At 47.3% G+C, this 230686-nt stretch carries 186 protein-coding genes and 3 tRNA genes (1 of these 189 only partly in view); 68 read left to right on the plus strand and 121 right to left on the minus strand.

Annotation, left to right across the window (positions count from 1 at the left end; translation table 11 throughout):
• Positions 1 to 12: 12 nt before the first annotated feature.
• The 3 genes from BGO59_RS30355 to BGO59_RS30365 form a co-directional block, all read right to left on the minus strand.
• On the minus strand, positions 13 to 738 hold the full coding sequence (locus BGO59_RS30355) for a YoaK family protein (RefSeq protein WP_293690485.1): 726 nt from the start codon (positions 736 to 738) through the stop codon (positions 13 to 15).
• 294 nt (positions 739 to 1032) lie between these two features.
• Positions 1033 to 1275, minus strand: a complete 243-nt coding sequence (locus BGO59_RS30360) for a cupin domain-containing protein (protein ID WP_293690486.1) — start codon at positions 1273 to 1275, stop codon at positions 1033 to 1035.
• The gene (locus BGO59_RS30365) at positions 1272 to 2126 is read right to left on the minus strand and encodes a CPBP family intramembrane glutamic endopeptidase (protein WP_293690487.1); all 855 of its coding nucleotides are present in this window, start codon (positions 2124 to 2126) and stop codon (positions 1272 to 1274) included. The genes BGO59_RS30360 and BGO59_RS30365 overlap by 4 nt, the downstream gene beginning before the upstream one ends.
• Before the next feature lie 140 nt (positions 2127 to 2266).
• Between BGO59_RS30365 and BGO59_RS30370 the strand changes: the two genes are divergently transcribed.
• Positions 2267 to 2590 (plus strand): helix-turn-helix domain-containing protein, encoded by a 324-nt coding sequence (locus tag BGO59_RS30370; RefSeq protein WP_293690489.1) that lies wholly within the window; start codon positions 2267 to 2269, stop codon positions 2588 to 2590.
• A gap of 321 nt (positions 2591 to 2911) precedes the next feature.
• Here the strand turns inward: BGO59_RS30370 and BGO59_RS30375 are convergent, their stop codons facing one another.
• The 9 genes from BGO59_RS30375 to BGO59_RS30415 form a co-directional block, all read right to left on the minus strand.
• The gene (locus BGO59_RS30375) at positions 2912 to 3265 is read right to left on the minus strand and encodes a hypothetical protein (RefSeq protein ID WP_293690491.1); all 354 of its coding nucleotides are present in this window, start codon (positions 3263 to 3265) and stop codon (positions 2912 to 2914) included.
• Between the two features lie 828 nt (positions 3266 to 4093).
• On the minus strand, positions 4094 to 4582 hold the full coding sequence (locus BGO59_RS30380; RefSeq protein WP_293690493.1) for a hypothetical protein: 489 nt from the start codon (positions 4580 to 4582) through the stop codon (positions 4094 to 4096).
• Positions 4583 to 4751: 169 nt separating this feature from the next.
• Positions 4752 to 5474 carry a DUF4375 domain-containing protein gene (locus BGO59_RS30385; protein WP_293690495.1) on the minus strand — a complete coding sequence of 241 codons (723 nt, stop codon included), beginning with the start codon at positions 5472 to 5474 and terminating at the stop codon, positions 4752 to 4754.
• Between the two features lie 412 nt (positions 5475 to 5886).
• Complete coding sequence (locus tag BGO59_RS30390) at positions 5887 to 6174, minus strand: DUF2695 domain-containing protein (RefSeq protein ID WP_293690497.1); 288 nt, start codon at positions 6172 to 6174, stop codon at positions 5887 to 5889.
• A 304-nt stretch (positions 6175 to 6478) separates the two neighbouring features.
• Positions 6479 to 7168, minus strand: a complete 690-nt coding sequence (locus BGO59_RS30395; protein ID WP_293690499.1) for an NAD-dependent deacylase — start codon at positions 7166 to 7168, stop codon at positions 6479 to 6481.
• A gap of 18 nt (positions 7169 to 7186) precedes the next feature.
• The gene (locus BGO59_RS30400) at positions 7187 to 9472 is read right to left on the minus strand and encodes a family 20 glycosylhydrolase (protein ID WP_293690501.1); all 2286 of its coding nucleotides are present in this window, start codon (positions 9470 to 9472) and stop codon (positions 7187 to 7189) included.
• Between the two features lie 115 nt (positions 9473 to 9587).
• Positions 9588 to 12269, minus strand: coding sequence for a type I DNA topoisomerase (gene topA / locus BGO59_RS30405; protein WP_293690503.1), 2682 nt, complete (start codon positions 12267 to 12269; stop codon positions 9588 to 9590).
• Positions 12270 to 12719: 450 nt separating this feature from the next.
• Positions 12720 to 14915 (minus strand): ATP-binding protein, encoded by a 2196-nt coding sequence (locus BGO59_RS30410; RefSeq protein ID WP_293690505.1) that lies wholly within the window; start codon positions 14913 to 14915, stop codon positions 12720 to 12722.
• 102 nt (positions 14916 to 15017) lie between these two features.
• A complete protein-coding gene (locus tag BGO59_RS30415) occupies positions 15018 to 15503 on the minus strand; it encodes an Lrp/AsnC family transcriptional regulator (RefSeq protein ID WP_293690507.1) in 486 nt (161 codons plus the stop codon).
• Between the two features lie 251 nt (positions 15504 to 15754).
• On the opposite strand from BGO59_RS30415, the gene BGO59_RS30420 reads away from it, so the two are divergent.
• From BGO59_RS30420 to BGO59_RS30470, 11 genes are all read left to right on the plus strand, one after another.
• The gene (locus BGO59_RS30420) at positions 15755 to 17212 is read left to right on the plus strand and encodes a CoA-acylating methylmalonate-semialdehyde dehydrogenase (RefSeq protein ID WP_293690509.1); all 1458 of its coding nucleotides are present in this window, start codon (positions 15755 to 15757) and stop codon (positions 17210 to 17212) included.
• Positions 17213 to 17257: 45 nt separating this feature from the next.
• On the plus strand, positions 17258 to 18604 hold the full coding sequence (locus BGO59_RS30425; protein WP_293690510.1) for an aminotransferase class III-fold pyridoxal phosphate-dependent enzyme: 1347 nt from the start codon (positions 17258 to 17260) through the stop codon (positions 18602 to 18604).
• A gap of 227 nt (positions 18605 to 18831) precedes the next feature.
• Positions 18832 to 19887: a nucleoside hydrolase gene (locus BGO59_RS30430; protein ID WP_293690512.1), complete on the plus strand. Its 1056-nt coding sequence runs from the start codon at positions 18832 to 18834 to the stop codon at positions 19885 to 19887.
• Between the two features lie 98 nt (positions 19888 to 19985).
• Positions 19986 to 21479 (plus strand): NCS1 family nucleobase:cation symporter-1, encoded by a 1494-nt coding sequence (locus tag BGO59_RS30435; protein WP_293690514.1) that lies wholly within the window; start codon positions 19986 to 19988, stop codon positions 21477 to 21479.
• A gap of 148 nt (positions 21480 to 21627) precedes the next feature.
• A complete protein-coding gene (hydA, locus tag BGO59_RS30440; protein ID WP_293690516.1) occupies positions 21628 to 23010 on the plus strand; it encodes a dihydropyrimidinase in 1383 nt (460 codons plus the stop codon).
• 89 nt (positions 23011 to 23099) lie between these two features.
• Entirely contained in the window at positions 23100 to 23966 is an 867-nt protein-coding gene (locus tag BGO59_RS30445) for a nitrilase-related carbon-nitrogen hydrolase (RefSeq protein ID WP_293690518.1), read from the plus strand.
• Positions 23967 to 24071: 105 nt separating this feature from the next.
• Complete coding sequence (locus BGO59_RS30450) at positions 24072 to 25424, plus strand: NAD(P)-dependent oxidoreductase (protein ID WP_293690520.1); 1353 nt, start codon at positions 24072 to 24074, stop codon at positions 25422 to 25424.
• Between the two features lie 80 nt (positions 25425 to 25504).
• Positions 25505 to 26773 (plus strand): NAD-dependent dihydropyrimidine dehydrogenase subunit PreA, encoded by a 1269-nt coding sequence (gene preA, locus BGO59_RS30455; protein WP_293690522.1) that lies wholly within the window; start codon positions 25505 to 25507, stop codon positions 26771 to 26773.
• Between the two features lie 94 nt (positions 26774 to 26867).
• Entirely contained in the window at positions 26868 to 28286 is a 1419-nt protein-coding gene (locus tag BGO59_RS30460; protein WP_293690523.1) for an FAD binding domain-containing protein, read from the plus strand.
• A gap of 90 nt (positions 28287 to 28376) precedes the next feature.
• Entirely contained in the window at positions 28377 to 30698 is a 2322-nt protein-coding gene (locus BGO59_RS30465) for a molybdopterin cofactor-binding domain-containing protein (RefSeq protein ID WP_293690524.1), read from the plus strand.
• A complete protein-coding gene (locus BGO59_RS30470) occupies positions 30655 to 31659 on the plus strand; it encodes an XdhC family protein (RefSeq protein ID WP_293690525.1) in 1005 nt (334 codons plus the stop codon). Before BGO59_RS30465 ends, BGO59_RS30470 begins: the two co-directional genes overlap by 44 nt.
• Before the next feature lie 59 nt (positions 31660 to 31718).
• Here BGO59_RS30470 and BGO59_RS30475 read toward each other — a convergent pair whose 3' ends face one another.
• Positions 31719 to 33404, minus strand: a complete 1686-nt coding sequence (locus tag BGO59_RS30475) for a RagB/SusD family nutrient uptake outer membrane protein (protein WP_293690526.1) — start codon at positions 33402 to 33404, stop codon at positions 31719 to 31721.
• Positions 33405 to 33417: 13 nt separating this feature from the next.
• On the minus strand, positions 33418 to 36369 hold the full coding sequence (locus tag BGO59_RS30480) for a TonB-dependent receptor (RefSeq protein ID WP_293690846.1): 2952 nt from the start codon (positions 36367 to 36369) through the stop codon (positions 33418 to 33420).
• 613 nt (positions 36370 to 36982) lie between these two features.
• Between BGO59_RS30480 and BGO59_RS30485 the strand changes: the two genes are divergently transcribed.
• From BGO59_RS30485 to BGO59_RS30515, 7 genes are all read left to right on the plus strand, one after another.
• Positions 36983 to 37594, plus strand: coding sequence for a sigma-70 family RNA polymerase sigma factor (locus BGO59_RS30485; protein ID WP_293690527.1), 612 nt, complete (start codon positions 36983 to 36985; stop codon positions 37592 to 37594).
• A gap of 116 nt (positions 37595 to 37710) precedes the next feature.
• Positions 37711 to 38838, plus strand: a complete 1128-nt coding sequence (locus BGO59_RS30490; RefSeq protein ID WP_293690528.1) for a FecR family protein — start codon at positions 37711 to 37713, stop codon at positions 38836 to 38838.
• A 61-nt stretch (positions 38839 to 38899) separates the two neighbouring features.
• Positions 38900 to 42289 (plus strand): TonB-dependent receptor, encoded by a 3390-nt coding sequence (locus BGO59_RS30495; protein WP_293690530.1) that lies wholly within the window; start codon positions 38900 to 38902, stop codon positions 42287 to 42289.
• A 13-nt stretch (positions 42290 to 42302) separates the two neighbouring features.
• The gene (locus BGO59_RS30500) at positions 42303 to 44021 is read left to right on the plus strand and encodes a RagB/SusD family nutrient uptake outer membrane protein (protein WP_293690532.1); all 1719 of its coding nucleotides are present in this window, start codon (positions 42303 to 42305) and stop codon (positions 44019 to 44021) included.
• Between the two features lie 76 nt (positions 44022 to 44097).
• Positions 44098 to 46710, plus strand: coding sequence for a glycoside hydrolase family 95 protein (locus BGO59_RS30505; RefSeq protein ID WP_293690534.1), 2613 nt, complete (start codon positions 44098 to 44100; stop codon positions 46708 to 46710).
• Positions 46711 to 46940: 230 nt separating this feature from the next.
• Positions 46941 to 48305, plus strand: coding sequence for a histidine--tRNA ligase (hisS, locus tag BGO59_RS30510; protein ID WP_293690536.1), 1365 nt, complete (start codon positions 46941 to 46943; stop codon positions 48303 to 48305).
• Positions 48306 to 48396: 91 nt separating this feature from the next.
• Positions 48397 to 49134 (plus strand): FkbM family methyltransferase, encoded by a 738-nt coding sequence (locus tag BGO59_RS30515; RefSeq protein WP_293690538.1) that lies wholly within the window; start codon positions 48397 to 48399, stop codon positions 49132 to 49134.
• 78 nt (positions 49135 to 49212) lie between these two features.
• On the opposite strand, the gene BGO59_RS30520 is transcribed toward BGO59_RS30515, so the two are convergent.
• The 4 genes from BGO59_RS30520 to BGO59_RS30535 all read right to left on the minus strand — a co-directional run bounded on the left by BGO59_RS30520 (position 49213) and on the right by BGO59_RS30535 (position 54867).
• Positions 49213 to 50019, minus strand: coding sequence for a DUF3050 domain-containing protein (locus BGO59_RS30520; protein ID WP_293690540.1), 807 nt, complete (start codon positions 50017 to 50019; stop codon positions 49213 to 49215).
• Positions 50020 to 50217: 198 nt separating this feature from the next.
• Positions 50218 to 50973 carry a uroporphyrinogen-III C-methyltransferase gene (gene cobA, locus BGO59_RS30525; RefSeq protein WP_293690541.1) on the minus strand — a complete coding sequence of 252 codons (756 nt, stop codon included), beginning with the start codon at positions 50971 to 50973 and terminating at the stop codon, positions 50218 to 50220.
• Positions 50974 to 51051: 78 nt separating this feature from the next.
• Complete coding sequence (locus BGO59_RS30530) at positions 51052 to 53202, minus strand: nitrite/sulfite reductase (protein WP_293690543.1); 2151 nt, start codon at positions 53200 to 53202, stop codon at positions 51052 to 51054.
• 690 nt (positions 53203 to 53892) lie between these two features.
• Complete coding sequence (locus BGO59_RS30535; protein WP_293690545.1) at positions 53893 to 54867, minus strand: AraC family transcriptional regulator ligand-binding domain-containing protein; 975 nt, start codon at positions 54865 to 54867, stop codon at positions 53893 to 53895.
• 108 nt (positions 54868 to 54975) lie between these two features.
• Between BGO59_RS30535 and BGO59_RS30540 the strand changes: the two genes are divergently transcribed.
• The 4 genes from BGO59_RS30540 to BGO59_RS30555 are packed head-to-tail and all read left to right on the plus strand — an operon-like array spanning position 54976 to position 58428.
• Positions 54976 to 55614 (plus strand): DUF2807 domain-containing protein, encoded by a 639-nt coding sequence (locus BGO59_RS30540; protein WP_293690547.1) that lies wholly within the window; start codon positions 54976 to 54978, stop codon positions 55612 to 55614.
• A 26-nt stretch (positions 55615 to 55640) separates the two neighbouring features.
• Positions 55641 to 56168, plus strand: coding sequence for a hypothetical protein (locus BGO59_RS30545; protein ID WP_293690549.1), 528 nt, complete (start codon positions 55641 to 55643; stop codon positions 56166 to 56168).
• Between the two features lie 23 nt (positions 56169 to 56191).
• A complete protein-coding gene (locus BGO59_RS30550) occupies positions 56192 to 57154 on the plus strand; it encodes a peptidyl-alpha-hydroxyglycine alpha-amidating lyase family protein (RefSeq protein WP_293690551.1) in 963 nt (320 codons plus the stop codon).
• Positions 57155 to 57201: 47 nt separating this feature from the next.
• The gene (locus BGO59_RS30555) at positions 57202 to 58428 is read left to right on the plus strand and encodes a serine hydrolase (RefSeq protein ID WP_293690552.1); all 1227 of its coding nucleotides are present in this window, start codon (positions 57202 to 57204) and stop codon (positions 58426 to 58428) included.
• Between the two features lie 400 nt (positions 58429 to 58828).
• Here the strand turns inward: BGO59_RS30555 and BGO59_RS30560 are convergent, their stop codons facing one another.
• The 5 genes from BGO59_RS30560 to BGO59_RS30580 form a co-directional block, all read right to left on the minus strand.
• Positions 58829 to 60298 carry a M43 family zinc metalloprotease gene (locus tag BGO59_RS30560; RefSeq protein WP_293690553.1) on the minus strand — a complete coding sequence of 490 codons (1470 nt, stop codon included), beginning with the start codon at positions 60296 to 60298 and terminating at the stop codon, positions 58829 to 58831.
• 284 nt (positions 60299 to 60582) lie between these two features.
• On the minus strand, positions 60583 to 61416 hold the full coding sequence (locus BGO59_RS30565) for a TlpA disulfide reductase family protein (protein WP_293690555.1): 834 nt from the start codon (positions 61414 to 61416) through the stop codon (positions 60583 to 60585).
• Between the two features lie 186 nt (positions 61417 to 61602).
• Positions 61603 to 61824, minus strand: a complete 222-nt coding sequence (locus BGO59_RS30570; protein WP_293690557.1) for a hypothetical protein — start codon at positions 61822 to 61824, stop codon at positions 61603 to 61605.
• A 393-nt stretch (positions 61825 to 62217) separates the two neighbouring features.
• Positions 62218 to 62490, minus strand: a complete 273-nt coding sequence (locus BGO59_RS30575) for a hypothetical protein (protein ID WP_293690559.1) — start codon at positions 62488 to 62490, stop codon at positions 62218 to 62220.
• 150 nt (positions 62491 to 62640) lie between these two features.
• Complete coding sequence (locus tag BGO59_RS30580) at positions 62641 to 62889, minus strand: hypothetical protein (RefSeq protein ID WP_293690560.1); 249 nt, start codon at positions 62887 to 62889, stop codon at positions 62641 to 62643.
• Between the two features lie 24 nt (positions 62890 to 62913).
• Here BGO59_RS30580 and BGO59_RS30585 point away from each other — a divergent pair, with 24 nt between their 5' ends.
• Both BGO59_RS30585 and BGO59_RS30590 read left to right on the plus strand, forming a co-directional pair.
• Positions 62914 to 64005: a tetratricopeptide repeat protein gene (locus BGO59_RS30585; RefSeq protein WP_293690562.1), complete on the plus strand. Its 1092-nt coding sequence runs from the start codon at positions 62914 to 62916 to the stop codon at positions 64003 to 64005.
• Between the two features lie 464 nt (positions 64006 to 64469).
• Positions 64470 to 65093 carry a hypothetical protein gene (locus BGO59_RS30590; RefSeq protein WP_293690564.1) on the plus strand — a complete coding sequence of 208 codons (624 nt, stop codon included), beginning with the start codon at positions 64470 to 64472 and terminating at the stop codon, positions 65091 to 65093.
• A gap of 41 nt (positions 65094 to 65134) precedes the next feature.
• Here BGO59_RS30590 and BGO59_RS30595 read toward each other — a convergent pair whose 3' ends face one another.
• Together BGO59_RS30595 and menD are read right to left on the minus strand one after the other, a co-directional pair.
• Positions 65135 to 65659, minus strand: coding sequence for a DinB family protein (locus BGO59_RS30595; RefSeq protein ID WP_293690566.1), 525 nt, complete (start codon positions 65657 to 65659; stop codon positions 65135 to 65137).
• Between the two features lie 54 nt (positions 65660 to 65713).
• A complete protein-coding gene (menD, locus tag BGO59_RS30600) occupies positions 65714 to 67459 on the minus strand; it encodes a 2-succinyl-5-enolpyruvyl-6-hydroxy-3-cyclohexene-1-carboxylic-acid synthase (protein WP_293690568.1) in 1746 nt (581 codons plus the stop codon).
• A gap of 262 nt (positions 67460 to 67721) precedes the next feature.
• Between menD and BGO59_RS30605 the strand changes: the two genes are divergently transcribed.
• The 4 genes from BGO59_RS30605 to trmB all read left to right on the plus strand — a co-directional run bounded on the left by BGO59_RS30605 (position 67722) and on the right by trmB (position 71215).
• A complete protein-coding gene (locus BGO59_RS30605) occupies positions 67722 to 68666 on the plus strand; it encodes a hypothetical protein (protein WP_293690570.1) in 945 nt (314 codons plus the stop codon).
• Complete coding sequence (locus BGO59_RS30610; RefSeq protein WP_293690572.1) at positions 68666 to 69958, plus strand: folylpolyglutamate synthase/dihydrofolate synthase family protein; 1293 nt, start codon at positions 68666 to 68668, stop codon at positions 69956 to 69958. Before BGO59_RS30605 ends, BGO59_RS30610 begins: the two co-directional genes overlap by 1 nt.
• Before the next feature lie 25 nt (positions 69959 to 69983).
• Positions 69984 to 70382, plus strand: a complete 399-nt coding sequence (locus BGO59_RS30615) for a hypothetical protein (RefSeq protein ID WP_293690574.1) — start codon at positions 69984 to 69986, stop codon at positions 70380 to 70382.
• A 170-nt stretch (positions 70383 to 70552) separates the two neighbouring features.
• Complete coding sequence (trmB, locus tag BGO59_RS30620) at positions 70553 to 71215, plus strand: tRNA (guanosine(46)-N7)-methyltransferase TrmB (RefSeq protein WP_293690576.1); 663 nt, start codon at positions 70553 to 70555, stop codon at positions 71213 to 71215.
• 94 nt (positions 71216 to 71309) lie between these two features.
• Here the strand turns inward: trmB and gap are convergent, their stop codons facing one another.
• Entirely contained in the window at positions 71310 to 72302 is a 993-nt protein-coding gene (gene gap, locus BGO59_RS30625) for a type I glyceraldehyde-3-phosphate dehydrogenase (protein ID WP_293690578.1), read from the minus strand.
• 1001 nt (positions 72303 to 73303) lie between these two features.
• On the opposite strand from gap, the gene BGO59_RS30630 reads away from it, so the two are divergent.
• Complete coding sequence (locus tag BGO59_RS30630; RefSeq protein ID WP_293690580.1) at positions 73304 to 74119, plus strand: 2,3,4,5-tetrahydropyridine-2,6-dicarboxylate N-succinyltransferase; 816 nt, start codon at positions 73304 to 73306, stop codon at positions 74117 to 74119.
• Positions 74120 to 74335: 216 nt separating this feature from the next.
• Positions 74336 to 74839, plus strand: a complete 504-nt coding sequence (locus BGO59_RS30635) for a helix-turn-helix transcriptional regulator (RefSeq protein ID WP_293690582.1) — start codon at positions 74336 to 74338, stop codon at positions 74837 to 74839.
• 725 nt (positions 74840 to 75564) lie between these two features.
• On the opposite strand, the gene BGO59_RS30640 is transcribed toward BGO59_RS30635, so the two are convergent.
• The 4 genes from BGO59_RS30640 to BGO59_RS30655 form a co-directional block, all read right to left on the minus strand.
• Complete coding sequence (locus BGO59_RS30640) at positions 75565 to 77007, minus strand: tetratricopeptide repeat protein (protein WP_293690584.1); 1443 nt, start codon at positions 77005 to 77007, stop codon at positions 75565 to 75567.
• 151 nt (positions 77008 to 77158) lie between these two features.
• The gene (gyrA, locus tag BGO59_RS30645; RefSeq protein WP_293690586.1) at positions 77159 to 79681 is read right to left on the minus strand and encodes a DNA gyrase subunit A; all 2523 of its coding nucleotides are present in this window, start codon (positions 79679 to 79681) and stop codon (positions 77159 to 77161) included.
• A gap of 381 nt (positions 79682 to 80062) precedes the next feature.
• Positions 80063 to 80512, minus strand: a complete 450-nt coding sequence (locus BGO59_RS30650; RefSeq protein WP_293690588.1) for an RES family NAD+ phosphorylase — start codon at positions 80510 to 80512, stop codon at positions 80063 to 80065.
• The gene (locus BGO59_RS30655) at positions 80512 to 80895 is read right to left on the minus strand and encodes an antitoxin Xre/MbcA/ParS toxin-binding domain-containing protein (RefSeq protein ID WP_293690589.1); all 384 of its coding nucleotides are present in this window, start codon (positions 80893 to 80895) and stop codon (positions 80512 to 80514) included. Before BGO59_RS30655 ends, BGO59_RS30650 begins: the two co-directional genes overlap by 1 nt.
• A gap of 186 nt (positions 80896 to 81081) precedes the next feature.
• Between BGO59_RS30655 and BGO59_RS30660 the strand changes: the two genes are divergently transcribed.
• Together BGO59_RS30660 and BGO59_RS30665 are read left to right on the plus strand one after the other, a co-directional pair.
• Positions 81082 to 81660 (plus strand): DUF4142 domain-containing protein, encoded by a 579-nt coding sequence (locus BGO59_RS30660; RefSeq protein ID WP_293690590.1) that lies wholly within the window; start codon positions 81082 to 81084, stop codon positions 81658 to 81660.
• 76 nt (positions 81661 to 81736) lie between these two features.
• Positions 81737 to 82078 (plus strand): hypothetical protein, encoded by a 342-nt coding sequence (locus BGO59_RS30665; RefSeq protein ID WP_293690591.1) that lies wholly within the window; start codon positions 81737 to 81739, stop codon positions 82076 to 82078.
• A gap of 234 nt (positions 82079 to 82312) precedes the next feature.
• Here the strand turns inward: BGO59_RS30665 and dnaK are convergent, their stop codons facing one another.
• The 10 genes from dnaK to BGO59_RS30715 form a co-directional block, all read right to left on the minus strand.
• Positions 82313 to 84238 (minus strand): molecular chaperone DnaK, encoded by a 1926-nt coding sequence (gene dnaK, locus BGO59_RS30670; RefSeq protein WP_293690593.1) that lies wholly within the window; start codon positions 84236 to 84238, stop codon positions 82313 to 82315.
• 186 nt (positions 84239 to 84424) lie between these two features.
• On the minus strand, positions 84425 to 85327 hold the full coding sequence (locus BGO59_RS30675; protein ID WP_293690595.1) for a methyltransferase domain-containing protein: 903 nt from the start codon (positions 85325 to 85327) through the stop codon (positions 84425 to 84427).
• Between the two features lie 167 nt (positions 85328 to 85494).
• Complete coding sequence (gene hemF, locus BGO59_RS30680) at positions 85495 to 86412, minus strand: oxygen-dependent coproporphyrinogen oxidase (protein ID WP_293690597.1); 918 nt, start codon at positions 86410 to 86412, stop codon at positions 85495 to 85497.
• A gap of 49 nt (positions 86413 to 86461) precedes the next feature.
• Positions 86462 to 87088: a helix-turn-helix domain-containing protein gene (locus BGO59_RS30685; RefSeq protein WP_293690599.1), complete on the minus strand. Its 627-nt coding sequence runs from the start codon at positions 87086 to 87088 to the stop codon at positions 86462 to 86464.
• 258 nt (positions 87089 to 87346) lie between these two features.
• Positions 87347 to 87829, minus strand: coding sequence for a hypothetical protein (locus BGO59_RS30690; protein WP_293690601.1), 483 nt, complete (start codon positions 87827 to 87829; stop codon positions 87347 to 87349).
• Between the two features lie 1448 nt (positions 87830 to 89277).
• Positions 89278 to 90141 (minus strand): sigma-70 family RNA polymerase sigma factor, encoded by an 864-nt coding sequence (locus BGO59_RS30695; RefSeq protein WP_009282104.1) that lies wholly within the window; start codon positions 90139 to 90141, stop codon positions 89278 to 89280.
• Positions 90142 to 90216: 75 nt separating this feature from the next.
• A complete protein-coding gene (pnp, locus tag BGO59_RS30700; RefSeq protein ID WP_293690626.1) occupies positions 90217 to 92343 on the minus strand; it encodes a polyribonucleotide nucleotidyltransferase in 2127 nt (708 codons plus the stop codon).
• Between the two features lie 175 nt (positions 92344 to 92518).
• A complete protein-coding gene (rpsO, locus tag BGO59_RS30705) occupies positions 92519 to 92794 on the minus strand; it encodes a 30S ribosomal protein S15 (protein WP_080056571.1) in 276 nt (91 codons plus the stop codon).
• 116 nt (positions 92795 to 92910) lie between these two features.
• A complete protein-coding gene (locus tag BGO59_RS30710; protein ID WP_293690628.1) occupies positions 92911 to 94425 on the minus strand; it encodes an LptF/LptG family permease in 1515 nt (504 codons plus the stop codon).
• A 105-nt stretch (positions 94426 to 94530) separates the two neighbouring features.
• Positions 94531 to 94923 (minus strand): START-like domain-containing protein, encoded by a 393-nt coding sequence (locus BGO59_RS30715; RefSeq protein ID WP_080056573.1) that lies wholly within the window; start codon positions 94921 to 94923, stop codon positions 94531 to 94533.
• A gap of 114 nt (positions 94924 to 95037) precedes the next feature.
• Here BGO59_RS30715 and BGO59_RS30720 point away from each other — a divergent pair.
• Both BGO59_RS30720 and BGO59_RS30725 read left to right on the plus strand, forming a co-directional pair.
• A tRNA-Met gene (locus tag BGO59_RS30720) sits at positions 95038 to 95111 on the plus strand.
• Positions 95112 to 96197: 1086 nt separating this feature from the next.
• Positions 96198 to 97499, plus strand: coding sequence for a HAMP domain-containing sensor histidine kinase (locus BGO59_RS30725; protein WP_293690631.1), 1302 nt, complete (start codon positions 96198 to 96200; stop codon positions 97497 to 97499).
• 72 nt (positions 97500 to 97571) lie between these two features.
• Here BGO59_RS30725 and BGO59_RS30730 read toward each other — a convergent pair whose 3' ends face one another.
• The 4 genes from BGO59_RS30730 to BGO59_RS30745 form a co-directional block, all read right to left on the minus strand.
• Positions 97572 to 98129 (minus strand): hypothetical protein, encoded by a 558-nt coding sequence (locus BGO59_RS30730; RefSeq protein WP_293690633.1) that lies wholly within the window; start codon positions 98127 to 98129, stop codon positions 97572 to 97574.
• Positions 98130 to 98172: 43 nt separating this feature from the next.
• Entirely contained in the window at positions 98173 to 100569 is a 2397-nt protein-coding gene (locus tag BGO59_RS30735; RefSeq protein WP_293690634.1) for a TonB-dependent receptor, read from the minus strand.
• Between the two features lie 261 nt (positions 100570 to 100830).
• Positions 100831 to 101865, minus strand: a complete 1035-nt coding sequence (gene holA / locus BGO59_RS30740) for a DNA polymerase III subunit delta (protein ID WP_293690635.1) — start codon at positions 101863 to 101865, stop codon at positions 100831 to 100833.
• Between the two features lie 169 nt (positions 101866 to 102034).
• Positions 102035 to 104563: a serine hydrolase gene (locus BGO59_RS30745; RefSeq protein WP_293690637.1), complete on the minus strand. Its 2529-nt coding sequence runs from the start codon at positions 104561 to 104563 to the stop codon at positions 102035 to 102037.
• A 97-nt stretch (positions 104564 to 104660) separates the two neighbouring features.
• On the opposite strand from BGO59_RS30745, the gene BGO59_RS30750 reads away from it, so the two are divergent.
• Genes BGO59_RS30750 through BGO59_RS30765 form a run of 4 tightly spaced genes read left to right on the plus strand, consistent with a single transcriptional unit; the run spans position 104661 to position 109137 of the window.
• Positions 104661 to 105704: a DUF1611 domain-containing protein gene (locus BGO59_RS30750; RefSeq protein WP_293690639.1), complete on the plus strand. Its 1044-nt coding sequence runs from the start codon at positions 104661 to 104663 to the stop codon at positions 105702 to 105704.
• Between the two features lie 53 nt (positions 105705 to 105757).
• Positions 105758 to 106825 (plus strand): dipeptide epimerase, encoded by a 1068-nt coding sequence (locus tag BGO59_RS30755; protein ID WP_293690641.1) that lies wholly within the window; start codon positions 105758 to 105760, stop codon positions 106823 to 106825.
• A 12-nt stretch (positions 106826 to 106837) separates the two neighbouring features.
• Positions 106838 to 107785: a DUF3445 domain-containing protein gene (locus BGO59_RS30760; RefSeq protein WP_293690642.1), complete on the plus strand. Its 948-nt coding sequence runs from the start codon at positions 106838 to 106840 to the stop codon at positions 107783 to 107785.
• Positions 107786 to 107790: 5 nt separating this feature from the next.
• Positions 107791 to 109137 (plus strand): APC family permease, encoded by a 1347-nt coding sequence (locus BGO59_RS30765; protein ID WP_293690644.1) that lies wholly within the window; start codon positions 107791 to 107793, stop codon positions 109135 to 109137.
• Between the two features lie 83 nt (positions 109138 to 109220).
• Here the strand turns inward: BGO59_RS30765 and BGO59_RS30770 are convergent, their stop codons facing one another.
• Complete coding sequence (locus tag BGO59_RS30770; RefSeq protein ID WP_293690646.1) at positions 109221 to 109688, minus strand: rhodanese-like domain-containing protein; 468 nt, start codon at positions 109686 to 109688, stop codon at positions 109221 to 109223.
• A gap of 141 nt (positions 109689 to 109829) precedes the next feature.
• Between BGO59_RS30770 and BGO59_RS30775 the strand changes: the two genes are divergently transcribed.
• A complete protein-coding gene (locus BGO59_RS30775; protein ID WP_293690648.1) occupies positions 109830 to 114113 on the plus strand; it encodes a T9SS type A sorting domain-containing protein in 4284 nt (1427 codons plus the stop codon).
• 30 nt (positions 114114 to 114143) lie between these two features.
• Here the strand turns inward: BGO59_RS30775 and BGO59_RS30780 are convergent, their stop codons facing one another.
• Entirely contained in the window at positions 114144 to 114749 is a 606-nt protein-coding gene (locus BGO59_RS30780) for an ACP phosphodiesterase (RefSeq protein ID WP_293690650.1), read from the minus strand.
• Entirely contained in the window at positions 114746 to 115279 is a 534-nt protein-coding gene (locus tag BGO59_RS30785) for a dCMP deaminase family protein (RefSeq protein WP_293690652.1), read from the minus strand. Before BGO59_RS30785 ends, BGO59_RS30780 begins: the two co-directional genes overlap by 4 nt.
• Positions 115280 to 115437: 158 nt before the next feature.
• On the opposite strand from BGO59_RS30785, the gene BGO59_RS30790 reads away from it, so the two are divergent.
• The 4 genes from BGO59_RS30790 (at position 115438) to BGO59_RS30805 (ending at position 119959) form a co-directional block, all read left to right on the plus strand.
• A complete protein-coding gene (locus tag BGO59_RS30790) occupies positions 115438 to 116931 on the plus strand; it encodes a choice-of-anchor Q domain-containing protein (RefSeq protein WP_293690654.1) in 1494 nt (497 codons plus the stop codon).
• 72 nt (positions 116932 to 117003) lie between these two features.
• Positions 117004 to 117885 carry an alpha/beta hydrolase-fold protein gene (locus BGO59_RS30795; protein WP_293690656.1) on the plus strand — a complete coding sequence of 294 codons (882 nt, stop codon included), beginning with the start codon at positions 117004 to 117006 and terminating at the stop codon, positions 117883 to 117885.
• A 67-nt stretch (positions 117886 to 117952) separates the two neighbouring features.
• Positions 117953 to 118975 carry a Gfo/Idh/MocA family oxidoreductase gene (locus tag BGO59_RS30800; protein WP_293690658.1) on the plus strand — a complete coding sequence of 341 codons (1023 nt, stop codon included), beginning with the start codon at positions 117953 to 117955 and terminating at the stop codon, positions 118973 to 118975.
• Positions 118976 to 119038: 63 nt separating this feature from the next.
• Positions 119039 to 119959: a pirin family protein gene (locus tag BGO59_RS30805; protein ID WP_293690660.1), complete on the plus strand. Its 921-nt coding sequence runs from the start codon at positions 119039 to 119041 to the stop codon at positions 119957 to 119959.
• A 2-nt stretch (positions 119960 to 119961) separates the two neighbouring features.
• Here BGO59_RS30805 and BGO59_RS30810 read toward each other — a convergent pair whose 3' ends face one another.
• From BGO59_RS30810 to BGO59_RS30850, 9 genes are all read right to left on the minus strand, one after another.
• Positions 119962 to 121086: a hypothetical protein gene (locus tag BGO59_RS30810; protein WP_293690662.1), complete on the minus strand. Its 1125-nt coding sequence runs from the start codon at positions 121084 to 121086 to the stop codon at positions 119962 to 119964.
• Between the two features lie 33 nt (positions 121087 to 121119).
• On the minus strand, positions 121120 to 122769 hold the full coding sequence (gene lnt / locus BGO59_RS30815; RefSeq protein WP_293690664.1) for an apolipoprotein N-acyltransferase: 1650 nt from the start codon (positions 122767 to 122769) through the stop codon (positions 121120 to 121122).
• The gene (locus BGO59_RS30820; protein WP_293690666.1) at positions 122766 to 123857 is read right to left on the minus strand and encodes a hypothetical protein; all 1092 of its coding nucleotides are present in this window, start codon (positions 123855 to 123857) and stop codon (positions 122766 to 122768) included. The genes lnt and BGO59_RS30820 overlap by 4 nt, the downstream gene beginning before the upstream one ends.
• Positions 123858 to 123973: 116 nt before the next feature.
• A complete protein-coding gene (locus BGO59_RS30825) occupies positions 123974 to 125026 on the minus strand; it encodes a hypothetical protein (RefSeq protein ID WP_293690668.1) in 1053 nt (350 codons plus the stop codon).
• A 44-nt stretch (positions 125027 to 125070) separates the two neighbouring features.
• Positions 125071 to 125919, minus strand: a complete 849-nt coding sequence (locus BGO59_RS30830; RefSeq protein WP_293690670.1) for a hypothetical protein — start codon at positions 125917 to 125919, stop codon at positions 125071 to 125073.
• 113 nt (positions 125920 to 126032) lie between these two features.
• Entirely contained in the window at positions 126033 to 126881 is an 849-nt protein-coding gene (locus tag BGO59_RS30835) for a hypothetical protein (RefSeq protein ID WP_293690672.1), read from the minus strand.
• A gap of 113 nt (positions 126882 to 126994) precedes the next feature.
• Positions 126995 to 128494, minus strand: a complete 1500-nt coding sequence (locus BGO59_RS30840; protein WP_293690674.1) for a hypothetical protein — start codon at positions 128492 to 128494, stop codon at positions 126995 to 126997.
• 438 nt (positions 128495 to 128932) lie between these two features.
• Entirely contained in the window at positions 128933 to 130264 is a 1332-nt protein-coding gene (locus BGO59_RS30845) for an AarF/ABC1/UbiB kinase family protein (RefSeq protein WP_293690676.1), read from the minus strand.
• Between the two features lie 91 nt (positions 130265 to 130355).
• Positions 130356 to 131027, minus strand: a complete 672-nt coding sequence (locus BGO59_RS30850; protein ID WP_293690678.1) for a TetR/AcrR family transcriptional regulator — start codon at positions 131025 to 131027, stop codon at positions 130356 to 130358.
• 116 nt (positions 131028 to 131143) lie between these two features.
• Between BGO59_RS30850 and BGO59_RS30855 the strand changes: the two genes are divergently transcribed.
• On the plus strand, positions 131144 to 131704 hold the full coding sequence (locus BGO59_RS30855; protein WP_293690680.1) for an ABC transporter permease: 561 nt from the start codon (positions 131144 to 131146) through the stop codon (positions 131702 to 131704).
• An 80-nt stretch (positions 131705 to 131784) separates the two neighbouring features.
• Complete coding sequence (locus BGO59_RS30860; protein ID WP_293690682.1) at positions 131785 to 132339, plus strand: hypothetical protein; 555 nt, start codon at positions 131785 to 131787, stop codon at positions 132337 to 132339.
• Positions 132340 to 132411: 72 nt separating this feature from the next.
• On the opposite strand, the gene BGO59_RS30865 is transcribed toward BGO59_RS30860, so the two are convergent.
• The 4 genes from BGO59_RS30865 to BGO59_RS30880 are packed head-to-tail and all read right to left on the minus strand — an operon-like array spanning position 132412 to position 137403.
• Positions 132412 to 134574 carry a ComEC/Rec2 family competence protein gene (locus BGO59_RS30865; RefSeq protein ID WP_293690684.1) on the minus strand — a complete coding sequence of 721 codons (2163 nt, stop codon included), beginning with the start codon at positions 134572 to 134574 and terminating at the stop codon, positions 132412 to 132414.
• Positions 134571 to 135023, minus strand: coding sequence for a GNAT family N-acetyltransferase (locus BGO59_RS30870; RefSeq protein WP_293690686.1), 453 nt, complete (start codon positions 135021 to 135023; stop codon positions 134571 to 134573). Before BGO59_RS30870 ends, BGO59_RS30865 begins: the two co-directional genes overlap by 4 nt.
• Positions 135024 to 135074: 51 nt before the next feature.
• Positions 135075 to 136457 carry a M43 family zinc metalloprotease gene (locus tag BGO59_RS30875; protein WP_293690687.1) on the minus strand — a complete coding sequence of 461 codons (1383 nt, stop codon included), beginning with the start codon at positions 136455 to 136457 and terminating at the stop codon, positions 135075 to 135077.
• Positions 136438 to 137403 carry a PhoH family protein gene (locus BGO59_RS30880; RefSeq protein WP_293690848.1) on the minus strand — a complete coding sequence of 322 codons (966 nt, stop codon included), beginning with the start codon at positions 137401 to 137403 and terminating at the stop codon, positions 136438 to 136440. Before BGO59_RS30880 ends, BGO59_RS30875 begins: the two co-directional genes overlap by 20 nt.
• A 360-nt stretch (positions 137404 to 137763) precedes the next feature.
• Here BGO59_RS30880 and dnaB point away from each other — a divergent pair, with 360 nt between their 5' ends.
• Both dnaB and BGO59_RS30890 read left to right on the plus strand, forming a co-directional pair.
• Positions 137764 to 140373, plus strand: coding sequence for a replicative DNA helicase (gene dnaB / locus BGO59_RS30885; protein WP_293690689.1), 2610 nt, complete (start codon positions 137764 to 137766; stop codon positions 140371 to 140373).
• 96 nt (positions 140374 to 140469) lie between these two features.
• Entirely contained in the window at positions 140470 to 141045 is a 576-nt protein-coding gene (locus BGO59_RS30890; protein WP_293690691.1) for a DUF2911 domain-containing protein, read from the plus strand.
• Between the two features lie 73 nt (positions 141046 to 141118).
• Here the strand turns inward: BGO59_RS30890 and BGO59_RS30895 are convergent, their stop codons facing one another.
• Positions 141119 to 141919, minus strand: coding sequence for a TIGR00730 family Rossman fold protein (locus tag BGO59_RS30895; protein WP_020598224.1), 801 nt, complete (start codon positions 141917 to 141919; stop codon positions 141119 to 141121).
• A gap of 397 nt (positions 141920 to 142316) precedes the next feature.
• Here BGO59_RS30895 and BGO59_RS30900 point away from each other — a divergent pair, with 397 nt between their 5' ends.
• The gene (locus BGO59_RS30900; RefSeq protein WP_293690694.1) at positions 142317 to 142472 is read left to right on the plus strand and encodes a hypothetical protein; all 156 of its coding nucleotides are present in this window, start codon (positions 142317 to 142319) and stop codon (positions 142470 to 142472) included.
• Between the two features lie 33 nt (positions 142473 to 142505).
• On the opposite strand, the gene BGO59_RS30905 is transcribed toward BGO59_RS30900, so the two are convergent.
• The 10 genes from BGO59_RS30905 to lpxK all read right to left on the minus strand — a co-directional run bounded on the left by BGO59_RS30905 (position 142506) and on the right by lpxK (position 157138).
• On the minus strand, positions 142506 to 142862 hold the full coding sequence (locus BGO59_RS30905) for a hypothetical protein (RefSeq protein WP_293690696.1): 357 nt from the start codon (positions 142860 to 142862) through the stop codon (positions 142506 to 142508).
• A gap of 173 nt (positions 142863 to 143035) precedes the next feature.
• Positions 143036 to 144043, minus strand: a complete 1008-nt coding sequence (locus tag BGO59_RS30910; RefSeq protein ID WP_293690698.1) for a glycosyltransferase — start codon at positions 144041 to 144043, stop codon at positions 143036 to 143038.
• 97 nt (positions 144044 to 144140) lie between these two features.
• Complete coding sequence (gene hemL, locus BGO59_RS30915; protein WP_293690700.1) at positions 144141 to 145427, minus strand: glutamate-1-semialdehyde 2,1-aminomutase; 1287 nt, start codon at positions 145425 to 145427, stop codon at positions 144141 to 144143.
• Positions 145428 to 145523: 96 nt separating this feature from the next.
• Positions 145524 to 147323, minus strand: a complete 1800-nt coding sequence (locus BGO59_RS30920) for a tetratricopeptide repeat protein (RefSeq protein ID WP_293690702.1) — start codon at positions 147321 to 147323, stop codon at positions 145524 to 145526.
• Positions 147324 to 147437: 114 nt separating this feature from the next.
• Complete coding sequence (gene yidC, locus BGO59_RS30925) at positions 147438 to 149291, minus strand: membrane protein insertase YidC (protein ID WP_293690704.1); 1854 nt, start codon at positions 149289 to 149291, stop codon at positions 147438 to 147440.
• 118 nt (positions 149292 to 149409) lie between these two features.
• Entirely contained in the window at positions 149410 to 151116 is a 1707-nt protein-coding gene (locus tag BGO59_RS30930) for a CTP synthase (RefSeq protein WP_293690706.1), read from the minus strand.
• A gap of 331 nt (positions 151117 to 151447) precedes the next feature.
• On the minus strand, positions 151448 to 152086 hold the full coding sequence (locus tag BGO59_RS30935; protein ID WP_020598232.1) for a gluconate 2-dehydrogenase subunit 3 family protein: 639 nt from the start codon (positions 152084 to 152086) through the stop codon (positions 151448 to 151450).
• Between the two features lie 39 nt (positions 152087 to 152125).
• Positions 152126 to 153871, minus strand: coding sequence for a GMC family oxidoreductase (locus tag BGO59_RS30940; protein WP_293690708.1), 1746 nt, complete (start codon positions 153869 to 153871; stop codon positions 152126 to 152128).
• A gap of 116 nt (positions 153872 to 153987) precedes the next feature.
• Entirely contained in the window at positions 153988 to 155979 is a 1992-nt protein-coding gene (locus BGO59_RS30945) for a putative porin (protein WP_293690710.1), read from the minus strand.
• Positions 155980 to 156070: 91 nt separating this feature from the next.
• Positions 156071 to 157138 carry a tetraacyldisaccharide 4'-kinase gene (gene lpxK / locus BGO59_RS30950; RefSeq protein WP_293690711.1) on the minus strand — a complete coding sequence of 356 codons (1068 nt, stop codon included), beginning with the start codon at positions 157136 to 157138 and terminating at the stop codon, positions 156071 to 156073.
• Between the two features lie 83 nt (positions 157139 to 157221).
• Here lpxK and menC point away from each other — a divergent pair, with 83 nt between their 5' ends.
• The gene (menC, locus tag BGO59_RS30955; protein WP_293690713.1) at positions 157222 to 158334 is read left to right on the plus strand and encodes an o-succinylbenzoate synthase; all 1113 of its coding nucleotides are present in this window, start codon (positions 157222 to 157224) and stop codon (positions 158332 to 158334) included.
• 11 nt (positions 158335 to 158345) lie between these two features.
• On the plus strand, positions 158346 to 159848 hold the full coding sequence (locus BGO59_RS30960; protein WP_293690715.1) for a helix-turn-helix domain-containing protein: 1503 nt from the start codon (positions 158346 to 158348) through the stop codon (positions 159846 to 159848).
• A gap of 76 nt (positions 159849 to 159924) precedes the next feature.
• On the opposite strand, the gene BGO59_RS30965 is transcribed toward BGO59_RS30960, so the two are convergent.
• The 4 genes from BGO59_RS30965 to BGO59_RS30980 all read right to left on the minus strand — a co-directional run bounded on the left by BGO59_RS30965 (position 159925) and on the right by BGO59_RS30980 (position 166279).
• Positions 159925 to 161439 (minus strand): efflux transporter outer membrane subunit, encoded by a 1515-nt coding sequence (locus BGO59_RS30965; protein WP_293690717.1) that lies wholly within the window; start codon positions 161437 to 161439, stop codon positions 159925 to 159927.
• A complete protein-coding gene (locus tag BGO59_RS30970) occupies positions 161369 to 164563 on the minus strand; it encodes an efflux RND transporter permease subunit (RefSeq protein WP_293690719.1) in 3195 nt (1064 codons plus the stop codon). The genes BGO59_RS30965 and BGO59_RS30970 overlap by 71 nt, the downstream gene beginning before the upstream one ends.
• Before the next feature lie 13 nt (positions 164564 to 164576).
• On the minus strand, positions 164577 to 165716 hold the full coding sequence (locus BGO59_RS30975; RefSeq protein ID WP_293690720.1) for an efflux RND transporter periplasmic adaptor subunit: 1140 nt from the start codon (positions 165714 to 165716) through the stop codon (positions 164577 to 164579).
• A 161-nt stretch (positions 165717 to 165877) separates the two neighbouring features.
• Complete coding sequence (locus tag BGO59_RS30980) at positions 165878 to 166279, minus strand: hypothetical protein (RefSeq protein WP_293690722.1); 402 nt, start codon at positions 166277 to 166279, stop codon at positions 165878 to 165880.
• A gap of 134 nt (positions 166280 to 166413) precedes the next feature.
• On the opposite strand from BGO59_RS30980, the gene BGO59_RS30985 reads away from it, so the two are divergent.
• Positions 166414 to 166950 (plus strand): GNAT family N-acetyltransferase, encoded by a 537-nt coding sequence (locus tag BGO59_RS30985; RefSeq protein WP_293690724.1) that lies wholly within the window; start codon positions 166414 to 166416, stop codon positions 166948 to 166950.
• Between the two features lie 12 nt (positions 166951 to 166962).
• Here the strand turns inward: BGO59_RS30985 and BGO59_RS30990 are convergent, their stop codons facing one another.
• The 3 genes from BGO59_RS30990 to BGO59_RS31000 all read right to left on the minus strand — a co-directional run bounded on the left by BGO59_RS30990 (position 166963) and on the right by BGO59_RS31000 (position 170966).
• The gene (locus tag BGO59_RS30990) at positions 166963 to 168081 is read right to left on the minus strand and encodes an alpha-hydroxy acid oxidase (RefSeq protein WP_293690726.1); all 1119 of its coding nucleotides are present in this window, start codon (positions 168079 to 168081) and stop codon (positions 166963 to 166965) included.
• A gap of 171 nt (positions 168082 to 168252) precedes the next feature.
• Positions 168253 to 170520 (minus strand): aconitate hydratase, encoded by a 2268-nt coding sequence (locus tag BGO59_RS30995; RefSeq protein WP_293690728.1) that lies wholly within the window; start codon positions 170518 to 170520, stop codon positions 168253 to 168255.
• Positions 170521 to 170762: 242 nt separating this feature from the next.
• Positions 170763 to 170966, minus strand: coding sequence for a hypothetical protein (locus tag BGO59_RS31000; protein ID WP_293690858.1), 204 nt, complete (start codon positions 170964 to 170966; stop codon positions 170763 to 170765).
• On the opposite strand from BGO59_RS31000, the gene BGO59_RS31005 reads away from it, so the two are divergent.
• Together BGO59_RS31005 and BGO59_RS31010 are read left to right on the plus strand one after the other, a co-directional pair.
• Positions 170902 to 171240 (plus strand): CHRD domain-containing protein, encoded by a 339-nt coding sequence (locus BGO59_RS31005; RefSeq protein ID WP_365982002.1) that lies wholly within the window; start codon positions 170902 to 170904, stop codon positions 171238 to 171240. The genes BGO59_RS31000 and BGO59_RS31005 overlap by 65 nt on opposite strands.
• A 170-nt stretch (positions 171241 to 171410) precedes the next feature.
• Positions 171411 to 171872 (plus strand): CHRD domain-containing protein, encoded by a 462-nt coding sequence (locus BGO59_RS31010; protein ID WP_293690730.1) that lies wholly within the window; start codon positions 171411 to 171413, stop codon positions 171870 to 171872.
• Positions 171873 to 171949: 77 nt separating this feature from the next.
• Here BGO59_RS31010 and BGO59_RS31015 read toward each other — a convergent pair whose 3' ends face one another.
• The 9 genes from BGO59_RS31015 to allB all read right to left on the minus strand — a co-directional run bounded on the left by BGO59_RS31015 (position 171950) and on the right by allB (position 182152).
• Positions 171950 to 172423, minus strand: coding sequence for an Hsp20/alpha crystallin family protein (locus tag BGO59_RS31015; RefSeq protein ID WP_293690732.1), 474 nt, complete (start codon positions 172421 to 172423; stop codon positions 171950 to 171952).
• A gap of 57 nt (positions 172424 to 172480) precedes the next feature.
• Positions 172481 to 172744 carry a hypothetical protein gene (locus BGO59_RS31020; protein ID WP_293690734.1) on the minus strand — a complete coding sequence of 88 codons (264 nt, stop codon included), beginning with the start codon at positions 172742 to 172744 and terminating at the stop codon, positions 172481 to 172483.
• 359 nt (positions 172745 to 173103) lie between these two features.
• A complete protein-coding gene (locus tag BGO59_RS31025) occupies positions 173104 to 176427 on the minus strand; it encodes a CotH kinase family protein (protein ID WP_293690735.1) in 3324 nt (1107 codons plus the stop codon).
• A 158-nt stretch (positions 176428 to 176585) separates the two neighbouring features.
• Entirely contained in the window at positions 176586 to 177818 is a 1233-nt protein-coding gene (locus BGO59_RS31030; RefSeq protein WP_293690737.1) for a M20 family metallo-hydrolase, read from the minus strand.
• A gap of 68 nt (positions 177819 to 177886) precedes the next feature.
• A complete protein-coding gene (gene uraH, locus BGO59_RS31035) occupies positions 177887 to 178222 on the minus strand; it encodes a hydroxyisourate hydrolase (protein ID WP_293690739.1) in 336 nt (111 codons plus the stop codon).
• On the minus strand, positions 178219 to 178725 hold the full coding sequence (gene uraD, locus BGO59_RS31040) for a 2-oxo-4-hydroxy-4-carboxy-5-ureidoimidazoline decarboxylase (protein ID WP_293690741.1): 507 nt from the start codon (positions 178723 to 178725) through the stop codon (positions 178219 to 178221). Before uraD ends, uraH begins: the two co-directional genes overlap by 4 nt.
• Positions 178726 to 178743: 18 nt before the next feature.
• Positions 178744 to 179490, minus strand: a complete 747-nt coding sequence (allE, locus tag BGO59_RS31045; RefSeq protein ID WP_293690743.1) for a (S)-ureidoglycine aminohydrolase — start codon at positions 179488 to 179490, stop codon at positions 178744 to 178746.
• Between the two features lie 55 nt (positions 179491 to 179545).
• A complete protein-coding gene (locus tag BGO59_RS31050) occupies positions 179546 to 180781 on the minus strand; it encodes an allantoate amidohydrolase (protein ID WP_293690745.1) in 1236 nt (411 codons plus the stop codon).
• Positions 180782 to 180823: 42 nt separating this feature from the next.
• A complete protein-coding gene (gene allB / locus BGO59_RS31055; protein WP_293690746.1) occupies positions 180824 to 182152 on the minus strand; it encodes an allantoinase AllB in 1329 nt (442 codons plus the stop codon).
• Positions 182153 to 182320: 168 nt separating this feature from the next.
• Here allB and pucL point away from each other — a divergent pair, with 168 nt between their 5' ends.
• Positions 182321 to 183166 (plus strand): factor-independent urate hydroxylase, encoded by an 846-nt coding sequence (pucL, locus tag BGO59_RS31060; protein WP_293690748.1) that lies wholly within the window; start codon positions 182321 to 182323, stop codon positions 183164 to 183166.
• Between the two features lie 85 nt (positions 183167 to 183251).
• Here pucL and BGO59_RS31065 read toward each other — a convergent pair whose 3' ends face one another.
• Positions 183252 to 183653, minus strand: a complete 402-nt coding sequence (locus BGO59_RS31065; protein ID WP_293690750.1) for a hypothetical protein — start codon at positions 183651 to 183653, stop codon at positions 183252 to 183254.
• A 253-nt stretch (positions 183654 to 183906) separates the two neighbouring features.
• The gene (locus tag BGO59_RS31070; RefSeq protein ID WP_293690752.1) at positions 183907 to 184443 is read right to left on the minus strand and encodes a hypothetical protein; all 537 of its coding nucleotides are present in this window, start codon (positions 184441 to 184443) and stop codon (positions 183907 to 183909) included.
• 130 nt (positions 184444 to 184573) lie between these two features.
• On the opposite strand from BGO59_RS31070, the gene BGO59_RS31075 reads away from it, so the two are divergent.
• Positions 184574 to 185014 carry a nuclease A inhibitor family protein gene (locus BGO59_RS31075; protein WP_293690754.1) on the plus strand — a complete coding sequence of 147 codons (441 nt, stop codon included), beginning with the start codon at positions 184574 to 184576 and terminating at the stop codon, positions 185012 to 185014.
• 92 nt (positions 185015 to 185106) lie between these two features.
• Positions 185107 to 187407 carry an O-antigen ligase family protein gene (locus BGO59_RS31080; protein WP_293690756.1) on the plus strand — a complete coding sequence of 767 codons (2301 nt, stop codon included), beginning with the start codon at positions 185107 to 185109 and terminating at the stop codon, positions 187405 to 187407.
• A 41-nt stretch (positions 187408 to 187448) separates the two neighbouring features.
• Here BGO59_RS31080 and rplT read toward each other — a convergent pair whose 3' ends face one another.
• The 8 genes from rplT to BGO59_RS31120 all read right to left on the minus strand — a co-directional run bounded on the left by rplT (position 187449) and on the right by BGO59_RS31120 (position 194492).
• Positions 187449 to 187793 (minus strand): 50S ribosomal protein L20, encoded by a 345-nt coding sequence (rplT, locus tag BGO59_RS31085; protein ID WP_020598260.1) that lies wholly within the window; start codon positions 187791 to 187793, stop codon positions 187449 to 187451.
• 152 nt (positions 187794 to 187945) lie between these two features.
• Entirely contained in the window at positions 187946 to 188140 is a 195-nt protein-coding gene (gene rpmI / locus BGO59_RS31090; RefSeq protein WP_293690759.1) for a 50S ribosomal protein L35, read from the minus strand.
• Between the two features lie 141 nt (positions 188141 to 188281).
• Positions 188282 to 188836 carry a translation initiation factor IF-3 gene (gene infC / locus BGO59_RS31095; RefSeq protein WP_080056633.1) on the minus strand — a complete coding sequence of 185 codons (555 nt, stop codon included), beginning with the start codon at positions 188834 to 188836 and terminating at the stop codon, positions 188282 to 188284.
• A 203-nt stretch (positions 188837 to 189039) separates the two neighbouring features.
• Entirely contained in the window at positions 189040 to 190983 is a 1944-nt protein-coding gene (gene thrS / locus BGO59_RS31100; protein WP_293690763.1) for a threonine--tRNA ligase, read from the minus strand.
• 144 nt (positions 190984 to 191127) lie between these two features.
• Positions 191128 to 192435: a tetratricopeptide repeat protein gene (locus BGO59_RS31105; RefSeq protein ID WP_293690765.1), complete on the minus strand. Its 1308-nt coding sequence runs from the start codon at positions 192433 to 192435 to the stop codon at positions 191128 to 191130.
• Positions 192432 to 193325, minus strand: coding sequence for a class I SAM-dependent methyltransferase (locus tag BGO59_RS31110; protein ID WP_293690767.1), 894 nt, complete (start codon positions 193323 to 193325; stop codon positions 192432 to 192434). Before BGO59_RS31110 ends, BGO59_RS31105 begins: the two co-directional genes overlap by 4 nt.
• 69 nt (positions 193326 to 193394) lie before the next feature.
• A complete protein-coding gene (locus BGO59_RS31115; RefSeq protein ID WP_293690769.1) occupies positions 193395 to 193832 on the minus strand; it encodes an EVE domain-containing protein in 438 nt (145 codons plus the stop codon).
• A gap of 87 nt (positions 193833 to 193919) precedes the next feature.
• On the minus strand, positions 193920 to 194492 hold the full coding sequence (locus tag BGO59_RS31120) for a DinB family protein (protein WP_293690771.1): 573 nt from the start codon (positions 194490 to 194492) through the stop codon (positions 193920 to 193922).
• 243 nt (positions 194493 to 194735) lie between these two features.
• On the opposite strand from BGO59_RS31120, the gene BGO59_RS31125 reads away from it, so the two are divergent.
• Positions 194736 to 196226: a capsule assembly Wzi family protein gene (locus BGO59_RS31125; protein WP_293690773.1), complete on the plus strand. Its 1491-nt coding sequence runs from the start codon at positions 194736 to 194738 to the stop codon at positions 196224 to 196226.
• Positions 196227 to 196273: 47 nt separating this feature from the next.
• Here BGO59_RS31125 and BGO59_RS31130 read toward each other — a convergent pair whose 3' ends face one another.
• The 3 genes from BGO59_RS31130 to BGO59_RS31140 form a co-directional block, all read right to left on the minus strand.
• Positions 196274 to 196771: a CAP domain-containing protein gene (locus tag BGO59_RS31130; RefSeq protein ID WP_293690775.1), complete on the minus strand. Its 498-nt coding sequence runs from the start codon at positions 196769 to 196771 to the stop codon at positions 196274 to 196276.
• Between the two features lie 536 nt (positions 196772 to 197307).
• Positions 197308 to 199200 carry a HAMP domain-containing sensor histidine kinase gene (locus BGO59_RS31135; protein WP_293690777.1) on the minus strand — a complete coding sequence of 631 codons (1893 nt, stop codon included), beginning with the start codon at positions 199198 to 199200 and terminating at the stop codon, positions 197308 to 197310.
• A gap of 79 nt (positions 199201 to 199279) precedes the next feature.
• Positions 199280 to 199993: a LytTR family DNA-binding domain-containing protein gene (locus tag BGO59_RS31140; RefSeq protein ID WP_293690779.1), complete on the minus strand. Its 714-nt coding sequence runs from the start codon at positions 199991 to 199993 to the stop codon at positions 199280 to 199282.
• A 602-nt stretch (positions 199994 to 200595) separates the two neighbouring features.
• Between BGO59_RS31140 and BGO59_RS31145 the strand changes: the two genes are divergently transcribed.
• Together BGO59_RS31145 and BGO59_RS31150 are read left to right on the plus strand one after the other, a co-directional pair.
• On the plus strand, positions 200596 to 201162 hold the full coding sequence (locus BGO59_RS31145) for a sigma-70 family RNA polymerase sigma factor (protein ID WP_293690781.1): 567 nt from the start codon (positions 200596 to 200598) through the stop codon (positions 201160 to 201162).
• Between the two features lie 48 nt (positions 201163 to 201210).
• Entirely contained in the window at positions 201211 to 201426 is a 216-nt protein-coding gene (locus BGO59_RS31150) for a hypothetical protein (protein WP_293690783.1), read from the plus strand.
• 96 nt (positions 201427 to 201522) lie between these two features.
• Here the strand turns inward: BGO59_RS31150 and BGO59_RS31155 are convergent, their stop codons facing one another.
• The 18 genes from BGO59_RS31155 to BGO59_RS31240 form a co-directional block, all read right to left on the minus strand.
• Positions 201523 to 202227, minus strand: coding sequence for an ElyC/SanA/YdcF family protein (locus BGO59_RS31155; protein WP_293690785.1), 705 nt, complete (start codon positions 202225 to 202227; stop codon positions 201523 to 201525).
• Entirely contained in the window at positions 202228 to 202473 is a 246-nt protein-coding gene (locus tag BGO59_RS31160) for a hypothetical protein (RefSeq protein WP_293690787.1), read from the minus strand.
• 191 nt (positions 202474 to 202664) lie between these two features.
• Positions 202665 to 205382, minus strand: a complete 2718-nt coding sequence (locus BGO59_RS31165) for a DNA gyrase/topoisomerase IV subunit A (RefSeq protein WP_293690852.1) — start codon at positions 205380 to 205382, stop codon at positions 202665 to 202667.
• A 234-nt stretch (positions 205383 to 205616) separates the two neighbouring features.
• Positions 205617 to 207032: an enolase C-terminal domain-like protein gene (locus BGO59_RS31170; protein WP_293690789.1), complete on the minus strand. Its 1416-nt coding sequence runs from the start codon at positions 207030 to 207032 to the stop codon at positions 205617 to 205619.
• A gap of 26 nt (positions 207033 to 207058) precedes the next feature.
• Positions 207059 to 207991 (minus strand): D-2-hydroxyacid dehydrogenase, encoded by a 933-nt coding sequence (locus BGO59_RS31175; protein ID WP_293690791.1) that lies wholly within the window; start codon positions 207989 to 207991, stop codon positions 207059 to 207061.
• Positions 207992 to 208080: 89 nt separating this feature from the next.
• Positions 208081 to 209376, minus strand: coding sequence for an acetylxylan esterase (locus BGO59_RS31180; RefSeq protein ID WP_293690793.1), 1296 nt, complete (start codon positions 209374 to 209376; stop codon positions 208081 to 208083).
• Between the two features lie 114 nt (positions 209377 to 209490).
• Positions 209491 to 210753: a DUF4105 domain-containing protein gene (locus BGO59_RS31185; protein ID WP_293690854.1), complete on the minus strand. Its 1263-nt coding sequence runs from the start codon at positions 210751 to 210753 to the stop codon at positions 209491 to 209493.
• A complete protein-coding gene (gene rsmI / locus BGO59_RS31190; protein WP_293690795.1) occupies positions 210746 to 211480 on the minus strand; it encodes a 16S rRNA (cytidine(1402)-2'-O)-methyltransferase in 735 nt (244 codons plus the stop codon). Before rsmI ends, BGO59_RS31185 begins: the two co-directional genes overlap by 8 nt.
• A 72-nt stretch (positions 211481 to 211552) precedes the next feature.
• Entirely contained in the window at positions 211553 to 211831 is a 279-nt protein-coding gene (locus BGO59_RS31195; protein ID WP_293690797.1) for a 4a-hydroxytetrahydrobiopterin dehydratase, read from the minus strand.
• 2670 nt (positions 211832 to 214501) lie between these two features.
• Positions 214502 to 214588 (minus strand) — tRNA-Ser (locus BGO59_RS31200).
• An 81-nt stretch (positions 214589 to 214669) separates the two neighbouring features.
• Positions 214670 to 214756: transfer RNA gene (locus BGO59_RS31205), tRNA-Ser, on the minus strand.
• A 99-nt stretch (positions 214757 to 214855) separates the two neighbouring features.
• Positions 214856 to 215941, minus strand: a complete 1086-nt coding sequence (locus tag BGO59_RS31210) for an asparaginase (RefSeq protein WP_293690799.1) — start codon at positions 215939 to 215941, stop codon at positions 214856 to 214858.
• Positions 215942 to 215993: 52 nt separating this feature from the next.
• Entirely contained in the window at positions 215994 to 216800 is an 807-nt protein-coding gene (locus BGO59_RS31215) for a TatD family hydrolase (protein WP_293690801.1), read from the minus strand.
• 72 nt (positions 216801 to 216872) lie between these two features.
• Positions 216873 to 217886: a glycosyltransferase gene (locus tag BGO59_RS31220; RefSeq protein ID WP_293690803.1), complete on the minus strand. Its 1014-nt coding sequence runs from the start codon at positions 217884 to 217886 to the stop codon at positions 216873 to 216875.
• The gene (locus BGO59_RS31225; protein WP_293690805.1) at positions 217873 to 218517 is read right to left on the minus strand and encodes a polysaccharide deacetylase family protein; all 645 of its coding nucleotides are present in this window, start codon (positions 218515 to 218517) and stop codon (positions 217873 to 217875) included. The genes BGO59_RS31220 and BGO59_RS31225 overlap by 14 nt, the downstream gene beginning before the upstream one ends.
• A gap of 218 nt (positions 218518 to 218735) precedes the next feature.
• The gene (locus tag BGO59_RS31230) at positions 218736 to 219344 is read right to left on the minus strand and encodes a class I SAM-dependent methyltransferase (protein ID WP_293690807.1); all 609 of its coding nucleotides are present in this window, start codon (positions 219342 to 219344) and stop codon (positions 218736 to 218738) included.
• 165 nt (positions 219345 to 219509) lie between these two features.
• The gene (locus BGO59_RS31235; protein ID WP_293690808.1) at positions 219510 to 220631 is read right to left on the minus strand and encodes a glycosyltransferase; all 1122 of its coding nucleotides are present in this window, start codon (positions 220629 to 220631) and stop codon (positions 219510 to 219512) included.
• A gap of 39 nt (positions 220632 to 220670) precedes the next feature.
• The gene (locus BGO59_RS31240) at positions 220671 to 221651 is read right to left on the minus strand and encodes a lysylphosphatidylglycerol synthase domain-containing protein (protein WP_293690810.1); all 981 of its coding nucleotides are present in this window, start codon (positions 221649 to 221651) and stop codon (positions 220671 to 220673) included.
• 30 nt (positions 221652 to 221681) lie between these two features.
• Between BGO59_RS31240 and ruvC the strand changes: the two genes are divergently transcribed.
• The 7 genes from ruvC (at position 221682) to BGO59_RS31275 (ending at position 226784) form a co-directional block, all read left to right on the plus strand.
• Positions 221682 to 222299, plus strand: a complete 618-nt coding sequence (gene ruvC / locus BGO59_RS31245) for a crossover junction endodeoxyribonuclease RuvC (protein WP_293690812.1) — start codon at positions 221682 to 221684, stop codon at positions 222297 to 222299.
• 93 nt (positions 222300 to 222392) lie between these two features.
• Positions 222393 to 223514, plus strand: a complete 1122-nt coding sequence (locus tag BGO59_RS31250) for a sensor histidine kinase (protein ID WP_293690814.1) — start codon at positions 222393 to 222395, stop codon at positions 223512 to 223514.
• Positions 223511 to 224236 carry a LytTR family DNA-binding domain-containing protein gene (locus tag BGO59_RS31255; RefSeq protein WP_293690816.1) on the plus strand — a complete coding sequence of 242 codons (726 nt, stop codon included), beginning with the start codon at positions 223511 to 223513 and terminating at the stop codon, positions 224234 to 224236. Before BGO59_RS31250 ends, BGO59_RS31255 begins: the two co-directional genes overlap by 4 nt.
• Positions 224237 to 224385: 149 nt before the next feature.
• The gene (locus tag BGO59_RS31260) at positions 224386 to 224556 is read left to right on the plus strand and encodes a twin-arginine translocase TatA/TatE family subunit (RefSeq protein WP_293690818.1); all 171 of its coding nucleotides are present in this window, start codon (positions 224386 to 224388) and stop codon (positions 224554 to 224556) included.
• 68 nt (positions 224557 to 224624) lie between these two features.
• Positions 224625 to 225371, plus strand: a complete 747-nt coding sequence (locus tag BGO59_RS31265; RefSeq protein ID WP_293690820.1) for an intradiol ring-cleavage dioxygenase — start codon at positions 224625 to 224627, stop codon at positions 225369 to 225371.
• A 105-nt stretch (positions 225372 to 225476) separates the two neighbouring features.
• Positions 225477 to 226010, plus strand: a complete 534-nt coding sequence (locus BGO59_RS31270; protein WP_293690822.1) for a hypothetical protein — start codon at positions 225477 to 225479, stop codon at positions 226008 to 226010.
• Between the two features lie 24 nt (positions 226011 to 226034).
• Complete coding sequence (locus tag BGO59_RS31275) at positions 226035 to 226784, plus strand: pirin (protein ID WP_293690824.1); 750 nt, start codon at positions 226035 to 226037, stop codon at positions 226782 to 226784.
• Here BGO59_RS31275 and BGO59_RS31280 read toward each other — a convergent pair.
• The gene (locus tag BGO59_RS31280) at positions 226775 to 227611 is read right to left on the minus strand and encodes a hypothetical protein (RefSeq protein ID WP_293690826.1); all 837 of its coding nucleotides are present in this window, start codon (positions 227609 to 227611) and stop codon (positions 226775 to 226777) included. The genes BGO59_RS31275 and BGO59_RS31280 overlap by 10 nt on opposite strands.
• A 123-nt stretch (positions 227612 to 227734) precedes the next feature.
• Here BGO59_RS31280 and BGO59_RS31285 point away from each other — a divergent pair, with 123 nt between their 5' ends.
• Complete coding sequence (locus tag BGO59_RS31285; RefSeq protein ID WP_293690827.1) at positions 227735 to 228157, plus strand: secondary thiamine-phosphate synthase enzyme YjbQ; 423 nt, start codon at positions 227735 to 227737, stop codon at positions 228155 to 228157.
• 4 nt (positions 228158 to 228161) lie between these two features.
• Here the strand turns inward: BGO59_RS31285 and BGO59_RS31290 are convergent, their stop codons facing one another.
• Together BGO59_RS31290 and BGO59_RS31295 are read right to left on the minus strand one after the other, a co-directional pair.
• On the minus strand, positions 228162 to 229121 hold the full coding sequence (locus BGO59_RS31290; protein ID WP_293690829.1) for an Rpn family recombination-promoting nuclease/putative transposase: 960 nt from the start codon (positions 229119 to 229121) through the stop codon (positions 228162 to 228164).
• A 53-nt stretch (positions 229122 to 229174) separates the two neighbouring features.
• Positions 229175 to 230686, minus strand: partial view of a thioredoxin domain-containing protein gene (locus BGO59_RS31295; RefSeq protein WP_293690831.1) — the 3' portion only. Its footprint extends 525 nt past the window's final position; 1512 of the gene's 2037 nt are visible here — the last part of the coding sequence; the start codon falls outside the window, past its right edge — the gene reads right to left on this strand; it ends in the stop codon at positions 229175 to 229177.

Genomic DNA, 230686 nt, shown 5'->3' on the forward strand with positions numbered 1-230686 from the left:
GCTGATGCGATTTTAATCAATCTGGCTAAAGTTTCTGGAAGGATCCATGCTTTTCTGTTTTAGTTTTTTTAGCCTGATTTGTACGTTAATATAGTCGATAATTAAGCCGACGAGCAAGGTGAATGAACCGATGAGCAGGGTCTTCATTTTGAATTCTGAATACAATAGTCCCGCCAAAATGCCGCCAAGAAAAAAAGCGGTTATGATGGTTAATTTTAATTTGATGGCCGCCTTTAATTTGGCCTGTTGGCCCTTTGCTCTAAAGAAAAAGAGCTGAGAAACTTCTATCCCTAAGTCCGTAAATAATCCTGTTAAATGAGTCGTTCGTACGGCCGAGCTTGAAATAGTGGTAACTAATGAATTTTGAAGCCCCATGGCAAACAGCATCGAGCAGGCAATCAGGTTTGGATTGGCGAGGATATAGTCAAAACTCAGCAACGCAATACTTGTCAGTATAACCGTTTCGGATAAGACGGGAATAATAAAAATATATTTATCCATCAACTTCTCAGTGATCTGGATAATCAGGTTTGAACAGAAAGAGCCTAAAAAGAAGAAAAATATATAGAGAAAATAATAGAAGGATTGGTGTAGATTTATTTTTAAAGCTTCTTCTACCATAAGCGCAAAATGCCCTGTCACATTGGTGGTCAATTTCTGAACGGCCAGAAAACCAACTACATTGACAATACCAGCCACAAAGGAAAGAATAGAGGCAATGCCTAAATTCTGTCTCAAACTTCTGCTTTTCCCTTTATGCCTGAACATTTTTTTATTTACGGCGGGTTATATAGGGCATCTAACGTCGAGGTATTTGCGATGGTTAGGGTTAGAATTCCGGCGGCCCGTAATCAAAGCCCGATAAAATTACAAAAGATGATGATAATACGCTAGTGCTCAATAGAAATCCTTCTGCCTGAACTGAAGCTGATTAGGATTACAAATGTTGAGGTTTATTCCGCCCGCCCAACTATTGTAAATTCCATGTTGGTGACTGGTATTTTTTGACTAGATGAATCGATTCATATTGCTTTAACAGAATTGGTCTTTTATATACAAGTTGCCTTTTTTCAATATCAGGTCAGGCTGATTTTCAATTTCCATTAGAAGTGTCCCTTTTACAACGTAGAACAATTCATCTTCGTTTTCGTGAATATGCCAAGGGACTTCTTGCCCCTTTATTTTTACGACTTTACTATATTGGTCATTTACTTCACCTATAATCCCTGGTGAAAAATAGTTGCTAAGATTTGAAAACGCATATTTCGAATTCATCTTTTAAATAGTTTGCTTTTCACAATTTTACCCTCTCTTTTTACCCGATAATAAAGTATTATTCCAATAAGCAATAAAAAAGTTGGTGTAAAAATTGATCCCTCAATTCCAAATGCACCCCCTGTTAATAGTTCTGGTCCCGTAAATTTTGATTGAATGATACTGCCAAAATCATTTGCCCCTGTGAGATTGGAACCATAAAAAGGCTGAGAAAAATTCCAACCAATATGGAAGAAATAAGGTAGCCAAATTCTTTTGGTATAGATAAACATTATTGCCATAGTAAACCCCCAAATCAAATATAAAGGAAGACTAAGTAAGCTGGAAACGGGATTGGAAACGTGCTGTAATTCTACCAACATTGCAATGACAATGGCTATGTTGGTACCTAACCAATTTTCCAATACTCTTAGGATTAATCCCCTGTGAAATAAGTCTTCAACTATCGCAGCAAATAGCAATACAGTAAACATTCTTGCTGAGTAGTGAGTAGTTGTAATACTAAAAGCCTGATAGTGGCCTAATAAGTATAAAATGAAAATAGATAATGAGATTGTCGAAAAACCAAAAATAAAACCTCCAAACATTTCTTTAGGTAAATAGTTCAGAGATAGTTCGGTAATTTTTCTTTTATCATATAACCGGAATAAATAGTAATAGCTAACTAATAATAGTATTGAAGAAATAAAAATAATAATCGGGTCAGCAATACTTTTTTCTGAAATAATGCTGTAAAAAAAAGGTTTTAATACAAAGTTTTGAATTACTACGAATAGAGAAAAAGGGACTGCAATGCCTACGATAATTTTTGTTATTGGAAAATGCAGGAATTTTTTAATTGATGCATTCATTGTTTCTTTTGATTTATTGTAAGTGAAATTTTATACAAAGAAAATTCCTTATTATCTTTACAGCAAGTATGTACAATAAAGTATCTTACATACTAAAAAGGTACTATTGTTGATTATCAATGATTTAAACTTAAGAATGAATGAAGAATAAAATTAAAAAGGCACATTGTGCAGTTGATTATGCTTTCCAACGAATAGGTGGAAAGTATAAAGGCCGAATTTTATGGGTATTGAGAGATGGTTTTTTGAGATATGGGGAATTAAAAAGAGCAGTGGTAGGTATAACACCAAAAATGCTTACTCAAACGCTAAAAGAATTGGAAGCCGATGAACTAATTGTTAGAAAAGTTTATTTGGAAGTTCCACCGAAGGTTGAATATTCACTTACCGATACAGGAAAAGAGTTAATTCCGTTTATTAGTCAAATGAGAAGTTGGGGTGAAAAGCAAATGTCAGCAAATTGAAACTTACAATTCTCAGGGTGTTACGATATGCTTGCCACTAACGGGCAGGTATTGCCGATGGTGGGGAAATAGAATTCCGTCCGCCGGAACTGCTGCTGGCTTTTTAATAAAGTTAAATATAAAGAACTAAAGTTGGGCTTTATTCGTCGAGCCCCGAACCAAAGCACAGCAGAATTACCGCTGCTGATTGCTTCGATATCCAGCCCCACTATTGGCAATACCAATGTTGTGTGCAGAAGCTTTTATTTAAAGACACGATTTCTGGAAAGTTTACCGAAAAACCTTTCCCATCAAATTTCTTTATTGTCACTATGTCTTTTATTAGTTCCTCGTCTTTTTCTGTCTGCTTTGCAGGAGGTTATGCTCTATTATTTGGCGATATTGATAATTCGACAACTGTAAGTTTTCAATTAAAGTATCTTTAGCTTGTAACATTGTCTTTGAAATTGCAAGTTGTGATTTTAGATGAAAGATATTAGCTTGCCATTGTGTTACAACCATATCCTTAAACTCAGTTGTTTGAATTTCGAAATCGTCCATACTAGGAGCTTGCAAATAAATGGATAATGCCTCTTTGATATTTGCTAGTGCTTCCTCTTTATTGTGTGGTATTATTTTAAATAGTGTTGTTGAGCTTGAAGTTTCTCTCAATTCTGTATCAATTTCTAATCCCATATCAGCGACAAACTGAGTAAATTAAATTAAATTAAATACTGTTTATATGCTGTTTTAATTGACTCCAGAAAATGGAAAAAAGTTATTATTGATTCTTTGTCAATATTTGCGATTAGATAATTGTTTGTCCTGAAAATTATCTCTTTTAAAACTATCAAGGAATTGTTAACATGTGTCTTTATTATCGAATCAGCATTATCTATAATGAATTCAATACCAAATCAATTTCCAATAAATTCTTCATCTACTTGAAAATAAGAAACTTGGGGGTTATTGTAACTCTCTACTGTCAACGCAAGAGCTTTTGGAAATTCTACTAAACTCCATGCTTTTGACAGTGCTCTGTCTCCACTCTTAAGTTTATTCTAGTTCTTGGATATCTTTCCTCAAAATATTTGTCGCAGTGTATGTCAAAGTCAAGCCAATCATTCCACCAATCTTTGTCAAGATTAAACCAAATTTAGTGAAGTATTTTTTTAATTTTGTTAAATGAATGATTTACTAAAACTTCAATTACTTCATCATCGTAAAATCCTGCTGATTTATATATGTAGTCAGAAAAAAAGGAATCCTTGTTGGGTATTCCGTTAACTACTACGTAAAATTTATCTTAACTATCTGCTTCTTCCTTTATCTTAAATCTATATTGAGTATAGCGGTTTTGAATTGAGAGGTTTGCTTTTGCACATAACGACCACAGGGGTTGATGGATGAGGAAACCACTTCAGACAACGAACATGGCGTCAATCTTTACACCCCTGTTTGGTTGGGCTGCAAACTTTCCTACGGGACGTGCTTCCTGTCACCAGAGAACTACCCCACGCGGAGCTATTTACCAAGTATAACATCTTTTATAAATCGTAATGCTTCAGCACAGGGATCTTCCCACCAATAACCGATTTCAATATGGTCATCATGTGTCCAAATAACAATCACTTCAATTAGCGGGTCAAGTTGTATTCCAAATGCAGGTTCGCCTATAAATACAGCATAGCTATCTTCTGTTTGATAAACTATGCCCTTGTAAAAAGTTAGCTTCCTGAAAACCTCTGGCAACTGTTCACTTAGCAAACTATATAAGTCTTCACCGAAACCCGAATATCGGCTCATGAAATCATTATAATTTTCGTTCACATATTTCTCATTGAGAAATAGAAGCTCTAAGCTTTCCTTTTTTTGCGTTTTTACACTTAATGGTACATGCGCAGAATCGATTATTTCTCTTGACCGAGGTGGTTTACCTGTCAGCCGAAAGTCAAAAACATTTTTCCAACCTTTCTTAATGAGTCGCTCCAATGTCGCCTGAAAACTGACCATAGAATTTTATAATTATGGACTATCACCCAATGACCATGAGGGCTGATGGATGAAAAAACCACCCAAGACAACAAACGTAGTGTCAACCTTTACACCCTCATTGGGCTGCCCCAACTTTCCCCACGGGACGTGCTCCCTGTCGCCGGAACGGTGACAGGCGCCGAGCGAATCATGCTAGCACAGCGTATTGATCAGCGTTTCGTTTTATATAGTCACACATAGCTTTGCGCCATTGCCCTTTAAAATCATCCTCATAGAAATAGGCTTCGATAATTTCGGGAGTTTTCAAAATTTTGTAGCCTTCTGAGAAAGCTTGAAGCCGCTTTTGCTGACTGTAAAATGGGTTATTTGAACGCCATGTATTCCACCTTAACTGCGTTCGCTTTTCTTCTACCTCTTTTAAAAATATATTGTAATCGGTAAGCAATCTTTCCTGCTTTAGTTCAACCATCATCTGTCTTGCTGCGTAAAGATGCTCAGGCGAATTATGCATAAACTGAAAAAGCCCACCGTTATCGACTTCACCTTCAAAAACGAGATAGGTCCAAAATACTTTTTGGCCTCTGGTAAGCTCAAGCCAAAACTCATGCGAACGTTCTTCCCCTCTGTGCTCTTTGGCCATGTTGTCAAAGAGGAGTTCGGTATATTCATTAATCGCATTTCCTATTGAATCGTAGCTATTCGCATTGTGAGAAATAGTAATATCATTCATCTGCTCTTTTTCTACTGTTACCGAGTGGATGAGTTTCGATTGATTTCCTTGGTTTATGTCAAATTGTTTAACGATTCTTAATCTACTACGTATAAACCTCCAAACGAAACTACCGACTGCTAGCACAACAGCAATATTTAATAACCAATCTAACCAATCATTTCCCAAAATTCCACTCATTCCTCTATCAAGTTTTGTTAATCACAATTTGTTACAAAGTTAGGCCTACCAGAACGTTTCTCGTGTAAGACGCTACGTGCCCAATGCGCTTTCTTGGCTACCCTAACTGGGGCGTTTCCTTTGTCGCACACTACGTCATAAACACGCTTTTTGCTGGCCCAAACAGGGGCATTTCTCGTGTCGATGGAAGCTGACCAACGAGCTAAATCGCCCAGTTACGGGACATACCGCCTGTCGCACGCGAGCCAGACTTTGAAGCGCTATCTGCTCGGCTCCACCCAACGACCATGAGGGTTGATGGATGAGTACGCTACGTTCCTGAACACAAACCATTACCAACCTTTACACCCTCATTGGGTTGGGCTGCCCCGCTTTCCTACGGGACGTGCCCCCTGTCGCACAAGAGCTGAAATTACAGCTTTTCAAATTGCTCTTCAACATTCCACAGTACCTCGGCGTCGTCACCTGCGCCATTTTGAATAAGCCACGCTTGCAACGTAGCAAAGTTGAGGTCATTTTCATCACAGAACTTCCGAGTTAAACTAAAATCCACTCCTGTCTCCTGGTCAAGGTGTTCATCTAAGAAGTCAAAAAGTTGTTCAAACAAGTCGACGGATATCGGGAGCGACTGTCGAAAGGCATTCAACTCTTGTTGTTTGAACTGATTTTTGAGCGCTTTCTTTTTGTCTTTCTCGTTCATCTTGGGTGAAGTTTTCCTTTTCAAGAAGTTCTTCCTGTCGCTGGAGAGTTGAAAATGGGGATTTCAAACTGACCTAACCGGAGCGTTTCTGGTGTCGACCGGAGCCGATTAACGAGCTAAAACCGCCTTGTTACGAGACGTGCCGCCTGTCGCACGAAAGCTGGAAATGGAAGCACTGGCTGTATGGTTCGCCCAACTCGTAAATAGACGCAATAAAAGATGTAATCATTGCGTCAATACAACTTTATAGCTCTGTATTGACGCAATGAATATCATCAAGAAAAATACAAAATGCGAGCGGGAGTTAGGCTTTTGCCAGTAATTCATCCGCTAATTGCGTCAGGCCGATGGTGGCGGGTTCGGGGATGAAGGTGACGTTGGCGCGTTTGTGCATATCGGGGATATTGGGGTCTACAACGTAGATGGGCACGCCGTCCCGAACGGCATAGACGAGGCCAGCCGCCGGATACACATTCAGCGACGTTCCAACCACAATGAATAGGTCAGCCTCGTAGGTGATGTCCAGGGCAACATCCATCATCGGTACGGCCTCGCCAAACCAAACAATATGTGGGCGAAGTTGCGAACCTTTTTCGCAGAGGTCGCCCTCCTTTATTTCCCAACCCTCAATGTCATATACCAATGATTCATCTACGGTTGAGCGCGATTTGAATAACTCGCCGTGCAAATGAACGACTTTCGAAGACCCCGCTTTCTCGTGGAGGTTATCGACGTTCTGCGTAATCACCGTTACGTCGTATTGCTCCTCCAGTTTTACCAGAGCATAGTGTCCCGCATTCGGTTCTACGCACAGGGCCTGTTTTCGGCGCTGGTTGTAAAAATCCTGCACCAGTGCAGGATTGCGTTGCCAGGCTTCGGGCGTGGCTACGTCTTCAATCCGGTGATTTTCCCAGAGGCCATCGGAAGCCCGGAAGGTTGGTATACCGCTCTCAGCACTTATACCAGCACCAGAGAGCACAACAATTTTTTTCATACGTTTAGCTGGTATGGCTCATTCAACCACAATTTCATCCGTTGCAAATTTCGTTTTTTGTCCCGCCCGTGGATGGTCGGGTGGGCAAACGCCTGCGTTTTTAGCGCGAATGCGAACGTAGCGGGCGCGGGCCGTTTTGAAATCGGCCACGACCGGCAAAATATCCCAGGGACCAGTTAGCTCATACTTAACGGGCTGTGAGATCGCTTCTTTATACTCCGTGCCATCTTTGGATAGCGCAATATCGACCGACGTAGGTGGAAAGGTCTGCTGGAGGATGATTTTCAGGAAGTTGAGCGATACTTTGGTTACGCTCGTTACATCGCCCAGATCCAGTGTCACTTCCATGTCGTCATTGAAATTCACCCATTGACGCTTATCGCGTGGCGTTTCTCCCCGAACACCATCGGTTAATTTGGTCATGGCTGGGTCGGCGGTCGGATCGGGGGCTATTGTGTACTTGTAGGATTTATTCTTGCCTTTGTGAAGCGTAAATGTTTGCGTTAAGCGCCCTCCGGTGGGAGTCATGGCCTTGACCGTTGCGGTTTTGGTTAGGGTAAAAGGGCCGATGTATTCGGTACTTTTTTCATTCGGTTCTTTGCCATTGATGGTGTAAAAAATCTGGCTGTCCGAATCCAGTTTGTTTAGTTTCACCTGAAGTTGTCCCTGATCGTTGGGTTGCGTACTGGCCGAAATATCAAACAGACGCCTGGCGTAGTTGACGGGAATAGCCGATAGTTTAGGCAGGTGGTTTTTGAGCCGCTGAGCAAAATCCTCGAAGTTGTGCGGTCCGGCCTGCATCCAGCCAATTTCGGCCAGGGCAATCGCGCGTGGGTAGGTCATGTACTCAACAACGTCGGGCGTAGGCATCATTTCAGTCCAGATATTCCCCTGTACGCCCAGTACATACTTCTGTTCATCGGTCGATAGTTCGGTGGGCATGGGTTCATAGGCATAGACCTGATCCAGTGGCAGATAGCCGCCAATAGCCAGCGGTTCAGTAGCGGGGTTCCCCTGGTAGTAGTCGAGGTAGCAGGTGTTGGTGGGCGTCATGACCACAGTATGTTTTTGTTTGGCCGCTTCAATACCACCCGTTGTACCGCGCCAGCTCATCACTGTAGCATTAGGAGCCAGACCCCCTTCCAGGATTTCGTCCCAGCCAATAATCGACCGGCCTTTTGTATTCAGAAACTTCTCGATGCGCCGGATAAAGTAGCTCTGGAGTTCGTGCTCGTCTTTAAGCCCATTCTTCCTGATTAACTCCTGACAAAACGCGCTCGCTTTCCAGGCCGTTTTCGGGCATTCGTCACCCCCGATATGGATGTATTTACTGGGAAACAGGGCGATCACCTCGGTCAATACGTCCTGCAAAAACGTGAAGGTTTTTTCCGATGGGCAATACACATCCTCCGAAATGCCCCACTGCGTACGAACTGTATACCCTTTGGCCGGGTCGCAGCCCAGTTCGGGGTAGGCTGCCAGAGCCGCCTGAGCATGACCAGGCATTTCGATTTCGGGAACAACCGTTACAAAACGGCTTTGCGCGTATTTGACCACATCCCGAATGTCGTCCTGGGTATAAAAGCCACCAACGGGCTTCCCATCGAACTGTTGCGGGTAATTCTGGTAGTTTTGACCGACGACCGTTTCGGCCCGTTTGCTGCCAATCTGCGTCAGTTTGGGGTATTTTTTGATTTCGATACGCCAGCCCTGGTCGTCGGTCAGGTGCCAGTGAAACGTATTCTGCTTGTGCATCGCCATCAGGTCAATAAACTTCTTGACGAACGACACGGGCATAAAATTCCGGCCAACGTCGAGCATCAGGCCCCGGTACCCAAAGCGAGGTTTGTCGGTGATGGCACAGGCTGGCATCGACAGTGCACCCTGACCGGCTGGCAACAGCTGTCGCATGGTTTGAGCGGCATAGAAAAGGCCTTTAGGAGTTGCGGCTTCAGCCAGTACCTTGCCAGTGGTTACCGTCAGTTTATAGCCTTCGTCACCCAGATTCAACTTTTTATTTAACGTCAGGAAAATGTTGGCTCCTTTGGCTAATGCCGGATTGAACGGGGCTACCGCTAGTGAAACTCCATTCGCTGCTTTGACCTGTCCGGCAAAGGTTTGTGCCACGCTACGAACACTGGCATCGGTGGCTGGGGCGATCACGATCCGGGTGGTATTAGTCAGGGTAAACTGGCCATTTTGTCCCGAAAAACGGGCAGGAAAGGGAATCAGGTTATATTGATTATCAGTTTGGGCGAAAGCGGTGGTGGACAGTACAAGAAAAAAAAGCAGGAAATGTTTCATGCGTTCCGTGATACAACGATGGTTTTTCTGCAAAATAGCGATGATTTCGCAATGGTGTATCAAACAAACAGCCTTCCGGTCGGGGAAGGCTGTTTGTAAAGAACTGTTCTCAATTCTATTTCTTCGAGGCTACTTTCTTGGTTGCCGCCGGTTTTTTTGTGGCAGCCGCTTTACCTGACGCTTTCGTGGCAGCGGCTTTTTTCGCCGGGGCTTTCGTAGCGGCTGGGTCGTCACCCGCCAGTGCCAGGCAGTCTTCAAGGGTTAGGGTTGCGGGGTCAACATCTTTCGGGATGCGGACATTTCGCTTGCCAACAGCCAGATACGGCCCATATTGCCCGTTCACCACTTTGATTTCCGGGCGTTCGGCAAACTCCTTGATGTATTTATTGGCTTCCTGCTGGCGTTTGGCTTCGATCAGTTCAATGGCCCGTTCAAGCGATAGTCCAGCTATCGACTCATTCCGGGGAAGCGAAATATACTTCTCATCGTACTTTACATACGGACCAAAGCGACCTTTGCCGGTGGTAACGGGTTTGCCCAGGTAATCGCCCAGTGATTCGCCGAGAGCTTCGGCTCGTTTTTGCTGAATGAGCTGAATAGCCCGTTCAGCATCAATCGAATACGGATCATCTTCCTTCGTCAGGGAAACGTATTTATCGTCGTGCTTCACGTAGGGGCCGAACTTACCGATGCCAATGGTCATAGCCTTGTCTTCGAAGAAACCGACTTCGCGGGGTAGGGCAAACAAATCGAGGGCATCCTGCAAGGTGATGGTTTCAATGAGTTGGCCATCGCGCAGATTCGCAAACCGCGGTTTATCTTCATCGCTGGCTTCCCCGATCTGTACGTAAGCACCATATTTACCCAGTCGGGCCGATACGGGTTTTCCTGAAGCCGGGTCCAGACCTAATTCGCGGGCTCCGGTTTTAAATGACCCAACCGACGATCCCTGAATTTCTTCGATATTTTTGTGGAAATCGCCGTAGAAACCTTCCAGCATTTTCTGCCAGTTGATCTTGCCATCAGCAATTTCGTCAAACTCTTTCTCAACCGTCGCTGTAAACTGGTAATTAACAATGTCGGGGAAATATTCGACCAGAAAATCATTCACCACAATCCCCGTATTCGTTGGGAAGAGCTTCGATTTCTCGGAGCCGAAGGTTTCTTTACCACTGGTTTCGGTAATGTGATTCTGCTGGAGGGTGAATTCCTGATACTTCCGTTCCTGACCGGGCTTGTCCTGTTTAATCACATAGCCCCGATTGATGATGGTCGAAATGGTCGGTGCGTACGTCGACGGGCGGCCGATGCCCATTTCTTCCAGCTTTTTTACCAGCGATGCTTCGGCATAGCGAGGCTGAGGGCGGGTAAATTTCTCCGTGGCTTTCATCTGGCCGAGGTTTAGCACCTGACCAATGGTAAGCGGTGGCAACATCCCTTTAGCCTCTTCATCGTCCTCGTCGTCTTTCGATTCGAGGTAAACGCGTAAAAACCCATCAAATTTAATGACTTCACCCTGGGCGACGAGTTCGCTGGGGAAGGTTGTATTTTGGGCCTGCGCCTGCGGATTGAATTTAACCTGTTTGGCTGGATCGTAATCCTCGCCAAACACATCGAAACTCAGATCCTGCTCAAGTTGCGTGCCATTAGCGAATTTAATGCCGATGGTAACGATGGTCCGCTCAAGTTGCGCGTCGGCCATTTGGGAGGCAATAGCGCGTTTCCAGATCAGTTCGTACAGTCGTTTCTGATCGCGGTCGGCACCCGCATTCCGGTCGTTGAAATTGGTTGGCCGGATGGCTTCGTGGGCTTCCTGGGCCGACTCATTTTTGGTTTTAAACTGACGAGTCTGTACGTATTTAGGGCCAAACTCGGTTTCAATCTCGGTTTTTGCCTTATCAATGGCCTCCTGCGACAGATTGGTCGAGTCGGTCCGCATGTACGAAATCTTACCGGCTTCGTACAGGTTTTGCGCCAGGCGCATGGTGCGGTCTACCGAATAGCTGAGTTTACGCGAGGCTTCCTGCTGTAAGGTAGAGGTTGTAAACGGCGGAGCGGGGGATTTTTTGGCTGGTTTTACCTCCAGATTCTTGATCGTGAACGTAGCACCTATGCAGGCTTCCAGAAACTTACGCGCTTCTGCGGAGGTTTGGAAGTTCTTGGGTAACTCGGCATTTAACACCTTAGAGCCATCGACAATAAACTGAGCCGTGACTTTAAACGACGATTTTGTCGAGTGTTTGTCAATCTCCCGTTCGCGCTCGACCACTAGCCGCAAAGCGACTGATTGTACCCGACCTGCCGACAAACCTGTGCTCCCGCCTTTAATTTTCCGCCACAACACTGGCGACAGTTCATAACCGACTAAGCGGTCCAGAACACGACGGGCCTGCTGGGCATTGACCAGATCGACATCAATGGTTCGGGGCGTTTTAATCGCGTTCAGAATCGCATTTTTGGTGATTTCACGAAAAACAATGCGTTTGGTATTATCGCGCAGGCCCAGGGCTTCTTTCAAATGCCACGAAATGGCTTCTCCTTCGCGGTCATCGTCAGTGGCCAGCCAGACTTCTTCCGCCGACTTTGCCAGGGATTTGAGTTCACTGACTAATTTCTTTTTATCGGGGGATATTTCATACGAGGGTTGAAAGCCATTGGCAACATCGACGGCCAGCCCATCTTTGGGCAGATCGCGTACGTGGCCAAAGCTGGACTTTACCAAAAAATCCTTACCCAGATAGCCTTCGATGGTTTTCGCCTTCGCCGGCGACTCCACTATGACTAAGTTTTTCGACATATCGGTTTTTCAGGTTGATGCGATTTCCGCGCTTGTTTTGTCGCAAAGCATCTATATAACGCTCAGATCGGTTTCCGGTTTTGAGCTGCTTTTTCAGACCGACCGGCCCAAATATAGACGCAAAAGCACTGACTTGTACAAATGGCCAAGTTAAGTGTAACGAAACAAAAGCGGGGGATTGGCAGCCCAACGGGCTATTTCGGTTGTAAATGTATAACATAAACTGTGCCTGTTCCGTTCGGAATCTGACAAAGAAATGCCTCAAAATGAGCTGGGAAGGATGATCATGGATCGTATAAACGACACCAGATAATGCACATAAACACGAAGTCGACCACGTCGTACAGGCATGAAGAATTTTTTAATTCAGATGTTCAGGCTGGCACTTACAGCCTACCCGTTTACCGGAATGTATGATGTTGTCAGAGGCTGGCCTGGAAAACCAGCATTCTAGTTAGGTAATTTAATGATGAACTCTGTGCCTTCTCCTGCCTGCGTATGAACCTGGATTTCGCCATTATGCCCTTTAGTAATAATGTCATAACTCAACGATAGCCCCAGTCCAGTGCCCTGACCAGTCGGTTTTGTGGTAAAAAATGGCTGATAGATTTTGTGAAGAATTTCGTTGGGAATGCCTATTCCATTGTCATGAACACAGATGAATACAAAGTCTTCATCTTTTCTTGTTTTGACCTGTACCCTTGGCTTGTAGTCCTGATCGGCTTGTTTTTGTTTGGACTGGATTGCATAGAAGGCATTATTGTATAGGTTAAGTAATACCCGACCCATATCCTGCGGCACCAGATTGACCAGACCAACCGAAGGATCAAGGTCAAGTTGTAACTCAACGTTAAACGATTTGTCTTTGGCCCGTAGCCCATGGTAAGCGATACGTAAAAATTCATCGACCAGGTCGTTTAACTTGGTCGGTTGCTTTTGCCCGCTACTACTTCGGCTGTGTGCCAGCATGCCTTTTACGATGGAATCGGCCCGTTTACCGTGGTGCGTAATTTTTTGCAGGTTCTGGGTTAAGTCGCCCATAATTTCCTCCGCATAGGCTTTTTCGGAGTCGGGCAGTTGCTGGATGGGCCCTTCTTTCAGTTCCTCAATCAGTTCGGTCGATACTTCGGAAAAATTGTTCACGAAGTTGAGCGGGTTCTGGATTTCGTGGGCAATGCCAGCCGTCAACTCCCCCAGAGAAGCCAGCTTCTCCTGCTGAATAAGTTGATCCTGCGTTGTTTTTAGCTCTTCCAGCGAATGCCTTAAAGCTGCTGTTCGGGCTTCTACTTCGCGCTCCAGGCGTTCGTTCTGTGCCGCAATCAGCCGATTACGCTCAATTTCCTGTTCTTTTTCGAGCTGTTCTTTTTCGATGGCCTGCTGAATAACCTGTTGTCGAATCAGTTTATACCGATTCATAAGTGCCCCGGTAAATACGATAATCATCCAGGCGAAGCATGCACTTTCTACATATTCCACATTTTGATAAATGATACGGGGAAGGTCTACATTAAAGTACATACCCAGTATTGCGGTTGTCAGTGTGAAAAGCCAGAGCAGGAAAAGTGGAGTAAGGGCCAGCAGGAGATACCGCGCTTCCAGTAAACCCTGCTTCATCCGGCTATACGCCATGAACATACAGAGGCCGTAGATGAACCGGATCAGTACTTCGATCAGTATGGCCCATTCGTCCATCGGAATAATCGGTGTACCATAGCCAATAATCTGTACGATATTAGCTACTACGGTTAAGATCAGCGCAGTCGAAATGATCTTGTCCAGCCGGGCCAGGGATGAGGGTGGCTGAAGTAACTTCCGAATTGACTGTATGAAAAAGATAAAAAAGATAATGAAGAAAAAATTGGCAATCAGTTTGACCTCGTATGGATATTCTTCAAAAAAGGCTAACTGAAGGCGGTAATGATTTCGATCTAACACAAAGAAAAACAGACAAATGCCGAAATAGAGGTAGACTCTGTCTTTGATTGAATAATAGACGAATACATTGTAGCAGGAGGCCAGGAATAATATACCGATAATAATCCCTTCAATGAGGTAATTTTTCCAGCCTTTTTCGGTCACTATGTTTTTAAAGACGGCTTCCATACGCCCCTGTTCGGTTTGTAACTGGGGCGACAGATAGGTAAGGGGAGGATGCCATAAGGTATTGTGAGCCCGCTCATAAAGGATGGTTTCCTGACCGGGTGATAGGGTAAAAAAAAGTCTGGCCCGTTCTGGGCTCCCATTATGGACAGGGAGCTCGCTAAATGGAACAAGATCACCCGTTTGCTGGTGTTGCCATTCGCCCGTACTGTCCTGCCTGTATAAATCGATATAGTCGCTGTTAAAATCACAGTAATAGACGCGCAATGGGTGAGGCAGAGCGTTTTTAAGGCGCATGCGCATCCAATACGTATGCGCATGACGATGGCGCGAGTAAAATTTGTCGTATCGAAAAGAGGGGTGGTTTAGAACTTGCTTTAACGTAAATGCCCCGTGTGTATCCTCCAGGATCTGGAAATGAGTTGTATCGAGCCGGAAGAAAGCTGAATCTGTGCTTATTTCGAATACTGGAGGCAGGTTGTGTTGCGCCTTTACGGAAGCGATCAAGCCTAACCATCCCCAAAAAAGAAAAAGAAATGTTTTCACCAGCGACAATCGTTAGCGTTTGCTATGAGGTACGGATGCCCAAAATACGCGATTTGCCAGGATAAACCATCAGTTACTGGCGGTCGTATGTTAATGACACGATCAGGTTGACGATTTACCAGATAAAATATTCAGATCAGGTTGAGCATATTTATACACCTTAAAATACAGGGTGGTTTTGGTTTGATAAACCCCTTCAATCTTCGAAATTTCGTTAATAAACTCGACCAGATCATGGTTGGTAGGGCACATCACATCCACTTCCAGGTCATAATCGCCTGAGGTACTGGCCAGAAAACTAACTTCAGGCAGTTGGGCAATCTGTAAAGCAACTGGCTCTTTCCGCGTTGCTGGTCGCACGTATATGGCAATATGCGCATACGCCCGAAAACCAACTTTATCGGGGTCGACCCGCCCAACAATACTAATGACCCCTTCTTCGAGCAGTCGATTCAGCCGCGTTCGGGCCGTTCCAACCGATACATTCAGGTGTTCCGCAATTTCGGTAAACGACATTCGGCCATCTCTCTGTAGGCAGGAAAGAATGGCGAAATCCAGATCGTCCAGTACACTACTATTCTTTTCCATAGCTGTTTTTCGACAGGATTTACAGGATGTACAGGATTGTGTTCATGCAAATAAGCCTGTGCGTAGATTTTATCCGCTTGAGCCCCGATTTGAGGATATTGATTAGATCTACGCAAAAAATCCTGTACATCCTGTGAATCCTGTCAGAAACTATTTGTCTGTAAAAATATTGTTAAAAATTGACTTGTATCTAACTATTTTTTAGTTTGCATACTCTATTTCTGCAAAAAATGTAGTACCTCAACAAAGCCATGAAGTATAAGCCTGTTCAGAATTACATAAATGGAACATTTGTCGATGCGGCTAGCGACCAGACGCTGGATGTAATTTCACCCGTAGATGGTACGCATTTATCGACCGTTCCTTTGTCGACCGCCACGGATCTGGATAGGGCGGTACAGGCGGCACAGGCGGCTTTTCCGGCCTGGAGCCGGACTACTCTGAAAGAACGGGTTCAGGTCTTTTTTCGCTATAAGGCACTGCTGGAGAAGAATTTGAAAGAGCTGGCGCTACTCGTGCAGGAAGAGAACGGGAAAACCTACGAGGAGGCTGTTGCCGAAATTGAAAAAGGGGCTGAACTGTCGGAGTTTGCCTGTTCGTTACCGCAGATCGTAACGGGGGAAGTACTGGAGGTGAGCCGTGGGGTAGAGTGCCGAACCGAGCGGGTGCCGGTGGGGGTAGTGGCTAGCATCGTACCATTCAACTTTCCGAGTATGGTGCCGAACTGGACCATACCCAATGCTATTGCGCTTGGTAACTGCATGATTATCAAACCGTCGGAGAAAGTACCGCTAAGCGTTGGACGACTGGCCGAATTATTACAGGAAGCGGGTTTGCCCAAGGGCGTATTCAATATTATTCACGGCGATAGCGACGTTGTCAATGCCATTTGCGACCATCCCGGTATCGAAGCGGTATCGTTTGTCGGGTCGACTAAGATTGCTAAATTGGTGTACCAGCGGGCTACGAGCAACTTCAAACGATGCCTGGCACTGGGTGGTGCCAAAAACCACCTGATCGTTCTGCCCGATGCCATACCGTCTATGACAGCGCAAAATATTACGGCATCGATGGCAGGCTGTGCTGGTCAACGCTGTATGGCTGCTTCGGCGATGGTAGCCGTTGGACCCGTCGATCACATCATTGAAAAATTGTGCGAGGAAGCCAGAAAAGTAGTACCGGGTAAAAACCTGGGGGCCGTTATCAACCGGGCGTCGAAAGAGCGAATCGAACGCTACATTACCGAAGCGGAAGAGCAGGGGGCTACAGTACTCGTTGACGGGCGCAACCCGACTGTAGACGGTAAAGAAGCAGGGACCTACGTTGGGCCGACGGTTATCGACTATGTTCGGCCCGATATGGCGATTGCACAGGAGGAGATTTTTGGCCCGGTCATCAGCATCATGCGGACCAAAACCGTTGACGATGCGCTGGCTATTGAAAATGCGAACCCGTATGGCAATGCGGCAGCAGTGTTTACCCAAAATGGTGGAATGGCCCGCTACGTCATGGACCGGGCAAGTGCGGGTATGGTGGGGGTTAATGTGGGCGTGCCCGTTCCGCGTGAACCTTTTTCATTTGGTGGCTGGAACGAGAGTCGGTTTGGAGTTGGCGATATTACGGGCAAAAGCTCCATCGAATTCTGGACGAAGTTGAAGAAAACTACCACCAAATGGAACCCTGAAGCGGGTATAAACTGGATGAGTTAATAGACTTACGATAACCAAAAGCTGATAAGGTAAACCGTACATTTTATGCTGGATACCATTTCATTTACTGAAAAAGAAGAAGTTCTTCAGGACAATTTCGACTCTACCGTTTTTGTCTGGAGCAAGCAGCAGGGGATTTCACCCATCGCAGTGAAGTATGCAAAAGGGGTGTATCTGTATGATTATGACGACAAACGGTATATCGACTTCTCATCTGGCCTGATGAATGTCAATATCGGTCACGGTAACCAGCGGATTACCGAAGCGGTAGTTCGTCAGATGCAGGAGGTTAGCTATGTTACGCCCTACTGTGTTACAAAAGTGCGGGGTGAACTGGGTAAAAAACTAGCCGAAATCTGCCCCGGAGACCTCAATAAGGCCTATTTCACCCTTTGTGGAGCCACGTCTATCGAAGCCGCGCTGAAAATGGCCCGGTCATATACCGGGCGGCATAAAATCATCAGCCGATACCAGTCCTATCACGGAGCCACGTATGGCGCCTTATCGGTAGGAGGAGACCCCCGAAAACTTCCCGATGATGCACAGCAGGCCCCTAATTTTGTTCACGTCGACATCCCCTATCGCTACCGCTGGAACCACGAGGAAGCGAGTATGTTATCCGATTCGGTGGAGCAACTTGAACGCATTATTGCGTATGAAGGGCCAGGTAACATAGCCGCCATTCTTCTGGAAGGTGAGTCGGGGACATCGGGTTGTTTGCAATATCCGGACGGGTATCTGAAGGCCGTTCGCGAGATCTGCGATAAATACGGCATTTTATTGATTATCGATGAGGTAATGAGCGGATTTGGCCGGACGGGTAAGTGGTTTGGTTTTGAAAATCACGGCATTGTGCCCGATATGGTGACCATGGCGAAGGGCATTACGAGTGGTTATATACCCTTTGGCTGCCTGATGATAACCGATAAAATTGCGGCAAAGTACAACGATACCGTACTGGCAACTGGTATGACCTATAATGCTCACCCCGTCGGTTGTGCGGCTGCGCTGGAAACAATCAAAATTTACGAAGATGAGAACCTGATCGAGAATGCGGCTGAGATGGGGCGTTACGTAGCCCAGCAGGCAGAACTGATGAAACAAAAGCATCCCTGTATTGGCGACTTCCGAACGACGGGTTTACTGGGGTGTTTTGAAATTGTCAAAAATCGGGCCACCAAAGCAGCAATGGCACCCTTTAACGCCAAACCTGAGGATATGGCCGTAATGGGCAAAGTAGCGGCAAAAATCAAGGAGTTGGGTATGTATACGTTCGTGCGCTGGAGTTATGTATTCGTGGCTCCACCACTTTGTGTAACGAAAGAGCAGATCGACGAAGGGCTGTCCATTATCAGTGAGGCTCTGCGGATTGCTGATGCATATGTTGAGTAAACGGTATTAATCACTCACTATAAATGTATTAGAAATGGCGAGTTTCTGTTGGTTGGGTTAGCAAGATTAATGGCCAATGGATGGATACTTTCGAACCTGTCAGAAATACCAACGAATTTGCCCCTCTGTCACGAACAAATCGTTGGTTTGGTATCTTATTTGCGGGATTTTAGGCTGTAACTGTGAACTGAAAGTAAGATTTCGTAAATAAAAAGAGCCAAAGAAGCATGTTAACGTCAAGACGCAAATTTATTGGTGCCCTTTCGGTCGGTACGGCCTCGACATTTTTGCCTGCTATGACGCTTGCGTCTGCCAAGACGAAACCCAAAACGGTCGACTCCAGAAAGCGAATCATACTGGATACGGATACGGCTACCGATGATGCGCTGGCCGTATTAATGGCAGTGAGTTCGCCAAAGCTGGCTGTTGAGGCTATTACCATCGCTGTAGGAAACGTTGGCTTTGAGCAGCAGACAAAAAATGCACTCTACACGCTTGAACTAGCGGGAAAGTCGGGGCAGATTCCGGTGTATCAGGGCTCGGCCCGGCCACTGACTCGTGAGGTGCATGGAACAGCAACGTATGTGCATGGGAGTGATGGGATGAGTGATTCGTTTTTTCCGGACCCTAAACAAAAACCCGAGAAAGAACACGCCGTAGATGCCATCATTCGACTTGTTAACGCCAATCCAGGCGAACTGACCATCGTGGCCATCGGGCCGTTGACCAACATCGCGCTGGCTCTGCTGAAAGAACCGGCCATTGCCAAAAAGGTGAAAGGGCTGTATTTCATGGGAGGGTTTTACAAGTTTTACGGAAATATCAATCCGGGGGCGACCTATAATGCCTGGGTAGACCCCGAAGCGGCCCGGATTGTGTTTCAGTCGGGTATTCCGATTACGACGGTTGGCTTCGATGTGAGCGTAAAAAGCTCTGTTTTCACCGACGACGATTATGATCAGGTGGCTACGCTGGGAACGAAGTATTCCGATTTTTTTATGAAAATCAATCGCGTTCGTCGAAAGTATTGTAAAGAGCACCAGAAAATGAATGGCTCCAATCATCCCGACGCGATCACCATAGCCGCCGTTATTGATCCGACATTGGTAACCCAGTCTGTATCACGCTTTGTGGATGTGGAAACACGGGGCGAACTGACACTGGGTGCGTTGGCTATCGATGAGTTAGGTGTATGGAAAAAAGCCCCAAACGCCACCATTTGTGTAGAGGCTGATGAATCCCGGTTTAAGAAACTGGTATTCGATACCTTGAAAATAAGTTAAAGAGTTTGTAGTTTGTGCGGAGCGGCCCGTACTGAATGACGTATTATGGTCAATAAAACTGCAAACGACATGGGCCGCTCCGCACAAACACGAACCTCATGCAGCAGCAAACTGAAGCCCACGTAGACGAATCGTCGGCCCTCTATAGCGAAGATCTGGCTCCCATTCCCGTATCGAAGCGGACCTGGAATACCTGGAACTATGCGGCTCTCTGGATCAGTATGAGTCTGTGTATTCCTACGTATATGATGGCCAGTTCACTAATTGAAGGGGGCATGAACTGGTGGCAGGCTATTCTGACCATTTTTTTGGGGAATACTATTGTACTCGTTCCAATGATTCTGAACGGTCATGCAGGGGCTAAATACGGTATTCCGTTTCCTGTATTGGCGCGGGCCAGTTTTGGAACCAGCGGAGCCAATATTCCGGCCTTGCTGCGGGCCATTGTAGCCTGTGGCTGGTTTGGGATTCAGACCTGGCTCGGTGGGTTTTCTGTATACCAGATGCTACGGCTTTGGATTCCATCCCTGGAAACATTACCCGACATCTTCCCGGCATCGTTTGGGTTACAGACCGGGCCCGCCATCTGTTTTTTACTCTTCTGGCTGCTGAACATGTATGTTGTTTATCTGGGCGTGGAAAGCATCAAAAAGCTTCTCCTGTTCAAGGCTTTTTTTCTGCCGGTAGCTGCCCTGGCGCTCCTTTGGTGGGCAATTTCGGCTGGGAATGGATTAGGGCCTATTCTACAGCAATCATCTAAATTCGCAGACTCATCGGCGTTCTTCGCCTTTTTCTTTCCCGCTCTAACCGGGATGGTGGGTTTCTGGGCGACTCTCTCACTGAATATTCCCGATTTTACCCGCTACGCCACCAGTCAGCAAGCGCAGATCAAAGGACAGGCTATCGGCTTACCGCCCTCTATGACCTTGTTCTCATTCATTGGGGTAGTCGTTACCTCGGCTACGACGATCATCTACGGAACCACCATCTGGGACCCCCTGATTCTGGCCGGAAAATTTGATAATAAACTACTGGTCAGTGTGGCGATGATTTCGGTAGCGGTCTCCACACTGGCAACCAATATTGCAGCCAACATTGTCAGCCCCGCTAACGACTTTGCGAATCTGGCTCCTTCTAAAATCGATTTTCGAAAGGGTGGATACATTACGGGTGTTATTGGTATTCTGATTTTTCCCTGGAAGCTCATTGCCGATCCAACGGGCTTTATTTTTACCTGGCTGGTTGGCTACTCGAGCCTGCTTGGGCCGGTTGGCGGGATTATGATTGCCGACTATTTTTTCCTGCGGAGACAGAAGCTTGATTTGAACGATCTTTACAGCACAACCGGGATATATAGTTTTAAAAACGGAGTCAATTCATCGGCTATCATTGCCTTGCTGGCTGGCATTATTCCCAATATTCCCGGCTTTCTGACGACCATTCACGCTATCCCGGCTGATAGTGTACCCGCCTGGATTTCACAGCTTTATAATTATGCCTGGTTTGTAGGCTTTTTCCTGAGTGGTAGTGTGTATCTGGGATTGATGCGAAGCCGGGATACTGTGCAGGAACGCCAATTGACTGTGAGTTAAGTAGCGCAGCCCCAGCACCTATAGTAAATCGTACGATACCATAGCCTTTTTTTCGTTTTACATGTACAGTCCCTCATCAACTGGGAAAAGGCCGGTATTTTAGAAACCTAAAGCAGTTCATCTCTTCCTGTTGAAGAGAGTTTAGCCAATGTCTATACTCATTAAAAACGGCCGGGTTATTACGGCGGCTGAGGATTACGTTGCGGATATTTACATTGAGGGCGAAACCATTTCGGCCATTGGAAAGAATTTACCCATTCAGGCCGATGCCGTAATCGATGCATCGGGCAAGCTCGTGTTTCCAGGCGGTATCGACCCGCATGTGCATTTGTCCATGCCGTTCATGGGGACGTTCTCGAGCGATACCTATGAAACCGGAACCCGCGCGGCACTCTTTGGCGGCACCACAACGGTTATTGATTTTGTATTGCAGAAACAGGGCCATTCGCTGAAAGACGCTCTTGCCGACTGGAATTCTCGGGCTCGTGGAACGGCCGTTGGGGATTATAGTTTTCACATGGCCGTAACCGACTTCAACGAGGACTCGAAGGCGGAAATCAAGGATATGGTTGAAAACGAGGGAATTACGTCGTTTAAAACCTTTATGGCCTATAAAGGGGCGTTGATGATTAACGACAGCCAGATGGTCGGCCTGATGCAGGAGGTGAAAAAGCAGGGCGGGATGGTGACCGTTCATGCCACCAATGGGGATATGATCGACTACCTGATTGCGAAACATCGGTCGGAAGGGAAATTAGCTCCGCTTTATCATTATTTATCCCAGCCCGAAGTGACGGAAGCCGAAGCGAGCTGTCGTTTTACCGACCTGGCCGACTACACGGGTTGTCCCGGCTATATCGTGCATATGACCTGCGAAGGGGCGTTGAATGGGGTACGGAATGCCACTCGCCGGAACCAGAAAGTGTTTGCCGAAACCTGTATTCAATACCTGATTCTGGATGCGTCTCTGTACGAGAAGGATTTCGAGGGAGCCAAATGGGTGATGAGTCCGCCGTTGCGGGAGAAGAAAGACCAGCAAGCCCTTTGGGCTGGTATCAATCAGGGACTTGTACAGGTGGTGGCGACCGATCACTGCCCATTCATGTGGGAGCAGAAGCTGATGGGCAGGGATGATTTCTCGAAGATTCCAAATGGACACCCGGCTATCGAAAACCGGATGGAATTATTATATAGCGAAGGCGTCGGGAAAGGCAAAATCACGCTGAACAAGTATGTGGAAGTAGCCTGTACGAACCCCGCCAAGATTTTCGGTATGTTTCCCCGGAAAGGTACCATCGGAATAGGAAGCGATGCCGATATCGTTATTTTTGACCCGGAAGAAAAACACGCCCTATCGGCCAAAACCCACCACATGAACGTCGATTATTCTGGCTATGAAGGCTGGGAGCTGACGGGTAAGGTAAAAACGGTTCTATTACGCGGCACGGTTGCTGTCGATGACAATCAATGCCTGATCGACAAGGGATATGGCCAATTTATTAAGCGCAAAAAAGTAAACGGAACAATTTAAAGGCAGGGAGGGTGGAGCCGGGAGCTTGGAGAAATAGAACAAACTCCCGGCTCCACCCTCCCTGCGAAACCAACAAACCCAACGTAAGCATGCCACGAATCATTAAATCGGGATTGATCCAGATGAGCCTTCCAATGACCGAAGGTGAAGGTACGATAGAGGAAATCAAGGAAGCGATGGTGCAGAAGCACATTCCGCTCATTGAGGAAGCCGGTCAGAAAGGCGTTCAGATTCTGTGTTTGCAGGAAATATTTAATACGCCCTATTTCTGTCCGGGACAAAATGCCGACTGGTACAAATCCGCCGAAACGGTGCCTGGCCCTACCACTGACCGGATGGCGGAATATGCCAAAAAGTATAATATGGTGATGATTGTTCCGGTCTATGAAAAGGAACAGGCTGGGGTTTTATATAATACGGCTGCCGTAATCGATGCCGATGGCACGTATCTGGGTAAATACCGCAAGAATCACATTCCACATACATCGGGTTTCTGGGAGAAATTCTTCTTTAAACCCGGCAATCTAGGCTATCCCGTTTTCCAGACACGCTACGCTAAAATCGGAGTATACATCTGCTACGACCGTCATTTCCCCGATGGGGCCCGCTGTCTGGGACTGAACGGGGCTGAGATTGTGTATAATCCGTCGGCGACGGTGGCTGGTCTGTCGCAGTACCTCTGGAAGCTGGAACAGCCCGCCCATGCAGCCGCCAATGGCTATTTTATGGGCTGCATTAACCGCGTGGGTGAAGAAAAACCCTGGAATCTGGGTCGTTTTTATGGCTCTTCGTATTTCGTGGATCCACGTGGCCAAATCTTCGCTCAGGCTTCGGAAGATAAAGACGAACTACTCATTGCCGAATTTGATCTGGATATGATCGATGAAGTTCGTAGCGTCTGGCAGTTCTTCCGCGACCGGCGCCCAGAAACGTATAAGGAATTGGTGGAATTGTAAAAGTAATAGGAGCGAGGAGTGAGGAGCGAGAATAGCTTGCGCAAGCCAAAGGGATTTTGCGTCAGCCATTCTCGCTCCTCACTCCTCGCTCCTCACTCCTTGACTATGGCTATCCTCAATAACCGATTAACGACTGAACAGTACGAACAAAACTTCAGCGACATCCACCCGCCCTTCGAAACACGCGAAGCGGCTTTGGTGGAAGCCAATCGCTGCCTGTTTTGTTACGATGCCCCTTGCACGAAAAGCTGCCCGACGAGTATCAATATTCCTAAATTCATCAAACAGATTACCACCGACAACCTAAAGGGGGCGGCCTATACCATTCTGGATGCCAACATCATGGGGGGCGGCTGCTCGAAAGTCTGCCCTGTCGAAAAACTGTGCGAAGGCGCCTGCGTGTATAATTTGCTCGATGAACCCCCCATTCCGATTGCCCGGCTCCAACGGTATTCGACCGAAAAAGCCATTGCGCAAAAGTGGCCCCTGTTTCAGCGAAAGCCCTCCGTCGGCAAAAAAGTGGCCGTAGTGGGCGCTGGTCCGGCAGGATTGAGTTGCGCCCACGTATTAAGCCGCGAAGGGGTCGATGTGACGATCTACGAGAAGGAAAGCAAAGGGGGCGGTTTGATGACCTACGGCATTGCGGCTTATAAAGTGACGCCCCAGTTTTGTGAAGACGAAGTGAATTTTATCACTTCACTCGGTGGCATTACCATCAAATATGATCAGGAACTGGGTCGAAACCTGACATTAGCCGAACTTCAGGCCGGTTATGACGCGGTTTATCTGGGTATTGGTGTTGGCGTTGCCCGCCATTTGGGTATTCCCGGCGAAGACCTCGAAGGTGTTGAGGATGCCATCCGGTTCATCTACGACATCCGGGAGAAAGGCTACCCGGCTGTTCCGGTGGGCGATAAGGTGGCGGTTATCGGGTTGGGTATGACGGCTATCGATGCCGCAACGCAGGCTAAACGGCTGGGTGCCAAAGAGGTAACCATCGTGTATCGCCGGACGCAGGCCGAAATGCCAAGTACTGAAGTCGAACTGAATCTGGCAAAGCTGGACGGCTGTAACCTGATCTGGCTGGCATCGCCTAAAGAAATCCTGGGCGAAAATGGGCGGGTTACCCAACTGATTTGTAACGTTATGGAACTGAGCGTCCCTGATACCAGTGGCCGTCGTACACCCGTGGAAACAGGTGAAACCATTACGCTGGATGTCGATATGGTGATCAAAGCCGCCGGACAAATTCCCTACGAAGAGCTGGTAACGAACAACCAGCTTACGAACTGGTACGGTAAACTGGCGATCAATGAACACTGCGAAACCAACATCCCCGGTGTTTTTGCCGGTGGCGACTGTGTCAACGGTGGTAAAGAAGTGGTCGATGCCGTACAGGCAGGTAAAGACGGAGCACGAGCGATACTAAAAAAAATGAGTGAAAGAGCGAATGAGTGAAAGAGCGAATCGCTGGCGCGACAAACTCCGGCATAAGCAACCTCCACTCTTTCACTCATTCGCTCTTTCACTCTTTAAACATGGCAGATTTAAGCACTAACTTCCTCGGTATCAAATCACCGAATCCGTACTGGCTGGCGAGTGCTCCACCGACGGATAAAAAATATAATGTACTGCGGGCTTTTGAGGCCGGTTGGGGCGGTGTTGTCTGGAAAACGCTGGGTTCGCAGGTCAAGAATGTGTCGTCACGCTACTCGGCTGTCGATTACAACGGCACTAAAGTAATGGGATTGAACAATATCGAACTGATTTCAGATAGGCCCCTTGACATAAACTTGCGCGAAATTGCCGAGTGCGTTCGGGAGTTTCCCGATCGGGCAATGGTTGTGTCACTTATGGCGGATAATACCCGTGAGAAATGGCACGAACTGATTGCACAGGTCGAAGATACGGGTGCCCATGGTCTTGAACTGAACTTCGGTTGTCCACATGGTATGACCGAACGGGGCATGGGCGCGGCCGTTGGACAGGACCCCGAAATCGCTAAAATGGTGGTGGAATGGGTGATGGAAAAGGCGACGATTCCGGTCATTACCAAGTTGACGCCCAACGTGCATTCGGTCGTGCCGACGGGCCGGGCCTCGGTCGAGGGTGGAACCAACGCGCTTTCCCTGATCAATACGATTCAGTCCGTGACGGGTGTGGATCTGAATACCCTGGTGCCGAATCCGTATGTAGCCGGGAAGTCGGTATACGGCGGGTATTGCGGACCGGCGGTGAAACCCATCGCCCTGAAAATGCTGACGACCATTGCCCAGGACCCGGTTACCTCGCGCGTACCGATCTCAGGGATTGGGGGTATTAGCACCTGGAAAGATGCCGCCGAGTTTATGTTGCTGGGGGCCACATCGGTGCAGGTTTGCACGGCTGTTATGAAGCATGGTTTTCGGATCATCGACGACCTGTGCGACGGGCTGAACAACTGGATGGATGAAAAAGGGTTTAAAACCGTTTACGACTTCATTGGTAAATCGGTTCCAACCATCACACACTGGGAAGATCTCGATATTAACTACCACATTGTTGCCAACATCAACCAGGACAAGTGTATTCACTGCGGTCTATGCTACATCGCCTGTGAAGACACGTCCCACCAAGCCATCAATCTGACGTATGGAAAGCCTTACAACACCTATTCGATCATTGAAAACGAGTGTGTTGGCTGTAATTTGTGTAAATTAGTTTGTCCAGTCGATGACTGTATTACGATGGTCGAACAACGTAAAGGCGACGAGTACCTTAACTGGAAAGAATTCCAACGGCGCGGCCTGCCGCTGAACGACCACTGACATAGATTGTCATTGGAGATGTAATCAGTGGTTATTGGTTGCCTACATAATCATCCTGTTCATCTTGTAAATCCTGTCGAAAAAGAATTTAAAATTGATTTCCTTCATATTAAATACGAAAGATGTTCGTACGACGCTGCCACCAGGCACGACGGTGCTCGACTTTGTGCGCTATCACCAACACCTGACGGGTACTAAAATTGGCTGTCGGGAAGGGGATTGCGGAGCCTGTACGGTGTTGGTGGGCGATGTATCGACCGGTAGCCTTCGTTATCGAACAGCTACGTCCTGCCTGATGCCACTGGGTAATGCGCATGGAAAACACATTGTAACGATAGAAGGGCTCAATACAGATGATCTGAATCTCATTCAACAGGCAATGGCCGACGAATCGGCTACTCAATGTGGGTTCTGTACGCCCGGCTTTGTCATGTCGCTGGCCGGGTATTGCCTCAGCCATAAGGCATCCACTACAGCCAACGCGATAGCCGCCGTTGATGGGAATATCTGCCGATGTACCGGCTATAAGTCGATAGAGCGAGCGGCCGGGCGTGTGGCTGAACTGGTGCGATCACGACAGGACAATGAATCTCCAGCGCAGTTTGTAGCCGATCGGGGGATTTTACCAACCTATTTCGTTGCGATCGAAGAGCGGTTACTGGCGATGAAGGTAAACCTGAATGGTGAGCTGAAACAGGATGATTCAGTTGCGCAACGTGTTGGTGGAGGAACGGATGTGTATGTGCAAAAACACGATGAGATCAAAGAGGCATCGATCCGGTTTTTAGCCGATAACGCCGAATTACAGGGAATCTGGCAGGATAGGAATCAGTGTTGGATCGGCCCCTCTACCACGGTGTCCGATTTGGTTGAATCACCTGTGATGCAGCACTACTTCCCTGATTTCAAGGCGTATACAAAACTGGTATCTTCGACACCGATTCGAAATATGGCAACCCTTGGTGGTAACTTCATCAATGCCTCACCGATTGGCGATTTTACGATCATTTTTCTGGCGCTGGATGCCGTCATTACCTTGAGTGACGGTGTACAGACTCGTGAGTTGCTCTTACGGGATCTGTATCTGGGGTATAAAACACTCGATAAACGTCTCGAGGAGTTTCTGGTCCGTATAGGGTTTACCCTGCCAGCTAATACCACCCGGTTCAATTTCGAAAAGGTGAGTAAGCGTACCCATCTGGATATTGCCAGCGTCAATTCGGCCATTCAACTAACCGTCGAAGGCAAGGTAATAACCTCGGTAACACTATCAGCGGGTGGTGTGGCACCCATTCCCAAACGGCTGACCAATACCGAAGCATTTTTAATTGGCCAGCCGATTAGTGAAGCGTTGATTCTTGAAGCCGCGAATGTAGCGCAAACGGATATTACACCCATCAGCGATGCCCGAGGAACAGAAGCCTATAAACGGCTACTGCTCAGTCAATTGATCAAAGCGCATTTTATCAAGTTGTTTCCAGAGTTGAAGGCAGAATCGTTATTGATTCAATAGAACACAGATTATTATGATCGTTATGATTGACACCGATCGTAATCATAACGATCATAATAATCTGTGTTCTATATAAATCAGGATAAGTCGATGAAAAATATAGATTCCAGAACGCATGTGCGGGGAGAATCGGTGTATCTGGACGATATTCCACTGATTCAGGGGACGTTGTTCGGGGCTGCCTTTGGCTCACCTGTGGCGCATGGCGTTATCCGACATCTGGACCTTTCGGTTGCTGAAGCCATGCCCGGTGTGGTTAAATTGTTTACCTATAAAGACGTAACCGGCGAAAACCAGATTGGGGGTATCGTTCCCGATGAACCTTTACTGGCCGAGCATCACGTGCATTATTGCGGGATGCCGATTGTGTTTGTCGTGGCCGAAAGCGATGATATGGCCCGGGCGGCCGTAAAAAAAATAACGGTAGCGATTGACCCCTTACCCATTATCACCGACCCTCGCGAAGCGCAGGCCAAAGGCGAGCTGATTGTCAGGCCCCGAACGCACAAGCTGGGCGATACCACAGCCGCCTGGGCACAGTGTACGCACATTTTCGAGGGACGAACCGAAACCAATGGTCAGGAGCATTTGTACATCGAAACCCAGGGCGCATATGCAATTCCGCAGGAGAACAACGGCATAAAACTCTATTCATCGACCCAGGGTCCAACGGCTGTACAACGGGCTGTTTCACGGTCGTCGGGTCTGGCCATGCACCAGGTCGATGTCGATGTCACGCGGCTGGGAGGTGGGTTTGGCGGTAAAGAAGATCAGGCTAACATGTGGGCGGCTCTGTGTACCCTGGCGGCTCATGTGCTCCGAAAACCCGTCAAATATTCGCTGCATCGGATGGAAGATATGGCCATGACCGGCAAACGACATCCGTATTCATCGGACTTTAAAATCGGTCTGGACGACGATTTGACGATTATAGCCTATGAGGCTACGTTTTATCAGAATGCCGGGGCGGCTGCCGACCTATCACCGGCAGTTCTCGAACGAACCTTGTTTCATTGTACCAACACCTATTTTATTCCGAACGTAACCGCTACAGCCTACAGTTGCCGAACCCATCTTCCCCCAAATACGGCCTTCCGGGGGTTTGGAGGACCGCAGGGCATGTTCGTCATCGAAGCCGCCATTGCCAAAGCTGCCGAGGCCTTAGGGGTCGAAGCATCGGTCATACAGGCTAAAAACCTGAATAAAACGGGCGATGAATTTGCCTATGGACAGAAAGCCGTAAGCGAAGCGCAGGCCTGTTGGAACAAAGCGATTGAGTTATATAGCCTGGACTCGATCCGTTCCAGAATCGATTCATTTAACAGTGTTAACCTATTGACTAAGAAGGCCTTCGCGTTGATGCCGATTTGCTTCGGAATCTCGTTTACGAACACCCGGATGAACCAGGCACGGGCGTTGGTACATGTGTATACTGACGGTAGCGTGGGCGTTAGTACGGGTGCTGTTGAGATGGGGCAGGGAGTGAATACAAAGATGCTACAGGTGGCTGCCCAAACGCTGTCTGTTCGACCCGAGCGGGTGAAATTGCAGACGACGAGTACCTACCGAATTGCTAATACATCGCCCTCAGCTGCCAGTGCAACCGCTGACCTGAACGGTAAAGCTGTACAAATAGCTTGTACTGATATTGTACAGCGGCTACAGGTGGTGGCTGCGGGTGTATTACAAACGATCCCTGAAGCGATTTCCCTGAAGGATGAATGCGTCTACGTAAACGGTGAGCGTACTGACTGGGACTGGAACCGACTGGTGATGGAAGCGTTTACCAAACGGGTCAGCCTGTCCGAACATGCACACTATGCCACCCCCGAGATTCATTACGACGCCAGCCAGGAAAAAGGACATCCGTTTGCCTATCATGTGTATGGCACCGCGATAATCGAAGTGACAGTCGATTGCCTGCGTGGAACCTATGAGATGGAATCAGTTAAAGTAGTCCACGATTTTGGTGTCAGCATGAACCCACTTATTGATCAAGGGCAGATTGAAGGGGGGATTGTACAGGGGCTTGGCTGGATGACTATGGAAGAAGTCCTGTATGATAAAGCCGGGCGGTTACGTTCCAATGCGTTATCGACCTATAAAGTGCCCGACATCTATTCGGTACCCAAAGAAATAGCCATTGAGCCGCTAAACACTGAGCAGGATAACCTGGCTATATTTCGGTCGAAAGCGGTCGGAGAGCCACCCTTAATGTACGGTATCGGTGCTTATTTTGCCCTTCGGAATGCCATCCGGGCATTTAATCCAAAAGCCGATATGCCATTCGATGCGCCCATGACGCCCGAAAAACTTCTGATGGCTTTATATCAAACAAGCACTACGCTGGGTTCGATGCCCTCTGTCCATGAACAAATCGAAGTCGTTAATCGTCTGGCAACGCATCCATAAGTGCATTCAGCAACGGGAGCCGGTTATGTTGCTCTACGTGCTGGAGAGTCATGGGAGTAGCCCCGGTCGACAGGGCTTTGCCATGGCGGTGACGGCATCGGGTACTATGGAAGGTTCGATTGGTGGAGGCATTATGGAGCATAAGTTTGTGGAACTCGCTAAAGAAAAGCTACAGACACAACCATCTGAGCTATCCATCCGAACCCAATACCACGATAAAAAAGCCGCTCAGAACCAGAGCGGTATGATCTGCTCCGGGGAACAAACGATTCTGCTATATCAACTTCAGTCCGACGATGAACCTGTTGTTCAGGCTATTGTTACCTGTCTTGATCAGCATGGCAACGGATTACTGAGCTTGTCCCCATCAGGCATTGCGTTTACGGATAGAGTAACTCCCGGATTCGATTTCAAATTTGTCCGTCAATCGGCTGACGAATGGGTGTTTCAGGAGCGGCTGGGGTACAAAAATGAGCTGTTTATTATCGGAGGGGGGCATTGTGCACTGGCGTTGTCCCGGTTGATGAGTCAGATGGACTTTTATATCCGACTGTACGATGACCGTCCAGATTTGCACACCGTTCAGCTAAATGATAGCGTTCATGAGAAAATCACCGTTAAAACGTATTATGATCTGACCAATCTGATTCCTCCGGGCAACAACCACTATGTAGTGATCATGACGTTTGGTTACCGTACCGATGATCTGGCGATCCGGGCGCTGCTGAACAGGTCGTTTCGCTATGTAGGGGTGTTGGGCAGCCAGACGAAGATCGATACGTTGTTTGCCACTTATCGGGATGAAGGCGTTTCCGACGAGGTACTCAGCCAAATTCACGCGCCGATTGGTATCCCGATGCATAGCCAGACTCCTGAAGAAATTGCGGTTAGTATTGCTGCCCAGATCATTCAGGTAAAAAATTCCTTTTCATCGACAGGATTTACAGAATTGACAGGATGAGCCGGAAATGTCTGTGCTTTTATCCTGTTCATCCTGTAAATCCTGTCGAAAAAAAAACCTTAATAGCTCTGATTCTGAACTAAATAACCGGGTAGGTTAGAAGCTCCATCAATCGCTGTCTGCGGAATCGGAAAAATCCGTTTAAACTTGTCGGTATTTGTTTTTTCTGTCCAGGTGCCTTCGTACTTGCCAAACCGGATCATATCAGTCCGGCGAACCATTTCCCAGTATAGTTCGAAACCGCGTTCCCGGTATAACAGATCCAGGTTCATGGATGTCAGAGCAGGTGGAGGAGCCGTTACGGTTCGGGCCGCCCGTACCGCGTTGACATCGGCTAAGGCACTGGCGGCATCGTTGCTCTTACGAAGTTTGGCCTCGGCCCGCATCAGGTAAATATCCGCCAGCCGAAGAATGATAATGTCAGCCTCGCCGAAATTACGCCCACTCACCGATTTCTTACTGAACTCGTATTTTTCAACCCGATAGCCAGTATTGTAATTACTGCCCGCCACCGTGAAGTCGATTTGTTCGGTGAAATCAACGGCCAGCGTCGGTTTGTTGCGGGTATCGTGATACAGTTTAGCTACCTTATATTTTCCATCCGGGCATTTCAGGAATACCCCATTCCGACGAATCAGACCATATTGCTGCCCACGAAGAATACCCCGGTTGATATTAAAATCCGCTTCGGCTACGCAGGAATCGGCCGGGTTGGCGTAAATCGATAAGTTTTGCTTATAAAACCGAGGGTCCACCGTTGGGTCTTTGGGTGCGTAAGCATTTACCCAGGTACGGTAGTAATCAGGGGTGATAGCGGGTCCATCGGTGCCGTTGGCATTCGGATAGGCGGGTATCGGAAACTGATCGCCCGACAACGAGAAATAGGCCATCCGGTTCGTGCCATTCAGATCGGCTCGCTGGTCAACGGCAAAAATCAGCTCCTTGTTGTCGTGATTATCGGAGTTGAAAATCGAAAAGTAATCTTTCGACAGTTGGTACTGGCCCGAATTGATGATCTTATCGCAGTATTCAACCACTTTGTCCATGTCTTCAGGCTTAAACGTAACCTGGGCGCCGTAAATATCCCGATACACCCCTGCATTCAGATACAGCCGGGCCAGCAGCCCCCAAACGGCCCCTTTTGTCAGACGACCGGGGCCAACTCCCGTTTCCAGATCAGGCTCTACGGCCAGGAACTCGCTTTTCAGGTAGTCGACTGCTTCCGTTCCGCGCAAAATGGTTGACGTAGCTCCCAGGTCATCCTTCACAAACACCAGTCCGAACAGATCCAGGGTCAGTAGTCCATAATACGCCCGCATCCCCCTGGCTTCGGCCAGATACGTCTTCGTAACCGGATCTTTTAACGTGGGCAGGGTATTGATGGCAGTTATGGACCGCGAAAGCGCCTGAAGAATGAGCGCCCAGGTATTCCGAAGGTTCGGGTCAGTGCTGGTATAGGTATGCTGGTGCATGGCCAGATAAATCCCATTATCGCCCCAGTCGGTCCCACCACGGTAGGGGAGGATCGCTTCATCCGTCGAAATCTCCTGAATAGCGAAGTAGTTGGTATGCAGGAATATATCTGGCAGACGGGCATAAACAGGAGCCAGGATGCCATCGGCTGCCTGCCGGTCGGTCAGTCCCGAAACCGATGCTTCGTCCAGCACTTTTTCGGCCAGATTGGTACAACCATTTATAAAGAGCACGCCAGCCAGGGCCAGCATGGATATGAGTTTCTTTTTCATTGGATAATCGGAATTAAAAAGTAAGGTTCAGGCCGAATACAAAGGTTCTGGCTTTGGGGTAGCTGAGGTAGTCGATGCCATACGACAGAATACCGTTGATGGTACGATCGGTGTTCACTTCGGGATCGTATCCGTCGTATTTCGTAATGACGAACAGGTTTTGCCCCGTTGCCGACAGCCGGATGCCCGAAATCCAGCGTTTCATGCCGATGAGTTTCGGATCGAGATTATACCCCAGCGTCAGGTTGTTCAACCGGAAGAACGAGCCGTTTTTTAGATAGCGGGTCGATACCGGGGCCGAGTTATTGATTGACTCATTGGGGTATTGAATGGCCTCGGCCGTGGTATTCAGCCCTTTCGACAACCGAAGTTTGTAGAAATTGGCGTTAGCGGTATTGTCATAGAGCTTATTGCCCGATACCCCGTTGAAATTGATAGCCAGATCGAACCCTTTATAAGCTATGTTGCTGTTTAGGTTAAACTGTTTCGTTGGGAGTGCGCTTCCGGCGGCAATCCGGTCTTTATCCGTAATGATGCCATCGCCATCCGCATCCTGAAATTTACTGATTCCCTTATCGTCCAGACCAATGAAGTTTTTCAGGAAAAATGTACCGATAGGTTGTCCATTGATATAGCCGTTGATGGTAGCTGAGGTGAGCCCGGAACCCGACGCTGATCCTGACGGAATAACGGTATAGGGCGAATTGTTCACGACATTGTCAATGAAGGTGATATTCCCGCCAATATCGAACCGAAAACCGTTCAGGCTGGCGTACCGATAGTTCAGGTCCAACTCAAGACCCTGGTTGGTAATGGTCATATCGGGTACATTGGTCCAGAACGTTCCGGCTGGTTGAACTGGGTCGGAAGGAATCACTTCCAGCAGGATGTTGTTGGAAACTTTCCGGAAATAATCGACCGATCCGGTCAAGGCTCCCTTAAACAGGCCAAAATCAATCCCCAAATCGGTTTGGTTCGATACTTCCCATTGAATGTCGGGGTTTGCCAGGCGGGTATACGAGGTACCAGCCGGATAAGCGCCTGTAGCCGCCAGCGGGTAGCTGGTGGAAGCCGACACCTGCGACGTAAACAGCGCCTGGGTAATCTTGGATGGGATTTCCTGATTCCCGGTACGACCCCAGCCTGCGCGTAATTTAAGATCACTGAACGGTCCCGATTTCAGGAAGGATTCTTCCGATAGCCGCCAGCCCAGTGAGAACGAGGGGAAGATACCGTATTTGTTGTTGGCCCCAAATTTCGATGAACCATCGGCCCGTACCGTTGCCGTTGCCAGGTACTTATCTTTATAGTGATAATTGGCCCGGCCAAAGAAGGATTGAAGCTCGTTTTCCAGCGCAAATCCTGTCGGTTTGTTGTTGGCCAGCGTCAGTTCCTGGCCTAAACCTGGATTATAAATCGGCTCAATAGGGGAGATGGGGAATTTATTAATACTCGATGAGCGCTCCTGCACGTAAATTTTCTGGTACGAATGCCCCAGCAGCGCTGTCAGGTTATGATCCTGCCGGGCCAGCGTATACGTAAAGTAGTTTTCGACCAGAATATTGCGATTGATTCGGTAAATGGTTTCCAAACGTCCATCCTGTTGCGGCACCAGACTCGGCAGCGATTGTATATCCCGCATCGAACTGGAATTATCGACACCCAGATTCAGCTTATAGACCAGATCTTTCGTGATTTTAAACGAGGGTGAAATATTCCCAACCACCCGGTTGATGGTTGTCATATCTTTTTCCAGGTTCAGCGTAATCAGTGGATTCGTCCCGCTCAGGTATTTATAGGGATCACCGTTGCTATCGTAGGCAGGTAGCGTTGGGTTGGCCGAAATCGCGCTACCAAGAATGGTTTCAGTCGGTGGGCGCAGATTATACGTATAGGAGGCAGTCAGGTTTACGTCCAGATTCAGCCGGTCTTCAAGCAGTTTCTGCGACACGTTGATGCGGCCCGTATAGCGGCTCATCCGGCTGTTTTTGATGATACCTTCCTGATTCTGAACGCCCAGCGAGCCATAATAGGTCAATTTATCGGTTCCCCCGCCAAACGAGAGGTTGTGGTTCCAGGTCTGGGCGGTTCGGGTTACCTCTTTCTGCCAGTCGGTATTGCCTTTAAAATCTTCAAGTACACCACCCACAGCCGGAACCTGCCGCCGGTATTCGTCAGGTGAGAAAACGGCCAGCGGACGAGTCAGGTTGGAAATACCCAGACTGCTCGACAGGGTAAAGTTCGAAAAACCGGCCTTCCCTTTTTTGGTCGTGATCAGCACCACCCCGTTGGCACCCCGCGCTCCGTAAATAGCTGTTGCCGAAGCATCTTTCAGTACATCAATCGACTCAATATCCTGTGGATTCAGGAAGTTTAATGGATTGGTGGCTCCACCCGTACTGGAATTGTCGAGAGCAATACCATCCAGCACAAAGAGTGGCGTACTACCCGTGCGAACACCACCGGGGCCTCGAATCGTAATGTTTTGCTGCCCGCCTGGTTCACCGCTGGCTGAGGTAACATTGACCCCGGCCACTTTACCCTGTAACAGTTGCTCGGGTGAATTGATAATCCCTTTGTTAAACTCGGCACTTTTGATCGACTTTACGGAGCCGGTCATGTCTTTTTTAGAAGCACTACCATAACCGATCACGACGACCTGAGCCAGTTCAGAGGCCGATGCTTTCAACGATACATTGATAGTTGTCTGATTGCCTACTGGAATCTCCTGCGAAACAAAGCCGATAAAACCGAATACCAGAACCGAATTACCATTGGGTACCGCAATCTGGTAATTACCATTGGCGTCTGCGGTAGTTCCACGGGTGGTTCCTTTCACAACGACACTACAGCCTGCCAGGGCTTCGTTGGTCGTTGCATCCGTAATACGGCCACTGATGGTGATATCGGCTGAGGGGTTTTGCATTGTAGGATTGCCGGTCGCAATCCTACCGGGACCAGCCATAGCAACAGAACCGATAGCCAGCATAAGCAGGCAGGCCCATCTGTGAATGATAGGGGGAGATGAAGGATAAAAATGCTGCATAATGAATAAAGTGGTGGTAATGTTTTGTAAGTTTTGGAAAATGGGTACTCAATTAAAAAGGATTTAATAAAGATTAAAATAAAATTAATATACAGCGGTATTATTTTGAGTTTTATTTGTAGAAAATACTTTCTGGTAGTTTCGTATAATTACTTAAGGATGCGCTCATTCGTGGTTACTAACTGCTGGTGGCGTTGGTTGCCCTGGGTGGCAAGCTCATTGGCTCTATCCGCAAAAGGGAACCATTTTCATCCATCACGTTGCCCTGTTGGCTTAGCGAGAGAAAGGTAGTGGGTGGGGTACCCGTCAGGTCATGATGTAGGTGATTGTAGGGCTAGGTTTAGCAACATCGCCAATATAATGGTAGAATTAGTCAATCGGATATAAGTTTTTCTTAGTATAGTGCTATTAATTTGTAGCGTCGCTTAGTTCTGGCCTACGAGTGAAAAAAATCAGTGATACATTTTACAGGGAGATTAGCTATACATAAAGGGCTTAAACTGAAAGGTCTGGCAATTAGATACATAGCCTGGTGAAAAGCCATTATAACACGTATCCAACTGAGGCCCTTCTATGGGAGGCATTTGCTAGAGGTAATGAACAGGCATTTGAACAGCTTTACCGCGTTCATGCTGGTCCATTACTTACGTATGGTAAACGATTGCATCCCAATTCTGATCACGTAGCCGATGCAGTACAGGACGTGTTTCTGGAAATCTGGAAGTATCGTACCACGTTGACTCCACCATCAAATGTCCGGTATTACTTGTTAAGGATCATGCGTAATCGGCTGGTTGGGAACCCCGCTCTCCGCTCCGATCCACTGTACCAGGCCGACGAGCTGGATGGAATTGAAAACCTATTGAGCATTCCATCCATGGAAACGTTGTTATTGGACATGGATACGCGGGAGCATCAGGTAAACCGACTTCGTCAAGCCGTCAGCTCATTACCCGCCCGGCAGCAGGAGGCCCTTGTACTGGCCTATTTTCACCAGCTTAGCAACGACGAAATTGCCTCGCTTATGGGTATAAACTCCCAGTCGGTAACCAATAATATCAACCGGGCTATTCATGCACTGCGCCAGATATTGACCAACACGATATGGTTAATTTATTGGCTGCTTACCACAATAAGTATATAAAGAGCATAAATGAGTAGGCTACCTAGCCATTCGTTAACTCATTTATAAAATTATTATTAGAAATAATGAGTTAAAACCAGTATTGGTCCACTCTTGTCGTTGAGACAGGATGAAACATGGAATATACCAATTACAGTGCGGAAGAATTAGCCGCTGATTCGGCCTTTCGACAGTGGGTAATGAACCCCAATCCGACGACGGATCAATTTTGGATAGGGTTGCTGCAAAAGCATCCGCAACAGGTCGCTACCGTAGTGCGGGCCATCCAACTGGTACAACAACTTAATCGGGCCACCGAACCCGAAGCGCTCTCATCAACCGACGCGGATCAGCTGGAAGCTATCTGGCAAAATTTACGCAGTCGGATCAGGCTGGAAGATGAACCGGAGGTGCCTGTAAAACCAATAGGTCGATATGGTTCAGGATGGAATCGCTGGGCTGTTGCTGCCGGTATCGTAGTGGCCTTAGGAGTAGGCTGGTGGTTCAACCGGAGCCGCTTAACCGCGCACGTTGCTGACCGCTCTGCGCTGACAACCTCAATAGAGGCTAAAAATCAGCAGGAAGAAGTCAACAATACGGCTCAACCTAAAATCATTCACTTAAGCGACGGTAGTTCAGTGCGACTTCTGCCCAACAGTCGCTTGCGTTACGCCAAATCGTTTGCCGCAAACAAGCGTGAGGTTTACCTACAGGGTGAAGCTTTTTTTGACGTAACTAAAAATCCGGCCCGGCCCTTTCTGGTCTTTGCAGGAGGAACGGTCACGAAAGTGGTGGGCACCAGTTTTCGGGTACAGGCCTATGAGCAGGATAAAACGGTGCGCGTCGTTGTCCGCACGGGTCGGGTATCGGTCTTTAGCCGTAAAAATTTCGATCGGATTGGTCAACGTCCTGATTCACAGGTAGCCGGAGTGGTGCTGACGCCCAACCAACGGGCTACATTTGAGCGGGCAACCAACCAATTAGCCAAAGACCTTATTGAGCAGCCGGTCATTGTATCATCGTCAGCCGCATCCCAGGTGCTGAGCTTCGAAGATAAGCCTTTTGCGGACGTATTGACAGTTCTTGAAAAGCAATATGGGCTCGATATCATCTTCGATAAGCAGCTTCTCAGCCAGTGCTTAATCACAACAACCCTGTCGCCCAACGAAGGGCTGTATCAACGGCTAAATCGCATCTGTAGCGCTATCGGTGCCACGTACGAAGTGGTAGATGGACAACTGATCATTGTTAGCACTGGCTGCTGACCCTACCACTCAGCCCAGCCGGGCAAGTGAACAAAAATAAACCCCCAAACCCTGTAACCGTATGGCAAGTCTACCTCCGCCCAGTACATTACTGTATACGTTTATGCGACTAACTCTATATCAGATTCTGATCGCACTGATCTTTACGAGCCTCACCATGGCTCACAATACCCATGCTCAGGAACTGCTTACCCGCCGGGTAACGCTCCAGATCGCTAATCAATCCATTAAGACAGTTCTTAACCGATTGAGCAAACTGACGAACGTTCGGTTTACCTACAGTTCTTCCCTGATCCATGCTGAACGAAAAGTGACGGTCAATGCGAGCAATCAGGCGCTTGGCGAAGTACTGAACGACTTACTAACACCCTTGAAAATTGAGTATCGCGTCGATGCCGATGAAGTAATCCTAAATCCGGGGCCGGTTGAAAATGAGGCTGAGAAAAGTACGTTCCAGACCATCGAAAGCAAACAAACAGGCGATACTCCGGTCGATATTACGGTAACAGGCACCGTGGTTGACGAGAAAGGAGAAGCGCTGCCAGGGGTAAGTATTTTGGTGAAAGGGACAACAAAGGGTACGAACACCGATGTGAATGGGACCTATTCAATCCGGGTTCCCGACGAAAACGCAGTGCTTATTTTTTCGTTTGTAGGGTATGCCCCGCAGGAAATAGCGATAGGTAATCGTTCGTCGATTGCCGTTACCCTCAGACAGGACGATAAATCGCTTGATGAAGTTGTCGTGGTTGGGTATGGTACGGCTAAAAGGCGGGACATTACCGGAGCCGTTGCCCGAGCAGACATCAATGCGTTCAAAGAAGCGCCCAATGTGAGCATTCTTCAATCGCTGCAAGGGTCAGTACCGGGCCTGAATGTAGGCGCGACCACCCAGGCTGGTCAGGACCCGGCCATCAGCATTCGGGGGCGTAACTCCATATCCGGTGGTACCGCCCCGCTGATCGTGCTGGATGGTATTATTTATCGGGGAAACATTGTTGATATCAATCCGAATGATATTGCTTCGGTCGATGTACTGAAAGACGCTAGTGCTGCTGCGGTGTACGGCTCTCAGGCATCGAACGGCGTTATCCTGATCACTTCGAAAACCGGTAAGGCTACCAAAAAGCCAACCGTCGAATTCAGCTCGTCTTATTCGTTACAGGAGATTACCAATAAAGCGATGCTGCCCGACGATGCGGCTGGGTTTCTTCGAAAGAAGGCAGATCGATACATTTCGCTCAGCCGCACCGGCCCTGGGCTGTTGCAGACAAATCCTGCCTTCGATGTTACCAAATACCTGAGCCCGCAGGTGCTGGCCGGTATGCAGAACGGTACCGAAACAAACTGGTGGGAGCTGCTGACTAACAGACGGCCTTTCATTTCAAGTAATGATCTCAGTATCAGTGGACGGACTGAGCAAAGTTCCTACTTCTTTTCGCTGGGGTATACCAAGCAGCAGAATGTGGTGAAGAACGACGACTATAAACGCTACAACTTCCGGGTCAATCTGGATACGAAAGTAACGAGCTGGATGAAATTAGGGATTCAGTCGTTCTATGGCCTGAGTGACTATTCGGGAGCGGCACCCAGTCTCGATGATGTGCAGTTTCAGGTGCCGCAACTAGCTCCGTACGATGCTAATGGGGCATTGGTCCGTCTGCCCGATGGTGCCCGCGTAAACCCGCTACTCCAAATCGCCCAGACGAATCAGGAGACACGGAGTACGCTGTTTGGGCTGTTGTTTGCCGATATCAATATTCCGTTCATCAAAGGGCTGAGCTACCGACTGAACTTCTCTCAGAATCTGATTCAGAAACGGAATAACAATTTCAGTGCGTTCGGCCAGAATTTCAACGGAGAAGCGTTTAAAGCCAATGCACAGCAATACCTGGCTACCCTCGACAATATTGTGACGTATCAGAAGACGTTCGGGCCGCATTCGATCAATGCCACTCTTTTGTATGGAACAGAAAAACGTTCGTTCGACAGTACCAGGGCGTATTCTGCGTTCTTTACCAACGATATTCTTGGCTACAACAAACTGGACGCGGGCCAGGCTGCTCAGCAGACGACAACGTCATCGGCCTGGAAAGAAGCCAGTCTGTACTCGATGGCCCGTCTGATCTATAACTACAAGGATCGGTATATTGTAACCGGTACAGTTCGACGAGATGGTTTTTCCGGCTTTAGTACGACCAATAAATTTGGTGTATTTCCGTCGATAGCCTTTGCCTGGGCATTGAGCGAGGAGAAATTTATCAAAGATCGGGCTCCATTTCTGGATGAATTGAAATTCAGAGCTTCGTACGGAATCAGCGGCAATCGAACGATAGGCCGATACCAGACACTGGCCAAAATAACAGCGAACGTGGGCAGTGGATATCTGTTTGGCGATGGCGGTGCAGCTCAGCAGGGGCAATATTTAAGTGCATTGTCCAACAATGATCTGAAATGGGAGTCGACCAGGGCATTTAATTTCGGGCTGGATTTTGGGCTCTTCAATAATCGATTATCCGGCAGTTTCAATGCGTATGTATCCAATACCTACAACCTGTTGTTCAACGTTGACTTACCGGTTGTAAACGGGATTACCAGTAGCCCGGCCAATATAGGTAAGCTGAAAAATACGGGTCAGGAACTGACCCTGTCGGGCAGGCCAGTACAGAAGGGCGATTTTAGCTGGGATGTTACCGTCAATTTTTCCCGCAACCGTAACAAGGTTATCAGTATTCTGGGTATCGACGCCAATAAAGATGGTGTGGAAGATGATCTGGTCTCCTCCAAGATTTTTATCAACCACCCCTATGGCGTTGCCTATGATTTCAACATTACGGGGATGTGGCAGGTGGCCGATGCCGAAGCCAACAGAATACCGGCCGGATTTACGTACGGCAGTTATAAAGTAGAGGATATTAACGGCGATGGTACGTATACCGCAGCGGCCGACCGTAAGATTCTGGGCTATACCGACCCCTCATACCGCTTCAGTATTCAGAATAGTTTCCGGTACAAATCGTGGGAGTTCAGTTTCTTTATCAATTCCATTCAGGGTGGGAGTAAATACTACTATGGCCAGCCAGGAAGTACCCTGCCCAATCCGGATAACATCTCAAACGGCAATATTTTCAACTTTGATTACTGGACCCCCGAAAATCCCAACGCCCGCTATCGGCAGCTTGGTTTCTACACAGTGGCCCTGGGAGAAACATTCTCTCCTTATGTGCAGCGCAACTTTATCCGGCTTCAGAATGTGACCCTGGCCTATAGTTTACCGCAAACACTCGTTCGGAAAGCTAAGCTTAACCGGGTTAAGCTGTTCCTGAATGGAAAAAATCTGGCCACCATCACCGGCTGGGATGGCTGGGACCCAGAAACAGGAACAGGCCTGGACCGCTCTGCTTATCCATTTCTACGGAATTATACCGCTGGCCTAAACATCGAATTTTAACCCGTCGACCGTAATGAAAAAACTACTTATCTATAGTTTGACCCTTCTGATGGGCATGAACCTGGTTATGTCCTGTAAGGAAGACGAATTTCTGAAGGAAGAACCTCTGGACTTTTATTCGCCCGATAATTCGCTGGAAACCAGTGCTCAGTTTCAGCTGTCGATCAATTATTTACACAATCGGCTGCGGAACATTGCGTTCGGAGGTATTGACCTCGACTCGTATTTTGCGCTCCGCTATGCTACGGATTTTGCCGTTAATGCCACAGACTATCAGCCGGCCGTTAAGCTGAACGATTACAAGAATACGATGGTGCCTACCTATAACGTACCGCAGGTGATCTGGCAGAACGTGTATCAGATTATTGCCAACGCCAACGTCGTTATCAATCGGGCTAAGCTATCGACCAAACTATCCGATGCCGACAAAAATCTGTTTAAAGCACAGGGGTTGTTTTTCCGGGCGTGGGGCTATAATATGCTGGCTAATCTGTATGGGGGTGTGCCACTGGTAACAGAAGAAATTAGTGTGCCACGCAGAGACCTGGTTCGGGCCACTCGCGATCAGGTGTATACGCAGTGTAAAACAGACCTGATCGAAGCCATTACGTCGCTGCCCAATATCGATGCGGTGAAAGACGGTGCCGTAAATAAACAGGTTGCCCAGCATATTCTGTCGGAGGTATATATTTCCCTGAAAGCCTACGACGACGCCATAACCACAGCCACACAGGTTATCAACTACCCCGGCGTTGGGTTGATGACGACCCGTTTCGGGGCTCGGAAAGCCAATCCCGGCGATGTATACCGCGATCTGTTTGAACTCGGAAATCAGAATCGCACCAGCGGCAACCGGGAGGGGTTATACGTTATTCAGTCCGACTATCTGAATCTGGCCTCTACCCAACGCGATGCCATGCAATGGGCTGTCATGTCGGGAATTCAGAATGTTACCATTAAATCATCGGTCGATGGTAAAACGGTTGTGGCCGTAAAAGGACCCAACGAAAAATGGTCGGGTCGCGGAGTGGGCTGGATACGGCCAACGTCGTTTGTCCTGTATGGCATGTGGAACAGCGGAAAGGACGACATCCGTAATTCAGAATACAACATCATTCGGGATTTTCAGATCGACGGGGTTCCAACTACATCACCTGATTATGGGAAGTGGTACGTCAAGGATGGTTATAAAGCCAAAGCGACAGGCTTTATCGATACAATCCGGTACTGGTATCCCATTCTGAAGAAAAATACGATTTCTGCGGGCGATTTTCCTGATGCGTATTTTCAGCGCGATGCCGCTGGGAATGTGCTCTCATCACCCCTGGGTGGCCGATTACTGATCAATGGCAGCGATCTATTCCGGGACAATTACCTGATTCGGTTACCTGAAACCTACTTTTTACGCGCGGAGGCCTATATCATGAAAGGCAATATGGCCAGTGCTGCGGACGACCTCAATATCGTGCGGGCCAGGGCCAAAGCCACCCCCATTACGGCGGCTGACGTGACGATAGATTTTCTGCTCGATGAACGAATGCGGGAACTCTACGGGGAAGAATTCAGAATGGTCACCCTCACCCGAATGGGCAAACTGTATGACCGAAACAAAAAATACAATGAGAAAGCTGGCTTAAGCATTGAACCGTACCACAATCTATGGCCGATCCCATTCAGTGAAATCAACCGGAATGTATTCGCTACCCTTGAGCAAAATCCGGGGTATAATTAGCGACTGCCTGGTATAAATCTAGCCTGCCGAAAAATTTCATTCGGCAGGCCTCACCTATACTCTTCTTCTTAGTTGAATGAACGTACAATTTATTATTGCCGCATTGCTTTGGACGAACGTCGTGCTGGCTCAGGGTAAAAACAGCAAGCCAAATAGCCGCCCTGACCTTATGCTTTGGTACGATAAACCTGCCAGCGTCTGGACCGAAGCCCTGCCAATTGGCAATGGTCACCTGGGAGCTATGATCTATGGTGGTATTGAGCAGGAACATCTGCAACTCAACGAAGGAACACTTTATTCCGGTGATCCAACGGGTACGTTCACCGCCATTGACGTGCGGAAAAAATTCAGGGAAGTCGACCAGCTTTTTAAAGAAGGGAAATACAACGAAGCACAAACGATTGTAGACGCTGAATGGCTGGGACGAAATCATCAGGATTACCAGCCTCTTGGCGACTTATGGATGAATTTTACCCATACTGGCTCCGCTACGAACTATCGTCGTTCGCTCGACCTGTCCACGGCAGTATCACGGGTTGAGTACATGGTGAATACGACAACTTACCGCCGGGAAATTTTTGCCAGTTACCCTAACCGGATCATCGTCATTAAATTATCGGCAGAGGGAGAGGGAAAACTCAATGGTGAGATCAGTTTTTCAACGCCCCATAAACCACTGGCCGCCTATTCGACAACCGGTAATCAACTCGTCATGACGGGCAAAGCACCGGGTTTTGTTCTCCGTAGAACCGTGAAAGGAGTGCAAAAAATAGGCGATCAGTACAAATATCCTGAGGTGTTTGATAAAGACGGGGCTGTATTACCCAACGCGGCTGACGTACTTTATGGAGAGGATGCCAAAGGCTTAGGCATGGCGTTTGAGGCTCGTTTACAGACTACTCACAAGGGCGGCACAGTACAGGTGGCCGGGCAAAAAATCAGCATTCGGGATGCCAGCGAAGTGCTCCTGGTGATGGCCTGTGCTACCAGTTTTAATGGTTTCGATAAAAGCCCGGTAACCCACGGGCTGACCCCGGCCGATTCCACCAGGAAGTACCTGGCAAAGGCAATGGGTAGCTCCTACGAGAACTTGCTGGCTATACACAAGGCTGATTACCAGAAACTATTTAACCGATCTCAGATTCAGATTGGCAGCCTAAGCGAACAGTCGCGTCTTTCTACTGATAAGCGAATCAGCCTGTTTGCCAATGGCAAAGATCAGTCGATGGTTGGGTTACTGTATCAGTTTGGCCGATATCTGATGATCGCAGGGTCGCGGCCTGGTGGGCAGCCTTTGAACCTACAGGGTATTTGGAACGATAAGATTATTCCGCCCTGGAATGGTGCTTACACGGTCAATATCAATGCACAGATGAATTACTGGCCGGCTGAGCTGACTAATTTATCGGAGTGTCATGAACCCTTCCTGAAGTTAATCAATGAACTGGCCGTTAATGGAGCGATTACGGCCAGAGCTATGTATGGTAATGAAGGGTGGGTAGTACATCACAACACCGACATCTGGCGCCATACCGAGCCCGTCGACTATTGCCACTGTTCTTTCTGGCCCATGGCTGGCGGCTGGTTAATGAGTCATTACTGGGAACGATACCTGTTTCGGGGGGATACAGTCTTCCTGAAAGACAAGGTTTATCCTTTGTTGAAGGGGGTCGTTTTGTTTTATAGGGACTGGCTGGTGCCGAATAAGGACGGCTATCTGGTCACGCCGGTTGGTCATTCGCCAGAGCACGCGTTCCGCTACGGAGATGGCCAATCATCAACTTTGAGTCCAGGTCCAACGATGGATATGGCGATCATCCGCGAATCGTTCGCCCGTTTTCTCGAAGCATCGGATCGTTTAGGGAAACCGGATTCAACTCTTCATACTGAAATAAAATCGAAACTAACTAAGCTGCTGCCTTACCAGATCGGCAAACTAGGGAACCTACAGGAATGGCAGTTTGATTTTGAGGATGGTGAGAAAGAACACCGGCATATTTCCCACTTGTATGGCTTCTACCCATCTAACCAGATTAATCCCTATACGACGCCCGAGCTGAACGCAGCCGTAGCCAAAACCATGGAGCGCCGGGGTGATAAAGCGACCGGATGGTCGATGGGCTGGAAAATAAATGTGTATGCGCGTTTGCAAAACGGCGATAAGGCGCACGCTCTCTTGACGAATCTGCTGCATTTAGTGCAGGAAGAGGGAACGAAGATGGTAGGTGGAGGGGTTTACCCCAATTTATTTGATGCGCATCCACCTTTTCAAATTGATGGAAATTTCGGTGCAGCCGCCGGTATTGCCGAAATGCTGGTTCAAAGCCACGCGGGCGAAATTCATTTGCTTCCAGCCCTGCCAGCAGCCTGGCCTGACGGGAAGGTTTCTGGTCTGAGAGCGCGTGGAGGCTACGAGGTAGACATTGAATGGACAAACGGTCGGTTAAAGAGTGCGACCATCCGATCGGAACTGGGCGGTGTGTGCCGGATACGAACAAATAACCCGGCAGTTGTAGTCAACACAAAGGTATCAACGGGAATAGGTCAGCATCCTAACCCTTTATTTTCTTTCATCAATCCAACTGATTTTACCAGCAACCGTCAAGCAACGGTCGCTACCAATAAATCAGTAAAAGGATTCGTACAGGATTTTCAGACTCAGCCTGGGCAAACGTATGTAATAAAATGAAAGTTATAGGGTAGAGGCTAATCAACATGTAGCTTCATTATTAGGTTTCCCCAAATTCATGTATCCAGAAATAGTAAACGCCCCAATGGGCCGAACATAAAAACGCTCGGCCTGACAGACGTGGTCGATACGGCGAAATCAGTATTCAACATGCCAGTATGCAGTCATAGGGGCATTTCTATAAACGATTCCAGATTACGGTAAACCATATAATTCTGTAATTTTGCCGGATGCAAAAACCGACATTACCCAAAGGAACGCGTGATTTTGGCCCGGAGCAAATGAGCAAACGGCTGTTTATATTTGACACCATCCGGCAAACCTTCAAACGATTCGGCTTTTTACCCCTCGAAACCCCGGCGATGGAGAATCTCTCTACCCTAACCGGAAAATATGGCGATGAAGGCGATCAACTGTTGTTTAAAATCCTGAACTCGGGTGATTTTGCGGCTAATCTGACGGAACTGGATATTTCTTCAGGGTATAAAAAATTAACCCCTAAAATTGCTGAAAAAGGACTGCGCTATGACCTTACAGTACCATTTGCCCGGTATGTGGTGATGAATAGAAATGCGCTGGCCATGCCCTTTAAACGCTACCAGATGCAACCCGTCTGGCGAGCCGACCGACCGCAGAAAGGGCGTTACCGGGAGTTTTATCAGTGCGACGCGGATGTTGTCGGGACCGACTCGTTGATTTGCGAAGCTGAAATTGTGCTGATGATCCACGAAGTATTCCGAAATCTGGGCATTCAGCAGTTCACCCTGAAAATCAATAACCGAAAGATTCTGGCGGGTATTGCCGAAGCCATTGGTGTACCAGGACAGGAGAGTACCTTATCGGTGGCCATTGACAAGCTGGATAAGATTGGGCAGGAGAAAGTGCTGGATGAACTGCGTGAGCGCGGATTTTCAGAAGATACCATTACTAACCTCTTACCACTTTTTTCGTTTACAGAGCTAGACATTCGACAGACTCTTGAGCAATTGAAGAACTGGCTGGCCGTATCGGAGACAGCTCAGAAAGGGATTGCTGAACTTGAAGAAACACTTCAGTTAGTGGGTGTTTACGGCTTACTAAACAGTCAGATAGAGCTAGACCCCACTTTAGCGCGTGGTCTTTCTTATTATACCGGAGCGATCTTTGAAGTGAAGGCAAATGGGGTAAGTATCGGTAGTGTGAGTGGGGGGGGACGCTATGATAACCTGACGGGGGCTTTTGGTATGCCCGGTCTGTCGGGGGTCGGGATCTCCTTCGGCGTCGACCGAATCTATGATGTCATGGAGGAACTGAACCTGTTTCCGGCTAGTACCGTGCAGGGAACACAAGTACTCATTGTGCCCTTCGATGCCGAAGCCCGACGCGTGGCCTTGCCTTTACTAAGCCAGTTACGGGTTTCGGATATAGCTGCTGAAGTGTATCCCGATCTGGCGAAAATAAAAAAGATGCTCGATTATGCCAATGCCAAATCGATTCCCTTCGTAGTATTGATCGGCTCAGAAGAAGTACAGACGGGGCTGCTTACGCTGAAAAACATGGTGACGGGCGAACAGCGTAAAGTAAGTGTAGAAGAAATCAGCAACTTGATTGTATAACATAAATACAATACCTGTTTCAATTGTTGAAACACTACTCATCTGTTAGCTATTTATAGCTTTGGGGTTTACTAAAAACTGGTAAAGGAAAATGGGTAAACTGGCAACGGCGGTAAAGGCCGTCTTTTCGTCGTTTGGGGTGTTTTTGGCCCGTAAATACCCCGATCAGGTCAATGGTCTGAAACTGGAAGATGATTTGCGTCAGCTTATCGGTCAGCCGAATCCACTATGTTTTGATGTGGGGGCCAATCAGGGCCAGACCATTCAACTCTTGCAGCAGTGCCTGACTAACCCGGTGATTCATGCCTTCGAACCTGCATCAACTACCTTCAACGGATTAGCCAGTCAATCGCATGGGCCAGGGGTGTCGCTGCATCAGCTTGCCTTTGGCGAACAGGCCGGAACGGCGGAGTTTCGGAATTACGAGCAGTCGGAGCTTAGTTCATTTTTGGCCGTTAACCCGGATAAATCCGAAAATATTTTCTTTGGTGAACAGGTTGCCTCCATAGAGTCGGTTAAAGTTGATACACTCGATGGCTTCTGTGCTGCCCAGGGAATTGACAAAATAGACCTGTTAAAGATTGATACGCAGGGCTTTGAGCTCCCTGTTCTGCGTGGAGCAACCAATTTACTGGCTCAGAAACGAATCGGTGCCATCTTGCTGGAGCTAAATTTTGCGCCTATCTATGAAGGGCAGTCCGATCCTCTTGCCATTCTCCAGTTACTTCGAGAGTATGATATGCGACTGGTCGATTATTATGAAAAAGAACGCATGACAGGCCGCGAACTGTCCTGGACGTCTGCGCTATTTGTATTACCCGCTTCATGAATGGACGCACGTTTGAGTAAATTACTCGTCAAACGTGCGTCTACAAGAACATAGTTGTCTGTTCGACAGATTGACAAATTAAACCAGATTTGCAAGAACTGGTTGGATAACCGATTGCTTCGACAGCAGGGCTTCGTAAACCCCATCCCATAGGCGAATGCGTTGCTGGAGTGAAGCGATGGTAGCCTGTTCGGCCTCCTGCCAGAAGGTTTCATTCTCCCCGCATAAATTTGCCGTCATTTGCAGGGCCAGGTGACTATGGTGATCTCCATCCACTTCAATATGCCGTTCCAGGTAATAGGTAAACTGTGAAATGTTGCCCGGAAAGTTGGCATTCAAATCCTGAATCATCGATATAAACATACCCGGAATCAGATCTTCCCGGCCAAACGTGAACACAGCCGATTGCAGATGCGGTTTCTGGCTATGGATAACATCAAACGTATAGCGGACGAAATCATAGGCGGCTGTTGGGGTTTCTGAGTCAAGAAGGGCTTTTTCCAACGAACCGCTTTCCTGTAAGGTCGACAGAAAGCGCATGATCTGACTGCTGTCTGCCCCAGCTTGCTGCATGGCATCCAGATACATTTCGAAATGGCTTTTCCGCTCACCCAGCAGATCAACGTCCGACTCTTCGCCCGCTACGATCTCGTTGATGAGGTACCGCGTATCGGCTGATCCCCTTGGAAACCAGGGTACTGAGGTACATGTCAGGTTATTCTGTAATGTTTTGAGTAATGACATGAAGTCCCAAACCGCATAGACGTGGTACTGCATGAAAACGGTCAGATCATCAATGGTTTTAATGGCTGAATAGACCTTATGGTTGATAATTTCCTGCCGGAACGGCTCGATTACTGCTTTTAGTCGGTCAATTGGTTGCATGATGAATTGATTATAAAATGAGAGCTAGCTTGTTGAGGGCTAGCTATCGGTGTTGTACGATTTTGCGGTTACAAAAATACATACGACAGCCCGTGATTGTCGGATTTGCCTGACAAAACACGGGCTGTCGTATGTATTTATTCGTAAGCTTTATGGTAATTCTTCTGAATCAGTAAGGAGTACCGTATAGGATCGCCATTACGGATTATCCTGGTCGGAAGTCTGGGAAAGGGCTACCAGGTCCGAAATAGCCAGTTTAGCTACTTCACCGACCACGATAATGGCAGGATTACCTACACCCGCTTCTTCTGTCTTCTGGACAATGTCCGATACACGGCCAATCACTACCTGCTGTTCGGGGAGGGTGCCATTCTGAATAATCGCCACTGGGGTGTCTGATTGACCACAGTCGGTAAAAACGGCCATGATCTGGGCCAATTTATGCATCCCCATCAATACCACTACTGTAGCCGTTGACTGGGCGGCCAACTGCAGATCGTTTGAGAATTGCCCATCTTTCGTCGTACCCGTAACAACCCAGAAGCTTTCGGATAGCCCCCGTGTGGTCAGTGGGACACCGGCTGAGGCAGGCACGGCGTAGCTACTGGAAAGACCAGGCACAACCTCAGTGTTAATACCATGCTGCCGGGCAAACTCAATTTCTTCATAGCCCCGTCCAAATACAAACGAGTCGCCCCCTTTCAGTCGAACCACATGGCCATACTGCCGGGCATAATGGACAATTAGCGGGTTAATATCTTCCTGCATACAGGAATAGGCACCCCGGCGTTTACCCACATACACCTTAAGCGTGTCGGGTCGGCAATAATCCAGCAAATCAGGGTGAACGAGCGCGTCGTACATGACCACATCGGCCTGACGCAGCACTTTAATACCTTTTACCGTTATCAAATCCGGGTCGCCAGGGCCGGCCCCCACGAGTGTTAATTTCATATGTGAAAGAGTGAAAGAGTGAAAGAGCGTTTCTTGGGCGAGGGATTCATTCGCACATTCACTCTTTCGCTCTTTATGTCAACTATCCTGCGCCTGGGTTAATTCCTGTAATTCAGGAGCGCCTTCGAGCTCGATCTGGGTTTCGCGATAGGACTGTATGGTTTGCAGAAACGCTTCAGCCTGGGCAACGAAGCGCTGGGCAAACGCTTCGGAAGGTTCCTGCTTATTGATGCTGAATACCAAGGCTTTAAATTCGCCTTCCTCCTGATGAAAATCGGATTCGCCCAAAAACGTTTTATCGAAATCACTAACAATACCGTGCTGGGTATTGGTCGGAACATCACGGCTCATCAGCGCGGCTTTTGCCCCGGTGATGAATACGTTATACCCATGATAAAGTGCATCAGCCCAGCGGCTTTCGGCCAGCGCTTCCCGCGCCCAGCCTAGTTTTTCAGATGCTTCGGTCAAGGTGGTCGCTACCAGGTCGATCAGGACACTGGCACATTCACCAATCCCCACTTCCGTAACGTATTGTTCGGTGTGATCCCAGTCGATGTAATCGCTATTCACCAGTGTTTTTAGATCGGCCAGGGGCTTTAAGAGCTGGTAAAAATAGTTTTTACCTTGCCGGGCATAGTAATCGCTGTAATATTCACCCTCAAAGGCATTGGCTTCATAATCCCGTAGCAATGCCCGTAACGAATGCGGACCACGTTTGGCGGGAATTTTGATCACCTTATCGGCAATCAACCCTTCGCCTTTCCCGTTGAAACCACCGCCCAGCAACACCTGCAAAGCGGGTAACACATAGGCACCATTTTTCAACGATGAACCGTGATACCCAATATTGGCCACTGAGTGCTGCCCACAGCCATTCATACAACCCGAAATCTTAATTTTGATGTCGTTATTGTAGATCAGCTCAGGAAATTCATCGGTCATCATCGTTTCCAGGGCTCGGGTAATACCATAACTACTGGAAATAGCCAGGTTACAGGTATCCGTACCGGGGCAGGTAGTAATGTCGGCGGTTGTATCAAAACCGGGCTCAGCCAGACCGAGGCTGTTCAGGGCCTCAAAGACCGCTGGTAAGTCCTCCGGCTTAACGAACCGAAGCAGATAGCCCTGGTTGACCGTAACCCGAATATCATCGGCAGCGTAGGTTTTGACGATCGTTGCCAGTGACCGGGCTGTATCGGAATGCATATCGCCCAGTAAAACCCGTAGCTGAACCGCATACCAGCCCGTCTGCTTCTGCTCGAATACATTCGTTTTCAGCCAGCGCTCAAATTGGGGATTGTCAGGGATAGTGCTCGGTGCGGGGGCATCCAGTCGAGGGGCGGGTTCAGAAGCAAACAGTGCATTGCCAGCCTGGGCATCCACAGCAAAGGATTTAACCCGGAGAGCTGGGGTTTCGCCCTCGATGCGATGGAGTAATTCATCCAGACCAATGTCGTTAAGGAGGTATTTCATCCGCGCTTTATGGCGTTTCTGCCGCTCTCCATAGCGGTCGAATACCCGAATTACACCCTCGATGAACGGGATTACCCGATCTTCTTCCAGAAACTCAAAAGCCGTTTGAGCCGGGAAGGGCTGAGCCCCCAGGCCTCCGCCCAGCATGACCTTAAAGCCCTGTTTCCCATCCTGGATACGGGCAATCAGGCCTACATCGTGCATATAGCCATAGGCCGAATCCTTTTCGCTGGAAGAGACCGAAATCTTGAACTTTCGACCCATATCCTGGCAGATCGGATTCCGCAGGAAATAATCGAAAATGGTATAGGCATACGGCGTGATATCGAATGGCTCTTCGGGGTCGACACCCGCTCTGGCCGAACCCGTTACGTTCCGAACGGTATTGCCACAGGCTTCCTTCAGCGTAATGCCTGCATCTTCCAGATCGGCCCAAAGCTGGGGTGAGTCGGCTAGTTTGACAAAATGGAGCTGAATATCCTGTCGGGTAGTCGCGTGGAGATTACCCGTTGCGTATTTATCCGACAGATCAGCAATCCGAACCAACTGATCGGCCGTTATACGACCGTGCGGTAGTTTGATACGGATCATCTGAACCCCCGGCTGCCGCTGACCATACACCCCTCGGGTCAGTCGGAATTTGCGAAACGCTTCATCCGCTATATCACCCTGCTGGAATGAGCTGATTTTCTGCTGGAGGTCCAGAATGTCGCGCCGGGCGACGGTACTCACGTTGTCGGAGAATAGGATAGACATAAAGTATATTGTCTATAGAATTAATCAACTAATATCTTAAAAGGAAACGCCGGTTCCATCCGGCGCTTGATTCTGTTGTAAAGATAAAGCCAATCAGGGTAGATAAAGTTCAGGAATGTCCCAACTTATGGTTATGGACGATAAATAAATGTTATGATAAGGCGTATAAGGTACTTCGACAGAATCGTACGCATCGGTTTAAAACCGATGCTGCCTTTAGGTGCATGCCGTATTAATATTGGGCATAACCAAACAAACGAGGCAACTATTTTTCTTGTGTTCGAAATGATTTAAAAAGTAAATAAATGCATCGCAAATTCAGCTACAATGTGAGATTGTTGACGGTCCGCCGTGGCGGTTTGATTCATGAGATGGCATTTTGAGACTTTACTATATACGAAATGAATTTGCTATGGCAATAACTATTCTTATCTCATGAATAGGGCATTTCAAGCGACAGTGTGTTTTAATAACTGTTGACGACTATCTGTATCATACGCATTGTCGCTACGGTTGAGATAAGCATTGAGGTCAACAAACCCAAGTTTAGGTGTAAAAAGGGGCCAGATGCGCTGGTGTTTACCGCTAGTGCAGTTTATACTGCCTCAATACCTAAAAAAAGGCTCTAACTCGTTTAAATTTCCCCAAAAAGTGAACTTCTAAGGCCAAAAAACCTACTGAATAAGCACCTTATCTCCTTGTTCTACGTAAAAAACGATTGAGAGAGGCCGAATCGCTGAACCCTAACAGATCGGCCAGTTCCGCTTTCAGCATCCTGGGTGAAGTAAGTTCGTAATAGGTTGCCAGTTCAAGCCGAACTTCATCCAGAATGGACTGAAACGATAATCCCTCTCGCTGAAGTCGTCGCTGAAATGAGCGGGGCGATTGAGAAAACTGATGAGCTACCGACTCAAGTGTTGGTTTAGCCAGGTTATGCTGTTGTTCTAACGTTCGTTTTACCTGCCAATACAGCGAACTGCTATCCTGCAAGAAGGGAGCTAGCTCTAATTCATAAACCCGGAGGGCTCGCTCGTTGGCTGAAGGAACCGGAGAAGACAAAAGAGCACGAGATAAAGTAATCTGTAGGTAGGGGTAATCAAATTGAACCGGACAATTGAAGTAGGTTTCTACCAAATCAACAGGGCCGATTTTAGGATAAGGTATTGCTAAAGCTAATGGAATGACCTGCTGACCTAAATATTCCCGCTTGTGGCGTAATGAGAAGCCAATATTATGTTCAATCATCTGCCGGGCAGCCATGGGATACGCGGCTTGCCAGGCTGGGTCACTGGCGGTAATGATGTGTACATGCTCCCCGTCCTCTTCCCAGTGATAGGTGTTGATACCATCTAGCCAGCTTATGTAGCGCTGCATCGCTGTCAGCATGTCCGCCAGCGTGGCAGAGCTTTGGTATAAGCCGCCCAAGCTTCCCAGCATCGACAGCGGAGTTCGAAAGCCCAGTTTAAGTCCCAACCGTTCATCGCCAGTCTGGCCTACCATGTTTTCCAATAGTTGACCAAATACGTCCGCTGACAGGGTGAAGTCATCTTGAACCAGGGTTGATCGGCTTAAACCAACTGAGCTCAATAGCCTGTCGATATCAATTGACTGATCATCAAGTTGAGTAACCAGCGTACGCAGAATGAGATCATTTAGCTGTTTCATCTTTTGAAATACACCTCATGTCGTGATTAGTCAAATTATTGTCGTTGTAAGTGCTGATCCATGTATATCTATTTTCTCAACTTTGCCCCCAACAAAACCTCCTTCGTTATGAAGCTGATAATTAAGCAAATAGTCTGGCTGATACTCGTAATTACCTGTTTTTCCGCTTGTGAACCGGCTCCCTTACAACCCGCTCAATCATATGCTCAGTTCCAATCGTTTAGTCAGCTTGAGATCGGTAGCGGATTTTCGGTTGAGCTTCAACCCGGACTTCAACGCCAGGTTCTTTTATATGCCACCAATGATCAACAGGAACGGTTATCTATCCGGGAGACGAATGGGTTACTTTCCATTCACATACAAGGCAATCGGGGCACTACTCAGCCACGTCTACTGATAACGACACCTGTGCTGGAGGCTCTGACTCTACAGGGGCAAACCCAGCTTACGACCGGTCATTTTGATCTGCCTGCATTACAGGTTCACTTAATGGGTAGCTCAAGTATAACCATGACGGGCAAAATTGATCAATTGACTGCTTCCCTAACAGGAGGCTCCATTTATCATGGTTTTGGAGCACCAACCCGGCTCGCTACGATGAGTTTATCAGGTGGTAGCGAGGCTCAATTGAATGCTAGCCAACGCATAGATCTAACCGCAACGGGCGGGAGTCTTCTGCGGTACAAAGGTTCCGCTTCAGTAGAGCAGAACATACTGCTCGGTGGTAGCCGAATTGTTCCAGAATAATCCTAGAGTTGTCACCGCTTCCTTGTATGAACACGATCCGATTTTTTTTGCTCTTAAGTCTGTGGCTACCCCTAAGGGGTAATGCACAAACTACGCCCACTACCTTTTTGGCCAAGCACACGGTTTTCGCGGAGCTGGCTGGAAAAGGGGCCGTTTATTCGCTGAACTATGACCGCATCATTCGACAGGCTGGTTTGACCTGGAGTGTTCGGGCTGGTACCATGTATTTGCCTTCAACCAACATAACAGGGGCGTCCCTGTTCGTGCCATTAGCCATCAATGCCTTTACGGGTAAGAGAAACCATCACCTTGAGTTTAGCTTTGGGCAAACGCTGCGCTATTTTACCGGCTATACAGTGGAAGGCCAGTTAGTAAAGGGGAAACTGGACTATCCCCTCACATTTGCCGGGGTTGGCTATCGATACCAAAAACCAGGTGGTGGTTTGTTTGCTTCTGTCACGGCTTTGCCATCTTTCAGGCCTTTCCGGGGTGTTGACGGACTCCGGGTAGATTTTCTGCCCTGGCTGGGTCTAGGCCTTGGACGAAGTTTTTAGCACTACTAACGCTTATGAAGAACATGATGATTCTCGTTAAAAAGTCGGTCAAGTGTAGCTTAGGTGTCTTACTGGCGACAGTTGCATGGAGCTGCGAATCCGAACTTACACAATCGCCAGCCTATCGGGTAGATGTTTCATTTCCAAAACTGCCCGCCAACCAACCGATGGGACAGGCCTCCGGCGTCGCGGTAAATAGTAAGGGCGAAGTGTGGGTTTACCACCGCGAGGAGCGACCCTTCCTGGTATTCGATGCCAAAGGCAATTTCCTCCGCGCTATCGGAACTGATAAAAAGAAGGGAGCGCACGGATTACGGTTCGATACTGACGATAATTTGTGGATAACGGACTACCTGAACCACACGGTCAAAAAACTGGATCAAACCGGTACTGTTTTATTAAGCTTAGGACAGGAAGGGATTGCCGGGGACGATTCTGCTCATTTTAATCAGCCAACTGATGTTGCTTTTGCCGCCAATGGTGACTTTTATATTTCCGATGGATACGGCAATGCCCGGGTGGTCCAGTACAATCGACAGGGTAAATTTATCCGTCAGTGGGGTACACATGGTAGTAGTCCGGGTCAATTTAATTTACCCCACGCGGTTCAGGTGGATTCGAAAGGGAATGTGTATGTCGCTGATCGGGAAAATTTTCGAATTCAGGTGTTTACGTCCAATGGGCAGTTTATTCGACAACTAACTGGATATTCACCTTATGGCATGTTTGTAACGAAGGATGATTTATTGTTTGTTGTCGATGGGAAAGCCAATCGGCTTTACAAAATGACGCTGACCGGGGAGCAACTGGCCAGTTGGGGCGGAGGGCCAGGAGATGATATAACGAAAGAGTTAGGCAAAAACTTTGTACTAAGACTGAAGCAAGGGGCTTTCTCCATGCCCCATGCCATTAGCGTAGGCCCTGACGGAGCAGTCTATGTTGCCGAAATTAATGGCCAGCGAGTTCAAAAGTTCATGCCTGAGTAACGATCTGTCCCTCAACCGGACAGAGGCTCATTTTATACACCAGCAGAATGATGAAAGTTACACCACCAAGCTTCTCTACCTTCTGGGGGAAGTTATGTCTCGGGTTACTCAGTGTATTGGTCGTTGGTCTGGCCGGACTGTATTGGAAATCACCGACTTTGATGACCATTCTGTGGTATCGGCAACCGAATCCCCAAACATTCCGTCATTTTCCGCAGGAGGCTATTGAAGCCAATTCACATCCCTTTCAGTTTACTAAGGCAGTTCATCCGCGAAGAGATCTGGACACCTTATCGGTTTATGATGGCCGACATCAACTACTGTCGCTGACCGATTATTTGCGGGCGGGTAAGACATCCGCCTTTGTTGTGATTCGAAACGACTCTATTCTCTATGAATACTATGGTCCGGGCTTTAGCGATACAGCCACTGCCAATGTATTTTCTGTTGCCAAATCAGTACTGGCTATTTTAGTCGGGGTCGCTCTGGAAGAAGGTGCTATCCAGTCACTGGACGACCGGATTACAGACTACCTGCCTGAATTAAAGAAGAACTCCGCCTTTAAGGCGATAACAGTTCGTCATCTGCTGACCATGAATTCAGGGCTGGCCTTCAAACGTAAAGGTGGTGGTCTGCTAGCTGATTTATTTTCGGATGAAGCGCTGTATTATTATACCGATAATAGTAAACAGCAACTGCTGACGAGTAAAGCAGCGTCAAAGCCCGGAACTCAGTGGCAGTACAAGAATATTGATCCACTCTTGCTGGGTTGGCTTCTAGAAGCGGCTACTCATCAGCGGTTGGCCCTGTATACACAAACTAAACTTTGGCAACCTATTGGAGCGGCCTACCCAGCCAGTTGGGGAGTAGACCATGCTGGAGGACTGGCCAACACCGCAAGCAGCTTTCAAACGACGCCCCTTGATTTAGCCAAGGTCGGCCGTCTTTTTCTGTTGGCCGAACAAAGCGGCAAAACACCCGTAGTATCGGCGAACTGGTTGAGTCAGTTAACCCACCTTGACCAAACCAATAATTCGCCACCGAAAGGGTGGACCCAGACTCGGCATCAGTATTATTGGTGGCTTCCTCAAAAAGAACCAACCGGGGATTTTGCCGCTGAAGGAATGCTTGGCCAACGGCTTTATGTCGATCCCACTACGCATACCATTATTGTCCATTTCGCTGGAGGTGGTGCAGGTGATTATCCATATCGAAAAGTGACCGCTTTCCTGGCTAACAGACCTTTTATTTATCCAAAACAGTTGATTCGTTAAATCATTCAACGTTTTCCATTATGCTGAAAAATATACCGGTAACGACTAGCAAAGAATGGCTTTAAAGTCTGCGATAAGTTCGTTATGATTAACTGCTTATGAGTGCGCACTCAGCACATTTGTCTTACATCATAGGCAACAATTCAACCCCTGGTTTACTGAAGAAACACGTAGGTAAAGTAATGGCAAATCGGGCGCGATACAAATACTCCTCTTGAATTCAGACCGATTTATAAATCGATTTATTCTCAAAAAAACACTCGTTCCCTTTTACACTGAACTTGTAAACATCCGTTTTAGTACTCCATTGTTTTACAACTGGGACGATCCTAGTCCTTGTAGGCACACCAACACCAATTATTCTACTGATTCGTAGATTACAGAACTTCCTTCTAAGATGTTAATCAATTATTGTCCCTGTTGCTGGTATCCACCGGGCATCCCGTTTGCTTGACTGACGGCTAGTGGCTAGGGAGGTGGGCACATAGCTCCCCCGCTCGAGAACCGTGCGCATCATACCCACTTGATCCTGGGTAAAACTCCGCCGGGGGGTGATATAGTAGTCCATCACGTAGTCCGATACGAAAGCCGCTCGCTGACAATTGTACTTCAAACCATTTGCATCAGCGTATGCCTCCAGATGCAGAGGCACGTCGGCAAATTGCCCAATACCTGTGCAAGTAGGCGAAAATGTATGGCCTAAACCCAAAAAGTGACCCAGTTCATGAGCTAAATTACTGCCAACTTTTGGTAAACCTAGCGGAGAAATGTATACTGCGGGCAGCTCAGTCTTGGACCAATCAGCCATCGTTAGATCCGCGCAGCTGGGTGGCGGGCTACCCTTTGGTAACAGCGTGGGTATAGTAGCATAAGAGTACTCTGCGGGGTAACGCCGATACCAGTCAATACCGATGACCACGTTGAGATATTGACGAGGGCACCATTGGTGCAGCAAATTACCTACAATGCGCTGGGCTTGAGTAGCCGAATCGGGATTAGTAACGCTCAAGGGATGCAGCCCTGCCACAGCCAGCGGTTGGCCCGCCGGATCCTGGGGAGCAGGGTAGAACTCAATATACGCATCAGCCTGGTTGGGTGTGCTCGAGAGCAGCGCCCGGCGATAGATTTGATTGACCTCAGCAAGTAGCGCGGCTGGATCGACCTGGTTAGCCATCGCCCGAGGAACGTGCATGATCACTGGCAACCGAATCAAGGGATAGCTGATAGCTGGGCGAGCGGTCACTAGGATGCCATTGGAAGGCACGCCCAAGAATGAGCTATATAATCGGTGAGGACCTACTTGACGAGTGGCAAAGTAAGCCGCAGTCGGCTGAGGTTGATCATCAGCTACTAGTTGAGGAGCTGGATAATCCGCAGGATCTAAGGATTTGCCCTGTTTGGGAATTAGCTCGTAGCTCAGGGGGAGCTGACTGATCGAATCAGCGTTGAGCAGCAGAACGGGTGCTTTGAGGAGAACTTGCCGTAAGTAGTCAGCCGCCCGGCTTACAGTAAGTACGAGTTGGTCTTCGCTAACTCGATTTTTGACGCGGGCCGAGATGGTGTACTGGCCAGGCTCCGGGAAGGTAAATGTATTGCCCGCAATGACTTGTCCGTTGACCAGGAATTGAGGTGGAGCGGGTGGGGCGGTGAATGCCTGGTTCTGATCGTAGTAGTAGAGTTCAAAGCTTAGTTGACGGTGTAGAGAGTCTTCCCAAAAGTACACGGTTTTTGGGGGCTGGTTGCCCATCAGCACTACTTGTAATCGGGCTTTCTTTGACACCTCATCGGCTGGTGGGCGACAGGTTAAGATAGTCATTGCCAGTAGTACAAGGCAGCATATACCTAGCCAGATGCGTTTTAGGTAAGGCATGGACGTAGATCGGTTGAGTAACCCACCAAAAAGATGCAACCCTCTGTTATATACCTGATGGCTGAACAACTGCCTCCACAATGATAGTTGACGACTCATGGATTGCCGTGTCATTTTACCCTACCAGCTACTTAATTCTTACGTATGTATAAGTAAACTATCTCCTAAAAGGGGTGTTTCATGAAACGCCCAAAAAGCAGTTTTTAGCTGGTGAATGATCACAAACGAACCCGTAAATTAGGGTCATTCGATTTCGTTTTGACTTTTGCAACAGCCACTCATCGTTATAAAACTGCCCCCGATAGAATACAATTATTAGTTTGTTTTTTGATTAGCTGAATAGTGTAGTTTTTGTGGACTCTCGTCGAAAGCGTTTTGTTCAAAGCATATACTACCCCGTGATAATTGTCGACTTTTTTAATAACTACCTCCTTTTTATTAACCACAAAGTGCATAGGATAAGAACCAATCTTTAAAGTCTTCTCCAAGTATGACGCCTGATTGGGCACGATGGCATAATCAAACTTTTTTTTCTTGAGGAAAGCGGCCACCTTATCCGGAGAGTCTAAGCACAGACTCACAAATTCGATATCAGGACGATCTTTGTAACGCTGTTTTAAGGCGTTTAAAGCAGGCATCTCGGCTACGCAAGCCACACAATGAACGAACCAGCACTTCAGCACCAGCGTTTTTCCCGCCATTGTTTCTGGAGAATAAACCTTGCCATTCATATCAACAAAGCGATAGTTGGGTAGGGGCTTCCCCTCCGCTTGGGAATAAGTATACTCATTTTGAGCCCATTGTTGAAGAACGGCCTTAATGCCTTTATCCACTTGGGCAGGTAATGGATACAGTTGATAGAGTGCAGTTGTATCCGTTGGCTGTAGGCGTAAAGGCAAATAGCGACCGGTCGATAGGGCTCGGAGAAAGTTCTCTTTAGGGATTGGTTTTGACTGGTTATCTACGGCTTTGTAGTCTTCGTAGAGCCGAACATATTGCTGTTGGTAAGCCCAAAAACTGGCAAAATCTTTCAATATACGATTAGGGTCAGCGACCGGCTTTTTAGCCATGCATGTACTCATCAGAATGAGCAGCACAAAGCAGATCACAGCAATCATAACTACGCATAAGAGGCTAAGTGAGAACAAACCTACCGAGTTAGTTTCATGATTAATAAAGATTGAGAAGTGAATAATTGTGTATGAAAGCCAATCTACCAAAATTTCGGATTCATAGGTAAAATCTCAATAATTGCTCTTTTGGGGGAGCGCATGGGGCGCCTATAAAAGTATTGTTCGGAAGGCCTAAACATCCAGCAAGCCCCGTTCATTAAATACGTTCTCTTCTTTCAACAACGCATCGACTTGCTTGTCAAGCTTAGGTAAGTACAAAGCCTGAATATAAACTGTATCCACGGGATTAAAGGAGACTCCGCCAGCTAACTCATAGCCGCTTGACAAACGATCAACTACTTGAGATTCGAGTAATTCAAGGCTTTCGGCGGCTTCAACGACGTATACTTTCATAACTATAGGGATTTTGTCAGTATGCTGACCATGATTGATAAACTAGTTCAGCGTAAATACAGGTTTCTGTTCTCGCTTCAAGTGTGGTGGTAACTCAGACTTTTAAGACTGATAAAAACCGTAGATAATAAAGCTTGCCAAGATTGATTCTATGATCCAGATTGTACGCGTATTCGAATGAGTAAGTCGACCGATTATCCAATGACTTAGTAAACAAACAGCCATAATAGGAATGCCAAGGACAATCTCAAGCGGATAATCTCGCTTCTGTTCAGGTGTTCCGTACAGCATATAAAATAAGCCATGTAAGATCTCGTAGAGACCCACTAACGCCCCCAGCGTCAGCGGTGTAACCCAGGTTAGTAACTTCTCAATAGTCATGGGGGTAATTCGTTATGAGACAAAAACCTTGACCATTTTCCGCTCCGCCCGGAAGTAGAGAAAGGCATCCGTAGCCGTTTCGGGTTGGTGGGCCAGGAGTGGTTGACCCATCGGTGAAAGCTTTGGGTCGGGTAGGGCTTTGCTAACCGAAAAAGGCTGGATGTCAAATTGAGATTTAATCTGTTTGCATCGTTGGCTGAGTTCGATCGCACCGGCGCACCGGCGTGACTTGATCCAGGAACGAACCAAAGCGGGATTGGCCGCAGCGGGGGCTAAAGGACGCATCGGCCGAAGCTCAAGCGAAAGCCCGAGCTTTGAAGTCGATTTATGTTCTTAAAAGCCATCAGCCAAGTGCCAGGTTGGTAGACATAATGTATGAAAGCATCTTTTCCCGGTGGGCGATGCTTTATGAATCTGCAAATAAACCTGGTCCCGTTAAAACACCGCATTCCGTTCGCCCGTCGCTTGCCAGTCCGTATCCATTTCCTGGAATCGGGCGGCCACTTTAGTCAGAAAAGATTCGTCGAGTAAAGTAGGTATGCTTTCTGGGTCAATCAGATCCAGCTCACTGACTTTATACGTCTGCTCGTAGGGACCCGCTTCAATTTTGACGATATATTTGCTGTTCCAGGCGTACAGCCCGATTCGGAATTGTGAGTGAGGGATGTCCTGAACGAAACGCATACGTAGTATTAATTGAGAATGACGATGGAAAATGAATCGCTAACCACCTTCTGGAAGAAGACAAAAGTAATAGGCAGAACCATTCCACAGTTAATTTGTGCCGTATTCATAATCCATTGTTCATTACTCATTACTCAGTGCACTCGCGATACCGATGAAGCGGCTCAGTTTTTCCTAAAAGGAAACGTACAATTGCAGAAGCGTGAGTATCGGGAGGCTATTCGGTATTATTCGGAGGCCATTGCCAAAAAGGCTGATTTTGCCGATGCGTACAACAATCGGGGGCTTGCCAAATTTCGGAACGATGATCGGGAAGGAGCACTGGCCGACTATACCCGAGCCGTTGATCTGGACCCTGATTTTGCCACGGCTTATTTTAATCGCGCGGAAGTTCGGCTGGAACTGGGGGATGCGACCGGGAGCCTGGGTGATCTGGAGCATATCGAAAAACAATACCGCGATTCGACGTTTTACCATTCCCGCCTTGGCGACGTGTATACACAACTGAATCGGGTAGGGCCTGCCCAGGCCGCCTACGACCGGGCTCTGCAACTGGCTCCAGCCAATGTCGAAGCACTGACCAATCGGGGGGCGTTGTATTTTACACAAAAAGCATACGGTTCCGCTCAGCAGGATATCCGCCGTGCCTTACAACTGAATCCCAAACAGGATGCTGCCCTGAACAATCAGAGTTTGCTTCTGGCTCATGAAGGGAAGTATGCCGAAGCGTTGCCGTATGTTGAACAGGCATTGTCATTACAGCCCCGTCAACCGTATTACCTCAATAACAAAGCGTATCTGCTCCTGAAACTGAATCGCCCAGCCGAAGCCTTCCCCCTGGTAGAAGAATCGCTGAAACGGAACGATCAGAATGCCTGGGCACACCTGACCATGGGACTGTACTGGCTTAATCAACATCAACCGACAAAAGCCGTTACTGAATTTCGCCGGGCCGAAACCCTGGATGCCTCGGTCGAACACCTCTATTATTACCTTGGAGCGACGGAATGGGCAATGGGGCATACGGCCGAAGCCTGTACGGCCTGGCAGCGTGGTGATGCCGCTGGCGATGAACAGGCTCGCTTGGAATACAGAACCAAATGTAAAAAAGGCTAATGCACTATTTTGAATTCAAGAATGCCTCATAAACGTTTTTTATAGTACGCTTTTCGCTTCTACTAATGCCAATACAGCCGCTTAAATTAGAAATTAAGTACTTGGACATACCTTTGCTGGATGAGGACCAAACGCTACATTCATTTAGAACCCAGTGAGGTCATTTTTTAAAAAGTTTGGTTGGGCCAGTTGGCGACGCTGCGGTTCCTCGCCTAATCTGAATCCACCCTAAAATATACCTGCTAGTTCGACGTGCATCATTACGCAGTCGGCGCTGGTTTAACACACGCAACTGATAGAGCTGACATTAAAGAAGGTTAATGTTGCCGAACTTTCAAAAACTAGTAATATTGTCAACCGGTACGAAGCCGTCAGGCTGGCAATGGCAGAACAGACAACGGCAGCAAAAAATAGCGGATGTCAGTTTGTTGGTGACAGGCCATAACGGACACCCAAATTTCGCAATGAAAATATCCCTGTTTGTTCTACTTAGTGCCATCAGCCTGTGTAGGGGCTACGCCCAGTCAACAGCAGACTCCGCAGTCAACCGAAATAATAGTCTGAAAATTAACCCACTGAGTCTTATTGTCGGCGACGTATCTGTATTTTATGAACGGATGCTGACCAAACGTGCATCGCTGGTGGGTGGGGTGGGCTTCGGTTCGGAAACGTATGAATATCACAACGCCAACAACCCCTCGCCGAGATTATTTCACTATAAGCGGGTTACATTGGAATACCGGCACTATTTCCCTCGGCGTCCTTCTTCCCCCACTGGCTTTTACGCGGGCGTATACGGTCGCTATGCTGGGCTCACGCTCGATGACTATCAGTTCGACAATCAGGGTACGATTGTTCGAGACCCGAGCGGGAAGTTAGTCAGGGCTATCCAGCAGCTTTACGTCTGGATGCCCGGCGCTATGGCTGGTGTACAGACAAGCACACCGCGAGTAGTGGTCGATTTATTTCTGGGACTTCACTATCAACTACCAACCAGCAGTCCCCCTCTCAAGGCAGTCCTGCCAGAGCAGATGAGCCGGAAAGGGTTTACTCCCCGCTTTGGGCTGACCTTGGGCTATCGGTTTTGATGATGAGATCGTGTAAGGTCTGACAATCAGGGCTATCTCCGTTAATAGGTTGCCAGCGCTAGTCGGATATGAGCGAGGTGATGCTGAAGGTGCCAGGCCGACATGGCCAGTGCCTGAGCCTGGTTGATCCAATACTGCCGGACCGGATGGTAATACTGAATAGCCTGTTGGGTATCTGTCAGCGTTTCCCCCAGTCGTACGTAACGAGGGGTAATCCCTTCCAGCATACGAATTGAATCGTCGATGGGGGCTGTAGTAGCATCCGGGGTATTGACCCAGGCATCCATGTCGATCAGGGTCACAGTCGTATAATCCGATTCGGTCAGTGCCTTTTTCATCCGAAAGAAATGAAGAAACTGAATATCGGCTACGTGATGAATCAATTGCTGTACGGTCCAGCTTCCTTCCCGATACGTTTTGGTCAGGTCGTTCGGGGTGAGGGTAGAAGCAATGGCCCGATACTGTGCGGGACTGTCAGCAATTGTCGATAGAATTGTATTCAGTTCATCGGTTGAGTAGGTTGATTGAAGGTTAAAGGGGCCGATTGGATACCTGCGGTCTTGCATAACTTGACGGTAAACGTTTTTAGATCAATGGATCTGGTGGATTGATAACTATAACTACAGTTTTAGTTTATTACTGTTTTGGGTTTTATAGGCTAAAAACTGCGCCTGATTAGCCAATTTATCCGTTGTGATCTCCAACAAGCTGGCCTGATTGCTGGATTGGAAAAAGGCGGGTAGGAGAGAATCCAATTTGTCCCGTGTCGCACAGACCTCATAGTGCAGCCTGGCGTCGGCAGCGGTATTCCGGGCCGTATACCCATGCGGAGTTTCGAAATAGGTTTCCAGTTCGGGCTGGCGACTGGGGCCGTCGATAATCCGAAAAATATGCCCCCCATCATTATTCAACAGAACAATCCGCAGGTTATTGGGGATCGGAGCTGACCAGAGTGCGTTTCGGTCATAGAAAAAGGCAACATCCCCAATAAGCAGGGTAACGATCTGATCGGTTTTGAGTGCAGCACCTAATGCCGTACTCAGGCACCCATCAATCCCACTGACCCCCCGGTTAGCCGCTACCTGAATGCCCTGCTGTTCGGCTAGATCGCAGAGATTGGCGTAGCGTACGGGCATGCTATTGGCCAGGTGTAGAATGGAATTAGGTGGGAGCTGTTCCAGAACGGTCTGAACCGCCGACCAGTCAGTAAGAGGTTGATCAGGTTGAGTCAAAACGCGTTGCACCAGTCTGGCGGCCTGTCGATCAGAAGCCTGCCAATGGTTTAAAAACTGACGCTCATCGTCCTCATCATCGCCCTGAAGAAAGCGCTGGTAGTCAAGATCGGCGAATAGTTTTTCCAGAAAAGCCGTTGGTTCGCTGGGAATGAGGGTCGTAAGGCTCTGGAAGGCATCCGTGACCCGATCGACGGTTGGCTGGATGTGCCAGTGTCGACGGGCGGGGTAGTTCCGAAAGAAGGTTTTCAGATTTCGGGTTAGGAACGAACCGCCGAAGGTGATGAGCAGATCGGGGCGGAGTGCATCGGCCTGCTGCTCGTCCAGATCGGCCAGCATCGTATCGGTATGGGTAATAAACTGTCCATTGTCAGCCAGATTGCTGATGAGCTCCCCCACCACGGGAATTCCCCATTCGTCGGTTATCTGCTTCAGAACCGACCGTAAAGCCGGATTGGGGGGAAGCTGCCCAACGGCAATCAGGATGCGGGTGCTTTGTTCCCACTCGGTTTGTAGCCGATGCCAGGTTTCTGGAGCTAAGGTAGGCGTAGCGGTTAGGGTATCAATGCGCCGAACCCGTTCAAACACGAACGATTCATCCGCTTTTGGGTAGAAAGGTTCCCGCAATGGGACATTCACATGCACGGGTCCGGGCGGGTCCAGTTCACAGAGCGTAATGGCTTCGTTGAGTGAGCGTTCAATGGTCCAGCGGGCATCGGGATGGGTGTAATCGGCCGGGAGGTCATAACTTCGCTTTACCTGGTTACCAAAAATACCGACCTGGTCGATGGTCTGCCCATCCTGCTGGTGTAGCCATTCGTGAGGCCGGTCGGCGGTCAGCAGTAGGAGAGGCACCTGTTGAAAATAGGCTTCGGCTACGGCGGGCGCCAGGTTATACACGGCACTGCCTGATGTACAGATTACGGCTACCGGTTTTCGGCTTTGCTGGGCAATGCCTAATGCGACAAATCCCGCTGACCGTTCATCGGCCATTACCCGAACCTGTAACTGTGGATGTCGGGCAACGGCCAGGGTTAATGGAGCAGAACGAGAGCCCGGCGAAACGATCACATCGGAAATTCCTTTTTGAGAGAGTAGTTCAGCGATGTTAACGATAGGCTGAAGAACGGGCATGGTAAATGACGATTTATAGAAATAGATTGTCGACAGTAAACAGGGTCTGTTGGCAGTCTGGGTTGCAAACATACGCGGAAAGCCAATGCCCAGACGGGCTTTGTGTCGAAGAATTTACGTTACTTTGTTCAGTTTACAGTCTCTACGCCCTACAGATTCACCGTATCATAAACGATGTGTTCGGTTTCTGCGTTATTAAACACAAACGAATTGACGAACACATCTGAACAATCCTATCCCGAATTAGCCCAACAATTCAGCCATGAACCGCATTACATTTGAGAACGAAGACGAAATTCGGGTCAAATCCTTAGCCGGAGCTGTTGTGATTAACGTCCTGTTGATTATTATTTTGCTGCTGGTAAAGCTTACGCAGACGATCCCCAATCCACCCCCGATTCAGTTTGTGGAGGTGAATTTTGGGACGGATGCCCGGGGGAGTGGTCGGATTCAAACCTATAATAAAGCATCCGATTCACCCAGAGCGGAGGATGTAAAACCTGCCGAGAAACGCCCAAATCCAAAAATCAATACGACCCCACGTATCGAAAAGGTAAAGGCGACTCCGAGTCCAAAGGTGGAGGACGCCAAACCGGCAAAAACAGCTACCGAAAAACCGCTGATCGTCAGTAAAGCCGAAAGCCCGGTGACCACCCCCGAGCGGCCCGAGCCGAAGCGGGTTGAAGCACCCAAAAACACCGCACCCGTAGAACGGCCTGTTCCGCCAGCGCCTACCAAAAAAGTAGAAACCGTCAACACCGATGCCCTGTTTAAAAAATCCTCGGGTGGGGGTGGGTCAAACGGGACCGTTGGCAAAGCGTCGGGAAATGGGGGTAATAATAACGGTGACGATGCCAGTGGTGTAGGGGATAAGGGGAATCCAAACGGTAAGATTAACGCCAAAGAGTTTTACGGAACCCCTGGTGGCGCGGCTACAGGGGTTGCCTTCGATGTATCAGGCTGGTCGATGGCGAGCCGCCCAGCCGTTAATGATGATTCGGATGAAACCGGAAAGATCGTTTTTAAAATTACCGTCGATGGCGATGGTGAAATCATCCGGGTCCAGCAGCAGCAGTCAACCGTGAGCCCATCGGTGGCCGAGCAGTATCGGAAAGCGGTTCAGCGACTCCGCTTACGGCCTAAAGGCGGCTCAACACCTCCTACATCGACAGGAACCATTACCTTTATCATTAAGGCAAGAGATTAATGCAGTACACGGAAGCGATCGACTATCTCTATAGTCGGCTCCCAGTTTTTCACCGGATAGGTCCCAAAGCCATCAAACCCGGTTTGGGTAATACCCTGGCGCTTTGCGAAGCCCTAGGGAACCCGCATCAGCAGTTTCGGAGTATCCACGTAGGGGGTACCAACGGCAAAGGCAGCACGTCCCATATGCTGGCGGCTATCTATCAATCGACTGGTTACCGCGTCGGTTTATATACCTCGCCCCACCTGCAATCGTTCACGGAGCGTATCCGGCTCAACGGGCAACCGATTCCGGAAGCCGACGTGGCCGCGTTCGTGGAACGGTACCAAGGGGTAATCGAATCGATCGAACCGTCGTTTTTCGAAGTGACGGTCGCCATGGCTTTTGACTATTTTGCCCACCAGCAGATCGATCTTGCCATTATTGAAGTGGGGTTGGGCGGTCGACTCGATTCTACGAATGTTATTACTCCGCTGGTGTCTGTCATTACCAATATTGGATACGACCATACGGATATTCTGGGGGATACGCTGCCTCAAATAGCGGGAGAAAAAGCGGGGATTATCAAACCGGGGGTTCCTGTAGTGATTGGCGAAACCCATCCCGATACGCAGGCTGTGTTTACGAAAAAGGCCTTAGAGCAAGAGGCTCCCCTTGTTTTTGCCGATCAGGTTTACACGGTAGTGGATAAGGGTATCCTGAAAGGGTATCGGCAGGTAGCGATCAGGGCTAATACCGACGAACAACCGGAATTCTATGAGCTCGATTTGCTGGGTGCTTACCAATTGCATAACCTGCCTACGGCCCTGGCCACTATTTCGGTGTTGCAATCTAGCTTTCCGGTGCCTGTTTCGTCCATACGGCAAGCTCTCGGTGCGGTCAGCGTGCTGACCGGATTAAAGGGACGGTTTCAAACGATCCGTCAACAGCCCCGCGTCGTTGCCGACACCGCCCATAATCAACCGGGCCTGGAAGCCCTTTTCGAAACCATTCATAGCCTTACCTACGATACCCTACGGATTGTATTGGGGGTAGTAGCGGATAAAGATCGGACTAAAGTGCTGGAGGTTGTACCGCCGTCCGCCGTCTATTACTTCTGTCAGGCCCATACACCCCGTTCGCTTCCGGCTGAGGTACTACAGGCCGAAGCGGCTGCCGTTGGGCGACTGGGGAATGCATATGCCGATGTGAACCTGGCGTTAGTGGCTGCTCTGGAGGAATCGTCGCCCAATGACCTGATCCTGATCACCGGTAGTAACTATACCATTGCCGAATTGGTGGATTTAGGATAGTTTTGCTAAAGAACTACTTTCGCCTATGAAATCCATTCCTATTTTGCTAATGCTTTGGTTGATTGGATCGACCAGCCTCATTGCCCAGAATCCGTCTGTAGAGAACGAAAAATTTGTCTTTCTAAACAACGGCGCAACGGTTGGTATGATCATCAAATCGGTCGTTAAAGCTGATAAACAGCGGCTGAAATTAACCGACCAGCAACTACCCAAAGCCAAAGAAATTATTACCAATGCCGTGGTTAAATTTAACAATGGTGTGAAGCAGTTGAAGGCAGTTGGTATGAATCAGGCGAAGCTCCGTACGCTGGCTGTTGGGGTAGAGACTGAGAAAGTACTTGCCTATAAATCGATCCTGACGACTCAACAGTATACTACCCTGGTTGCTCAGCATAAGAAGGTATATCCTGAAGCTAAACTCTGAGCTATCTAGATAGGCAGCGTGAGTTGAAGCCTACCTGGCTACCGGCAGGGACGGATTATTCAGTTAGTTAAACCCTGCTCGTTCGCCTTCCCCTGACTTCACGGATCTTTTTCTATTCGTTTATTTTTATTAGTTGAATGGCTGCTTGGCGGCCTTATTTTTTTATTTCTGTGACACGACGAAAAACGCACCGCTTTCTGCAAAATGCCGAGAGTCTAAATGTTATTGAAGCTGGTAAACCCCTGTATAAAACCATTCGCGGAAATTGGGGGTCTGAATATTTTAGGAACGATAATCCGATTGTATTGGAGCTTGCCTGTGGCAAGGGCGAGTATACTGTAGGGCTAGGACAGGCGTACCCGACCACTAATTTTATTGGGGTAGATATTAAAGGGGATCGAATTGCGCGAGGCTCTAAGGCGGCTCAAATGCTTGGCTTATCGAACGTCGCGTTTTTACGTACCGATATAAATTTTCTACAGGAATTCTTTGAGGCAGGAGAGGTATCTGAAATCTGGATTACGTTTCCAGATCCTCAGCCGAGACCGAAGCAGGAGAAACATCGATTGACACACCCTCGTTTTTTAACGATCTATAAACAGCTTTTAAAACCGGGTGGAACGTTGCATTTAAAAACAGATAATCCAGAATTATTTGCCTACAGCTTGGAGCAGGTCAGTGCAAATGGAGGTATTGATTTACAATTCACAACTGACCTATATAAATCACCGTTGAATGAAATTCACATTGGTATAAAGACAAAGTACGAAGAGTTGTTTTACAACAAAGGATTTACAATCAACTATTTACAATGTAAAATGGGTGCGATTTAACTATGTAATCGCACCCATTTAGTTAAGTAAACTATAATTTTGTCGTTAATTGACATTTACTTTTGTGAATAAACCTCTTGTAAATTCACAATTGTTAAAATAGTTTTTCCATCAAGTCAGCTACTCGGCTTGAGTATCCATACTCGTTATCATACCAGCCAACAACCTTTGCGAGATTGCCATTTACCGCTGTCAATTTTGAATCGAAGATGCAGGAGTGAGGATTGCCGACGATATCGATCGATACAATTTGATCGGTAGTGTATTCCAGAATCCCTTTTAGTGAAGATTCTGAAGCTTCTTTGATCGCGTTGTTAATTTCTTCTATGGTGGCTGGTTTTTTCAAAATTACGGTCAGGTCGGTGAGTGAGCCATCTGGTGTTGGTACGCGGAGTGCGTTTCCGTCCAGCTTTCCTTTTAATTGTGGTAATACCAAACCAACCGCTTTTGCTGCCCCTGTAGACGTTGGGACAATTGATAAGGCGGCTGCCCGAGCCCGACGTAAATCGGAGTGAGGTGCGTCCTGTAAGTTCTGGTCGGCAGTGTATGCGTGAATAGTAGTCATGTACCCTTTTTCGATACCGAATACATCATCGAGTACTTTGGCCATTGGGGCCAGACAGTTTGTGGTGCACGACGCGTTCGAGATGATTGTTTCTTCACCGGTTAGCGTATCATCATTTACGCCCAATACAACGGTTGGTATATTACCTTTAGCAGGTGCAGAAATGACTACTTTTTTAGCACCAGCCTGTAAGTGCATACCTGCACCTGCTTCATCAACGAAACGTCCCGTTGATTCCAGCACTACATCGATTTCTAATTCACTCCAGGGCAGATTTTTAGGATCCCGTTCAGCATAGGCATGAATACGTTGTCCGTTTACTGTTAAGCTTTCACTATCGGAAGAGACTTCACCCGTGAATTTTCCATGAACGGAATCATATTTTAGCAGATGGGCCAGGGTCGCATTATCAGTTAAATCGTTAATAGCGACTACTTCGATGTTTTCCTTTTCCAGAAGCCGTCTGAACGATAACCGTCCGATACGACCGAAGCCATTAATAGCAACGCGTATTTTTTTCATGTACAGAGAAAATTGGTTTGTTTTCGGAGCAAATATACTGATTAAATATGCTGATAGCTAGAAATGGGGTATAGGGTATAAGCTTCATAATTAGCACTTTATTTTAGTAATTAAACGAACTTTTTTAGCAAATAGGTTATCAAATTGTCAAAAATTAGCATATTTATTAGCATTTAGCTACATTTTTATAGTAAATTGCGGAATATTTGCTTAACTTTCGGCTATAATTGAGCAAAATACTATAATTTTACTAAAAATTATGCCAACACAACTTAGAGTTGCTAATCAATATTAGTAAATACCAATTAAATACTAATTATTTAGTATTCCTTTATAGCTTAACGATTTAAGGTATAATAGGGTAGAGGTTAGTAATTAAGGAGACAAGATTTTAGGGAATTATTTCCACAAAGCATGTAATAAGAAATAACAACGTTTTTAATTTAGTCAAGCACTCAATGCTCTATATAACTGAAATAATAACCAGGTACGCTACAATTAATAAGAGTTTTTATAAAGACTAACATAATAGACTAAAACTCATTAATTAAATACTTCTTGAGCAACAACTATTCGATCACTTTTTCCCACTACGGCATGAATATTGATCTACAAATTATAGGTAAGCAAACTAATCATGAATCAATAACAAATCAGTTCTATTTAATTACACTTTATCGTAAGCCATCAAATAGAGGAAAGAAATAAAGGACTCAACCAATACTTATCCGTTTCGGCCAAGCACAAGCTTGGCCACAAGAGTATACATAGACACCTTATTTCAAAGTATACAAGGCCAAGCATAAGCTTGGCCGAAACCACCATAGCTGAAAAAATTTAGCCATATATTTCAACTATACATGCCTTCTGCTTACCTTTGAAAAATAGAAAAAGAATTCTAGTATATTATTGATGTAAGACAATATAAAATTTGGTAGTAAAATTCAAAAAGCTATATATCAGTTAGTTATAACCGTATTAATAAACAATTACTTTATTTAATGATTGCTGAAATCGAACGTATATGGGCTAATCGTGAGCTATTAGCGAATCCAGAATCTACCAACCTAGTACGGGAGGTAATAAAAAAATTAGATAGCGGAGCGTTACGAGTGGCTACTCCGCCAACAGCTGATGGGGGAGAGTGGACTGTAAATGAATGGGTAAAAAAAGCTATTTTACTTTATTTCATTAGTCAGCAAATGACTCCTCAGGAAGTGGGGATTTTCGCCTACAACGATAAGATTCCCTTAAAGACTAATTTTGCTGAAGCTAAAGTTAGGGTAGTGCCGCCAGCCGTTGCTCGTTACGGATCGTATCAGGCACCCGGTGTTATTCTTATGCCTTCTTATGTCAATATAGGAGCATACGTAGATGAACGTACAATGGTCGACACCTGGGCAACTGTTGGCAGTTGTGCACAAATTGGGAAAGACGTTCATCTTAGTGGGGGAGTGGGTATAGGTGGTGTCTTAGAACCACCCCAGGCTGCACCTGTTATTATCGAAGATGGGGCATTTATTGGCTCTCGGTGTATAGTCGTTGAGGGGGCTCATATTGGTAAACAAGCTGTACTAGGTGCTGGCGTTACGATCACAGGCTCCTCTAAAATCATTGATGTGACTGGTACTAATCCTGTCGAATATAAGGGGTTCGTTCCTGCTAATTCTGTGGTGATTCCTGGTAGCTATGCTAAACAGTTTCCTGCTGGTGAATATCATGTTCCCTGCGCCATTATAATTGGACAGCGTAAGCCATCGACTGACTTGAAAACGTCGTTGAATGATGCATTACGAGAAAATAATGTATCTGTGTAGGATAGTAAACATAATAAAAATGTAAATTAACACCTAGCGCAATTAACAAAACAGCTATTTACATTTATTTAGTACATTTGTACAATCAACAAAAGCCACACGGGTCGTGTGGCTTTATTTTTGTATATTATACATCGTCTATTACAATTACCAATAATTTACTAATATATTTGTAACTATACACATCAACTACGGATTTTTTATCCAACAATTCACATGAGCATTAATGACAAGATTAAACAGATCCTTATCGATAAGAATTTAACCCCTTCTTATTTTGCCGATGAGATCGGTGTACAGCGATCAAGTATCTCACATATTCTGTCGGGTAGAAATCGCCCTAGCTTCGATATTATTCAAAAAATAATTCGTCGTTTCCCAGAGTTAGGCTATGAGTGGATTATGGAAGAGGATGCATACGGTTCTACAACAAATCAACCTTCAACTTACAGCAATCGAATTAGCACTCCAGCACGATCGGCTACTGATCGAGTTCCGAACGGACAACCTTCATTTTATTCGTATGGGAGCCAACCATCTGTACGTTCTCAACGAACCGAAATTCCACCTGTTTCCCAACATTCACAACCCATGGCAGAACCTGCTGACTCAGCCGTAGAACCTATCATTTCTAGTAATCCGTCAACTGATAAGAAAGTTGAGCGTATTCTAATCTTTTATACTGACGGCTCATTTAAAGAGTATACTCCCTCATTATAAATCAACCCAACAAACCGAAGGCATTGGGCATTTCAGAAGCTCTGATCTACCGCTGGAAAATCATAAACGCTCTGGCGGCCGCCCAGCAAGGGTGAGAAAAAAGTAGATAGTGCACAAAATGAGCTAGCGCTGGAAAATCAGCAATTCAAAGTTGAGTACGACAATTGGAAACAGACCATAGGTAGTCCAGTAGGAAAAATCTTCGCTGCTTGCTGGTATGGTTAGAAATAATCTTCAATGATCGTTTAGACGACAAGATTCCTCGAAGAACTGTAGCCGTCGGCTCTGACTCAGACCCAGCACGAAGCATGTAAAGACATCTAAATACTGTTAGCTATCGATTCAGTCATTTATGTTGTGGCCAAGCACTCGCTTGGCCTGATAGCTATTAAAAGCTTATATAAGCATGGCTTTCATGTTAAAATTTTGGCCCACGGATGTACCATCTATCAGTTTGTACTATCGCTTTAGATTTACTTTAATAGTTCTGTATCTACGAGCATTTCCATTCATACGCTCCATAAAAAAGGCTATTTAGACGCTGTATAAGGCCTTTTTCACTCTTAATAAAGCTAACTCCTTGTAAAGCAATACTTTACTGTTCCACGTGGATAAGCTGTTGATAAGTCTGTGGATTAAACCAATCCTTTTGTTGTATAATTTATATTATGTTAAGTAAAGAAACTAAAAAATAGGGTCGGCGTCTTCACCACCGACCCTATCCATTACTTACTTTCGATACACGTGATCTTTTTCTCTTCGTATTGCTTCAGAATATTTTCTGTGTTCGTCAGGTTCTCCGTTACTTCAGCCTCATCTTTAATCGACTTAGCTTTCTGGAAATATGGCAGAGCCGCTTTGAACTTACCACAAACCCGACCATCCATCTCTTTACCGTTTTTACTATACTCCGTCATATCCATCTTATCGACGATATTTTTCAGATTCACGGCATCGTTGAATAACCAGACCGCCATGTTGAAATTAGCGTCGTAGTTATTGGCATCCACAGCCAGTGCTTTTTCCAGGTACTGTTTTTCCAGCGCTTTGTTATCAGCGACTACCTTTTTCAGTTCAGCCACCTTACTTTCATTTCCTGCGTTAGCAGCTGCACTGGCAGCCGCTTCTTTAGCCTCAGCTTCCAGACGCGTAACTTCCGTTTTCTGCGTAGCTAGTTTGCCTTGAACATCCGCTAATTGCCGTTTCAGTTCAGGCTTGGGCGACTTCTTGATCGCTGCCGTTAACCGGGTTATTTCAGAATTATAGGCATCAACAATGCTTTTCGCATCAGCCAATTGCTTAGCACTATTACCAGACTTTTTGGTTGTCCCTTCCAGTTTCTTGGCATCTTCGTCAGCTTTACGTCCGATATTGTTATATACAATCGACAGATTGACCAGATTCTGTACATTGTTCGGATCTTTTTCGATCATCTGCTTCATGCTGGCAATGGCATCGTCCATCCGATTAGTACGCAACATGATATTGATCTTCTCGTTGGCGAGATCCTTATTGGCTGGAGCCAGTGCAATTCCTTTATCTAACGCAGCAATTGCCTTGTCCACTTCATTATCTGCACTATACAACATAGCCAGCGATCCATAGATAGCGGCATCCTTACCACCACCAGCAATGTATTTTTCCAATTGCGTCTTTGCCGTTGCGTTATCTTTCACCTGCTGGGCTGCAATGGCTGTATACAACGGTGCCAGTGTATCTTTCGGGTTGATATCTCCAGCCATTGACATTGCCTTGATAGCATCGGGGAAATTCTTGGCCTGGAACTTGGCTACCCCCTGCTGCATAAAAGCACTGTACAGGTTCGGGCTCTTTAGTGCATCTTCTGCTTCTTTCGCTAATTTTCCTGGACCACCCTTTTTATCCTTGTCCAGTTCAATTACTTTTTTGTAGGCTTCATAGGCTGTTGTTGCGGCCGCTGAGTCTAGTTTGATGTTGCCTCCGGCAGCAATATTCTGATATGTTTTTGCGCGGTCCATCCAGGTGCTGGCCTTAGCCCCTGCCTTGGCATCGGTTATATCCTTATCACTTTTTTCCTTTTCTTTTTTAAGGTTATCCAGCATAGCTGCATCAACGGCATTGCCTTGCTGGGCGCGAACGCCTACAGATGTCAGGCTGCACGCGAGGAGAATTACCAGAACTTGTTTCATATGTAAATCGGGGTTGTGTTATTATTTAAAAACGAAATTACGGAATCTGTCTGTATAAGCATGACTGGTTCTAAATTGTTTGAGCCGTCCGTTTTGACATAGAAATCAAACAGACGGCTCAATTTACTCGTTTTGAATTACTTATACCTGTTTATTCACTAACAACCGTTTCAGGTTCAGAGGGCGTAGTGCCGCCTTCCTCACCTTCTTCCTGCTTAATTTTAGTAACCGACGAAATTTCATCCCCATCGCGCAGACTGATCAGCCGAACGCCCTGGGTATTTCGTCCGATAACACTGATATCCCCTACTGGAGTCCGAATGGCAATCCCCGATTTGTTTATGATCATCAGATCGTCAGCATCTTCCACATCCAGTATCGCTACCAATCGTCCTACTTTTTCGGTGACCTTCAGCGTCCCCACTCCTTTCGCCCCCCGGTTCGTAATCCGGTATTCATCAATCTCGGAACGCTTGCCATACCCTTTCTCGGATACGACCAGTAACTGCGCCTGCTGTGAGTCGATGCATACCATACCGACCACATGATCGGTTGTATCCTCTTCATCCAGCGAGATGCCACGAACCCCGGCAGCTGTACGACCCATCGGCCGAACACGGCTTTCGTGGAACCGAACCGCTTTTCCCGCACTCGACGCAATCACAATATCGTTATCGCCATTGGTCATGCACACCCCGATCAGTTGGTCATCTTCATCAATCGTAATCGCAATGATACCGTTCTGACGTGGGCGGGAAAAGGCTTCGAGCATGGTTTTCTTAATCGTTCCCTGCCGTGTACACATCACAATGTAGTTATTGTTGATGTAGTCCTCATTCTTGAGGTCAGTCACGTTGATCACCGCCCGCACTTTATCGTCAGACTCAATATTGATAAAGTTAGCCAGGGGCCGCCCTTTCGATATCCGTGATCCTTCGGGCAGTACATGTACGGGCACCCAATATAGTCGCCCTTTCTGGGTAAACGCCATCAGGGTGTTATGCATGGTCGCCGTGAACAGGTGCTCGGTGAAATCCTCTTCCTTAGTGACAGCTGCTTTCGCACCTACCCCACCGCGCCCCTGCGACCGGTATTCGGTAGTTGGCGTCCGCTTGATATACCCCTCATGCGAAATGGTAATCACCATGTCCTCATCGGCAATCAGAGACAGATCGCTGATGTTGCCATCGCCCAGCGGATTGATCTGCGTCCGGCGTTCATCGCCATAGCGGGCACGGATGTCGATCAGTTCGCCTTTTATTACTTCCCGCTTCCGCTCTTCGCTGGCCAGAATCGCACGCAGTTCGGCAATCTCCTTCATCAACTCATCGTACTCCTGCTGTAGCTTGTCCCGTTCCAGGCCTGTCAGCCGTTGCAGACGCATTTCCAGGATCGCTTTTGCCTGCACATCACTCAGAGAAAACTGCTCCATCAGACCCGTCCGGGCTATTTCTGGATCACGCGAGGAACGAATCAGGTTGATAACCGCATCAATGTTATCAAGGGCAATCAACAGTCCTTCCAGAATATGTGCCCGCTTTTCAGCCTCCCGGAGTTCGTATAGGGTCCGTCGGGTTACTACCTCGAATCGGTGTTCGACGTAGTATTTCATCATATCCTTCAGGTTTAGCAACATCGGCCGACCTTTAACCAGAGCGACGTTGTTGATACTGAACGACGATTGCAGGGCAGTATGCTTATAGAGGTTGTTCAGGACAACATTAGGGATGGCATCCTTACGGAGATCATACACGACTCGCAGTCCGTCCCGATCCGACTCATCCCGGAACGCGGTAATGCCTTCGATCTTCTTGTCGTTGATAAGCTCAGCCGTTTTTTCAAGCATTACCGCCTTGTTGACCATGTACGGAACATCTGTCACAATGATCTGGGTTTTGCCCTTGTTTTCTTCAATGGTCGCATTAGCCCGGATAACGACCCGGCCACGGCCTGTTTTGAAGGCTGACTTCACCCCTTCCATGCCATAGATGGTCGCCCCCGTCGGAAAATCAGGGGCTTTCACGTACTGCATCAGTTCTTCAACGGTGATGTCCGTATTATCCAGATAGGCAATGATTCCATCGACCACTTCGGTCAGGTTATGCGGGGCCATGTTAGTAGCCATACCGACCGCAATCCCCGACGAACCGTTGAGCAGCAGATTGGGTAATTTCGCGGGTAAAACGGTTGGCTCTTCGAGCGAATCATCGAAGTTTGGCTGAAAATCAACCGTTTCTTTATAAATGTCATTTAGCAGTTCTTCGGCTATCCGCTTCAACCGGGCTTCGGTATACCGCATAGCTGCCGGCGAGTCGCCATCAATGGAGCCAAAGTTCCCCTGCCCATCGACCAACGGATACCGGAGCGACCAGTCCTGCGCCATCCGTACCATAGTATCATATACCGAGGCATCACCGTGTGGGTGGTATTTACCCAGCACTTCCCCGACAATACGCGCTGATTTTTTGTGGGGCTTGTTGTAACTAACACCCAGTTCAGCCATTCCGAACAACACCCGGCGGTGTACCGGCTTCAGCCCGTCACGCACGTCGGGAAGGGCGCGGGAAATAATAACCGACATCGAATAATCGATATAGGCACCGCGCATTTCGTCCTCAATGTTAATAGGAATGATGTTACTGGGAGATTCGAGGTCGGGATTTTCGTCCGCCATTTGTCAAAGGAGTTTCGCAGAAAATTACTATTCCGGTTTACACAATTGGCGTAAACCGCGTTATAGACAAATATACAAAATTTTCGGGAGAAAACAGAAATAAACCCCTACTAATGGGCGAAAATGGGTCAAAAACCAACAAATAGTCCCCATCGGTACGCCCAGGAAATCGGCAGCTAGCCTGCCCTTATCTTCCAGTTGAAATACAATTCTATTTCAACTAAAACCCACCGTAATTTCACCCAAAAACCAAGCGATACGTATACAGCTTGTAGGTACTGATTAACAGGCGATTGATACTATACGTGCCTTTGTTCAATCAGATTTTTTAAATGGTGGGGTTATTATTGGTTGAGGCCAAGCACCGGCTTGGCCGCCGAACTACAGCTTAATTCTGGGATCGAACACAAATGGCTCGGTACCGACCAGCGTAATGTGCGAAAAATCGGGGTGGGCTGGGTTAATCAAGTAATTGGATTCGTGTGGTATAATGGCCGATGGCACTTTTAGAATAGCCGTACGCCCTTCCAGCAACCACTCCCCTCCTATTCGTTGACAGGCATCATACTGCTGAAACTCAAACCAGTTCGCCGGTAAGGTCTCCGACCGAATCACAGTCACCGATACCGCATCAGGAATCTCGATCAGCATCACCCGGAAATCATCCAGCAGCCCTTCCCCACTTCGGTGCACCACATTTTCCAGGCACGCCAATGCCCGGCTGGCTGCGGTATAAATCACGAATTGACCGCGACTATTCCAGCGAGCCGCTCCTCCTGAAGCCACCAGACGACTGGCATACGCAGCTTTGGTAATTCGATATACCCGCATCAGGCCAGATCGCCGTATTCAATACGAATCAACTCATCCAGAATCAGGTCGATCCCCCCAGACGTATGCAACAAGTCAAATGGCACCTGATTCCCGAGTCCATACGCGGGTTTATCCATCCACCGCCGAAAAGCCGCAGCCGATCCAAATACCGACTCACCCGTTTGAAAAAGAGCCATAATCTTCAGCACTTTCTCGCTATCCTGTGGATTGAGCTTTTTTTGCTCACGTTCATAGCGCTGAAACGTTTTCAGCGAGGTATCGAACACCTCCGCCAGTTGTTCGCGTTTATAGCCGCTTAGGTCAGCTATTTCAAAAAAACGAGTCGCCGGAACGCCTTTGAGAGCGGAAAAAACGAGAGCTGTTCGATCTAAAGGTTTCATGATACAAACGTAAGAATTTTGTCCTGAAAACACAGAATTTTGTCCAATAATTCACCGCTCCCTCGAATATTACAAACCTAACGACCGCTGAATAGTTGTTTATGCATCAATCATTTCGGGCAGTTACAATTCTTCAGGATGCCGAAACTGCTCTCTATTCCAATTCACAATTAATTATATAACGTTATGAAAAAGGTAAGTTTAATGCTGTTACTCGCTGTGAGCACCCTTAGTTTTCAGGCATGCAGTAGTAAAAAATCAGAAAGTACAGACAGCGTTGAGAACGCTGAAAATGCCAATGAAGCCAAAGAAGATGCGGGTACGGCACCCGATGAGAACACTACAGAGTTTGCGGTAAAAGCAGCCAATGGTGGTATGATGGAGGTTGAGCTTGGGCGACTGGCTCAGGAGAAAGCAGCCAGTAAGGATGTGAAGGACTTTGGCGCCATGATGGTAAAAGATCATTCGATGGCCAATGATGAGTTAAAAAATATTGCGGCTACACAAAATATAACCCTGCCCGCTACCCTGGGTGAGGACGAACAGAAACATGTAAACGAGTTGGCCAAGCTGTCGGGCAAAGAGTTCGATAAAAAGTATGTAAGCATGATGGTCGATGACCATAAGGATGACATCGACGAATTCAAGAAGGCGGCTGAAAACGATAAAACGAACCCAGCCGTTAAAGACTTCGCCACTAAAACGCTACCAACGCTCCAAAAGCACCTGGATGCCATCACGGCCATCGATAAATCGATGAAGTAATAGTCATAAGTGTTTAGCTTGATCCTTGTCCCTACCCAGTTCACTACCAGGTAGGGACATTTTCTACTCTAATCCAATGAAAGTAACAGGAATTTTCATGGCTGTTTGCTTCACCATACTACTGGCACAACAGACCCAGGCCCAGTCTACTACGGGTGGGCGGAGTGGTGGCTCAACGGCATCAACAGGTACGGGTTACGAAACCAGTGGCCGACGACCAGCCGAAACCAGCGCTTCCAGTATGACGGTAGCCGACGAAGGATCGCAACGAGGGTATCTGTTTATTCCACCGACTCCAAAACCAAACCGGGCTGCATCACCGGATGGTACCCAACCCACGAAATCGCTCAACCGGAAAGCAGCCACTACCGACACGCTCCCGGCTCGACGAAAATCAACGAAACGGCAGCAACGCTAATTAGCATTTCATCCCACAAACGGGGTATAACCGGATCAGGTAGCTGGCTCCTTGTTATACCCCATTTTATTTAGTTGCAATCCATTTCCGGGTAATACTATCTGTCAATTGCCGAAATCGTATAGCAGCCATCCACATAAAAAAGGCCCTTCCATCACTAGAAGGGCCTTTCAAAAAATCAGGTTAATCAGGAAAATGAGGTAAATCCTGCCGGGCCGCCGGGGCGGTTCAGCACTACTTCACTTCTTCGTAAGGCACATCGGAGACATTATCACCGGCGGGTTCGCTCTGACTCGCTCCGTTTCCATTTCCTCCGAATCCGGCTCCATCGGCTGGGTTAGCTCCTGCCCCATTGGTCGCATTATACAGTTCCTGTGAAGCAGTTGACCAGGCAGCGTTCAATCCTTCGATAGCGCTGTCGATAGCGGCAGCATCGCGCGAACCATGCGCCGTACGCAGGGTGGTCAGGGCCGCTTCGATGGCCGACTTATTCCCTTCTGATAGTTTATCGCCATATTCCTTCAATTGCTTCTCGGTCTGGAAGATCATCGAATCCGCCTGGTTGACTTTCTCGATTTTTTCCCGTTCAGACTTATCGGCAGCCTCGTTGGCTTTAGCTTCTTCACGCATCCGGTTGATTTCCGTTTCGGTTAGACCGCTCGATGCTTCAATCCGGATTTTCTGTTCTTTACCCGTACCTTTATCTTTAGCCGTTACGTGCAGTATACCGTTGGCGTCGACGTCAAAGATTACTTCGATCTGTGGTACACCCCGAGGAGCAGGTGGAATATCGGACAGGATAAACCGGCCTAGTTGACGGTTCTGAGCTGCCATTGGCCGTTCGCCCTGCAACACGTTGATTTCTACGCTTGGCTGGTTGTCCGAAGCAGTCGAATAGGTTTCCGTTTTCTTGGTCGGAATGGTCGTGTTAGCGTCGATCATCTTGGTGAACACACCGCCCATTGTTTCGATACCCAACGACAGTGGAATCACGTCGAGCAGCAGTACGTCTTTCACCTCACCGGTCAACACACCACCCTGAATCGCTGCGCCAATGGCAACGGCTTCATCGGGGTTAACGGCTTTCGAGGGTTTCTTACCGAACAGTTTTTCAACTTCTTCCTGCACTTTCGGAATCCGGGTCGAACCACCAACCAGAATCACTTCGTCGATCTGACCAGCCGACATACCAGCATTTTTCAACGCGCGACGGCAAGGTTCCAGGCTCCGCTGAATCAGCGAATCAGCCAGTTGCTCAAATTTAGAACGGCTCAGCGAACGAACCAGGTGCTTTGGAATCCCATTCACCGGCATGATATACGGCAGGTTGATTTCCGTAGCGTTCGAGCTCGACAGTTCGATTTTTGCTTTTTCGGCCGCTTCTTTCAGCCGTTGCAGGGCCATTGGGTCCTGACGCAGATCGATGCCTTCGTCTTTCTTGAACTCATCGGCCAGCCAGTCGATAATCACCTGGTCGAAATCATCGCCACCGAGGTGCGTATCACCATCCGTCGATTTTACTTCGAAAACACCATCGCCAAGTTCCAGAATCGAAATATCAAACGTACCACCACCAAGGTCGAAAACGGCAATTTTCTGATCATGGTTCGTCTTGTCGAGACCATACGCCAGAGCGGCTGCGGTTGGTTCGTTGATGATTCGTTTTACATCCAGACCCGCAATCTGACCCGCTTCTTTCGTCGCCTGGCGCTCGGCATCGTTGAAATACGCAGGTACCGTAATAACGGCTTCGGTTACGGTTTGGCCCAGGTAATCCTCAGCGGTCTGCTTCATCTTTTGCAGAATCAGCGCCGAAAGTTCCTGAGGTGTATATTGACGGTCGCCAATTTTAACCCGTGGGGTGCTGTTGGGGCCGCTCTGTACATCGTACGATACGTTTTTAACTTCGTTTGTTACTTCGTTAAAGCGTTTTCCCATGAAGCGCTTAATCGAAGAGATTGTATTTTTCGGGTTGGTGATGGCCTGGCGTTTGGCGGGAGCGCCTACTTTGCGTTCGCCGTTGCCGTTGTCCATAAATGCAACGACCGAGGGGGTTGTCCGGGCTCCTTCGGAGTTGGGGATTACAACCGGCTCGTTACCTTCCATCACGGCCACGCACGAGTTCGTGGTGCCTAAGTCAATACCAATAATTTTTCCCATAACTGGATTTAGTTTCTTTAGAAAGCTGTGTAATAACTGACAGACATGACCTATCTATCAATACAAATGCCAGCCGGGAAAAATGTTTGAATTGCTGTCAGATTGGCAGATTAAACGGCTGTCGGGGGCCAGAATGTCGCTTTCTGATCAAGTCCGTCGATAAATCGTGGCAGACCGTCAGGCTTTTCATTTCGTCCCCTGGATGATCAGCGTGCCGAACGGAACAGCCAGGGGCCCCTCCCCATATTGCTCCCGTAAACGAGCTGATACTTCTTCTTTGATCTGAGCGATGGTGGCCGGGTCGGCCTGTTTGAGCGCATTGACTACCGGAGCGGCTATTTCGGTTTTATTTCCCCAGTATTCGTCCACATCCTGATACATGACCTCCCCGACAACGGGGGTTTCCGTGACCTCCTTAAGGCCGGCATCCTCAAAAAAACCCGCGATCAGCCCCGGTTTTGCACAGCGAAACATACCGGGCATCCCCACAGGCGGAGTTGGTAGTTGTAGTGTCCGGTTGATGATGCCCATCAGGAGACTGATCCAAGGGTTCTGCTCCGGGCCGCCCCATACCGAGGTAGCAACGCGACCGCCCGGTTTGAGTACACGCGCCATTTCGCGGGCAGCCAGTACCATATCCGGGAAAAACATATACCCCATCCGGCAACTCACAGCGTCGAAACTGGCGTCATCAAAAGGTAGGTTACTTACATCGGCCCACTGGGTCTGATAATTCGACAGCCCCCTCGCCTGCGCTTTCTCCTGGGCGGTGATGAGCATTCCTTCCGCCAGATCCGTACCAATCACCCTGCCTTTCGATACGATCGATGCGATGGTCAGCCCAGGCTCTCCGGTTCCGGTGGCAATGTCGAGTACGGTATCGGTGGGCTTGAGCGCCAATGCGTCGACAATGGCATCGCCCATGGGTTTGAGGAACTGCATAGTAAACTCATCCCATTTTTTCCATCCTGGCGCAAACTGATTCCATAATGCTCGCTGCTGATTTCGGATTCCTTCTTCGACCGTTTGCATAACTTTATCCATTTCGTGATGAGTAAAGCTAACCAGCTGATCATAAGCGGTATTCATTAAACTTAGTGAGCGGTAACGGCGATCACCGAACGGTTATTTCCAAACCGATGGGACCGGCGTTCAAAAAAACGCCGGTCCCATCGGAACCGGCATTTTCGAACCATGTAATAAAGCTTTTTCACCTATACGCAGATGCCTGTTCAGCCGTTGCGTATCCGTGCAATTTATCGGTTAACCCAGTCAATGTCTTTTTTCAGCCGAGTTAGGGTTTGCTGTTCCGCGCTATCTGGCTCGGGTTGATAATCATAAACCCAATTGGCCTGGGGCGGCATACTCATCAGAATCGATTCGGTGCGCCCATTGGTTTCCAGGCCAAATTTTGTTCCCCGGTCCCAGACCAGATTAAACTCAACATACCGCCCCCGACGAAGCAACTGCCAGTTTTTCTCCCGTTCACCAAAGGGAATACTCCGGTTCTGCGCCATAAAATGCGTATAAATTGGCGCAAAGATATTACCCACATCCTGAACGAAGGCAAACAAAGCGGCTTTATGGGCCTCGTCGGAAGGTTTCAGATAATCGAAGAAGATGCCGCCAACACCCCGAGTTTCCTGCCGATGGGGGATGTAAAAATAAGTATCGGCCCAGGTTTTAAACTGAGCGTAATAAGCAAGATCGTGTCGGTCACAAACCTTTTTTAAGGTATGATGAAACCAGCGGGCATCCTCATCAACCACGTAGTGTGGGGTCAGGTCGATACCGCCACCAAACCAGTTTTGGCCGGTACTCATCTCAAAATACCGCACGTTCATATGGATGATGGGCACCATCGGGTTGCGAGGATGCAGGACGATGGATACTCCTGTGGCAAAAAAATCGGCCGGCTCTGTCAGATTAAGGGTTTTCAGGGTTGCGGCAGTCGCTTCGCCCTGTACAGCCGAAAAACCAACACCTCCCTTTTCAATCACATACCCATCACTCAGAACTCGCGAGCGTCCTCCCCCCCCCCCAGGTCGTTCCCAGGCATCTTCCTGAAATCGGCCCGCCCCGTCAGCCGCTTCCAGCGCTTGACAAATGCGGTCCTGAAGATCCATAAAGAAATAGGTGATCGTTTCTTTTGTAATCGGATTAGCTGTTATCATATTGGCAAAGTTCGCAAAGACCAACGTATAGGTGAATAGGTTGGTTAAATTATTCGCCCAGTTTTAGCACATACCGAACCGGTCTCGATTTATCGATGAGTAACACAAACCCTCGTTCAGCCAATTGACGAAGCAATTTACCTGCCCGATAATCCGAAATATTCACAAGTTTAGCGAAACGTTCGGCCGTTATATGGTCGTTCTTTCGCAAATACTGGTGTAATGTTCGAACAGTCGGCGACTGGAGTAATTCGGCATTAGCAGGTTCTGAACCATAAATCAATTTATTGGTTGGAACCGATTTATCTTTTGCCCGTATGTATATGGTTCGTTTTGTTTTATCCTGAATTACATAATGCGGCTTTTCATCGCTTTCCAAAATGGTAACGATCAGCACGATACGTCCGTCGGGAGCCAAGGTTTTATAACTAATAGTCAGCGCTGGCTGAATGAGCTGCTCTGTAGCTTCTTCGATAATGGCCACTTCACGAAATTCGGATGCGACTCCAATTATTTTTCCATCGTCTGCCACACCAATTAATACTATCCCCCCTGCACTATTCGCAAACGCGGCCAGCGTACGGGCAATACGGGCTGCCGACGAGAGCTGTCGTTTGAATTCCAGTCGGCTGTGTTCTCCCTGCCGAATAAGGCCATCAAGTTCATTACGAGTCATACCACAAAAACGCACGGACCAGCAGGTTGCTTTCTCCGGTACAGGCGTCAACTTAATACATAACTGTCCTTGCAATAGTCAATCAAATACCCAGTAAAAACAAATCGTTTGTGCTACTTTTTTTTGCCAGATCAAACTTTACCCAGTAAACAATTTTTGAGCAAACTATTTACTAAAAAAGCGGACGAACTGTCCGCTTTTTTAGTAAATAGTTTGCTCCCTAGGCACCAGGAACTAACTGAAAAATTTCATGATATTTTATTCGGCAACTGGACTCTGACGCTTCCGTCCACGAGGTTTTCCAGTGTATTCTGGCTTAGGGCTTTGATTGGCCAGCTTCAATTCGTAACCAGTCACACCGTCTTCATAATCAAAGGGTTTCACCGTGAATGAATACTTTGTTTCACCATAATCGATACCTCCTCTCTGAAGAATAAAAGGCAGGGAAAGGCTATAACTTTTAGCTGCTTTTTCCAGAGTAAACGCTTCTTCGCCTTCACCAGCATCTGGTATCAGGAAAAGAGATTTGATTTTACGTTTTCCATCCTGTGTTCCCACTTTGAACCGATTATTCTCGGTATCAATCCCTAATTGAGAAGCCGATTTATTTGGAAAAACAACCTTACCGGCCGGTGAAATGTACCCCGTAATCGGTGCCGATTTAACAGCACTCTTTTTCTTTGTTTTTTTAGCCTCGCTGTTCTCGTCGAGCGAGAAGAATCGAATTTGTTTCGCTTTCATTCGATAATCTATTTATTGTCTTCGTATTGTTCGTTCGCAAATATAGTGAGTCTGCTTTCGAAAAAACCAAATTCATTTCAGAAGAATTTTTATACGAACGCCAAAGCTCAACTTGACGAATCGCTCTACCTTCAAAAAGAGGGTATCAAAATTAATTATTAAAATAAGTATACTCGTAAATATAGACTATGTAGTGAAGGAATCAGTTTTAATCTGCACTCGTTAAAACAGCCTACTATTTATCCAACCTAATGCGCTCACATGGCTTCATTTATACCTATCAACGTAACATTTTCGACTTACAATTCGTCAATTTTATCAAACCTAATCAGTAGAATCAATGGCAATCTATCCTAAAATAATTCGTTTCGAACAATTGTTCCACGAATACAATCTTCTGTGTTGACCAAAAAGTATGTCAGCATAGAATAAAAGATTAACCTATCCCGATTGAAAAATCGGGATAGCAAACTCACTAATCGCTAAACAACAAAGTTACGACCTTGATTACATGCGAGTCGCCACACTCATTTAGCTGATGGTGTACTATTTCGGCTCTTACAGAAGGCTGGTCCATGACGTACTTCTGACAACAAGATAGCCTGTTGAAGATCGACTTTATCCTGCTATTTCTGCTTATCATATTAAGCCTTTAGTATCAAGCTATTGAGTAACCTATACTGGTTTTCCATACGTCTATCGGCGCTACAGCCATTCGGCAGGTGCCAATCGGTAACGGGCGCGCCACCAGTTGCTGCAGCCAACCTGTAACCCATAGATTCCCACGGACCGGAATGAGCGTTTCCAGGAGACTCAGATGAGATAAACAACGGGTCAGCCAAGGCGTACAGATAAAATCGGCCAGTGAGAAAAGAAGCGATTCATACGCTAACCGATTCAGTGGTAACAGATGTACGTCAACCATCGGCAGGATACAGCTTTTAGCAATAGCCCCAAAGGATGAAGCTCTTGGCTAACTTTACCTAAGTGTCAACACATCCTAAGGTACGGGTTTGATACTGTAAAGGCCATTTTACTGGTTGCACGTGACAGCTTGTCACTGGTTAGTATGAATGCCATTCTAAGACAAGAATTACACCAGGCAGGCTTTGGCAACATGCATTACCAGTAAGGCTTTTCCGGTATTCATCGAGCGTATTACGCTAAACTAACTTGACAATATCTGATTATTTTTTCCCAATATCCAACGATAAAGCTAGTAGTACCTTGCCCTGCTATAAGTCCACAGCGTGTTTGCGTACTCACCAGCAGTCATGCAGACTCAGTTGATTTACTGCCTGGAGCCCGACTTTTTTCAAATTGTTGAATTACACGCAATGGCAAAACCGTCCAGTTGCCTCTTGTAAACAACTCATAATTGCCAAAAAACCCTAAAACAAAACGACCTCCGCTTTCGCAGAGGCCGTTTTGCAAAGCAAACAGGAAGTTTAGCCCAGGTAGGTTTTCAACGCCTTCGACCGTGAGGTGTGGCGTAACCGACGAATGGCTTTTTCTTTTATTTGCCGAACCCGCTCACGGGTCAGGTTAAACTTTTCACCAATTTCTTCAAGCGTCATAGCATGCTCGCCATTTAGCCCAAAATACAACGTAATCACATCAGCTTCCCGTTGTGTCAGTGTCGAGAGGGCACGCTGTACCTCTTTCCGAAGCGAATCATTGATCAGACCGGAGTCTGGCTTATCTTCACCGTCGTTTTCCAGTACGTCAAGCAGGCTATTTTCCTCACCTTGCACAAACGGCGCATCCATCGATACGTGACGACCCGAAATTTTTAACGTGTCAACCACTTCTGCGGCCGAGATTTCCAGCACAGCGGCCAGCTCTTCGGGCGAAGGCTCACGTTCAAACTTCTGTTCCAGATCGGAGAACGTCTTCGAAATCTTGTTGAGTGAACCAACCCGGTTCAGAGGCAAACGTACGATCCGTGACTGTTCGGCCAATGCCTGTAGGATTGACTGACGAATCCACCAAACGGCATACGAAATAAATTTAAATCCGCGGGTTTCATCAAAACGCTGGGCGGCTTTAATTAAACCAAGATTCCCCTCGTTAATCAAGTCCCCCAGCGAAAGCCCCTGGTTCTGATACTGTTTCGCTACGGATACCACAAAGCGCAGGTTCGCCTTCGTCAATCGTTCGAGCGAGAGTTGATCTCCTTCCCGAATTTTTTGGGCCAGGGTTACTTCCTCGTCTGGTGTGAGTAGATCTACCTTACCAATCTCCTGCAAGTACTTGTCTAGCGACTGACTTTCACGATTGGTAATCTGTTTTGAAATTTTTAGCTGTCTCATATTCTGTTTTCCCCGGCAGAGCGACTATATAACGCTTTATTTTGACGTTGAATTACACAAAAAAGTAACAATGACTTACGCATTTTTGTTCTCTGGCTTGGGCAGTAAAACCTTGCGCGACAACCGATATTTTCCCGTTTTTTTATCAATGTCAATTAATTTGACCGTTACTTCTTCCCCTACCTGCAAAACACCGTCCATCGACTCCAGCCGTTCCCACTTAATCTCTGAAATGTGCAATAAGCCATCTTTGCCCGGCATGAACTCAATAAAGGCACCGAATGGTTGAATGGTTTTAACTTTACCTACGTAGGTTTCGCCCACTTCCGGTACAGCCACAATTCCTTTCACCCGCGACACGGCTTTGTCCATGCTTTCTTTGTTAGTCGCAAAGATGCTGACCCAGCCCGCGTTGTCGTGCTCATCGATATTGACAATGGCCCCCGAATCTTTCTGGATATCCTGAACCACTTTACCGCCGGGCCCGATCACCGCACCGATCTGGTTAGTATCGATTTTGATGACAATAGCGCGTGGTGCATGAGGTTTGAGATCTGGGCGAACTTCGGCGATGCCTTTCTTCATTTCACCCAGAATATGTAGCCGTCCGGCACGTGCCTGCTCTAGCGCCTGAGCCAGTACTTCGTAAGACAGACCGTCAACTTTCAGGTCCATCTGACAAGCGACAATACCTTTTTCGGTACCAGTCACTTTAAAGTCCATATCGCCGAGATGGTCTTCATCGCCAAGAATATCCGATAATACGGCATATTTCTCACCGTCAGAGATCAGGCCCATAGCGATACCAGCTACAGGTGCCTTGATTTTAACCCCTGCATCCATCAACGCCATCGTACCGGCGCAAACTGTTGCCATCGACGACGATCCATTCGACTCCAGAATATCCGATACGACCCGGATGGTGTATGGATTTTCTTCGTCGGGAGGCAATACTTTTTTCAATGAGCGATGAGCCAGGTTACCATGTCCGATTTCACGTCGGCCAGCACCCCGGTTTGGTTTCACTTCGCCCGTTGAGAAACCAGGGAAGTTGTAGTGCAGCAGGAATTTCTCATAACCCTGGAACAGTGGCTGATCAACAATCTGCTCATCGGTTTTGGTACCTAGCGTAGCCGTTGTGAGCGACTGTGTTTCACCACGTGTGAAGAGTGCAGAACCGTGTGGCCCAGGTAACAGACCAGCTTCAGCCGAGATCGGACGAATTTCGTCCAGCTTCCGACCATCCAGACGAACCCGTTCATCCAGTACCAGTCGGCGGGAGGCTTCCCATTCCAGGTCATGGATATAGGTTTTGATCAGGCTGACGTTAACTTCAGACTCTTCCGGGAACGAAGCAATATATTCATCGCGAATGGCTTTGAATGCTTCCGAACGACCTTTCTTACTTGGATTTTGCTGGCGAGCTACTGCATAGATTTTATCATACGTTGCTGCACGCACAGCAACCCGAAGCTCTTCGTCGTGTGTTTCGTGGTTATATTCCCGTTTTACGGTTTTACCAACTTTGGCTTCCAGTTCTTTCTGAGCCTGGCACTGAACTTTGATGGCTTCGTGGGCGGCTTTCAACGCTTCCACGACCTCGGCTTCAGAGCATTCGCTCATTTCGCCTTCCACCATACAAATATCTTTCTCCGTAGCGGCCACAATCAGATCAATCGTAGCCCGGCTTAGATCAGCCGTTTTCGGATTAATCTGATACTTCCCGTCAATTTTTGCGACCCGCACTTCCGAAATCGGGCCATTAAACGGAATATCCGATACGGCCAGTGCAGAGGAAGCCGCTAAAGCTGCCAGCGCATCCGGCTGTACTTCAGGATCAGCCGAAATCAGGGTGATAATCACCTGGGTATCGGCATGGTAATTATCTGGGAAGATAGGCCGCAGAGCTCGGTCGACTAAACGACTGATCAGAATTTCGTAATCGCTCAACCGGCCTTCACGACGCTGAAAGCTTCCTGGAATTCGTCCAGCTGAAGCAAATTTCTCCTGATAATCAACAGATAAGGGCAGAAAATCAACGCCTTCTTTGGCTTCTTTACTCGATACGACTGTGGCTAACAGCATGGTGTCGCCCAGCCTGACAACCACCGCTCCGTCGGCCTGACGAGCCATTTTGCCGGTTTCGATGGTAATTTCCCGCCCGTCGGGCAGCGCAACGGATTGCGTGGTAATTTGAAACATACAACAGATTTTGAATACGTCCTCTACAGCTTTAAACCGCGTGGGATTAATCGTATTAACGCTAATCCCCAATTTATTTTATTTAATTCCCAAAAATTTCACTCTATTGATGTAGAAACAACAAAAATGAGGGAATCTACTATAAGCAGATTCCCTTTTTTTAACCAGAGCGCGACTACTTCCGTAATCCCAGCGCTGCCAGAATAGCCCGGTAACGCATGATGTCTTTTTTCTGGAGGTAATTCAGCAACCGCCGGCGCTTACCTACTAATTTTAAAAGACCCAGTTGGGTACCATAATCGTGCTTGTGAACTTTCAGGTGCTCAGTTAAATGACTGATCCGATACGTGAACAGCGCGATCTGGGATTCGGCCGACCCGGTGTCCGTTGCACTTTTGGCATAACCCGAGGTGGAGAAAATCTCCTGCTTTTTTTCGGTCGTTAGATACATCTTCAGACAGCTAAATGATGAAAAATTTATGAATTCGGGGGCAAAGATAGCGAAAAAATTCTATAATCGGTTGCCACCAGCCAATTGTTTCTACAATACGTACAGAATAATCCAATTTATGACTGGTTGCTTACGGCTACGGATTGCCGATTTCGAAACGTGTCCCATTTTCGTTTCATTTTTTCCCAGGCAATCACATACACATCTTTATCGAACAGGCGTGAATCATGGCGAGCGCGCTGCATTAGCAATAATCCAATTGGAAACAACACTATATTAGCCATCCAGGCACCTAAAGGAACCCAGAGAAGCCCATCTTTAGCATATTTATCACCTGCAATGGTTAACACATATAGGAAAATAAAGAAGACGATGGCAATCAGGACGGGCACCCCAAATCCCCCTTTTTTAATTATGGCTCCCATCGAAGCGCCGATGAGAAACATCACGAAGATCGAAATCGACTGCGTGAATTTGTGGTGCGATTCCAACTGATATTTCCAGACATTCTTCTCTTTTTCAGTCAAATAGGTCACATTAGATGTCGCATAGGACATAATATTCTGAGCTGAGTTGAGGGCGAGCTGTGCTAGCTCTGGCCGGGCAATCTGGTATTTCCTTAGCAGGGAATCAACCCATTTCCCATCCATCACCTTTTTTTTGTGTACCGTCCCATCCGACTTAAACTGGTAACTGTAATACTGCCGGGATGTACTGGCGACGTTCAGACTCGTGTTCGTGTAATCTTTGCGTAGCGAATCGGTCAGGTCCGACAGTTCCTTAAGATTTTTCATGTACTCATGATACTCGAACTGGTTTTCGTCGGTCCGTTTTATTCCGAATGACTCTAGGCTGATCACCAGCCGATAATCCTTAAAGCCATTTCGCATGAATTGCCCCCCTCGCACCAGCGATCCTCCACTGGCGTAACTCACAGTGCTGTTATCCGAATACTCCTGATAATCGTTGCCATTGAACAGTTCAAAAACGAGGTAAGTACGGTCCTTATCTGTATACATACGTCCCGAATCAGCCAGAATAATCTCGCGGTTGCCCGATTCCAGCCCACTCATGGGATGTTTATAAATAACTAGTCCTTTTAACAAATCGCCATTTTGGCTATCCTTAGCTCCTTTAATCTTATGGTCTACTTTGATGCTATAGCCAGGAAGATCGTTGTAAAATATTCCTTCTTTAAGGTTTAAAGCGGCTTTTGCTGTTTTAATATCGTACAGCAGACTATAACCTTTCAAGTTTGCCCAGGGCGACACCGAATTATTAAACCAGAATGAAAAAATGCTAATACCTATGGCCACGATTAGCAAAGGGCGCATCGCTCTTGTCAGCGAAATACCGGCGCTTTTTAAGGCAGTCAATTCAAAAAACTCTCCCAAGTTGCCAAATGTCATCAGCGACGAAAGTAACACCGCTAAAGGCAATGCTGTTGGAATTGTCAGCAGCGCAAAGTAGAAAAGCAGCCGTCCAAAGGTAGCCAGGTCAAGGTCTTTCGATACGAAATCATCAATATAGAACATCAGCAGCCGCATCAGAAAGATAAAGATGACGACGGCCAGGGTCAAAAAAAACGGCCCCCAAAACGAGCCGAGTATTAGTTTATCAACCTTTTTCATTCAAATGCACAATGAAAAATGGATAATGGATAGCAACTAGACGTATACATACCATACATTCGGAGCCGCCCATGCAGTTCATTTTCCACTATTCATTAACATAATTTAACTCCCAACAATTTCTCTGAGCTTCTCCATTAAGCCGTCCCAAAGGTCTTTCAACTCTTCTTCATCGGTTGTACTGGAGTAATCGGTAATGCGTAAAAATGTCGATTGAGTCAGTTCGCTCTGGTCCACCCGGAAATCTACATAATTATTATCGGAGCCTTCATCGTCTGTATCCAGAAACTCGAAGCGCACACCCTTGTTCTGCCGCATCGACACCTGCCTGGCTATATGACTTTCGTTATCCCATTGAAAATCGAACCGCTGCTCAGGCATGGTATTGACTTTAGTAGCAAACCACTGCGACAGGCCAGATGCTGTGCTAATATAAGGGAACAGCATTTTGGGGGAGGCCCGGAGTTCATACTCGGCGACGAATTTATATTTCTCCATAATTTTTTACCATAGAAAAGGGGTCGTTGGCAAAGGTAAACGATTTTTTTTTCGAAAGTCAACGTCCTTTTTTGCATTAAGTCAATTTTTCCCTACTTTTGTGGCATCAAATCCGGCGGGGTAGCTCAGATGGTTAGAGCGTAGGATTCATAACCCTAAGGTCGGCAGTTCGATCCTGCTCCCCGCTACTTACAGAAGGCCTAATTAGTTGTAAAATAACTAGTTAGGCCTTCTTCATTTATCACCGTAAAACGGATTAGCCTATGGAATTAACGTACCTATCGCTCACTAAAGTAATGACAATCAATAAGAAGTGGTTTAAACATAGTTGAACGTCCGAACAGCCAATTTTTCACCATACCCGCTGCCCGCGTGTGGCCTAATCCGATTACTTAGGTGTTGTTGTACAGAGAAAACGTCGACTCGGGTCAAGCCGACGTTTAATGATTTCACGTACAATCTATGCTCCAAATAATAGAGGCCTTTTTGTTGGATAGAGGGAAGGCAGAAAGCATTTATCCATCTGTCAATAACAGTACCATATTAGTTAGATTTCTATAGTTTATTAACCTATTGATTAATCGGCCTATTCACAAAAAAGGCCTGAACTAGTAGCCCAGGCTTTTCCGATTCTATCCACACTATTAGGAATCGAAATTAGTCGACGCCTAGTTCAACCCAGACTTTCGCCTGAAGGTTGTAACAAGATACTTACATTTGACAGGCAAATACCGTCAGGATTATTTTGTTTATTATTCGGTTTTTCAGACTGAATTCCAGACTCATTAGGATTGGTTATCCATCCGCAGGTTTTTTCGTCGGTATATGATTCTTACCCTATCCCCGCTACGTCAGTATCGTCGTCTTTCACCTCCTCTTCATCGTCCTCCCCAACAACGATTAACTACTTCCTAACCATATACTTAGTAAAAAATGGAGAGGTGATTCGGATGCGTATTCAGAACAATTCAATCTCGACATCGAATGCTACTGTACAAATAATGGATATGCTGACTTTTAATGAAGGCGACGTGATTCGTATTAAAATCGCACACAATTACTCAGCAGCAGCCGGTTTATTTGCAACAATTCATCGTTAAGCTTGCCAGCAGGGCAAATCTTGTATCTTAACTACAGGATAAGCGTAGTTGTTACTAATAGTTTATATTGGGATTAAACTTTCTTTTTGCTAGTCGGTTTCGCTATTACAGTTAATAACGTATGGCTTATAGAGTACCTATTAAACTTTAAAGCTGTACCTGTTTTTGTTTAGTATGATGCAGCAAATCGATACACTGGAAACCAATCCTCCCCAACCGTCTCCATTAGCCCCGATTGCGGCTTACTTACTCGCCAAACGGGAAGTTATCTTTAACACCTGGAGAACGCGAATCGAAAACGATCGACTGGCATTACCCACAGCAGCCACGCTGGCCCGCGATGAGTTTAACGATCAAATTCCTCTGATTCTCGATGCCCTGGATTGCCGACTACTCGGTCGACCTGAAGAATCGTCGCCTTTTGAGAAGGCTAAAGAACATGGACTACATCGTTGGCAAAAAGGATATTCACTTACCGAACTGCTACAGGAACTGGCTCATTTGCACCAGCTTCTGGTACATGAGCTTGAACTTTTCGTCTCAACTTCCTCAACAATAGCCGCCATTGCTCTCACACAGGCTTTTGGGCATATCAACACGCTCATGCTGGAAGTTATTCAGGGGAGTACGGTACAGTTTGATGAATTACAACGGCAGGAAGCATCCCAGCGTGCCGCCAAACTCCAGCAGGCGCTAGCATCGCTCAATGAATTAAGTCAGCAACGGGGCGAAGTACTCCGAACGGCTACCCATGACCTTCGTAGTTATTACGGTCTTATACGCAATGCTGCCTGGCTTCTCGATCAGCCAGGAACGGAAGAAGAACAGGCGCAATGGCGAGGTATGTGGCAGCGAAACCTAGACAATGCAGCGACGTTACTGACCGAGTTGATGGATCTGGCCCGTTTGGAAGCCGGTCAGGAAACGATGCAGTTAGACTCATTCGATGCGGGGGAATTGCTCCGGCAGATTGCTCAAAGTGTGCAACCTATTGTGCAACAGCAGCAGGTACAACTGGAGTGGGCAGGACCTGATACGCTAGTAGTTGAAGGCGATAAAACCAAAGTTCAGCGTATCATTCATAACTTGCTCATCAATGCCCTTAATCATACGCCAACCGGATTAATTACCCTTAGCTGGAGCAGAGAGGGCAATTTTCGTTGGGTGATAAGCGTTCAGGACACCGGCCCTGGATTGCCACCCGATGTTGTTAAGGAACTGGGTCAGTTTCTCCTGCCAACAGCCGACTCTACAGCCGTATTTCAGCGTCCGTCACCTAACGATCCCTCTGGCGACAAAACACGAGAAGAACAGGTCACACACCTCCCAACACAATCCAAAGGAGAAGGCATTGGCCTCATAATCGTCAAACGCCTTTGCGAGCTATTGCACGCTACTATGGACATTGAAACCAGACCGTCTGTGGGCACAATCTTCCGAATTATTTTTCCGATGCATTATCCTAATAACCAGTAAATCGTTACTACTAAACAGGCCCATTATCGGATTGAACTTGTTTCGAAAAGGGGCCTGTTTAGTGGTAACGATCTACTGCACAACGACTGTAAAATCGGTATCCAGATCGGACGTACCGGGTGTTGCCTGACCGTTTTTTGCGTTGGGCTGGTGGCGTAATACGACCTTGAGCTTACCAGATCCAGCCGATCCGGTTTTGATCTCAGTAGTCAGACCAATGGGATAAGGACCCGGTGCCGGATTCGTATCTTTATCGGTTAGTGTAATGGTTAACAGGCTGGCGGGAGTTGGCGTATAGACGAACAGGTGCTCGTTGGCTTTCTCTTTGATTTCGGTGGTAGCATCCAATGCGGGAGTTTTGGTTTTATCCAGTAAAGAAATTACCCCCGTATAGATGGTATTAGCTTTAAGGTTCAGCGTTGCCTTACTAAAATCAGCCGTCGTGTTCAGGTTCTCGACCGTAGCCGTTACTACGTCATTTGAGTTAGCTTTGTTGGTCAGGGTCAGAGTAGCCGTGGTAATCGCTTCGTTATCATCAGTTGGGGCTACATTTTGTTCGCCATTGTTACAACTCGTTACCAGCACTAGGAAGCTGACAACACTAAGCAGCAGGGTGTTCACTCGGTTCATAACTTAGAGAATTTATTAATTATAGATAGGTTGTATTCTGCATTCACTCCCCTTTACTACTTGTCAGGGGTAGTTTGATCCTGATCATGATCGATCGGCCAGGTTCGTCAGCGAAATACCGAAACCGATTCAGGTAGTCCCGATAAGCCACATTGGCCAGGTTCGTCCCACTCAGGCTTACAGTCATTGTCTGCTGGCCAACCTGGGCAGCAAACCCCAGTTCGGCACCAACCAGAAAATAGGCCGGTGGCGGTGCAGCAAAATCGCCGGTAAAAATGATCTGTCCGTTTTCCTGTCGGGTCGTTACTGCGGGCGCCCGGTTTTGACGGGCAACGTATAACCCACTCAAAGACAGGTATAAATTCGAGAGACTACCCCATTTAGGCCACTCATAGCGCAGGCTATTATCCGACCGATTGGGCGGGATAAACACGAGGTAGGCATGCTCCGTCTGGTTGTAGGCAAAGAGGAGCGAATTTTTTGTTGTCAGCGCTAATCGATCAGTTAGCTTATAAGTTAGTGAAGCATCCAGTCCACGGAATGTGGCCCTTACCTGTGTATAGGTATAGGCAGGAAAGGCTCCGCGCTGCCGAATAATGGGTACTGAATCTGGCTTCAGGTAGATGTAGTTGTTAATGAGGTTATTATACACACCAACCTCTCCGCTCAGCCGCTTACCAGCGTAGGCCAGTACCAGATTTCCGTTCAGGGCTTGTTCGGGCCGAAGATTTGGGTTTCCCCGTTCATACGCCACGGCACTCTGGTGCAGCCCATTCGAGTACAGATCGGCTACATTAGGAGCCCGCCAGGCGGTACTCAAGTTAGCCGTCACTGTAAGATCCGAACGAAGCTCGCAGGCAAGTCCCAGCGAACCGTTCACATTTTGCCAATTGTGGGTTTCAGCATACGTTCGCTTAGTGGCGTCATCCAGGAAATAAGCCCGCAGCCACCGATAATCATACCGTAGCCCTGCTTCGAGTGTCCAATTTCCAACGGCATACCGCTCAATGGCAAACAGGCCCGCTCCATAGTTCCGGAAGTTGGGAATCAGAAATAGGTACTGGCGTATATTACCCTGGGTTAGCCCATTGAAGCCTATACTTCCCGACCACTGCCCCCCCGCTTTGGACTTGACAGGTGCCTGCTCCCAAACCAGATCGACTGATTGCGATACCAGTTTAAGGTATAGCTCCGGGGTGAGCGCCCCACTGAACGACACATAATCGTATTCACGACGTTGATTTTGCTGCCAGGCATAGGTTGCTGTAAGCTCCCCTCCCCGACCCGTATGCCAGTACGATCGAACTTTCAGCAAATCGTGCTGCACATCCTGATAAGGTCGACTCAGGTCGTACGAAAACCCCGGTTTTACCAAAGGTTCGGGTCGCTGAATAGCGGCATACAGATCGGCCAGGCTACTCACCTGCGCCCCCGTAAACAATCCTATTTTCGTATCAAACTGGCTGTAAAACACTTCCGTACCCCATCGGCGGTGATCGTAGTGCAAATCGCCAGAGAAATTAGTTTCATGATAGCTTGTATTCTCCAGGTAATAATTTGGCGTACGGACATAACCCGATCGTTTAAGCGTTCCCTGTAACCGCCAGCTCAGGCCGGGTAATTTTTTCGCAAACGCCCCTTCTATCAGGCCCGATACTACCCCCAATCCGCCGTTGGTGGCTCCCACTAGATTGATTTCTCCAGCCACTCCCGGCCGGGTAGGCATGGATTTGGGTTCTACCAGAATGACACCCCCGATCGCGTCTGACCCATACCGAATACTGGCAGCCCCTTTTATCACCGTTAGTCGAGAAGCCAGAAATTGATCTACCTGTGGAGCATGTTCTGTCCCCCACTGCTGATCTTCCTGCCGGATACCATTATTCAGAATAATAATCCGGTTGCTGTAAAGGCCATGAATCACCGGCTTGGAAATGCTCGGCCCTGTCTGGATGGAATACAAACCCGTCAGCGTCTTCAGGCTCTCTCCCAGTGATTGCCCCCGTGTTTGGTCTAGTGCCGCCCCCGACAGACTACTCTGGGTTTGGAGTAACTGCTGGGCTTCGGAACGATGTTCTGAGATAACAACCTCCTGTAATGTCCGGCTATCGGCAACTAACTGAACGGGCTGGAGAATCAGCGTTGAATCTGTATTCACCACTATGGGCATACTAACCGACTTATAACCGATGTATTGATATTCTACCGTGTATTGCCCTTTACAGAGCGCAGATAAGCGAAAAATGCCCGTTGTATCGGTCGTAGCCCCCGTTTTTAACTCCCGTACGTAAACGGTGGCCCCTACCAAGGGTTGCTGGTTCTCATTGGCCAGAATCTTACCCTGAACGCTCCCCTGACACGCAATGGTTTGCGCCCAGAGCGTATGACTACCCACTGCAAGTCCAACCAGTACGACACTTAATTTCCAGCAACGATGCATGCCCACAATTCAGGTTGTATACTCTTCCCTAATTCGGCTGCAATTTATGCAACAACGTTGCAATTAAAAAACAACTTGGCTTAAAAGCTTCATTTTTTAATCGCAGGCAAGCCATTTTAATCGCCAGTACTAGCTTATACCCCTGTAAAAACGTCAAGCCGCCCCGAAAATCGGGACGGCTTTAGCTGAAACGTAACGCGGGTGGAAACCCGCGCCATATACATCTACAAAGCGCGGGTTTCCACCCGCGTTACCCTGAGCTCAATGCAGAATATCGAATACCAATTCCCGGAGAATATCCCGTTCACTCATCGTTGGGGCGTCAATGCCCTTGCTCTGCGCATCGGCCCGACGGATGGCGTTAATCACGGAAGCCACTTTAGCAAGGGGAAAGGTTCGGGCCGCTGACAGATAATCTTTCACAAAAAATGGATTGACACCCAGCAGGGAGGCCAGCCCTTTATCCGTCTGATCCTTGGACGCCTGCACCATCAATACTTTACTGAAATAGCCGAATAACTGCGCCAGAATCACGACCAAGGGGTTATCTTTCGGATTGTGTCCAAAATAGTCAACGATCTGGTTGGCCTTTACGACATCGCGCTGGGCAAGTGCTTTCTGAAGTTCAAAGACATTATATTCCTTGCTGATACCGACCAGCCGTTCGACAGTGGCAGCCGAAATCTCTTCGCCTACATGCAGGTTGATCATCATTTTGTCGATCTCACCTGCCAGCCGTTTCAGGTCGTTACCGATATGATCAGCCAGGAGTTGACAGGCTTTAGGGCTTATTTTAGCCCCCTGTTCACGACAGTACTCACCCACCCAATCGGGCACTTTGTTGTCATATAATTTCTTTACGCCCAACAACTTACCTTTTGTCCCGAAGGCTTTCACCCACGACTTACGCTCGTCGAGGCCGGGTTTACCATCCTCTTTAACATAACATACCATCAGAATGGTACTTGGCAACGGATTAAGCGCATAGTCTTCCAGTAAGGTTTGTGCTGACTTATCGCCCAACCCTCCCATTTGCTGGGCTTCCTTCACCAGCACCAACTGACGCTCGGCCATAAACGGATACCGACGGGCGTAATTCAGCACGGCTCCCACATCGGTATCTTTACCAAACAACACGAACTGATTGAAACCTCGCTCGGCAACCGGAACGGCTACCTTTTCGAGTTCGTCGGCAATTCGATCAATATAATACGGCTCGTCGCCATGAATGAGGTAAACGGGGGCAATCCGCTTGTTGCGGATGTCTTTTAATAGGGTATCAACGGCAGCAATCAATCTTTACTAAATGTTATGGTTCGTGGTGTGCTCGCCCAACTGGAAGCAGACCATCTGACAAAAGTAAGGGTTTAAGCCACTATCCGATACGCCTGCCTCAGGTATTGATTGGATGATCACTACAGCCACCTAATCTCTATTGATAACCAACAGTCTTTCTTGGAACCTCTCACCGACGAATCAGTACACCCGGATAAACCCCGGTACTTTTCTGACCTTTATAGACCAGTTGACCAGCTACCCAAACGGCTTCGATTCCGGTCGACAGGGCTTTATTGTCGCCAATACGGGCGTTATCCTGCACGGTGTCGGGGTTAAGTAAAACCAGATCGGCATAATAGCCCGGCGCAATCACACCCCGATTTTTCAGCCCCAGATGTTCGGCGGTCAGGCTGGTCATTTTCTGAATGGCCGTTTCGATCGGCATTAGTTTCAGTTCACGTACATACCGACCCAGCACTCGGGTAAACGCTCCGTACCCGCGTGGATGCCCATCATTGGCGCCGTCGGAACAGATATTGGTATGCGGCCAGACCAGAAAGCGTTTCACATCGACATCATCCATCGACTTACCCATAATGCCTTCTATACCGCCAGCTTCCGGATTTTTCTCCGAAAATGCGGCTGCTTCCGCCACAAGTCCCATCAGGGTTTGAGCGGAGCTTTGCTGCCGCATCTGGGCTACTTCGCCAACGGTTTTCCCAGCATATGTTGGGTTTGCAGCAAACCGAACCAGCACCGACTGCGAGGGGTCGAATAATTGATTGACGGCAAATTCAGCGCTCGCCAGGTTGGTATAATCCCGTTTTGGGAATAAGACCCGCAAGGTCGACATCCAGTACTCGTATGGATAACAATCGGCGGTAATATTGATGCCTTCTGAACGGGCCCGTTCGAGTTGAGCCAGTAGGCGCGTCGATTGGCCCCAGTTGTTCCGAAGGGCAATTTTCAGGTGCGAAATCTGAACCGGCATTTTTGTAGCCCGCCCAATCTCGATGATCTCATCTACGGCATCGTCCATCATCGCATCTTCACTACGGATATGACTGATATACCGCCCACCGGAATCCGCTGCGACCTGCGCCAGTTGAACCACTTCGTCCCGATTCGAAAAAAACGCAGCTTCGTATTCCAGCCCGGTCGATAAGCCCAGCGATCCTTTACTCATTTCGGTCTGCAGCAACGCTTTCATCCAGTCAACCTCATCGGGTTTGGCAGTTCTGTAGAGACCATTGACACCCATACTTTTCTGTCGTAACAGGGCGTGCCCCGTGTAACTCGCTACATTGATGGCGGATGGCTGCCGTTGCATACGGCTCTGTAAGGTATCCATCCAGTAGCCACCGCCATCCTGACCGATTACAATGGTTGTAATACCCTGATTCAACGCTGGGATGGCATCGGGTCTCGTACTGACATCGTGGTGGCTATGACTGTCGATAAAGCCCGGAGCCAATACCAGCCCACGCCCATCAGTCACGGATTCGTTCGGAAATGCTGTTAACTCCCCCACTTCCCAGATTCGGTCGCCCCGCATCCGGACAGCCGCATTCCGACTGGCTGTTCCCGTACCATCAATCAGCCGAATGTTCGAAATAAGCTGCGTTTGCGGCAACTGAACAGGTTTCCCTTCCAGAATCTCACGGGCAATACGGCCAGCCGCATTGGACCCGTTTGTCAGCACAATCAATGTTTGTTTTTTATCAATATAGCGCAGGATCAATGTCCGAAAACCGACCCAGCCGCCCGTATGCATCAACACCTTGCCATTGTCTTCGATCATCCAGCCAAACCCATAGGGGTACGCGGTGCCATCATTCAGTTTAACGGGCGTAAAGGCCTCCTGTAAGGTACTGGCTTTGACGAGTTTTTCGGTGTACAGTGCCTGACTCCAGACGAGCAGGTCCTCCGCCGACGAATACACGTTCCCATCGCCCACGACTCCATCCAACCGGATCAAATCGTCTGGCACATTTCTGCCATTCTCCCGCCGAAATCCGTACACCCGATTGTGGGGAACGGTACTGCTTTTGTGGTAATAGATGTACGTATTCTTGAGCTTGAGTGGCCGGACAATAGCCTGGTTGAAAAAGTTTTCGATGGGCATTCCACTCACTTTGGTAACGATGGCTCCCAGCAGCACATAGCCTGTATTGCAGTATTCCCAGCGGTCGCCGGGTTGAAAAAGCAATGGGGGTTGGTAGTGATGCAGTAACTGAACCAGCCCGTCGTTGGTCAGCGTATCGAGTGGACCCAGGTATTTTTGCGCCAGATCGAAGTATTCGGGTAATCCGGATGTATGGTTCAACAAATCCCGGACCGAAATGCCTGAGTACGGAAAATCGGGCAGATAGGTCTGGACACTTTCATCGTACATCAGCTTTCCCCGCTCCTGCAACTGCATGATCATCATGGCAATAAACTGCTTCGACACAGAAGCCAGGTTAAAAGCCGAACTGGTCGTCAGTGGTTCAGATGTTTCGCTATTGGCCACACCCAGCGCCTTTTTGTAACGAATTTTACCCTGTTCCGCTACCAGGACCACCCCATTGAACATGGCCCGCTCATGGAGTTTAGTTAAAGCAGAATCGAGTGTTTTTAATCGGTTGCTTATTTGCGAAGTTGTCTTTTGGGCAAGGCTGGGGATGGATACAAGAAAAATCTGGGCGAGTAGGCAGAAACGGTAGAACGTACGCATAAGTTATTTAACAAAGAAGTAGGCCAATATAATCGCATGCGTGCAATATATTTGGCAATTGATAGAATTTGGTTTCAAAAAGTTTGTTAATTTCTGTATGAACAACCGAGCTATACTGCTCACGGATGGATTACTGAGTACTCCCAATGCCAAGACCGCGCACGGCCTGATTCGTGGAACTGAACGGTATACGGTAGCTGGCGTAGTGGATGCGCCAATGGCCGGAAAGGATGCAGGTGTCGTTCTGGACGGGCACCCGCGCAACATACCTGTAGTTGAATCGGTCGATGAGGCTTTAACCCAACTTTCCCCTGTTACCTATGCCATCGTTGCCATTGCGACCAATGGTGGCGTTTTACCCGCTTCTATGCTCAACGACATCAGGCAATGCCTTGAACGGGGACTGTCGATCGTCAATGGGCTGCATGAATTTTTGACCGATAAACCCGAACTCGTTGCCTTAGCCCAGCAACAGGGAGTTGAACTCATTGATGTACGACGCCCCAAACCCCGACACGAACTTCATTTCTGGACCGGAGCGGTTCGACAAATACCAGCTCCCATCATTGCCGTTATGGGTACCGACTGCGCCCTGGGTAAGCGAACCACTACCCGACTAATCCGGGAGGCTTGCGAACAACATGGCCTAAACGCCCAGATGATTTATACGGGCCAAACCGGCTGGCTTCAGGGCGGGAAATACGGGTTTGTTTTCGACTCGACACTCAATGATTTTGTTTCGGGCGAACTGGAGCATGCCCTGGTCTCCTGCTGGCAGGAGACCGGAGCCAATGTGCTACTGATCGAAGGGCAGGCAGCTCTCCGAAATCCAAGCGGCCCCTGCGGGTCCGAGTTTCTGGTGTCGGGCAATGCGCGGTATGTGGTGCTGGTTCATGCACCCAAACGCATCTATTACGATCATGATCCTGCCTGGGGCGAAATTCCGTCCATCGAGTCGGAGATCGCGCTGATTCGTGCCTATAACTCAACGGTGATTGCGGTAGCGCTTAATACCGAGGATTGTACCGAGGAAGAGGCTTATCAGTATCAAAAAGAGTATCAGAATCGACTGGGGATTCCAATCTTACTGCCTTTGCAGGACGGTGTCAATGCCATCATCCCTGTCATAAAGTCTTTGTAGAACCTACCCCTGACCATTTATTTTATTCGGGTATTGGGGCCAATTCGATTACCATGCGTATCAAATCCGTTCGGGCTTACCTGAAAAACCTGGCGTTGACCAAGCCGTACACGATTGCTTACCAGACCACCTCGGATGTGGAGAATGTATTTCTGGAAATCGAACTCGACAACGGCATTGTTGGCATTGGTGCAGCCAATCCATCTCCCGATGTAGTGGGCGAGTCGCCGGAGCAGGCGCTCCACAATTTACAGGGTGAATGGGTTTTGGGGATGGTCGGCAAAGACATACGCCTGTTTATAAATCTGATCGAACAGGCGCAGAATCAGTTTCCGAAGGCACCCGGTACGCTGGCGGCTCTGGATATTGCCCTGCACGATGCGTTCGGACAATATCTGGATGTGCCGATTGTACAATTTTACGGACAGAAGATTCAAGCATTGCCAACCTCGGTAACCATCGGCATTATGAACGTAGCCGATACACTCGCCGAAGCAGCCGATTATTATCAGCAAGGCTTCCGGGTGTTGAAAGTAAAAACAGGGCTCGATGTTGATGAGGACATTGAGCGTATTCTGAAACTACGGGAACGCTACCCTCATCCGTTTACGATCCGCGTGGATGCCAACCAGGGGTATTCACTGGCCGATTTGCAGAAATTTTGCCAGGAAACGGCTCAGGCTGCTGTCGAACTTATTGAGCAGCCCCTGCCCGTTGGTCAGGAACAGGAGTTGTTAACCATGCCAGCATCCATACGCCAGACCTTAGCCGCTGATGAATCGCTAAAAGGGCCTGAAACCGCGTTGACGCTCACCCATCAGCCGCAACCGTTTGGTATTTACAACATCAAGTTGATGAAATGTGGGGGTATTCGTTCGGCTTTGGCCATCGCCACCATCGCCGAACCTGCTGGAATTTCACTATTTTGGGGGTGCAACGACGAAAGTCGGGTGAGTATCGCAGCGGCCTTACACGCAGCCTTTGCCTGCCCACACACCCGGTATATCGACCTTGATGGTAGCTTTGATCTGGCCGAAGATGTCGTTTCGGGTGGCTTTATCGTCGAAGACGGATTCATGCGGCCAACGGGTGGTAGCGGTCTTGGACTGGCAAAATTGTAAACTCTATTACCCATGCTTCCTTATTTCCCGTTCGGTCAGCGATTTAATGATAAAATGGGGACTACCCCCTTGTCGGAATCCGACCGATTGCTGGAAATAAACTCGCTTTATCCCTCAGAAATTGGTTTGAAACGCCAACTCCTGGCCGAGTTACCCACCTATTATTTTCAGGCGCTATCTGGTTATGAATCGGCCCAATGGGAAGCGCTTGAATGGCTTCTCTATAAGCTGGCGAATACCTATCCTGCCCAGTTTTCGCTAACCAGGCAGGACAACCAGTGGCATTGGGTCAATCATATATTAGCCGAAGAAACGACGTTCAGGCAGGGGGATGACACCTCCCTTCCGCATGCACCACTCGACTGGGTTGGCCGTCAGGTTCAGGAAGATGTATTGCTTCTATCGGGTCACGAAGGGCGATTAGTAGCGGGTCAGCTCTGCTTTGCCAACGACTGGAGCCTGGACGAAAAAATCGGGCTTCCGTTCTGGCAGATTCACGCGCCAATCAACCCTATTGTTGAACCGATGATGCGTTCGGCCGAAGCCTTTATGCAGCGGCTACCAGCCGGTAAATCCTTCTGGCGGGCCAACTGGAGCGTTAAAGTAAGCAATCAGTTGGATAGGAGCACCCGGCATTTACCTACCTTAAAACAACAACTGAACGACTGCCTGCCCAGACTGACCATCGATACCATCGGCGATCAGCTATACTTACGCGTTGAACGGCAAACCCTGACCCGACTGCCCAAATCCGGGGTTATTCTGTTTACCATTCATACGTACCAAAGCCGCCTGGCCGACGAAGCCGCTGACCCCAACCGGGCTGCCCGTATGGTACAGGTTTTCAGCACTACACCGCCAGCGATGATTGATTACAAGAGTATGACCCATTTTTTACCTGCCCTGCTGAATTATTTAAGGGATAAAGCCAGAGCGATCAATGTGAATCCACTATCCTAATTTGTATGCAACATCTCGCACGAACACTCGACACGCGCTCGGCCATTTTACTGGTGGTCAGCGGAATTATTGGCTCCGGTGTTTTTAAGAAAGTGGCCCCTATGGCGGCCGAATTAGGATCGCCTTTGCTGGTCGTAGCGTGCTGGATTGCAGCAGGTTTGGTTAGTCTGGCGGGCGCCCTAACGTACGCCGAAATAGCCGGTATGTTTCCGCAATCGGGTGGTGAGTATGTCTATTTCAAAAAAGTATATGGGAAGCTATTTGCATTTCTGTATGGCTGGGGCGCTTTCACCGTCATGCGAACGGCTACCATTGCCGCTCTGGCCCACATTTTTGGCCAGTCCCTTGTTTCGCTGACCAGTATTCCTGACGCATTCGTAGAGCTTGCCGTTAAAAGCGTGGCCACGTTGCTCATCCTATTTTTAAGCGTTATCAATTACCGGGGTATTACCGTCGCCGAAGGGCTTAGTCGCATTCTTATCTACCTTATTTTCATAGCGGTAGTGATTATCGCTATCCTGGGATTTCAGGCAAAGTCGGGTAGTCTATCGAACCTCCTCCACGCCATACCACGCCCGAATACGACAGCCTATGGTAGCTTGCTCGGTTCACTGGTGGTCGCTTCACTCGGTGCTTTCTGGGGCTACGAAGGCTGGAATCAAATCGGCTATATTGGTGAGGAAATCAAAAATCCACAACGTAATCTGCCCATTGCGCTCAGCGTTGGCACCAGCATCGTTGTTGCTATTTACGTATTACTTAATATCGTGTATGTATACGTATTACCCATCGAAACGCTGGTACAATTAGCCAGCACACCGGGTAAAATTGCCGCTGTCGAAGTCGTGCGGGAAGCGGCTGGCCAGTTTGGGGCCATCTTTATTTCGGTTCTGATTTTGGTAACTACCTCGAACTCGACGAATGCATCCATTCTGATGCCTGCTCGTATTTTCTATGCGATGGCGCGTGATGGCCTGTTCTTTAAAGCAGCCGCCACGATACACCCCCGCTATCAGACCCCTTCCGTTTCCATACTGTTTCAGTCTATGTGGTCACTGATTATGGTATGGTCGGGCAGCTTCGATCAGTTAACGGATATGCTCGTCTTTGCTTCGTTTATTTTTTATGGAGCCACAGCGCTGGGTGTACTCATTTTACGCACCCAACAACCTCAGCTAGAGCGTCCCTATCGGGTTATCGGCTATCCATTTGTGCCCGCCTTTTTTTGTGGTTGCTGTGCCTTACTGGTCATTATGACCCTGATTAACCAACCACGCGAGGCATTTACGGGCCTCGGTCTCATTGCTACCGGACTCCCCTTCTACTGGGTCTGGAGGAAGCGGGCGATTTGAAGTTTTCAGTATTGGGACGCGGGTTATGATGGGCGGATGCAAGAAGTGCTTGTATCCGCCCATCGTAACTCGCAGCCGAATACCTACTCAATCACCGGATAGCCTTTATCGATCCAGTCCGTTTTAAGGTTTTTGGCAATGTTAAGCAGTTTGTGATTCTTGAAACCCATTTCGTTGAGCTTCGTAAAGGCCGGACGTACATTGGGGCAATTTTTGAACGGGCAACAGCCACAGTAAATCACTATTGCCCGGTTTTTCGATTCTTTACTCAATAACTTTTCCAGTTTCGCCAGATTCTCTGCTTCTCCGGCGGGGCCTACACCTACCGACGTTTTAATCGTAGCCGCCGGACCTATACTGATGATCAAGGGCTGCTTGGCATCTGGCGTGTTGATGGTAGCCGCCAGATCGGCGGGTTCCAGTAATTGGGCAGGCTGCCAGGGTTCTGCCCGCTTCCAGCTAACCTGAGCGACCAATACGACGATGAGGGTTGCGATCAGAACAAACGGTAAATAACGCTTTGTCCGACTCAATGATATTTGTTTTTTCATACGGTTACCCAAGGCAGGGTCATAAGGGGATTTACTCAACAAAGATAAACGCTTAGATTTATAAGGATCCATTCTTTTACATGTCAGACAAAGAAGTACTTTTGCCAATCTCCCATTCTATAGCGGTTAGTCTCTATCCACATGAAATTTTTACTGGTTATCATTAGCTGGTTTAGTCTGCTTACGGTATGTCGTGCTCAAACCATTTCCCTGACGAATCCTGCCTCACGAATTTGTACTAGTACCCCTATCTCCATTTCGTTTACAACAACCGGGAATTTTCTGACAGGTAACTATTTCACGGCTCAGCTACGCTCCGAATACAATCAATTAATTGACCTCAGGCTGGAAGAATCCAATGGCAAATTCGCCCTGCGGATTCCCGAATCCCTGATTGCCAGCGATGACCGTCGTTATAATTTGCGTATTACAAGCAGTTTACCCTATATCGCCAGCGATTGGTCGACTACTTTTCAAATCTCCAAACCTGCCTCAATAACCCTGGCTTCTATATTGCCTTCGCAAGCCAATCCCTACCAGCCGCTCACCATGCGGTTGATTACTACTGGAACCGGGACGCTATACGTGACAATGAGTGACAGCAGCCGCCTGGAACTTCCCACTGGTTACTATCAACCACTCGAACAAACCCGAACAATCTTTGCGACCAAATCGACAACCTATTCCGTAGCCTCTATCCGAAACGAATGTGGGATAGGCCCGACAACGGGCAAAGCGGTTGTTACTGTCAACGACATTGCCATCCGTACCGTGGCAGCTTCACCATCCACAGTTTGCCAGGGAAGCTATCTATACGTAAGTTACTCAATCCAACAGGGCTCTTTAAACCCAGACAACCGCTTTCGGGTTCGGCTGACCAACTACAATCCCTCTCAGGCAATACCGTATCCCGAGTTTCAGGTAAGGCAATATGAGCTTCCGGCTGAAGTTGTTGAGGGTCGCTTAAAAGTACTCATTCCGACTTCGGTTGATGCGGCTCCCTATGGTGGCTATTTTGTTCAGGTGATTAGTTCCAGTCCACAGGCCGTAAGTGATGCAATGAATGTGAGTGTACAGGTGGCTTCGCAGTCTCGGGCCGAAATGTCATCACTTAGTACTATAATCGACTGTGGGCAGCCCTATTCCATTGCCGTTAAAGCATCCGGTCCTGGCCCATACTCGTTCAGTTTATCGAACGGATCATCGTTGTATAGTATCAATGAATGGGCAAGTCAAACCGTTATCCCTCTGGCAACTACGAACTACCAGATTACTGATTTTCAGAGTAGTTGCGACCAATCGACCATAGTCCCTTCCAGCACACTGGTAACGGTGCGGCCCGGCATTCGGGTCGACTCCATTCCAGACCGTATTCCGCTTTGTGAAGGAACAACAGCCAAACTGGGTGTCTCGATGAATCTGGTTCCTACTGCTGAGACAGAGTTCTGGGTTGATATTCTACAACAGGGAGGAAATCTGGTTGTTGCTTCGGCACCCGCTAAGATGGAATCGAACAAATTGCTTTCATTTCAGGTACCTGTTGTTCCACATTCAACCGAGTTTGGCGCGTACAATGCATTTTCAGTACGAGTTCGTACTGTTAACCCATCAACTACTGGCGGTATCCTGATGAATCAATACCTGACCATAAACGCTAAGCCCTCCATTTTTATCCCCAGCTATTCATCGCAGACTATTGATAAACCGGGAAATGTGTCCCCCTACATTCAGCAACCAGGCGGGGCACCTTATGAGCTAAAGTTGTCCACTGGACGCATCTATCGCAACGATTGCATTGGCTGTACGGGACTTTATACAACGCTTTATGCGCGGCAAACAACAACATTTAGCGTCGATTATGTTAAAAATGCCTGCGGTACCTTGCAGAATCCAGCCGGAAACTTTACCATAAGCGTTAAAAATTCCTTGCCAGTGGCGGTTGAAATTGATTCTGTTCAACAGGGCATTTGTAGTTCCGACAGCATACTGGTTTATTTTCACACCTTCGGTGATTTTGCGACTGACAACGAATTCCGGGTCAACTCTGGCGACCCCGTTCTGTGCGAGGGGTGCGGCAGTTTCGAGCCAGTCGTTGGACGCGGGCTTCGCAGTCCAATCAAGGTTAAATTATCCGGCGACAGCAAAGTTCGGATAGCAGCTACCAAACCCGTCGTCAATAGTAATGAGTTTTACGTGCATGTATCAATCAAGCCTTATGCCGAACTATCTGTTCCATATATTGATCAAAACTACTCGAACGGGGCTGAATTGTCGGCCATTACGGCCGGTCAACCCGTTACGATCGTAACAGCGTGGACTGGCTTCGATTATGGCCCTTACAGCCTCACCATCACGGATGGACAGCGCGATTACCCGGTTCCTGGCAATCAATTAGTGATTACTCCTCCGCAGGATAAAACCACAACCTATCGGATAAAACAAGTCGCCAATAAGTGTGGTATTGGTCAAGCCAACCCTCGCCCTGTAGTGGTTACCCCCATGCCATTCCGCATCCTGATTCCCAAAGGCGGGGCCTATGGTCAACTGTACCAGGTATGCGGAGGCAGCAGCATCAGTATTCCGTTCTCAACCTATCCAATAACCTCTACAACGACCACATTTGTGCTCCAGGTCGCCAATAAGCGGGATTCTATTTTTACCGATTGGGCAACCGGTACCCGCTCGCCAATTGTGGCCACCGTGCCCACAAATTTGCCAGAAGGCAGTTATTACCTACGCATTATTGATCGGAGTTCAACCGCCCGAACCGCCGTTTTACCACTCGTTTTAATGCAGTCCCCTAGTGCTACCTTAAAACTAGTATCGCCAATAACAGGCGAAGTCAATCCCGGAAATTCCGTTATAGCAAGTCTTAGTTTTACAGGTACATCTCCCTGGCAGGTCCAATTTTCGGACAATCAACAGGCTACCTTCTATCAATCGCCTTCCAGCTACGAATTTACGCCAGCTACAGGCTCAAACTTTAGCATTCGAACGCTATCGAATAGTTGTGGGTATGGTACAACCAGTGGCAGTTTTACCACTCGCGTCAAACCTCAATTACAGACCACATCGGTTATCCCGACAGTGGTTTGTGCTGGTGCCAGCACGAATGTTACCGTGAAAACAATGGGGGACTTTTCCGCAAACGACCGAATGACGTTTAGTCTGATCAGTTCAGCAGGTGCGAGCCTCGATCTGGCTACCGCATCTACAGCATCCGGAACCTTTCCAATTGCTGTACCAGCCACTGTCCGACCAGGCACCTACGAACTTCGACTTACGTCAACTGATCCTACGGTTACACCGATTAAAATGCAGGTATCGGTGATTAGCACACCCAATTATACATTACTGGGAAATACGACCATCAATGCCGGTCAAATCACATACTTAACCCTCCAAAGCCTTGATCTGGTTACCTTTGGAGACCAGATAACGTATCGCTTATCTGATGGTACGACCGGCACCCTGAACACGTATGGAATTAGCAAACTGGCGGTTAGCCCTGCACAAACCATTCAATATCTGGTTTCCTCTATCAGTAATGGTTGTGGCACTGGAAAAAGTCAGGGAATGGTAACCGTAACCGTCAATCCGATCAGTAGCCGATCAATCAATACGGACCTTCTGCAAACTGACCGTCTATGTTCAGGAACCGTCATTTCAGTGCCTTACACGGCTAAGGGAACTTTTTCGGCAAACAACATCATGACTGTCTATCTTTCTGATTCGACCGGTTTAAATTTTAAACCCATTTCGACGTCAGGTACAACCAGTCCATTAAAAGCGACTATTCCCTTAACTACCCCTGTCGGAAAAGGGTACCGCATCCGAATTTTAGCCAGTGATCAGGATGTAAGCAGTGGCGCTTCGCCAGAGGTTTATCAGATTCTGCAGGGAGCCACTGCGGCTTTTGATTCGGCTACCTACTATTTTCGGCCTAATGAGCCCGTTAACCTAAAAATCCGCTTTACCGGCGAACCACCCTGGTACTACCAATTACAGGACAATACATACATTTACAACAACTATACGGCTCAATCTCCAACGGTTTTTACGGTACGGCCACTTACGCCGGGGGTGTATCGTCTGATCAGTGTAGCCAACAGTTGTGGCGTGGGCAAAGTAATGGACCCTTCCGTTGCTCATATTGAACTGATCACCGCAACCGAGTCCCTTCAGGCGTCCATTCGAGTGGGACCAAATCCGGCCCAGGAAACCCTTCAGGTCGAAATCATCGGCATTACAGGTAGCCTGTCCATGCAATTAATGGATATGAATGGAGCATTGATCCAGCGGAAAACGTCTAAGCAAACCGTTACTCAGTTCGATCTCACTCAACTACCTGCCGGAAGTTATTTACTGGTAATAAAGAGTGATCGCATGGCTCAACAAACCACTTACCGAATCGTCAAACAGTAGTTGCTTAACATAACCAGCCCATTCGTTAGCTTATCGACTCACGTTCATTGCCTGGATAACCCCACGAATATGGCGTACCAGTTGGGGCCAAAAGTCAGCGAAATAGGTGCCAATTTCGGTGTAGTAGCGCTCCAAATCCTCAATGGCCGTATCCAGTCCCGACGGATAGGCGGTTCGGCGAGACACGCCCTTTAACGACCGATCGATTCCTTCCAGAAACTGGTAGCTCATCAGCCAGTCCTGCCGAATCATATACTCGGCCATCCGAGCGACGGGGGCTGGCAATCGATTTGTATGCATTTGGATGGTCTGGTAGAAATAGGCCACAAAGCCCGATAGAGGTTCACCCGTCAGGGTTAAAAAGTTAGCAGCCAAAAAGTGGTCGAAGAAAATATCGACAGCCGCCCCAGCATATTTATGACAGCGTGGGTGCAGTAAATCCCGAACAGCCGCCACGGCCGGATGCTCATCGGTAAACGTGTCGATAGCCCGATGAAGACGTACTCCGGCAATCTCGCCCGGTGTTAGCTGATGGCGCGGATTTTCGGGGTCACCTTTAATAAAATCGCCACTAAAATTCCCAATAATCAACTCTGGATGACGCCCCGACAGATATGCATGTGCCAGTAGGTTCATGGCAAGTCAGGCACTACCGCCGTCGATTCACCCGACACATAACGCTCGACCGTTACCCCAAACCGACGCAGAAAATCAACGCCTTCGTCGGACCCGATCCCTTTATAGGCAGCATACGAGTTCAGGTATACCACCCGCGCGATTTTCATACTATAAATAATCCGGGCACAGGCAATACAGGGCGACAATGTTACATAAATGGTTGCCCCTTCAATTTCGGAACCGTTTTTAGCCGCGTATAAAATGGCATTCTGCTCAGCATGAAGCGCCAGGGAACACGACCCTTTCGAATCGCGGGGACATCCAACATCAGGAAATTCCTCATCGCAGTTATGAGTTCCGGCCGGGGGGCCATTATAGCCAATCGAAATAATTCGGGTGTCGCGGGTGAGTACGGCCCCTACCTGCGCTTTGATACAATGTGATCGTTTCGCCAGGTTAACAGCCAGATCCATAAAAATATCATCGAAGCGTGGACGAGCCGATTTTAGTTTGGCATGCAAAATAGCGGTGTCAATTGGTGGTTGCATCCGGTAAAGATACGGCATCGATCCGCCAAATAACAGCAACAGACCTACAGATGGCCATTTTTCGACTGGGCCTATGTAACTGATATAGCAATTCTCTATCGGAAGGCATGATTTTTGCTGCAGATACAGACGCTGATCTATCGCCCAAACTACCCTTCATGAAACATATCTCCCTGATTTTTTGGGGTTATTTCCTCGCCATTTCTGCTTTTTCCCAATCCATCGTTTACGTGACGCCTACGGGTGCTGGAGACCATTCGGGTAACACCTGGAGCAATGCACTTTCCGGTGTTCAACTACCAAACCGGGTCGCCACTGCCGACTCAGGAACTCAGTTCTGGATAGCTGCGGGCACCTACAAACCGACCACCACAACCAACCGAACAGCCTCGTTCAGCATTGCCTCCGGCGTGTCAGTTTACGGTGGATTTGCCGGAACAGAAACGGCATTAGAACAACGAATTTTTGGAAGTAATGAGACTGTATTTTCGGGTGATATTGGCAATATAGAATATCCAGGCGATAACAGTATGCATGTGATTACATTGTTCAATGCCAGGCAGACAATTTCCCTTAACAGTTTGACTATCCAGGGCGGCCAAATTAGATATTCCTCTGATTTGGAGAGTTCAGGAGCAGGAATACTAATTGATATTACAAGTGATACTCTTTCAGTTTCTGTTACTAGTTGTCGATTTATCAATAATACAATTAATGGGAGTCTAACTGGTGGAGGGGCTATTGCGGTAATCACTCATGCGAATAGTCACTGTAACGTCACAATCAAGAATTGCCATTTTAGCAATAATATTGCTGGTTTTGGGGGAGCTTACACTCCTCAAACACTTGGCGGCACTATTACATCTTTACTTGAAAACAGCGATTTTATCGCCAACGAAGGCTTAAATGAGTCAGGAGCTATATCAAACCGATATGTGACTGACTCACCGCTTAATTCTTTGACTATTCGAAAATGTAATTTTTTTTCAAATAAAGCACAATTTTCCGGTGGTGCTATAACGTCGGGTTATGGCCAATGTCTATTGGAGAATTGTGTTTTTAACAGCAATTCTGTTCTATCCGCACAATATACATTCGGGGGAGGTGCTGTTGACAACTCTGAGTCAAAAGTTGTTTTCAAAAACTGCATCTTTATAAATAATATAGCTCCATATGGCGGGGCTGTTTTTAGTGCTCCCAGCACTAAAACAACATACCAGAAATTTATCAATTGTATTTTTTCTAGAAATAGTGCCAATGTTTCCGGGGGAGTATTCTACGATAGAATCAGACAACCATTCTTAGGAAATCATGCTACTATAACAACCCTAATGAACTGCATAATTTGGGAGAATTCAGCACCAGATTCGTTTTCCAGTATTCTGTCAGCCACCTATTCCCTTATTCAAAACGGTTACTCAGGCATTGGCAACCTTAATTCTGACCCACTTTTTGTCGATCCTGCCAATGGCAACTTCAGATTACAACCTTCTAGCCCGGCTATAAACGCTGGTAGCCCTGACATAACTGACTTGTTGCCTACCGACATCGCAGGGAATCCACGAGTACAGGGCAATCGGGTCGATATGGGCGCCTATGAATTTATCGACTGTTCTATATGCCCACCGTTTATCATAAGCCGTATACGTTGATGTCGGGTAGCCTACGCTTTTCCATAAACATCGTATTATTAGGGCATGATTTACCTATCCCCTGTTTATGAAATGATAACAGCTCGAATTGCACAAACCGTTACTTTACTGCTCGTCTTGCTTGGAAGCTCCTTTGGCCAAGCCAGCAAGCCCGATCACTCGGGGCCAACAAAACCGTTTGTGCTGGGCGTTATTCAGGAAATTCAGTCGACACAGTTAGCCGAAAAGCGAACGCTGAATATTTACCTGCCTGAAGGCTACAACCCCAACGATACCATCCGCTACCCGGTTATTTACCTGCTCGATGGTTCGGCCGACGAAGATTTTATCCATGTCGTTGGACTTGTCCAGTTCAATACCTTTCCCTGGATCAACCGCATTCCCAAAACCATCGTTGTAGGCATTGCCAATACAGACCGACGGCGAGATTTTACGTACCCAACCACGCAGGAGAAAGACAGACAACGGTATAAAACAGCCGGGCAATCGGCGAAATTTATCGCATTTCTGGAAACTGAGTTACAGCCGTACATCAACAAAACCTATAAAACGACCGAGGCTAAAACCTTGATCGGTCAGTCGCTTGGTGGACTGCTGGCCACTGAAATAGTAACGAAAAAACCCTACTTATTTACACAGTACATCATCATCAGCCCGAGCCTTTGGTGGGATAATGGGTCTTTACTCGAGCAAAAAACGGATGTACTACAAGCCCATTTGACGAAGCCATTGGCTATTTATATTGGTGTTGGGAAAGAGGGCCTCGGCCCCAGCGATATACCGCACGTTATGGAAGTAGATGCTAATCTACTGGCGGAAAAATTAACCGCAATTAAAAACAAAAATATACGCGTGTATTTCGACTATCTACCGCAGGAAAACCACGCCACCATTACCCACCAAGCTATTTTTAATGCCTTCCGACTCTTATACCCTCCTGCTTCTGACAAATAATTTTTTACTTTGTTCTCAGTAGCTCACTAACGCATCTCAGGAAGCTATTTTTTGCGTTCTTTACGGCATGACCAGACTGAAAACAGCCATCATTGGCGGAGGCAATATAGCCGACAAGAATCATATCCCAGCCCTTAAACACTTATCCGACCAGGTCGATCTGGTAGCCGTTTGCAGCCGCGATCTGGCCAAAGCCCGCGCACTAGCCGACTCCCACAACATCCCGTATGCCTTCAACGATACGGCTGAACTGTATAGGCAGTGCGCTCCCGATGTGGTCGTTATCTGTACTCCCAATTACCTCCATCATCCACAAACGATAGAGGCTCTGGAACACGGATGCCACGTTTTTTGCGAAAAACCACCCGCGTTGAACGCACAGAATGCTCGGGAAATGGCCGATCTCGCGCAAAAAAAAGGACGAGTACTGGCTTATAATTTCCAGCTTCGGCAGGCAGGTGAGTATGCGCAACTGATGCGTTGTAAAACGGATGGCTTACTGGGCGATGTTTATCATATCAAAGCGTCCTTTGTCCGTCGTCGGGGCATTCCGGGCTGGGGTTATTTTACCAATAAAGCCATGCAGGGCGGTGGTGCTCTGATTGATCTGGGCGTTCATGTTCTCGATCTGGCCCTTTATGCACTGGGGTACCCTTCGCCCAACCAGGTTGTCGGGAATACGTACGATTTTATTGGTAAAGCTGGCGGCAAAGGCTTGTTGGGCCAGTGGAACCCCGATACGTTCGAGGTCGAAGATGCTGCTACAGCCTATCTGACATTCCCGAACAAAGCTTCCATTATGCTAACGGCTTCATTCGCACTGAACATGGAAGCCGAAAAAGAACGAAACCTGGAAGTATTTGGCTCCAAAGGTGGCGCAAAACTGTTTCCATTTTCGCTGCATACCGAACTGGCTGGTGAACTGGCCGATGTACGTTTCCCATTTCTGGAGGAGATAGACATTCAACTCCAGAATACCAAAGCGTTTCTGGATGCCTGTGCCGAAAAACCGTCCAACGTCTGCACGGCTGAACAGGGTGCTATTTTACAGGAAATCGTTGAACGAATTTATCAGTCGGCAGAGCGGTAAACCGGTGAGGAGCCCCTGCTCATTGATCAGACTCAACCTTTATTTTGCCCTTAGTCTCTCCATATGTTAGATCTGATTATTGATGCACGCCCGGCCTCACTTGGCAATGGATTTAATGTCCGGCGTATACTCCCCTACCGACTTCGACGGATGCTGGGGCCGTTTATTTTTATGGATCATGGAGGACCGGTCAGTTTTACGGCAGAGCAGGCTCCCAGCATGGATGTACTTCCTCATCCACACATTGGCCTGTCTACCGTGAGTTATCTGTTCGATGGGCAGGTTACCCACAGAGATAGTCTGGGTGTCGAACAGATCATCCGGCCTGGCGAAGTAAACTGGATGACAGCCGGACGAGGAATTGCCCATTCGGAGCGTTTTGAAGATCCGGTAACCTTGGCGGGTGGGCGACTGGAAATGATTCAGACGTGGGTTGCCTTACCCGATGCCCACGAAGAGGATATTCCAAGCTTCGAAAATTACCAGCCTCATGAACTACCTATTGTCACGGATACAGGCGTTTGGTTGCGATTGATTGCCGGTAATGCCTTTGGGCTGACTAACCACGTTACTACCCATTCGCCCTTATTTTATGCCCATGTCGTTTTACAGCCCGGTACACCCTTTGGCTTACCTGTCGGTTATCCGGAGCGCGGGGCTTACATAGCCAAAGGCACAGTAGAAGTGAATGGACATCGGTACGGAGCAGGTCAATTGCTGGTATTTACGCGGGGCATCGATCCAGTGATCACGGCTATCGAACCCGCTACGATCATGCTGTTGGGGGGCGAACCGCTGGGCGAACGGTTTATCTGGTGGAACTTTGTTTCATCCCGGAAAGAGCGGATTGAACAGGCTAAAGCCGATTGGGAAGCTGGCCGAATTGCTTTGCCTCCCAACGACAATACCGTATTTATTCCACTTCCGTACGATCAGTCCAAACCGGCAGGCTCAGGAACGCCCCCTCCTCAGCCGTTATCATAAGCTCACCGTTTACTCCGTTGTTTCAATCGTTTTTCCAGCCGAATGACGTGTAGGGTAAGTTCTTCTACTTTCTGAAGCAGAATGGCATTCATCTGTACCAGATCAACCCCTTCTTTCTGAACGGTTTCGGCACTGGGCACATCGGGCAAATGACCATGCTGGTGAATAAATCGCTCGGTCTGAGCCAGTGACCGAAGCCGGTAATTACGTTTAAAGACGCGGTCGGCCCACTGATTCGGGGAGTCAATTTGTAGACGGGGGCGACCTAATACCACCTCGCCCAACGCATTGACGGTTAGAAAGTTATTAGTTGATACAACGGGCTTGTCTTGATCGGTAAGGGTCTCCAGTCGTAGCCCCGACTCCCCGGTTTTCTCACCGACTACATGTAGGCGAGCTGTTGGTGTAGAGGTTCCTACACCTACGTTGGCCCCATTGCCCAGCACAAGTGCATTACTGACACCTACCCGTGCTCCGTACCCAATAGCCGTGGCATTGTATAAAGGCATGTTACCAGCCAGTACATCAGCTTCGGTACCTAAAAACGTATTTCCCCGGCCCTGGTCGTTGCGCCCTGTGTTGTAGCCCAGAAACACATTATTATCGGTGTTGAATGATGCTGGACCAGCCCCACGGCCTACGATGGTATTGTTACTCCCCGTCTGATTACCTCCTCCTGTACAGGCTCCAACAAATACATTGTTCAAACCCGACGTATTGGCTAACCCGGCGCATGACCCAATAAAGGTGTTGCCATCCGATGTCGTACCAAACCCAGCCTGATTACCGACAAAGGTGTTTGCCGAGGCTGTTAGACTAGCATAACCCGAAGCAGTACCCACAAATGTATTCTGGTTGCCCCCGCTGGCCACAAACCCGGCTGCCGAGCCTACAAATGTATTGGCCGATCCTGACACAGTACCGGAGCCGGCATCATAGCCAACAAAGGTGTTGTTGGTAGCACTAAGCGAAAGAGCGGCCCCGGCATTACCGGCACCGACTACCGTATTGAAGGATCCGGTCGCCGAACCGCTCTGCACCGGAGAATTCAGAATGACAGTGGTTTGGGCGCAGACAGAGCCTGTGAAGAAACAAGTTGCCAGGAAAACGTAGAGATAAGACTTCATGATTTTGATGCGTTTCAATTGGTAGTCATTCGATTAATTGGAAGGAATAGTTGTTTCTGACCGCTTTCGCGATGGTTGGCCCTGCACAGCATCAGTCGGGTTTCGCTTACCAGCCAACAATAGGAAAAGAAACAGAGCCAGCCCACAAGCCAGCGGAAACCAGTTGGGGTATTTCGTAAAAAGCGTCAGTTTCGTATTCGTCTGTAGGGTGACGGTACCGGTTGCTTCCTGCTGGCGAGGCATTACAGAAACAACCCGCCCAAAAGGGTCAACATAGCCCGAATAGCCCTGATTGGAGCAACGGGCAATGCTCCGCCGATTTTCGATGGCCCGCAACTGCGTAAACGCCAATAACATACGAGGCCCCGGACTATCGTAAAACCACCCATCGTTCATCATAAAAATCAGAAACTCGCTCAGGCCGGAACGGCTCGACACCGACTGGTCGCTATCAGTTCCGGCCCTGACCAGCCCTGCAATAGTCGATGGGTATAGCTGTTCCCAACAAATGGCCATGGCTACCCGACGCGTATTTTGCTTACGGTCGTGAAACTGAAAAACAAACGGTGTATCCCCAAGCTGAATGGACGATTTGCCTCGCCAAAGCCAGGGGCTAGCCCATTGCAAAAGAGTTGGCAAACGCTCGCCAAAAACCAGACTTTTCTGCTTCCGGTAAACTTTCAGATCAGTCGGTGTGAGATGCAGCGGGGTGTATACCCGGCTAAGTTCGGGAGTGAAAACGAATGCTTCGTTGTAATAGTGGTTGCTGTCTACCGGGGTTACCAGCCCTGTCGCAAACGGCACGTTGTAGTAGGCAACATACTGGCGCATTCCCGCAAACAAAACAGAATCCCGTAGCAGGGGCAACGGAAAAGCACCTTCTGGAGCGACTACCAGATCAGGTTGTTGTTCGACAACCCTGGTTCCTAGTCGGAGAAGTCGCTGCACTTTTTGCTGGTAATGGACTGGCTTAAGGGGAGCGTAGGGGTCCTCGTTCGTTTGTACCAGACCAACACGTACTGTACTGGGGTGTTTATCGATAACCAGTGAGGGCTGCCAGGCCACCAGGGCACTGTACACGACAGGTACGGCCAGCCAGGCGCCTGCCCCCAATGCTACCCGCCGAATTAGTAGTCGTTGCGATACGTCGGGGTTCCGATCAACGATCCGGGCTAGCAGTACATTCATTCCGATTAGCCAGGCCAGCACCCCCCACTGTCCGGTCAGGTCGACAAACTGGTTGAGAACCAGTAGACGGGCCTGTGTGTATAGCGGATTCCCGACGGCCAGATTAATATCGCCGATAGCCAACCAGGCCCATTCCCACACAGTCCAGGACAGGGGCAATAACCACAAAGCCTTGCGCCAGCCAAAGCGCTGCTGAAAAGGGAAATGAAGGGCCAGAGGAATCCACAAAAACAAACTTTGGGTCAGGATAACCGTCAGCACGGCCCAGATTGATACATAACTGAGCCACCAGCAAACCAAGGGGGGGATCACCACGAACAACGGCAGCGTAACCCGTACGTGCTCGCCAAACGTCTGTACGGAACGCAGCCGCAACAGGACTGGCACCAGGGCAAACCAGGCCAGCCAACCCGTTTCGAAGGCGAAGTTGGGCCAGGCTAATCCGTACAAAACGCCTGAGATGAGCCAGGCCGGTAAATGCTTGAGTCGGTTCATCGGGAACAATTGCAACTGTTGCTGAACGAGGGCGAAAGACTGCGGGTGGTCACAATAGCCGAATAGGCGATCTGACTCAGTTCCGCGCTTTTGGTCGAGGCATTGTAATTGGCATAATTAGCGACGAACCAATACCCTTCTTTAGTCACCCAGCCAATCTGTTGGTCAGTCTCTATGTCGATCAGGTTATCGTCTGAAAGAGTAGCTCCTCCCGATGTGTCGTAGGTGCGCGTACCGGACCGAACGGTATAGCGTAGAGCCTGAAACGAGCCGTTGGGTGTCGTTAATGTGCCGAACCCATCAAATGCCAGGGTGTCCGATTGAATCGTTTGCAGTTCATCGTCTGGATCGTCGTAAACTATAGTATTCGTAAAGGTATCCCCCAACTGAGCGGGTAACTTAGTCATAATCGACCCGGCAGAACTGGCCTCAAAGTCAGTGCCCACCTTCCTGTCAACCGAATAACCCAGGAAATTCACAGCTGATCCAGCTATCTGGTACTGGCGATACCCGATATTAGCCCGGTTTTCGGCAATGTACTTGGTGGCATTCGTTACGCCATTTAGCCGCAGATTGGCAGGAATGGTGGTTGGTGAGACGAAATCGCGCCGACTCACCCGGTCAAGTTGATAAGTTAGATCGGCTGGCAGCGTCCAGGTTTGTGCATTGACTAGATCAGCCTTACCAATGACCATGTTCAGCGTACTTTCCAGGCTTGATCCCCCATACGTCAACAGGGTGTTGCCAGGCTGAGCAAATGTATTGAAATCATTGGCTGTCAACTGAATAGCACCGGCAGCTCCGAGTTTAGCCCGCCAACGAGCCTCAGTGCCAGAAACAATGTTGGCAAAGGCCAGATCATTCGACAGATTCGTTCGTGCGCTAGCTACCAGTGTTGCCCCCTCCTGGTGGCCTTGCCCCTGATTGAGTAAGTCAAAGCCTGGACTATTTTTCCTGAAGGGGTTATGCGTACCAGTCGCATATCGGTTTCCTCCGGAATCCACTGGCGGATTACAGGGAGGTGTGCTTGATTGTGCCAAGTGGCAAATGGCCAGTGTGAGGAGTAAGGGAAGGTGAACGGAGCGCATGGTTATGTTATCTAACGAAGCAGTACGTTGAAAAAAGTGGTATCGGTGCAATTGAAGGCAGTGAAGTCAACAGCTAGTCAGTATGTATGTCCTGAGCGTGGCAGTAATGGTATCAGTCATCGGATACAATTGCAACTGTTACTGAACGTAGGTGAAAGACTGCGAGTGGTCACAATAGCTGAATAGGATATCTGGCTTAGCTCCGCACTTTTCTTTGAGGGGTTGTAATTGGCATAATTGGCAACGAACCAATACCCTTCTTTTGTCACCCAGCCTACCTTCTGATCGGTTTCGGTATCGATCAGATTATCGTCCGAAGGGGGATCACCCCCCGAGGTATCGTAGGTGTGCAGGCCTGATCGGATCGTATAACGCAGAGCCTGAAACGAGCCGGTGGGTGTCTTCAGCGTACCGAATCCATCGAAGGTTACCGTATCCGCCTGGATGGTCTGCAGTTCATCATCCGGATTATCTGATAGCGTTGTGCTGATAAAGTTGTCACTAAGCTGAGCGGGAAGCTGGGTCATGATTGAACCGGAGGACGCTGATTCATAATCGCTACCCACCTTGCGGTCTACCGAATAGCCCAGGAAGTTGACGGCCGACCCGCTGATCTGGTACTGGCGATAGCCGATATTGGCCCGGTTGTCAGCCACGTATTTGGTAGCGTTGGTTACCCCACTAATACGCAGATTGGCGGGGATGGTGGTGGGAGCAATAAAATCACGTCGGCTGACCTGATCGAGCTGGTAGGTCAGATCGGCGGGCAGGGTCCAGGTCTGGGCATTGGTCAGATCGGCCTGTCCGATGACCATGGTCAGGGTACTTTCCGGATTTGAGCCGCTGTAGGTAAGCAGGGTGTTGCCTGGCTGGGCGAAGGTGTTAAAATCGGTGGTCGAGAGTTGAATGGCTGCTGCTGCGCCCAGTTTGTTTCGCCATCGGTCTTCGGTGTTGGAGATGATGTTGGCAAAGGCCAGATCATTGGCCAGATTGGTTCGTGAACTGGCCAGCAGCGTTGCTCCCTCCAGGCGATTTCGCCAGTTAGGGAACAGATTATAAGCCTGACTAATTCGGCCAGAGCCACCAGCTCTTGCACATTCTGGATTACTTGCAATTACGTCAATGACAACAGCAAATGTGAGGAGAAAAGGAAGGAGAAAGTTGGGCATAGCTAAGGCTGCTAATAGACAGTAGGTTTAAAGAAGTAGAATGGCTATTGGCAACCGCTGTATTCATAGGTGGTTGATCCGGAACCATTGCTCATGCCGGTCGTCGTGTACATTCGTTTGGTCATCATTCCGCTCTGATTCGCTGTTCGCTGATACGTATAGTCCGTCGTTTTGGTCAGTGAATCCGAAAAAGTACCTGTGCGGCTGATCCCCGAAAAGATTTCGACATGATTGGGGCAGGTATTTGGCTGCCTGTAGGGTAAGGGAAATTGTAGATTTTCCGTCACCGACGAAGTAAAGGGACTGATATAGTGATTTTTAAATTTGGTAGCGAACGAGCGGATGGGCACAAAATCGCTGCAAACCGTCCGGCTCATCAGGCGGCCCTGGTTGTCTTTGAGGTCAACACTGGTGCAGTTATCCTGGCTGTCGTAGGTGAACGTTGAACTATACCCCTCATAGGCGCGGTACATACCCGCCGTATTCTGCACATTTAGTTTACCGATCCGGCCCGATGGGTCGAACGTAACCCCATATTCACCTAGTACCGACTGTGATTTCGGCTCCAGCAGTTGAATTGTAGTGAGTGTCTTTCCTTCATAAACGTAGCGAAAGTTGAGCCCTTTCAGGTTCTGGCTGATGATCTTGCCATCAGCATCAAAAACATAAATATACTGCCCCGTTTGCGTTCCATTCGAATAGGATTGGACGGAGGTAATCAGGCCGCGGGAATCATAGGTGGGCACATCATAGCTCGTGCTGGAATACACGATTTTAGTAAGCACACACTCATCGGGATTAATCGGTGAAACGGCAGAATGGAGCTTAGTCTGAGGTTGATAAGTTAGTAGACTCATCAACAGTGCCAGTAGAGGCAAAGACATCAATTTCATTTTAGTTGAATGTGTATCTGATTGTGGAGTAGAAATAAGGCAGGCCAGACGACTATAAGGCAGTTTTGTGCTAAAAAATTATCTGGCAGACAAGTGTCTACCAGATAGGATAACTATTGGCAACCGCTGTATTCGTAAGTAGTCGTTCCAGATTCATTGGTCAAACCTGTCGTTGTATACGTCCGTTTGGCCATCATTCCGCTCTGATTGGCCGTCCGCTGGTACGTGTAATCGTATATTTTAGCCAGGGTACCTGTGTAATTGTTATTCACATCAAAGGCAGAATACAATTCGACGTGATTAGACGATGTGTTGGGCTGCTTGTATGGACCGGCAAACTGCAGGTTTTCCAACACCGTTGACGTATATGGATTGATGTACTGGTTTTTGAATTTGGTGATATGTGAACGTACAGCTACAAAATTGCTGTACACCGTTCGGTATAGCACCCGGCCCTGGTCATCTTTCAGGTCGATGTTCGTGCAGTTGTTTTGGCTGTCGTAGGTAAACGTTGAATTGAGTCCTTCAAAACCGCTGTACGCAGACACTGTATTCTGTACTTTCAAGTTGCTGATCCGGCCCGATGCATCAAACGTAACCGCATACTCCCCCAGGACAGACTGCGCGGTAGGGTCAAGAAGCTGAATTTTGGTAAGTGTAGTTCCCGAATACACATAACGGACGTTAAGCCCGTTCAGGCTTTGGCTGGTTATTTTTCCATCGGCGTCATACACGTTGGTGTACAGCGACGTTTTGGCTCCATTCTCGTACGACTGTATGGACGTAACCAAACCACGGGAATCGAACGTTGGGATATCATAGCTGGTGGCAGAATACGTGATTTTCGTCAGAAGACAGTCGTCTGGATTGGTCGATGCATTGGCAGGATCCGGGTCGTTTTTGGTTTGGCAGGATAGCAGGCTAATCAGAAGTACCAGTAAACTTGTAGCAATAAATTTCATTGTTATATATAGGTTTTCCCGTTTTGTATAGTAAGTCAATAGGAATGAGGCAAACCTATAAAAAACTGATTAGGACGCGGTATTTGCAGGGTGGACAAAAAGTGGACAATTCGTTAAATAACTGACAGATAAGCAGGTAGATCTTCGGTAACTATTTTTTTGCGAAGCCGATAGCGATTCTTTTTTACACTTTCCGCCGAGATACCTAACATACCCGCCATCTGTCCGGGCGAGAAATGAAGGCGAATCATACAGGCCATTTTTAGTTCTGTATCAGTTAAGCTCGGAACCTGCCGTAATAATCGGTCAATAAATTCCGGGTGTAGTTGTTCAAATTTTATTCGGAAATCATCCCACTGGGCCTGGGTTAGCATACAGGCCCGGTTCAACTGCTCTACTAATTCGTCGCCACCCTGCGTTTCTTTTAGCTTTAACTGATCCAGTTCATTTCTGATCTGGTCGATAAAGGCATTTTTCTGAACTACCGAATCGGCAAAAAACGTCAACTGCTCAGTGGCAGTCTGTAGTTGCAGTGTGGCCACTTTTTCCCGGGCCTCCAGCAATTGATTGTGGTTTCTCAGCTGCTTTCGCTGAAGATAAATGACCACAATAATCAGCCCCAACAGCAACATACCACCTATAAACAACCAGCGTTGATACGTTAATTCCTGCTCCAGGCGGGCGTTGGCCTGTTCGTTTTCTCTGGCCTTGAAGCGTACTTCCAGCTCGCTTACTTTTTGTCGACTGGCCTGGTTGGCTAAGGATGTATCCAGGGAAAAATACGATTTCTGATATTGATAAGCCGCTCGGTAGTTAGCTTGTTTTTCAGCCCATTGCGTGCGGATGAGTGCTAGTTCCCGGTTATAAAATAAGGAACCAATGGTAGGCAGGAACGATTCTGCACGCTTAAAATAGCGGTCGGCTTCCTCAAACCGATTTAGTCCGGTGAGCGCAGCGCCAATAATTGCGGCTGCTCGGAGGATTTGTCTAGGTTGTTTTCGAGCCTCCGCCAGTTGAAGTCCGCGCTGCGCATAATCAATTGTTTGCTGATTATCACCTTTCTCAATCAGAATACTGGCAGCGTTCAGATAAACCAAAATAAGGTTATTGGTATCACGCCGGGTGGTAGCTAACTGTAAAGCCTGACCAAAATAGTGGAGTGATGGCTTAAACTGCTTGTTTTCACCCAATATCATCGCATAGTTTTGCATAGCCTTGGAAATCAGACTACTATCCCTGGACAGTTCAGCATAATTAAGAGCAAATTTCCCATACTGTAGTGCTTTCGTTAAACTATGCTCAAACTGAAAGATTTGCGCCAGATTAATATATGCCTGATATAATTTTTTGTAGGCCTGATATTGTTTGAGTGTTTCAATAGCGCTAAATGTGAGCCGTGTAGCTTGTTTGGAATCCCCCCTTTCGCTAAGAAACCAGGCTAATTGAGTCTGTATTTCTGCTCGTTCCAATGGTGAGTGCTGCCCTTTCAATTGCAAGGCATAGTATTCAGCGGAATCCTGAACAATTGACTGAGCCAGTGTATTCTGGCAGATAATAAACAGGCATAAGCGTATAAAACGTCTTATATGAATCGAAAGAATGGGTAGAGACACAACTCGTTAGGAAAAAACTTAAACACTACAATAATAAATGAATACATTGATTTTATTTAATAAGTCGAACATAAACATACCTATTAGTGTGTATAAAAAAACTGTCTAAAAAGTATACCAAGATTCAGCGAAGGCAACTCAGAGCAACTAATGATTGATTTTCAATAATTTAACAATCAAACAAGCTAGAAGTCAGCGATTATAATGTAGGGGGAATTACTCAACTGTAGGCAAAAATATACTCATCTATTCAACAGACACCACGCTGCCAAACCGAACTCCTGCCTGAAAATATGCCCCCTACCCAGCACTTGTTGTAGCCAGGCTTATTTGCGAAGCTTCACTTGTGAAACCAGAAGCGATAGTATGCAAATGCCCCTCCAGTTTCTGCTGGAGGGGCATTTAGACAATAGCAATACAACAAACCGAATTAGCCAATTACGATTGGCCAACCAGTTGCTCAGTTTGCAACCATTCTGGCTTTGTAATCCTTACACGAGCTTTTAACTCATTAAGCATAGCATATAAACCGTAGTATGTCCGGTTGATGTATAATCCATCCCGGTTAGCCCGTACCACTTTCGAATTGCGTAGTTCTTCCATCTTCGACAAATCTTCGGCAAACGCATACACTTTGTTGAAATACTCGTCGTCGCCGAAATCGAACCAATCGACCGCAAATGGTTTACCCAGCATCTCGATCATTTGGACGAATAAGTCGGAATAAAACTTCCGCTCTTTAACCGTATCCTGTGGTACCAGGAATCCCAGATTCATGAACACCTGCTCGGCTACTGGCGGGTCAAGCAGTTTATCCGGCCGAAGCAACTGGAAATAGTTATCGTAGAAATAATCGGGAATTACTTTCACACACCCAAAATCAATGACCCCCATCGTCCCATCGGCCCGCATCAGAAAATTGCCGGGGTGTGGGTCGGCATGAACCTGCCGGAGCGCATGAATCTGATGATCATAAAAATCCCATAACAGTTGTCCGATACGGTCACGTACATCCTGCGATGGATTTGTTGCCAGAAACTCCCGCAGATGCAAACCATCGAGCCAGTCCATAGTCAGTATACGTCGGCTTGACAGGTCCGGGTAGTATTTTGGGAATACCAATCCATCAATATGTGCACAGGCGTTTGATATTTCAATGCTACGCCGAAGTTCAAGTTCGTAATCGGTTTCCTCCAGTAGTTTACTTTCTACCTCCTGCATGAAATAGTCGATCTGTCGTTCATCCAGATTGAGTAACCGCACAGCCAGCGGCTTAGCAATTTTCAGATCGGAACTAACGGAATCGGCCACGCCGGGGTATTGAATCTTTACGGCCAGCTTTTTCCCGTCTTTCCAGGCTTCATGCACCTGACCGATACTAGCTGCATTGATGGCATTGATATTGAATGAATCGAACAACTGCGAGGGTGATTTTCCGAAGTAAGTCCGAAACGTCTTGATGACAAGCGGTCCTGATAAAGGTGGAGCCGAATATTGGGCCATCGTGAATTTATCCGAGTATGCCACCGGCAACAAACCACGATCCATGCTTAGCATCTGAGCCATTTTCAGGGCTGATCCTTTCAATTCGCTCAGGGCTTCATAAATATCTGCCGCGTTATCCTTGTGTAACTCCTCTCGGGGCAATTCAGGGTCAAGCAGCTTTTTGCTATAATGTTTTATATAATTCCCCCCAACCTTTACCCCAGCCTTAACAAACTGTGTAGCACGGGCCACTTTGGTGGTAGGAACAGACGTTTGAGTTTTCATGTGGCGTTAATTTTGAATGATTGAGCGATTAAATGATTGAATAAGCGCAGGCTGGCCATTTAATTCAGTCATTCTATCATTAAACATTCAATCATTTGTTCTGGTACATAAACTTCGCCAGGTCGAACAGCGTATCCAGAGGAGAACGTCCAATCAGGTCAAAAGCAGTGTTGACGGTCTTCTCAATAGCTGTATCAGTTTTTTCGAAGTTTTTGCTCACATCGCGTACCCAGAAATCAAGCAGATAAAGCGTTTGCCCCCAGAGCGCGTCGGGGTAACGATCGGTAATAAACGGGCGAGGTTCAACCTCTTTGCTTTCACGCCCTTCGGCCAGCAAATCACGGGCAAAGTCGTAGAATACGTCTTTGAAGGGTTCTAGTACGCGCGACTTCGGTTCGGGTCGCCACGCACCAGGGCCTAAACGACGAGTACTGAGCCCTTCAGTCCGCAAACGACCGAAGCTGTAAACGACAAAGCTCCGTTGGGATTTCAGCAACTCAATCCAGGTGTAGTAGAAGGCCAGTAGTTTCTCTCGAACGGAGTAACTCTGATAGGTCTGGTCAGCCTCTACAGTTGCTTTCGCTTCGTTAAAAAAGGTAGTCCAGACATCAGCTTCGATTGCGTCGAATGAAGCATATTCTTTATAAAAGTCAGCTTCGGCAATCTTGAGTTTTTTTACAAACTGGAAAACGGAGGTGGGCTGTTTTCCATGTTCCAGGACGTACTCGGTGTACGCCTTGCGGATTTTTTCGAGCGTTTCCATATACTTCTGCAACGGTCTGTTGGTCAGAAAAGTTTGTCTGCTCAGCTACAAAAATGCTGGAAAAATTACCATTTTCATCGTAAATTTATCCCGTACTTATCCTCTTATTATTCTTCATGAACACACGCCTTTTTTGTTTGCTCCTGACGCTTTTTGCTGGATTTGGCTTTTCTACACAGGCTCAGTCGTCGTATGAGATAACAACCGATCAACCGGCTCAATTTAATGGCATAGAATACGGGTATGCTATTCGCAACGAAAGTAAAAAAGAAGTGGGCAGCAAAGGGACATTTAATCGGTATGAATTAACCGTTTATGTAACGAACAAAAGTGGATGTACCCGTCTATTTTTCCCCCGGCAAACTACATTCGGTTTACAGGATCAGGACTTACTCGCCAATTTCGACTGTGTGAATGCAACGGGGGCCCGGTTAACGTCGAAAACAACTACTGTTCGTGCCCGGCCTTTCTCGGTTCCCTATTCCACAAGCTCAAAAAATGCCGAAGGTAAAGTGGTCACAACGACTATTCAGGTGCAGGCTGGTCATATGCTCGAAAACGGCGAAACGGTCTCTAACAATATTATCGTGCTGGTCCCTGAAGGGGAACAACCCCTGATGCGCGTTCGGGTGCAGGCTACCGAAACCCCTCTAGGCCGAAACTCATACGCTCGTTAGGGCAGATGTATGTACTGCTATTTCATTTTTTCCGAACTTCGCCGTTCTAACGGCCCATTGTGGCAAATCAAATCGTAACTATGAACGTATCAGTTCTGTCCCGTATTCTGCGTAATCTATGCCTTTGTGCTAGCTTATTGATATCCATTCAGAGTTTTGGTCAATATGGTGGGTATGGTGGATACGGCGGCTATGGTGGTATGGGACGCCGTATGGGCGGTAACTTTAGCCAGGACATGACGGCGACCTCTCGATCCAACATCCCCAACATTGCGGGCGAACTGGCCCAGCGGGAAACCAAGTGGATCAAGGAAAACCTTTCGCCTTCTAAAGACCAGTTAAAAGCAATTAAACAACTCAATACCGAATACGGAAATCAGCAGCAGTCCGCCATTAAGGATATTATTGGTACCAGTGGAAAACCGACTCCTGAAAGCCGTAAACAGATTGAAGACATGATGCTTATGCTCAATGAAGAAAAAGAAGATAAGCTCAAAGGCATTCTAACACCTGAGCAATGGAGTTTGTATCAATCGAAAAAGCCTGAAATGCAGAAAGCCGTTGGCGGCTGGCGTCCTCCTGCTCCTAAAGGCACACCTACTCAATCAGATTCGACAGGTGCTCCAAAACAATAACCCTAAAATAAGAAAACGGTCAGAAAAATAAGTTCTGACCGTTTTTTTTAGCCTATACAACGTTCGTATTGATTACTCCAAATCAGCCACATAAGCCCCCATCTGCCGAACCGAAAAGCAACTGATTCCTCGTTCACGAGCCTCAGCTAATAGCTTGTCGGTCAAAGGGGTTCGGTTTGAATCATCGAAGATAATATGCCTGGCTACCACTCTCTTATTTAGCTGGCTCCACTCCCGTAGCGCATTCCGTCGAATAATCAGGTAATCGACCACAGCAGGCAATCGCCAGTTAGAGCGCCCATTAAATTTATTCGCCAGTAGAATCGTCTTGTCATGCCATACCCAAAGGGCCCAATCACGCGACTGATGAAGACCCGGAACCGAAACTAACGTACCGCCAGGCGTACCACTTCGTTGCAAATAGGCCGTTCTCGTACGCAAAATACCCCACTGACCAAAGGTGTTTTTCAGGTAAAAATCATACGAGCGTGTATCGGTGCTGTCCAGATCAGTCAGCAGTGTGCATTGTCGTCCACTCGTTAGGCTGACTGCCGTGTGATGCGGTAGAAAATGAACTGCGAGTTTCTCCTGATGAGCCTGATGCGACATTTCGGCTATCAGTACGACTGCTAATGCGATCGAAGCTACGCATGTTGCCCACAGGTAATCGCGATTACGTGTCAGTAATAAAGCCGCTCCACAAAAAATAATCCCGTACGTTAACCCCAAAGCAGCAGGCGACAACCAAAGTCCGTCCCAGGCAGCACCTGGCAATTCACTGGTTAGCTGAACCGCGCCATTCAGCAACCAGGCTACTTTTTGAAGCAACCATCCCAGTACACTGTTTAAATACGGCAACCAGCTCAAAGCTAGACATAACATTGCCAATGGCAGCAGGATCTCTGACATGACAATCACAACCGGATTGGCGAGCAAAAAATAAGTTGGAAACTGGTGAAAGTAAAAAACACCGAGTGGAAACGTAATCAGTTGCGCCACCAACGCCACCGCCGTCAGTTCCCAAAGCCGATTGGCCCATGTACTCCAAAACGTAACCGACTGATAAAGCGACGATTGCCAGGCTCCGATGCCAGCCACAGCCAGGTAAGACAACTGAAAGCCAGCCGAAAACAGCGCGTAAGGGTCAAAACATAGAATAAAAAAAGCCGAAGCCCCTAATGTATTTGGCAATTGCTGTTGGCGTCCTAAAGCGTTGGCTACTATTACCATCGAAAACATGCCGGCCGAGCGGAGTACTGGTGGCGAAAAACCTGTTACGAGCGCATAAAACCACAATATGGTCAACTGCAAAGCCGCCATCAAAAGTTTTCCACCCTTGCGTTTCGCCAGGAAGCCCAGTAAAAACGTCAGCACCTGAAAGAGAATGCCTACATGCAGGCCCGAAACAGATAATATATGTACAGCCCCTGCTGCCGAATATGCTCGATATTGTTCCGTATCCAGATCATCACGAACGCCCAGTATCATGGCGTTTACAACCCCAAATTCAGGTCGAGTTCCAATTTGTTGAGTTAGTACGCTGTCGGCCCAGCGGTTTACCTGAGTGGCTAACCGGGTAACGGGATTGGGCGGGTCAACCGATAAGACCTGTCGTTGAAACGGGCGAAGGTATTGCTGATGGCCTATGTTTCGGTAGCTAAGATACCGTTTGTAATTAAATTCGCCGGGGTTAAGTGGAGGATCAATTGGCCGGGGAGCTCCAGATACAATCCAAACTTCCCCATACGAAGGCATGTGCTGTCCAGCTTTATCTAAATAGACAATTACACGACCACTCAGTGCGTGCCAAGTGCCTGCCGAACCCAGTGAAGCCTTCTTTTCTCCAGTTGCTTGATGGCTTATCCACCTGCCTTGCTGGATTTCCAGTTCAACCCGATATGTTTTTGCCCGTTCTTCTGGCTGTGCAGAAATTACACCGACGTAAGCCTGCAGCGAATCAGTAAGATGACTAATGTCGCTGGATCTATTACTGGAAGTACGCTGAAAAGTAATAGCCCATCCCAACCCTATCAGCATCAATAAAATACCCACTCCGGGCAACGTCTGGATAGGTTTAATGGGTTGATCTGAGTGAGAAAAGAATCTCCACACGTATAGGCACAGGCCAACAGCCAATGCACCTACAGGCAGGAAGTACCAATCTGGCCATAGCACGTACAGAACGATGCCAGCGATCAACCCTGCGACATATCGAACAAAGGGTTGCCCATTCATCGTTTTGAATAGGCAGATGCTGGCAACACCATTTTGTAATGCTGGATACCAGCTTCTTCGAACATTGGTCCGACAGCCACAAACCCAAATGAGGCATAAAGTGGCATAGCCGTGACTTGCGCATGCAAATAAATGCGTTCGATAGGCTCCGGCTGCTGACTAAACACACTATCCAGGACGGCCTGAACCAAAGCCCTGCCTACTCCTTTTCCGCGAAATGCTATTAAAACAGCAAATCGCTCTAGCTTAACACCGTTAGATGTTCGTCGCCAACGCGCTGTACCGCAGGGAATACCTTCATCGACAGCCAGAAACTGTGTACTACTATCTTCAAATTCATCAAACTCTTCTTCCGGCGAAACATGCTGCTCATCAACAAATACTTCCCGGCGAATAGCAAAGGCCTTTTCAAGATCAGCAGGACTGGAAATGGGTAGAACCGTGATCATAGCAAGTGGATTTTTTACGAGATTCGGTTTACGGAAGACCGTAAATGATAGTCATTGTACCACAAAACGTTTACTAACCGCTTCGCTAGCTGTTTTGACCCGAACAATATACATACCTTTTGCCAATCCTGTTACAGGAAGCGCCAACCGTGTACTGGACGAATTAGCATAACTGGCTGTCCGTACCTGACGGCCTGTGCCATCAAATACATCCACCTGAAATGACTGAATCCCCTTGAGCTGTACATCCATCAAGGGAATATCGGTTTGCAAATCACTTTGATACGGATTAGGATATACTTTCACCGTTAGTTGCTCCGACTCAGTCAATGGTGTCGTTATCGACGCTAGTTTTACCACCTTTGCCCGGCGAGGACTCAAGACCAGCACGGCTCGCATACGGGCTACCTGCCCGGCAGTAAACATATTCATACAGGCGTCGGGCGAATACATCATATAATTCTCAACCAGATCGCGGGTTTGTTTACCAGCCACACAAGTCGAATAGGTTTGTTTACAGGATGTAGGCGATACAGATCGGTCTTCGGTCAGTGGCGTATCGGCAACATAGTCTTCATTACAACCATTACCATCTCCCCAAGGATGAATTAGTCCAAGCCAATGGCCGATTTCGTGCGAAACGGTTCGCCCTAACATATAATAGGTACGATTTACAGTACCGATTTGCCGACCAAAGGTCTGGTAATCGATTCGTACACCATCCGTATTTACATTCAAATTTGCCTGCAATCCTTTTAGCGTATCAGCCGCCGTAGGAAACTGTCCATAACCGATGTAATCTCCCTGATAATCGGCCACCCATATATTTAAATATTGATCACTTGGCCAATAAGCGATTTGTGACAGAAGCACATCATCATTCTGAATATCGAAGGTCGCCTTCGCTGAATAATAATGCCGGGTAATACCATTGGTAGGATTTCCATTCGGATCAATCGTTGCCAGAAAAAACTCAATTCTGGCATCTGCCCCTATCGCGCTGGTATTGTATCCGTTTGTACCAGCCTTCCGTCGGTAATCTTCGTTTAAAACCTGAATTTGAGAAAGGATCTGGGCTTCCGAAATATTGACATTGTTAGAGCCACCAATAACACCAGAAGCGTTATTATGCACGACATGAACAACGATTGGAATTCGATAAACCGTCGTATCGGCAGCGGTAGTCCTCAACGATTTCTGCTCGATCTGCCTTTGTTCAATACGCCTGTTAAGCTCCTGAATCAGTTGAAGACGGTTGGGGTCGCGCTGTTGCAGTAGTCGTTCCTGGTTGACAACAGCACAACGCCTAATTGTTGAGTCGGGTGATGTTTGTGCACCAGCAATTGGCGACATCAATAAAACAAGCGAACCGATGAGCCAGGCCCAAACGATTCGCTTGTTGAGAGTCAGGCGGTTAGTGCCCTGCTTTATCATATGCATTAATAATTTCTCGAACGAGCTTATGCCGAACCACATCGCGACCATCCAGCTCTACGAAGGCGATTCCTTTGATATTTTTCAGAATATCAACAGACTCAACCAGCCCTGACTTCTGCCGGTTGGGTAAGTCAATTTGTGATCGGTCACCCGTAATAATGGCTTTCGATGTAGGCCCCATCCGGGTCAGAAACATCTTCATCTGCATCGATGTCGTATTCTGCGCTTCATCCAGCAGAATAAACGCGTTGTTCAACGTACGACCACGCATGTAAGCTAGTGGCGCAATTTCAATGATCCGGTTTTCGGTATAAAATTTCAGCTTTTCGGCCGGAATCATATCATCGAGCGCATCATAAATCGGCCGCAGATACGGATCTATTTTCTCTTTCAGATCGCCCGGCAAAAAGCCCAGGTTTTCCCCCGCTTCGACAGCTGGACGAGTAATGATAATTTTCTTGACTTCTTTATTCTTTAAGGCCCGTACCGCAATAGCAACAGCCGTATAGGTCTTACCCGTACCTGCGGGTCCTATGGCGAAGACAAGATCATGCTTCTCAGCGGCCTCTACCAGACGTTTCTGGTTATCAGTTCGGGCACGTACAACTACACCACGGTTTCCATAAACCAGAACTTCATCGTCGTCGGGCAAACTAGGGGGAGCCAGCGAGCCTCCATTTGTAGGCTGACCACTATGACTGATATAATTCTGAACGTTTTCGTGGGTAATTTTTCCGTATTTCTGATAATGCTCCAGTAGTGATTCCAGAATGTCACTAATCCGGCTTATCTCAGGCGTGGTTCCCTTGATGCGTATTTCGTTACCGCGCGAGATAATTTTGCTCATGGGAAAGGCAGCTGCCACTTCCTTGATGTTATTATTCTCGACACCCAAAAAATCGATGAGTGATATATTGTCGAGAGTGATGACTTTTTCGACCAAACGATGAATAGGTTTAATGTGTGATTCCGAAAAGTAAGCGATTTCTTTACTTGTACAACGCATTTTCTCAAAAATTTATTCGCTCGCCCACATTTCTTACTCAAGCCGCCCAATCGATACCATTCCCCATTTTTCAGGAATAAATTTGTATCTTTCTGACACACAGTTCACAGCTCATCATTCCTCCTTTATACGCCAATACGACCCAGAACCGTTGCTTAAAAACTCTATTTTTTTTGCCGTATCTTAGTAGCAACATTACCAGAATGTTACGAACAATTTTTCGCTCTGAACTATATACGTCACATCCAATAGGATTTGCCTTATGAAGCGTTAATTTCGTAAACTTGCGGTGAGACAATGGAGAACAACGCACGCCCGAACCAACACCTTCGTAAACCTTCTGCCTTCGCCGGAGGTCGTCAACAGGCAGGTAATCACTGGCTCGACACCGGCCTCGGGAAATTACCGCCACAGGCTCTGGACCTTGAAGAAGCCGTTCTGGGGGCGTTAATGATCGAAAAAGATGCATTATCATCTGTTGTTGACATTCTTAAACCCGAGACGTTTTACAAAGAAGCACACCAGCGGATTTACAATGCGATCCTGACGCTTTTTGGCAATTCTGACCCGATCGATTTGTTAACAGTTACGCAACAATTGCGTAAAACAGGTGAAATTGAGATGGTTGGTGGTGCTGGATACGTCTCTGAATTAACCTTCCGGGTCAACTCAGCTGCGAACATTGAATACCATGCCCGGATTGTTTCGGAGCAGGCGCTCAAGCGTGCGCTGATTGCCATGTCGTCCACGATTCTGCGCGACGCGTACGAAGATACCACCGACGTGTTTGAGCTTCTGGACCGCACCGAACAATCCCTCTTCAAGATTTCGGAATCGAACATCAAGAAGAACTATGCCGACATGAGTACCATTGTTCGAATGGCGCTTAATGAGCTGGAAACCAAAAAAAATCAGGAGGGCTTAACGGGTGTTCCTTCGGGATTTACTCAACTCGACCGGGTCACTTCGGGCTGGCAACCTACCGAACTTATTATTCTAGCAGCAAGGCCTGCGATGGGAAAATGCCTCGGTAAAGGCACTAAGGTTGTCATGTTCGATGGGTCACTGCGGAAGGTCGAGGATGTGCAGGAAGGTGATCTGCTAATGGGTGATGATTCTACCCCTCGCCGTGTGCTTAGCATTGCCCGTGGCCAGGAACGTATGTACTGGGTGCATCAAAACAAGGGCATTAGTTATCGAGTCAACGAAAGCCATATTTTATCCCTGAAACGTAGCCGTACGGAAGGGCCCTATAAAAAAGGGGAGGTTCTTAACATTACGGTTCGGGATTACCTGACTAAATCGGCCAAGTTTAAAACGAACTACAAAGGCTATAAAGTGGCTGTTCATTTCCCCGCACAGGCAGTCCCTCTTGATCCTTATTTCGTAGGACTCTGGTTGGGAGATGGTCATTCCTATAGTTCTCGAATTACGAATATTGATACTGAGGTTGTCGATTATTTGAAAGGGTACGCCGATGACTTAAATCTGACACTATCAACGTATCAGCAAGTTGGTAAAGCACCGAGTCACGCCATTACGACTGGTCAACGAGGTGTACGATCTTCCTTCAATGTACAGGAGCAGTTACGTGGTTTATCAGTAATTGAAAATAAGCATATTCCACGTGCTTATCTCATCAATTCAACTGAAAACCGGCTAAAATTACTCGCTGGTTTAATTGATAGCGATGGGCATTATCAGGAAGCCTTCAATTGCTACGAGATCACTCAGAAGAATAAAGCGCTGGCCGAACAACTGAAATATCTGTGCGATACACTGGGTTTCCGTTGTTCGCTCAAGGAAAAGCAGGCAAGTATCTCTTCCCGAGGGTATTTATCAACTGTTTACCGATTACGGATCTTTGGAAATCTTGATACCATACCTGTACGAATTGAACGTAAAAAAGCGCGCGCTCTCAAAGCAAGAGCTGATTGGCGTGTAACCGGAATACAGGTCGAATACGATAAAGTCGATGACTACTACGGCTTTTCGATTGATGGCAATCGGTTGTTTCTACTGGAAGACATGACTGTTACTCACAACACGGCATTTGTGGTGTCGGCTCTTCGGAATGCAGCAGTCGATCACGGCAAGGGCGTCGCCATCTTTTCACTGGAGATGTCGTCCGTGCAGTTGGTAAACCGTCTTATTTCGGCTGAAGCGGAGATCGACTCAGAAAAAATTCGGAAAGGAACGCTGGCTCCGCACGAATGGACCCAGTTACACCATAAAATTCAACGGCTAACCGAAGCTCCCATCTTTATCGACGATACCCCTGCCCTATCCATTCTGGAGCTTCGGGCCAAGTGCCGTCGATTGAAAGCACAGCATGATATACAAATGGTGGTCATTGACTACCTCCAGCTCATGTCGGGCGATTCGTCGGGCCGGGCTGGTGGCAACCGTGAACAGGAAATTGCATCGATTTCAAGAGCGCTGAAAAACCTGGCGAAAGAACTAAACGTTCCGGTTATTGCGCTTTCGCAGCTGAGCCGGGCGGTAGAAACGCGGGGGGGCGATAAGAAACCGCAACTTTCTGACCTTCGGGAATCGGGATCTATCGAGCAGGATGCCGACATGGTTTGTTTCCTATACCGTCCTGAGTATTACAATATTACACAGGATGAAAACGGCAACTCGACAGTCGGTATTGGCGAAGTGATCATTGCTAAGAACCGAAGTGGCTCGCTCGATACTATTCAGCTACGGTTCATCAACAAGTTCACCAAATTCTGTGACCTCGATTCGTATTTCGAACCCGTTCAGGCACAGGGTTTTGGCGCAAATGTTAATGGCCTGACTAGCTTCGATGCTCCTCCGTCGGCAGGGAGTGTGTTCAAAAGTAAGGCCAACGATATGTCGAGTTTTGGCAATGCAGACCCAAGTCAGGAGACGCCGTTCTAATAGTAGCTATTTTCTTTTATCCGCTATTTTTGTCGAGGCTCTCTTCATAGGGTATGAAGGCCTTATCATTTCCGTTCACTCTTTACTAAACAGACTATGAAATTTGCTGGTTTACTGGCGGCTTTACTTCTTAGCTTCGCCTTTTCAACCGAAGCGCAATCGTTACGAGGCCTCGACAAAAGCCCGATGGATATGGCCTATTATCCAGACGATTTTGCCCACGATCGTAAGTTTGCTCCTGCTAAAGTGGGCGATAAAGTCTACGCCCGCGTTACCTACAGTCGGCCCGCCAAAAACGGGCGGGAGGTCTTTGGTAAACTCATTCCGTATGGTAAAGTGTGGCGAGTTGGTGCAAACGAAGCGACCGAAATCAAGTTTTTTACCGATGCAACCATTCAGGGTAAAAAAATTAAAGCGGGTGTGTATTCGCTATATGCCATTCCGACTGAAACAGAGTGGACAATCATTCTGAATTCTGATCTGGACCAATGGGGTGCTTATAGCTACAAACCCGAGCTGGATGTATTACGGGTAACGGCTTCCGTCAAAAAAACTGAAAATGTGGTGGAAAATTTTACGGTTCAATTTAAAAAAGCCAAAGACACACCAACCGAGTCAATCATGATGCTGGCCTGGGATAATGTGCAGGTTGATATCCCCATCACTTTTTAACCCATCTTGCAACTCTACTAAAAAAGCCGGTTCTGCATAAGAACCGGCTTTTTTAGTTCGAAACTATAGCTGATTAAAAATTCGGCTTAAGCAGGTATTTACTGTAGAAATCATCAATAACCTTGACGGCTTCAGTAGGCGTATCCACCACATTGATCAATTTCATATCCTCTGGGTTGATATTATGTTCTTCGCCCAGCATTACATTGTTGATCCAATCGATAAGGCCCTGCCAATAGGACCGCCCAACCAGCACAATAGGGAAACGGGCAATTTTTCGGGTTTGAATCAACGTCATCGCTTCAAAGAGTTCATCAAGAGTACCCATACCACCGGGCATAACTACAAACCCCTGTGCATACTTCACGAACATCACTTTTCGAACAAAGAAAAAGTCGAAGTTTATGCTTTTATCGGGATCTATATAAATATTACTATGTTGCTCAAACGGTAGCTTGATGTTAAGACCAACCGATTTTCCGCCCTGCTCAAAGGCACCTTTATTACCGGCTTCCATGATCCCTGGTCCTCCTCCAGTAATGACGCCATAGCCATGCCGCACTAGTTTGGCAGCAATCTCTTCAGTCATTTTGTAATATTTGTTGTCGGGCTTGGTACGAGCAGAACCAAATATCGATACACAGGGGCCGATCTTGGCTAATTTGTCAAAGCCTTCAACAAATTCGGCCATTACCTTAAAGATCACCCACGAATCAGCCGTTTTTATTTCATTCCAGTCATGATCTGTAAACGCTTCTTTTATACGTTGTTCATCGGGGGTAAGGAGTAACTCGTCGCGCTTGGGTAAGTCTGTTGCAATGCGTTCGGTGCTCTGCGCTTCAGAGCGGTGAACATTCTCTTTTGTTTCTTCCATGTACATCAATAAAAAAGGCAGTGGGCGCAAAACGTACTCACTAGTCAAACACTATATAACCCGCTCAACTTACTCAAAAACTCGGTTCAAGCTGAATGAATGCTGGGTTTTTAATAGAGCGGATTACTATAACGACAATTTGGGGTAAAACGTTTCGCATATACAAAGCTCCAATCACTTTTACTTTAAGCCCAATACGATTCATATACGTTAATAACCTATTGCCGAAAACCGCTTTTACCAAATATCATCTAATTACTAGCCTACGGTTATTGAATTTACCGATAATCAAGGTTTCGATTGTAAAAAAACCGAACATATGGCCCATTTTGACTAAAAAATCCCTAATTTTGCGCTCTGATTTTCATGAACCGACAAAAATTTAGTTTATACAATCATGGCAGTAACAGAATTAAAGCGCAAAGCTCGTCGGAATCGGGCGATTGCTAACAATAAAACGAATGCAATTAAGCAATTGCTCCGCAAACCTATCATTAAGAATGTAGATGTAGACGCCATTAAGGCATCGTTTGCTGAGAAGAAAGCAGCCTAACCAATCAGCTGACTTTTATACGAAGGGTCTTTCTTATTTTGCCTCGCTTTTTCCAAGCGGGGCTTTTCGTTTTTGGAACATGCGTGTCCACTCACGGTCCCGCTTTTTGAGTTCACGACGTACAAACCGACGATAGTCAATCTGAACCCGGTAGCGAACTGCCTGCCCAAATAGCAATAATCCGCCATTGATAAGAATGAGGCTATAGGTTCCCCATAAAAACCACTGCCGAAAAGGAGCCCCTGACTGATTGGCTTCGGCGGCTACACTAAACACACACAGACCTATGCTAAACAGGATTAGCCCCAATGAGACGACAATCAGCCCTTTTGTTCGGGTGCTCATGCGTTTAACTAATCGTTGGCCGGGTGGTTTGGCAAGCTTGTTCATCAACTTAGGCGTCTTTTAGTACAGTAACACCTGACAGACTAATTTCGTTGACAAGTGCTCCTTCTTTGGCGAATATAACGAGTTTACAGGCTTTTCATTCGCCATTTACAGCGACTAACCAGATAAATTGAAAAATCTGTGATCACTTAACTAAATTCTTATACGTTTCATGGTTAAGATGGATAATCAATACTAGCCCCGGTCTCTCTAAACTCTTTCGGTTCCCGTATCCGCTTCCAGCCCTCAGTTAAAAAGCCAATACCATATCCGAGCAACTGAGTAAAAGCAGCTTGCACACTCAATAATCCAATTGTCAGACTTTTTTCTTTTCGAGTAGCGTCGATTAGAATAAGTATGGCAATCAGCCCTAACAAACCAACTGCTATCCCAAATAATATGTGACTGATGAGTGCCCACAGCGGAATTGACAAAACAAACAGTGTAAACAAAGCCGGAATGGCATGCACCAGCTTCAGCTCGCCGGGATAGTACCGCGAAATATTGATTCTGGCACGTCCAAAAAAGCGGAGTTGCCGAAAAAACTGGCCAAAATCGGTTCGACGTTTGTGATAGATAAACGCATCAGGAATTAGCCCCGTACGGAAACCATTTTCGATGATACGAATAGCGAACTCAATATCTTCACCCATGCGCGTCAGTTTATACCCTCCGATTGTTTCCCATACGTTGCGGGAAAGTCCCATGTTGAAGCTCCGTGGATGGTATGTTCCGCCGAGGTTCTTCTTACTGCCACGTATGCCCCCTGTTGTAAAGGGTGATGTCATCGAATAGCTAATTGCCCGCTGTATGGGAGTAAAATCGGGGTGAGCTTTATCAGGTCCGCCATACGCATCCAGCTTATCCTGGATGATACGTTCATTCACAACGGCAAAATAATGGTTCGGTACAAGCGCATCGGAATCAAAAATCACAAAATAATCACCTCTTGCTCGTTCGAAACCGTAGTTCCGGGTAAACCCCTGCCCCGAATTCGGTTTAAAGAAATACCGGATGTCCAGTCGGTCACGAAACGCGTTAACTACCTCATCGGCTTTCTCTCGTGAACCATCTTCAATCACAAGTACTTCAAACTGGTTATACGTCTGTTTCGTCAGGCTTTCCAAAAGCTCACGTAACTCGTCCGGGCGATTGTAAACGGGTATGATAACGGAAAAGAACATCAAGCATTAAGTGTAAAATATGAAAAGAGCAACGTGCCCGAAAGCTTAGTTGGGTATTTAGTTAACCGCTTGTTCACGCTGCACTTTTTAAGCCTACTTATTTTATCACTTCCAGAAGACTTTCTTCGTTGGCCTGAATGATCTGGTCCACCAGGTCATCGGTTAAGGCAATGGACAGAAACAGACTTTCGAACTGTGATGGGGCCAAATAGACACCACGATCTAACATCGCATGAAAATATCGGCCAAACAGGGGCACATCACAGGACTTGGCATCCGAAAAGTTCGAAACCGGCCGCCCGGTCATAAACAAGGTAAACATGGAGCCAATATGATTGATAGTATAGTTCAATCCTGCTTTCTGTAAGCCCTTGCGAAATCCGTTCACTAGTTTATCCCCTATCGTTTCCAGGCGCGTATATACCTCAGGATGTTCGTTTAGGTAATGCAGCATGGCCATACCTGCCGACATAGCAATCGGATTACCGGACAATGTACCAGCCTGATAAATAGGGCCAGCCGGTGATACCTGATTCATAATATCAGCCCGGCCACCATAAGCACCCACCGGCATACCTCCTCCAATGATCTTCCCCATTGTTGTCAGATCAGGCGTGATACCAAAGCGCTCCTGAGCCCCTCCTTTTGACAGGCGGAATCCAGTCATCACCTCGTCGAAAATCAGTAGAGTTCCGTACTTATCACATAACGAGCGAATGCCTTCCAGAAAGCCAGGCTCTGGCAATACACATCCCATATTACCGACAACCGGCTCCAAAATAACGGCAGCCACCTGGTTCTGATTATTCTCCAGCAAGACTTCAACAGCCGCTAAATCGTTGTATGGCGCTGTCAGTGTATCGGCAGCTGTTGCTTTGGTGACCCCAGGGCTATCAGGCACCCCCATAGTCATGGCTCCACTACCAGCCGCAATCAGGAACGAATCGCCATGCCCGTGGTAACAGCCTTCAAACTTGATAATTTTATCTCTCCCGGTAAAACCTCTGGCCACACGGATAGCAGCCATCGTTGCTTCCGTACCCGAATTTACCATCCGGACTTTCTCGACCGATGGCACCATGGCCGTGATCAATTCAGCCATTTCGACTTCTTTACGCGTTGGAGCTCCAAACGAAAACGAGTATTGGATTGCGTCACGTACCGCCTTTTCGACCGGCTCAAAAGCGTGGCCCAGAATCATCGGCCCCCACGAATTTATTAATTCAATATATTGACGTCCATCTTCATCATAGAGGTAAGGCCCCTTAGCTGATTTGATAAACAGTGGAGATCCGCCAACTGCCCGGAAAGCACGCACAGGAGAGTTTACCCCACCTGGAATAAGCGTTTTCGCCTTTTCAAATAATTGTTCGCTCGTTGTCATTTTTACGAATGATAGAATGATTGAGTGATAGAATGATTGAATAATTATATCGCGAGTCAGAATAACAATTCAATCATTCTATCACTCAATCATTCACTAATTAATTTTGACCAGTTTCCCATCTTCAAATTTTACGATGGGAACGACCTGGTTTTCGTTAGCTTGTGTATAATCAAATCCAGAAAGAATATAATCATCCGTATCGGATCGCAACATACTTCGGTTGCGTGACAGCAGGGTGTTGCGGGCTAATTGACGCCCAAAGAAAAGCATCATATCATAGCCTTCACTCGCAAACACAGATGGAATGGTATTCCGTTTAGCAACATATTGTTCCTGAAAACTAACCACAGGTTCGCGTGTCGTATCAATGTAATCGGGGTAAAGCAGATAAATCTCCCGCCGGGCGAAAGTCGAAGCCGGTATACGATAAAAATCAAAAGCGGAAGCCGTAGCCAGGAGCGGTCCACTCACATGACGCCGGTTGAGAGCATCTAGGATTCGAGCCCCTTCTTCGTCATTACTGCTGGCGAAAAACACATGCCCCATTGGAATAGCCTGGGTTGTCGATACCGGACGGGACGAGCTTACACTGGCACTTGCATTACCGGTCAATTGCATCGCATCGGCCATGGCCTGTGCGCTACCGCTTAGTTTCCGAACATCAATGAGTTGATAATTCTGCTGTTTCAGCTCGTTAACATAGGTCATTGCCAATAGTGAGTCTCTTCGCGATGCACCAAAATAGACCGCCACCCGACGGCCACTATTCAGACTCCGGGCATGCTCAGCCAATTTTCTTGCCTGCTGGTTGAGGGACGGTTGTGCCAGAAATGAGAGTGGTTGGTTAGTTACCAAATCATTGCTGGTTGCAATTGGGTTCAGCAACACAATATTACTTTGGTTAGCGTATGCTGATGCAATGCGATTCGGCTCGATATAGAGCGGCCCAATAATCAGATCTGTTTGAGCAAATGCGGGACTATTGACCAATTCAAGGGTTTTGTTGGCGTCATTATCGACATCATAAGCGAACAGATTGACTGTAATACCCTCTTCCTGAAGCTTGGTTTTCGCCATTTTGATCCCGTCGTAAAGATCGTAAACGTATTGATTGGACCGAGTCCGTTTATCAGAATTAAAATCATCCAACCGAAACGGGAACATTACAGCAATGTTATAATACCCTTTTGCCCGGTTGGCTCGGGTAGGCAACGTTGAACGACCGACTGTTGACGTGCCTGCTGTGGAAGGTGATGTGACAGGTTGCGTAGTCGCTACTCCCGGAACACCAAAGCGATTGGTAAGGCGGTCTGAAAGTTCCAGATCATCTTTATCACTGGCTGTACGCTGAATTAGGTCAATTAATGCCAATCCTACCGCCCGATTACTTGGGAAAGCCTTGTTGAGTTCCTTTAGGCGTTTTAAATCGGTAATTTTTGGAATGAAAGCCTGTTCCAGTTTCGACACATCAGTACGTAAAGCCGGATCATTGATCTGCTGGAGAGCCGTCAATGCGTCTTCATACTCGCCCGTTTCCATCGAAACAGCCGCTAATAAGTAATTGGCTTCACTCATCTTTCGCCAATTGGGAAAGAGGTCCATCAATTGCTGAAGTGCCAAACGAGCCTGGGTGAAATTTTTCTGCCGATAAGCTGCCAGTGCATAATAGTAGCTGGCATACGGTGCCAATACTCCCCGCTGCTGGATAAGCCCGTTCAGTTCTGTTTTTGCCCGATCATAATCGCCAGCAAGCACTTTTTTAACGGCAGCGCTATACCGTTTCTGCGCTTCTGTAGAAACCTGAGCCTGAGCTTGTCTAGGCAGCTGGATGAACAATACCATCAAGCTAGCCAATACATATACATAGTTAACCAAACACAATTTATGGGTCATGTCTTTTAGGTTAATGCACAAAAGCAACGCGATGGCGTTGCTTTTGCTATCAAAAGTCGTCAGTGTACGGCCATTAGTCAATACTTTTTTAACTAATGGAAGCTGTTTTGCGACTTATTTTTTAGTTCTCGCTTTTCGTTGGGCCTCCTCAGCTTGCTTGCGAGCCTCTTCGGCAGCTGCCAACTGCTTTTGTAGCAATGCCTGGAACCCACCAGGTTTCTTACCCTGACCCGAAGCGTTCTTCCGACGATTTTCATCCAATACCGCCTTAATCTTATCTTCATCGACAAACCGACGAATAAGTTGCTGTTGGGTAATGGTTACAATGTTTGATACGAAGTAGTAGAACGTTAAACCCGCAGGATAGGAGTTCAGTACGAACATGAACATGAGCGGGAATATGTAGCTAAGGGCTTTCATATTCACAGGCCCCGGCTGCGTTGGCGTGGTCTGGTTGTTGTAATATGCGTACGCAATGGAAGAAGCCGTCATCAGCACCGTAAACAAGCTCAGGTGGCTACCAATAAATGGAAGCGTTGGAAACTTCAGGAAGGCATCGTAGGTCGACAGATCACTTGACCAGAGGAATGCCTTTTGCCGAAGCTCAATCAGGTTTGGGAAAAGCATGAAGAGCGCAAACAGAATCGGCATAGTAGCCAGCACGGGCACGCAACCACTCAGCGGGCTTACGCCTACTTCCTGATACAACTTCATTTGCTCAGATTGCTGCTTGGCCATATCATCGCCCACACGCTCTTTGATCTCATTGATCTCTGGCGCTAACACCCGCATTTTCGCCATACTTACATATGACTTATAGGTTAACGGGGTTAGAAGCAATTTCACAAAGACAACCAGGGCCACAATCAACAGGCCATAATTCGAGATAAACTTCTCCAGGAAGTTGAACACTGGCACGAAGAAGTACTTGTTGATCGGTTTTAGAATTGAATATCCCAAATAGACGTTCCGATCAAATTCTGGTGCTATACTGCCCAGTAACTGGAACTTATTCGGGCCATAGTAGAACTTGTATTGCCCTTTACCCGCCTTCACGTCCGCTATAGGCAACATGACATCAGCAATAGCCGTTTTCACAACACTACTGTCAGCGGGGTCGACCAGCGTTTTAAAACTGGCTTTGGTCATAGGGGCATTTTTATCGATGAAGCCCGACAGAAAGTATTTATGTTTAATCGTAAACCACTGAACAGGCTCTTCGAGGGTAGCTTCCTGATTGCTTTCGCCTTCGGCCAGATTCTCGAAGTTTTCATCGGCGGTCAGGTAGTTGATCGTAGCGGCTCGGCGGTTGTTTGCCAGATCGTTTTCATACTGACGCATCTTATCTTCCCAGAAGAATCGGATATCTCCATTGCCAACCGTGCTGGTCAGGCCATTTAATTTCAGATCATAGTCGATCACATAACCTTCGGATGGAACAGTATATACCTGCTCTACCGATTGGCCCGGTGCCACTTCGGCACGAAAAACAATTTGCTGATTCTGTCCACTGACCTGACCCGTTGACGTCGTTGTCTGGTAATACAACTGATGCAGATTAACCTTGCCCTGTTGGGTAGGCAGTTCCAGGAGAGTTTTACTACTTTTCTCATCAATCAGGACAAGCGGCTTCTGGTCGAAGGTTTTGTAGTTTTTCAGAACTACTTCTTTTACCCGACCACCCCAGGTGCTGAAGGTTACTTTAATATCTTTATTTTCAACGGTAATGTCACGCGCTTCTCCGGTAGCAACGGCGGCAAAATCACCAAATTGAGCTTTGGCAGCGGCCGAATCGAGCGGTTGTTCTGCTTTATTGATGGCTGCTTCGGCACTGGAAGCCGACTTCGGTTTCGTGGTTTGTGTTTTTTGAGCCGGTTCCTTTTCGGGAGCGGGTTTCGGTACCAAAAGCTGGTAGCCGACCAGCATCGCCAGAATCAGGACAATGCCAATGAGTTGATTACGATCCATTATTTGTGTTTTCAGTCTCCAGTTTTCAGTTCTCAGTTAAAAGTCGGACATCCGGACGGGAAACTGAAAACCGAAAATTGAAAACTATTTTTCCGCAAAATTACAGTAATCCGGGCGGTTAATCAACCACGTCGGCAGTTTCTACACGGGCGGCTGCAATATCGGATGAAGTAGGCGGAGCAGCCTTTTTCTTTTGATTATAAATCAGGGCAGCCTTTACAAACTTAACAAACAACGGATGCGGGTTCATTACGGTGCTTTTCAGTTCAGGATGAAACTGAACTCCAACAAACCAGGGGTGTTTAGTTTGCGATAACTCAACAATCTCGACCAGCCCCGTTTCCGGGTTGATACCTGTTGGTATTAACCCGGCTTTTTCAAAAGCAGCCAGGTAATCGTTGTTAAATTCGTACCGATGCCGGTGTCGCTCGCTGATCTGTGTTTTGCCGTAAATCTGGTAAGCCAGCGAGTCCCGTTTCAGTTTGCAGGTGTAAGCACCCAGGCGCATCGTTCCCCCTTTATCCGTAATGTTCTTCTGGGCCTCCATCATGCTAATGACCGGATTAGCAGTATCCGGTTCCATTTCCGTTGAGTGAGCATCGTCAACCCCCATCACGTTGCGGGCGTATTCAATGACGGCCATTTGCATGCCTAAGCAAATACCCAGGAACGGAATTCCATGTTCACGGACATACCGGACAGCGTTGATCTTCCCTTCGATGCCCCGTTCGCCAAAACCAGGTGCCACCAATACTGCATCCAGTTGGCTGAGCACATCGGCACAGTGATGTTCGTCTACCAGCGTTTCTGACTGAATCCACTCCAATTGTACCTTACATTCATTGGACGCTCCGGCATGAATAAACGATTCGGCAATCGACTTATAGGCATCGTGCAATTCAACGTATTTACCGACCAGGCCAATCCGTATGTTATCGCCCGGATTTTTGAGTCGCGCCAGGAAGCTTTTCCAGGCATCCAGATCGGCATCTTTATCGTTGTAGAGGTCCATCATGTAAAGCGCCCGCTGATCGAGCCGCTCTTTCTGCATGAGGAGTGGTACATCGTAAATGGTCTCGGCGTCGATAGCCTCGATAACCGAACTAACCTGCACGTTACAGAAGAGAGCTATTTTCCGGCGAATATCCTGCGGCAATGGATGCTCTGTCCGGCAAACGATGATATCGGGCTGAACTCCGTTTTCGAGCAGCATCCGCACTGAGTGCTGGGTTGGCTTGGTTTTCAATTCCCCTGCCGATTGCAGATAGGGTACCAGGGTGAGATGAATCACGAGGGTGTCGTGCTCACCCAGTTCAAACTTCAACTGCCGAACGGCTTCCACAAACGGCAGCGATTCAATATCACCTACGCAACCACCAATTTCGGTAATTACGATATCGTACTCACCCGTTTCACCCAACAGTCGGATATTCCGCTTTATCTCGTCGGTAATGTGGGGAACTACCTGAACCGTTTTCCCAAGGAAATCGCCCCGGCGCTCACGCGTGATGACGTTGTTGTAGATGCGTCCTGTGGTAATGTTGTTGGCCTGCGATGTGGGCCGATTCAGGAAGCGCTCGTAATGACCTAAATCGAGGTCTGTTTCGGCACCGTCGTCGGTTACATAACACTCGCCATGTTCGTACGGATTGAGTGTACCGGGGTCAATGTTGATATACGGATCGAATTTCTGGATTGTTACCGTAAGTCCCCGAGACTGAAGTAGTTTGGCCAGTGAAGAGGCAATGATACCTTTGCCGAGAGATGAAGTTACCCCGCCCGTAACAAAGATGTATTTTGCGGATTTGGGTCCCGTAGCCGCCATGTCTTTAACGTGTTTTGGTCGTTACGGGATGTAAAAGTACGGCAAAAAAAGGACGAATAGAAAAAAGGGAGGATGAAAAGTTGACAGATTAAAGGTATCCTGTTAGTCATTCAATTGATCTACCGACCGTTAGCACAGACGAAAATTTTTACGATGGTTAGTCATAAGTTGCTCATGGCCTCAATTGAATTGCTCAAGAGTTTTATCATACCTATCTAAGCACACCTTGACACCTTGGACACCGATTTACCTACTCTTTAATCAGTCATTCTAAAAAACACAAAAAGCGCAGAGGCTTTCCCTGCGCTTTTTGTGTTTCTACTTATTGGAGTTACTTACCCTGCGTGAGTTCGCGTTCTTCGTAAGCTAGTCCATACTGTTTTAAAACATCAGCCGGCACGCCATCCCACTGGTTAGGTACGTTACCAACATAACCGATGTCTTTGATACCCATCTGACTGGTATAAAAGCCAGAAGCGGTCATGTTCCGCATCATCGAGAAAAACGAAGCGCCCTGCGACAACTCAGGCTTCACTTTCGAAGGGTAAGCAATCTGATCGACCAGTTCGATTTGCTGCGCTTTGGTACATTGCACAAAAGGTTTACCATACCGTTTTACACACGTATTATCGAGCCACTTGATACCGCCACGCATGGGCGTCTGGTTTCGGGGCTGGTCTTTCATCATAAATTCAATGAAGGCCGGTACCCCCGCCTGCGACGCGCTACCCGAATGTTCATCGGCCGGAATAATGATGTCGGACAACACCGTAACCGTCTGTAACTCATGCGGTGTAAAAAACTTCTCAGCCATCAGCTTCGCGTCACGCTCGGCTTCAAACTTCTGACGCCCTCCCGGAATTTTTAACGGTTTAGGGTCTGGTGGTGCTGGTACAGCAGCCTCAACCGGGTTAACAGCCAGCCCAAAACTGGTTAGAGAAAGAGCTTTTAATGAATCTCTGCGTTTCATAGTCGTATGGCTTGGTGTATCGCTGAGCTACACCTGGGTTTAGATATTTTTTTGTTTAACCTGGTCGATTAAATACTCACTGGTACGCATGGAACTGGCCAAAATAGTCCAGGTCACGTTTTTATCACCTTGTGATGGGAAAGCTGCCGCATCGACCACAAACAGGTTTTTCACATCGTGAGCCTGCTGGTATTTGTTCAGGGCAGACGTTTTTGGATCACTACCCATACGGGCTGTTCCTACTTCGTGGATAATTAATCCGGGAGCGGCCAAACCATAGTTGTTCGATGCATTGGGCTTTTCACCAAGTGCAATACCACCCATGGAATGAATAATTTCCTCGAACGTGTCCTGCATATGTTTCGCCTGTTTGATCTCGTACTCAGACCATTTATAATTGAAACGAAGTACAGGAATACCATATTTATCGACCACATTCGGGTCAATTTCGCAGTAGTTACTTTCGAGAGGAACGGGTTCTCCCCGACCGGCCATACCTACGTACGCACCGTAGAACCGACGGTAATCGTCCTTAAGGGCTTTACCATAGCCACCACCCGGTTTCATTTTACCGTCGCGACCAGGAATCATTCCATTCAACTCTTCGACACCCCATCCGAATCCGTAGGCAGGCATACCCATCCCTCCCCAATATTCGATGTGATATCCACGTGGGAAGTCTAATTTCTTGTTATCGAGCCACCAGGGTGTAAAGACGTGCATACCACCGACGCCATCCTCATTATAGCGCTTCCTGTCCATCAGGGCCGGTACAAACGCCGACCGCGATGCCCCCGTTGAATCATTAATATATTTCCCAACCACGCCACTGGTATTCGCAAGGCCGTTTGAGAATCGACTTGATTTAGAGTTGAGCAACAATCGGGCTGTTTCGCCAGCGCTGGCAGCCAACACAACCGTTTTAGCTTTTACCGTAACCTCCTGCAAGCTCAGTGTATCAACGTAACTAACACCTGTAGCCAGGCCGGTGGCCGGGTCGGTCAGCACTTCGCGGACCATAGCCCCATTTATGAGCGTTACATTTCCTGTTTTCAGGGCAGGTTTCACCAACACCGACGACGACGAGAAGTCGGCGTAGGCCTGGCAGGCACGCCCGCATTGGCTACAGTAGAAACATTGGCCGCGCTCGTTATTAATGGGTTTGGTCAGAATCGACAAACGAGACGGAATTACAGGAATACCAATACTCCGAGCCCCTTTTCGAATCATCAATTCATGAAGTCTTGGCTTGGGTGGCGGCAGAAAAATACCGTCTGGTTCGGTTGCCATGTTTTCAATCGAGCCGAAGACTCCGATCAAACGGTCTACACGGTCGTAGAATGGTTTGATGTCGTCATAGCTGATTGGCCAGTCTTCACCCACACCCGTCATACTCTTACGCCGAAAGTCGTCAGGTCCGAACCGGAGCGATATACGTCCCCAGTGATTAGTACGTCCACCCAACATCCGGGAACGGAACCAGTGGAAATCGGACCCTCGAGCGTTGGTATAGGGTTCCCCTTCAATTTCCCAGCCTCCCCATGCAGCATCGAAATCACCGAATGCACGGGTTGTACTGGCTCCACGGCGGGGCGACTCCCAAGGCCATTTCAGTTGAGTAATGTATTTCGGATCGGCCGGATCAAAATAACCACCGGCTTCCAGCAATACGACTTTTGCTCCGGCTTTCGCCAGGGTGTAAGCCGCCATACCCCCACCCGCTCCTGAGCCAACAATGGCGACATCATACTGAGTGGGCGCTTTTTTAATCTGAAATGAATCCATGCAAAATTTAATGTTTTATCAATTTTGTTGAGCAAATTGATAGTTTATACATCTAAAAGCAAAATTGTCACAAAATTACCTGTCTACCCTCGGCAGGAAATACTTCTTTTTTTAAGCTAGTCAAACAAATACCAATCCACCCCAAAGGCAAAACCACGTCGCATTTGCAGAAAATCGGGGGCGACAAAGTAGCCTGCTCCCTGCAACACCCCCTGATTAGCATGTGTCAATTTGATAAATAGACGCGTCCGGTTTACGCGTAAATTTGCATATACGTCGGCCAATACATATCCCTCAACCTGAGAGCGGTTCTGTAGGTAGAACTGCTGCGCTACAGGCATATACGCATCGGCATAATAGGGTGATTTATAGTGCAGGTCAATACCTGTCTGAATATATAACACCTTAGCGTAGAGAAGCTCATATTGCAAACGAGTATTGATAAAAAACGGGGGCATTCGAATTACATCGGGGCCTTCTTTTACTGTATAATACGCCTGGCCAGCTATTAGAAACTTTCCGAACTGTAAATGATAGCCAAACCCTGGCTGCAAAATATGAATGGCCGATTTTTCCTGCGTAGGCACAGCCTTTTCGTTAAAATAAATATAGTCCTTAAGCAGGTAGTAATCTAAGCTGGGTTGAATCCGAAGCTGCTTATACCGAATGTTGAATTTCCCATACGCATGACTATAACTAGGCAGGCTAAAATTATTTTGCCACGAAAAAACAATGCTTTGAAACCGCTCCTGCAATAAACTTGGGTTCGTAGTAATGGTCGAGTACCCAGCCGTCAGCCATTTGCTTTCAAACTGTCCCTGAATCCGGTACGTAACGTTCCCTTTGGTATTGGCCCCAAACTCGGCTTCTGCTGTTATACGGGATAAACTATCGGGGAAATAATAGCCAGCCCATCCACCGACAAAGGTTTCGGTCCGTGGGGTTTCATACTCGTTAAAATTGGACCGGGACGTATTGTAATACGTAAGCTGCCGATAGTTACGAATCCGCAGATAAGCCCGGTAATTGAACGAAGCTCCTTTATACTGAGCGACACCTTTTATTCCAAACTGATTCTCCAATAACCGGAACCGACTACGCTGAAAGATACGGGAGCTATCGCTTGTCAGGGACGGATAAAACGTGAGCGTATCCATTTTTTCTGGCAGAATTGGCGACAGGATGTATCGATTCAGCTTAAGGGTATCGTCCTGATAGAAATTCTTCTGGGTCTGATAATCAAAGCGATGATAGAGCTGAAACCCTTTATCCAGAACATATTGATGATAAACATGCCAATCGTTACGGATTTCCCAGCCATGTGGCCCCTGGGCCGATGTAGTACCACTACGTAACCGGGAATCTCCCGTATAATTATAAATAATAGGTTCGTTGTTCGCTGTTAAACCAGGCACCACCCCACCCTGCTCATCGAGGCTATGATTCATGTTGTTGAAATGAGCCAGCAGGGTGTATTTGTCATTTTTAGAGCGGTAATTGGTATGCAGTAAAAATCCCCAGTTCTGGGCCAATAACTTAAACGGGTCATTATTACCACTGGTACCAAACTGTTTTTGAGCCGTAAACCGCTGAACATTAAAGCCTACATTCCAACGCTGGGTAACATTTTGGGCCATGTCGAACCGTAGAATATTCTGATTGTTACCACCAAGTGCCAGGTACATATCAGTAAAGGGCGATTTCGTATCAAAATATTTGACTCCCAACGTTTGAAACGCATATGGATTAAATACGTAATAGCCCGATTGAGTACCCAACTGCTGTGGAGCCTGAATAAAAACCGACCGGATGGGTGTTCCCAATGTTCCCAAGTCCTGATAGAGATTCTGACTCCGCTGAACGTAGGTGTACCGATGACTTTCATCCATGGTTGTATCCAAGGTGTATAGTTTCCGGCGGTTATTCAGGATATCGTCTTCGAGTACAAAACGCGTCGATTTGGGACCATAAATAACTTTGGTCGAATCATCTATTCCACTATTATTTACACCTGTAGTTGAAGAAGGCATAGCCTGACGTCCACCAAAACCAGACGGCACACCCCCAGGAAACTGCTGTGCCCAACCTCTGATTGTCAGGGCGAGCATGACACATAAAATAACAACACTCCGATTCATTACTCCAAAAGTAAGGCAAAACGGCTGATGGGTGCAATTAATGGGATGTACTTAACGATTTTTAAGCCCTAGTCAATTGCCTATGATTATCTAAAAAAGCTAAAAACGCTGATTCCTGTCCGGATAAAAACTGAGTCGCGACCGGAAGGTAATACAATGGCCATACTGATCGCTCCTCTGCCGTCAGTAAAGCATCCAGCTTTACCCAATCCTTTTCAGTGGTTAAAATCACCGACCTGTCTGGCAAATTCGTTAAAACCGATTCAAGGTCCGTTCGTGTATAGGCATAATGATCGGCAAAGCGCACATGCTTTTGCATCTCAAATGTTTGCCTGACGTACTTTTCTAACGGGTCGGCATTCGCCAATCCAGAGACAAGCACTACATTTTTCAGATCAGCTACGGGTTGATGGGTTGCAAACGACACAGGTTGACCATACTGAAGCCCGGCAAAAAAAATGGGTGTTTCGGACCTGGTATATGGCCTGATTCGGGCTATGATGCGTTGCTGCTCGGCCTCCCAAAGGTTCGCTGGGCACTTGGTCACGACGATCGCATCGGCCCGACGGGCACCTTTTCGTCGTTCGCGGAGTCGACCTGCTGGAAATGGGTAATCGTCATAGAAAGGTCTGCTATAATCAGTTAGCATAATAGACAGATGCGGATGAACGGCGCGATGCTGAAAGGCATCATCAAGTATCACTAAGTCGGTTTCGGGATGAAGCGTCAATAACGACCGGATAGCCTCAACCCGTCGTTCGCCCACACACACACGAACCTGCGCGCCAAACTTTCGATGTATTTGTAACGGCTCATCGCCAATAGTGGCTGCCGTATCATTCGCCGTTGCGACTCGGAAACCTCTGGTTTTCCGTCCATACCCCCGACTCAAGGTAGCCACCGATCCTTTGTTCATATATACACTTGACGGATACCGTTTGATCAAAAATTCAACCATTGGTGTTTTTCCAGTACCTCCGACGGTTAAATTACCTACACTGATGGAGTATACGGATGGGCGCACAGATGGCAATAATTGGTTATCAAAGAGCCAATTACGAAAATCTATGATTAATCCATAGAGTATACTGAGCGGCAGGAATATACTTTTAACAATAAACCGTTTCATTAATATTTTCGTCCGTTTACCCGTTTGAGCAGTCAAAAGTAGTATTTTTAGGGCTGGGTTTTTCCCTCCTCACCACCCTCGCAATGAGTTTAAAAGCTGACTTTCTACCTTATACGCTGCATTTTCGCTTCGAAGCAGGTACCTCACGCGGTACACTGACGAAGAAAACATCGTATATAGTTCGGCTTTTCGACGATGAGAATCCCAGTGTTATGGGATACGGGGAATGTGGTCCTCTACCGGGTCTGAGCTACGACGATCGGCCTGACTTTACAGAACAACTGCGTCAATATTGCCAGGATTTCAACGAATTAGACCTTCAGCTGTTCAGTTGGAACGTTCCCATTGTTCTGAATCAGATCATAAGCCCTCAGTTTCCAAGCATTCTATTTGGTTTTGAAACGGCTATGCTCGATTTTCTGTCGGGCGGGCAACGTATGATTCTTGGGTCAGATTTTACGACAGGGCAGCGAGCCTTACCCATCAATGGGCTCATCTGGATGGGTAATCCGGCTTTTATGCGACAGCAGATCGAGGAGAAACTTCAGGCAGGCTATACGACGATTAAACTTAAAATTGGTGCGCTCGATTTCGATCAGGAATGCGATTTGCTCGCCATGATTCGTGAACGCTTCACGGCGGAGGAAATTACGTTACGGGTAGATGCCAACGGGGCCTTCCATCCCGACGAAGCGATGCATAAACTGGAGCGTTTAGCCCACTACAAATTGCACTCAATCGAACAACCGATTCGTGCAGGCCAGCCTGAGGCTTTAGCTGATCTTTGCCGTACTAGCCCTGTGCCGATTGCCCTGGATGAAGAACTGATCGGTCATATGGAATACGTGCATAAGTTCAGGCTTTTAAAAAAGATTCAGCCACAGTATATTGTGCTCAAACCAACGTTATTAGGTGGGCTACGTCACTGTGATGAATGGATTGAACTGGCTGGACGACTAAACATCGGCTGGTGGATAACTTCAGCCCTGGAATCAAACATCGGCCTGAACGCCATTGCCCAGTATACTGCCCAGTTTAAGCATTTGCTGCCACAGGGGCTAGGCACTGGCCAATTGTACCACAATAACGTTGACAGTCCCTTGGTTGTCGACCACGGTTATTTGCAGTATGACCCGACTCGCTCCTGGAATCTGGCACCACTATCGGTTGATTCTTCGGGGTCTGTATTGACTTAAACTATTTTGCATTGAATCTGCCTGCCGATCATATCCGCTTGCTTTTTGGCCTGAAACTACGCCAACTACGACTCGACAAAGGATTGTCGGTCAGCGAATTAGCACACCTATCCGGCCTATCTATTTCTTACGTTACCGAAATCGAAAAGGGCCGTAAGTACCCCAAAGCAGACAAAATTTCGGCGCTGGCCGGAGCCATGCACATCGACTACGATTCGCTGGTTTCGCTCAAGCTTAGCAAAAAACTCGAACCTATCTCAGATTTATTGCGGTCAAAATTCCTGACTGAAATTCCACTTGAACTCTTTGGCATTGACCCATCCGATTTACTTGAACTCCTGGCCGAGGCTCCAGCCAAAGTAAGCGCCATGATCCGAACGTTTATGGATATAGCCCTGAGTTATAACATGAGCGTGGAGCGGCTGTACCTGACGATGCTCCGATCGTATCAGGAAATGCACGATAATTACTTTCCCGAAATTGAAGCCGATGCCGATCGGTTTCTAGCTGAATTTGCTCCGTTATCCCATCAATCGGTCGATGAAGCCTTGCTCACTAATCTCCTGAAAACACGTTACGAGATTCGACTTGAGCAATTTGACCCGCTGATCCAGCCCGAGCTAGTCTCACTTCGCTCCGTTTTTCGTCCTGAGCAAGCTACCTTGCATCTCAATGCGGGCCTGTCGATCGAACAACGGCTTTTTATTCTGGCGAGGGAAGTTGGTTTTCAGTATCTGAATCTAAAAAATCGGCCTTATACCTATTCGTGGGTTGAAGCGGACTCATTTGAACAAATCCTGAATAATTATAAGGCTTCCTATTTTGCCGGTGCCATTTTAATCAGGCGGGAAGAACTGGTGGCCAGATTACGAACGTTGTTTGCTCAGGACACCTGGAGCAACGACGATTTTCTTCAGCTCATCACCCATTTTGGCTCAACACCTGAGCGGTTTTTCTACCGGCTCAGTAACGTTTTACCCAGCTACTTCGGCATTGATCAGCTCTTTTTCTATCGGTTCAACCATACCCCTGGCCAGACTACCTTTCAACTGACCAAAGAAATGCATCTTTCGCGCCAGCAGGGGCCCCGAAGTATTATGGATGAACATTTCTGTCGCCGTTGGATCGCCTGGACGATTCTACAGGAACTTCAGTTTTTGCAGCAGCATAAAACCTACGATGGAGCCCTTTGCCGTGCTCAACTTTCTGACTATGCGGATTCAGGCCTACAATACCTCATCATTTCGGTAGCCCATCCCATTCAGCCTCAATTTCAGCAGAATATGAGCGTATCAATGTGCTTTGCTGTCAATGATACACTGAAAAGCAAGATGAAATTTCTGGCTGCTCCTAACGACATCAAAACGCTTGAGAATATTCCGTTTCGGGTGGTGAACCAAACCTGTGAGCGGTGCGGTATTTTCGACTGTCGGGAACGGGTTTCTGCACCAACCGTCCTTCAGAAAAAACGCCTGTTCGAAGCCACCAAAAAGGCCATGGAAAAACTGAGATAAGAGCCTATGTATGATATAGAATGTCTAATGTATGATGTATTTCAGGCCATACATTATACATCCTATATCATACGTCTCATTTCGTTCCTCCGCCTAGCGCACGGTACAAATCCACTAAAGCCAGAAACTGAGCCCGCTTGGTTGTGACCAGGGCAAGTTGTGCTTCAAAGACGTTTCGCTGAGCCGTAATAACTTCAAGATAAGTCGCATACCCATTCGCGAACAGTTCGTTGGAGGTAGCCGTCGCCTGACGCAGTACGGCCACTTCCTGACGCTGTAGGCTGGCAACATTCCGGTAGTTTTCCAACCCTTTCAGACCTGTTACTACCTCCGATACGCCGTTGATAATCGTTCGTTGGTAAGCCAGATAAGCCTCCCGGCTCTGAGCCGTCGTCAGCGCTAAGTTACCCTGCAATTGCCGACGGTTCAGAACAGGTACCGCCAGCCCACCAAATATGCCCAGGGCCAGCGATTGTGGATTTAACAGAACACCTGGACGAAAGGCATTGAACCCCAGATAAGGCGTCAGATTTAGCGAGGGTAAAAACTCAGCCTGCGCTACAGCCACATCGACATTTGCCGCTTCGAGTTCGCGTTCGGCCTGGCGAATATCAGGCCGTCGACGGATCAACTGAGCCGGTATTCCAGCCGAAATTGCTGTTGGCACCGATTGTTTTTCAATGGATGCCCCCCTCGTTATTGGTTGAGGATATCTGCCTAAGAGTCTGTTCAGTTGATTCTCGGTTTCGACAATATCCTGCAACACCCGCCCTTCCAGCGCCCTGGTATTGAGCAACTGGGCTTTGAACTGCTGGACGGCTAACTCTGTCACCCGACCGGCTGCTTTCTGAACTTCGACTAATTCAACGGCTTTCTGTTGCAGTTCAACATTATCGCCAATGATTTCCAGTTCGGCATCCAGGGCTAATAGCGTGTAATACAATCGGGCTACATCAGCGATTAGGCTAGTCACGATCAGGTTTCTCCCTTCTTCCGACGCCAGTATGCGCGTGAAGGCTGCCCGTCGTCGGTTACGCAGTTTTCCCCAAAGATCCACCTCCCATGAACTGCGGAGGCCCACAAAATAATCGGGTGTTGGATTCGGAATCAAACTGGAGCCGCTTACATTGCCCGATAAATTGGTATCGTAATTACCAACCCCGTTGAGTGTGTACCGTCCGTACCGATCGACCGACGCCGTAGCCACGGCATCGACTCGGGGCATTAAGGCACCCTGACTTATCCGATACGTAGCCTGAGCAGCTTCGATACGTTGACGGGCAATTTTCAGATCAAGGTTTCGGGACAGAGCCGTATCGATCAATGCCACTAAATTAGGATCGTTAAACAACTCCTGTGGAGAGCGTTTGCCTATATTAGTCGAATCCACCTGAGTGCTACTGCTACGATCACTATAGACTTGTGGCACCGCCACGTGTGGTATCGGTGCTGGGTTATGGACTATTTTACAACCACTCAGGTAACCCGCCAGAACCAAACTTACTAGAAAACAGGTGGTATTATGACTCTTGAAGAACGGCCCCATTCGAATTCGTTTTTGTGGATTTGACGGTAGGTTTGTTTTTTCCATTCGTTGATTGTGCCGTTCCAAACTTCTGGGCAATCATGGCAAACAATACATACAGGCCGGGTACAAGTATGAGTCCGAATACCGTTCCGATAGCCATACCACCAGCCGCTGCGGTCCCAATGGAACGGTTGCCCAGTGCTCCGGCACCCGATGCGATACAAAGCGGAATCAGCCCGGCGATAAACGCCAGTGAAGTCATCAGGATCGGACGGAGACGGGTGACGGCACCCTCTATGGCTGCACTTAGAATCGGGAGCCCTTCCTTTTGCCGTTGATTGGCAAACTCAACAATCAGGATAGCGTTTTTACCCAGCAATCCAATCAGCATCACGAGCGACACCTGCGCATAGATATTATTCTGCAAACCAGCTAGTTGCAAACACAAAAATGACCCAAATATGCCCGCTGGCAGCGACAACAGAACCGATAATGGCAGGAACAGGCTTTCATACTGGGCTACCAGCAGCAGATACACAAAGACAAGGCATATCAGGAAAATAAAAATAGCCTGATCGCCCGACAAAACTTCTTCGCGCGACATTCCCGACCAGGCGAACGAATAGCCGCGTGGTAGTTCCTTATCGGCTACTTCCTGAACCGCCCGCAGGGCATCGCCACTACTATAACCCGGTGCAGCATCGCCATTTAGCAGGGCCGACATATACATGTTATACCGAGTAATCTGTTCCGGCCCATACACCCGTTCGAGTCGAACGAAATTAGAATAAGGCACCATTTCGCCTATGTTGTTTTTCACCCGCAGGTTCAGCACATCCTCTGGTTTGGCGCGGTATTCGGGGGAGGCTTGTACCATTACTTTATACATCTGCCCAAACCGAATGAAATTAGACGCATAGTAGCTCCCCAACAAGGTTTGGAGGGTACTCATGGCATTATCAATCGAAACGCCTTTCTGGGCTGCTTTGTCCTGATCGACCTGCAACAGATATTGCGGAAAGCTGGGGTCGAAACTGGTAAAGGCATTTCCGATTTCGGGGCGTTTTTTCAAGGATTGGACAAAAGCATCGGCCACCTTTTTAGTTTTTTGCAGATCGCCTGTTCCCGTCCGATCCAGCATCCGCAGTTCAAAACCGCTTGAGTTCCCGAATCCAGGCACAGTTGGCGGTGGAAAAAACTGGATACTGGCATCCTGTACCCGCTTTGTTTTCTCTTCCAATTCCGCAATCACCTCGTCGAGCGATTGTTTGCGGCTACCCCAGTCTTTGAGGTTGATCATACCCATTCCATACGAAGCTCCTACCCCATCGGTCATCAGGCTATACCCGGCCAGTGTCGAAACATTTTCGACAGCTTCCATTTTTGAGGCCATCTCCTGGATTTTGTCCAGAACGGCTTCCGTACGTTTAAGGGTAGCCCCAACGGGTGTGGTTACATTGATATAAATCATCCCCTGATCTTCCGTAGGAATGAAGCCAGCTGGTAAAATCGAGCTAACGCCCCAGGTGCCACCCGCAAACAATGCCAGCATACCCACCGTTATCATTCCCCGGCTGGCTAGCCGTTTCAGCACGCGTTGATAGCGGCCGGTGAGCGCTTCAAAACCACGATTGAACCAGGCAAAAAAGCGTCCCAGCATACCTGTAGGGGTATGGTCATGCGATGAGCGAAGCAGCAACGCGCACAAAGCGGGCGTCAGCGTAACAGCGTTGACGCCGGAAATCACGATAGCAATAGCCAGGGTTAACGAAAACTGCCGGTAGAAAATACCAACCGGACCCGACATAAACGCCACTGGGATAAAAACGGCCGACATGACCAGTGTAATAGCCACCAATGCCCCGCTAATCTCCTTCATGGCTGCAAACGTAGCCTCACGCGGTTCCAAATGATCTTCACTCATTTTGGCATGAACAGCCTCCACCACCACAATAGCATTATCAACTACAATTCCGATGGCCAGTACCAAGGCAAACAGTGTGAGCAGATTGATGGAAAATCCGATGCTACTCATAAACGCAAAGGAGCCTATCAAAGCCACCGGCACCGCCAACGCACAGATCAGGGTGGACCGCCAGTCCTGCAAAAACAGGAATACAACCAGAAATACCAATATGAAGGCCTCAATTAACGTTCGAATCACCTCGTGAATCGATGCATCCAGAAACCGCGATACGTCGTACGCAAAGTTGTAGGTCATGCCCGACGAAAAACTGGTTTCTTTCAACTCAGCCATGCGTGTTTTGATATTGTTGATCACCTCACGGGCATTTGAGCCGGGCCGTTGCTTGATCATGATCGAAGCCGACGGGCGACCATCCGTTTTCGAAAGCATATCGTAATCCAGCGAACCAAATTCGATGTCGGCCACATCTTTTAGCCGCAGAATCTGTCCGTCATGTTCAGCCCGCAAAACGAGGTTTTCGTATTGTTTCGGATCGAAAAACTTACCGCTGTAGCGCAACACATATTGGAGCATCTGCGGAGCACGGTCGGCACTTTCACCAGCTTTACCCGGTGCAGCCTCGACGTTTTGCTGGCGAATGGCCGTGATTACTTCATCGGGCGAAATGCTGTAGGCTGTCATTCGGTCAGGTCGGAGCCATACGCGCATCGAATATTCCCGCGAACCCATAATATCGACAAACCCAACTCCATCGATCCGCTTCAGTTCGGCCAGTACGTTGATGTCAGCAAAATTGTAGATGAACTTTTCATCGACCGTTGGATCTTCACTGAAGATATTGAGGTACAGCAACATACTATTCACCTCTTTTTCGGTCGAAACCCCAGCCTTGATAACTTCTTCGGGTAACTCATCCATCACGGTCGTGACGCGGTTCTGGACGCCCATAGCCGCCAGATCAGGGTCGGTGCCTACGTTGAAAAAGACCTGAATAATGGTACTCCCGTCGTTTCCCGATACGGAGTTCATATACACCATGCCGGGCACGCCATTGATCGCCCGTTCAAGTGGCATCGCTACGGCTTTGGTCGCTACTTCGGCATTGGCTCCGGTATATTTAGCCGTTACGGTAACCGAAGGAGGTACTATATCTGGAAACTGCGTAACGGGCAATTGTCGTAAGGCTAATATCCCCAGCAGCGTAATCAACACCGAGATAACGGCCGACAGCAGCGGGCGTTTTATAAACAAATCAAACATGAGGGTGTCTATTTCATTGTTGAGCAAGTGTAGCAGGGGCAGATGCGCTATCGGCTTCTACAGCCTCCGGGATGATCTGATCGCCATCGCGAATGTTCTGAATCCCCTCATATACAACCCGTTCGCCCGGTGCCAGGCCCGATCGAACGATGTAGTTCAGTCCGACCCGCGCCTGGGGTACGAAACTCCTTGATTTCACTTTATTTGTTTTATCCACCACATACACGAAGTTCTTATCCTGCACTTCGAATACGGCTTTCTGCGGCACTAACAAAGCATCTCCGACAATATTGGGAAGGCGGATTTTACCGGACGATCCATGCTTCAGCAGCTTTTGCGGATTAGGAAATCGGGCCCGGAACGCAATGGTCCCCGATTCTTCTTCAAAGACACTTTCCATGGTTTCAATTCGTCCTTTATGTGGATAAGGAGTTTCGTCGGCCAGCATCATCTCAACTTCCTGTCCATTTTTCCCGGTCAGTTCACGGTGCTTTTTCAGGAAACCCAGGTATTCTTTTTCCGATACATCGAAATAGGCAAACACTTCCCGGATGTCAGAAACGGTGGTCAGCAGAGCCCCTTCTTCAATCAGACTACCTATTTTGAACGGAATTCGGTTGATTACCCCGTCGAAAGGGGCCCGTATGCTGGCATGAGCTAACCGCAAGGAGGCTGTCGACAGGGCTGACTGGGCCTCTTCAATCTGTGCTTTTGCCACGTCGAGTTTGGCTTTGGCCAGATCCAGCTCGGAAGGTGAAACGATTTTCTTCTCAACCAATAGCTTAACCCGGGTCACTTCAACTTCGGCCGTTTTGGCACTGGCTTCCGCACTTTTCAGCGAAGCCTTTGCTTTATCCAATCCGACTTTGTATTCGGCAGCATTCAGGCTAAACAGCAACTGCCCCTGATGAACCGACTGCCCCTCATCGACATAAATTTTTTCAAGAAAACCGGACACTCTGGCGCGTATTTCGACATTTCGAACGGCTTCGAGGGTAGTTACGTAGTCCCGCTGGAGTGTAGTTGACTGCCGGGCCAGTTGAACGACAGGCAACGTAAGTTTTTCGGTTGTCTCGGTTTGTGAGTCCTGACCTGCACAGCCAGCCAGGCACATACTCACCAATATGGCAGGTAATTGAATTCTCTTTTTCATGGCTTCATAGAGCTATATAGTGATTCCAGCCAACGGTATATACCAATAGCCTGGACAATGAGTATCCTGATGATGCATTAAGAAATGGGCAAAGCCATCAACTGATGACTGACCAGTTAAATACCCTGTTGTAAGAACCAGCACACAACTGGTTGCGGAGTTTAGGCTACAGGCTGTGGGGGTGGAGCCTGAATTTCCAGCACACACGTGGAAACAAACTCAGGCCGAAACGCTATATTGCCCGACAGCAGATACTGAACAGGTAATCGTTTAGGCGCGAAAACAAAGAATGGGGCAAAGTCGTAGTCTTGCTCGGGTTCGGTCAACTCTGACTCATCGGGACCGTCGTGCTCAGGAATCGCATCCTGCATTCCCAAACATTCTTCCAATATAAACTCTCCGATACTTTCGATTTGATTAACCGACAATTCTTTATGGTCGACAGTGGTCTGCTCCGATCGCAAAAGCGTACTCTGAACGTCGATGCTTACATTAAGCACAGTCAACGCGATCAGGAGGCAAAGCAAGCGGTATACCAAAAAGTTATAGTATCGTTTCTTCATATCGTTTATGAACCAAATGTAATCTGGCGAAACTAGAAACTCAACTATTTTTTTATCAGATAGTTACGAAACTTGGATAAAGATAATGGAATCCATGATAGATTAAATTTAGATTAAAATACGTTAATTCGATTATGATCTTTTTACCTATTACGTCCTATCATCCCTACCTCATTCCGATCCAGGCCTGGTATGAGGAAGCCTTTCCCATTGACGAACGACGCGATTTTTCAGAATTAATTCGCCTTCTCTCCTACCCGGATATGCAGCTGTGCGCTTTAATCAGCGACAACAATCTAGTTGGTTTTATCCTGTACTGGCAATGGGATGAGATCGTGTTTGTAGAGCATTTTGCCATTGACCCTACTGAGCGCGGCAAACAGTTTGGGCAACAGGCACTGGCTCAGTTGCTCAAACTCCCTTTTCAATACTGTCTGCTGGAAGTTGAGCGCCCAGTCGATGAAACTAGTCACAGGCGCATTAAATTTTACGAACGGCAAGGGTTTACGCTGAATCCTTTCGACTATATTCAACCCCCTTACCAACCCGACAAAGCGCCGGTTCCTATGCGGCTGATGTCCATTCCTGCCATTCCTGACTCGGCAACATACGATCGGCTTAGCCAACTAATCAAAGAGCGGGTTTACGAACGATTTTATGGCGATAACTGAACGTATGAATCGTTACCGATTCCACAAGACCGAACGGTCGATTTGGGCAATGGTCCCTCTTCCTGTCAGAATCATCGCTAGTTCCAATTCTTCCCTAAGAATTGACATCACTTTAGCAACGCCATCGGCCCCGCCACAAGCTAATCCATAACAAACGGGCTTCCCAAGCAGTACAGCATTGGCCCCCAGGGCAATGGCTTTAAGCACATCGGTTCCCCTGCGTATGCCTCCATCGAGTAAAATGGGAACTCGTCCAGCAACACGTTCGGCTATCGAGGGCAGTACTTCGATCGTAGCAGGTACTGTATCCAGATTCCGGCCACCATGATTCGACACTACAATACCTGCAACCCCAGCCTGAATGGCCCGTTCGGCATCCTCCGCATTTAAGATACCCTTCGCTAGTACCGGAATATTCACCACCGATGCCAACCAGGTAATATCGTTCCAGGTTAGGGGCTTTTTCTGCGGACCGGGGGCAAGCATATACGGGGCATGAATACCAGGGGGTAAACCAAAGTTGATTCGTTGCTCGCGATTACGAACACCGCCAACGGGTGTATCTACCGTCACACAAAGTGCCCGACACCCTAATGCTTCAGCTTTTTGCACAAGGTCTTTCGTAAACTCCCGATCATCACGAACATACAGTTGAAACCATAAAGGCTGTGTAGCCACTTCGGCAATGGCTTCGAGTGGTGTGGTTGTGAACGAACTCACTACATACGTAGCAGCCGCCATACCTGCCCCCCGTGCTGTAGCCAGTTCGCCTTCGAGGTGCATGATCCGGTGGTAAGCCGTAGGGGCTATCAGAATCGGATAGGCTAGTTCATCGCCCAATAAGGTAATCCGGGTATCGGGCTGGGTTATGTCGGGCAGCACCGTCGGATTGAGCTTAAGGGTATCAAACGCTTGTCGATTCCAGCGAAGCGTTAGTTCATCGGCAGCCCCACTGGCTACATATTCATACGCCAACCGGGTCATTTTCGCTTCGGCTTTTTTCTCAAAATCGAATAGATTAACCATACCCGACAAATCAACGATTTCGCTGATCGGGAAATCGGCAGATGTACTGAGTGATGCGGATTGATCCCTTGAAGGCTGATTCGGGTCACTTGCCAGGGTATTCATTGATGTACTTTCGGTTTTCACTGACGTCGAAACTCAGGACTTGAATCTCTTTCCTATCCAAAGCCTAAACAGCTTAAATTCTAAGATACATCCGCAAAACAGTTTTTCTGCGCATAAAAAAACCGGCCAGCTTCCGAAAGGTAGCTGGCCGGTTGGAAACCCGCGTAGTTGTTACGCGTTTTGCTTCATCCGAATGATGTTCAGGGCAGCACCCGCCTTGAACCACTCGATTTGCCCTTCATTATACGTATGGTTTACCGCAAATTCGTCGGTAGTTCCATCTGCGTGATGCAATATAATTTCAAGCGGGCGACCTGGTGCAAACTCAGTCAGCCCTTCGATGTCGATCACATCATCTTCCTGAATCTTGTCATAGTCGGCGGGGTTAGCGAAAGTTAGTGCCAGCATACCCTGCTTTTTCAGGTTCGTTTCGTGAATCCGGGCAAACGAACGGACCAGAATAGCCCGAACGCCCAGGAAGCGTGGCTCCATAGCCGCATGTTCGCGTGACGATCCTTCACCATAGTTTTCATCACCAACGACAATCGATCCGATACCAGCGGCTTTATAAGCCCGTTGTACGGCGGGAACTTCACCATACTCACCCGTCAACTGATTCTTAACCGAGTTGGTCTTCTCGTTGAAGTAGTTCACGGCCCCGATCAGCATGTTGTTCGAGATGTTGTCGAGGTGCCCCCGGTATTTCAGCCACGGTCCAGCCATCGAAATATGGTCGGTCGTACACTTGCCTTTCGCCTTGATCAGCAGTTTCAGCCCTTTGATGTCGGTGCCTTCCCAGGCAGAGAACGGAGCCAGCAGTTGCAGACGGTCGGACGTTGGGCTAACAATAACCTGTACACTCGATCCATCTTCAGCCGGAGCCTGATAACCAGCATCGTCTACAGCATACCCTTTCAGAGGCTGTTCGATACCGGCAGGCTCATCCAGTTTCACCTGCTCGCCCGCTTCGTTGGTCAGCGTATCAGTCATTGGATTGAACGTCAGGTCACCAGCGATAGCGAAAGCCGTCACGATTTCAGGCGAGGCAACAAAGGCGTGTGTGCCCGCGTTACCGTCGTTCCGTTTAGCGAAGTTTCGGTTGAACGAGGTAATGATCGAGTTTTTGCGGGTCGGATCGTCCATGTGGCGTGCCCACTGCCCGATACAAGGTCCACAGGCATTGGCCATAACCACACCGCCAATTTCTTCAAAGGTATTCAGCAGACCATCGCGTTCGGCCGTAAAGCGCACCAGTTCAGAACCAGGCGTAACGGTAAACTCCGCTTTGGTTTTCAGATTCTTGGCCGTTGCCTGAGCTGCTACCGACGCCGAACGGGTCATGTCTTCGTAGCTGGAGTTGGTGCATGAGCCAATCAGACCTACTTCCAGTTTGGCAGGCCAGTTGTTTTCTTTTACCGCTTTGGCAAAGTTCGACAGCGGCCACGCCAGATCAGGCGTAAAGGGTCCGTTGATATGGGGTTCCAGTTCCGACAGGTTGATTTCGATCAGTTGATCGTAATACGCTGCTGGATCGGCATATACTTCATCATCCGAACGCAGGTGTTGTTTAACCGCATCAGCAGCTTCAGCGATTTCGGCACGGCTGGTGGCTTTCAGATAATTACCCATCTTCTCGTCATAGGCGAAGATCGACGTGGTCGCACCGATTTCAGCACCCATGTTACAGATAGTCCCTTTACCCGTAGCCGACAGGCTCTCTGCACCTTCGCCAAAGTACTCAACAATGCAGCCTGTCCCCCCCTTTACGGTCAGGATACCAGCTACCCGAAGAATAACGTCTTTAGCCGATGCCCAGCCACTCAGTTTGCCGGTTAGTTTTACACCGATCAGTTTCGGCATTTTCAATTCCCAGGCCAGGCCCGCCATAACGTCGCAGGCATCAGCACCACCCACACCAATGGCGATCATACCCAGACCACCCGCATTTGGGGTGTGCGAGTCGGTACCGATCATCATACCACCGGGGAATGCGTAGTTCTCAATGACAACCTGGTGAATAATACCAGCCCCTGGTTTCCAGAAACCAATGCCGTATTTGTTCGAGATGGATGACAGGAAGTCGTATACTTCTTTGTTTTTGCTTTTGGCAATATCGAGGTCCTTCTCTGCTCCTACTTCAGCCTGAATCAGGTGATCGCAGTGAACCGTTGAAGGAACTGCTACCTTCGGCCGACCTGCCTGCATAAACTGCAACAGGGCCATCTGGGCCGTTGCGTCCTGCATGGCTACGCGGTCGGGCGCAAAATCCACGTAGGCTTTTCCCCGCTCATACGCTTGCGTAGGCGTACCGGCAAAGAGGTGACTGTATAAAATCTTTTCCGACAGAGTCAGCGGTTTGCCCACTGCCTGCCGGGCTGCTTCGACGCGTTCGCCAAGGTTGGCATACACACGCTGAATCATGTCTAAATCAAAAGCCATAGCAAATGAGGATAACAGGTTACTGATAAAAGCTGTTCTACAAAGACAACCAACGAATTCACAAAATGGATTCCGGTTAGCGTGCCAAAATTAGAAGATTCTGGCACGTTTTGGAAATATTACTTTGTATTACCGCGTACAACACGCCAGGAAGGCTCTAAAAATTCACCAACTCTGGCCCTTCCCTCGTTATTTCGCCAGACCATCGCCAACGAATAACCACTTTCTCATATATTGGCGGCCTATTTCATCTTTCGGTTATATTGAATGAAGTTTAAAGCAATTACCCTTGCCAGCATCTTTTTAGGATTAGGTTTTTCTTTTGTTGCCTGTACTGACGAGAATGAAAACCCAATATTACCCACAACCTTCACAGCGGTTTTGAATGGGACAAACGAAAAACCAACAGCGACAAGCTCCAAAGCAACTGGTTCTTTTAGGGCCATTCTGGATGAAAGCACGAGCGTTTTGAGCTACACCGTTGTGTATGAGGGTCTGACCCCAACCATGGGTCATCTACATCGAATCGATACAACCCGAACAGATGGCACTGGCCCAATCGATATTCCGTTTCCAAGTCTAACCTCTCCTATTACTGGCAGTACGTCGGCCCTGACCCCACTCCAGATTTACCGACTAAAACATGGGCAATACTACGCCAACCTGCATACGGCCCAGTACCCCGCTGGTGAAATCCGTGGCGAGATACGGACTAAATAAGTATTTATCCCTATAGGTTCAGTGCAGAAAACCATTAGCTCTATTTACCTGATTTTTTTGCTTTGACGAATAGAGAATACCCCTATATTGCGCATTAAAAGTACATTAACTCACCAATCGTATATCGGATAGCGGACCCCTTTTCTGCTGATGATTAGCTACTAACTCCTATGAAACTTGCAAACATTACGCTCGTAGTTGCGTCCGTTCTTGCCTTTGGCTTAATTGCCTGTGGGAACGACGAGAACCCAACGATCACATCGACCAAAACAACCTTGACGGCTACCCTGAACGGAGCCAGTGAAAAACCAAACTCAACATCGTCAGCCGCTTCTGGTACATTTACCGGCGTTGTGGATGAAACCACTCGTGTTCTGAGCTACACCGTGACTTATACGGGTCCCTTTACGGCATCATTGACCGCTGGACACCTGCATCGTGTCACCAATACCACCGCTTTGACTGGAGGGGTTGAAATCCCGTTCACCAGCCTGGTTTCTCCCATTACAGGTACTTTTCAGTTAGCTAACCAGAACCGGGTCGATAGCCTGAAGAATGGGTTTTACTATGCTAATCTGCATACAGCCCAATATCCGGGTGGAGAAATTCGCGGAGACATCAAGAAGAAATAACTCATTAACTACAGATGTAAAAAAGGCCAGTCTGCTTTTGCAGGACTGGCCTTTTTTACATCAAAAACTTTTACCATTTACGCTACCGAAATGGTTTGGGCAGGCTGGTTGGTTTCAGGGTTTTTGGGTAAAACCACTTTCAAAACCCCATCGGTATACACAGCGGAGATAGTTTCTGTAAGCACTTTATTGTTCAGTTGAAACGACCGCTCAAACGAACGATGCCCATATTCCTGATACGTGTACTTAGTCTGTGTCTCAGCTGACTCGGGCGATTCAGTTCCTTCGTACGAAATAGTCAATACATCATTCTTTATCGCTAGCTTAATATGCTCTTTCACGAGAGCCGGAGCGAACAGAGAGATGGTGTAATCGGTATCCGTTTCTTCGATATTGACGGGTACCTGCTGGAACCAGCCACCGTGACGCCCTCCCCAGAAGCCGCCAGCCTTACCGCGTCCCCAGGGACCGCCAAATCGGCCGCGTCCAAATCCACCCCAATGGCCACAATTTCCTTTATGTCCTGCTTCGAATGCTTGTTTGTTATACATGGTTGTTTGTGTTTATTTGTGTTTACTGATTTTGCAATTGTTGTTAACGGCTATGATTTAGCCAATTGGAATAACCCGGCTATAAGTTGGATAGATTGCGCGTGACCGATAAGCCGGATCGTCGATTGAAATAACGTTCGCCGACTGCCAACGTCCCCGCTCCAGTGGCCCAAATGCCCGTCCCGCCAAACGAGGCCCGACGAATCGTGCTACCAGAAACAGACCAGCCCCTACCAGCAGGACTTTTAAAATGAGGGTCAGTAGAAACAAAGCTAACCCGACAGCCAGTGCAACACCGGCTATTCTCCAGATAATGTTCATGTTGTTTATGATTTAATGGTTCAAAAGTCCAGTTCAGAAGTAGATCGGGTAATTACCAATCCTGACGCGTCATTTCAATTATCTACGTCCAATTCAGGTGCTTTGATAGGGTGACGGACAAGGCCAGCGTTTTACTTTAACCAATTGTAAAATTTTTCAAAAAAAATAGACGTCCACTCGCTTAACCCAGACAAACCTAAGCAATAACCCTTTGACTAATAACTAATTACCTATAGCAATCAACGCTCATTATTTTTCAGAAACATCAACATTTTTTGATAAAAAAGGCACCTCCAGATAAAGCATTAAGCTCTATTCATGGAGGTGACGATAACACTGTTATGCCGAAAATGCGTTGATCAGGGATTCTGAAGCAGTATAGATGCGCTGTTGTTCAGATACTGTAACTGCCCGGTAGATTCAAATTGGATACTCCGGGCCGTTGCGCTGTTCGTCGTAACCGTTACCGTATGACCATCCCGAATGACTACATCGTCGCACACACTAGGTACTCGCCCACAATTCCAGGTAGTTGTTGTATGCCAGCTTCCCGATGATGTACTTTGGCAAGCCCCCCGACTAATGATAATATCATCGATTCGCAGTTGATCCCGTGCCCCTGAAACGCCAACGCCTGTATAGTAATACTGCCATAAAAGCTGGATATAGGGTTTATTGAGTAAGGCAGCTGGTAATGCTACAGGACCTATAACCTGGCTATGACCGGGGAGGCTATTACGCACATATTCAACCGGATTATTGGACGCATCCAGCAGGTCGGTAAATGGCCCAGAATTACCAATCCGGTAACGTAGCCGGATGTTATAACGACGTGGATTCGTTGTAACGGTTCCTCCGGTCCACTGTACAGATGCCTCAGTTACATTAGTGGTACGGAGTGCAAGTACCATTCCGCCCAACGATGCAGAAATATACCCGGCTGGCGCACTCCCCGTATTGATAAATGCTACACCATTATCTCCTAAGCCATTGATTCGAGTAGCACTAGTCAGGTTGTAAGCCCCTTTCACCGTGTCAGCGAGTGCATACGTTGCTGATAGCGTAGGGTCTTCCTGATTCATACTAACAAAATGCATATTCGGTGGGTAAGTGCCCGAAGGCGTGGCAGGAGAAAACTGGTCGAACCGATAGTCACAGGTACTTAATGTATAGGCAGCAGGCTTACCTATAAAGGAGTTATCTTCGTCAAAAACAGCCGTCAGGGTTCGGTTAGCAGTTGGATTAAACGTATAGGCTGTATCAGTAGAAATAGTTGCCCCATTTTCCTGCCAGGCTATAAAGCGATAACCTACCAGCGACTTTGCCACGACTCGAACTGAATTACCTTGAAAATAAACTCCTGTCCACGGATACGGATTAGTGGCTACTCCAGGAGTGGTCGGCAGAATATCGATCGTGTTAATTTTTACATATCCTTGCGAAGCATTCGATACGGTGAGCGTAATAGTCCGGTTTGCCGTTAAACTAAATCGAGCGCGAAGATGATCACGTACCGAAGATGGGCGTTGCTGAAGAAACGTACGCACAATATTCAAATTGGAAAGCCATTTGGTAACCGAATTTCCCGTCTTCCAGCGGTTGAAATGCTCAGTCATGTAGGGCTGATACGCCTGCTGAAACGAATCGAGTAATGCGACGCCCCGGCTTGGAATAAATGTGGTGTTTAGCAGGTCCGCAAACCGATTTATAAAATACGATTTATAACTGCTTACCTCCAGTAATCGGCGAAGAAAGCGGGTGTATTCCGTAACCGATGCATCATACCCTGCCGTCGATGTAGCTCGATCCAAAGAGTTGGACGTGTACGAATTACCGGCTCCCATCGTCCAGTCCATATCATTCATCATCCAGCGAAAACGACCATCGAGTCCTTTAGGCGCATTAGCCAGGTACTGGCTGGTGCGTTTTCGCCAGAGTTGCTGATTGTTGTACGGCCAATCGAAGTTTCCCGAATAAATTTCAGTGATCTGGTAATCCGAAAAACTTTCTACATCCATTAGTGTATTTACATAGTTGTAGTCGATGGTAGGCGTCCCAACAAAATAGTCTTTCATGGCATAAAACTTCACCAGGTCCCCATCATCGGCAACATAAGCACCATAATCGAACTTGATGACGTCGACACTATCGGTATCCACGCCATAGTTTCGATTTATGTAGTATTTATCATATCGCTCCATCAAGGTATGTACGCCCCAATATTCACCATTCAGTAAGACAATACCTGGGCGATTGGATTGTGTTTCAAACGGAAGATGCCGAACCATCGTTTGCACAAACGCATCGATGAGTATTGTATTATCCCAGTCATTGCCGCCATTTCTGAGCAACAGACGATTATAAAACTGGTTAATGGGACGATTCACGAAGAAGGGATAGCTGAAATCACTATCGCCATATAATCGCAGTGACTTACGGGGGACCGACCGCGAGCAGCCCCCGTTAATTGACATATCGATTCGTTGATTCAGAATCGAAATCCCATTGATAAAGAATTGTGCATTGGCCGGCCGCTCCCAGTCATCTCCTTTTGACGTGAAATTACCAGGTGAACAGAAAATAGCTTCGCCTGTTGGGTTACCCGAACGCCAGCCATCAAATATGGCACCCGCCGTGTATATCCCGGAATTGTAATCGAATAGGGATCGTTCGTTGGTGGCGATTGACACAACAGGCAGATTTCCGTACCGATTGGCTGGTGCAATCAAATACGTTTCCGTAACAATATCACTCACCAACGCATTAGGCTTATAGGCTACTGCCCGCACTACGGTTCCTTTAAAAACAGGAGATGTCGGTACATAATAAGGAGATGAATTGAAAGTCGATGATTTAAGCGATGCTTTATTTGGTTCGCTGCTTCGATCAGTAATCGTTAATGGAGTCGAATACGTGAACGACTGATAACTACCTGTCAGCAATGCCCCATAGCCCTGACCCGGTAATTCAGGATAGTTATTTTTATACTGAAATGTATTGGGTCCAGGGCTTGCTGGATTGGGTTCTGAGCCATCCAGTGTGTAATAAATAGTAGCAGCAGGATCAGGTGATGTGATGGTCAGGCTAAACCCTGTGGTATAAAAACCTCCTACCTGCGAGAAGACCGGGGCACTGACTACTTCAGCATAGCCTGTTTTCGAATTATTGCTGGCACCAGGGCTTGTATTGTTGACTGAGTTGGTTCGTTGAAAATAAAACCAATCGGTTGTACCATTAGGTTTACGCCCCCAGGAAACATCGGTTCTCTGCGGTCCAAATACGACCTGATCTACCACAGTTGTTCCATCAGGCTGTACGAGACTAATCATTTCGCCATCGGCCGAAAGCTTAAAGCCAACGTGTAACACCCCACGGGTGGTCATATCACTGGCCCATAACAGCAGAAATCCATTCGCCGGAATGATAGTCTGTGACGAACCTGTTGGTATCCTATATTTTGTTAGTGTCGAATTATCCGAAACATAATATCCGGCAATATTGACGGGCGTCGCATTGGGGTTGTAAATCTCAAACCAGTCTTCGTATGAACCCGAACCATCGGCAACGGTTCGGGAATTAGAGGCCATGATTTCATTAATATAAAGTTGCTGAGCCTGGCTACTCAAGCACGTAATACATAAAAAACTGATCACTAGCGTAGCGTTGAGTAGTCGTTGTTTCATGGCGGGATGCATTTATCATTTTTAATTGTTTTTCTATAACGAACCAATTAAAAATGCAGCAAAATCAACGCCAATCTCATTCTTTACGGCCAATATATTACCGAAATCAAAATAGTAGTAACTTAATTTTCGATCTAAAAAGCCCCTAGGATCGCCTGTTAACCTATAATTTTCAAGACAGTTTTGTATAAAACTTCACACCCTAGAGCCAGATCTTCGTATGAAGCATACTCTAATGGGTTATGACTGATCCCATCTTTACAACGCACAAAAATCATCCCAAAATCGCAAGCCTCCGACATAACCAGGGCATCATGAAACGGGCCACTTACCAGCTCTGGAGCCTCCAGACCCAACTCCTCGCAACTCACCCGAATAGTGTCTTTGATCCAGTCAGCGCAATAGCTCGATTTGATATCGGTATCTACGGTCAGTTCGTAATGGAGCCCGTGGGTCTGTGCAATTTCGTCTATAGCTGTTTTCAATTGTTGTTCACAACTATCCCGACGTTCCATATCGATGTCTCGAAATTCCATAGTCATACTGACCGCTTCGGGAATGATGTTTCGGGATGATGGAAAAACGTTTAACGTACCGACTGTGCCTACGGTTGGAGCAGGTGTAAACTGCGAAGCGATTTCGTTGACCGCCACCACCACTTTAGCCGCTCCCAAGAGGGCATCTTTCCGTAATGGCATAGGTACCGAACCGGCATGACCGGCCATCCCGTTCAGTTTCAAACTAAGCAACAGTGGCCCAGCTATTCCACTAACAATACCAATCGGCTTATTGCTCTTATCCAGAACTGGCCCCTGCTCAATATGCAGTTCTATAAAGCACCGAATGCTACCAGGGGCATATTCATCTTCTTTGAACTTAGTAATATCGCAGCCAAAGTCAATCAGAGCCTGCTCGCGAGTAATACCATCTTTATCAGCACGTTGTAACTCCCCTTCTTCCAGCTTACCCAGAATACCTCTCGACCCGAACAGCCCTTTGTTGAATCTCCAGCTTTCTTCGTCGGCAAATGCAATTACATCGATACTAGCTTCAGGAACAATTCCCTTTTCAGCGATGGAACAAACAGCTTCAATAGCACATAAAACGCCAGCAATTCCGTCAAAGCGCCCCCCATATGGCTGGGTATCGAGGTGGGAACCAGTCATCAAAATAGGCGCATCAGGATTTTTGCCCTGTAACCGACCAATTAAGTTGCCAAAACTGTCGATACGAACCGTCAACCCTGCTGACTCCATCCAGCCTCTGGCGTGTTCGAACATTTTTTTTTCCAGCTGCGAATGCGCCGGTCGGCACATTCCCGTCTCGCCTATTTTGCCAATTCCACTCGAAACTTCAAAAAAATGTTGTAGACGTGCCGCGTTGATATTCATTCAGAAAATATGTTTTGGTATTTACTTAACAGTTAACGTAAACCATGAATCGAATTCAATGACTATTTTCAAGACCCTCGATAGGTTGAATAACCAAATGGGTTCAGAAGTAACGGCACATGATAATGTTCACCTGTAGTCATGGCAAACGTAATTTCGACAAACGGATAAAATGTAGCCACCTTCAGCAACTCATAATAAGCGCCGGTTTCAAATCGTAATTTATAAACGCCTGTTGGCAGTACGGTCTCTTTTGCCAGCAAATCCCTAATCCGTCCATCTGAATTAGTAATTCCACGACCAATTTCCAGCCATTCGCGCTGCTGCTGATACAGAATCACATTGACACCTTCGGCTGGTTTGCCGCGAGTTGTATCCAGAATGTGGGTGGTGATTGTACTCATGTTCCTAAAAGTTTTTCCAGTCGGATTTTCGTGATCTTATTCTGTTCCTGCATCGCGATCTGAATTTCTTTTTCAGGCGAATGCGGTAATCGCGATTCGAGAATGTTTAGCATCTCACTGGCCGATTTGCCCGTGGCACACACAATGAATATATAGCCAAATTTCTCTTCGTACAATCGGTTACCTTCGGCCAGTCGCCGGAGAATCTCTTCCGAAGCCTCTGCCACGCCCGACTGTTCACCCGACGCCCAGTTTCGCGTACTGGCAAATTTTGACCGTAATGAGCCTATATCACCTATTTTTGGATGGTGGGCAAATGCTTCTTTCCAATCGGCCTCGGAGCAGGCAAACCAGATCATTTCGGCCTGTTCGAACAAGGTTTCGCGGCTATCGACCGGAAATAATTTTACCATGTCTTTCACCCAGGCCGAAGAGCCGCAGCAGGCAGTCAAAGCCGCTTTAAGTTCAGAAACAGGTGCTTCGTTTAATTCGGGCAAGGTCATACGGATAACTTATTTCAACTAAACCACTGTTGGAAAACGATTGACATTCTTGTAATAAATATACACGGCAGGCTCTTTGCCCATGGCCGTAAACCACTGCTGACAGTAGGGAGCCATCCAGATCGAATCTCCTTTTTTAATAGGATACCACTCCTGATCAAGCATATATACCCCCTGGCCCTGTAAGTAAATGAGCCCATGCTCCATAATATGCGTTTCCACAAAAGGAAGATGCCCACCCGGATCGTAGGTAAAAATATTGACTGCCATATCGAACGATAGTGTATCGGGCAACAACACCTGCAATCGTAACGCCGGATCACCTAAATAGGTAGGGCCTTCAATAGTGGCCGCATCACCGAACAGGACGGGCGGCACATCGTACCCATTCAGTTTTTCATATACCTTATGAAAGCTGAGAAGTTGAGTACTGGTTTCCGGATGTTCGAATCGATACGACTTCTCAATAGGAATATAGACAAATTGCCCCTGGCTCAGCTTTCTCGTCTCACCGTCGACGGTTGCCGAAACCTGACCTTGTATAACATAAAAAAATAGCTGTGATAACTGCGTAGTGCCTGTCAGTTCACCCTTTTCGGTCATTGTAATGAGTGTCTGGCATAGGTTTGCCCCCATTTGCTCATTAATAATGACATTTACCGTACAATTTTCCCAACCGGGTACTCGACTGTTGATGTACCCATCCGGGCTAATGATGGCGTGGTTTCGTTTGACAACCGACCGGGTAAGCGCTGATATTTCCATATGTTCTGCTGATAAACTACTTCTCTCTTTCCTCATGATTCAAACGCTGTAGCTCTTACAGCGTTATAAGCTTTTTCATAAACTGGTCGGCTACTTCCAGAGCAGCGGCCAGGTCTGTCAATTCAACCTGTTCAAGTGGGTTATGGCTGATACCTTCGAAACACCTAACGAACAACATAGCTATCGGCGCTACCTGCGAAATCGGAACGCCGTCGTGCCCGGCGCCACTTACCAGTCTTACAACATCATACCCACTTTCGGCAATAGCTGTAGCCAGCAGATTGGTCAATCGGGCATCGCAGGCTACGGATGCTGTCTCCTGTATCAGTTTCCATTCGACCGACACAGACCGCGCCCGACCTAGTTGACTACTTGCATCCTGAAGTAACTGGTAGGCCTTTGTTAATATAACCTCGTCGTTACTCCGTATATCCAGACTACAAATCACCTCTCCGGGGATCACATTACTGGCAGCGTTCGCAACTATTAATGTACCAACTGTTGCCACCAGATTGGATTGATTACCTGCCAGTTGCTCAACATACAGAACGAATTCAGAAGCTGCGCAAAGTGCATCCTGACGCATTTGCATCGGAACCGTACCGGCGTGGCCTGCCATTCCTCTGAACATAATCTCAACCCGTTTTTGACCAGCTATGTCGGTCACAACAGCCACGGGTATGGCTTTATTATATAAAACCGGGCCCTGTTCAATATGAATTTCGAAGTAGCCCAGCCAATCCTGGGGTTGAATAGCCTCGGATACCAGGCAACCGATGTCTCCCCCCATTGCCTGAATAACGTCAGAGAGTGATGTACCCGATGCATCTTTTTTATCCAGCAACGCTTCATCAAACGACCCAGCTACCACCTTACTCCCTAAATAGGTCGTATGAAATCGAACCCCCTCTTCGTCGCTAAATGCAATTAACTCAATATGAAATGGTAAAGGCTGCTCCGATTGGATAAACTGTTCTATCAGATCAAGTCCCATAATAATGCCAAGCGGGCCATCAAATTTACCTGCGTTGACAACCGTATCCATATGCGATGCAATGACAAACGTTCTGGCCTCTTTCGTTGGGCTCGCCCATCGCCCCCGAACGCTTCCAATGGTATCGACACGAGTCTGTAGGCCAAGCGCTTCCATCCATTGCCGGATCAGTCGACTCCCCTCAAGAAAAGACGGGCTACCAAACGTACGGGTGATACCAGTCGTAGTTTCGCTGATCGATGCCAGTTGATCTATTTTCGAAAGAATTGCCGATGCGCGCTGTATATACACATTCATACTACTTCATCGGTAAGCATACCGATTTTATTCAGAATCAATTTAGCAACCCCTACCCTCGTTGATTCGAAGGAATTCACCATACTCAAACACCTGAACACCAGACAGGTATGTTTGCTCGACTACGCCATAAAGTTCCTGATGGAGATAGGGAGTCATCTTATGCCTATGCTGAAGTATATCTTCCGACACCGTAAACGTTTTGTCAGGACTCCAAACGACCAAATCAGCATCGAACCCTTTGGCTAGTTTACCCTTTCGGCTAGCCAAACCAGCTAACTCAGCCGGTTTTTCACAAAGCCACCGCGCCACATCGGGCAACGTACATCCTCGTTGGCGGGCTGCCGTCCACAAAGCAGGCAAGGCAAGCTGTACCGATGCAATGCCCCCCCAGGCCTTCATAAAATTACCGCTCTCCAGGCACTTCAAATCAGCGGGTGCTGGTGAGTGATCAGTGGCAACAAAATCAATGACTCCAGCTTTCAGGGCTTCCCACAGTCGATTCCTGTTCGCCCAATCCCGAATCGGTGGAGCGCATTTAAATTGTGTTTGTCCATCGGGGATTGATTCGGCATCGAAAAAAAGGTAATGTTGTGCTGTTTCGACGGTAAGCGGCAGTCCTTTTTCTTTGGCTCTGGCAATCGGTTCAATCGAATTGTCTGATGACAAATGAACAATGTGCGTTCGGCAATTAAATTCCTCACACAATCGAATCATTAGGGCGATAGCTTTGTCTTCCCATTCTTTAGGCCGCGATGTCAGGTAATTCTGATACGACCGTAGATCGCCAGTTGCCAGGGTTTCATCCGTCGACAATTCACAGTGCACCAATAGTGGTAGATTGTACCGGGCAAGAACCGGCATGGCTTTCCGCAAATCAGCTTCTGTCACGTTCGGAAATTCATCAATACCAGAATGCGTCAAAAACGCCTTGAACCCAAGTATACCTTTATCAATCAGTGGTTCAATTTCGCTCGTATTTCCGGGTACAAGCCCTCCCCAGAAACCGCAATTGGTGTGCAGTTTTCCCGAAAGAGCCGCTAGTTTCTGTTCAAATGACTCCACAGTAGTCGTCACGGGCGATGAATTGAGTGGCATATCGACCAGTGTGGTCAACCCTCCCGCTAATGCAGCCCGGGTAGCGGTATCAAAACCCTCCCATTCTGTCCGGCCAGGTTCATTGATGTGCACATGTGGATCGATGATGCCAGCCATCAGTACCTTATCGCCAAGGTCATGAACAACCGCCGAAAAATCAGATAGCAGTTCAGGCAAAACATCCGCGATACGGCCATTTTTTACGACAACAACTGCCCGCTTGACGCCTTCCGACGTAACGACCTGATTACTCTTTAGCGCAAAATCACTCATACGTTCTTTTTAACGGCCATCAATTCGTTTATCTCTACTACGACGCTTTGTCCATAAACCACGGTTATCATTCAATTTTACCAAGAATGGTATGGCGGCTGGCGACTAAAAATAGAAAATTAATGGCTATACTAGGGGTAAATACTACCGAAAACAGCCGAAACGACCATGAAGACCATCCTAAAAGAAAATGCATACGGGAAGAATGCCGTGAACCTATCGAAAATCATCCGGCACCCTATTTACCACGAATTTCGGCAAATTGCTGTCAATATATCCTTACAAGGAGACTTCGAAACGGCCCATACTCTGGGCGATAATTCAAAGATTCTCCCAACTGATACCCAGAAAAACACCGTTTATGCCCTTGCCAAAGAGCACTTCACAGATTCCATCGAACATTTTGCGTTGTACCTCGCCAATTATTTCCTGGCAAACAATACACAGGTTAGTCAAGCCACGGTCGACATTATTGAATTCCCGTGGACACAGATGGCATTTGATGGCGACCGACATGCTCATGCTTATCTGGGTGGTAACTCCGAAAAACATACCACCACCGTTATTCAAACCCGAAGCGCTGTGACCGTCACGGCTGGCCTAAAGGACTTGTTGATTCTGAAAACGACAGATTCTGGCTTTGAAGGCTATATAAAAGATCAGTTTACCACCTTGAAGGAAACTGCTGATCGAATTTTCGCTACGCAATGCGAAGCAAGCTGGACGTATACCCAGCAGGAACTTGACTTTACAGCGCTTTTTAAAAAAATCAGAGAGATCCTGCTAAAAACCTTTGCCCATCACAAGAGTCTGTCGGTTCAGCAAACGCTCCTGGCTATGGGGGAGGCTGTCCTTAACGAAACGCCCGAGGTAAGCGAGATCAGCCTTAAGCTACCGAATAAACACCACATTTTATTCAACCTGGAGCAGTTCGGCATGGAGAATAAAAATGAGATTTTCATCGCAACCGATGAACCCTATGGGTATATCACCGGAACCATGACAAGAGAATAGTGAGCTTCTAATAGCCAGCTCGTTATACTTGCCCAATACCCACAAACTGCTACCTTGCTACCTTAACCAGTGGTTAAGTCTGTCGTCAGTACAGTTTTTCGTAGGTGATCCGGATTGGTCTATCAGCGTTCAGTGTCTCTTCATCCAGTATCCGCATCTTGTTGGTGCCGGGAATGAGTACGTAATCATCCCAAAGTTTCAGCGTTTTTTCACCAGAACGAACGGTAATTGTGCGTTCATCGACCCCAACCGACAACGTAACCTCATTGCCAAGACGGAGATTTTTCGGAAGCACAACAAGAACAAAAAGGCGCTGGTTAGATACCTGATTTCCAAAGCCACCCAATCGGTATCGATACTTTTCCTGTGATAGAACGGCTGTGTGCTGTGAAGGCAATGAATCCGTTTGGGCGAGAGTCTTCGGTTTCTCTATCGCATACCCGTGCCTGAACACAAAACATAAAATAGACAATAGACCAATTTTCATAGCAAGATCTAGGAATACACTATAAACGACTAACGAAACCTGAGCGTTTGTATGCCATTAAAATACAACATTCTTTTGATCATGCCATATGGTAAACAGCCCGATCGACAGCCAGGCTACTGGTAGGCGTTTAAAGCACTTAGGTATACCAATTATTGCCGTTAATAACACCCTTGTTTATCACATCTTGGTACTAAAAAATAAGAGCAGCCATGAAGCTGCTCTTAAAGTATTGATCAGGATTTATTATTGATTAGCGACCGCCAAATAAGCCGCCCAGCATACCACCCAGGCCTCCTCCACCCTGCTGGGTAGCTACCCGAAGCAGGTCGTTCATATCCAGTTTACCATCAGCCATAGCTGATCCAGCCATCCCCATCCAATCTATGCCTTGTTGACCTGTGGCAGCACCCAGAATTGAATTCCCATCGACACTAGAGTCGTTAGGATCCGACGCCTTATGCATGAGTTTACTGAGCACGATTGGAACAAGCGCACCTGCTACTGACATGGCCACCTGGGGCGAAATACCCAGCTTTTCCATTAAATTCTGTTCGACATGACTCTGTACACCCTGCGTAACAGGACTCTGCTGAACATTTCCTCCATTAACAACCATCCCCAGCAAATTACCAAGCCCACCACCCTGAGCCTGCTGGCCCAGTCCACTCAGGATACTACTCGCTACAGTCTGCATTACACTATCATTTTGACTGTTGGGAATAGCCGGGTTATTAATTACTGACTGGCCAGCCTGCTGCTGCACTAGATTCATCAATGTTTCAAACATGGTTTCTTGTTTTTAATGGTTAAGCGGGAAAAGGGCTCTTTTCTTGATACCCGCGTTAAAAATAGGCAGACGACAACTGTTACTTCAACTTGAATCGGTTTTATTTGTCGTAAATCTATCAATTACGCTTATGACGCACGAAGACCCCAAAAGTAGCAACTCAACTTCAGAAAAAAAGTTGTTTACGGATAAAGCAAATCTGCTACTTCCAGATTTACTCTACCCGAGTGAATCTGACGAACCCATCGAAACAGTCACCTGCTACCTAAAGCAGACTGAACCGCTCACGGTTAGTCAGATTAAAGATTGGTTGATGCTTCCTCCCGAAATTTACGTGGAAGAAATGCCGGAAGCCGACTTTTGGGAGCCTGTTGTTTCTGAACAGGATTGGTATGGCGATGACGAAAAAGCTCGTACGGCAACATTTCAGAAGTTACAACAACTGGTTGAAGCTGATTTATCTGTACGTCAGGTATTTCGCGTAGGTGATTCTGAAATAGATGTGTATTTATTGGGCCTTCAGTCCGAAGATGGACGGGTAGGTCTGAAAACAAAAATTGTGCAGACGTAGGAGCTATACGCTGGTTTGTCAAATTCTCAAGTTAAAACAAAGCTTAATAAGTAAGCTTCACCGAAACACATCCACACATTAGCCTAAATCTAATGAAGAAAAAGACAAACCCTCAGCCCCAAAGCGCTTCAAGCCGAACCAAACTCCCCCAAATTAAAGCCACATCAGCTGTACATGTGGCCTCCTCGTCAATTACCTCTAGTTCAGTGGGCACAATTTTGGTTAAGATCCGTTTTTTTCTATTTCTTATATCACTAGCGACACCAGTCATTTACAGTACCAATACTTTCTTTGGCTACATATCCGAACGTACATGGTATATAAATGCTGTGATTGAACTTATGTTTCTCACAGCAATTTTTAGCCCTCACTTTTTTACATCAAAACTATCAAAGATTCAATTATCCGTTCTTCTGTTTTTATCGTCCCTTTTACTCGCAGATATTTTTGGTGTAGATCCGATACAGAGTTTTTTTTCGGGTTACTCTCGCATGGAGGGATTCATTTTGTATTTACATCTGGCATTGTATTTCTTTGCTTTAGCAAGGCTACCTTTTTCAAAAAAGTACTGGAATGTAGCCTTTTTACTATCAGTATTAATGTCAATACTAGTAGTTATAAAAGGCTATTTTAGCTCTACAGGTTGGCAGCCAGTCGACCATCGATTTATTGCGACGATCGGAAACCCCTCCTTCCTGGCAGGGTACTTATTACTTAATTTATTTCTCTCAATCTATTTACAAACTCAGTTCCGCACAGTATCCAGATTAATCAAATCTATATTGGGAGTCTTAGTGTTCATAATTTTATTGGGAGGTATTTATTTCACAGGAACACGATCAGCCATCATCGGGCTAGCAGCAGGCATTATTTATATAGGTTTTTATATCGTTTGGCATCGTTACTCTTTTTCGGCGTATAGCTTAGGGCGACTAGCATTATTACTTATTTTTCTCATTACTTTATTTTGGGTAGCTCGAACTACTCCTTTTCTTCAAAAGTCACCGCTTTTATACCGTCTAACTCATTATTCAGGTGTAAATAATACCTTAACACCCCGACTTGTTTGCTGGAAAATTGCCTTGAAAGGGATCGCAGAACGTCCTCTATTAGGTTGGGGCCAAGAAACATTTAGTTATGGATTTGCACGCTATTATGATCCAGCTATCTTGTTGAGTAGTGATTACAGTTGGTACGATAGGGCCCATAATGCGCTACTTGATTTAGGCTTTTCGGCAGGAGTCATTGGGCTGTTTGCTTATCTATTTTTATGGATAACTATTGCTCGTCGATTGTATTCTCCAAATTCATGGCTAACTACTCACGAAAAGGCAGTCATAGGAGCCCTATTTGTTGCTTATTTCTTTTTTAATCTGTTTAATTTTGATTGCCTATTAACATTACAAACCATATTTATAGTATTTGCTTTCCTTGATTTGAATCAATCAGACCAACCACTGATTCAGATAAAACCTACTTTGTTATTTTTAATACGAATTACTGTAGTTGCTTTACTAACATTTATTGGAATATACTCTGTTTATCAACCCTATCATAGTTTACGATTACTTGATCAACAAAATAAAATAACGGATATCCAACAGCGAGTGGATGCGTTGGAGGTTATATATCGTCAGGCAACCGGACGCCAGCTCGACATGGCAGATAATTTAGTATCGCTCACATTAAGTGTGCTTCAGAGCAATCAACCGCTACCAGCAAAACAATTCAGCTATCAGCGGGCTACTGCTCTTATGGAAGAGCAATTAGCCATCCACCCAGCGTACACCCGTTTAATGACAAGGCTAGTGGCTTTGTATGTAGCTGGGGGCGAAATCGATAAAGCTATTTCTCTGGCAAAACATATTAATGCAATTGAGGGCTCTAAACGGCCACCTGCTTTAATTCAGTTAGGAAATGCTTATCTAAACAAAAGAGATTTCCCACAAGCCCTATCTTCATTCGAGCAAGCTCATCAATTGTTCCCTTCCTGGGAGGAACCTGTATTATACAAGGCGTTTACTTATGCTATTCAACAGGATACGACTCAGTGTTTTCCTATATTACGAACCATAAGTACACAAACCCTTTCAAACAGACTGGGCTTTGTCAAGCAAATTTATTACCAGTCGGGTTACCCCCGCGAGTTTTTGACCCGTTTAATGGCAACTAAACATAAAGATCTCTATCCTCCATCGGTCTATGTAGAATGGGCTCTGTCGGCATTTGATTTACACGACCGTACTCAGACCTATAATGCAATAAATAGCTATTACTACATGTATTTGATTCAGCGATTTACGTACGCAGAGATCAAACAGCTTTTAGAAGAAACAGATAGGGGAATTCGACCAGATCGATTAACTAGTATGACAGAAGCTTTAGCGCATTAATGTAAAAACCCGGCTCTCACCGGGTTTTTACTAATCTCTGTTTACTTTACTTGCTCCACAACGGCGGCAAAGGCTTCCGGGTGGTTCATGGCCAGATCGGCCAATACTTTGCGGTTGAGTTCGATGCCCGATTTGTTTAGGGCACCCATCAGTGCTGAGTACGACATACCATTGATGCGCGCGCCAGCGTTGATCCGCTGAATCCAGAGAGCCCGGAAATCGCGTTTCTTGGCACGACGGTCGCGGTATGCATATCCTAACCCTTTTTCGACAGCATTTTTAGCAACTGTCCAAACATTTTTACGCCGACCAAAATAGCCTTTAGCCAGCTTCATTACTTTTTTCCGACGCGCCCGTGAGGCAACGTGATTGACGGAACGTGGCATTGTAAATTAAGTTGTTTTTTGACGACAGGCGGAAAAAGAGGGATAGACTATAATAGTGACGTATCTGTCACCTCTTCCATTCTTTTTTCACTTTTAGCCCGGCATCGGGTGAAACATAAAACCAGGATGCAACCCGCATCCCTTTTGACTAGTTAGACGTTCAGCAACGCTTTGATGCGACGCTCGTCTGTACTATCTACTACAGCAGCGTGTACTAAATTACGCTTCTGTTTGGTGGTCTTTTTCGTCAAAATATGACTGTGGAAGGCATGCTTCCGCTTGACTTTTCCGGTACCGGTCAGCTTAAAACGCTTCTTGGCAGCCGAGTTGGTTTTAACTTTTGGCATTGGAGTAAACCGCTTGTATGGAATATTTTAGTAAACAGGCCGCAAAGATACAAAAAATACGCTAAAGCTAAAGCGGAAACCAAGAGGAATAAACGGTTTTCCATCTAATCCACCTGGTCTCCGCTTTAACTTTAACGTAAACTATTTTTTAGTGACAGCCTTCGGTGAGAGAAATACCGTCATCCTCTTTCCTTCGAGTTTGGGCTCAGCTTCAACTTTCCCATACTCTTCCAGCCCCTTAGCAAAGCGATCAAGCAATTGAGAACCTCGGTCTTTAAATACAATCGCCCGACCTACGAATTGCACGTAAGCTTTTACTTTGGCTCCTTCTTTCAGGAAGTTTATAGCGTGTTTCAGTTTGAAATCGAAGTCGTGATCATCGGTGTTTGGGCCAAATCGAATCTCCTTAATAACGACTTTTGTGGCATTCGCCTTGATTTCTTTCTGCTTTTTCTTCTGCTCGTATTTGAACTTAGAGTAATCGACTATACGGCAAACAGGCGGCACAGCATTAGGCGACACCTCAACGAGATCGAGTCCCTGAGCCTTAGCCATCGCCTGTGCTTTATTTATGTCGTAGATTCCCTGCTCTACATTTTCACCGACCACCCGAACTTCGCGGGCCAGGATGCGCTCATTGACTTTGTACGGTTCTTCAACCACACGACGAGGTGGTCTGCGCTGGGGTAATGCCATAGATTGTGTTTAGGGTAACAAATTGTTTAATGTTGACTTTTATATGAACTGATGAAAAGTCGCTTGGATAACGTAACGATTTTTAAAAAGTTCGGTAAACTATTGAAAATAGCACTGCAAAACAAGTTTACAGTCTGCACTTTATAGTTTTCGGTTGACCAACGCATGAAACAAGGTACGTCAGCCAACCGAAAATCGTAAACTTATAGCTTAACTTCTGCCTGGAACGTTTTGATAAACTCGTCCACACTCATACTGCCAAGATCGCCCTGCCCTTTACGTCGGACCGATACTTTGCCATCAGCGGCCTCTTTTTCCCCTACAATAAGCATGTAAGGTACTTTTGCTACTTCTGCATCCCGAATCTTACGACCGATTTTTTCGTCGCGTAAATCGACGAAGCCACGAATATCATGCTCCTGCAAACTGAAGAAAAGATCGTTGGCATAATCTTCGTACTTCTCCGAAATCGGCAGAATAGCGATCTGGTCAGGCGAAAGCCAGAGTGGAAAGTTACCACCTGAATTTTCGATCAGGATAGCGATAAACCGCTCCATCGACCCAAACGGGGCGCGGTGAATCATAACAGGCCGGTGTTTCTGATTATCGGCCCCAATGTATTCCAGCTCGAATCGATTCGGCAGGTTATAGTCAACCTGGATCGTACCGAGCTGCCATTTCCGTCCCAGGGCATCACGCACCATAAAATCGAGTTTGGGACCGTAGAAGGCAGCTTCGCCCAACTCCATAACGGTTGGCAAACCTTTCTCAGCAGCCGATTCAATAATAGCCGCTTCGGCTTTCTCCCACAGCTCGTCGGAACCAATATATTTTGTTTTATTCTCTGGATCACGCAAGGATACCTGAGCGCTATAATCCTCAAAACCAAGCGATTTAAAGACATATAACACCAGATCGATCACTTTCATGAACTCGTCTTTCACCTGATCGGGTCGACAGAAGATATGGGCATCATCCTGTGTGAATCCTCGAACGCGTGTCAGTCCATGCAACTCTCCCGACTGCTCGTAGCGGTACACGGTTCCAAACTCAGCCAGTCGTAGCGGCAAATCCCGATACGAACGTGGGCGAGTTTTGTAAATCTCGCAGTGATGTGGGCAATTCATGGGTTTAAGCAAAAATTCCTCGTTTGGGTCGGGAGTTTTTATGGGCTGAAACGAATCTTCACCATATTTTTCCCAGTGCCCCGAAGTAACGTACAATTGCTTGCTACCAATATGCGGTGTTACTACGGGCGAATACCCAGCCCGTAATTGAGCTTTTCGCAGAAAATTTTCCAGCCGTTCGCGCAGCATCGTACCTTTTGGTAACCAGAGCGGCAGCCCAGCACCTACTTTTTCCGAAAACGCAAACAGTTCCAGTTCTTTACCCAGCTTACGATGATCGCGTTTTTTTGCTTCTTCCAAAAGAAACAGGTATTCATCAAGCTCTTTCTGTTTCGGATATGTTACGGCGTAAATCCGGGTAAGCTGTTTATTTTTCTCATTGCCCCGCCAATAGGCACCGGCAACGTTCATCAGTTTAGCGGCTTTAATAAAACCCGTATTCGGGATATGCGGCCCCCGGCAAAGGTCAGTAAAATTACCCTGGGAGTAGAAGGTAATCGTGCCATCATCGAGCCCTTCAAGCAGGTCCAGTTTATACGGATCCCCTTTCTCCTCGAAATAGGCTATCGCATCAGCTTTGCTCATCGGCTTGCGGATATACTGTTCCTTCTGACGAGCCAGTTCGAGCATTTTATCCTCAACCTTCTTGAAATCTTCCTGTGAAAAGGGTTGCCCACCCAGATCAACATCGTAGTAAAAGCCGGTTTCGATGGCTGGACCAATCCCAAATTTCACACCGGGATACAGCGCTTCAAGCGCTTCGGCCAACAAGTGAGCCGACGAATGCCAGAACGTTGCTTTGCCCTCGGTGTCATTCCATGTCAGAAGCTGCACATTGGCGTCTTCCTCTATGGGGCGAGTGGCATCCTGCACAACGCCATTTACTTTGGCAGCCAGTACATTACGGGCCAGTCCTTCACTAATTTGAGCGGCAATCTCCAACCCAGTGCTTCCTTTGGGATATTGCCGAACGCTACCATCGGGTAGCGTCACGCGGATTTGTTCGTCCTGCGCAATCATTTGCGACTATTATTTATTGGTGGTACCCGCAGCCTACCTACAACTGTAAGCCACTTTATTTTTGATGTATAATGTAGGATATATAATGTATTTGTCTGTTGATAATACATCATATCTCCTACATCCTACATCATTTACTATACACTAATTCTGCCCAATGGGTTTCACAGCTCGCTGTAGCGAATCGCTGGCATGACTCGTCACCTGCGACTTTGGCTGAATCGTTGACATCCGAACGCGGGTTGTATCAAACTCGGGTCGGGTTCGGTTTGATGGTGTCGACCGTTCAGCGCTACTATCAGGCAAAAATAAAGAGTTATATGGGTTTTGCTGCACATATTGTCGCCGTTGGGAGCGCCATAATCCAGCGGCTGCCTGTTGATCATTGCTATTCAATTGGGTAGCTTTTGTATACGCTGCAATCGCTAAATCAAATTGCCCCATTTGCTCATGACAATACCCAATGTAGGTATCGATTCGGGGGAATTGTGGACGAAGTTGCTGTACACGCTGAAAATTAGTCAGGGCCGTATAATGGTTCCGGTATTTCTGGTTGATCAGTCCCATCTGAAAGTAAGCCTGGTAGTAGGTCGGCTGAACTTTTACAGTACGCTGATAATCGATCATAGCACTATCGAGCTTACCCTCTGTATGATAAATAAGCCCACGACCATAATAAAGCTTCGCGTTATTTGGGAAGTAGCTCAGTGCCTGTGCATTATAGGCCAAAGCAGAATTTAAATCGCCCAGCGATCGATAAATGGACGAGAGTTGATTATACGTTTCCAGATATCGGGGTTTAAGTCGAAGCGATTGTTGATATAAGGCCAATGCCTGCGTTGTATCACTTTGTCGGGCCGCCATCAGGCCTTTAAAAAAATAGGCTTCACCATCATACGGGGCCATTTGCAGGGCTTTCGCAATATATAATTTTGCTTTATCAAACTGATTTTGCTGCTGCAGTAAATCGCCCTGCAATGTGTACAGCTCTGGTGTATCTATACCCAAAATTTCGGCTCGTTGTGCATTTTGCAACGCCTTTTCGGGTTGTTGTAATACCCGAAGTATCTGAGCCTTAATCAGATAGTACGACCCTGTATTATCGTTCCGGCTAATTGCTTCGTCAATATCACCTAGCGCGTCATTGATTCGCCCCATTGCCAATAAAATGGCCGCCCGTTTGGCATAGGCCGACGACGATGACGATTGATTGATGGCAGCAGTCAAGGCTCGTAATGCACCTTCAGTACGACTACTATCGCCCGGTTTAGGGAAGTCGGGAATATGTGCCGTTTGCCGTTCGTCGCTTCCGCAGGAAGCCATAACGAGCAAAACAAAGAGTAAAAGAACGAATGAGTGAATGGGCGAAAAAAAAGCAGACCAACGCTCACCTCGGAAGGATGCAACAGCCGATTGCTCGTTTAGTCGTTCACTCGTTCGCTTTTTATTCATACACCAAACCGATAAAACACACCTAAAGGTAGACGTTTCTGAAATTGGTCGGTTACAGCCAGTTCACCCCACTCTGGATTCGGAACGTCACCAAAAATCTGCCTCATCAGGTTATCAACGATAATAGACGAAAATCCTAATGAATATAGATTGATAATAAAGAAAAAATCGGACTGATCGAGTAGATCGGCACAAGATTTGAGAAGATCGTTAAGTTGTTCCTCAAGCACCCATTTTTCGCCACCTGGACCTCGACCATACGCAGGCGGGTCAAGAATTATGCCATTATAATAATTTCCCCGGCGAACCTCTCTTCGGACAAACTTGACAGCATCTTCAACCACCCAGCGAATATTATCCAGTTCACTATGATCCATATTTTCCCGAGCCCAATTGATAACGGGCTTCACGGCATCAACGTGGGTCACATCGGCTCCTGCCTGCCGGGCTGCCAGCGAGGCACCACCCGTATAGGCAAACAGATTTAGCACTTTAGGCCGTGACACCCGCGCAGACATGGCTTTAATTTTATCGTAAATAAATAGCCAATTATCTGACTGTTCTGGAAATAGACCAACGTGCTTGAATGTAGTCAGGGCTAGTTTAAAGGTCAGTTTCAACTCCCCCTGCCGGAACGATACATACCAGGGATCACGCATATCAGGCGTTGTCTGCCAGTCTCCCCGTTCGGGCGATTGGCGATCACGCTTAAAGATGGCATGAGCCTGCTGCTCCCAGTCCTCGTCGGAAAGAGATTTATCCCAGATTGCCTGCGGCTCGGGTCTCGATAAAATATACTTGCCAAACCGTTCAAGTTTCTGAAAGTTACCCGAATCGATTAACTCATACTCAGGCCATAGACCAGGAGTAACGATCTGTATATCAACCATATGATTTTTATTATTGACTAACAAAATGCGTAAATAGTAGCGTAAGAACTAGACAATACAGCTATTCGATTAGTCAATTATTCTATCATTCAATATTTGTTCCTGTCCCATCTTCACGATCAATTCGAACTCATCGGGCCGAACAGGCATAACAGATAATCTGGATTGCCGAATCAGGCTAAGATTAGCCAGTAAAGGTTCTGATTTAATTTGAGACAGAGTCACCGGACGATCAAAAGCCATAACTGGCTCTAGTTCAACAACAACCCAGCGCGGGTCATCGGGTACTGTTGGGTCCTGGTAGGCCTCTTTTACAATGCGGGCCAGGCCGACAACAGCCGGCTTTGTTACACTATGATAAAAAAGCACCTGATCACCAAGCCGCATGGCTTTCAGGTTGTTACGAGCCTGATAATTACGAACGCCATCCCAGATGGCACGGCCCTGCTCCGTAAAATGATGCCACCCGTAAGCGTCGGGTTCGGACTTAACAAGCCAGAAGTTCAATGATAGACTGTGTAAATGGCAGACTGCGTGAATGATACAGGAGCTTTATCGGCCCATTCTGTCATTCACGCAGTCAAAAAATTAAAATCAATAATAATCGTCGTGTTCGTGGCTATTATCGAACGATGAGCCATATTCATCGACATCATCGTCGAATTGTGAGCCCGCCCCTTTGAACGCTAATGCTTTACGCAAAATCATAATCTGCCCGGTGTGGTAGAGATCATGATTGATAATACCGTGCAGCATATCGTAGTACGTATAATCACGACCGGGTACTATGTCCTCCAGGAATTCATCATCGTCTCGTTTATCGAGTTCATTAATAAGTTCTTCCTGGCTAAGACTTAATTCCATTTCGAGGGCCTCCCACTCGAAATCATCTATTTTATCAGGTAATGCCCCAAAGTTTTTATCAGGGGTTGTAATATCGAACGTTTCATCACCCTGCATCTTTTTGACACAAAATATGCGCCAACTAGTCATGTGAAAAACGAGTTCAGCAATACTATGCGTATTTGGAGCGATACGGCGCCCGGCCATATCCGGTGTCACTCCCCGCAACACCTCTACAACTGAAGGCCCATGCCAAGCCTCTTCACCTTCATAGGTGGTGTTCAGCAAGTCAATGATGCGAATCAGTTCGTCGTTTGGAACCATAATTTACTATTCGTTATCAAACTACAAAGGTAAGCCTTTATTTATGTCGTTCCGAAAAAAAGCACTGAAATGGCTGAGATTGTATTGTTCCAATACCTGATCGGGTTTGTAAACCCGCTAACGTTTCATGTGGCATATTTTATGTATACATTTTTTTCACTCCTCTACCTACTAAAAATGTGACTAATTACAAACTGAAGAGACTCAAAGACTATAAACGTTCTGTTTATAATACGCTCGAGTATGAATCGTTGGCTTTTTCTGTGGCTGCTGGGAACTTCGATCTGCTACGGACAGACGATTAAGCCGCTCCGTTACCGAACTGAAGTAGGCAGTTATTTCTCGACCTCTGGCCAGACTCCATTCTGGCTTCGCGCAAATCAATACGGTATTGTGCCGAGCGAGCATGCCATCATGACTGTCCGTCAAAGTTTACGGGTTGACTACCACGATGCTCCCAAAAGTAAACTAGATAGTCTCCGTTTAGTAAATCGTCGGGTCGATTGGGGTTGGGGCGCCGAAGCGGTCTTAAATGCGGGGTATGATTACAAGTTACTTATTCCAGAAGCCTACGTGAAACTGAAGTTTGGACGTAGCATGGAATTATGGGCGGGTCGTCGACGCGAAATCGTTGGGTTGGTCGATTCCACATTAAGTTCGGGCTCATATGCCTGGTCGGGAAATGCATTACCTATGTTAAAAATACAGTTTGCCATCCCTGACTATATACCGCGTAAAGGTCTGATCAGCTTTAAGGGGTTTTATGCACACGGCTGGTTTGAGCAGGATCGGTTTGTAAACAACTCCATGCTGCACCAGAAAGCCCTATACGCACGATTTGGCAAACCAAACTGGCGAATAAAGCTGTATGCGGGTATTAACCATGAAGTTATGTGGGGAGGTAGTACTGAACGGTTACCGAGTACATCTGTCATAAAAAATAACCAATTGCCTAATCAATTCAGCGATTATGTCAACATGGTGCTAGCTCTCCCACTAGGAAACAGAACCGATATTGATACAACACGCGTTAGTAGTTTTGATCACGAGAATCGAATTGGTAACCACCTTGGTTCAGTCGATCTTGGCTTTGAATACATTGGTAATTCGTTTTCTCTGTTTGCTTATCGGCAAAACATTTATGAGGACGGTTCACTGTTTTACTTGACTAATATCCAGGATGGCTTGAATGGGCTTCGCATCCGAAATCGACGCTCCCATAATCCAAATGGGTTTCAAATACAGGATCTACTGTTTGAATATCTATTTACGGAGAGCCAAGGAGGTTCCTTGTTTTTAGAGAATGCCGCTCAACGGGGGCGAGATAATTATTTTAATCACTCTCAATATCAGGATGGCTGGTCACGGTATGGCTTAACAATGGGCACACCTTTCATTACCCCTACTCCCGACAGTCGGAGCGATTTACCTCGCTATGGCTTTACAAATAATAACCGCGTGTCGGTGATGCATGTAGGCGTGTCGGGACAGATTCTTGATTTCTTCAAATTTCAATTTAAAGCCTCCTACAGTGAAAACCTGGGTACATATGAAGCCCCTTTCCCGGCACCAGTCAGGCAGTTTTCATCCGTATTATCAGTTTCGTCTCCTCTTTACATTTTAAATGGGGTTACTGCTAACGCTGCAGTTGCAACCGACATTGGCGATTTATACGCCAACAGTCTTGGCTTCTATATTGGCATCCGAAAAGAGGGGCAAAGTAAGCCTAAGTAGGTGGGATAGGCAAAATAAGCCTGCTCTACCCCACCAACTTAACTCGTCTACTTTCGTCCGAAATCGTTCACCCAATAATGTTTATAGGTACTGCTTGCATTATAGGCATACCCGACCCCGAGGTTTTGAAAGTACGGGTTCATGATGTTCTGGCAATGCCCAGGAGAACTTAGCCAGGCATCAACCACCGACCGAGCAGTAGGATAACCAGCTGCAATATTTTCACCCGCCGATGTCCATATATAACCTTCACGAGTCATGCGATCCCAGGGCTGCGATCCATCACGCCCAGTATGACTGAAGTAATTATACGTAGCCATATCCACAGCATACTTGTCGGCGGCACCATTCAGCCGCGAGTTTAGCGTAAGCGCCGGTACAGGTGGATAAACTGTAGTGCCGCAAAGGCATGTCTGTGATCGTGCCTCATTCACATAAATCAACACTTCCTGCTGTAAAGCCATTGTAGCATCCCGGGCTCCCGAATACTCAGGCGATTCGGATTCTGGCTGACCAACTCCCCCTTCTTTATGTACTGACGACATAACCGGGCTAGGTGTACTCGTCTTTTCCTGCTCTGTTTGACAGGCTGCTATTGCCCACATTGAGGCCAAAACACAAGAAAAATAGACCAATTTCATACCCACAATAATTAAAGGTTAGCTAATAAGACTAAAGTAAAAACTTGTAATATTTATTACTAAACAAAAACACCATAATTATACAATTTGTTTTTCTAAAACCAAATTATGGTAACAATAAATATCACAATTAACCCTTTGAATAGTCTAGTTTACTAACCATATGTAGTACAGAGGAATACTATAAATAAAGTATACAGCCTTGTTTACTAGATTTTAAAGCCAGATATGTATCTAAACACTGGCAATAAACTGTAAACAGGATGGGGTTATAGGAGATCGCACGCGGATATGAAGACCCTCCGCTGATGGGCAAAAGAAGCTCACTACAGATTGATGCAGCGAAGGCGCGATGTAAGTTGGCGACTTACTTGTATGTGACCAGGCTCACGATCATAAAATGGACGATCTTTTATACACCCATTAACCAGAGAGAGCAGCTAGCTATATAGTTGTTCGGGTTGTATCGCCTGAATGATTGACTGAGATCGGGGCAGTATAATTGTAAATGTCGTTCCGACTCCTTCTTTACTAGTAATACTCAGACCTCCCCGGTTCGCTTCAACCAATTCATGGACAATCATCAAGCCAAGGCCCGCCCCTTTCTCTCCAGTAGTACCAGGACGACTGGTCGATGAACCAAGCTGAAATAATTGATTAAGTAATACTTGAGGTATACCAATCCCAGTATCCGTAACATTGATCATGAACTTCGAGGAGTCGGAGGTACAATGCACTTCTATCTGACCACCGGGCTCCGTAAACTTGAGTGCGTTTTGCAGTATATTTCGAAAAACAACGCCCAGTTGGTTAGCATCGGCTGTCAACGGTATATCCAAAGGCAAGGAATTATTCAGATCGATTCCTTTGGTTTCGGCTACAGGTCGTAAAAGGGCAATCTGTTCGTCAATCACTATAAAAAGATTGATTGGCTTGAATCGGGGGTGAATACCTCCCATCTGCGACATGGCCCAGTTTAGCAGGTTTTCCAGTACTGTCAGTAAAGAGCTAACCTGCTTAGTTAAAATCTGGGTTGCTTCGGCAAATTCGTGTTGACTTAATTCGCCCCAGTTCGTAAGTCCTAATAGGTTTTTCAGACTCGCTACAGGCGAGTGTAAATCATGAGACAAAATAGCGAATAATTTATCTTTCGTGTGATTAAGCTGCCTCAACTCTGTGCTTTGACGTTCGATACGGCGTTTAGCCCGTTGGAGCACCCAAACAAAGCTTACGAGCATTACTGCCACCAATAAAGCTCCCGTTAAATACACTTGATTCTGGCGCTCACTTGCTTTGAGTTGAGCAATCTGTCGCTCTTTCTTTTCCAAATCTAAAGCCGCCCTCAACTGGGTCATTTTTAGTCGGCTGTCGATAGTCTGTTCTTTATTGCTTTTCCAAACCCGTAAATCTGCCAGTTCATTGGCGATCTGGAATGCTTTTTTATAATTCCTCTGCTCTTCATACAACTGTCGCAATGAACGTGTCATAATGAACAGATGAAACGAATCAGGTTTAATCCTAGCTTTCTCGGCCAAAATCCTGGACTGTAATATTCGTTCGGCCTGAGTATAATTTTTCAAGCCAATTTCAAGCCTTGCCAGGTCATTATCATGCACAAAATCACTTTGATCATGCGTCAACTGATTCTTTGTTGCCGACAGTTTATGATACAAAGCCATTGCGTCTGCTTTTTGGCCTATGGCAACGAGCGACTCTGCATAATCTAGTGCGTAGGAAAACCAGTGCCCCGTTCCGGGCTTACTAGCCAACATGGCTTTTCTAATCGTCTCACTTGCCTGCTTATGTTGACCATTGTAGGTATAAATATTGGAACTTATTGCATACACATCTGCCAATATCTGCCAGTCGTGCGCTTGTTTGGCATAAGCTTCTGCTTTGACCAGCAAATCTCCCCAACTGCCCGTACGCTGGTGATAAGCCACCATCGCTAAATACATATAGCAGCGAGCCAGATTCAGATTATCGTTATGCTTTTGGGCAATGGTAATGCACTGAGAAAACAATGAGATGGCTTTCGTATCATTCCGTTCATAATACATCTGAACAAATCCAAGCTTCCAGAGAGCCTGAGCAATCAGGAAAGAGTCGCCAGCCATCCTCCCACTGACCAATGAACGGTTCAGAAAGTACAGACTGGAATCGACGGCTATGTCAGGATACTGCCCCCCTAACTCATAATAGAGCCGACTACGAGACGTATCCGTTGTTGCCGAAACAAGTTGTTTTTTCAGCCATGGGATCTTGCTCTGTCCATAGCCCGAACCAGAAATTAATCCAAAAAGCAGCGCTGTGATCCCATAGAAATAAGGCATAACAAGTTCTGTTTGGGTATTCAAACCATCGGTGCCTGCTCAACAAAACATAAAAAGTAATCAACCAAACCCCATCCCATTATCCCCGACTAATCAAGCGCCCTTCGATGTGCTTGCGATTAAGCTGTGCCCTGTATTGATCACCTATTGGAATGACCTGTCCATCCCGCAGAGTCAGCTCATTTTTACCTATCGAAGCTATGGCTCCCCGATGTACCAGATATGAACGATGTACTCGCAGAAATACATCCCCTTTGAGCTGTTCCTCCATTTTCGTGATGGATAGAATCGGCAAGAACGTTTGATTAGGTGTCACAATTTGCAGAAAATTCTCCTGCGCCTTCATATACAGAACATCGTTATACGCAATCTGAACATAATTCAACGCTTCACGTACAAAAAAGTAAGGCGCTATAGTGGACGTTTCCGGGGGAACCAGTAATCGTTGGCGTACCTTTTCAATACTTTGTAAAAATCGATCCAGTTCCAGTGGCTTAAGCAGAAAATCAACTGGCGACACTTCATAGCAATCCAGCGCATAATGCCGGTACGATGTAACAAAAATTACCAGAGGAGGCCGGGGTAAGCTCCGGATTAACGATAATCCCGACATATCGGGTAATTCAATATCGCAAATCAATACATCCACTTCAACCTGAGCCAGTTTGGCATAGGTTTCAATGGCTGTACTACACACACCCACCAACTCCAACAATGGATTCATCTGAACAAATTTGGTGATCACTTTCTTCCAGATGGCATCATCATCGACCACCAGAGTGTTTATTTTCATAAATCGTTGCGATAGTTTCGCATCTTTTCCAAAAACTACCTCTCTAAGTAAAGTATAGCCTACAAATTAACTATTTACTCCATCTTTCCAGCTATAATTTGTAGAGACAAATTAAAAAGATTCTAAGTAGCCCATTTTTCATGGACATTTTGAACGGGTTCATCAACAAAGAAACCCTTTTAATAGACTTTTCGAGTTTCATTTTTAAGCGGAAACTATACTGAATTATTTTTGGTACTAATACATAGTATTAACGGTACCTACCTAAAGGTATAAATTAATGTTACTGGAATAAAACTGATCTTTTCAGACTCAACATTACAACTTCAGGCGTTTTCTGCTCTAGAATGTCCATAACGTTATAGTACGTATTACACTCTTTCTGGAAAGTTCGTTGGCAATGTGAACATCAACTGCTCATTTCAACAAATCGTTTGAAAAAGCCAGCGAGTATTCATCCATTTGTACAACGTACGTGTCGCATTCAGGAGAACTGGCCTTACCCAACTGTAGGTTATATCAGTTTGTCCCTGCACCGGCACGACTTCTCTGGTGTCAAGCCATTGGCAGATATTTTTTTTGCATTACTAAATAACCCATATATGAAACGCTTATCCGACCGAACACTTGTCATGCAGTATGTACAAAACAAAGACAATCGAAGTCTTGCTCTCCTTTACTCCCGGCATCGGGCTTGGGTTTATCGAACTTGTTTGTCGTATTGCAAAGATCCCGACGAAGCCAATGATTTGACCCAGGAAATTTTTATTCGGTTAATCCATAAACTGGATAGTTTTAATGGTAACTCATCATTTACTACCTGGCTCTGGGCAGTAACGACCAATTTTTGTGCACTCCAGCTTCGAAGGGAGCAACGTAACCGGACCATGCAGCAGCATTATTTACGAGACAATGACACCCTATTTACTAACAATCAGGAAACAACCTTCGCAGCCGCTATGCTGATGGAACATGTTCTGTCTCTTTTACCCGATCACCAGCGCGATTTGCTGTACATCAAATACTGCGACGGCGTATCGGTTGAAGCCATTGCCCTTCATCAACAATCAACTGTAGGGTCGGTGAAAATGCGCCTGCAACGAGCCAGAGATCGGGCCAGGCGGCTATACAGACATGCCCAAGGCAAGTATTATTCGGAGTTACTATAAACCCTTGCCCGCTTTATCTCACTTATCCTCCTCCTTGACACTCAAAAAATGAAAGATCAAATACAAACGCTACTTACAGAGCAGAACATTAAACAGATTCAGATTTATCGTTTTCACGACTCAAAGCTGCATGCCCAAAGTGCCCAATGGATTCTGGGCCATGAATATATTCAGGTAGGAGACTCGCCTTACAATTTAAACCGACTGATGAATTTCCGGGTTGCAGACGAAGTTTTGCGGCTGTATTTTGCCAACGGGCAATAACTGACAAAGTTGATTAGGGCATACGCTGCACAGCCTTATGAGGTTATGAAGCACTAAGTAGCTCATTAGACTATGCAGCGTATGTCGAAATCCATTTTACGAATTACGTTTCCGCTCGGCATTCCCTTTTTCAGGTTGTGGCCGGAACACATAAATATCAAGCAGCGCATAGGGGCGCGCCAGATATTCGCGGATCAGTGTACGGAGTGAGTAGCCATCTGGCACATCCTGTGCGGCAAAAGCGATGGCTTCTATACCTTCGTGATTACCAATGTAAAGTGCCCGGGCATTATGGAAGTTTTGAGAAATAATCGTGATTTTATGCTGCTTGAAAAAATCCTTACAACGCACCACCGAATCGAATGTTCGGTACCCGGCATAATCGGGAAGCATAGCAGACGGGGGAACGCCCAGTCGAATTAGCGCCCGCTTCATATCGGCTGGTTCGTTATAGTATTCTGAATCGTTGTTGCCACTCAGAATGAGGTACTTCACTTTCCCTTCTTTCCAAAGTCGCGCAGTGGCTTCCATTCGATAGCGAAAGAACAGGTTTTCTTTACCTGACCGAACAAATTTACTCGTACCGAGCACAAGTCCATAATCGTTGGCAGGTAGTTCATGAATGTTAAAATACACCTGATTACGAGTATTATAGACCACCCACCAATTACAAACCAAAACGACCATTGCCCCTAAAAAAGCACCGGCAATAACACCTTTTATGACCCGCTTTACTACACGGACGCCCACCGCTTCATGCGGAAACTCATCGCTGTAGTTTGTAGCCAAGGTCGTATTCATTTAGGGTAATTTAAAATGTGGATTTTCAATTAGTCCAACCACATTACCAAATGGATCACAAACAGACGCCACCTTAATACCTTCCCCCACATCCTGTATATCGGTCTTCAGGGTTGCGCCCAGATCAATCCAGTGCTGTACGCTATCCTCTATAGCCGAAACACCCCAGTAGGCCAAGGCACCTCCTGGGGCCGGTTGCAGATTGGGATCAAGTCCGAGTTCGTATCCACCGACAGTAAAGCCCACATAAAAGGGCTCATCGAAATAGGGAGCAATCCCCTAAACGTTCGTATACCAAGCTTTCGTTTCTGTAAGATTCGGCGCAGCATAAATTACTGTCCGCAATCCTAATACGTTTGCTCCCATCATTATTTGCTTTTCTTTGCACCGCTAAGGTTTCCAATGGCTCGTTAATCAATCGAAACCCTAACGGGTAATCAGGAAAACAGTCCCAACTGTACTGGCTCCTTATCCTCAACAATAGCGGGTTCAACCGTCGATTCCCCTAGTATCTGAACAGGTGACTTTACCGCTTCTTTCACAATTTTAGGAGCCAGCAATTTCACCTCTTTCACTTTCGCAAACGGCAACTTATTTCCTAAAGCTTTCCAGCCGCGAACATCGATAAAACCTTCGGGCTCAAGTACCATTTTTTCCTGTGGGCCCCGCTCTTTCACCTGATGTATGATTTCGATTCGTGGATAACGATCTATGCTGATAGCCAGCAGCTTAGATCCTTTAACATCGCCGATAAAACTAAATTTCTTGTCGACCGACGTTGTTTCCACCTTAAATCGCTTCACATACCATGATTTTTGATTGGCCTCAAAATACACGGCCGACAGTACCGTTTCCGGATCAAATTTCATGAGAACAGCAATGTCGGAAGGCTCATATCGGTTAGTCAGATCAAAGGTTGTGAGTTCATACTGCCCATCTTTATAAACCACAAGGATACTATCTTTGGCATCGAAATTCCCGAGTAGCCGTCCCCGTTCGTCACGGTTGAGCCGCCCGAGGTGATCATCATACCAGATATCGACACCACCCAACGTCGAAACGCCACCCGTTTTCTGGGTAATTTTTCGGACTGGATATTTTGTCAATATATTCCCCTGCGCTGAGCGGTTTTTTATCGAAAGTGAGGCAAAATCGAAATCAAACTGTTTCACTTTTGCCGAACTCTGCGCAGTCAGATTAATCGTAATCACCTCAGCTTCGCCATTATCGTTCGCGCTAAAATAGGTCAGCTTCGACTTTGGGTTACCCATCGTCAGGTCGTATTCACGATCGCGAGTAACACCCGTAACCGGGAATCGTTTCACCATGGTGATGCCCGACTTCCCATCCAGATAGGCTATATTGTAAATCTTACGTTCGTCAGCCTTTTTGAAGACGGATACATACACAATATCCTTTCCAACAAACACCTTATCCTGAACTTTCGTCACCAGGCACTTCCCATCCCGACGAAATACGATAATATCGTCGATATCGGAACAGTCGCTGACGTACTCATCCTTCTTGAGGCCATAGCCTATAAAACCTCCTTCACGATCTACATATAGTTTCTGGTTGGCAGCCGCCACTACGCTAGCCGCTATTGTATTGAAACTACGAATTTCGGTCCGGCGCTCACGGCCTTTACCATACTTTCGCTGCAACTCTTTATAAAAGGCAATGGCATACCGGGTAATATTCGCCAGGTTATCTTCGGTCTCGGCCAACTCCTGTTCTAACCGACGCATCAGCTCATCAGCTTTGAAACCATCGTATTTGGAAATACGCTTGATCTTGATTTCTGTGAGCCGGATAAGATCGTCCTCGGTAATTTCCCGATAAAACTGTTTTTTAAAGGGTTTAAGTGCTTTATCGATCGTTTGCAGAACGGCCTCGAAGGTTTCGCACTCCTCGATTTTGCGGTAAATCCGATTTTCAATAAAGATCTTTTCGAGTGAACTGTACAGCAACCGTTCCATCAGCTCACTACGCCGAATTTCCAGCTCCCGTTGCAGCAACTGTACAGTCTGGTGCGTATTGACCCGTAAGATGTCAGTTACATTAACGAAATGCGGTTTCTCGCCAATAATCACGCAGGCATTCGGCGAAATCGACACCTCGCAATCGGTAAAGGCATATAATGCATCAATCGTTACATCGGGCGATACACCGGGTTGCAGATGGACCAGAATTTCAACATCTCTAGCCGTGTTATCGACCACAGCCGCTACATTCCGACTTGGAGCCTTTATCCGGATTTTACCCAATTCAGCAGCTTTAACAATCGAGTCGATAAGCTGCGATGTGGTGACGCCAAAGGGCACATCCCGAATAGCGAGTGTTTTCTTATCCAGTTCTTCAATACGCGCCCGAACCCGAACCTTGCCCCCACGTTGACCATCGTTGTAGTTGCTCACGTCGATGAGGCCTCCTGTCTGGAAATCAGGAAAGAGCGACACCGGCTTATCTTTCAGAATCTGAATGGACGCTTCAACCAGTTCATTGAAATTATGGGGAAGAATTTTGGTCGAAAGCCCTACGGCAATTCCTTCAACTCCTTGCGCCAGCAGCAAAGGAAACTTGACGGGTAAGGTTACCGGCTCCCGCTTACGCCCATCGTACGACAACTGCCACTCGGTAGTTTTATCGTTATAGATGGTATCCAAGGCAAATTTTGAGAGCCGCACTTCAATATACCGAGGGGCCGCAGCGCCATCGCCCGTGCGAACATCGCCCCAGCTTCCCTGCGTATCGAACAGAAGTTCTTTTTGACCAATATTGACAAGCGCTTCGCCAATGGAGGCATCACCATGGGGGTGATACTGCATGGTTTGCCCGATCACATTGGCTACTTTATTAAATCGACCATCGTCCATTTCCTTCAGCGCGTGCAGTATCCGACGTTGAACGGGTTTCAACCCATCTTCAACCGCCGGAACAGCCCGTTCAAGGATAACGTAGGAAGCGTATTCAAGAAAATAGGATTCATATAGCCCTGACACTACCGTCTGGTCGTGCAGAACATCACTGGAGGGAGTCGTAGGTTGGTTTTCTGGTTCAATGGAGCCTGTTAAAGCCATGCCACTATCCGTTGCTTCCGCATCGGATCCTTGTGAATCATCGTCCATTAATCCTTCATTTTCTTCATTTATCATTGACATGATGGAGAATTATTCCAGCCAATAAACAGGTGGATATTGGGTTCAATTGGTGTTGTATTCGATTCCTTAAATATACGAAATTTTTCTCAGAAAATGGCTTCAGGCCGCGTAAAACGATTATTTTCTGGTCGCTTAACCCCAAACGAATACTGACCAGGTATGATTAGCTCACGCAGCTAACCAGCTTAACAGTACAGGCTCCAAAATCGGTCCATACAAGCTCTCCTGTCAAGCAGGAAACAGGCCATCGTAGTGGGAAGACGACAAAAATATACCTCCGCTTTCGGCATAAAAGGAAGCATCGGTCGGATATACTCCTCGCTGGGTTCGGGTCCAGGTGGCTCCTGCTTTAGGGTGATAGGCCATCAGTTTCTCCCAGTTTTTAAAATATTGATGCCCATTCGTTTCCTGCAAGCCGATGGACATACCCGGAAAAGATGGCAATCGGGCAGCTACGTTTTTATTCCAATCGACCAGAATAGGATTTACAGTAAGGTCAGCGCAAAAGCAGGGCACCTTTTTCTCAAAGGCGAGTTGAGCGGTTTTCATTGTCATACTCAGGGTCTTGGCAATCGCTTTAACGGCAATTGCCGAATAGCCCTGTTGAATACGAATGGCGGCATCGTCAACGGTATGCGCACTCTCATCGGCGGCAATCCGTACACCCAGATTCCCCACAAATTCTTCGTTTCGCTCATCAAATGGCTCTTCAATAACGGCAATCTGGTCAAATGCTCCAATTTTATGCGCATGGTCCAGAAAGCGGAGTAAGGTCTCTTTCTTCTCATACCGCCCGTTGGCATCGAAGTAATAGGGAATCTTACCACTTTGGGTATAAGGCGTTTCATAATGCCCAATGGCTTTATGTACTGCCGTCAGAAAAGCCAGATCTTTTTCCAGCATGTCGGCCTGTGTACCAGCGGCTCCGGTTTTTAGCTTTAAGATAAAATACCCTTCATCAGCGGCTTTTTTGATGCTCTCTACGGTTGCTCCCACACTGAACGATGGAATACTGGCCACTTTCTCATGATGACAGGACAAGCCCGGTCTGTAGGCAGCAGGAATAATATCATCGAAGCGCGTCAGACCGTTTTCATGGGCATACAGAAGCCAGGCGGCATTATCGACACTGACGAGTGCATTGAGCGCAAACGTTTTCCGTAAGTCCGGGTTTCGGGTGATAGTTTTTGCATAGGCATATACCTCAGGAAAGAGATTATCCAGCAACGTAACGGGGTCTGTAAACGTATTCCCTTTCAGCATTTGCAGGGCCCGATCGCTGATGGTATACATGAGCGCATTACCAGCCCGTTCGGAATGGTTTGCAAATACCTTGGCATCGGACCAGAGCACACCCTGCGTACACAGCCCAACTTTACGAATGCCCGACTCACTTTCCAGCAATGAAGCTACCTGCCAGCTTTCCGTAATGGCACTCCCCTTAAATCGATACGGATTGAGTGGCTCCCGCTCAAAATTTGAATCGACCTGCCTGACCCGGATGGTCGTAGAGCGTCTGGTCGGGTTCACTAATTGTGGCACCCCCACCGAATTCGAATTGGTAGCCCCCAGGGCCACGGCCACCCCAGCAGAGCGAATGAATTCCCGGCGAGTCAGATTTTGGGGTTGGCTTTGTTCATTCATTCGCCTTATCACAGTATGCCGTCGGCTCAATACCCACGAGCTAAGTCTACAGCATTTTCAAGGGCTTCACCCGCCCGAAATCGCGTCAGGTTTTTCAGAAACTGGGTTACCTTGCCAGCATCTTCATCCGGTTGACCACCACCCGTATGCTGTGTCAGCAATACATTTGGCATTGTCCAGAGCGGGCTGTCACCAGAAAGGGGTTCCTGGGCCGTTACGTCCAATACAGCACTCCCTAACTGTCCTGATTGTAACGCATCGATCAGAGCAGCTTCATCGGTTGTGCTTCCCCGGCCTACATTGGCATACATACTTCCAGGTTTCATCGCCTGAATCAGATCAACCGAAAAAAAACCAGCAGCTGTACCCGGCAGGCAATTAATAACGATATCCGTTTGTGGCAAAACGGCTTTAAGATCGTCTGCCGAATGTAAATCAGCATGAGGGTCCGTACGTGCCAGCATTTTTATGGAGCAGGCAAAGCCCGACAACATTTGCCGCATGGCCTGCCCAATGGTACCCGTGCCTAAAATCACTACCTGTTTATGCCGCAGCAATCCTGTCCGTTCCCGAATCGGCGCTCCTACCCATTCCGAGCAGCTTTGCAGAACCGATAACTCAGGAATACAGCGGTAGATGGCTAATATACCAGCCAGCATGGTTTCAGCGCAGGGCCAGGCAAAGTAATCGCCCATATTGGCCACAGCAGCATTCAGCTGGACGTTTTTATACCCATCGAACCCGGCCGAATCCAGTTGCCAGAACTTCATGTTAGGAAGCGATTCTGCAAACCAGGCTGCGGGGGGGTTACCCATGATAAAATCGGCCAACTGAAAGGCCTTTTGTTGTTCTTCTTTTGGTACATCCTGCCGAAAGACAGCGGTTATATCCGATGGCAGTTGACGTTGAAGTTCAGCTTTTAAGCGATTATCAAGGTTAGTATTAACGAATAGTTGCATACGTCTATTTACGCAAATCCAGGTTGATTAGTTGCGATTGCCCCATTATCTAACAGAAAAGCGATGAACTACCCTCAGGATCAAGGGGACTATTTCCACCCTTTTAGTTGAGCCATTAACCAGTTCATCATTTTCTCAGTTTCTTCCGGGTATGTCCAATGGCCCGTGTCGAGAAAATCAGTATCCAGAGTTTTAGGGCCGGGAATGACATTATAGGCTGCATACATGGACGTAGGTGGACAGGTTTCATCATTAAATCCCCAGGCATACCGACCGGGAATTGACACGAGCCTGGCAAAATTCACAACGTCGTAATAGCCCGTTGTTTTGATCCGATCGGGTTTGTTATTGTAAGCCAGTTCATTACCTGCAAACAAGTGCGGCCATCCACCTGCCCGTCCATGCAGGTAGCCCGTAACATCGCAAAGTGCCGGGTAGTAAGCCCCTAACCATTTTACCCGTGAGTCGAGCCCAGCGGTTACGATCGACAAGGCCCCTCCTTGACTACCTCCCGTAACGCCCAGATTTTGTCCATCATACTGGGGCAGACTCGTCAGAAAATCAACCGAACGAACACACCCTAAATACACTCGTTTGTAGTAATATCGGTCGCGGTCGTCAAGATTAGCTGCCTGATACCCATTCAATGCCCCACGCGCAAGATCTACGTAAACGTTAGGGTCCATCGTAACCGGAATCCCATGTATCCCCACCTCAAGCGTAATAAATCCTTTGTCCGCTTCTGCGATCATGCCGTTGTACGGGCGAACCCCGGCACCCGGTACGCGCAGAATGGCGGGATACTTGCCTTCTTTTTTCGGCACGCACAGAATCCCATAGAACCGCGAGCTGTTGATATTCTGAAGGCTGACGTGATACACATTGGTTAGCTCTGTACAGCGTTCCGGTAAGAGCGTCATCCGGGCATCCATTGGAATTTTAGCCAGATCGGCTTTGGCATTATCCCAGAACGTTTTAAAATCAGCCGGGTTGTCGACCGTGGGTTTGATCGTCTGCGGCTCAACACCTGCTGTTGTCAATCCTTTATACTCTTTGCCATCTACTTCGGCCGTTGCAACACAGCGTAGAAATCCAGCCGTTTTCATCGATCCACCATCCAGGGCCAACGTTCCGTCTTTTAGGGTCAGCGTTTCCTTTTTTGTCGGCTCCATCTTTTCCGGCCCGATCTCATAACGAAGCTTGACACCTTTAAGCAGAACGTTATTCCGATAAACGGATACATTGAATTTGACAGGTTCACCAATTTTATACAGCCAGTTGGCATGATCGGGGGTAATCAATACTTTAACAACGCGCTCGGAAGGCTGTGCCAACACGTTGGTAAACCAAATCAGGAGTAAGCCAGGAAGAAGCAGTTTTTTCATATACAAAAGCAGGAATACGGTTTACGATATCGGTAGTGGAGAGCTTAAAGGAAAGCCACCGGAAAAGGCTATCGTAAACGGTAAAGCAGCATCTTCCCTAAATTTAACTACCTGTTATTGCTCAATCCGGGCAGGTGTACGGTATGCCTCCCGAACAGGTTGCATATTTACAACGCAGCGAATGAGCAACGTAAGGGGAAAAACCACATCGAAACTACCCGGAATCTTCGATAAAAAGATGCCCAGTACAATCAGCAGGGCTGTACCGCCAAAATAGAATGTCCGGCGATGGGCAGTTGTGTTTGCCCCTGTTGCCCAGTAGATGAGTGGCAGATGGAGCGGCATCAGATACAATAGCGTTGGATTCCAGCCCGTAACGCCATCGTCTCGTATGAGCCATAGCAGCAGCAGAAACCAGCCCAGAAAACCCGATACCGTAAACAGCAACCGATCGAGCCAGCGATCAACCTTACCGGCTACAACATATCGACGGATCGTAAAGACAGCGATCAAAACCCCCAGAACCGTAAAAACAACGTCGGGGTCGAGGAAAATAGGAACCTGCTTACGGAAAACGTTCTGGGCTGCAAAGAGGGTTTGATCGCCCTGCACAAACGGTACAATCTGTCCATTGGCAAGTTTTATCGTGGATTTGGCTAACTGATCATGGACTTGATCGGGCAGGTACATGGCCCGCCAGCCGTCGGTCTGTTCATTTGCCGGCCAGCCAATTGCCAGATTCATCCCGAGTTGGTACCAGGGCTTCGCGTTCAAATAGTCATTCATCCAGTCCCGATACGATTTACCGGTCATGCGTGAACGTGATGGGATAGAAAGGCTATCGCCACAGGCTTCAACAATCATATCGCGAGGGCGAGTCGCGCAGTTGTCGTAATAAAATTTGTAACGATACTCCCGGTTTTCGGGCAAATAATTCGTTTCCAGGGCGGAAAATAACTTCTGACGCTGCGTGAGTGAGAGCGCCAACTGTTGTTCACGTATACTGCGGTTTGTCTGCTGGTAATAGTACATTACCTGATACAAATTGTGAACCGACAGAAAATACGGCAACGTACCCCGTAAAAATTTCAGAATAAAATAATCAGCTCTATAATCGAACCCTCCATAACTATAGTCCCGATCGAGGCCAAGCGCCGGGTCAATAATCCGGATTTCGGTATGGCCAAACGACGACGAAATGTCGTCATCGCCCGGCCCATAGGTTATCAGGCTTACCCGTGAGGAAGGTGTTAACTGCTGGGCAAGCGAAGACGAATGGAGATTGACGATAAGGAATAGAACCACTAGTAGGCTCACAAACCGCGTTGCGCTTCGATTTCCGGGCTGTTGCTCATCGCCCACCACCCAATTATTCATCGTCTTCATTGTCCTCAAATTCGCTCGAACGCTCTTTTCGTCTTTTTTCTCCCTTCTTCCCCTCTCCTCCCTGAATGCAAATAACAATCTCACCTTTTACCGTTTTTTGGGCAAAATACGCAATAAGTTCAGACAATGTGCCACGTCGGTTTTCCTCGAACAATTTTGTGAGTTCGCGCGAAACACTAGCGGGTCGATCCGGGCCTAATACGTCAGCAAACTGCTGAAGCGTTTTAAGCAGTCGATGGGGCGACTCATAGAATACCATTGTACGCTCTTCCTCGACTAATTCCATCAGACGCGTCTGGCGGCCTTTTTTGTGGGGCAAAAATCCTTCAAATGTAAAGCGGTCATTGGGCAAACCCGAGTTAACCAGGGCAGGGACAAAGGCTGTGGGACCTGGCAGACATTCAACCGGAATATCGTTTTTAATACACTCCCGAACCAATAAAAAGCCGGGGTCAGAAATACCGGGTGTACCCGCATCCGAAACCAGAGCGAGTGTTTTTCCATCTTTCAATTGATTGATCAAACGCTGAACCGTCTGGTGTTCATTAAAAATATGGTAACTATGAAGCGGTTTACTGATAGCCAGGTGTTTGAGCAACACACCGGATGTTCGCGTATCTTCGGCCAGAATCGCATCGACACTCTGGAGAATCTTTATAGCCCGAAGGGTAATATCGTCTAGATTACCGATAGGAGTAGGCACAAGGTACAGTTTCATACAAAGCGAAATAGAGCCGCCGAAGCAGTGCTTACGAATAAAGCGCGAATTTCAGACGCTTTATTCACTCTTTTACGCTTTCGCCTTTAAAATTTCATCAATTGCGGCAGCCAGTTTATGATCTTTCTCCGTCACTTTATCACCGGCGTCATGGGTAGATAGCTTAATAGACACTTGATTATATACATTTGACCACCAGGGATGATGGTCCATTTTTTCGGCTATTAGTGCCACACGGGTCATGAAGGCGAATGCTTCATTGAAGGTAGCAAACTGAAAATCACGGGTAAGCTGGTTATTTTGTTCCTGCCACATATAGTAAGGGATTTGTGTTTCCTGTTCTAACCACATCGGCATGTATTGTGTTGCAGTTCCCTAACCTATCTCAACCGTATTTTCCATCCCGCCCCCTTGCTGAAAAATTTGGCACGCTAATTGAAAGAAACAGGTTATGAATAATCGTACTCTAATCAGTGCCGGTATCAGCCTAGCCGTGCTCACCTTCTCTGTTGCGTGCTGGACATTGGTAATCATGCTATTATTGTAAGCAAACAACTCTGACAAGTATCTACTCGCTTTTGAAGGGACAGATGATCAGCTAGTGAGCGCTTAACGCTCTACCCTTCATCCTACTTAATACAATGTATTTACCAGTCTGACTTCTGACCAACCTAAATTACCCAGAAGGCTTATCTCACAATTGCCTGGTAACCAAGACAAAGGTAGGTAATTACCGATGAATTAGGCTACTGTATAAGGTTAGCATGCGCTTACACTTGGTAGTATTTTGATCAGAATAAATCATTCCAGCCAAAATTGCCTACCGATTGCGCTGATCAATAATACTGGACGAGTAAATGCATTAACAGATAAAAATACACTATAATATGACTAACTTAGATTTTTTATTGAATCCATCATGAATAAAAACTTGTATTTATCCTTAATGACTAGTGTATTGGTCGTGTGTATGTTCATTAGCTTCCGGGTTAGTCAGACGAATCAAAGCGAGCGGACATCCAACATTCAGCCAAACTTGATGCAAAGTGACAGACAGCAATTTTCCAAAAGAAACAAAATTTTTCTGGACAGTCTTAATGAAGTTCATCCAGACTTTTTAAAAAGAGCTGGGATGTAAGTAAGTTAACAAAACAAAGGCGCTCCTTTTACAAGTTGTAAAAGGAGCGCCTTTGTTTTGTTAAAGCCATAGTGCGAAGGATTGGTGTAAACTAGATAGACTAAAGTTTGTAATCCTTGCTATAAAAGATTTAAGTAAAGATTACTGTGCAACTTTGCTTAAATGAGCAATCTCAATGCTCATCATCGAGTATTTTTAGTCCGAACTATTGCCGGTCAATCATGTTGCCCTATGTTTTGGGTTTGTAGCATTACCGATAAGCCCATCCCCCGTTTGAGGTAGACTTTTCGATATTACTCTATTGTAGATGCAAACAATCGTTGTGTTCATTAAAAGTATAGCATACCGGACTGGTTTATCTACTAGTCCAGTCGGCAGAATTATAGAATTAGCCCCTGCCGAAAAATGAAATCGCAATCATTTGCAAAGTCAAATTATTTAATGGCAGATTGAGGTCGGTCCGGCCTACTTCAGAAATCTAAATTTTACTTGATATTTCGAGATAACCCAATACCGATAAGGGTGCAAACAATCGAGAGGCCAAAGACCACAAAAGCATACGGGTTATTTAAATAATAAAGCAAGTACTGGCACAGGCCAAAGCTAATGATCGCAGCAAACAGAAACGCCAAAGAAAGACCGCGGGAAAGATTGAACTTCATAGTGAGGAGGTGCTGCCTATTTGATCAAATAGTAATAGTGATTACAGGCCTTACAGTGATACGCTTTAAGAGGTAAAAAGCCAAAGTTCTTTTTCAACCACCTAGGTCGATTCACGCGATCTTGATATTTGTCGCCACAAACTGGGCACCGATTTCTAAAAGTCAATTTACGCCAAAACAATAATAAAAAAGGGGCAACTATCCCCATAGCAGCAAGCAGGAGAGATCGAATAGCCATTTTAAGTAAGTACAGGTTGTGAGCTGAAATATACTTAAAGTATACCGAGCAAGGCAATTAAAAACTATGAGTTGATTAATCGGCAAACAGCCTTTAACCCTACTAATAGCATAGAACTGTTTCTTGTCTTCCTCCTGCCGCTACACCTCCCTATATGCTTATCTACTTATCTGAATGCGTGCTGATTAAGCAGCTAATCGATAGATTCGACGAATCTGTAGTGTTTCATCGAGCCGTTCCCAATGCCAAATCGCTTTCCTGAAGCGTATACGACGGGATGGAACGGGTTGGCTTTGGTATAAATCATCATTCCACCGCTTAGTATAGCAGGTGGTTCGAAGCAAATGAGTTTTACGACGGTGGTTATATTTAATGAGTGCAAATGAACAGATTCGGTAGAGCCAGCCCCCATAACCGGTCCAAAGTGTACCTGTCGAACTAACGGGCCTTGTGAAGCAGTATCTTGCTGACGTATGAAAGAAGTGCATGGCAAACATTCAATTTAACAAACAACCAATAATTCAATTTTTTCTAATATTATCACAATACATAAAGGGTAAATGTTCACTTATGACTATTTATTAAGTAAATGGTCAATATTTCAGACCAAAAAAAGCAAAATCAGTCGCTGTTTTATCGAAATACCACTTTACTAATTCAACGAACTAAAGCACCAAAGTAACATAACCCGTTTCAGCTTAATCCGTGAACTTGATGGAATCCCATTTTGAACAAGCGAAGAACCAATCAGCGAAATCAACTTGATTTGGGAAGGTTTTACCATTCAGGCCTAATTTCCTGCTTAAATCCTATCCCTTAGAAAAGACGGGTTTCATCTAGTGATCAGTTTTTAATATAGTGGTACTACCAAGCTTTAGGGGTTCTACCCAGCGACAAGTCAAGGGGATAAGGGAGCAAAAGAGGCAAAAAAAAGCCCGAAACGGGTTGTTTCGGGCACCTGGCAATAAGAACTAGTAACTATGCAGAGAGGAAGGGATTCGAACCCTCGATACGGTTGCCCGCATACACACTTTCCAGGCGTGCTCCTTCAACCACTCGGACACCTCTCTAAAGAAAGTCGTCAGTCGATAGTAGCCAGTCGTCAGTACACTACTTAACGACTCCTGACTAATGACTGACGACGAAAAATGCAGAGAGCGAGGGATTCGAACCCCCGGTACCCTTGCGAGTACTTCTGATTTCGAATCAGACCCGTTCGACCACTCCGGCAGCTCTCTATTGTTGATTAGGGTGGCCCCATATTTCGGAGTGCAAAGGTGCATGTTTTTTACTAATAACGCAAGATCTTGCTGTAAAAAAACCTCCCATTTTATGGTCTATGCGCTCATTTCACCGCTAATTGGCTGTGCCAGTAATGTTTGTAATCGTAGTAGATCATTCTGTCCAGCCCCTGGTTCGCGACCCAGCAAAACCATCAATTTGGTTATAGCGGCTTCAGTTGTAATATCAGCCCCACTCACTACTCCAATCTGTAATAAGTGTTTACTGGTTTGGTATTGTCCCTGGGTAACACGCCCCCCCTCACATTGCGATACATTGAATATCAACACTCCACGATCAACTGCTGCTTTAAGAGCATTCAAAAACCAGGTGTCGGTAGGTGCATTGCCAGCCCCAAAGGTTTCCAGAACAATACCCCGTAGGCTGGGGATATTTGTAATCGATTCTACAACGGCCTGCGTAATACCCGGAAAAAGTTTCAGGATAGTTACATTCGGATTAAGTACGCTATGTATTTTTAACGTCTCATTGGGTAGGTAAGAACGAATAAAAGGGCGATTATAGTCAATACTTACGCCCGCATTGGCCAAATTTGGGTAATTCTCGGATGTAAATGCATTGAATTGAACACTCTCCCGCTTCGTAGAGCGGTTACCCCGCAATAGCAGCGAATTGAAATAGACACACACTTCGGGAACAATTGGCCGATTGGCTTCGGTAGCCGCTGCTATTTCAAGGGCTGTAATAAAATTCTCCCGCGCATCACTCCGGGCCACACCAATTGGCAATTGCGCTCCTGTCAGAATAACTGGCTTAGCCAGACCTTCCAGCATAAAACTCAGTGCCGATGCCGTAAACGACATGGTATCCGTACCATGCAAGATGACAAAGCTGTCGTATTGGGTATAGTTATCCTGAATGATTTGCGCCAGTTCAATCCAAACTGCGGGTTTCATATTGGATGAGTCGATAATCTCATGCAACGTAAGCAGACTGATGGCAAAGTTGAGCCGGTTTAGTTCGGGGAGTCGATCCAGCACCCGCTCAAAATCGAACGGAATGAGCTGCCCGGCCTGCGGTTCATAGACCATTCCAAACGTACCGCCTGTATATATGACCAGTACCGATATTCGTGAATTAGTTGTCGCTGTTGGGTTAACCTGAATGATTCGATAAGCCATTAAAAGGAATGTAAAACGTATAATAAATTCTATGCGTGCTTGTTAATTGTGTTTACCCTGGCAGCAAATTCGCATAGAGGGCAGGCAGCAATCCCAGTGCATTTGTGGTCGTATGTCGAGCAACATCATCAATGCTGACTTGCTTAAGATCGGCAACACGCTGCGCAATCAGCCGAATGTAGGCCGGTTCGTTACGCTTTCCCCGATACGGAACGGGTGCCAAATAGGGCGCATCCGTTTCCAGAACCAGATGTTCTAACCCTATGTGCGGCAACACTTTATCGAGTCCTCCATTTTTGAAGGTTGCCACTCCTCCGATGCCTAGCTTAAACCCAAGTTCAATGGCGCGTTTGGCCTCGTCAAGCGTTCCTACAAAACAATGGAAAATACCCGTCAACCCAGGCAAAGCCAGTTTTTCGATCAGGTCAGCCGCTTCGGCAAATGCGTTCCGATCATGTCCTGATCGGGTGTGCATCGAAACGGGTAATTGTTGAGCAGCAGCCCAGCGCAGTTGCGTTTCAAACGCCATGAACTGCTGATCGACGAACGACATATCCCAATAGAAATCAAGTCCAATCTCCCCGACGGCCATAAACGGATGCCGGTTAAGTTGATCTTCTACGGTCGATAGTTCGGCGTCTACTGTTTCGTTGACATAAGCCGGATGTAAGCCCATCATGGGCAGACAACGATCTGGGTACTGATCGGCAAGGGACATCATATCCGCTATCGTTTCGCTGGCGCAGTTCGGCATCCAGATCTGGCTAACCTGTTGTGATTCAGCCTGCTGGAGCATCGACTCCTGATCGTCGGCAAATTGTGTGTCGTATATGTGTGCGTGTGTATCAATGAGCATCATAGCCTAGCGGTATAACTGGTATGGCGCGTGAACCGGAATTAAACCAACAGGTTTACGTCTTTCACGGTTCACTTAATATTTCCGTCCTTTCCAATCAATTTTAGTCGGAAGCCAATAATAAATGACGGCTAATGGCCCCATAACGAGTTGGTACATTTCAAAAAGCAACGCGTAACGACCCAACTTGGTTTGCCGGAGTCGGCTTAACCCAATAGAAAGTACGATTGACTGAATCAACAAACGAATACCATACAAGGCAACCGCTACTAAGGGAGATACAATGCCTATTACCACAAGCAATGGCAACGCAAGATATTGGCAATGAAGTGCAAATACGATCCAAACAGGCAACTCCATTGCCCCATGCATCCAGCGTTTCCGCTGCTGCAACCAGGCAAACCATGAATCAACAGGCTTTGTATGAGCCAGTACCTGTTCACTCAATACATTCTGAAATTCGAAGCCACGCTGTACAATTGCCCGGAATAAGGCGTAATCCTCAGTGATTGAGAAGGGCAGTGACGCATACCCGCCAACGGCTTCATATGCCCGACGACTCACCAACATATTATTTCCCATGGCCGTGACTGGAATTCCGAACCCCGCCAGCAAATGAGCCAGCGTCAGATTATATAACCAGTCGAGACTCTGGACTTTATGAAAGTCAGTTGGTCCATCTGGCAATGTAACGCCTGTAACAATGCCCGTTTGCCCGACCATATACGGGATCATAGCCCGTAACCAACTCTTGGGCACCTGCGTATCAGCATCCGTAAAAAACAGGTACTGACCTCTTGCATAGTTTGCTAGTTGCGCCAGGACATTCGCCTTACCCCGTAACCCAGCGTTTGATTCGGTAATCGATAGAAGTTTAAATGCGGGGCGCTCCTGAATGAATTCGACCACAAGTTCTGCGGTACGGTCTGTCGATAGATCATTCCCAATCAGTACTTCGACCTCACCTTCTGGTTTGTCCAGTTCATCAATGGCTTTCAGGCACGTAAGTATCGTTGATTCTTCATTGCGTGCTGCAATCAGAATACTCACTAATGGATTGGTGAAATGTAGCTGGTTAGTATCCAGCATAAACAGGTTGGGGAACAGCCCGGAATGTAAAACCTCGTTCGGTAAAATGAGCCAGAACCTGGGGCAACACATAACGCATGGTTGGCCAGGCTTTCAGGCTATCGTGAAAAACGACAATCGAGCCGGGTTTTGTGTACTGAATTGTTTTTCGGAGGCATATATCCGCAGGCAGTTTACGGTCAAAATCGCCCGTTAGCACGTCCCACATCACAATCGAATAATGCTCCATGACTTCAGCAGCCTGCGTCTTTTTAATACGACCATAAGGGGGTCGGAATAAGGACGTTTCAACACCTAGCTCAGTCTGACATCTCTGAATATTCTCCAGATAGGCCGCATCGTCGGTTCGCCAGCCATTGAGGTGGTTAAATGTATGATTGCCAACCATGTGGCCCGCTTCCAGCACTTTGTAGAGTACATCGCGATGTTTACGTACATTATCACCAATGCAAAAAAACGTAGCCTGAGCCGAAAATTTATCCAGTTGCTCCAGCACAAATTCGGTTACATCAGGGATCGGCCCATCGTCGAATGTCAGGTAAATTGTAGGGTCTGTTTCATCGCCAATCCGCCACCAGCACTCAGGGTAGACTGTACGGAGCAGGAAATTTGATTTATGCAGAAAAAGCATAAAATATAGCTATCAAACTGGTTATAAAGCGATTACCGATATACTTCAATCACTTAACTGAACAACTTACTAAAGATATAACCCCTGGCTATCGAAATACATTGCAAGTATATACCATTACGTTAAGATTTTTGTTTTGTTGCACCCATCATTCTAATTCTTGACCAGTAAAGAGCCGTCCGGTTGATTCGTGCAAGCGCATGCCAGAAACCATCTCATTACTCTGCTTCTTTCCGAATCAATGCCTGATATCCCTGATGGATCAAGGTTTTCCGATCGCCGAAGTGCTTCAGTAATAAATCGATGGCTCGCTGGCAACGGCTGTGTTCAGGCTTATCTGGCTCCCATAAATAATCGTCAAATAGCATTAGTCCTCCAACTTTGAGTAGCTCCCAGCTATATATCCCATCAGCTAATACGTTGATCGCATCGTGGGCTCCGTCGATGTAAATGATGTCGAAGCTCGCAGGTAGTAGTTGAGTTAGGGCAATTTCTGAGCGTTCCTGGATGAGTGTCACCTGCGAAGCTCTGCCTGTTCGTTGAATATTGTGCATGAACCGGGGGCGGGGTGGATTAACTGGCCAGGGCATTGGATCAACACAAACAAGCTGAGCACCAGGATGGGTCAATACATTTTCCAGAAACCATACGGCCGAGCGCCCTTCAAAGCTACCAATTTCAAGTATGTGCAGATTGGGTTGACCGCGATACGGTACAAACCAAGTTTCCCAGTTACTGTAGTTATAACTAGTCCAATCGGAGGTATAGCTAAACTCGCCTACGCGCCTGAGCTGTCGTTCAAATTGTTTCTCGCGAACAGCACGCAAGTACTTAAGGGTTAAATCACTTGCCCGGGTGACTTTATTCAGACAGGTTACAAGGGTACGGTGCATCACAAATTGAGGCAAGTTAATTGAGTGTTACCAAGCGAAAAAATTGTACTAAATTCAGTATATAGCCCTACCATTATGAGTAGGTCATGGACGCTCCTATCATTTAAGCCTGCGACCTTTCCAGGTATAGCCAGTTGATTGTGCCGCCAACCCAAAAAACAAAACATAAAAAGGATAAATCAATTGCGTAAACGGTATGGCCACCACCATTTTTCGCTTTTGTAGAAAAACGAGAACTTGCAGCAAAAATACGAACTCAGGGATTACCTTTAATCCAACCATAAGTAGCGTAACCGCACCACTCCAGTAATTACCCAACCAGCCTGCTATACCGATTACTGGAGCCGCATTACTCAGAAAAATAAATACGGCCAGAGCCGAAGGCCAATAGCTTTGGTACGCTCGCCATTTGCTCGCCCATCGCCTGCGCTGATTATAAAATCCCCGGATTGTACGATGCGATTTAGTCCGGACAATTGCTTCAGCGCTTTTTAAAAATTGTACGCCATCGGGAAATTGAACCGCTATTTTATGCATCAGAAATTCGTCGTCGCCCGATGCCAGGTGGTCAACTCCCACAAAGCCACCTACTTCTGTAAACGCGTCCTTTTCATAGCACAAATTTGCTCCGTTGCACATAGTTGGAAACTTTATTGCCATTGTACACGCTCCTGTTCCAATCAAACTTGCAAATTCAACGGTTTGTACTGCATCAAACACAGAACGTTCAGATGTAAACGTTACCGGACCGGAAATGAGTCGGGCGCCTGTCTTACCGTAGAAATCAGCGATAGCAGCCAGCCAGTTTTTAGCAACCCGACAATCCCCGTCGGTCGTAACAATTAGTTTACCTTCAGCTAGGGAAATACTTTGTGCTATAGCCCGTTTTTTGGGCGAAGCTGTTCGTTCATCCTTTAGCAACAATAATCGTAAGGGGTACGTAGCCGTTTTTGTATAGGACTGAACAATAGCCGCTGTATTGTCGGTCGATGCGTCGTCAGCAATAATTACTTCAAATTGTCGGTAAGATTGCTGATTTAAATCGGTTAATAACTGAAAAATGGAATCAGCTTCGTTACGCACCGGCACGATTACAGAAATCATTGGCCCATCGGACCTATACATAGTATCATCCCTGATAGGCATACGTAGCCATACGACCCAGAGTGTTACTGTAAAGAGGGCATACAAGCCGCTACATATCAATAAAAAGGCTGTCATTTACAAATTGCTAGTTGGCTATTTTATGTCATATTCGTTTTATGGCCAACGTATTCTTAGTTTCCAGACCCAAATTAAACCAACGAGAACAGGTATCAGTATATTGGAAAACCAGAGTAGTAGTGTGGCTGTAAGGAGTACGGCAGTCGGAAGCCCGAATGGAGCAAATACCCATAAGGAAGCCGCTTCCCGAACGCCAAGATCGCTCAGCAAATTGAACGCTGGCGTTATGGTTTTTACTAGAAAGACCAGCCCAATGCCCGATGCCGAAATAGCAACGGGCAATTGAATGCCTACAGCCCGCATAGCCAGGTAAAATTGTACCGAGAATAGACCATAGCGCAAGGTTGCAGCCGTAAGTGCCAAGCCAATTTCACGGTCGGAATAAAGTCCAGATACATTCCAGTACTTCGCCCAACGGTCAATCCCTTGTCGGCCCGACAGCCAGCGAACCAGCCTTTGCCGTACTAAGCCTAGTAATACACCACTAACGGCCAAACTTAATAACAGGAATAAAAGCCAACGACCAGCCATCGTATTCCGATCCACCACAATACTCAGATGGTAGGCCCAGGCTATTGCACCCGCAACCAAGGCCACGTAGAACTGCATACCACCTGATACGAGCGACGCGCCAATGGCTGCCCCTCGCTCACCCGAACGTAGCGATAGCACCCTTCCGGCTGTATCACCCAGTTGAGCGGGCAGCGCAAAGCCCAACGCTACGCCAGCCAATACTCCCTGAAAAGCTGCCCAGTAGGTCGTGCGCTCGACTCGTTGTAGTAATATATACCATTTTAACGCTTCCAGGCCCCAGTTTACGGGTATCAGCAACACAAGTCCCGCCAGCCACCACGCAGGATGATGAACCGTTTTGAACTGCGTATACACCGTGCGCCAATCAAAGGGCTGTTGGCGCAAAACATAGCCAACATAGGCAACCAGCCCTCCTAAGACGAAGAGTTTAGCAAAAAAGATGATTTTTTTATCGGGTTTCAGCGACAAAACAGAGGAGAACACGTTACTTTGTAAGAGAGCCTACGCCCAATCATGAGTACTACTGCCAATTCTGCTATCCCATCGAAACAAGTCAGCCCAGAATCTTCTCCGTCTGAGAAAATAATATTGGGCGTTGACCCAGGTACCCAGGTAGCCGGATATGGCATTATTTCAGTAGCCGGTGGGAACATGACCATGATTCAGTATGGCGTGGTTCAACTCAGCAAATATAGCACTTACCAACTGAAGCTCCAGAAACTCTACGAAACCATTCTCCGGCTGATCGACGAATACCACCCCGACGAGATGGCAATTGAAGATCCGTTTTTTGGTAAGAATGTTCAGGCCATGCTAAAGCTGGGTCGGGCGCAGGGGGTAGTGATGGCTGCGGCTCTCTCCCGCAACATTCCGATTGTGGAGTACGCCCCCCGACGGATTAAGCAATCGGTAACGGGCAATGGAAATGCTACGAAAGATCAGGTCGCCCATATGGTTGGGCATCTGCTGAACCAGCAACTAGACCCTCAATTTTTCGACGCCACCGATGCACTTGCCATTGCGGTTTGCCATCATTTCCATGCCAATGCTCTACCCCTTGTATCGAATAAGAAAACGAAAAAAGGGGCCTGGGGCGCATTCGTTAGCGAAAACTCGAATCGCGTTCTGTAGGGAATCAATTCATTCACCTACACATTCTGCCTGTTCGTCCCAAAGTCCGCTTCTCATCCATGGAGTTTGTCGATACGGTTGTAATTTCCGAGCATGAATAAGCGGATTTCGACCAGTCTCCTTCATATCCTTGGCTGCCTGATTTTTCTGGCCCTCCCCTATCTGTTTGCCGAAGATGGGTTTGCCAGACTGGCCGATCTGCCTTACGATGCACATGAACGGCGTAACGTACTTTCCTACCTGCTGACCATCGTTTTTTTTTACACGAATTATTTTATCCTGATTCCCCGGTTTTTCTTTCGTAAACAGTATGGTCTATATGGTTTGACGGCATTGGGCTGTTTCTTACTCATTGAAAGCATGCTGGTGATTGTAAACCGACAGGGTACAAGCCCAACACCTACGGGCTACTATACGCCATATCGTGATAATCCACCACCTCGTCCGATGGAAGCCCCATCCCCTTTCCCGTCAATGCGCCCTCCATTGCCTCCACCTGGCTCTCGCCCCTCACAACAAACACCCAGGCGACCTGGCCCCTCAGAATTGAACCAAACGTTTTTTCTAACTATGGCGGGGTTTCTGATGGCAATTGTGATTCGAGTGAATACGCGCTGGCAAGAAACTGAACGAGAAAAAATTCAGACGGAACTCTCCTATCTGAAAGCACAGATTAACCCGCATTTTCTGTTCAATACACTCAACAGCATCTATTCGCTGGCCATTGTCGAGTCACCCCAAACAGCCGATGCCATCGTAAAACTTTCCTCGTTCCTTCGCTATGTGATTCAGGAATCCCAGAAAGAACAGGTTTCGCTGCAAAATGAACTAGCCTATATTGACCAATACATTGCCCTGCAAAAATTACGACTGGGCGATACGGTTCATATTGACTACACCGTGGAGGGAAGAGCGAATGGCAAACAAATCGTACCGCTTTTACTGATCTCGTTCATCGAAAATGCCTTCAAATATGGCGTTAGTCCTGAAGAACATTCGACCATCACCGTTGCGATTACCATTCAGGATTCTGAACTGACCTGCCACGTTTTCAATAAAAAAGTCAGGGTTTTCCAGCCCACAGCTGTTGCCAGTGGCATAGGGTTGTCCAATACAAAGGCTCGTTTGCAGTTGCTCTATCCCGACCGTCACCAGCTCGTTATCCACGACACGTCAACTACCTTTACCGTCGATTTATCCCTGACCTTAGCATGATCCGCGCCATTGCTTTAGACGATGAGCCACCTGCTCTACGGATACTCAGCCACTTTTGCCAGCAGGTCGATTTTATCGATTTATCAAAAACATTTACGCGAACCGATGAAGCACTGCGCCATCTGAACCAGGTTCAAACCGATCTGTTGTTTCTGGATATCAACATGCCATCGATATCCGGTATTGACTTCTACAGAGCGATCAGTCCAACGTCTGCTTCGTCGCAGCTACCGATGGTTATTTTTACAACGGCTTATGCCGAATATGCTGTGGAAGGGTTTACGCTCAACGCTGTCGATTACTTACTCAAACCATTTACGTTTGAGCGTTTTTTACAGGCAGCCAATAAAGCAGCGGACTTTTATCGCTGGCAGCAACGTGACGATTCGTCATTAGATTCCTATGTGTACGTTCGGGCCGACTATACACTTCACAAATTAGCCCTGGCCGATATTCTGTTTATCGAAGGTCTGGACGATTACCTTAAAATCCATCTTGATCCCAATAGTCCTCATGGCCCCCGCCCCATCGTTGCCCGAATGACGATGAAAGCCATGCAGGAACGGCTGGTCAATGCCAACTTCATGCGTGTGCATCGGTCGTACATTGTACCCCTGAACCGGATCGAAGCGGTTCGCAATAAAACCCTATTTATTGCCAGCCGTGAAGTTCCGGTTGGCGCCAGCTATGAAGCCGAATTCTTAAATCGGTTCGGGAAATAAGGTCAGTTCTCGGATTCAATTATTCATTCACCGACACATTCCGTCTATTTACCTACAAGTTAACCTCTCGTGCAACGAAATAAGGGATTTTGGCGATAATAGATTTAGAAACAATAAACATCTAATCTATTTTTCAAAACGTCAAAATTATGTTTGGCTTAGGCACGTCTGAGATCGTTCTGACCCTGTGTGCGATACTCCTTTTTTTCGGGGCAAAAAAACTTCCTGAGCTGGCTCGTGGCTTAGGTCAAGGTATACGGGAATTTAAAGAGGCTACCCGCGACGTCACCAATCCTGGGCATCAAGCATCTCTAGATTAAGGTGTTGCCGAACTAAACTCATTTGCTATTAACCCTTCATATTTCTCACTCAGACTAGTCGTTTAACCATGGAACGTAAAGAATTTTTGAAACGAGGTTTTGGAAGCCTGTTAGGTATAGCCACTGTTGCACCGCTTGTTGGCGGATGTTCTAAAACAGAAGTTGACCCAACAACCACTACCGGAACGACGACCTCAACCGGATCAACAAATGGTAGTTCGAGCAGTAACTGTTCAGTAACGCCATCCGAAACCGAAGGCCCCTTTCCCACCAAAAGCCCGGCCAATTTTGTCCGCAAGGATATTCGTGACGACCGAACCGGCGTAGCCTTTACGGTCAATATTACCATCAAAAATGCCAGCAGTAGTTGTGCGGCTTTATCTGGGGCTTTGGTCGATATCTGGCATTGTGATAAAGATGGGTATTACTCGGAATACGGCGGCTCGGGTATGCAGAGTGTGAACCTTACGACGGTCGATTTCTTACGGGGCCGCCAGACAACCGATGCCAACGGACTGGTTTCGTTTACCTCAATTTTTCCAGGCTGGTATTCAGGTCGGGCACCGCATATTCATGTCCACATTTACAATTCATCGGGTAAGTCGTTGCTGGTGACTCAGATTGCTTTCCCGTACGATATTACAAACACGGTTTATACAACGGCTCAGTCGTATGGCTATACGAAGGGAGCTCAGGATACCAAGAACGAAAACGACAACGTATTTAGCGATGGTTTTACCACTGAACTAGCTACTGTAGCTGGTAGTCTTTCGGGGGGATATACCTTAACCCATACCATTGTGGTAAACGCATAATTCTGTTTTCAGTTTACGAAACAGGGCTTACGGCTAGTTGGTGCGCTGGGAATGTTTATGTTAGCCAACCGTGATCCCTGTACCCTAAACGTCTTTGAAAAATATATGGCCAAGGGTATCATCCGGTTATGTTACCGGAAAATCATTGACGCAGCCTCGCAGAAGCTTTGGGATAAATACGTATTCGACGATACATACCAGGAATTCTTCATGCAGGCTCAATACTATAATCAACAAGGTAAGTACAGTACTTTTCAGGAGTTGCTGGACAATGTTCCCAATGCCGACCGATTGCATCACCTGATAAGCTCAGCGGCCATTGGCTACATCCGCCAGTTGAATCAACTCATTCCTGATATTGCCAATCAGACCGGGAAATTATGCCTGCCTTTTTCGCAATTCAACTTTGAAATCATTCAGTCGCATGTTCAGAAGAAGCCAGACCATCGGGTAGCCATCTCGTTTTACAGCGACGAACTGACGTGGATAGACACCATTAACACGATGCTCTTGATCGCTTATGGGCAACAGCAGGAAGCTTTGCGTGAAGGCAAAGCGATTGCCACCGATTTGATTAGTCTACAACCGTATCTGAGTATATCGTCATATCAGCCAATAGTCTCCCATCCTGTTTTATGATTCTGGCTTCAGCCATTCTTTACTATGGATACACAAACGCAAGCACAAATCTATTTAGCAGATCAGCGGGGTTGCTCTCAGTTTGGCTTTTTAAGGAGTTACCATAGTTTTAATTTTGGTAGCTACAGCGCTGAAAGTCGAGAACCGTTCGGTGCTTTGCAGGTCCTGAACGATGACGCATTGATGGCCGGGCACAGTGTCTGTATGCAGCTTGACCGAAACACAGACGTAGTAATCCTTCCGTTAGTTGGTGGTCTAGAATACAAAAGTGATGCAGGCAATGGGTTTCTGGAGGCTGGCCAGGTACTGATTCTTTCGCTGGCTGCGAGTATGAACTACGAAATCTGCAATCCATACGAAACCGAAACGATCAACTATCTGGCGATCTGGCTCATCAATCCCTCGTACAGATTCAGATCGGGATCTCAAATCTATTCATTTGATTTTCAAACAACGAATAGCCTGCTTCCCCTTTTCGACATTACAGCCGAAGACTCATTCAACGATACGGCTTTCCGGGCTTATATTGGTCGGTATGGCGGTCGCCAAGAAGGCATTTACCCACTTTATTCCGGTCAGCATGAGGTTACAACAACGGGCGTTTATGTGTTTGTATTACATGGAGCCTTCGAGGTACAAAATCGACTCCTGCATGAACGCGAAGGTCTTGCCCTAATGGATATTCAGCATGGCGAAGTAGCATTTGAAGCCTTATCAAACGACGCTATGCTTCTCTTACTGGAAGTACAACTAACCGAATCAAGCTACAACTGATAGGATATGTAGCACCGAATCACTCCTGATAAACGAAACACCGACATCGTACAGGTAGAAGCGGTGGCCACTCCGTCGTTGATGGCGGGCTTCCAGTTCATTTTATCGGGTGTCCACTCGGGCATGTTTCGAATAACCTGCTGCACATAACTTCCTACTGCCTGAACCTGCTGTTCAGCATAAGGCGATGTACTCACAGCCACCCCCACTCGAACAACCTGCCCAATTTCATTGATCGAGAGCGTAGCCGTTACCCGCCGTATTCGATCCCCATCGACAATTTTCTCCAGGTTTTTGGTCAAATAAGCCTGTAACTCTTTGGGATCGCCCAAAAATTTAGCTGACTGATAAAATGGCTCACAACGTTGTTCAGTCCCATCGGCAGTGTAACATTTGCTTTTCGACAAGCGTCCATATCGATAGTAGTCACGACGTTTGACGGAGCCATCCTCATAAAACGCCATGAATGGCCCGTGCAACGCCCCGTCTTTGTACTCACAACTCACATACACCTTCCCCGAAGGATACATGATCTTTGTGGTCCCGTGATGAATAATTCGACTCAAGCTATCCAGTTGAAAACCATTCGAGAGCATTTTAGGCAATAGGTTATAGGTATCCATCCGAAACAAATCTCCATTTTTCCGGAAGACCTTTACGGTAAAGTACTGATTATGCTTCCCGAAATACACAATTTCCTCGTCATATTCAGGATGGACCCGCCGAATGGTTGAATTAGATGTATACTGCACCGAATCGATCTGCGCCAGCACACATGTCGGTAGAGTCATCAGACCAATCAATAGTATCAAATAGAAGGTATTCATTCTGTTAGTTGCCTCTGCTACCTCCCACAAGCAGCCTTAAGACCGAATTTAATGATTGTAGACAACCCACGGAGACTAATGTTCGTTATTTTTCCATGACTGCTCATTAAAATCCATAGCTTCATGCCCGTTTTTCAGAAAACTATTCACCTCCCTGCCTATTCACGCGGCTTTCATCTGATAACCCGAATTATTGAACGGGAATGTGTCGACCTGCAAACAGTTCGAATGGGCATTCTGCACGTGTTTATTCAGCACACTTCGGCCAGCCTGACGATCAACGAAAATGCGGACCCAACGGTTCGAGGTGATTTCGAGCGGTTCTTTAACCAAACCGTCCCTGAAAATGAACCGTACTATCAACACGATTATGAAGGCTCCGATGATATGCCTGCCCACTTGAAAGCCGCTATGCTTGGACACTCGGTCACGATTCCGGTTACCAACGGACGGCTAAATCTGGGGACCTGGCAAGGCATTTATTTAGGTGAACACCGTAACGATGGAGGCCGCCGAACGCTGGTGCTGACCGTCTGGGGCGAATAAATACTTAGGCTTGTTCTTGTCTGATCGACTCAACAATTTCGATCACTTGAGCAGGGGTATAGCGGGTTAGCATGGCTAAGAAATCAACGTCTACCCTTCCGTTCGACGCCTGATAAGCATTCCGAATCACATCGGCAACGGCTTCTGCTCGTCCTTGTTCCAGACCCCGTTCCAAGCCCTGTTTCATGCCTTTTTCGATCCCCGTTTCGATCCAATAATCCAGTACAGTCATTGCCTTGGTTGCTATAGGGGTGTTGAGAAATAATTGTTCAATCAGTGTATGCTTGCTAATATCTGTAACACTTGCCAGATAAACGAGTGTTGTCCGCAAAAAATTCTCGCCCTCCCGCGTATCCACATACTCTGTCAGCCAGTAAAATAGCCGATCTCCACTGGCTAGTAAAAATCGCTCGTTTTGACGATGCTTCAACAACAAAAGCACAGTTTCCAGAAAGCGACTTTTAAAGGTGGCAATCTGGCTATCGGACAACACGGACAAGTCTACCAAATGATACTGGAACTCTGGAATATATTGCGGCAGGGGCGGTTGAACTTCAGCAAAGGAATCAATCATTGGTTGGTATTGCCAGCGAGCAGTTCCATGATAGATCACAATCGGTATTCGTATCATAGGCGGCCGCTTTTGCTTCCGGTCATCTTCCCAACCGTTCAGCAGGTAGCGCAATAACTGCCAATGCGGGTATTTTTCGCGGTAGCTCTTATGCTCCAGAAGCAGCGCAATTTGAACCGTTGTCTGCCCCTGATATGGGCAGTCAAACAATAAATCGGCAAAGTGCTCCTGTAAAACTTCGTCTACATACGACCCGTTAGCCAATTCAAGAGCAGCCAGGTCCAGCCGTTCAACCAGTTCCGAAGGCAAGACCTGCTCTAATAAGGCGGCTGTAATGTCTTTGCGGGAAAAACTTTCCTTAAAAAATTTATCGTGGATATTATCAATTGGCATAGGCTAGGTTACAAACAGAATCGTCGGTAAGATACGTGATTCTGTCAACCTTTTTACCGTAAAAGTTGCCATACGGCAGCTACGCTGGTAACGGGTAGTTGACAAGCCCGGTTGTAGCAGACGTACACAGCCGTGTTTCCATCGATAGGGCCACGCTGCTCCAGTAAAGGCAAGATACTTTTATCGACAGTGCCGCAAATCACCTTATTGGGGTAAAATTCAGCATCTAGCGCTTCCCGATAGGCTTCGGCATCCGGTCCAACCACAGCAATTTCAGCTGTTGGTCGGGCACGCATGGCAAATTGAGAGGCCCAGTTGGTAAGGTAATCGGCGTTTTGCTGAACCAATGGCTGCACTCTTCCCAGCATCTGATCAGCCCGCTCGGCATAGTCTGGTCGTTCCAGCAGCAGACTTAAGGTGTAAAGGTTTTCGACCATCATCGAATTTGAGGAAGGAATCACATTATCGAACAGCTCCTTGCGCCGGGCAATGAGTTCTTCGCCATTTTTATCGGTAAAGAAAAACATCGGATCAGGCTCCGTTTCGCCAGTACCAGCATCCGAAAAATTCGCCAGTACATACTGCATCAATTGATCGGCTTCCATCAGCCAGCTTTCGGTGAACGTGGCCTGATAAAGAGCCAGCAACCCATCGATAACGGCAGCATAGTCTTCCAGAAAACCTGCCTGCCGGGCACGACCCAGTTTATAGGTATGCCATAGCCGACCGTTTCGGGCATCCCGCATTTTTTTGAGCAGGAAAAACGCCAGCCGGATCGCCAGGGTCAAAAACTCAGGTTCAGCAAAAACCCGGTAAGCCGTCGCCAGCCCCTTCAGCATCAGGCCATTCCACGATGCCAGAATTTTATCGTCCAGGCCGGGCCGTATCCGTTCTTCACGGACTCGCCATAAGCGGGTGTGGGTGGCCGCCAGTCGTAATTCCAGATCGGGCAGCGACCATTCCATTCGCTCCGCAAACGATTCATCAGTTTCGGTGCGGTGAAGAATGTTACGACCGTGCTCCCAGTTGCCGGCATCGGTCAGATTATACAATTCAGCAAACCAGTCATACTCGTCGCTCAATATCTCCTTTAACTCGGGGGTGGTAAAGGTGTAAAATTTACCTTCTATCCCTTCGCTGTCAGCATCCAGAGCCGAATAGAAGCCCCCTTCCGGACTCAACAGTTCACGCTGAGCAAAACTGATGGTCTGATAGACAACATGTTTATAGAGCGGGCTTTTGGTCAGGCTATAGGCTTCCGCATATAAAGCCAGCAGTTGCCCATTGTCGTACAACATCTTTTCGAAGTGCGGAGCAAACCAATCGCCATCCGTCGAATACCGGGCAAATCCACCACCAAGCTGGTCGTATATACCGCCCAGCGCCATTCGGTCGAGGGTTAATCGTACCTGATGCAAAGCGGCATCGTTGCCAGTAGCATCATAATAGCGCAGCAAAAATCGCCAGACACTGGGCATCGGAAACTTGGGCGCCCGACGCATCCCACCTTTCTCATCATCGGCCTTGACAGCTACTTTCCGGTAGAGGATTTCCAGCAACTCAGG

The sequence above is a fragment of the Spirosoma sp. 48-14 genome, assembly GCF_001898575.1.
GTDB lineage: Bacteria > Bacteroidota > Bacteroidia > Cytophagales > Spirosomataceae > Spirosoma.

Bases quoted from the DNA above. Each gene is read 5' to 3' on its own strand.
- rsmI (WP_293690795.1), bottom strand. From the start codon at position 211,480: ATGAAACTGTACCTTGTGCCTACTCCTATCGGTAATCTAGACGATATT.
- BGO59_RS30630 (WP_293690580.1), top strand. From the start codon at position 73,304: ATGATTGCTGAAATCGAACGTATATGGGCTAATCGTGAGCTATTAGCG.
- BGO59_RS30695 (WP_009282104.1), bottom strand. From the start codon at position 90,141: ATGAGACAGCTAAAAATTTCAAAACAGATTACCAATCGTGAAAGTCAG.
- BGO59_RS30555 (WP_293690552.1), top strand. From the start codon at position 57,202: ATGATGAAAGTTACACCACCAAGCTTCTCTACCTTCTGGGGGAAGTTA.
- BGO59_RS30655 (WP_293690589.1), bottom strand. From the start codon at position 80,895: ATGAAACCTTTAGATCGAACAGCTCTCGTTTTTTCCGCTCTCAAAGGC.
- BGO59_RS30660 (WP_293690590.1), top strand. From the start codon at position 81,082: ATGAAAAAGGTAAGTTTAATGCTGTTACTCGCTGTGAGCACCCTTAGT.
- BGO59_RS30605 (WP_293690570.1), top strand. From the start codon at position 67,722: ATGAACCGCATTACATTTGAGAACGAAGACGAAATTCGGGTCAAATCC.
- BGO59_RS31235 (WP_293690808.1), bottom strand. From the start codon at position 220,631: ATGACAGCCTTTTTATTGATATGTAGCGGCTTGTATGCCCTCTTTACA.
- BGO59_RS31140 (WP_293690779.1), bottom strand. From the start codon at position 199,993: ATGAAAATAAACACTCTGGTGGTCGATGATGATGCCATCTGGAAGAAA.
- BGO59_RS30745 (WP_293690637.1), bottom strand. From the start codon at position 104,563: ATGCGTACGTTCTACCGTTTCTGCCTACTCGCCCAGATTTTTCTTGTA.
- BGO59_RS30805 (WP_293690660.1), top strand. From the start codon at position 119,039: ATGTTAGATCTGATTATTGATGCACGCCCGGCCTCACTTGGCAATGGA.
- BGO59_RS30665 (WP_293690591.1), top strand. From the start codon at position 81,737: ATGAAAGTAACAGGAATTTTCATGGCTGTTTGCTTCACCATACTACTG.
- BGO59_RS30910 (WP_293690698.1), bottom strand. From the start codon at position 144,043: ATGTTCTTTTCCGTTATCATACCCGTTTACAATCGCCCGGACGAGTTA.
- BGO59_RS30615 (WP_293690574.1), top strand. From the start codon at position 69,984: ATGAAATCCATTCCTATTTTGCTAATGCTTTGGTTGATTGGATCGACC.
- BGO59_RS30425 (WP_293690510.1), top strand. From the start codon at position 17,258: ATGCTGGATACCATTTCATTTACTGAAAAAGAAGAAGTTCTTCAGGAC.
- infC (WP_080056633.1), bottom strand. From the start codon at position 188,836: ATGGCATTACCCCAGCGCAGACCACCTCGTCGTGTGGTTGAAGAACCG.
- BGO59_RS31210 (WP_293690799.1), bottom strand. From the start codon at position 215,941: ATGGCTTATCGAATCATTCAGGTTAACCCAACAGCGACAACTAATTCA.
- BGO59_RS30995 (WP_293690728.1), bottom strand. From the start codon at position 170,520: ATGGCTTTTGATTTAGACATGATTCAGCGTGTGTATGCCAACCTTGGC.
- BGO59_RS31250 (WP_293690814.1), top strand. From the start codon at position 222,393: ATGAATAAGCGGATTTCGACCAGTCTCCTTCATATCCTTGGCTGCCTG.
- BGO59_RS30690 (WP_293690601.1), bottom strand. From the start codon at position 87,829: ATGAAAGCGAAACAAATTCGATTCTTCTCGCTCGACGAGAACAGCGAG.
- BGO59_RS30865 (WP_293690684.1), bottom strand. From the start codon at position 134,574: ATGAATGGGCAACCCTTTGTTCGATATGTCGCAGGGTTGATCGCTGGC.
- BGO59_RS30575 (WP_293690559.1), bottom strand. From the start codon at position 62,490: ATGCGTCCTTTAGCCCCCGCTGCGGCCAATCCCGCTTTGGTTCGTTCC.
- BGO59_RS30935 (WP_020598232.1), bottom strand. From the start codon at position 152,086: ATGAAACGCAGAGATTCATTAAAAGCTCTTTCTCTAACCAGTTTTGGG.
- BGO59_RS30400 (WP_293690501.1), bottom strand. From the start codon at position 9,472: ATGAAACATTTCCTGCTTTTTTTTCTTGTACTGTCCACCACCGCTTTC.
- BGO59_RS30835 (WP_293690672.1), bottom strand. From the start codon at position 126,881: ATGAAATTTATTGCTACAAGTTTACTGGTACTTCTGATTAGCCTGCTA.
- BGO59_RS31120 (WP_293690771.1), bottom strand. From the start codon at position 194,492: ATGGTTCCAAACGACGAACTGATTCGCATCATTGACTTGCTGAACACC.
- BGO59_RS31020 (WP_293690734.1), bottom strand. From the start codon at position 172,744: ATGAACATTATCTGGAGAATAGCCGGTGTTGCACTGGCTGTCGGGTTA.
- BGO59_RS30610 (WP_293690572.1), top strand. From the start codon at position 68,666: ATGCAGTACACGGAAGCGATCGACTATCTCTATAGTCGGCTCCCAGTT.
- BGO59_RS31165 (WP_293690852.1), bottom strand. From the start codon at position 205,382: ATGATAAATGAAGAAAATGAAGGATTAATGGACGATGATTCACAAGGA.
- BGO59_RS30385 (WP_293690495.1), bottom strand. From the start codon at position 5,474: ATGAGTGGAATTTTGGGAAATGATTGGTTAGATTGGTTATTAAATATT.
- BGO59_RS31025 (WP_293690735.1), bottom strand. From the start codon at position 176,427: ATGAAACAACGACTACTCAACGCTACGCTAGTGATCAGTTTTTTATGT.
- BGO59_RS31015 (WP_293690732.1), bottom strand. From the start codon at position 172,423: ATGTATAACAAACAAGCATTCGAAGCAGGACATAAAGGAAATTGTGGC.
- BGO59_RS30980 (WP_293690722.1), bottom strand. From the start codon at position 166,279: ATGAAGAAACGATACTATAACTTTTTGGTATACCGCTTGCTTTGCCTC.
- BGO59_RS31260 (WP_293690818.1), top strand. From the start codon at position 224,386: ATGTTTGGCTTAGGCACGTCTGAGATCGTTCTGACCCTGTGTGCGATA.
- BGO59_RS30580 (WP_293690560.1), bottom strand. From the start codon at position 62,889: ATGCGTTTCGTTCAGGACATCCCTCACTCACAATTCCGAATCGGGCTG.
- pnp (WP_293690626.1), bottom strand. From the start codon at position 92,343: ATGTTTCAAATTACCACGCAATCCGTTGCGCTGCCCGACGGGCGGGAA.
- BGO59_RS30570 (WP_293690557.1), bottom strand. From the start codon at position 61,824: ATGAAAGTATACGTCGTTGAAGCCGCCGAAAGCCTTGAATTACTCGAA.
- BGO59_RS30845 (WP_293690676.1), bottom strand. From the start codon at position 130,264: ATGAAAACTCAAACGTCTGTTCCTACCACCAAAGTGGCCCGTGCTACA.
- BGO59_RS31135 (WP_293690777.1), bottom strand. From the start codon at position 199,200: ATGCCTTATTTCTATGGGATCACAGCGCTGCTTTTTGGATTAATTTCT.
- BGO59_RS30445 (WP_293690518.1), top strand. From the start codon at position 23,100: ATGCCACGAATCATTAAATCGGGATTGATCCAGATGAGCCTTCCAATG.
- BGO59_RS31265 (WP_293690820.1), top strand. From the start codon at position 224,625: ATGGAACGTAAAGAATTTTTGAAACGAGGTTTTGGAAGCCTGTTAGGT.
- BGO59_RS30750 (WP_293690639.1), top strand. From the start codon at position 104,661: ATGAACAACCGAGCTATACTGCTCACGGATGGATTACTGAGTACTCCC.
- BGO59_RS30895 (WP_020598224.1), bottom strand. From the start codon at position 141,919: ATGGAAGAAACAAAAGAGAATGTTCACCGCTCTGAAGCGCAGAGCACC.
- BGO59_RS31065 (WP_293690750.1), bottom strand. From the start codon at position 183,653: ATGAAAATTGGTCTATTGTCTATTTTATGTTTTGTGTTCAGGCACGGG.
- BGO59_RS30730 (WP_293690633.1), bottom strand. From the start codon at position 98,129: ATGAACCGAGTGAACACCCTGCTGCTTAGTGTTGTCAGCTTCCTAGTG.
- BGO59_RS31080 (WP_293690756.1), top strand. From the start codon at position 185,107: ATGAAGAAAAAGACAAACCCTCAGCCCCAAAGCGCTTCAAGCCGAACC.
- lnt (WP_293690664.1), bottom strand. From the start codon at position 122,769: ATGAACCGACTCAAGCATTTACCGGCCTGGCTCATCTCAGGCGTTTTG.
- BGO59_RS30765 (WP_293690644.1), top strand. From the start codon at position 107,791: ATGCAACATCTCGCACGAACACTCGACACGCGCTCGGCCATTTTACTG.
- BGO59_RS31150 (WP_293690783.1), top strand. From the start codon at position 201,211: ATGAAAGATCAAATACAAACGCTACTTACAGAGCAGAACATTAAACAG.
- BGO59_RS30755 (WP_293690641.1), top strand. From the start codon at position 105,758: ATGCGTATCAAATCCGTTCGGGCTTACCTGAAAAACCTGGCGTTGACC.
- BGO59_RS30420 (WP_293690509.1), top strand. From the start codon at position 15,755: ATGAAGTATAAGCCTGTTCAGAATTACATAAATGGAACATTTGTCGAT.
- BGO59_RS30825 (WP_293690668.1), bottom strand. From the start codon at position 125,026: ATGCCCAACTTTCTCCTTCCTTTTCTCCTCACATTTGCTGTTGTCATT.
- BGO59_RS30520 (WP_293690540.1), bottom strand. From the start codon at position 50,019: ATGCAACCAATTGACCGACTAAAAGCAGTAATCGAGCCGTTCCGGCAG.
- rpsO (WP_080056571.1), bottom strand. From the start codon at position 92,794: ATGTATCTAACGACCGAAAAAAAGCAGGAGATTTTCTCCACCTCGGGT.
- BGO59_RS30715 (WP_080056573.1), bottom strand. From the start codon at position 94,923: ATGGAGAAATATAAATTCGTCGCCGAGTATGAACTCCGGGCCTCCCCC.
- BGO59_RS31290 (WP_293690829.1), bottom strand. From the start codon at position 229,121: ATGCCAATTGATAATATCCACGATAAATTTTTTAAGGAAAGTTTTTCC.
- BGO59_RS31170 (WP_293690789.1), bottom strand. From the start codon at position 207,032: ATGAATGAACAAAGCCAACCCCAAAATCTGACTCGCCGGGAATTCATT.
- BGO59_RS30800 (WP_293690658.1), top strand. From the start codon at position 117,953: ATGACCAGACTGAAAACAGCCATCATTGGCGGAGGCAATATAGCCGAC.
- BGO59_RS31105 (WP_293690765.1), bottom strand. From the start codon at position 192,435: ATGAATAAAAAGCGAACGAGTGAACGACTAAACGAGCAATCGGCTGTT.
- BGO59_RS30475 (WP_293690526.1), bottom strand. From the start codon at position 33,404: ATGAAAAAGAAACTCATATCCATGCTGGCCCTGGCTGGCGTGCTCTTT.
- BGO59_RS30810 (WP_293690662.1), bottom strand. From the start codon at position 121,086: ATGAAGTCTTATCTCTACGTTTTCCTGGCAACTTGTTTCTTCACAGGC.
- BGO59_RS31180 (WP_293690793.1), bottom strand. From the start codon at position 209,376: ATGAAAAAACTGCTTCTTCCTGGCTTACTCCTGATTTGGTTTACCAAC.
- BGO59_RS30920 (WP_293690702.1), bottom strand. From the start codon at position 147,323: ATGACCCATAAATTGTGTTTGGTTAACTATGTATATGTATTGGCTAGC.
- BGO59_RS31270 (WP_293690822.1), top strand. From the start codon at position 225,477: ATGGCCAAGGGTATCATCCGGTTATGTTACCGGAAAATCATTGACGCA.
- hemL (WP_293690700.1), bottom strand. From the start codon at position 145,427: ATGACAACGAGCGAACAATTATTTGAAAAGGCGAAAACGCTTATTCCA.
- BGO59_RS31070 (WP_293690752.1), bottom strand. From the start codon at position 184,443: ATGTTTGAAACATTGATGAATCTAGTGCAGCAGCAGGCTGGCCAGTCA.
- BGO59_RS30435 (WP_293690514.1), top strand. From the start codon at position 19,986: ATGCAGCAGCAAACTGAAGCCCACGTAGACGAATCGTCGGCCCTCTAT.
- BGO59_RS30760 (WP_293690642.1), top strand. From the start codon at position 106,838: ATGCTTCCTTATTTCCCGTTCGGTCAGCGATTTAATGATAAAATGGGG.
- thrS (WP_293690763.1), bottom strand. From the start codon at position 190,983: ATGATTGCGCAGGACGAACAAATCCGCGTGACGCTACCCGATGGTAGC.
- allE (WP_293690743.1), bottom strand. From the start codon at position 179,490: ATGGAAATATCAGCGCTTACCCGGTCGGTTGTCAAACGAAACCACGCC.
- BGO59_RS30590 (WP_293690564.1), top strand. From the start codon at position 64,470: ATGAAAATATCCCTGTTTGTTCTACTTAGTGCCATCAGCCTGTGTAGG.
- BGO59_RS30990 (WP_293690726.1), bottom strand. From the start codon at position 168,081: ATGAATACCCTGGCAAGTGACCCGAATCAGCCTTCAAGGGATCAATCC.
- gyrA (WP_293690586.1), bottom strand. From the start codon at position 79,681: ATGGCGGACGAAAATCCCGACCTCGAATCTCCCAGTAACATCATTCCT.
- BGO59_RS30900 (WP_293690694.1), top strand. From the start codon at position 142,317: ATGGCAGTAACAGAATTAAAGCGCAAAGCTCGTCGGAATCGGGCGATT.
- gap (WP_293690578.1), bottom strand. From the start codon at position 72,302: ATGAAAAAAATACGCGTTGCTATTAATGGCTTCGGTCGTATCGGACGG.
- BGO59_RS31215 (WP_293690801.1), bottom strand. From the start codon at position 216,800: ATGATGCTCATTGATACACACGCACACATATACGACACACAATTTGCC.
- BGO59_RS31275 (WP_293690824.1), top strand. From the start codon at position 226,035: ATGGATACACAAACGCAAGCACAAATCTATTTAGCAGATCAGCGGGGT.
- allB (WP_293690746.1), bottom strand. From the start codon at position 182,152: ATGAGTGATTTTGCGCTAAAGAGTAATCAGGTCGTTACGTCGGAAGGC.
- BGO59_RS30685 (WP_293690599.1), bottom strand. From the start codon at position 87,088: ATGACTCGTAATGAACTTGATGGCCTTATTCGGCAGGGAGAACACAGC.
- BGO59_RS31030 (WP_293690737.1), bottom strand. From the start codon at position 177,818: ATGAATATCAACGCGGCACGTCTACAACATTTTTTTGAAGTTTCGAGT.
- BGO59_RS31220 (WP_293690803.1), bottom strand. From the start codon at position 217,886: ATGCTGGATACTAACCAGCTACATTTCACCAATCCATTAGTGAGTATT.
- BGO59_RS30480 (WP_293690846.1), bottom strand. From the start codon at position 36,369: ATGGCTGGTCCCGGTAGGATTGCGACCGGCAATCCTACAATGCAAAAC.
- BGO59_RS30870 (WP_293690686.1), bottom strand. From the start codon at position 135,023: ATGATCACGGTTCTACCCATTTCCAGTCCTGCTGATCTTGAAAAGGCC.
- BGO59_RS31010 (WP_293690730.1), top strand. From the start codon at position 171,411: ATGAAACTTGCAAACATTACGCTCGTAGTTGCGTCCGTTCTTGCCTTT.
- rpmI (WP_293690759.1), bottom strand. From the start codon at position 188,140: ATGCCAAAAGTTAAAACCAACTCGGCTGCCAAGAAGCGTTTTAAGCTG.
- dnaK (WP_293690593.1), bottom strand. From the start codon at position 84,238: ATGGGAAAAATTATTGGTATTGACTTAGGCACCACGAACTCGTGCGTG.
- BGO59_RS30975 (WP_293690720.1), bottom strand. From the start codon at position 165,716: ATGAAAAAGAGAATTCAATTACCTGCCATATTGGTGAGTATGTGCCTG.
- BGO59_RS30640 (WP_293690584.1), bottom strand. From the start codon at position 77,007: ATGAAACAAGTTCTGGTAATTCTCCTCGCGTGCAGCCTGACATCTGTA.
- BGO59_RS30565 (WP_293690555.1), bottom strand. From the start codon at position 61,416: ATGATTGCTGTGATCTGCTTTGTGCTGCTCATTCTGATGAGTACATGC.
- BGO59_RS30495 (WP_293690530.1), top strand. From the start codon at position 38,900: ATGGCAAGTCTACCTCCGCCCAGTACATTACTGTATACGTTTATGCGA.
- BGO59_RS31130 (WP_293690775.1), bottom strand. From the start codon at position 196,771: ATGTCGTCAGTACATAAAGAAGGGGGAGTTGGTCAGCCAGAATCCGAA.
- BGO59_RS30850 (WP_293690678.1), bottom strand. From the start codon at position 131,027: ATGGAAACGCTCGAAAAAATCCGCAAGGCGTACACCGAGTACGTCCTG.
- BGO59_RS30735 (WP_293690634.1), bottom strand. From the start codon at position 100,569: ATGCATCGTTGCTGGAAATTAAGTGTCGTACTGGTTGGACTTGCAGTG.
- BGO59_RS30905 (WP_293690696.1), bottom strand. From the start codon at position 142,862: ATGAACAAGCTTGCCAAACCACCCGGCCAACGATTAGTTAAACGCATG.
- BGO59_RS31195 (WP_293690797.1), bottom strand. From the start codon at position 211,831: ATGTGGTTAGAACAGGAAACACAAATCCCTTACTATATGTGGCAGGAA.
- BGO59_RS31285 (WP_293690827.1), top strand. From the start codon at position 227,735: ATGCCCGTTTTTCAGAAAACTATTCACCTCCCTGCCTATTCACGCGGC.
- BGO59_RS30725 (WP_293690631.1), top strand. From the start codon at position 96,198: ATGATGCAGCAAATCGATACACTGGAAACCAATCCTCCCCAACCGTCT.
- BGO59_RS30875 (WP_293690687.1), bottom strand. From the start codon at position 136,457: ATGATAAAGCAGGGCACTAACCGCCTGACTCTCAACAAGCGAATCGTT.
- BGO59_RS31050 (WP_293690745.1), bottom strand. From the start codon at position 180,781: ATGAATGTGTATATACAGCGCGCATCGGCAATTCTTTCGAAAATAGAT.
- pucL (WP_293690748.1), top strand. From the start codon at position 182,321: ATGAAGACCATCCTAAAAGAAAATGCATACGGGAAGAATGCCGTGAAC.
- BGO59_RS30465 (WP_293690524.1), top strand. From the start codon at position 28,377: ATGAAAAATATAGATTCCAGAACGCATGTGCGGGGAGAATCGGTGTAT.
- BGO59_RS30855 (WP_293690680.1), top strand. From the start codon at position 131,144: ATGAACACACGCCTTTTTTGTTTGCTCCTGACGCTTTTTGCTGGATTT.
- BGO59_RS30360 (WP_293690486.1), bottom strand. From the start codon at position 1,275: ATGAATTCGAAATATGCGTTTTCAAATCTTAGCAACTATTTTTCACCA.
- BGO59_RS30370 (WP_293690489.1), top strand. From the start codon at position 2,267: ATGAAGAATAAAATTAAAAAGGCACATTGTGCAGTTGATTATGCTTTC.
- BGO59_RS30540 (WP_293690547.1), top strand. From the start codon at position 54,976: ATGAAGCTGATAATTAAGCAAATAGTCTGGCTGATACTCGTAATTACC.
- BGO59_RS30985 (WP_293690724.1), top strand. From the start codon at position 166,414: ATGATCTTTTTACCTATTACGTCCTATCATCCCTACCTCATTCCGATC.
- menC (WP_293690713.1), top strand. From the start codon at position 157,222: ATGAGTTTAAAAGCTGACTTTCTACCTTATACGCTGCATTTTCGCTTC.
- BGO59_RS30500 (WP_293690532.1), top strand. From the start codon at position 42,303: ATGAAAAAACTACTTATCTATAGTTTGACCCTTCTGATGGGCATGAAC.
- BGO59_RS30375 (WP_293690491.1), bottom strand. From the start codon at position 3,265: ATGGGATTAGAAATTGATACAGAATTGAGAGAAACTTCAAGCTCAACA.
- BGO59_RS31255 (WP_293690816.1), top strand. From the start codon at position 223,511: ATGATCCGCGCCATTGCTTTAGACGATGAGCCACCTGCTCTACGGATA.
- BGO59_RS30545 (WP_293690549.1), top strand. From the start codon at position 55,641: ATGAACACGATCCGATTTTTTTTGCTCTTAAGTCTGTGGCTACCCCTA.
- BGO59_RS30830 (WP_293690670.1), bottom strand. From the start codon at position 125,919: ATGAAATTGATGTCTTTGCCTCTACTGGCACTGTTGATGAGTCTACTA.
- BGO59_RS31000 (WP_293690858.1), bottom strand. From the start codon at position 170,966: ATGGCCCTAAAAGAACCAGTTGCTTTGGAGCTTGTCGCTGTTGGTTTT.
- BGO59_RS30380 (WP_293690493.1), bottom strand. From the start codon at position 4,582: ATGGTCAGTTTTCAGGCGACATTGGAGCGACTCATTAAGAAAGGTTGG.
- BGO59_RS30965 (WP_293690717.1), bottom strand. From the start codon at position 161,439: ATGGAAAAAACAAACCTACCGTCAAATCCACAAAAACGAATTCGAATG.
- rplT (WP_020598260.1), bottom strand. From the start codon at position 187,793: ATGCCACGTTCCGTCAATCACGTTGCCTCACGGGCGCGTCGGAAAAAA.
- BGO59_RS30820 (WP_293690666.1), bottom strand. From the start codon at position 123,857: ATGCGCTCCGTTCACCTTCCCTTACTCCTCACACTGGCCATTTGCCAC.
- uraD (WP_293690741.1), bottom strand. From the start codon at position 178,725: ATGACCTTGCCCGAATTAAACGAAGCACCTGTTTCTGAACTTAAAGCG.
- uraH (WP_293690739.1), bottom strand. From the start codon at position 178,222: ATGAGTACAATCACCACCCACATTCTGGATACAACTCGCGGCAAACCA.
- BGO59_RS30585 (WP_293690562.1), top strand. From the start codon at position 62,914: ATGGAAAATGAATCGCTAACCACCTTCTGGAAGAAGACAAAAGTAATA.
- BGO59_RS30930 (WP_293690706.1), bottom strand. From the start codon at position 151,116: ATGGCGGCTACGGGACCCAAATCCGCAAAATACATCTTTGTTACGGGC.
- BGO59_RS30550 (WP_293690551.1), top strand. From the start codon at position 56,192: ATGATGATTCTCGTTAAAAAGTCGGTCAAGTGTAGCTTAGGTGTCTTA.
- BGO59_RS30770 (WP_293690646.1), bottom strand. From the start codon at position 109,688: ATGAAAAAACAAATATCATTGAGTCGGACAAAGCGTTATTTACCGTTT.
- BGO59_RS30365 (WP_293690487.1), bottom strand. From the start codon at position 2,126: ATGAATGCATCAATTAAAAAATTCCTGCATTTTCCAATAACAAAAATT.
- hemF (WP_293690597.1), bottom strand. From the start codon at position 86,412: ATGATAACAGCTAATCCGATTACAAAAGAAACGATCACCTATTTCTTT.
- BGO59_RS31110 (WP_293690767.1), bottom strand. From the start codon at position 193,325: ATGGTTGATATACAGATCGTTACTCCTGGTCTATGGCCTGAGTATGAG.
- cobA (WP_293690541.1), bottom strand. From the start codon at position 50,973: ATGAAATTAACACTCGTGGGGGCCGGCCCTGGCGACCCGGATTTGATA.
- BGO59_RS30560 (WP_293690553.1), bottom strand. From the start codon at position 60,298: ATGCCTTACCTAAAACGCATCTGGCTAGGTATATGCTGCCTTGTACTA.
- BGO59_RS31225 (WP_293690805.1), bottom strand. From the start codon at position 218,517: ATGCTTTTTCTGCATAAATCAAATTTCCTGCTCCGTACAGTCTACCCT.
- BGO59_RS30785 (WP_293690652.1), bottom strand. From the start codon at position 115,279: ATGCAACCACCAATTGACACCGCTATTTTGCATGCCAAACTAAAATCG.
- BGO59_RS31185 (WP_293690854.1), bottom strand. From the start codon at position 210,753: ATGAATAATTGGGTGGTGGGCGATGAGCAACAGCCCGGAAATCGAAGC.
- topA (WP_293690503.1), bottom strand. From the start codon at position 12,269: ATGTCGAAAAACTTAGTCATAGTGGAGTCGCCGGCGAAGGCGAAAACC.
- hydA (WP_293690516.1), top strand. From the start codon at position 21,628: ATGTCTATACTCATTAAAAACGGCCGGGTTATTACGGCGGCTGAGGAT.
- BGO59_RS31075 (WP_293690754.1), top strand. From the start codon at position 184,574: ATGACGCACGAAGACCCCAAAAGTAGCAACTCAACTTCAGAAAAAAAG.
- BGO59_RS30970 (WP_293690719.1), bottom strand. From the start codon at position 164,563: ATGTTTGATTTGTTTATAAAACGCCCGCTGCTGTCGGCCGTTATCTCG.
- BGO59_RS30515 (WP_293690538.1), top strand. From the start codon at position 48,397: ATGGGTAAACTGGCAACGGCGGTAAAGGCCGTCTTTTCGTCGTTTGGG.
- BGO59_RS30505 (WP_293690534.1), top strand. From the start codon at position 44,098: ATGAACGTACAATTTATTATTGCCGCATTGCTTTGGACGAACGTCGTG.
- BGO59_RS31125 (WP_293690773.1), top strand. From the start codon at position 194,736: ATGAATCGTTGGCTTTTTCTGTGGCTGCTGGGAACTTCGATCTGCTAC.
- BGO59_RS30450 (WP_293690520.1), top strand. From the start codon at position 24,072: ATGGCTATCCTCAATAACCGATTAACGACTGAACAGTACGAACAAAAC.
- BGO59_RS30395 (WP_293690499.1), bottom strand. From the start codon at position 7,168: ATGAAAAAAATTGTTGTGCTCTCTGGTGCTGGTATAAGTGCTGAGAGC.
- BGO59_RS31155 (WP_293690785.1), bottom strand. From the start codon at position 202,227: ATGAATACGACCTTGGCTACAAACTACAGCGATGAGTTTCCGCATGAA.
- BGO59_RS30535 (WP_293690545.1), bottom strand. From the start codon at position 54,867: ATGAAACAGCTAAATGATCTCATTCTGCGTACGCTGGTTACTCAACTT.
- BGO59_RS30490 (WP_293690528.1), top strand. From the start codon at position 37,711: ATGGAATATACCAATTACAGTGCGGAAGAATTAGCCGCTGATTCGGCC.
- BGO59_RS30945 (WP_293690710.1), bottom strand. From the start codon at position 155,979: ATGCTCGCCCTGACAATCAGAGGTTGGGCACAGCAGTTTCCTGGGGGT.
- BGO59_RS30890 (WP_293690691.1), top strand. From the start codon at position 140,470: ATGAAATTTGCTGGTTTACTGGCGGCTTTACTTCTTAGCTTCGCCTTT.
- BGO59_RS30390 (WP_293690497.1), bottom strand. From the start codon at position 6,174: ATGAACGAGAAAGACAAAAAGAAAGCGCTCAAAAATCAGTTCAAACAA.
- BGO59_RS30775 (WP_293690648.1), top strand. From the start codon at position 109,830: ATGAAATTTTTACTGGTTATCATTAGCTGGTTTAGTCTGCTTACGGTA.
- lpxK (WP_293690711.1), bottom strand. From the start codon at position 157,138: ATGAAACGGTTTATTGTTAAAAGTATATTCCTGCCGCTCAGTATACTC.
- BGO59_RS30860 (WP_293690682.1), top strand. From the start codon at position 131,785: ATGAACGTATCAGTTCTGTCCCGTATTCTGCGTAATCTATGCCTTTGT.
- BGO59_RS30430 (WP_293690512.1), top strand. From the start codon at position 18,832: ATGTTAACGTCAAGACGCAAATTTATTGGTGCCCTTTCGGTCGGTACG.
- BGO59_RS30675 (WP_293690595.1), bottom strand. From the start codon at position 85,327: ATGAATACCGCTTATGATCAGCTGGTTAGCTTTACTCATCACGAAATG.
- dnaB (WP_293690689.1), top strand. From the start codon at position 137,764: ATGGAGAACAACGCACGCCCGAACCAACACCTTCGTAAACCTTCTGCC.
- menD (WP_293690568.1), bottom strand. From the start codon at position 67,459: ATGCCCGTTCTTCAGCCTATCGTTAACATCGCTGAACTACTCTCTCAA.
- BGO59_RS31145 (WP_293690781.1), top strand. From the start codon at position 200,596: ATGAAACGCTTATCCGACCGAACACTTGTCATGCAGTATGTACAAAAC.
- BGO59_RS30710 (WP_293690628.1), bottom strand. From the start codon at position 94,425: ATGAAAAAGGTTGATAAACTAATACTCGGCTCGTTTTGGGGGCCGTTT.
- yidC (WP_293690704.1), bottom strand. From the start codon at position 149,291: ATGGATCGTAATCAACTCATTGGCATTGTCCTGATTCTGGCGATGCTG.
- BGO59_RS30530 (WP_293690543.1), bottom strand. From the start codon at position 53,202: ATGTCTATCCTATTCTCCGACAACGTGAGTACCGTCGCCCGGCGCGAC.
- BGO59_RS31280 (WP_293690826.1), bottom strand. From the start codon at position 227,611: ATGAATACCTTCTATTTGATACTATTGATTGGTCTGATGACTCTACCG.
- BGO59_RS30780 (WP_293690650.1), bottom strand. From the start codon at position 114,749: ATGAACCTACTGGCACATGCATATCTGTCGGGGCGTCATCCAGAGTTG.
- ruvC (WP_293690812.1), top strand. From the start codon at position 221,682: ATGAGTACTACTGCCAATTCTGCTATCCCATCGAAACAAGTCAGCCCA.
- BGO59_RS30650 (WP_293690588.1), bottom strand. From the start codon at position 80,512: ATGCGGGTATATCGAATTACCAAAGCTGCGTATGCCAGTCGTCTGGTG.
- BGO59_RS30595 (WP_293690566.1), bottom strand. From the start codon at position 65,659: ATGCAAGACCGCAGGTATCCAATCGGCCCCTTTAACCTTCAATCAACC.
- BGO59_RS30635 (WP_293690582.1), top strand. From the start codon at position 74,336: ATGAGCATTAATGACAAGATTAAACAGATCCTTATCGATAAGAATTTA.
- hisS (WP_293690536.1), top strand. From the start codon at position 46,941: ATGCAAAAACCGACATTACCCAAAGGAACGCGTGATTTTGGCCCGGAG.
- BGO59_RS31175 (WP_293690791.1), bottom strand. From the start codon at position 207,991: ATGCAACTATTCGTTAATACTAACCTTGATAATCGCTTAAAAGCTGAA.
- BGO59_RS30470 (WP_293690525.1), top strand. From the start codon at position 30,655: ATGAACAAATCGAAGTCGTTAATCGTCTGGCAACGCATCCATAAGTGC.
- BGO59_RS30415 (WP_293690507.1), bottom strand. From the start codon at position 15,503: ATGGAAAAGAATAGTAGTGTACTGGACGATCTGGATTTCGCCATTCTT.
- BGO59_RS30790 (WP_293690654.1), top strand. From the start codon at position 115,438: ATGAAACATATCTCCCTGATTTTTTGGGGTTATTTCCTCGCCATTTCT.
- preA (WP_293690522.1), top strand. From the start codon at position 25,505: ATGGCAGATTTAAGCACTAACTTCCTCGGTATCAAATCACCGAATCCG.
- BGO59_RS30940 (WP_293690708.1), bottom strand. From the start codon at position 153,871: ATGGATTCATTTCAGATTAAAAAAGCGCCCACTCAGTATGATGTCGCC.
- BGO59_RS30795 (WP_293690656.1), top strand. From the start codon at position 117,004: ATGATAACAGCTCGAATTGCACAAACCGTTACTTTACTGCTCGTCTTG.